204 protein-coding genes, 1 other RNA gene and 2 pseudogenes (2 of these 207 only partly in view) are annotated in these 230,686 nt (G+C 63.3%); 85 read left to right on the top strand and 122 right to left on the bottom strand.

Features of this window, described 5'->3' with window-relative positions; genetic code table 11:
- Together NTD82_RS07495 and pcaR are read right to left on the bottom strand one after the other, a co-directional pair.
- Positions 1–14 carry the 5' end (the start) of an MFS transporter gene (locus tag NTD82_RS07495; RefSeq protein WP_262128230.1) on the bottom strand. It extends 1,333 nt beyond the left edge of the window, so the window shows 14 of its 1,347 coding nt (coding positions 1–14); it begins with the start codon at positions 12–14; its stop codon lies beyond the left edge, outside the window.
- A 282-nt stretch (positions 15–296) separates the two neighbouring features.
- A complete protein-coding gene (pcaR, locus tag NTD82_RS07490; protein WP_175652194.1) occupies positions 297–1,172 on the bottom strand; it encodes a pca regulon transcriptional regulator PcaR in 876 nt (291 codons plus the stop codon).
- 564 nt (positions 1,173–1,736) lie between these two features.
- On the opposite strand from pcaR, the gene NTD82_RS07485 reads away from it, so the two are divergent.
- Both NTD82_RS07485 and NTD82_RS07480 read left to right on the top strand, forming a co-directional pair.
- Positions 1,737–1,937 carry a hypothetical protein gene (locus tag NTD82_RS07485; protein WP_095154761.1) on the top strand — a complete coding sequence of 67 codons (201 nt, stop codon included), beginning with the start codon at positions 1,737–1,739 and terminating at the stop codon, positions 1,935–1,937.
- Between the two features lie 333 nt (positions 1,938–2,270).
- Positions 2,271–3,743: an inorganic phosphate transporter gene (locus NTD82_RS07480; protein ID WP_095154760.1), complete on the top strand. Its 1,473-nt coding sequence runs from the start codon at positions 2,271–2,273 to the stop codon at positions 3,741–3,743.
- Positions 3,744–3,799: 56 nt separating this feature from the next.
- Here NTD82_RS07480 and NTD82_RS07475 read toward each other — a convergent pair whose 3' ends face one another.
- A complete protein-coding gene (locus tag NTD82_RS07475) occupies positions 3,800–5,275 on the bottom strand; it encodes a helicase HerA-like domain-containing protein (protein WP_095154759.1) in 1,476 nt (491 codons plus the stop codon).
- A gap of 171 nt (positions 5,276–5,446) precedes the next feature.
- Here NTD82_RS07475 and NTD82_RS29265 point away from each other — a divergent pair.
- From NTD82_RS29265 to NTD82_RS07455, 5 genes and pseudogenes are all read left to right on the top strand, one after another.
- A pseudogene (locus tag NTD82_RS29265) lies at positions 5,447–6,466 on the top strand (cache domain-containing protein); the annotation flags it as partial.
- A 90-nt stretch (positions 6,467–6,556) separates the two neighbouring features.
- Entirely contained in the window at positions 6,557–7,321 is a 765-nt protein-coding gene (locus tag NTD82_RS29260; protein WP_371864274.1) for a methyl-accepting chemotaxis protein, read from the top strand.
- A gap of 142 nt (positions 7,322–7,463) precedes the next feature.
- Positions 7,464–8,588: a glycosyltransferase family 4 protein gene (locus NTD82_RS07465; RefSeq protein ID WP_262128228.1), complete on the top strand. Its 1,125-nt coding sequence runs from the start codon at positions 7,464–7,466 to the stop codon at positions 8,586–8,588.
- Positions 8,581–9,348 carry a polysaccharide deacetylase family protein gene (locus NTD82_RS07460; protein WP_262128227.1) on the top strand — a complete coding sequence of 256 codons (768 nt, stop codon included), beginning with the start codon at positions 8,581–8,583 and terminating at the stop codon, positions 9,346–9,348. Before NTD82_RS07465 ends, NTD82_RS07460 begins: the two co-directional genes overlap by 8 nt.
- Positions 9,345–10,328: a YbhN family protein gene (locus NTD82_RS07455; protein ID WP_262128226.1), complete on the top strand. Its 984-nt coding sequence runs from the start codon at positions 9,345–9,347 to the stop codon at positions 10,326–10,328. The genes NTD82_RS07460 and NTD82_RS07455 overlap by 4 nt, the downstream gene beginning before the upstream one ends.
- A gap of 159 nt (positions 10,329–10,487) precedes the next feature.
- On the opposite strand, the gene purU is transcribed toward NTD82_RS07455, so the two are convergent.
- Positions 10,488–11,339, bottom strand: coding sequence for a formyltetrahydrofolate deformylase (purU, locus tag NTD82_RS07450; protein ID WP_095154754.1), 852 nt, complete (start codon positions 11,337–11,339; stop codon positions 10,488–10,490).
- 309 nt (positions 11,340–11,648) lie between these two features.
- Here purU and mvaT point away from each other — a divergent pair, with 309 nt between their 5' ends.
- Positions 11,649–12,029: a histone-like nucleoid-structuring protein MvaT gene (mvaT, locus tag NTD82_RS07445; RefSeq protein WP_095154753.1), complete on the top strand. Its 381-nt coding sequence runs from the start codon at positions 11,649–11,651 to the stop codon at positions 12,027–12,029.
- A 77-nt stretch (positions 12,030–12,106) separates the two neighbouring features.
- Here the strand turns inward: mvaT and sbcB are convergent, their stop codons facing one another.
- The 3 genes from sbcB to NTD82_RS07430 form a co-directional block, all read right to left on the bottom strand.
- On the bottom strand, positions 12,107–13,534 hold the full coding sequence (gene sbcB, locus NTD82_RS07440; protein WP_262128225.1) for an exodeoxyribonuclease I: 1,428 nt from the start codon (positions 13,532–13,534) through the stop codon (positions 12,107–12,109).
- A gap of 41 nt (positions 13,535–13,575) precedes the next feature.
- A complete protein-coding gene (locus NTD82_RS07435; RefSeq protein WP_095154751.1) occupies positions 13,576–13,935 on the bottom strand; it encodes a PilZ domain-containing protein in 360 nt (119 codons plus the stop codon).
- 147 nt (positions 13,936–14,082) lie between these two features.
- Positions 14,083–14,469 (bottom strand): hypothetical protein, encoded by a 387-nt coding sequence (locus NTD82_RS07430; protein WP_095154750.1) that lies wholly within the window; start codon positions 14,467–14,469, stop codon positions 14,083–14,085.
- A gap of 203 nt (positions 14,470–14,672) precedes the next feature.
- On the opposite strand from NTD82_RS07430, the gene pyk reads away from it, so the two are divergent.
- On the top strand, positions 14,673–16,124 hold the full coding sequence (gene pyk, locus NTD82_RS07425) for a pyruvate kinase (protein WP_095154749.1): 1,452 nt from the start codon (positions 14,673–14,675) through the stop codon (positions 16,122–16,124).
- A 72-nt stretch (positions 16,125–16,196) separates the two neighbouring features.
- On the opposite strand, the gene NTD82_RS07420 is transcribed toward pyk, so the two are convergent.
- A complete protein-coding gene (locus tag NTD82_RS07420; protein WP_262128224.1) occupies positions 16,197–17,135 on the bottom strand; it encodes an iron-sulfur-binding ferredoxin reductase in 939 nt (312 codons plus the stop codon).
- Between the two features lie 278 nt (positions 17,136–17,413).
- On the opposite strand from NTD82_RS07420, the gene NTD82_RS07415 reads away from it, so the two are divergent.
- Positions 17,414–18,937: a fumarate hydratase gene (locus tag NTD82_RS07415; RefSeq protein WP_095154747.1), complete on the top strand. Its 1,524-nt coding sequence runs from the start codon at positions 17,414–17,416 to the stop codon at positions 18,935–18,937.
- 718 nt (positions 18,938–19,655) lie between these two features.
- Here NTD82_RS07415 and NTD82_RS07410 read toward each other — a convergent pair.
- From NTD82_RS07410 to NTD82_RS07380, 7 genes are all read right to left on the bottom strand, one after another.
- Positions 19,656–19,955, bottom strand: coding sequence for a ribbon-helix-helix domain-containing protein (locus NTD82_RS07410; protein ID WP_095154746.1), 300 nt, complete (start codon positions 19,953–19,955; stop codon positions 19,656–19,658).
- An 11-nt stretch (positions 19,956–19,966) separates the two neighbouring features.
- Positions 19,967–20,548, bottom strand: coding sequence for a DJ-1/PfpI family protein (locus NTD82_RS07405; protein ID WP_095154745.1), 582 nt, complete (start codon positions 20,546–20,548; stop codon positions 19,967–19,969).
- Positions 20,549–20,635: 87 nt separating this feature from the next.
- The gene (locus NTD82_RS07400; RefSeq protein WP_262128223.1) at positions 20,636–21,793 is read right to left on the bottom strand and encodes a phospholipase D-like domain-containing protein; all 1,158 of its coding nucleotides are present in this window, start codon (positions 21,791–21,793) and stop codon (positions 20,636–20,638) included.
- Between the two features lies 1 nt (position 21,794).
- Positions 21,795–22,376, bottom strand: coding sequence for a YceI family protein (locus NTD82_RS07395; protein ID WP_262128222.1), 582 nt, complete (start codon positions 22,374–22,376; stop codon positions 21,795–21,797).
- Positions 22,377–22,421: 45 nt separating this feature from the next.
- The gene (locus NTD82_RS07390) at positions 22,422–22,718 is read right to left on the bottom strand and encodes an amidase (protein WP_175652183.1); all 297 of its coding nucleotides are present in this window, start codon (positions 22,716–22,718) and stop codon (positions 22,422–22,424) included.
- Positions 22,715–23,767: a serine hydrolase domain-containing protein gene (locus tag NTD82_RS07385; RefSeq protein WP_095154741.1), complete on the bottom strand. Its 1,053-nt coding sequence runs from the start codon at positions 23,765–23,767 to the stop codon at positions 22,715–22,717. Before NTD82_RS07385 ends, NTD82_RS07390 begins: the two co-directional genes overlap by 4 nt.
- Positions 23,768–24,101: 334 nt before the next feature.
- Positions 24,102–24,995, bottom strand: a complete 894-nt coding sequence (locus NTD82_RS07380) for an acyl-CoA dehydrogenase family protein (RefSeq protein WP_262128221.1) — start codon at positions 24,993–24,995, stop codon at positions 24,102–24,104.
- A 133-nt stretch (positions 24,996–25,128) separates the two neighbouring features.
- Between NTD82_RS07380 and olsB the strand changes: the two genes are divergently transcribed.
- Both olsB and NTD82_RS07370 read left to right on the top strand, forming a co-directional pair.
- Positions 25,129–25,884, top strand: a complete 756-nt coding sequence (gene olsB / locus NTD82_RS07375) for an L-ornithine N(alpha)-acyltransferase (protein WP_262128220.1) — start codon at positions 25,129–25,131, stop codon at positions 25,882–25,884.
- Positions 25,884–26,669 (top strand): lysophospholipid acyltransferase family protein, encoded by a 786-nt coding sequence (locus NTD82_RS07370; RefSeq protein WP_110973110.1) that lies wholly within the window; start codon positions 25,884–25,886, stop codon positions 26,667–26,669. Before olsB ends, NTD82_RS07370 begins: the two co-directional genes overlap by 1 nt.
- Here NTD82_RS07370 and NTD82_RS07365 read toward each other — a convergent pair.
- Positions 26,645–27,247, bottom strand: coding sequence for an ACP phosphodiesterase (locus NTD82_RS07365; protein WP_262128219.1), 603 nt, complete (start codon positions 27,245–27,247; stop codon positions 26,645–26,647). The two genes, NTD82_RS07370 and NTD82_RS07365, sit on opposite strands and share 25 nt — an antisense overlap.
- 191 nt (positions 27,248–27,438) lie before the next feature.
- On the opposite strand from NTD82_RS07365, the gene NTD82_RS07360 reads away from it, so the two are divergent.
- From NTD82_RS07360 to NTD82_RS07350, 3 genes are read left to right on the top strand one after another with little or no spacing between them, the layout of a single operon-like run.
- Positions 27,439–27,741, top strand: coding sequence for an ArsR/SmtB family transcription factor (locus tag NTD82_RS07360; RefSeq protein ID WP_095154736.1), 303 nt, complete (start codon positions 27,439–27,441; stop codon positions 27,739–27,741).
- Between the two features lie 14 nt (positions 27,742–27,755).
- Positions 27,756–28,925, top strand: a complete 1,170-nt coding sequence (locus NTD82_RS07355; RefSeq protein WP_095154735.1) for an MFS transporter — start codon at positions 27,756–27,758, stop codon at positions 28,923–28,925.
- 19 nt (positions 28,926–28,944) lie between these two features.
- A complete protein-coding gene (locus tag NTD82_RS07350) occupies positions 28,945–29,994 on the top strand; it encodes an alkene reductase (protein ID WP_262128218.1) in 1,050 nt (349 codons plus the stop codon).
- 62 nt (positions 29,995–30,056) lie between these two features.
- Here NTD82_RS07350 and NTD82_RS07345 read toward each other — a convergent pair whose 3' ends face one another.
- The 3 genes from NTD82_RS07345 to NTD82_RS07335 form a co-directional block, all read right to left on the bottom strand.
- Positions 30,057–30,929 (bottom strand): ATPase, encoded by an 873-nt coding sequence (locus NTD82_RS07345; RefSeq protein WP_262128217.1) that lies wholly within the window; start codon positions 30,927–30,929, stop codon positions 30,057–30,059.
- A gap of 90 nt (positions 30,930–31,019) precedes the next feature.
- Positions 31,020–32,015, bottom strand: coding sequence for an NAD-dependent epimerase/dehydratase family protein (locus NTD82_RS07340; protein ID WP_262128216.1), 996 nt, complete (start codon positions 32,013–32,015; stop codon positions 31,020–31,022).
- A gap of 15 nt (positions 32,016–32,030) precedes the next feature.
- Positions 32,031–32,957: a LysR family transcriptional regulator ArgP gene (locus NTD82_RS07335; RefSeq protein WP_262128215.1), complete on the bottom strand. Its 927-nt coding sequence runs from the start codon at positions 32,955–32,957 to the stop codon at positions 32,031–32,033.
- Between the two features lie 214 nt (positions 32,958–33,171).
- Here NTD82_RS07335 and NTD82_RS07330 point away from each other — a divergent pair, with 214 nt between their 5' ends.
- From NTD82_RS07330 to NTD82_RS07290, 9 genes are all read left to right on the top strand, one after another.
- The gene (locus NTD82_RS07330) at positions 33,172–33,771 is read left to right on the top strand and encodes a LysE/ArgO family amino acid transporter (RefSeq protein WP_110973117.1); all 600 of its coding nucleotides are present in this window, start codon (positions 33,172–33,174) and stop codon (positions 33,769–33,771) included.
- A 191-nt stretch (positions 33,772–33,962) separates the two neighbouring features.
- Positions 33,963–34,559, top strand: coding sequence for a superoxide dismutase (locus tag NTD82_RS07325; RefSeq protein ID WP_095154728.1), 597 nt, complete (start codon positions 33,963–33,965; stop codon positions 34,557–34,559).
- A 1,046-nt stretch (positions 34,560–35,605) separates the two neighbouring features.
- Positions 35,606–37,657 carry a putative bifunctional diguanylate cyclase/phosphodiesterase gene (locus NTD82_RS07320; protein WP_095154727.1) on the top strand — a complete coding sequence of 684 codons (2,052 nt, stop codon included), beginning with the start codon at positions 35,606–35,608 and terminating at the stop codon, positions 37,655–37,657.
- A gap of 144 nt (positions 37,658–37,801) precedes the next feature.
- Positions 37,802–39,142, top strand: a complete 1,341-nt coding sequence (locus NTD82_RS07315; RefSeq protein WP_095154726.1) for an imelysin family protein — start codon at positions 37,802–37,804, stop codon at positions 39,140–39,142.
- A gap of 183 nt (positions 39,143–39,325) precedes the next feature.
- Positions 39,326–40,753, top strand: coding sequence for a di-heme oxidoredictase family protein (locus NTD82_RS07310; RefSeq protein WP_262128214.1), 1,428 nt, complete (start codon positions 39,326–39,328; stop codon positions 40,751–40,753).
- Between the two features lie 14 nt (positions 40,754–40,767).
- A complete protein-coding gene (locus NTD82_RS07305) occupies positions 40,768–41,832 on the top strand; it encodes an imelysin family protein (RefSeq protein WP_262128213.1) in 1,065 nt (354 codons plus the stop codon).
- A gap of 2 nt (positions 41,833–41,834) precedes the next feature.
- Positions 41,835–42,932 (top strand): DUF1513 domain-containing protein, encoded by a 1,098-nt coding sequence (locus NTD82_RS07300; protein ID WP_262128212.1) that lies wholly within the window; start codon positions 41,835–41,837, stop codon positions 42,930–42,932.
- Positions 42,933–42,998: 66 nt separating this feature from the next.
- Positions 42,999–44,150, top strand: coding sequence for an efflux RND transporter periplasmic adaptor subunit (locus NTD82_RS07295; protein WP_095154722.1), 1,152 nt, complete (start codon positions 42,999–43,001; stop codon positions 44,148–44,150).
- Between the two features lie 13 nt (positions 44,151–44,163).
- Complete coding sequence (locus NTD82_RS07290; RefSeq protein WP_262128211.1) at positions 44,164–47,211, top strand: multidrug efflux RND transporter permease subunit; 3,048 nt, start codon at positions 44,164–44,166, stop codon at positions 47,209–47,211.
- 105 nt (positions 47,212–47,316) lie between these two features.
- Here NTD82_RS07290 and NTD82_RS07285 read toward each other — a convergent pair whose 3' ends face one another.
- From NTD82_RS07285 to colR, 5 genes are all read right to left on the bottom strand, one after another.
- Positions 47,317–47,544, bottom strand: a complete 228-nt coding sequence (locus tag NTD82_RS07285; protein WP_262128210.1) for a hypothetical protein — start codon at positions 47,542–47,544, stop codon at positions 47,317–47,319.
- A complete protein-coding gene (locus NTD82_RS07280; protein WP_262128209.1) occupies positions 47,544–48,254 on the bottom strand; it encodes a lipopolysaccharide kinase InaA family protein in 711 nt (236 codons plus the stop codon). Before NTD82_RS07280 ends, NTD82_RS07285 begins: the two co-directional genes overlap by 1 nt.
- A 5-nt stretch (positions 48,255–48,259) precedes the next feature.
- A complete protein-coding gene (locus tag NTD82_RS07275; RefSeq protein WP_262128208.1) occupies positions 48,260–48,940 on the bottom strand; it encodes a class I SAM-dependent methyltransferase in 681 nt (226 codons plus the stop codon).
- Between the two features lie 129 nt (positions 48,941–49,069).
- Positions 49,070–50,362, bottom strand: coding sequence for a sensor histidine kinase (locus tag NTD82_RS07270; protein ID WP_095154717.1), 1,293 nt, complete (start codon positions 50,360–50,362; stop codon positions 49,070–49,072).
- Positions 50,352–51,035 carry a two-component system response regulator ColR gene (gene colR, locus NTD82_RS07265; protein ID WP_009395556.1) on the bottom strand — a complete coding sequence of 228 codons (684 nt, stop codon included), beginning with the start codon at positions 51,033–51,035 and terminating at the stop codon, positions 50,352–50,354. Before colR ends, NTD82_RS07270 begins: the two co-directional genes overlap by 11 nt.
- Before the next feature lie 183 nt (positions 51,036–51,218).
- Here colR and NTD82_RS07260 point away from each other — a divergent pair, with 183 nt between their 5' ends.
- A complete protein-coding gene (locus NTD82_RS07260) occupies positions 51,219–51,959 on the top strand; it encodes a phosphatase PAP2 family protein (protein ID WP_262128207.1) in 741 nt (246 codons plus the stop codon).
- Between the two features lie 181 nt (positions 51,960–52,140).
- On the opposite strand, the gene groL is transcribed toward NTD82_RS07260, so the two are convergent.
- From groL to NTD82_RS07235, 5 genes are all read right to left on the bottom strand, one after another.
- Positions 52,141–53,793, bottom strand: coding sequence for a chaperonin GroEL (groL, locus tag NTD82_RS07255; RefSeq protein WP_095154714.1), 1,653 nt, complete (start codon positions 53,791–53,793; stop codon positions 52,141–52,143).
- Between the two features lie 47 nt (positions 53,794–53,840).
- Positions 53,841–54,134 (bottom strand): co-chaperone GroES, encoded by a 294-nt coding sequence (locus tag NTD82_RS07250; RefSeq protein ID WP_095154713.1) that lies wholly within the window; start codon positions 54,132–54,134, stop codon positions 53,841–53,843.
- 258 nt (positions 54,135–54,392) lie between these two features.
- On the bottom strand, positions 54,393–54,866 hold the full coding sequence (locus NTD82_RS07245) for an FxsA family protein (RefSeq protein WP_095154712.1): 474 nt from the start codon (positions 54,864–54,866) through the stop codon (positions 54,393–54,395).
- Positions 54,867–54,931: 65 nt separating this feature from the next.
- Positions 54,932–55,663, bottom strand: coding sequence for a HugZ family protein (locus NTD82_RS07240; RefSeq protein WP_095154710.1), 732 nt, complete (start codon positions 55,661–55,663; stop codon positions 54,932–54,934).
- A 100-nt stretch (positions 55,664–55,763) separates the two neighbouring features.
- Entirely contained in the window at positions 55,764–56,771 is a 1,008-nt protein-coding gene (locus NTD82_RS07235) for a DUF481 domain-containing protein (protein ID WP_262128300.1), read from the bottom strand.
- Positions 56,772–56,915: 144 nt separating this feature from the next.
- Between NTD82_RS07235 and NTD82_RS07230 the strand changes: the two genes are divergently transcribed.
- Both NTD82_RS07230 and NTD82_RS07225 read left to right on the top strand, forming a co-directional pair.
- Positions 56,916–57,269: an MGMT family protein gene (locus NTD82_RS07230; RefSeq protein WP_095154706.1), complete on the top strand. Its 354-nt coding sequence runs from the start codon at positions 56,916–56,918 to the stop codon at positions 57,267–57,269.
- A gap of 43 nt (positions 57,270–57,312) precedes the next feature.
- Positions 57,313–58,875, top strand: coding sequence for an AmpG family muropeptide MFS transporter (locus NTD82_RS07225; protein ID WP_262128206.1), 1,563 nt, complete (start codon positions 57,313–57,315; stop codon positions 58,873–58,875).
- Position 58,876: 1 nt separating this feature from the next.
- On the opposite strand, the gene NTD82_RS07220 is transcribed toward NTD82_RS07225, so the two are convergent.
- From NTD82_RS07220 to NTD82_RS07210, 3 genes are all read right to left on the bottom strand, one after another.
- Entirely contained in the window at positions 58,877–60,121 is a 1,245-nt protein-coding gene (locus NTD82_RS07220; RefSeq protein ID WP_095154701.1) for an MFS transporter, read from the bottom strand.
- Between the two features lie 158 nt (positions 60,122–60,279).
- Positions 60,280–61,125 (bottom strand): mechanosensitive ion channel family protein, encoded by an 846-nt coding sequence (locus tag NTD82_RS07215; RefSeq protein WP_095154699.1) that lies wholly within the window; start codon positions 61,123–61,125, stop codon positions 60,280–60,282.
- A gap of 112 nt (positions 61,126–61,237) precedes the next feature.
- On the bottom strand, positions 61,238–61,723 hold the full coding sequence (locus tag NTD82_RS07210; protein ID WP_262128205.1) for a YajQ family cyclic di-GMP-binding protein: 486 nt from the start codon (positions 61,721–61,723) through the stop codon (positions 61,238–61,240).
- Between the two features lie 113 nt (positions 61,724–61,836).
- Here NTD82_RS07210 and NTD82_RS07205 point away from each other — a divergent pair, with 113 nt between their 5' ends.
- The 3 genes from NTD82_RS07205 to NTD82_RS07195 are packed head-to-tail and all read left to right on the top strand — an operon-like array spanning position 61,837 to position 65,401.
- Positions 61,837–62,754, top strand: a complete 918-nt coding sequence (locus tag NTD82_RS07205; protein ID WP_095154693.1) for a putative 2-dehydropantoate 2-reductase — start codon at positions 61,837–61,839, stop codon at positions 62,752–62,754.
- A gap of 46 nt (positions 62,755–62,800) precedes the next feature.
- Complete coding sequence (locus NTD82_RS07200; protein WP_262128204.1) at positions 62,801–64,837, top strand: ATP-binding protein; 2,037 nt, start codon at positions 62,801–62,803, stop codon at positions 64,835–64,837.
- 3 nt (positions 64,838–64,840) lie between these two features.
- Positions 64,841–65,401 (top strand): cob(I)yrinic acid a,c-diamide adenosyltransferase, encoded by a 561-nt coding sequence (locus NTD82_RS07195; RefSeq protein WP_262128203.1) that lies wholly within the window; start codon positions 64,841–64,843, stop codon positions 65,399–65,401.
- Positions 65,402–65,501: 100 nt separating this feature from the next.
- Here the strand turns inward: NTD82_RS07195 and NTD82_RS07190 are convergent, their stop codons facing one another.
- From NTD82_RS07190 to secA, 3 genes are all read right to left on the bottom strand, one after another.
- Positions 65,502–66,446, bottom strand: a complete 945-nt coding sequence (locus NTD82_RS07190; RefSeq protein WP_262128202.1) for a Nudix family hydrolase — start codon at positions 66,444–66,446, stop codon at positions 65,502–65,504.
- A 94-nt stretch (positions 66,447–66,540) separates the two neighbouring features.
- Complete coding sequence (argJ, locus tag NTD82_RS07185; protein WP_262128201.1) at positions 66,541–67,758, bottom strand: bifunctional glutamate N-acetyltransferase/amino-acid acetyltransferase ArgJ; 1,218 nt, start codon at positions 67,756–67,758, stop codon at positions 66,541–66,543.
- A gap of 126 nt (positions 67,759–67,884) precedes the next feature.
- The gene (secA, locus tag NTD82_RS07180; RefSeq protein WP_262128200.1) at positions 67,885–70,620 is read right to left on the bottom strand and encodes a preprotein translocase subunit SecA; all 2,736 of its coding nucleotides are present in this window, start codon (positions 70,618–70,620) and stop codon (positions 67,885–67,887) included.
- A 281-nt stretch (positions 70,621–70,901) separates the two neighbouring features.
- Between secA and NTD82_RS07175 the strand changes: the two genes are divergently transcribed.
- Positions 70,902–71,372 (top strand): DUF721 domain-containing protein, encoded by a 471-nt coding sequence (locus NTD82_RS07175; protein WP_095154681.1) that lies wholly within the window; start codon positions 70,902–70,904, stop codon positions 71,370–71,372.
- Between the two features lie 61 nt (positions 71,373–71,433).
- Here NTD82_RS07175 and lpxC read toward each other — a convergent pair whose 3' ends face one another.
- The 18 genes from lpxC to rsmI all read right to left on the bottom strand — a co-directional run bounded on the left by lpxC (position 71,434) and on the right by rsmI (position 90,826).
- A complete protein-coding gene (gene lpxC / locus NTD82_RS07170; RefSeq protein ID WP_095154679.1) occupies positions 71,434–72,345 on the bottom strand; it encodes a UDP-3-O-acyl-N-acetylglucosamine deacetylase in 912 nt (303 codons plus the stop codon).
- A 112-nt stretch (positions 72,346–72,457) separates the two neighbouring features.
- Positions 72,458–73,654, bottom strand: coding sequence for a cell division protein FtsZ (gene ftsZ / locus NTD82_RS07165; RefSeq protein WP_095154677.1), 1,197 nt, complete (start codon positions 73,652–73,654; stop codon positions 72,458–72,460).
- A gap of 57 nt (positions 73,655–73,711) precedes the next feature.
- A complete protein-coding gene (gene ftsA / locus NTD82_RS07160) occupies positions 73,712–74,965 on the bottom strand; it encodes a cell division protein FtsA (protein ID WP_095154675.1) in 1,254 nt (417 codons plus the stop codon).
- 14 nt (positions 74,966–74,979) lie between these two features.
- Entirely contained in the window at positions 74,980–75,846 is an 867-nt protein-coding gene (locus tag NTD82_RS07155) for a cell division protein FtsQ/DivIB (RefSeq protein ID WP_095154673.1), read from the bottom strand.
- A 4-nt stretch (positions 75,847–75,850) separates the two neighbouring features.
- Positions 75,851–76,807 (bottom strand): D-alanine--D-alanine ligase, encoded by a 957-nt coding sequence (locus NTD82_RS07150; protein ID WP_095154672.1) that lies wholly within the window; start codon positions 76,805–76,807, stop codon positions 75,851–75,853.
- The gene (gene murC / locus NTD82_RS07145; protein WP_095154670.1) at positions 76,804–78,258 is read right to left on the bottom strand and encodes a UDP-N-acetylmuramate--L-alanine ligase; all 1,455 of its coding nucleotides are present in this window, start codon (positions 78,256–78,258) and stop codon (positions 76,804–76,806) included. Before murC ends, NTD82_RS07150 begins: the two co-directional genes overlap by 4 nt.
- Positions 78,251–79,330, bottom strand: coding sequence for an undecaprenyldiphospho-muramoylpentapeptide beta-N-acetylglucosaminyltransferase (gene murG / locus NTD82_RS07140; RefSeq protein ID WP_262128198.1), 1,080 nt, complete (start codon positions 79,328–79,330; stop codon positions 78,251–78,253). The genes murC and murG overlap by 8 nt, the downstream gene beginning before the upstream one ends.
- A complete protein-coding gene (ftsW, locus tag NTD82_RS07135; RefSeq protein ID WP_095154666.1) occupies positions 79,320–80,537 on the bottom strand; it encodes a putative lipid II flippase FtsW in 1,218 nt (405 codons plus the stop codon). Before ftsW ends, murG begins: the two co-directional genes overlap by 11 nt.
- Positions 80,534–81,880: a UDP-N-acetylmuramoyl-L-alanine--D-glutamate ligase gene (gene murD / locus NTD82_RS07130; protein WP_262128197.1), complete on the bottom strand. Its 1,347-nt coding sequence runs from the start codon at positions 81,878–81,880 to the stop codon at positions 80,534–80,536. The genes ftsW and murD overlap by 4 nt, the downstream gene beginning before the upstream one ends.
- Before the next feature lie 5 nt (positions 81,881–81,885).
- Positions 81,886–82,968, bottom strand: coding sequence for a phospho-N-acetylmuramoyl-pentapeptide-transferase (gene mraY / locus NTD82_RS07125; protein ID WP_095154662.1), 1,083 nt, complete (start codon positions 82,966–82,968; stop codon positions 81,886–81,888).
- A complete protein-coding gene (murF, locus tag NTD82_RS07120) occupies positions 82,968–84,335 on the bottom strand; it encodes a UDP-N-acetylmuramoyl-tripeptide--D-alanyl-D-alanine ligase (protein ID WP_262128196.1) in 1,368 nt (455 codons plus the stop codon). Before murF ends, mraY begins: the two co-directional genes overlap by 1 nt.
- A complete protein-coding gene (locus tag NTD82_RS07115; RefSeq protein WP_262128195.1) occupies positions 84,328–85,791 on the bottom strand; it encodes a UDP-N-acetylmuramoyl-L-alanyl-D-glutamate--2,6-diaminopimelate ligase in 1,464 nt (487 codons plus the stop codon). Before NTD82_RS07115 ends, murF begins: the two co-directional genes overlap by 8 nt.
- The gene (locus NTD82_RS07110; protein ID WP_177454402.1) at positions 85,791–87,524 is read right to left on the bottom strand and encodes a peptidoglycan D,D-transpeptidase FtsI family protein; all 1,734 of its coding nucleotides are present in this window, start codon (positions 87,522–87,524) and stop codon (positions 85,791–85,793) included. Before NTD82_RS07110 ends, NTD82_RS07115 begins: the two co-directional genes overlap by 1 nt.
- A complete protein-coding gene (ftsL, locus tag NTD82_RS07105) occupies positions 87,524–87,817 on the bottom strand; it encodes a cell division protein FtsL (protein WP_095154655.1) in 294 nt (97 codons plus the stop codon). Before ftsL ends, NTD82_RS07110 begins: the two co-directional genes overlap by 1 nt.
- Positions 87,814–88,761 carry a 16S rRNA (cytosine(1402)-N(4))-methyltransferase RsmH gene (gene rsmH / locus NTD82_RS07100; protein ID WP_371864270.1) on the bottom strand — a complete coding sequence of 316 codons (948 nt, stop codon included), beginning with the start codon at positions 88,759–88,761 and terminating at the stop codon, positions 87,814–87,816. Before rsmH ends, ftsL begins: the two co-directional genes overlap by 4 nt.
- A complete protein-coding gene (mraZ, locus tag NTD82_RS07095) occupies positions 88,758–89,213 on the bottom strand; it encodes a division/cell wall cluster transcriptional repressor MraZ (protein WP_095154653.1) in 456 nt (151 codons plus the stop codon). The genes rsmH and mraZ overlap by 4 nt, the downstream gene beginning before the upstream one ends.
- Positions 89,214–89,522: 309 nt before the next feature.
- An RNA gene (gene rnpB / locus NTD82_RS07090) (RNase P RNA component class A) lies at positions 89,523–89,882 on the bottom strand.
- Between the two features lie 68 nt (positions 89,883–89,950).
- Positions 89,951–90,826, bottom strand: coding sequence for a 16S rRNA (cytidine(1402)-2'-O)-methyltransferase (gene rsmI, locus NTD82_RS07085; RefSeq protein ID WP_095154651.1), 876 nt, complete (start codon positions 90,824–90,826; stop codon positions 89,951–89,953).
- 184 nt (positions 90,827–91,010) lie between these two features.
- Between rsmI and NTD82_RS07080 the strand changes: the two genes are divergently transcribed.
- The 4 genes from NTD82_RS07080 to NTD82_RS07065 all read left to right on the top strand — a co-directional run bounded on the left by NTD82_RS07080 (position 91,011) and on the right by NTD82_RS07065 (position 94,487).
- Positions 91,011–92,825 carry a penicillin-binding protein activator gene (locus NTD82_RS07080; RefSeq protein ID WP_262128194.1) on the top strand — a complete coding sequence of 605 codons (1,815 nt, stop codon included), beginning with the start codon at positions 91,011–91,013 and terminating at the stop codon, positions 92,823–92,825.
- The gene (locus tag NTD82_RS07075) at positions 92,825–93,196 is read left to right on the top strand and encodes a YraN family protein (RefSeq protein WP_095154647.1); all 372 of its coding nucleotides are present in this window, start codon (positions 92,825–92,827) and stop codon (positions 93,194–93,196) included. Before NTD82_RS07080 ends, NTD82_RS07075 begins: the two co-directional genes overlap by 1 nt.
- Before the next feature lie 122 nt (positions 93,197–93,318).
- Positions 93,319–93,912, top strand: a complete 594-nt coding sequence (locus tag NTD82_RS07070) for a phosphoheptose isomerase (protein WP_095154645.1) — start codon at positions 93,319–93,321, stop codon at positions 93,910–93,912.
- Complete coding sequence (locus tag NTD82_RS07065) at positions 93,909–94,487, top strand: BON domain-containing protein (RefSeq protein ID WP_095154643.1); 579 nt, start codon at positions 93,909–93,911, stop codon at positions 94,485–94,487. Before NTD82_RS07070 ends, NTD82_RS07065 begins: the two co-directional genes overlap by 4 nt.
- Before the next feature lie 47 nt (positions 94,488–94,534).
- Here NTD82_RS07065 and NTD82_RS07060 read toward each other — a convergent pair whose 3' ends face one another.
- The 7 genes from NTD82_RS07060 to rplM form a co-directional block, all read right to left on the bottom strand.
- Positions 94,535–94,960, bottom strand: a complete 426-nt coding sequence (locus NTD82_RS07060) for a ClpXP protease specificity-enhancing factor (RefSeq protein ID WP_262128193.1) — start codon at positions 94,958–94,960, stop codon at positions 94,535–94,537.
- A 10-nt stretch (positions 94,961–94,970) separates the two neighbouring features.
- Positions 94,971–95,594 carry a glutathione S-transferase N-terminal domain-containing protein gene (locus tag NTD82_RS07055; RefSeq protein WP_095154639.1) on the bottom strand — a complete coding sequence of 208 codons (624 nt, stop codon included), beginning with the start codon at positions 95,592–95,594 and terminating at the stop codon, positions 94,971–94,973.
- Between the two features lie 119 nt (positions 95,595–95,713).
- On the bottom strand, positions 95,714–96,496 hold the full coding sequence (locus tag NTD82_RS07050) for a cytochrome c1 (RefSeq protein ID WP_095154637.1): 783 nt from the start codon (positions 96,494–96,496) through the stop codon (positions 95,714–95,716).
- Complete coding sequence (locus NTD82_RS07045; protein WP_095154635.1) at positions 96,496–97,707, bottom strand: cytochrome b; 1,212 nt, start codon at positions 97,705–97,707, stop codon at positions 96,496–96,498. Before NTD82_RS07045 ends, NTD82_RS07050 begins: the two co-directional genes overlap by 1 nt.
- The gene (gene petA / locus NTD82_RS07040) at positions 97,707–98,300 is read right to left on the bottom strand and encodes a ubiquinol-cytochrome c reductase iron-sulfur subunit (protein ID WP_095154633.1); all 594 of its coding nucleotides are present in this window, start codon (positions 98,298–98,300) and stop codon (positions 97,707–97,709) included. The genes NTD82_RS07045 and petA overlap by 1 nt, the downstream gene beginning before the upstream one ends.
- A 262-nt stretch (positions 98,301–98,562) precedes the next feature.
- On the bottom strand, positions 98,563–98,955 hold the full coding sequence (gene rpsI / locus NTD82_RS07035; protein ID WP_095154631.1) for a 30S ribosomal protein S9: 393 nt from the start codon (positions 98,953–98,955) through the stop codon (positions 98,563–98,565).
- Between the two features lie 14 nt (positions 98,956–98,969).
- Positions 98,970–99,398, bottom strand: a complete 429-nt coding sequence (rplM, locus tag NTD82_RS07030) for a 50S ribosomal protein L13 (RefSeq protein ID WP_095154629.1) — start codon at positions 99,396–99,398, stop codon at positions 98,970–98,972.
- A gap of 491 nt (positions 99,399–99,889) precedes the next feature.
- On the opposite strand from rplM, the gene NTD82_RS07025 reads away from it, so the two are divergent.
- On the top strand, positions 99,890–100,786 hold the full coding sequence (locus NTD82_RS07025; RefSeq protein ID WP_175652472.1) for a GlxA family transcriptional regulator: 897 nt from the start codon (positions 99,890–99,892) through the stop codon (positions 100,784–100,786).
- 77 nt (positions 100,787–100,863) lie between these two features.
- Here the strand turns inward: NTD82_RS07025 and zapE are convergent, their stop codons facing one another.
- From zapE to NTD82_RS07010, 3 genes are all read right to left on the bottom strand, one after another.
- Positions 100,864–101,958 carry a cell division protein ZapE gene (gene zapE, locus NTD82_RS07020; RefSeq protein ID WP_095154627.1) on the bottom strand — a complete coding sequence of 365 codons (1,095 nt, stop codon included), beginning with the start codon at positions 101,956–101,958 and terminating at the stop codon, positions 100,864–100,866.
- An 81-nt stretch (positions 101,959–102,039) separates the two neighbouring features.
- Positions 102,040–103,389: a tryptophan--tRNA ligase gene (locus NTD82_RS07015; protein WP_095154626.1), complete on the bottom strand. Its 1,350-nt coding sequence runs from the start codon at positions 103,387–103,389 to the stop codon at positions 102,040–102,042.
- Positions 103,390–103,414: 25 nt separating this feature from the next.
- Positions 103,415–104,050 (bottom strand): alpha/beta hydrolase, encoded by a 636-nt coding sequence (locus tag NTD82_RS07010; protein ID WP_262128191.1) that lies wholly within the window; start codon positions 104,048–104,050, stop codon positions 103,415–103,417.
- Between the two features lie 141 nt (positions 104,051–104,191).
- On the opposite strand from NTD82_RS07010, the gene NTD82_RS07005 reads away from it, so the two are divergent.
- Positions 104,192–104,629 (top strand): YhcB family protein, encoded by a 438-nt coding sequence (locus NTD82_RS07005; protein ID WP_095154622.1) that lies wholly within the window; start codon positions 104,192–104,194, stop codon positions 104,627–104,629.
- Between the two features lie 57 nt (positions 104,630–104,686).
- On the opposite strand, the gene NTD82_RS07000 is transcribed toward NTD82_RS07005, so the two are convergent.
- The 6 genes and pseudogenes from NTD82_RS07000 to NTD82_RS06975 all read right to left on the bottom strand — a co-directional run bounded on the left by NTD82_RS07000 (position 104,687) and on the right by NTD82_RS06975 (position 112,065).
- A complete protein-coding gene (locus NTD82_RS07000; protein WP_262128190.1) occupies positions 104,687–104,926 on the bottom strand; it encodes a hypothetical protein in 240 nt (79 codons plus the stop codon).
- Between the two features lie 168 nt (positions 104,927–105,094).
- Complete coding sequence (locus tag NTD82_RS06995; RefSeq protein WP_262128189.1) at positions 105,095–105,796, bottom strand: hypothetical protein; 702 nt, start codon at positions 105,794–105,796, stop codon at positions 105,095–105,097.
- 526 nt (positions 105,797–106,322) lie between these two features.
- The gene (locus tag NTD82_RS06990; RefSeq protein ID WP_262128188.1) at positions 106,323–106,880 is read right to left on the bottom strand and encodes a hypothetical protein; all 558 of its coding nucleotides are present in this window, start codon (positions 106,878–106,880) and stop codon (positions 106,323–106,325) included.
- Positions 106,881–107,142: 262 nt separating this feature from the next.
- A pseudogene (locus NTD82_RS06985) lies at positions 107,143–108,558 on the bottom strand (HlyD family type I secretion periplasmic adaptor subunit).
- Positions 108,555–110,639: a type I secretion system permease/ATPase gene (locus NTD82_RS06980; protein WP_410017034.1), complete on the bottom strand. Its 2,085-nt coding sequence runs from the start codon at positions 110,637–110,639 to the stop codon at positions 108,555–108,557. Before NTD82_RS06980 ends, NTD82_RS06985 begins: the two are co-directional and overlap by 4 nt.
- A gap of 229 nt (positions 110,640–110,868) precedes the next feature.
- Positions 110,869–112,065: a methionine gamma-lyase gene (locus tag NTD82_RS06975; protein ID WP_095154617.1), complete on the bottom strand. Its 1,197-nt coding sequence runs from the start codon at positions 112,063–112,065 to the stop codon at positions 110,869–110,871.
- Positions 112,066–112,192: 127 nt separating this feature from the next.
- On the opposite strand from NTD82_RS06975, the gene NTD82_RS06970 reads away from it, so the two are divergent.
- Complete coding sequence (locus NTD82_RS06970) at positions 112,193–112,672, top strand: Lrp/AsnC family transcriptional regulator (RefSeq protein WP_262128298.1); 480 nt, start codon at positions 112,193–112,195, stop codon at positions 112,670–112,672.
- Between the two features lie 76 nt (positions 112,673–112,748).
- Here the strand turns inward: NTD82_RS06970 and cysN are convergent, their stop codons facing one another.
- From cysN to NTD82_RS06955, 3 genes are all read right to left on the bottom strand, one after another.
- A complete protein-coding gene (gene cysN / locus NTD82_RS06965; protein ID WP_095154613.1) occupies positions 112,749–114,650 on the bottom strand; it encodes a sulfate adenylyltransferase subunit CysN in 1,902 nt (633 codons plus the stop codon).
- A gap of 15 nt (positions 114,651–114,665) precedes the next feature.
- Complete coding sequence (gene cysD / locus NTD82_RS06960) at positions 114,666–115,583, bottom strand: sulfate adenylyltransferase subunit CysD (protein WP_095154611.1); 918 nt, start codon at positions 115,581–115,583, stop codon at positions 114,666–114,668.
- Positions 115,584–115,721: 138 nt separating this feature from the next.
- Positions 115,722–116,480: a Nif3-like dinuclear metal center hexameric protein gene (locus tag NTD82_RS06955; RefSeq protein ID WP_262128186.1), complete on the bottom strand. Its 759-nt coding sequence runs from the start codon at positions 116,478–116,480 to the stop codon at positions 115,722–115,724.
- Between the two features lie 239 nt (positions 116,481–116,719).
- Here NTD82_RS06955 and algW point away from each other — a divergent pair, with 239 nt between their 5' ends.
- A complete protein-coding gene (gene algW / locus NTD82_RS06950) occupies positions 116,720–117,877 on the top strand; it encodes a Do family serine endopeptidase AlgW (RefSeq protein ID WP_095154607.1) in 1,158 nt (385 codons plus the stop codon).
- Positions 117,878–117,905: 28 nt separating this feature from the next.
- Here the strand turns inward: algW and NTD82_RS06945 are convergent, their stop codons facing one another.
- From NTD82_RS06945 to NTD82_RS06930, 4 genes are all read right to left on the bottom strand, one after another.
- Positions 117,906–118,670 (bottom strand): amino acid ABC transporter ATP-binding protein, encoded by a 765-nt coding sequence (locus NTD82_RS06945; protein ID WP_095154605.1) that lies wholly within the window; start codon positions 118,668–118,670, stop codon positions 117,906–117,908.
- A gap of 11 nt (positions 118,671–118,681) precedes the next feature.
- Positions 118,682–119,779, bottom strand: coding sequence for an amino acid ABC transporter permease (locus NTD82_RS06940; RefSeq protein ID WP_095154603.1), 1,098 nt, complete (start codon positions 119,777–119,779; stop codon positions 118,682–118,684).
- Between the two features lie 10 nt (positions 119,780–119,789).
- Entirely contained in the window at positions 119,790–120,959 is a 1,170-nt protein-coding gene (locus NTD82_RS06935; RefSeq protein ID WP_110969720.1) for an amino acid ABC transporter permease, read from the bottom strand.
- Positions 120,960–121,026: 67 nt separating this feature from the next.
- Positions 121,027–122,055 carry an amino acid ABC transporter substrate-binding protein gene (locus tag NTD82_RS06930; RefSeq protein WP_095154599.1) on the bottom strand — a complete coding sequence of 343 codons (1,029 nt, stop codon included), beginning with the start codon at positions 122,053–122,055 and terminating at the stop codon, positions 121,027–121,029.
- Between the two features lie 334 nt (positions 122,056–122,389).
- Between NTD82_RS06930 and NTD82_RS06925 the strand changes: the two genes are divergently transcribed.
- From NTD82_RS06925 to NTD82_RS06905, 5 genes are all read left to right on the top strand, one after another.
- The gene (locus NTD82_RS06925; RefSeq protein WP_262128184.1) at positions 122,390–123,046 is read left to right on the top strand and encodes an alpha/beta hydrolase; all 657 of its coding nucleotides are present in this window, start codon (positions 122,390–122,392) and stop codon (positions 123,044–123,046) included.
- A gap of 102 nt (positions 123,047–123,148) precedes the next feature.
- Positions 123,149–124,576 (top strand): ATP-dependent RNA helicase RhlB, encoded by a 1,428-nt coding sequence (gene rhlB, locus NTD82_RS06920; RefSeq protein WP_095154595.1) that lies wholly within the window; start codon positions 123,149–123,151, stop codon positions 124,574–124,576.
- A gap of 220 nt (positions 124,577–124,796) precedes the next feature.
- The gene (locus NTD82_RS06915; RefSeq protein ID WP_262128183.1) at positions 124,797–125,747 is read left to right on the top strand and encodes an ornithine cyclodeaminase family protein; all 951 of its coding nucleotides are present in this window, start codon (positions 124,797–124,799) and stop codon (positions 125,745–125,747) included.
- 16 nt (positions 125,748–125,763) lie between these two features.
- Positions 125,764–126,906: an NAD(P)/FAD-dependent oxidoreductase gene (locus tag NTD82_RS06910; protein WP_262128182.1), complete on the top strand. Its 1,143-nt coding sequence runs from the start codon at positions 125,764–125,766 to the stop codon at positions 126,904–126,906.
- 73 nt (positions 126,907–126,979) lie between these two features.
- The gene (locus tag NTD82_RS06905) at positions 126,980–127,600 is read left to right on the top strand and encodes a transcriptional regulator (protein ID WP_262128181.1); all 621 of its coding nucleotides are present in this window, start codon (positions 126,980–126,982) and stop codon (positions 127,598–127,600) included.
- Positions 127,601–127,675: 75 nt separating this feature from the next.
- Here the strand turns inward: NTD82_RS06905 and NTD82_RS06900 are convergent, their stop codons facing one another.
- The 6 genes from NTD82_RS06900 to NTD82_RS06875 form a co-directional block, all read right to left on the bottom strand.
- On the bottom strand, positions 127,676–128,452 hold the full coding sequence (locus NTD82_RS06900; protein WP_095154588.1) for an ABC transporter substrate-binding protein: 777 nt from the start codon (positions 128,450–128,452) through the stop codon (positions 127,676–127,678).
- A gap of 206 nt (positions 128,453–128,658) precedes the next feature.
- Entirely contained in the window at positions 128,659–129,105 is a 447-nt protein-coding gene (gene moaE / locus NTD82_RS06895) for a molybdopterin synthase catalytic subunit MoaE (protein ID WP_095154586.1), read from the bottom strand.
- 1 nt (position 129,106) lies between these two features.
- Positions 129,107–129,352 carry a molybdopterin converting factor subunit 1 gene (gene moaD / locus NTD82_RS06890; protein WP_262128179.1) on the bottom strand — a complete coding sequence of 82 codons (246 nt, stop codon included), beginning with the start codon at positions 129,350–129,352 and terminating at the stop codon, positions 129,107–129,109.
- Positions 129,349–129,822 carry a cyclic pyranopterin monophosphate synthase MoaC gene (gene moaC / locus NTD82_RS06885; RefSeq protein ID WP_095154582.1) on the bottom strand — a complete coding sequence of 158 codons (474 nt, stop codon included), beginning with the start codon at positions 129,820–129,822 and terminating at the stop codon, positions 129,349–129,351. Before moaC ends, moaD begins: the two co-directional genes overlap by 4 nt.
- Positions 129,823–129,917: 95 nt before the next feature.
- The gene (locus tag NTD82_RS06880) at positions 129,918–131,312 is read right to left on the bottom strand and encodes a PhoH family protein (protein WP_262128178.1); all 1,395 of its coding nucleotides are present in this window, start codon (positions 131,310–131,312) and stop codon (positions 129,918–129,920) included.
- Positions 131,313–131,630: 318 nt separating this feature from the next.
- Positions 131,631–132,758 carry a polysaccharide deacetylase family protein gene (locus tag NTD82_RS06875; protein ID WP_262128177.1) on the bottom strand — a complete coding sequence of 376 codons (1,128 nt, stop codon included), beginning with the start codon at positions 132,756–132,758 and terminating at the stop codon, positions 131,631–131,633.
- Between the two features lie 121 nt (positions 132,759–132,879).
- Here NTD82_RS06875 and yaaA point away from each other — a divergent pair, with 121 nt between their 5' ends.
- The 18 genes from yaaA (at position 132,880) to NTD82_RS06785 (ending at position 155,599) form a co-directional block, all read left to right on the top strand.
- The gene (gene yaaA, locus NTD82_RS06870; RefSeq protein ID WP_262128176.1) at positions 132,880–133,659 is read left to right on the top strand and encodes a peroxide stress protein YaaA; all 780 of its coding nucleotides are present in this window, start codon (positions 132,880–132,882) and stop codon (positions 133,657–133,659) included.
- 953 nt (positions 133,660–134,612) lie between these two features.
- A complete protein-coding gene (locus tag NTD82_RS06865; protein ID WP_262128175.1) occupies positions 134,613–135,929 on the top strand; it encodes a nucleotide sugar dehydrogenase in 1,317 nt (438 codons plus the stop codon).
- Positions 135,930–135,990: 61 nt separating this feature from the next.
- The gene (alg8, locus tag NTD82_RS06860; RefSeq protein ID WP_095154574.1) at positions 135,991–137,481 is read left to right on the top strand and encodes a mannuronan synthase; all 1,491 of its coding nucleotides are present in this window, start codon (positions 135,991–135,993) and stop codon (positions 137,479–137,481) included.
- A 39-nt stretch (positions 137,482–137,520) separates the two neighbouring features.
- Positions 137,521–138,687: an alginate biosynthesis protein Alg44 gene (locus NTD82_RS06855; protein ID WP_262128173.1), complete on the top strand. Its 1,167-nt coding sequence runs from the start codon at positions 137,521–137,523 to the stop codon at positions 138,685–138,687.
- Between the two features lie 115 nt (positions 138,688–138,802).
- A complete protein-coding gene (gene algK / locus NTD82_RS06850) occupies positions 138,803–140,215 on the top strand; it encodes an alginate biosynthesis TPR repeat lipoprotein AlgK (RefSeq protein WP_262128172.1) in 1,413 nt (470 codons plus the stop codon).
- On the top strand, positions 140,212–141,699 hold the full coding sequence (locus NTD82_RS06845; protein ID WP_262128171.1) for an alginate export family protein: 1,488 nt from the start codon (positions 140,212–140,214) through the stop codon (positions 141,697–141,699). The genes algK and NTD82_RS06845 overlap by 4 nt, the downstream gene beginning before the upstream one ends.
- Positions 141,700–141,717: 18 nt before the next feature.
- Positions 141,718–143,280, top strand: coding sequence for a mannuronan 5-epimerase AlgG (gene algG, locus NTD82_RS06840; protein WP_262128170.1), 1,563 nt, complete (start codon positions 141,718–141,720; stop codon positions 143,278–143,280).
- Between the two features lie 11 nt (positions 143,281–143,291).
- Entirely contained in the window at positions 143,292–144,728 is a 1,437-nt protein-coding gene (locus tag NTD82_RS06835; RefSeq protein ID WP_262128169.1) for an alginate O-acetyltransferase, read from the top strand.
- Between the two features lie 22 nt (positions 144,729–144,750).
- Positions 144,751–145,824: a mannuronate-specific alginate lyase gene (locus tag NTD82_RS06830; protein WP_262128297.1), complete on the top strand. Its 1,074-nt coding sequence runs from the start codon at positions 144,751–144,753 to the stop codon at positions 145,822–145,824.
- A gap of 173 nt (positions 145,825–145,997) precedes the next feature.
- On the top strand, positions 145,998–147,455 hold the full coding sequence (locus tag NTD82_RS06825) for an MBOAT family O-acyltransferase (RefSeq protein WP_262128168.1): 1,458 nt from the start codon (positions 145,998–146,000) through the stop codon (positions 147,453–147,455).
- A gap of 11 nt (positions 147,456–147,466) precedes the next feature.
- On the top strand, positions 147,467–148,621 hold the full coding sequence (locus NTD82_RS06820) for an alginate O-acetyltransferase (RefSeq protein WP_262128167.1): 1,155 nt from the start codon (positions 147,467–147,469) through the stop codon (positions 148,619–148,621).
- A 13-nt stretch (positions 148,622–148,634) separates the two neighbouring features.
- On the top strand, positions 148,635–149,291 hold the full coding sequence (locus tag NTD82_RS06815) for an alginate O-acetyltransferase AlgF (RefSeq protein ID WP_095154556.1): 657 nt from the start codon (positions 148,635–148,637) through the stop codon (positions 149,289–149,291).
- Between the two features lie 37 nt (positions 149,292–149,328).
- Positions 149,329–150,780 carry a mannose-1-phosphate guanylyltransferase/mannose-6-phosphate isomerase gene (locus NTD82_RS06810; protein WP_095154554.1) on the top strand — a complete coding sequence of 484 codons (1,452 nt, stop codon included), beginning with the start codon at positions 149,329–149,331 and terminating at the stop codon, positions 150,778–150,780.
- Positions 150,781–150,991: 211 nt separating this feature from the next.
- The gene (locus NTD82_RS06805) at positions 150,992–151,456 is read left to right on the top strand and encodes a multidrug transporter (RefSeq protein ID WP_095154552.1); all 465 of its coding nucleotides are present in this window, start codon (positions 150,992–150,994) and stop codon (positions 151,454–151,456) included.
- 78 nt (positions 151,457–151,534) lie between these two features.
- Positions 151,535–151,885 (top strand): hypothetical protein, encoded by a 351-nt coding sequence (locus NTD82_RS06800; protein ID WP_095154550.1) that lies wholly within the window; start codon positions 151,535–151,537, stop codon positions 151,883–151,885.
- 28 nt (positions 151,886–151,913) lie between these two features.
- Complete coding sequence (locus NTD82_RS06795; protein ID WP_262128166.1) at positions 151,914–154,028, top strand: RHS repeat-associated core domain-containing protein; 2,115 nt, start codon at positions 151,914–151,916, stop codon at positions 154,026–154,028.
- The gene (locus NTD82_RS06790) at positions 154,025–154,693 is read left to right on the top strand and encodes a hypothetical protein (protein ID WP_262128164.1); all 669 of its coding nucleotides are present in this window, start codon (positions 154,025–154,027) and stop codon (positions 154,691–154,693) included. Before NTD82_RS06795 ends, NTD82_RS06790 begins: the two co-directional genes overlap by 4 nt.
- A gap of 81 nt (positions 154,694–154,774) precedes the next feature.
- Positions 154,775–155,599 carry an SDR family oxidoreductase gene (locus NTD82_RS06785; RefSeq protein WP_262128163.1) on the top strand — a complete coding sequence of 275 codons (825 nt, stop codon included), beginning with the start codon at positions 154,775–154,777 and terminating at the stop codon, positions 155,597–155,599.
- A 128-nt stretch (positions 155,600–155,727) separates the two neighbouring features.
- On the opposite strand, the gene NTD82_RS06780 is transcribed toward NTD82_RS06785, so the two are convergent.
- The 5 genes from NTD82_RS06780 to NTD82_RS06760 all read right to left on the bottom strand — a co-directional run bounded on the left by NTD82_RS06780 (position 155,728) and on the right by NTD82_RS06760 (position 161,635).
- Complete coding sequence (locus tag NTD82_RS06780) at positions 155,728–156,522, bottom strand: SDR family NAD(P)-dependent oxidoreductase (protein ID WP_262128162.1); 795 nt, start codon at positions 156,520–156,522, stop codon at positions 155,728–155,730.
- A gap of 28 nt (positions 156,523–156,550) precedes the next feature.
- Positions 156,551–157,993 carry an efflux transporter outer membrane subunit gene (locus NTD82_RS06775; protein ID WP_262128161.1) on the bottom strand — a complete coding sequence of 481 codons (1,443 nt, stop codon included), beginning with the start codon at positions 157,991–157,993 and terminating at the stop codon, positions 156,551–156,553.
- On the bottom strand, positions 157,990–159,051 hold the full coding sequence (locus NTD82_RS06770) for an HlyD family secretion protein (protein WP_095154540.1): 1,062 nt from the start codon (positions 159,049–159,051) through the stop codon (positions 157,990–157,992). Before NTD82_RS06770 ends, NTD82_RS06775 begins: the two co-directional genes overlap by 4 nt.
- A gap of 27 nt (positions 159,052–159,078) precedes the next feature.
- On the bottom strand, positions 159,079–160,620 hold the full coding sequence (locus NTD82_RS06765; protein ID WP_262128160.1) for an MFS transporter: 1,542 nt from the start codon (positions 160,618–160,620) through the stop codon (positions 159,079–159,081).
- A 109-nt stretch (positions 160,621–160,729) separates the two neighbouring features.
- The gene (locus NTD82_RS06760) at positions 160,730–161,635 is read right to left on the bottom strand and encodes a LysR family transcriptional regulator (protein WP_095154536.1); all 906 of its coding nucleotides are present in this window, start codon (positions 161,633–161,635) and stop codon (positions 160,730–160,732) included.
- A 154-nt stretch (positions 161,636–161,789) separates the two neighbouring features.
- Here NTD82_RS06760 and NTD82_RS06755 point away from each other — a divergent pair, with 154 nt between their 5' ends.
- Positions 161,790–162,239, top strand: a complete 450-nt coding sequence (locus NTD82_RS06755; protein ID WP_262128159.1) for a universal stress protein — start codon at positions 161,790–161,792, stop codon at positions 162,237–162,239.
- 108 nt (positions 162,240–162,347) lie between these two features.
- Here NTD82_RS06755 and NTD82_RS06750 read toward each other — a convergent pair whose 3' ends face one another.
- The 4 genes from NTD82_RS06750 to NTD82_RS06735 are packed head-to-tail and all read right to left on the bottom strand — an operon-like array spanning position 162,348 to position 167,109.
- A complete protein-coding gene (locus NTD82_RS06750) occupies positions 162,348–163,199 on the bottom strand; it encodes an HlyD family secretion protein (RefSeq protein WP_262128158.1) in 852 nt (283 codons plus the stop codon).
- A gap of 10 nt (positions 163,200–163,209) precedes the next feature.
- A complete protein-coding gene (locus tag NTD82_RS06745) occupies positions 163,210–163,410 on the bottom strand; it encodes a DUF1656 domain-containing protein (protein WP_095154530.1) in 201 nt (66 codons plus the stop codon).
- On the bottom strand, positions 163,400–165,586 hold the full coding sequence (locus NTD82_RS06740; RefSeq protein WP_262128157.1) for an FUSC family protein: 2,187 nt from the start codon (positions 165,584–165,586) through the stop codon (positions 163,400–163,402). Before NTD82_RS06740 ends, NTD82_RS06745 begins: the two co-directional genes overlap by 11 nt.
- A complete protein-coding gene (locus NTD82_RS06735) occupies positions 165,583–167,109 on the bottom strand; it encodes an efflux transporter outer membrane subunit (RefSeq protein ID WP_262128156.1) in 1,527 nt (508 codons plus the stop codon). Before NTD82_RS06735 ends, NTD82_RS06740 begins: the two co-directional genes overlap by 4 nt.
- A gap of 181 nt (positions 167,110–167,290) precedes the next feature.
- Between NTD82_RS06735 and NTD82_RS06730 the strand changes: the two genes are divergently transcribed.
- Together NTD82_RS06730 and NTD82_RS06725 are read left to right on the top strand one after the other, a co-directional pair.
- Entirely contained in the window at positions 167,291–168,238 is a 948-nt protein-coding gene (locus tag NTD82_RS06730) for a LysR family transcriptional regulator (protein WP_095154524.1), read from the top strand.
- A 73-nt stretch (positions 168,239–168,311) separates the two neighbouring features.
- Entirely contained in the window at positions 168,312–169,283 is a 972-nt protein-coding gene (locus NTD82_RS06725) for a 2-hydroxyacid dehydrogenase (RefSeq protein ID WP_095154522.1), read from the top strand.
- Positions 169,284–169,375: 92 nt separating this feature from the next.
- Here the strand turns inward: NTD82_RS06725 and NTD82_RS06720 are convergent, their stop codons facing one another.
- On the bottom strand, positions 169,376–170,278 hold the full coding sequence (locus NTD82_RS06720; RefSeq protein ID WP_095154520.1) for a DMT family transporter: 903 nt from the start codon (positions 170,276–170,278) through the stop codon (positions 169,376–169,378).
- A gap of 133 nt (positions 170,279–170,411) precedes the next feature.
- Here NTD82_RS06720 and NTD82_RS06715 point away from each other — a divergent pair, with 133 nt between their 5' ends.
- Positions 170,412–171,290, top strand: a complete 879-nt coding sequence (locus NTD82_RS06715; protein WP_095154518.1) for a helix-turn-helix domain-containing protein — start codon at positions 170,412–170,414, stop codon at positions 171,288–171,290.
- Between the two features lie 66 nt (positions 171,291–171,356).
- On the opposite strand, the gene NTD82_RS06710 is transcribed toward NTD82_RS06715, so the two are convergent.
- From NTD82_RS06710 to NTD82_RS06685, 6 genes are all read right to left on the bottom strand, one after another.
- Entirely contained in the window at positions 171,357–173,762 is a 2,406-nt protein-coding gene (locus NTD82_RS06710; protein WP_410017033.1) for a TonB-dependent siderophore receptor, read from the bottom strand.
- A gap of 107 nt (positions 173,763–173,869) precedes the next feature.
- Positions 173,870–174,856, bottom strand: coding sequence for a FecR family protein (locus tag NTD82_RS06705; protein WP_262128155.1), 987 nt, complete (start codon positions 174,854–174,856; stop codon positions 173,870–173,872).
- Complete coding sequence (locus tag NTD82_RS06700; RefSeq protein WP_095154514.1) at positions 174,853–175,419, bottom strand: RNA polymerase sigma factor; 567 nt, start codon at positions 175,417–175,419, stop codon at positions 174,853–174,855. Before NTD82_RS06700 ends, NTD82_RS06705 begins: the two co-directional genes overlap by 4 nt.
- Before the next feature lie 4 nt (positions 175,420–175,423).
- Complete coding sequence (locus NTD82_RS06695) at positions 175,424–175,750, bottom strand: DUF3325 domain-containing protein (RefSeq protein WP_262128154.1); 327 nt, start codon at positions 175,748–175,750, stop codon at positions 175,424–175,426.
- A complete protein-coding gene (locus NTD82_RS06690; RefSeq protein ID WP_262128294.1) occupies positions 175,750–177,333 on the bottom strand; it encodes a PepSY-associated TM helix domain-containing protein in 1,584 nt (527 codons plus the stop codon). The genes NTD82_RS06695 and NTD82_RS06690 overlap by 1 nt, the downstream gene beginning before the upstream one ends.
- Positions 177,330–177,635 carry a DUF3649 domain-containing protein gene (locus tag NTD82_RS06685; RefSeq protein WP_262128153.1) on the bottom strand — a complete coding sequence of 102 codons (306 nt, stop codon included), beginning with the start codon at positions 177,633–177,635 and terminating at the stop codon, positions 177,330–177,332. The genes NTD82_RS06690 and NTD82_RS06685 overlap by 4 nt, the downstream gene beginning before the upstream one ends.
- Before the next feature lie 184 nt (positions 177,636–177,819).
- Between NTD82_RS06685 and NTD82_RS06680 the strand changes: the two genes are divergently transcribed.
- The 5 genes from NTD82_RS06680 (at position 177,820) to NTD82_RS06660 (ending at position 182,827) form a co-directional block, all read left to right on the top strand.
- A complete protein-coding gene (locus NTD82_RS06680; RefSeq protein WP_262128152.1) occupies positions 177,820–178,323 on the top strand; it encodes a sigma-70 family RNA polymerase sigma factor in 504 nt (167 codons plus the stop codon).
- Complete coding sequence (locus NTD82_RS06675; RefSeq protein WP_262128151.1) at positions 178,320–179,255, top strand: FecR domain-containing protein; 936 nt, start codon at positions 178,320–178,322, stop codon at positions 179,253–179,255. The genes NTD82_RS06680 and NTD82_RS06675 overlap by 4 nt, the downstream gene beginning before the upstream one ends.
- Positions 179,256–179,381: 126 nt before the next feature.
- Entirely contained in the window at positions 179,382–181,706 is a 2,325-nt protein-coding gene (gene fecA, locus NTD82_RS06670) for a TonB-dependent Fe(3+) dicitrate receptor FecA (RefSeq protein WP_262128150.1), read from the top strand.
- A gap of 236 nt (positions 181,707–181,942) precedes the next feature.
- Positions 181,943–182,347, top strand: a complete 405-nt coding sequence (locus NTD82_RS06665; RefSeq protein WP_095154499.1) for an HPF/RaiA family ribosome-associated protein — start codon at positions 181,943–181,945, stop codon at positions 182,345–182,347.
- Between the two features lie 165 nt (positions 182,348–182,512).
- Positions 182,513–182,827 carry a DUF3509 domain-containing protein gene (locus NTD82_RS06660; RefSeq protein ID WP_262128149.1) on the top strand — a complete coding sequence of 105 codons (315 nt, stop codon included), beginning with the start codon at positions 182,513–182,515 and terminating at the stop codon, positions 182,825–182,827.
- Here NTD82_RS06660 and hutH read toward each other — a convergent pair.
- The 9 genes from hutH to NTD82_RS06615 all read right to left on the bottom strand — a co-directional run bounded on the left by hutH (position 182,824) and on the right by NTD82_RS06615 (position 193,144).
- On the bottom strand, positions 182,824–184,290 hold the full coding sequence (gene hutH, locus NTD82_RS06655) for a histidine ammonia-lyase (RefSeq protein WP_262128148.1): 1,467 nt from the start codon (positions 184,288–184,290) through the stop codon (positions 182,824–182,826). The two genes, NTD82_RS06660 and hutH, sit on opposite strands and share 4 nt — an antisense overlap.
- A complete protein-coding gene (locus NTD82_RS06650) occupies positions 184,287–185,297 on the bottom strand; it encodes an ornithine cyclodeaminase family protein (RefSeq protein ID WP_262128147.1) in 1,011 nt (336 codons plus the stop codon). The genes hutH and NTD82_RS06650 overlap by 4 nt, the downstream gene beginning before the upstream one ends.
- A gap of 4 nt (positions 185,298–185,301) precedes the next feature.
- A complete protein-coding gene (locus NTD82_RS06645; RefSeq protein ID WP_262128146.1) occupies positions 185,302–186,306 on the bottom strand; it encodes an ABC transporter substrate-binding protein in 1,005 nt (334 codons plus the stop codon).
- Positions 186,307–186,423: 117 nt separating this feature from the next.
- Positions 186,424–189,009, bottom strand: coding sequence for a TonB-dependent receptor (locus NTD82_RS06640; protein WP_262128293.1), 2,586 nt, complete (start codon positions 189,007–189,009; stop codon positions 186,424–186,426).
- A 236-nt stretch (positions 189,010–189,245) separates the two neighbouring features.
- Positions 189,246–190,196 carry a DUF4880 domain-containing protein gene (locus NTD82_RS06635; RefSeq protein ID WP_095154491.1) on the bottom strand — a complete coding sequence of 317 codons (951 nt, stop codon included), beginning with the start codon at positions 190,194–190,196 and terminating at the stop codon, positions 189,246–189,248.
- A gap of 1 nt (position 190,197) precedes the next feature.
- Positions 190,198–190,704, bottom strand: coding sequence for a sigma-70 family RNA polymerase sigma factor (locus tag NTD82_RS06630; protein ID WP_262128145.1), 507 nt, complete (start codon positions 190,702–190,704; stop codon positions 190,198–190,200).
- Positions 190,705–190,820: 116 nt separating this feature from the next.
- On the bottom strand, positions 190,821–191,624 hold the full coding sequence (locus NTD82_RS06625; protein ID WP_262128144.1) for a phosphate/phosphite/phosphonate ABC transporter substrate-binding protein: 804 nt from the start codon (positions 191,622–191,624) through the stop codon (positions 190,821–190,823).
- Between the two features lie 14 nt (positions 191,625–191,638).
- A complete protein-coding gene (locus NTD82_RS06620) occupies positions 191,639–192,580 on the bottom strand; it encodes a fatty acid desaturase (protein WP_262128143.1) in 942 nt (313 codons plus the stop codon).
- A gap of 93 nt (positions 192,581–192,673) precedes the next feature.
- On the bottom strand, positions 192,674–193,144 hold the full coding sequence (locus NTD82_RS06615; protein WP_095154483.1) for a phosphate-starvation-inducible protein PsiE: 471 nt from the start codon (positions 193,142–193,144) through the stop codon (positions 192,674–192,676).
- Positions 193,145–193,386: 242 nt separating this feature from the next.
- Here NTD82_RS06615 and NTD82_RS06610 point away from each other — a divergent pair, with 242 nt between their 5' ends.
- Positions 193,387–193,647, top strand: a complete 261-nt coding sequence (locus tag NTD82_RS06610) for a YebG family protein (RefSeq protein WP_262128142.1) — start codon at positions 193,387–193,389, stop codon at positions 193,645–193,647.
- Positions 193,648–193,650: 3 nt separating this feature from the next.
- Here NTD82_RS06610 and NTD82_RS06605 read toward each other — a convergent pair whose 3' ends face one another.
- Entirely contained in the window at positions 193,651–194,673 is a 1,023-nt protein-coding gene (locus NTD82_RS06605; RefSeq protein WP_262128141.1) for a Leu/Phe/Val dehydrogenase, read from the bottom strand.
- 114 nt (positions 194,674–194,787) lie between these two features.
- Between NTD82_RS06605 and NTD82_RS06600 the strand changes: the two genes are divergently transcribed.
- Positions 194,788–195,594 carry a SirB1 family protein gene (locus tag NTD82_RS06600; RefSeq protein WP_262128140.1) on the top strand — a complete coding sequence of 269 codons (807 nt, stop codon included), beginning with the start codon at positions 194,788–194,790 and terminating at the stop codon, positions 195,592–195,594.
- Positions 195,595–195,633: 39 nt separating this feature from the next.
- Here the strand turns inward: NTD82_RS06600 and maiA are convergent, their stop codons facing one another.
- Genes maiA through hmgA form a run of 3 tightly spaced genes read right to left on the bottom strand, consistent with a single transcriptional unit; the run spans position 195,634 to position 198,878 of the window.
- Entirely contained in the window at positions 195,634–196,269 is a 636-nt protein-coding gene (gene maiA, locus NTD82_RS06595) for a maleylacetoacetate isomerase (protein WP_262128139.1), read from the bottom strand.
- A gap of 12 nt (positions 196,270–196,281) precedes the next feature.
- The gene (gene fahA, locus NTD82_RS06590; RefSeq protein WP_262128138.1) at positions 196,282–197,574 is read right to left on the bottom strand and encodes a fumarylacetoacetase; all 1,293 of its coding nucleotides are present in this window, start codon (positions 197,572–197,574) and stop codon (positions 196,282–196,284) included.
- A gap of 2 nt (positions 197,575–197,576) precedes the next feature.
- Entirely contained in the window at positions 197,577–198,878 is a 1,302-nt protein-coding gene (gene hmgA, locus NTD82_RS06585) for a homogentisate 1,2-dioxygenase (RefSeq protein ID WP_095154469.1), read from the bottom strand.
- A gap of 212 nt (positions 198,879–199,090) precedes the next feature.
- On the opposite strand from hmgA, the gene NTD82_RS06580 reads away from it, so the two are divergent.
- Positions 199,091–199,873, top strand: coding sequence for an IclR family transcriptional regulator (locus NTD82_RS06580; RefSeq protein WP_262128137.1), 783 nt, complete (start codon positions 199,091–199,093; stop codon positions 199,871–199,873).
- Positions 199,874–200,169: 296 nt separating this feature from the next.
- Here NTD82_RS06580 and NTD82_RS06575 read toward each other — a convergent pair whose 3' ends face one another.
- The 5 genes from NTD82_RS06575 to NTD82_RS06555 form a co-directional block, all read right to left on the bottom strand.
- Positions 200,170–200,511, bottom strand: a complete 342-nt coding sequence (locus tag NTD82_RS06575; protein WP_262128136.1) for a superinfection exclusion B family protein — start codon at positions 200,509–200,511, stop codon at positions 200,170–200,172.
- Between the two features lie 63 nt (positions 200,512–200,574).
- On the bottom strand, positions 200,575–201,489 hold the full coding sequence (locus NTD82_RS06570; RefSeq protein ID WP_262128135.1) for an SDR family oxidoreductase: 915 nt from the start codon (positions 201,487–201,489) through the stop codon (positions 200,575–200,577).
- 109 nt (positions 201,490–201,598) lie between these two features.
- Complete coding sequence (locus NTD82_RS06565; RefSeq protein WP_262128134.1) at positions 201,599–202,504, bottom strand: alpha/beta fold hydrolase; 906 nt, start codon at positions 202,502–202,504, stop codon at positions 201,599–201,601.
- Between the two features lie 148 nt (positions 202,505–202,652).
- Positions 202,653–203,339, bottom strand: coding sequence for an LrgB family protein (locus tag NTD82_RS06560; RefSeq protein WP_262128133.1), 687 nt, complete (start codon positions 203,337–203,339; stop codon positions 202,653–202,655).
- Positions 203,329–203,715, bottom strand: a complete 387-nt coding sequence (locus tag NTD82_RS06555; RefSeq protein WP_262128132.1) for a CidA/LrgA family protein — start codon at positions 203,713–203,715, stop codon at positions 203,329–203,331. The genes NTD82_RS06560 and NTD82_RS06555 overlap by 11 nt, the downstream gene beginning before the upstream one ends.
- Before the next feature lie 95 nt (positions 203,716–203,810).
- Between NTD82_RS06555 and NTD82_RS06550 the strand changes: the two genes are divergently transcribed.
- The gene (locus NTD82_RS06550) at positions 203,811–204,695 is read left to right on the top strand and encodes a LysR family transcriptional regulator (RefSeq protein WP_262128131.1); all 885 of its coding nucleotides are present in this window, start codon (positions 203,811–203,813) and stop codon (positions 204,693–204,695) included.
- On the opposite strand, the gene NTD82_RS06545 is transcribed toward NTD82_RS06550, so the two are convergent.
- Positions 204,696–205,151: a flavodoxin gene (locus NTD82_RS06545; RefSeq protein ID WP_262128130.1), complete on the bottom strand. Its 456-nt coding sequence runs from the start codon at positions 205,149–205,151 to the stop codon at positions 204,696–204,698.
- 122 nt (positions 205,152–205,273) lie between these two features.
- Between NTD82_RS06545 and NTD82_RS06540 the strand changes: the two genes are divergently transcribed.
- Positions 205,274–205,732, top strand: coding sequence for a PAS domain-containing protein (locus NTD82_RS06540; protein ID WP_095154450.1), 459 nt, complete (start codon positions 205,274–205,276; stop codon positions 205,730–205,732).
- A 58-nt stretch (positions 205,733–205,790) separates the two neighbouring features.
- Positions 205,791–206,399 (top strand): hypothetical protein, encoded by a 609-nt coding sequence (locus tag NTD82_RS06535; RefSeq protein WP_095154448.1) that lies wholly within the window; start codon positions 205,791–205,793, stop codon positions 206,397–206,399.
- 6 nt (positions 206,400–206,405) lie between these two features.
- Here NTD82_RS06535 and NTD82_RS06530 read toward each other — a convergent pair whose 3' ends face one another.
- Complete coding sequence (locus tag NTD82_RS06530; protein WP_262128129.1) at positions 206,406–207,350, bottom strand: MerR family transcriptional regulator; 945 nt, start codon at positions 207,348–207,350, stop codon at positions 206,406–206,408.
- Positions 207,351–207,564: 214 nt separating this feature from the next.
- On the opposite strand from NTD82_RS06530, the gene NTD82_RS06525 reads away from it, so the two are divergent.
- The 8 genes from NTD82_RS06525 (at position 207,565) to NTD82_RS06490 (ending at position 215,131) form a co-directional block, all read left to right on the top strand.
- On the top strand, positions 207,565–208,146 hold the full coding sequence (locus NTD82_RS06525; RefSeq protein WP_262128128.1) for an antibiotic biosynthesis monooxygenase: 582 nt from the start codon (positions 207,565–207,567) through the stop codon (positions 208,144–208,146).
- An 84-nt stretch (positions 208,147–208,230) separates the two neighbouring features.
- The gene (gene folM, locus NTD82_RS06520; RefSeq protein WP_175652060.1) at positions 208,231–208,923 is read left to right on the top strand and encodes a dihydromonapterin reductase; all 693 of its coding nucleotides are present in this window, start codon (positions 208,231–208,233) and stop codon (positions 208,921–208,923) included.
- Between the two features lie 14 nt (positions 208,924–208,937).
- Positions 208,938–209,234, top strand: coding sequence for a DUF1244 domain-containing protein (locus NTD82_RS06515; protein WP_095154441.1), 297 nt, complete (start codon positions 208,938–208,940; stop codon positions 209,232–209,234).
- Positions 209,227–209,568 (top strand): HopJ type III effector protein, encoded by a 342-nt coding sequence (locus NTD82_RS06510; RefSeq protein WP_262128127.1) that lies wholly within the window; start codon positions 209,227–209,229, stop codon positions 209,566–209,568. The genes NTD82_RS06515 and NTD82_RS06510 overlap by 8 nt, the downstream gene beginning before the upstream one ends.
- Positions 209,569–209,744: 176 nt before the next feature.
- Positions 209,745–210,875, top strand: coding sequence for a hypothetical protein (locus NTD82_RS06505; protein ID WP_262128126.1), 1,131 nt, complete (start codon positions 209,745–209,747; stop codon positions 210,873–210,875).
- Between the two features lie 85 nt (positions 210,876–210,960).
- A complete protein-coding gene (locus NTD82_RS06500) occupies positions 210,961–211,491 on the top strand; it encodes a sigma-70 family RNA polymerase sigma factor (protein ID WP_262128125.1) in 531 nt (176 codons plus the stop codon).
- Entirely contained in the window at positions 211,488–212,450 is a 963-nt protein-coding gene (locus tag NTD82_RS06495) for a FecR domain-containing protein (RefSeq protein ID WP_262128124.1), read from the top strand. Before NTD82_RS06500 ends, NTD82_RS06495 begins: the two co-directional genes overlap by 4 nt.
- Before the next feature lie 191 nt (positions 212,451–212,641).
- Positions 212,642–215,131: a TonB-dependent siderophore receptor gene (locus NTD82_RS06490; RefSeq protein ID WP_262128123.1), complete on the top strand. Its 2,490-nt coding sequence runs from the start codon at positions 212,642–212,644 to the stop codon at positions 215,129–215,131.
- A gap of 45 nt (positions 215,132–215,176) precedes the next feature.
- Here the strand turns inward: NTD82_RS06490 and NTD82_RS06485 are convergent, their stop codons facing one another.
- The 4 genes from NTD82_RS06485 to NTD82_RS06470 all read right to left on the bottom strand — a co-directional run.
- On the bottom strand, positions 215,177–215,731 hold the full coding sequence (locus NTD82_RS06485; protein WP_262128122.1) for a nucleotidyltransferase family protein: 555 nt from the start codon (positions 215,729–215,731) through the stop codon (positions 215,177–215,179).
- A gap of 1 nt (position 215,732) precedes the next feature.
- Positions 215,733–216,296, bottom strand: a complete 564-nt coding sequence (locus NTD82_RS06480) for a hypothetical protein (protein WP_262128121.1) — start codon at positions 216,294–216,296, stop codon at positions 215,733–215,735.
- A gap of 131 nt (positions 216,297–216,427) precedes the next feature.
- Entirely contained in the window at positions 216,428–226,753 is a 10,326-nt protein-coding gene (locus NTD82_RS06475; protein ID WP_262128120.1) for an autotransporter-associated beta strand repeat-containing protein, read from the bottom strand.
- A 137-nt stretch (positions 226,754–226,890) separates the two neighbouring features.
- Positions 226,891–230,686, bottom strand: the 3' portion of a protein-coding gene (locus NTD82_RS06470; RefSeq protein ID WP_262128119.1) for a beta strand repeat-containing protein. The gene runs 2,036 nt beyond the window's last position; the window shows 3,796 of its 5,832 coding nt (coding positions 2,037–5,832); the start codon falls outside the window, past its right edge — the gene reads right to left on this strand; its stop codon occupies positions 226,891–226,893.

Genomic DNA, 230,686 nt, shown 5'->3' with positions numbered 1-230,686 from the left:
TGCGGACTGTTCATTGTTTTTTTATCCAGAAGAAAGCGCGCGAGCACCGGACAGGCGCGCACGTCGTAGCGAAGGCGGATCAGTGTAGTCAGACGGGAATTTCTAGCGTCCGCATCGTCGGCAGGGAGACGGGCGGCTCGGGGAAAGGGTGCGGGTCATGGGGCTATGCCTCTCGCTTCATTATTATTGACAGTCGGGGCGGGCCAACCGTTGCGAGGGACATTAATCAGGCGCACCGGACGGCGCAATTCGATAAACGCAACAGTGTGCGTTTATCGAACAGGATCGCGCTGCCGTCAGGCGAACAGCTGGGTGCTGAGGTCGCGGCTGGCAGACAGCATGATCGGAAGGAACCGCTGCTCCAGTTCGCTGCGGCTGACCCGGCCGGCGTGGGTGCTGACGTTGAGCGCGGCCAGCACCTGGCCGGAAGCGTCGTACACCGGCACGGCAATCGAACGCAGGCCCTGCTCCAGTTCCTGGTCGACGACGCACCAGCCTTGCTGCCGCACCAGTTGCAGGCATTCCAGCAGCGCTTGCGGGTCGTGGATGGTGCGGCTGGTCTTGGCCTGCAGGTCGGCGTGTTCCAGGTATTCGTGGAGGGTCGCGTCATCCAGCGCCGCCAGCAGGATCCGGCCCATGGACGTGCAATAGGCCGGCAGTCTGCCGCCTACCGACAGGTCCACCGAGATCAGCCGCTGGACCGTGGCCGAGCGGGCGATATAAAGAATGTCATCGCCTTCCAGGGTGGCCATGTTACAGGCCTCGTGGAGCTGGTCGCTCATGCGGTCCAGATAAGGCTGCGCCGACACCGCCAACGGCGTCGAAGACAGATAGGCATGGCCCAGCGTCAACACCTTGGGCAGCAGCGAATAGGTGCGGCCATCGGTGGTGGCATAGCCGAGCTTGATCAGCGTATGCAAACAGCGGCGCACCGCCGCCCGGGGAATCTCGGTGCGGTGGCTGATCTGGGCGATGGTCAGGTGCCGCTTGCGCTCCTGGAACGCCTGCACCACTGCCAGACCTCGCGCGAGAGAGGTCATGAAATCCGGATCACCGGTGAACGCCTGGATGCGCCGGGCCGGCGAAGCCACGATGGGCGGCGCCAGGGACGCAAAGGAACTGCGCACGTTGTCGTTCAAGCCAGGTCCTTTGGGTGTTGCTTCATCACTCATGACTCACCTCGGTCACTCACACACAAGGGCGATTATCGAACCATCGACCGATAATCGCAATTGACCGCTGACCACAATTGCTTATACCTTTCCCCAGCCACAATGTGGCTTCTTGGAGAGACTGGTCAGGTACCCACCGTAGAAGTCCCCGGGCACGGCCTCGCCCACCAGCGAGGCCGTTTTTCATTTAAAGCACAATCGAGCAACCCGCTCCGGATGTTTCCCGGAAGTAGTGGTGTACGCCACAACGGTTGAAACAAAGACCCTTCTTTTATTGTCCATTCTTGCAAGGCTTACTTGAACGGTATCCTTCCTGATTGCAATTGCTATACTCAAAACCTGATGCCGCCCACCCGGCGCCATCGAGAACGGATCCAATACTGACGTAAAGTTGTCAGTTGCCAGATCCCGCGTGTCAGACGCCAGTGCGCGTCGGCACCTACTGAATGTCTGTAGCTGCGACAGCCATTACTACACTGGCAACGTAGCCGCGTGCGCGTTACGCACTCTCGCAACAACGCCCTCGCGAAAAGCCAGCGTTAACTTTGATTAACAGGTAGCACTGTGACGAAAGAAGAACTGCGCGCGGAACTTGAGCGCCAGGAACAACGTTACAAGGATGTTTATGGCGGAGAAGTCACGACTTATGCCGCTCAACCCGACCCGGAACGCAAACCCTGGCGCAAACGCGCCACCGTCATGGACCAGGCGTTTGCCCAGGAACTTCGCAAGATCGAAGAGGAACTCAAGCCCGAAGAGCCTTGACGCACGCCCCTTCATTAACGTGCCGCGAAGACCTCCCGGTACCTGTTCGAACAGGTACCCGGGTCTATCATTGCGCGTGCGAACATGAAACCGTAATGGATTCTCACAAATTTCATACGTTTGTTTGAAACCTTTCCGACATCAAAAATTCATCCTGTTGCCTTCAGAAAGCCACATTCTCCCGGCTTTTTGCCGACGTTTTCCGATACCCGCCACATTCGATACCTGAACGGAACTTTCGCTGAAGCGATCAACCGGTCGGCAGCCAGTGCATCGATTACCGGGGATTTCTGGCATAATCGCGCCCCCTTATGACCGGGTCAGAAAACCTTCATGATCGAATTATTCAGCGGACTTGATGCGTGGGTACTGGTGAGTCTCCTGCTCGCCTTGACCTTCGTCCTCGCCTTCGAGTTCATCAATGGCTTTCATGACACCGCAAACGCGGTTGCGACAGTCATCTACACCAAAGCCATGCCTCCTCAGCTGGCGGTCTTCGCCTCGGGGATCTTCAACTTCCTCGGAGTACTGCTGGGCGGCGTCGGCGTTGCCTACGCCATCGTTCACCTGCTGCCGGTCGAGCTGCTGATCAACGTCAACACCGGGCACGGCCTGGCCATGGTCTTCTCGCTGCTGGCCGCAGCCATCGCCTGGAACCTGGGCACCTGGTACTTCGGCATCCCGGCTTCCAGCTCCCACACCCTGATCGGTTCGATCCTCGGTGTTGGCCTCGCCAACGCCCTGATCAACGACATTCCATTGGGTGACGGGGTCAACTGGCAGAAAGCGATCGATATCGGTATGTCGCTGGTGCTCTCGCCAATGGCCGGCTTTGTCGTTGCCGCGCTGGTGCTGCTGGGCCTGAAATGGTGGCGCCCGCTGTCGAAGATGCACAAGACGCCAGAACAGCGCCGCATGCTCGACGACAAGAAACACCCACCCTTCTGGAACCGCCTGGTGCTGATCATGTCCGCGATGGGCGTGAGCTTCGTGCACGGTTCCAACGACGGCCAGAAAGGTATCGGCCTGATCATGCTGGTGCTGATCGGTATCGTCCCGGCGCAGTTCGTTCTGGACCTCAACAGCACGACCTACCAGATCGAGCGGACCCGCGACGCGACCCTGCACCTGAGCCAGTTCTACGAGCGCAACCACGAAACCCTGGGCGAATTCCTCGCTCTGGGCAAGGCCGCCAAGGGCGATCTGCCGGAGCAGTTCAGCTGCAACCCGCACCAGACCGAGCCGACCATCGCCGCGCTGCAGCAGTCGCTGGCAGGCGTGACCGACTACCGCGCCCTGAGCTCCGAGCAACGTGTCGAAGTGCGCCGCTACCTGCTCTGCCTGGACGACACGGCGAAGAAGGTTGGCAAGCTGCCGGTCCTGCAACCCCGTGAAAAGGCCGACCTCGACAAGCTGCGTAAAGACCTGACCGCCACCACCGAATACGCACCGTTCTGGGTGATCCTGGCCGTCGCCCTGGCCTTGGGCCTGGGCACCATGGTTGGCTGGAAGCGCGTGGTACTGACCATCGGCGAGAAGATCGGCAAGCAGGGCATGACCTATGCCCAGGGCATGTCGGCGCAGATCACCGCGGCGTGCGCGATCGGCATGGCCAACATCTTCAGCCTGCCGGTATCGACGACCCACGTGCTGTCCTCGGGTGTTGCCGGCACCATGGTCGCCAACAAGAGCGGCCTGCAAGGCGGCACGGTCAAGACCATCCTGCTGGCGTGGGTCCTGACCCTGCCGGCCACGATGGGCCTGGCGGCGGGACTGTTCTGGCTGGCGACCAAGTTCATCAGCTAAAACGCACCGCACTGAAAACGGCGCCCAAGGGCGCCTTTTTCATGCCTGCGAAACCACTATTTGCGCTTGCTGCCTAACAGCGACCCCATCAAACCGCGCACCAACTGCCGGCCAAACTGGTTGGCCGCCTGACGCACCGCAGACTTGATCGCCTGCCCCGCTGCACTTTGCAGGAACTCACCCGCCTTGTCGGCCAGGCTCTCTTCTTCTTTCTGTGCCGCCACCGGCGTGCCGGGCGCCTCGCCCTTGCGCGCGTTAAGCATTTCGTAGGCGGACTCGCGATCAATCGGCTTGTCGTAACGACCGGCCAATGGCGACGCGGCAATCAGCGCCGCGCGCTCGGCCTCGCTCAACGGACCGATCCGCGATTGCGGCGGCGCGATCAGCACCCGCTCGACCATCGCCGGTGTGCCCTTGTCCTGCAGGGTGCCGACCAGCGCCTCGCCGATTCCCAGTTCGGTCAGCACCGCCAGGGTGTCGAAAGCCGGATTCGGGCGGAAGCCGTCAGCCACCGCACGCAGCGATTTCTGCTCCTTGGCGGTGAACGCACGCAGCCCGTGCTGAACCCGCAGGCCCAACTGCGCCAGCACATCGTCCGGCAGGTCGCTGGGCGACTGCGTGACGAAATACACCCCGACGCCCTTGGAGCGGATCAGCCGAACCACCTGTTCCAGGCGATCCTGCAATGCCTTGGGCGTGCCATTGAACAGCAGGTGCGCCTCGTCGAAGAACAGCGCCAGCAGCGGTTTGTCGGCATCGCCGCGCTCCGGCAGTTGCTCGAACAACTCAGCCAGCAGCCACAGCAGGAACGTCGCATAGACCTTGGGCGCCTCGTGAACCAGCCGGCTGGCATCGAGCAGATGAATCCGCCCGCGCCCATCCGCAGCAGGGTGCAACAGGTCTTCCAGTTGCAGCGCCGGCTCGCCGAACAGCGCTTCGGCACCCTGCTGCTCCAGCGTCGCCAACCGGCGCAGCAAGGCCTGGGAGGAACCGCTGGTCATCAGTGCGCTGTCTTCGCCGAGCACTTGCGGATTGTCTTTCAAATGACCGAGCAATGCCTTGAGGTCCTTGATATCCAGCAGCAAAAGCCCTTCGCGGTCGGCGACCTTGAACGCGGCATACAGCGCGGCCTGCTGGCTGTCGTTCAGCTCCAGCAGGTTGCCTAATAAAAGCGGGCCCATTTCACTCAGCGTTGTGCGCAAGGGATGGCCGGACTGACCATGAATGTCCCACAGAGTTACCGGATACGCCTGCGCCTGGTAATCAAGGAAAGGCATCCCGGCGATCCGCTCGGCGACCTTGCCTTGAGGGTTGCCCACCGCGCCGAGGCCGCACAGGTCGCCCTTGACGTCAGCGGCGAACACCGCCACTCCGGCATCGCTGAACGCCTCGGCCAGATGCTGCAGGGTCACGGTCTTGCCGGTACCGGTGGCGCCGGCCACCAGGCCATGGCGGTTGGCCAGGCGCATGGCCTGCGACACGGGTTTTCCGCTCAAGTCGCCGCCAAGAACGAATTGCGAAGAATCTGGCATGTTTTTTCATCCTCCATATAAAGCTTTGGTGTGACTCAGCCGATACCGAAGTGTGATTGATTACCCGAAAGTGAGGAAAAACCCGACAAGGATATGGGACACACGCGGCTTTAAAGCTGCTCTTTCGTGCAAGCGACCCGGACTTCAAGACCTTAGCGGACCCAACACGCCATGAATAAAAACCTACGTTTCAGCCACAAGATATTGTTGGCCGCCTCACTGATCGTGATGATCGCGTTTTCCCTGTTTACGCTGTACAACGATTACTTGCAGCGTAATGCGATTCGCGAAAACCTGGAGAACTATCTTCAGGAAATGGGCGATACCACGGCCACCAACATCAAGAACCTCTTCGATGGCCGGATGCTCCTGGTAGAAAGTGCTGTTCAGAACATTGCCGCCGATCCACAGAATGCCGGCAACCTGCTTGGCCAGAAGGCACTGACTTCCAGTTTCCTCACTGTTTACCTGGGCCACCCCAATGGTGATTTCACCATTCGCCCCTTGATGAAAATGCCGGACGGCTACGATCCGCGCGTACGCCCCTGGTACAAGGACGGCCTGGCCGCTGGCAAGACCATTCTGACCGAACCCTATATTGATGCGAGTACCGGCAAGATGGTGATTTCCATCATTTCGCCGGTGTCGCCGCAAATCGGTGTGGCGGGCGGCGACCTGGCGCTGGACGGCCTGGTGGAAATCATCAACTCGCTGAACTTCGGCGGCATGGGCTACGCCTTCCTGGTCAACGACCAGGGCAAGATCCTGGTGCACCCGAACAAAGACCTGACGATGAAGTCGATGACCGACGTGTTCCCGCAGAACACGCCGCGCCTGACCAAGGCCCCGGTTGAAGTCGAACTCGACGGCAAGACCCGCATCCTCAGCTTCACCCCGGTGAAAGGTCTGCCGTCGGCGAACTGGTACATCGGTCTGTCCGTCGACAAGGACAAAGCCTACGCAATGCTGAGCAAGTTCCGCACCTCGGCGGTCGTTGCCACCATTATTGCGGTCGGCTTCATCATCGGCCTGCTGGGCTTGCTGATCAGCGTCCTGATGCGTCCGCTGCACACCATGACCCGCGCGATGGAAGGCATTGCCCAGGGCGAGGGCGATCTGACCCGCCGCCTGAACATCCACAACCACGACGAATTCGGTACGCTCGGCAAGGCCTTCAACCACTTCGTCGGGCGTATCCACGAGTCGATCCGCGAAGTGGCCTCGGCCACCGAGCACGTCAACGAAGTGGCCCTGCGCGTGGTCAGTGCCTCGAACTCGTCGATGGTCAACTCCGACGAGCAGACCAACCGCACCAACAGTGTCGCCGCAGCGATCAACCAGCTCGGTGCGGCCGCCCAGGAAATTGCCCACAACGCCGCCCAGGCGTCGCAACAGGCAAGCTCCGCGCGGCACTTGGCGGAAGAAGGCCAGCAGGTCGTGGACCGCAGCATCCAGGCGATGAACCGTCTGTCAGACATGATTTCCACGTCCAGCACCCACATCGAGACGCTGAACAGCAAGACCGTGAACATCGGTCAGATCCTCGAAGTGATCACCAGCATTTCCCAGCAGACCAACCTGCTGGCGCTGAACGCCGCCATCGAGGCCGCGCGTGCCGGTGAAGCCGGTCGCGGCTTCGCGGTGGTTGCCGACGAGGTGCGCAACCTGGCCCACCGCACCCAGGAGTCGGCGCAGCAAGTGCAGAGCATGATCGAGGAACTGCAGGTCGGCGCCCGCGAGTCGGTGGAAACCATGGGCCAAAGCCAGCGCCACAGCCACGACAGCGTGTCCATCGCCAACCAGGCCGGCGAGCGCCTGAACAGCGTGACCCAGCGCATCGGCGAGATCGACGGCATGAACCAGTCGGTCGCCACCGCGACCGAAGAACAGACCGCCGTGGTCGACTCGATCAACATGGACATCAACGAAATCAACATGCTCAACCAGGAAGGCGTCGAGAACCTGCAATCGACCCTGCGCGCCTGTTCCGACCTGGAAGAACAGGCCGGCCGCCTGAAGCATCTAGTCGGCAGCTTCCGCATCTGACCCCTCCCCGCCCGGCGGCGCAATGCCGCCGGGCCCTTTGTCGCCGATCGAACAAACTATCCTTAACGAAGGTCAACCTTAGGGCGCGTCATCGCGGCAGCCAGTACGCCGGATGACAGTCTCTGAAGACGATCCCGGAGGGATGCTGATCGTGCATATCGCGGACATCACCATGTTCTACGCCCCCGCCAGCGGCGGTGTGCGTACCTATCTTGATGCCAAACACCGACGCCTGGGACTTACCCCGAACGTACGCCACAGCCTGTTGATCCCCGGCGCCACCGCCTGCCAGCACAACGGCATCCACGAAGTCCCGGCACCTCCCCTGCCCTTCGGCAACGGCTATCGCTTCCCCCTGCGCCTCGCGCCCTGGTGCAACGTGCTGCACGAACTGCAACCGGACCTGATCGAGGTCGGTGACCCCTACCTCACCGCCTGGGCCGCCCTCGGCGCGCGCCGGCGCCTGGACGTACCCGTGATCGGTTTCTATCACTCCGACCTGCCGCTGCTGGTGAGCAACCGCATGGGCAACTGGTTCACGCCGAACGTGGAAGCCTATGTCAGCAAGCTCTACGGCAATTTCGACCGGGTCCTGGCGCCCAGTCAGGTGATGGCCAGCAAGCTGCGCAGGCTCGGCATCGACAATGTCCACGTACAGCGCCTCGGGGTTGACCTCGCCACTTTCCATCCAGACCATCGCGATCCGGGCCTGCGCGCCGAACTGGGCTTGCCGGACGATACCCGCCTTCTGGTGTTCGCCGGACGCGGTTCGCGGGAGAAGAACCTGCCGGTGCTGCTGGACTGCATCCAGCGCCTGGGCAAGCCGTATCACCTGTTGCTGGTGGGCTCGCACATGCCCGCCCATGTGCCGGACAACGTCACCGTCTTCGATCACTTCCGCCCGGCCAGCGAAGTGGCGCGGCTGCTGGCCAGCGCCGACCTGCTGGTGCACGCCGGCGATCAGGAAACCTTCGGCCTGGTGATCCTCGAAGCGATGGCCAGCGCCATTCCGGTGGTGGCGGTGGCGGCCGGGGCGTTTCGCGAGATTGTCGATCCTGGCTGCGGCCAACTCTGCGCCCCGGGCGACGGACAGGCGATGGCCGCTGCCGTGGCGCAAGTGTTCGAACGCAATGTCACCCTCCTCGGCCAGCGGGCGCGCCTGCATGTGGAGCAGCATTACAGCTGGGACAGCGTGGTCAGCGGCCTGCTGGAGCATTACCGGGCCGTGCTCGGCTACAGCAACCTGCCGGTGCGCGCCCATGCCTGATGCCAATCCCGCGCCCGAGCGCAGTGTGCTACTGGTGCTGCACGACGTGGCGCCGAAGACCTGGCCGGACTACCAGCCCTTTGTCGAAGCGGTGGATGCCCTCGGCAACATTCCCATGACCTTGCTGGTGGTACCCGACTTCCATAAGTGCAACGCGCTGGAGAACGCCCCTGACTTTCGCCGCGTCATGGATCAGCGCCTGGCCCGTGGCGACGAACTGGCGCTGCACGGCTACTACCACGCCGACGACGGCCCGCCGCCGCGCTCGCCCGGCGAGTACTTCATGCGCCGCATTTATACGTGGGAAGGCGAATTCCATAGCCTCGATCAGGATCAGGCCTTGCAGCGACTGAGCGACGGGATCGAGGTATTCGAGCGGATGGACTGGCCCCTGAGCGGCTTCGTCGCGCCTGCCTGGCTGATGAGCGAAGGCACGCGGCAGGCGCTGCGCACACTGCCGCTGCATTACACCAGCGATCCGCAGCATTTATATCGCCTGCCCGATTTCAGCACGGTGAAAGCCCCGGGGCTGGTCTGGAGCGCCCGCAGCGCCTGGCGCCGGGGTCTGTCGAAAATGGTCTGCACCTATCAGGAAAGCCGCCAGCAACAGGCCAGTACCCTTCGCCTCGGCCTGCACCCGGTGGACATGCGCCACGGTTTTTCCCGGCGCTATTGGCTGCAGACCCTGCAACGCCTGTTGGCGGACGGGCGCACGCCCATGACCAAGATGGCCTGGCTGGCCAGCAGGCCCGGCCCGTGAATCGCATCGGCTGGTTGCTGGCGGCGCTGGTCATGGCGGCGCTGGTGCCAGCCGTGCTTGGCGGCAGCGAACTGCTGCCGCGACTGCGCAGTTTCCCGCCCGGTCTGCTGTTGGCGCTGTTCGGCATGATCGTGCTGTGCTGGACCCTCAACGCCATGCGTCTGCGTCTGTTATTGGGCAGCCAGGGCGAGAAGATCGGCCGCCTACGCAGCCTCGGCGTGATCATGGCCACCGAGTTCGCCATCTGTTCCACGCCAGGCGGCAGCGGCGGACCGCTGACGCTGATGGCGCTGCTGTCCCGCGACCGGGTGCGGCCCGCCCACAGCGGCGCGGTGTTCGCCATGGATCAGTTGAACGACTTGCTGTTCTTTCTCTTCGCCGTCCTCGGGATCGTCGTCTACACCCTGTTCCACAGCTTCAATCGCAGCCTCGAAGGACTGCTGATCAGCAGCGCGGTACTGATGCTGGCCACCTTGGGACTGGGCCTGGTGCTGGTGCGCTGGCGACGGGGAGTGATGCGGTTCAACGGCCGGCTATTGAAGCGCGTGAAGGTTTCGCCACTGACCCGGCGTCGCTGGGCGCGGCGCCTGCTGCATTTCTTCCGCGCCTTCCGGGCCACCCTGCGCCTGCCACGGCGCGTTCTCGCGCTGGTGTTCGGCCTGACCTGCCTGCACTGGGCGCTGCGCTACAGCGTGCTGTATCTGGTGTTGATCGGATTGGGCGGGAATTTGCAGTGGATAACGAGCTTCCTGGTGCAGGTGCTTTCGTTGAGCGCCGGGCAAGTCAGCCTGCTGCCCGGTGGCGCCGGCGCCGCGGAGCTGACCTCGGCCACGCTACTGACGCCCATGGTGGGCAAATCAACCGCGGCGGCGGCGGTGCTGGTCTGGCGTGTGGTGACCTACTACTTCTACCTGGTCGCCGGCGGGCCGGTGTTCCTCTGGCTGCTCGGTCGACCCTTGCTCGAGCGCATCACCCGCTAGCTGCGCCTGCCACAGCTCAGCGGCACCGGGAAACTCGGTGCCATCCTCGCTGCTCAGCGCGTCGGGGTCATAGCGACTCAGGCAACCCTCGCCCAGGGTGGGCGGGGCATGGGCGGCGGCTTTATCCAGTGGATCACGCATCGCACCGCCCTCGTGCTGTCAGTTGAAGACCACAGTCTTGTTGCCGTGCACCAGCACGCGGTCTTCCAGGTGATAACGCAGGCCACGGGCCAGCACCATCTTCTCGACGTCACGACCGAAACGCACCATGTCTTCGATGCTGTCGCTGTGGCTGACACGCACCACGTCCTGCTCGATGATCGGACCGGCGTCCAGCTCTTCGGTGACATAGTGGCAAGTCGCACCGATCAGCTTCACACCGCGCAAGGACGCCTGGTGATACGGCTTGGCGCCGACGAAGGACGGCAGGAAGCTGTGGTGGATGTTGATGACCTGCTGGGCATATTCCTGGCACAACTGCGGCGGCAGGATCTGCATGTAGCGCGCCAGCACCACGACATCGGCACGGTGTTCCTTGACCAGACGCGACACTTCGGCGAACGCCGGCTGTTTGTCTTTCGGATCGACCGGGACGTGGAAAAACGGAATGCCGTGCCACTCGACCATGCTGCGCAGGTCGTTGTGGTTGGAAATCACGCAGGGAATATCGTAGTCCAGCTCATTGCTGTGCCAGCGGTGCAGCAGGTCGGCCAGGCAGTGGGATTCGCGGCTGGCCATCAGCACGACACGTTTCTTCTGGTCGGTGTCGGTGATGCGCCAGGTCATCGAGAACTCTTCGGCGATTGGCGCGAACGCCTCGCGGAAACCTTCGATATCGAATGGCAGGGTATCGGCACGGATTTCGTGACGCATGAAGAACCAGCCGCTCAGGTCATCGGAGTGATGGCTCGCTTCGTTGATCCAGCCATTGTGGGACGCCAGGAAATTACTGACTTTGGCGACGATGCCGACACGGTCGGGACAAGCGATCACCAGCCGATAGGTACGCATGCAGGGGGCTCCAGAAACTCGCAAAGGCGCACATTCTAACGATTGCCCGGCAAAACAACAGTAGTGATGTGACGTCCGGGCGCCATCCACGGCACGCCCGAAGACAGGGCACAACATCACCCGGAAACGACCGTTGCATTAAAAAGTTGGGTAGTTGCCGCCGCGAACATTTGTAAATTTCTATCTCTACAATCTGCTGTGGCAAACAAACATTGAAATCCCCTCGCACTTGTATGTTTACTTGGTCACATTGTCTGACTATTATTGCCCCACTGTTTATCCCGAACTACCTAATCCAAGGAATGCCGCATGTCCCTGATCAACGAGTATCGCGCGACTGAAGAAGCCATCAAAGAACTGCAAGCCCGTCTGAAGAATCTGTCTGAAGACGACAAGCTGCAGAAAGAACTGGAATTCGAAAAGGACCTGCGCAACCTGATGGGGGCCCACGGCAAATCCCTGCGTGACATCATTGCCCTGCTGGATCCGGAAGCCAAACTGAACAAGGCACCTCGTGGCGCCGCGGCAAAACCAGCCGGCACCAAGCGCGCGCGCAAGGTCAAGCAATACAAGAACCCGCACAACGGTGAAGTCATCGAAACCAAAGGCGGCAACCACAAAACGCTGAAAGAGTGGAAAGCCAAATGGGGTGGTGATGTTGTTGAAGGCTGGGCAACCCTGCTGGGTTAATTCCCGGGTCCTGCCTTGCGGATTCATGAAAGACGCCAGCATTGCTGGCGTTTTTATTTACCTCTCCTTTACAAATCTTATAGCGCCAATCGTTGTTTCAACGTTTGCGCGTGGCTACGCCACTCCTCCAGCAATACTCGTTTCGCCCCGTCAGCATCCCCTAACGCCTGCGCCAAAGCGGATTCGAACGCCGCCAGCGTGTGCGGTGCGCCCATCGCTTCATTCGTCAGGCGCTGCCGGCAGAATTCACGCCACTGCAACTGCTCTTGTTCACTAAGGGTCGACGGAAAGTTCCTAGCCCTATATCGGAACAACAACTCGGACAACCGCGAGTCATCGAACATCCAGCGCTCACCCGCCAATTGTTGTGGGTCGACACTGCGCACCTGCTCGCACAAACGTCGATCACGGTCACCAAAGAATCCGTCATATAGCTGTTGTTCCGGGTCTTCACTGGCGGCGAACTCAGTAGCGGAATAAATTGACGCCAATTTATCCTCCCACTGCGTTTTCGCGGCAATCAGCTGTTCACTCCGCTGTAGCAAGTCAGACATATCCAGCCCTAAACGCTGCTGATCTTCAGCGCGCAATACCTTCAATGGTGCCAGCACCGGGCAACGATTGACGTGCACCAACTTGAGGGGAACTGACAGTTGTCCGTCAGGCATTTCCTCACGCCGCGTGTATAAACGCTGACGCAATACTTCGGAATCCTCCGTCAGCAGCGGCTCAATGCTTTGATGAAGATCACAAACAATCAGTGCGTTGCGATTAGCCGGGTGCCAGCCCAGCGGCAGCACCACCCCCAGATAATTACGCGCGGCCGAGAAGCGTCCGGAAATATGTACCAGGGGCTGCAACAGGCGAATCTGGTCGAGAACTTTCTGTTTACTGCGCAGGGCAAACAACCAGTCGTAGAGGCGCGGTTGTTTCTGCCGGATCAAACGGGCCAGAGCGATGGTGGCACGCACATCCGAGAGCGCTTCGTGCGCCTGGCCATGTTCGATGCCATTGGCCGCGCTGAGCAACTCCAGGCGCAGGCTGACCTTGCCGTCCACCTCGGGCCATTGAAAACCTTCCGGGCGCAGGGCATAGGCGGCGCGCACCGTATCAATGAGGTCCCAGCGGGTATTGCCGCCCTGCCACTCACGGGCGTAGGGGTCGAAGAAGTTGCGATAAAGGCTGTAGCGCGTCACTTCATCGTCAAAGCGCAGGGTGTTGTAGCCCGCGCCACAGGTACCTGGCCGGGACAGCTCGGCATGCACCCGGGTCATGAAGTCGGCTTCGGCCAAACCGTCCCTGGCCAGTTGCGCCGGACTGATACCGGTGATCAGGCACGCGGCCGGGTGCGGAAGGATATCGTCGCTGGGCTGGCAGAAGAGATTGACCGGAGCCTCGATCTCGTTGAGGTCCAGATCGGTACGCACGCCTGCGACCTGCAAGGGCCGGTCGCAGCGTGGATTGATTCCGGTGGTTTCGTAGTCGTGCCAGAAAATGGAGCTCACGGCGGGCCTCGTCCTGAACGGGGAAATCGCCGAAGTCTAACTCAAGCCGACGCGTTCAACGGGCGGAAACTGAAGTAGCCGCGCAAGGCTTCCACCAACTGCTCGTACTCCCGCGGCGCCTGCAACAACATGAAACCGGAATCGTAGAAGCCAGGACTTTCGTCTTCGTGGCACCACAGACAACTGGCCGTGAGGTTGACCCGCTGGACCCCGTCGGTGCGGCTCGGGATCCTGAGTTGCAGTTCGAAGTCCGGACCAACCAGCAGTGGCAGGTTGCTGATCAGCATCAGGCCGTCTTCCGAAGCATTGCCCAGGTAACCGATGGGCTGATCCGTGAAGCGGTTGAATACCTTGAGGAAACAGGGGAGCAGGTGACGCTCTATTCGGCGCTCTGTATGCATGGCGAGGATCGCAATGGATGACCCTTTGAGCAGGGTCGCGCTAGTGCCGCTCTTGTACAGATGTGAACTCTTTGTACACAGTCTGTTTCAATCAGAGTAGCGCAGACTGGTACAAAGGTTCCACAGCAAAAATGCCCCGGCGCGTTATCAGCGAAGAGGCGTCACGCCCACCGGATGGGTCACCGCCGCTTCACCGGCGCGGTAGTGCCCCAACTGCTCCAGGGTCTCCAGACGCGCGCGGGCGCGGTAGGCGTATTCGTTCTGCGGGTACTGCTGAATGATGAACTGGTAAGTCTGCGCCGCGTCGACGAACAGCTTTTGTCGCTCCAGGCACTGGCCACGCAGCATCGAGGCTTCCGGGTGAATGAACGGACGCGCGCGACTGGTCCGGTCGACCTGCGACAGCTCCAGCATGACGCGCTCGCAATCGCCCCGGTCGTAAGCCCGGTAGGCGTTGTTCAGATGATGGTCCATGGACCAGCGGGTGCAACCGACGACGCTGGTCGCCAGCGCCAGGATGATCAGGGCTCGCATGGGGGTTCTCCTTTGCTGAGCACTATATCGGCGTTTTCCTACAAATCTATAGCCGTTGTCAGGTTTGACTGCAGTGGCCCGACAACGCCCGCGATGGCCGTTCAAACGCCACCCACACCCCTCCCAAGGTAGTGCAAAGGAACAATGACTACAGCGTTTTTCAGGAGTAGCCTTTCGCTGCGCTTCACTACAGGAGTCTGTGCATGACCATCCGCCGTACCAAAATCGTCGCCACCCTTGGCCCCGCCAGCAATTCACCGGAAGTGATCGAACAACTGATCCTTGCCGGCCTGGATGTCGCCCGCCTGAACTTCTCTCACGGCACCCCGGACGAGCACAAGGCTCGCGCCGTGCTGATCCGTGAAATCGCCGCTCGCCACGGCCGCCATGTGGCGCTGCTGGGCGACCTGCAAGGTCCGAAGATCCGTATCGCCAAGTTCGCCAACAAGCGTATCGAACTGAAGGTCGGTGACCGCTTCACCTTCTCCACCGCACACCCGCTGACTGCCGGTACCCAGGAAATCGTCGGCATCGACTATCCGGATCTGGTCAAGGACTGCGGCGTCGGCGACGAACTGCTGCTCGATGACGGCCGCGTGGTCATGCGCGTCGAGACCGCCACCGAAGATTCGCTGCACTGCGTGGTACTGATCGGCGGCCCGCTGTCGGACCACAAAGGCATCAACCGCAAGGGTGGCGGCCTGACCGCGCCGGCCCTGACCGAGAAAGACAAGGCCGACATCAAGCTGGCTGCGGAAATGGACGTGGACTACCTGGCCGTTTCCTTCCCGCGCGATGCGTCCGACATGGAATACGCCCGTCGCCTGCGTGACGAGTCCGGCGGTACCGCCTGGCTGGTGGCCAAGATCGAACGTGCCGAAGCCGTGGCCGACGACGAGACCCTCGACGGCCTGATCCGCGCCAGTGACGCGGTGATGGTTGCCCGTGGTGACCTGGGTGTGGAAATCGGCGACGCCGAGCTGGTGGGCATCCAGAAGAAAATCATTCTGCACTCGCGCCGCCACAACAAGGCTGTGATCGTTGCGACCCAGATGATGGAGTCGATGATCCAGAACCCGATGCCGACCCGCGCGGAAGTGTCCGACGTCTCCAACGCCGTGCTGGACTACACCGACGCCGTCATGCTGTCCGCGGAAAGTGCTGCCGGCCTCTACCCGCTGGAAGCGGTGCAGGCCATGGCGCGGATCTGCCTCGGCGCTGAAAAGCACCCGACCAGCAAGACCTCCAGCCACCGCATGGGCACCCAGTTCAGCCGCTGCGACGAAAGCATCGCGCTGGCCGCCATGTACACCGCCAACCACTTCCCGGGCGTGAAGGCGATCATCGCCTTGACCGAGAGTGGCTACACCCCGCTGATCATGTCGCGGATCCGTTCCTCGATCCCGATCTTCGCCTTCTCTCCGCACCGCGAGACCCAGGCCCGCGTGGCGATGTTCCGTGGTGTCTACACCGTGCCGTTCGACCCGGCCGCACTGGCGCCGGAGCAGGTCAGCCAAGCAGCAGTGGACGAGTTGCTGAAGCGTGGCGTGGTCAAGCAGGGTGACTGGGTGATCCTGACCAAGGGCGACAGCTACCACACCATCGGTGGCACCAACGGCATGAAGATCCTGCACGTCGGTGACCCGCTGGTTTGATCTGGCTGCTGTAAATGAAAACGCCCGGCCTTAGGCCGGGCGTTTTTGTTTATGGCCAGTGGGGCTCGAAAATCACGCATGCCCGACAAACAGATCCGAATACACCTGATTCCTCGGCACCCCCGCCAGAAACAACCGCCGCGAAAACTGCTCCACACTCCCCGGCGCCCCGCACACCAGCGCCACGGTCTGCCGCGACTGCACCTTCAATGAGGCCAGGGCCGCCGGCAGTTCATCCGGCGTCACCAGCTCCACCTGCACCTGCGGGTGCCGCGCCGCCCTCTCCTGCAATGCCGACGCCAAATAATGGCTGTCCCGGTCCCGCGCCAAGTGCAACAGGCGAATCGGCCCACGGTGCTCCTGACGCAACGCCTCGCGCAAAATGCCCCACAACGGCGCCAGGCCGGTGCCCGCCGCTAGCAGCCAGAGCGGCCGCTCCTGCCAGTCCGGGTCGTAATGCAGCGCGCCGGCACGCAGTTCACCCAGGCGCAGTTCCGTGCCCACCGAAAACGCCCGCGCCGAGCTACAGAACGCGCCGGGATGACGGCAATCGATATGAAACTCCAGGAACGGATCCTCGCCCGGAACGCTGGCCAGCGAGTAAGGCCGGGCCACGCCCTCGGCATTCCACAGCAGCAGATGCTGGCCCGCCTGATAACGCAGGCCGTTCAACGGTTGAAGGCGCAAGCGCAGCACTTCGCCGCCCAGCCAGTCGGCAGCCAGCACCCGCGCCGGCTGACCGTCGCGGTGCGGATCGAACAGCGCCACGCGCAGGTCCGTCTCGACCCGACACTGGCAGGACAACCGCCAGCCCGCGTCCCGCTGTGCCAGGCTCAGCGCCTCGGGGCTCGCGTCCGCCGGCTCACCGTCGAGACAGCGCACCAGACAAGCATGGCAACTGCCAGCGCGGCAGCTATAAGGCACGGCACAACCCGCCTCATTGAGGGCGTCGAGCAGGTTGCTGCCAACCGCCACCGACCAGTGGCGCTCGCCTACACGCAGTTCGGGCATTGCTGTTCATCTCCAGGGAATATTCTTGGGCCAATCTAGGCCTGTTACTCACGTCAGGCCAGCGCTCGTAGCAAAACCAGCAAGATCGATGCCGGGCGATAACCGACCATGGTTGGACCACTGGCGCGTGTACCAAAAGCCGAGCCGCGCTATACTGCCGCGCCTTTTTTGCGTCGGACATTTTGTCGCGGCGTATCTGAAAAGTCGTTTCGACAACTCGGCCTGTCCGCGTCGGAATACCTTATTGAATGTTCCCGTGTTTAAGAGGAGCGCGCTGCATGACCGTGATCAAGCAAGACGACCTGATTCAGAGCGTCGCCGATGCCCTGCAATTCATTTCGTACTACCACCCCGTTGATTTCATCCAGGCGATGCACGAAGCCTATCTGCGTGAAGAGTCGCCCGCTGCGCGCGATTCCATTGCCCAGATCCTGATCAACTCGCGCATGTGCGCCACCGGCCACCGCCCGATCTGCCAGGACACCGGTATCGTCACCGTGTTCGTCCGCGTCGGCATGGATGTGAGCTGGAACGGCGCCACCATGAGCGTCGACGACATGATCAACGAAGGCGTGCGCCGCGCCTACAACCTGCCGGAAAACGTCCTGCGCGCCTCGATCCTGGCCGACCCGGCCGGTGCACGCAAGAACACCAAGGACAACACCCCGGCGGTCATCCACTACTCCATCGTCCCGGGTAACACCGTGGAAGTGGACGTGGCGGCCAAAGGCGGCGGCTCCGAAAACAAGTCGAAAATGGCCATGCTCAACCCGTCCGACTCGATCGTCGACTGGGTGCTGAAGACCGTTCCGACCATGGGCGCCGGCTGGTGCCCACCTGGCATGCTCGGCATCGGCATCGGCGGCACCGCCGAGAAAGCTGCGGTCATGGCCAAGGAAGTGTTGATGGAATCCATCGACATCCACGAACTGAAAGCCCGTGGCCCGCAGAACCGCATCGAGGAAATCCGCCTCGAGCTGTTCGACAAGGTCAACCAGCTGGGTATCGGTGCCCAGGGCCTCGGCGGCCTGACCACCGTGCTCGACGTGAAGATCATGGACTACCCGACCCACGCAGCGTCCCTGCCGGTCTGCATGATCCCGAACTGCGCCGCCACCCGTCACGCCCACTTCGTCCTCGACGGTTCGGGCCCTGCCGAGCTGGAAGCGCCGTCGCTGGACGCCTACCCGGAAATCGTCTGGGAAGCGGGTCCTTCGGCGCGTCGCGTCAACCTCGACACCCTGACCCCGGAAGACGTGCAGAGCTGGAAGCCGGGCGAGACCGTCCTGCTCAACGGCAAGATGCTCACCGGCCGCGATGCCGCGCACAAGCGCATGGTCGAAATGCTCAACCGTGGCGAAGAGCTGCCGGTCGATCTGAAAGGTCGCTTCATCTACTACGTCGGCCCGGTCGATCCAGTGCGTGAAGAAGTCGTCGGCCCAGCCGGTCCGACCACCGCGACCCGTATGGACAAGTTCACTCGCCAGATCCTCGAGCAGACCGGCCTGCTGGGCATGATCGGCAAGTCCGAGCGTGGTCCGACCGCGATCGACGCGATCAAGGACAACAAGGCCGTTTACCTGATGGCCGTCGGCGGCGCTGCGTACCTCGTGGCTCAAGCGATCAAGAAATCCCAGGTGCTGGCGTTCGCCGAACTGGGCATGGAAGCGATCTACGAGTTCGAGGTCAAGGACATGCCGGTGACTGTCGCGGTCGACAGCAAAGGTGAGTCGGTGCACATCACCGGCCCTGCGATCTGGCAGAGCAAGATTGCCGAAAGCCTGGCGGTAGAAGTGAAATAAAGCTGCGAGCTTGAAGCGGTAAGTTTCAAGTGAAAGGCAAAAGCGGTGGGGTTTTCCCTGCCGCTTTTTTTATGGGTTTGGGTGCTGTGGGCTTATCCATTTGATGTGGCGAGGCTTCCGGCCCCTTCCGCCTCTACGGCGGCCTACTTTTCTGCTTGGGAAAAGTAGGCAAAACCGCTCGCTCCCGCATCCGGCCCTACGCTGCGCTCCGGGTCCCCTCCTGAAGTCGCGAAGTTACGGGCGGCGCCTGGGCTGACGCATCTTCGAAATTACAGCTTGGTGAAACCACCGATTTGCTCTTTTTTGCTCTTGATCTTCGTGCGCGCAAGTTCAGACGCCACAAGGTGCGACGTCAGGAGGCCGAGTGGAGGTGTCTGAAGGGGCAGGTGCGCAGCACCCTTCGGCGTTAGCCGAAGACGCGAGATGTAGACTTGCTTGCAAGTCGTAGGCCGCGTGGCCCCGCAAGACACCGGAGGGAGGGGACCCGGAGCGCAGCGTAGGGCCGGATGCAGGAGCGAGCGGTTTTCGTCTATTTTGCCAAGACAAAATGGACCCGCCGTAGAGGCGGAAGGGGCCGGCAGCCTCGCCAAATCGAACGGATAAGCTCACAGCACCAAATCCCAAGCCAGCCCGACCCGACCCGACCCGACCCGACCCGACCCGACCCCAAAGATCATCGCCCCCACCACTCCGTGAAGAACCTTTTTCTGCCCGGATTTCAGCGAGCCACAGCCTTGAGCGGGATCGGCTCGGCGCTGCGCCGCTGGCTCAGGTAACGGATGCAACTGACCCGCAGAAACGACGCGAAATTCACCACCTCACCGCGGTACTCCATCACCTCGTCATAGAGCTTGGTGATTAGCTGGTTGGTGGTCATCCCGTCGACCTCGGCGATTTCCCGCAATACATCCCAGAACTGGTTTTCCAGGCGCAGCGTGGTCACCACCCCGCGAATGCGTAGCGAGCGGCTGCGCGATTCATAGAGGATCGGATCGGCTTTGACGTAGAGCTCGCACATGGGCCCTCCTTTTACAGGGTGATGCGGGTGCCGAGCAGGCCCAGGAACGCCGCCAGCCACGCTGGATGCGCAGGCCATGCCGGCGCGGTCGCGAGGTTGCCCTCGACGTGGGCCTGCGTCACTTCGATATCGATATAGCGCCCGCCCGCCAGCTTCACTTCCGGGGCGCACGCCGGGTAGGCGCTGCATTCGCGGCCTTCCAGCACCCCCGCCGCGGCCAGGAGTTGCGCGCCATGGCACACCGCGGCGATCGGCTTGCCGGCCTGGTCGATGGCTTTCACCAGCGCCAGCACGTCTTCGTTCAGGCGCAGGTATTCCGGGGCTCGGCCGCCGGGGATCACCAGCGCGTCGTAATCCTCGGCCTTCACCTTGGCAAAGTCGAAATTGAGGCCGAAGTTGTGCCCAGGCTTTTCGCTGTAGGTCTGGTCGCCTTCAAAGTCATGGATCGCGGTACGCACCGACTGCCCCGCCTGCTTGCCCGGACACACTGCATGCACGGTGTGACCGATCATCTGCAGCGCCTGGAACGGCACCATGACTTCGTAGTCTTCGACGTAGTCGCCCACCAACATCAGAATCTTCTTGGCCGCCATTTCTCGATCTCCTTCGTGTGCAGGGGAAAAGATACCCAGACACGTTAGACCCAGCCGGACACTCGCGGGTAATAGGTCGCTACTACGTCAGTCGCGGCGATCCAGCAAATTGACCACCACCCGGTCCAGCCAGCCCCACACCCGCTGTTGCAGGCGACGCCACAAGGGCCGGGCGCGCCAGTCATCGAGGTCGATCTCCACGCTCTGGCTGAAATCGCGGATAAAGCTCTCGGCCACCGCTGCGGTCAGCGCCGGGTCGATCGCTTCGACGTTGGCCTCAAGGTTGAAGCGCAGGTTCCAGTGGTCGAAGTTGCATGAGCCGATGCTCACCCAGTCGTCCACCAGCACCATTTTCAGGTGCAGGAAACACGGCTGGAATTCGAAGATTTTCACCCCGGCGCGCAGCAGGCGCGGGTAATAGCGATGGCCGGCATAGCGCACCGACGGATGATCGGTGCGAGGCCCGGTGAGCAGCAGGCGCACGTCAACGCCCAGCGAGGCGGCGCGGCGCAGGGAACGGCGGACTTTCCAGGTCGGCAAAAAGTACGGGGTCGCCAGCCAGATTCGCCGCTTGCCGCTGTTCAATGCGCGCACCAGCGACTGCAGGATGTCGCGGTGTTGCCGGGCGTCGGCATAGGCAACCCGGCCCATGCCCTCGCCGCTGGCCGGTATTCGCGGTAAACGGGGCAGGCCGAAATGGGTCGGCGGGCGCCAGGCGACGCGACGTGGGTTGGCACGCCACTGGCGGTCGAAGAGCATCTGCCAGTCGGTCACCAGCGGCCCCCGTATTTCCACCATCACCTCATGCCATTCGCTGACATCGTTGCCGGGATGCCAGAACTCATCGGTGACGCCAGTACCGCCGACCCAGGCGATGCTCTGGTCCACCAGCAGAATCTTGCGGTGATCGCGATAGAGGTTTCGCACGCCACGGCGCCAGCGCAGGCGGTTGTACCAGCGCAACTCGACGCCCGCCGCTTGCAAACGCTGGCGCAAACCCAGGGTGAAGGCCATGGAGCCATAGTCATCGAACAGGCAACGCACCTGCACGCCGCGCTCGGCGGCGCTGACCAGGGCCTGAACCATGGCGTCCGCGCAAGCGCCCGCCTCCACCAGGTACAGCTCCAGATCTACCTGGAGTTCGGCCCGGGCGATGGCGGTGAGCATGTTCGGGAAAAAGGCCGGACCGTCGATCAGCAGTTCGAATTGATTGCCGGAACGCCAGGGAAAGACCGGCCCGGCCATGTCAGCGGGCCGTGAAGATCAGCACCGCACCCACCGGCACTGACAGGTTGATCGACTTGAGCCCGGCAGCCTTGCGCAGGGTTTCCAGACCGGGGGCCAGGTCGAAATGCTCGGCGCGCAGCACCAGCGGTTCAAGCGTCACCACCTGGAAGCGCCGCTCGTCCAGCCGTGTCGCCAGCAACTGGGCGTTGTAGCTGTGGCTTTTGCCATGCAGGGTTACGGTCAGCGGCAGACGCAGTTCGAGCTGCGCGCCGTTGGCCAGGTCGTTGATCGGGCGCAGGTTCAACTGGGCGTTGATGATCGCGTCGGGGAAGGTCTCGACATTGAACAGCTCCTTGCGCATGCGCTCGTCACGCAGCGGGATGCCGCTGCTGACGGATTCCATCTCGACCTCCAGCTCGGCCGCGCCCTTGCGATCGACCTTGCCGTGAAGGACCAGGAAACGATGCACTTCCGACACGTCGCCGTTTTTGCTGGTGATGAAGGAAAGGCGAGATGACTCGTTGTCCAGGTACCAATTGGCCTGGGCGGGAAGGCAGACGATCGCCAGCAAGGCGAGAGCGAGACGAAGCGGGCTGGGCATGCGAAATCCTGAAACACTTTGGTCGTCAACCTTACCCGGCTGCCCTCATGGCAGCAAGCGACAGCCCTCGCGCGGCCCCAGCCACATCGCGCTGCTGCGACGACCAAGGCCCGCGGCCTCGACCCGGCGACTCGACGGGTCGTCGCGCAGCTCGCTCAATGGCAGGTACTGCTTCACATAGCCCCGGCAGTAACCTGTATCAAAGCCCATAACATAGCGGCACGAACAATATTCCTTCGCCGAGTAGGCACTGAGAATGCCGGGAAACGCCGTCAGCGCGTCACGCTCGGACCAGCCCCAGACCAGCAGGCCGAGGACCACCACCAGCAACAGGCGCTTCATGGCCGCTCTCCGCCGAACGCTGCCAACACATGACGCAGCAGCGTGTTGTGCTGGAAGCTGCCGTCGCGGTCATCGGCGTAGCGCACCACCACCAGCTTCTGCTCCGGCAGCACGTAGAGCGCCTGCCCCCAGTGGCCGAGGGCGGCGAAGGCCTGCGCCGGGGCATCCGGCCAGGGCAATGGCTGGCCCGACGCGGCACGGTTGAGCCACCAGTGCCCGCCCGGCATCGCCTCGCCGGATGAGGCAGCAGCCTTGTCGAAGGGCTCGCGATTGAAGGCCACCCAGCTCGCCGGCAACAGTTGCCGGCCCTGCCAGCGACCGTCGTCCAGCATCAACTGGCCGATCCGCGCCAGCTCGCGAGCGGTCATGTAGAGGTAGGAAGAGCCCACGAAAGTGCCCTGCGCGTCCCGCTCCCACACCGCTTGCCGAATGCCCAGCGGCTCGAAGAGCGCCTGCCACGGATAATCGGCGTACGCCTCGGGGCCGACCATCTGCCGCAACGCCGCGGCCAACAGGTTGCTGTCGCCACTGGAATAAAGAAAACGCTCGCCCGGCGCCGCGGCCACGCCGTGCGCGGCGGAAAAGCCGGCCATGTCGCTGCGGCCGCGGGTATAGAGCATCGCCACCACCGAGGACTTCAGCGGCGCGTATTCATAGTCTTCCTGCCAGTCGAGGCCGCTGGCCCAGTGCAGCAGGTCGGCGATACGCACATTCGGATGGGCCTGCATTGGCGGGTAGAACCGGGAGACCGGGTCATCCAGTGTGAAACGCCCCTCGCCCTGCGCGACACCGAGCACCGTCGCCAGCACGCTCTTGCTGATCGACCAGGTCAGGTGCGGGGTGTCTGCGGTGTTGGGGGTGGCGTACCGCTCGAAGACCACCTGGCCGTCGCGGATCACCAACAGCGCATCGGTGCGCACGCCGTCGCGGGTCTGATCGTTGCGTGGGGGGAAGGTGTAGGACTGCAAGGCCGCCAGTGCCGGCGCGTCGCTGGCGCTGGCGACGGTGCAGATCGTCCACAACAGAAACCCGATGAGCGCGGTGCGCATGGCCGTTACCCGGAGAGCGTGATCGGGCAAGGGTAGCAGGGGTTCATGACAGGATGGTTGGGGGCGCCGCTCGCGCGGCGCATCGCGAGCGAGCTCGCTCCTACAATGAGTTGTGTTGCCCGCTCTTTGAGTTTTGCGATGAGTCGCGGGGAGGCTGTTGGGGCCGACTCGATACCGCGTCGTACGAACAAAGCGGTCAACTATGGCCTGACAGACATAGGCACGTTGCAACCACTGTAGGAGCGAGCTCGCTCGCGATGCGCCGCGCGGGCGGCGCTCGATCTTGAGAGCGCTAAAAACCTATCGGCTAGCAAACAGCAGCCACCACATCCCCTCACGAAAACCCCGCCAACCTCCACGCCTTCTCCAAACGCTTCGCCCGCGCCGCGCTGGCGATATCGAGGATGCCCTGATCACGCATCCACACATTCGCCCACTCGCCTTCGGTGTCGGCCAGCGCCTTGTTGAGTTCGTCGCGCAGGTCGCTGAACTGGGCGAACAGCCCGCCCAGCAACAAATGACTGGCGGAGACTTCCGGGCTCTGCCGACTGCCTTCCGCGCAACCGGCAAGCAGCGCCAACAAACGCAGCAGCAGACTCTGCGACCAGCCGTTGGCCCGGCCAATGCCATACATCCATGCCGTCAACGCACTGAGCACATACAAGTCTTCGAGGGAGCGGAAGGGTTTGACGTAGGCGTCCCAACCATCACCGGCCAGGCGCTCGCACAGCGCCTGATCCAGATGCAGCCGGGCATGCCCCACCTCGGGCATCAGCGGCAGGGCCGGCAATGGCTCCAGGCGCACGCCCGGCTCACCGGGATAGACCACCGCCAGGCTCAGCCGCGGGTCTTCGGAAATGCTTTCACAACGCGCCGCCACCAGCAGCCAGTCTGCGTCCATGCCGCCGGTGACGAAGTCTTTGTCACCGCTCAGGCGCAGCGCGTCCACGTCGAGGCGCATGTGCATGTCGGCGGGGCGCACGCTGCGTTTTTCACTGGCGCAGAGCGCGCCAAGGCTGGCCGGTGCGCTGGGCCAGAGCACCCGCAGCGCCGCCTGATAACCGGTGAGAAACGCCAGCCCCGGGGTCGGCATGGCCTGGCCGCCGAGCACCGCCAGTTCGAACGGTGACACCGGCCCGAGGCGTTCCAGCAGGCTCGCCCAGGTGTCGCCGAGGTTTTCCAGCAGGGGTTGCGAATGCGCTTGATCGAGTCGTTCCAGCCAGGCCATCGAAGTACTCCTTGGGGGCTGTCATACAAGCATCACCAAACATTCATGGGGGTGACACCGCCGCTACCTAGCCTGAGCTTGCACAACAAAGTCGACCGGCCGCAACCCCATGGCTGGCTTATGGAGACTCGCAATGACTCAGATCGCTCGCTCTGGCGACAACAGCACTGAACGCCGTCTGCAAGCCGAACGCCTGGTGGGCCCGGCTGCGTTGCGCGAGGCCCAGGCCCTGCGTTTCAGTGTCTTCAGTGGTGAATTCAAGGCCAAGCTCAAAGGCGCCGAACTGGGCCTGGACATGGACGATTACGACGACCACTGCCTACACATCGGCGTGCGCGACCTCAACAGCGGTCGGCTGGTCGCCACCACCCGTCTGCTCGATCATCACGCCGCCAGCAGCCTGGGGCGTTTCTACAGTGAAGAAGAATTCAGCCTGCATGGCCTCGGCCACCTGAAAGGCCCGATCCTGGAACTGGGGCGCACCTGCGTCGATGCCGCCTACCGCAACGGCGGCACCATCGCCGTGCTCTGGAGCGAACTGGCGGAAATCCTCAACGAAGGCCGCTACAGCTACCTGATGGGCTGCGCCAGCATCCCGATGCAGGACGGCGGCGTGCAGGCCCACGCGATCATGCAGCGCCTGCGCGACCAGCACCTGTGCACCGAACACCTGCGCGCCGAACCGAAGAACCCGCTGCCCAACCTGGCCCTGCCGAGCAACGTGATCGCGCAGATGCCACCACTGCTCAAGGCCTACATGCGCCTGGGCGCGAAGATCTGCGGCGAGCCGTGCTGGGACGAGGATTTCCAGGTGGCCGACGTGTTCATCCTGCTCAAGCGCGACGAGCTTTGCCCGCGTTACGCCCGCCACTTCAAGGCGGCCGTCTGATGCAGCGCCTGCGTGTGTACGCACGCATCGTCCGGGTGCTGCTGGTGGTGGCATTCGGCTTGGGCATGGCGACCCTGTTCGGCGTGTTCGAGCGCCTGGGCATCAACGCCTCGGCGCAGCGGCGCCAGCGCTGGTCGCAGGTATTCATGAAGCGGTTGGCCCACGCCCTGCCCTTCCGCGTCCGGGTCATTGGCGAATTGCCGACGCGACCGATGCTCTGGGTCAGCAACCATGTGTCATGGACCGACATCCCGCTGCTGGGCATGCTCGCGCCACTGTCGTTCCTGTCCAAGGCCGAAGTGCGCACCTGGCCGGTGGCCGGCTGGCTGGCGCACAAGGCCGGCACCCTGTTCATCCGTCGCGGCGGTGGCGACAGCCAGTTGCTGCGCCGGCAGATCAGCCAGCACCTGCAACAAGACTGCGCCTTGCTGATTTTCCCGGAAGGCACCACCACCGATGGCCGCAGCCTGCGCACCTTTCACGGCCGCCTGCTGGCCAGCGCCATCGACACCGAAGTGCCGCTGCAGCCGATCGCCCTGCGCTACCTGCGCAACGGCCAGGCGGATGCGATCGCGCCGTTCATTGGCGACGACGACCTGCTGTCGCATCTAATGCGCCTGTTCGGGCAGCCGTGTGGCGAGGTGGAAATCCATCTGCTGGCGCCGATTGCCAGCCAAGGCGAGGAACGTGCCGCGCTGGCCTTCAAGGCTCAACAGGCAATCAGCCTGACGCTGTTCGGCAGCGAAGCCGAAACCCTGCCTCAGCGCCGCGCCAAGGCGGCCTGATCCTGCGCCAGTTGCTGCCCGGCGAACGTCTGCAATTGTGGGTAGAACTGGCGGAAGTCTTCCAGCAACAACGGGTACAACGCCTCCACTTCCGCCATCGCCCCAGCCATGCCCTCCGGGCGTGACAACCGCCGGGCGATGCCGCGGAACACCTGCTCCAGCACCGCGAACTCGCGGTAGGAACCCAACCAGTCATTCGCCGCCATCATCGGCGCGATCCCCGCCAGGCGCCCCGGCAGCTGCGGTTGCTGGGCCAGCACCTGATAGACCCGCATGGTGAAATCATCCAGCGACTGCTCGGCGTAGTCGCTCCAATGCAGGGCCAGGCAATGATCGAAAAACACATCGAGAATGATCCCGGCATAGCGCCGCCGCGCGGACGGAAAACGCGCCAGGGACGCCAGCACCAGCGGATGGCTGTCGGTGAACACATCGATGCGCCGGTGCAGGCGGATCGCCCCTTCGAGGGGCTGGGGATAGTGACCCTGCAGCGGTCCCTTGACGAAATCGCCGTAGAGACTGCCGAGCAATTGTTCGGGCTGGTCGCCGCCCAGATGGAGGTGTGCGAGGTAGTTCATGGGAATTGAGTCTAAAGCCTGCGGGAAAAGTCGGCGAGATTTGGCTGAAAAACCTTCAGCCCCTATATCGATATAACCCGATATAACGATTCACGCTTGACCCCAAACCTTTTCATATTTGTATATCGCGAAATACCGATTTATATTTCGCTCCATCGCGATATACCGCTACACATCCCACGAGCCCGACCATGCCTCTTGATCTCGACGAAATAATAAAAGCCCTGGCCCACCCGGTACGACGAGAAATCCTCAACTGGTTGAAAGACCCGCAGGCGCACTTCCCCGAGCAGCATCACAGCCTGGAAAACGGCGTGTGCGCCGGGCAGATCGACCAGCGCTGCGGCCTGTCGCAATCCACCGTCTCGGCGCACCTGGCGACCCTGCAACGGGCAGGCCTGATCAGCAGCCAGAAGGTCGGGCAGTGGAGCTTCTTCAAACGCAACGAGGACACCATCAAGGCGTTCCTCCAGCAACTGAGCCGCGAGCTCTGACAAAGGACACCGCAATGCCCCTTTCACTTCTGATACTGGCGCTCAGCGCCTTCGCCATCGGCACCACCGAGTTCGTCATCATGGGCCTGCTGCCGGAAGTGGCGCAGGACCTCGGTGTGTCGATCCCCGGCGCCGGCTGGCTGGTGACCGGCTACGCCCTCGGCGTGGCCATCGGCGCGCCGTTCATGGCCATGGCCACCTCGCGGCTGCCACGCAAGCTGGCGCTGGTGTCGCTGATGGGCGTGTTCATCATCGGCAACCTGCTCTGCGCGGTCGCCAGCGACTACAACGTGCTGATGTTCGCCCGCGTCGTCACGGCGCTGTGTCACGGCGCCTTCTTCGGTATCGGCTCGGTGGTCGCCGCCAGCCTGGTGCCGGCCAACCGCCGCGCGTCGGCGGTCGCCCTGATGTTCACCGGCCTGACCCTGGCCAACGTCCTCGGCGTGCCACTGGGCACCGCGCTGGGCCAGGTTGCCGGCTGGCGTTCGACGTTCTGGGCGGTGACGGTGATTGGCGTGATTGCGCTGATCGGTCTGATCCGCTTCCTGCCACTGCGCCACGACGAGGAAAAACTCGACATGCGCGCCGAACTGGCCGCGCTCAAAGGCGCCGGAATCTGGCTCTCGCTGTCGATGACTGTGCTGTTTTCGGCGTCGATGTTCGCCCTGTTCACCTACGTCGCGCCGCTGCTGGGCGATGTCACCGGCGTTTCGCCGCGCGGCGTGACCTGGACCCTGCTGCTGATCGGCCTCGGCCTGACCCTGGGCAACGTCCTCGGCGGCAAACTCGCCGACCGGCGCCTGGGCGCCACCCTGGTGGGCGTGTTCGCCAGCATGGCGGTGGTCTCCACCGTACTGAGCTGGACCAGCACCGCGCTGATCCCGGCGGAAATCACCCTGTTCCTCTGGGCCACCGCCGCCTTCGCTGCCGTTCCCGCGTTGCAGATCAACGTGGTGAACTTCGGCAAGGCCGCGCCGAACCTGGTGTCGACCCTCAACATCGGCGCCTTCAACCTGGGCAACGCCCTGGGTGCCTGGACCGGTGGCGTGGTCATCGAACAAGGCCTGGGCCTGACCCGCGTGCCGCTGGCCGCCGCGGCCCTGGCCGTGCTGGCGCTGATCGTCACCCTCATCACTTTCAGCCAGGGCGGCAATAAAGCCGAACTGGCGCCCGCTACCCACTGATGGATACGAGGTCCGTGCAATGACAACTCTGTTTGATCCGCTCACCCTCGGCGATCTCGAACTGCCGAACCGCATCATCATGGCGCCGCTGACCCGCTGCCGCGCCGACGCCGGCCGCGTGCCCAACGCGCTGATGGCCGAGTACTACGTGCAGCGCGCCAGCGCCGGCCTGATCCTCAGCGAAGCGACCTCGGTGATGCCGATGGGCGTCGGCTACCCGGATACCCCGGGCATCTGGTCCAACGACCAGGTCCGCGGCTGGACCAACGTCACCAAGTCGGTGCACGCCGCTGGCGGACGGATCTTCGTCCAGCTCTGGCACGTGGGCCGCATCTCGCATCCAAGCTACCTGAACGGCGAACTGCCGGTGGCGCCCAGCGCGATCCAGCCCAAAGGCCATGTCAGCCTGGTGCGCCCGATCACCGAGTTCCCGACCCCACGGGCGCTGGAAACCGCCGAGCTGGCCGATATCGTCGATGCCTACCGCACCGCAGCCGAAAACGCCAAGGCGGCCGGTTTCGACGGCGTTGAAGTGCATGCCGCGAACGGTTACCTGATCGACCAGTTCCTGCAAACCAGCACCAACCAGCGCACCGACTGCTACGGCGGCTCGCTGGAAAACCGTGCCCGCCTGCTGCTGGAAGTGACCGATGCGGTCATCGAAGTGTGGGGCGCCAACCGCGTGGGCGTGCACCTGGCGCCACGGGCCGATGCCCATGACATGGGCGACGCCAACCTGGCCGAGACGTTTACCTATGTCGCCCGGGAACTGGGCAAGCGCGGAATCGCCTTCATCTGCTCGCGGGAGAAGGAAGCCGACGACAGCCTCGGCCGGCAGATCAAGGAAGCCTTCGGCGGCCTGTACATCGCCAACGAGAAGTTCGACAAGCAGAGCGCCAACACAGCCCTGGCCGATGGCTGGGCCGATGCCGTGGCCTTCGGCGTGCCGTTCATCGCCAACCCGGACCTGCCGGCTCGTCTCGCGGCGGATGCACCACTGAATGAACCGCGCCCGGAGAGTTTCCATGGCGGTGGACCGGTGGGTTACATCGACTATCCGCGGATGTAAAAGGAGGTGATGGCCTTATCGCTGTGGTTTGGCGATAAGGCCGTCAGCCTTTTCAGAAGGAATCAGTTACGCGCATTGATCTGCTGTTGCAGATTCTGCACCTGACTCTGCAGCGTATTGAGGTTGCGGGTCACCTGCCCGCGAAACGCATCGAACTCGGCTGTCGATGCTCCGCCAGCCGCCGCACCCGCAGGGGCCGCCGGGCGGTTTTCCTGCTCGCTCTTGAGCACCAGCAGGTCCTGCTCCAGTCGCTGGGTCGCGGCCGCCTGGCTTTTCAACTGGGCATCGATCTTGCCGCCATCCACCCGCGCGGCTTTCAGGCTCGCCACTTCATCCGCCACGCTCTTGAGCTGCGCGTCGATCTTGCCGCCGTCCACCTGGGCCGCCTTCAACGCCGCCAACTCGGTCGCCACCGTCTTCAACTGTGTCTGCAATTCGCTCTGCAACTGGGCATTGGCTGCCTGCTGCTGGCTGACCTGGGCCATCGCCGCTTCCAGGCGCTTGCTCAGGTCGCCCGCCTGGCCGGCAACGCCTTCCTGTTGCTTGCCTTGTTCGACGAGGCTGCTCTGCAACTGACGCACTTGCAGTTTCAGCGCTTCATTCTCGGTGCTGACCGACGTCTCGGTAGCGCTGACCTTGCCGGAAATCGCCTGCAAACGCCCCGCCGCCTCTTCGCTGATACGCGCGAAGCTCTCCTGGGTCGCCACCAGTTGTTGCTCCATCAGGGAAATCTGCTGGAAGCTCCACCAGGCCACCCCGCCCAACGCGATGAACGATGCGCCAAGCAACGCCCACAGCGGCCCGGTCAGCGGTGCCTTGGGGGTTTTCGCGCGCACCGCACGCGGATGGGCCGGCGGGGCGAATTCGTCGTCATCGCGCTCCACCGCCTTGAGGGTGGGCACGTCATCAAAGTCGTCTCGAGCATCGTTGCGCATGGATAGTTTTCAACCACGGTGATAGCAAAATGGGCGCCAGTATAAACCGCTTGCGCGGCGCCCTCATCGACCATAAGTAGCGGTTCTGGTTCAGTGACCGCCGTGCTGCGCCTGCCACCAACTGCAGAATTCATCCAGCGCGGCCCAGATACTGACCTGCGGGCGGTAGCCCAGGTAGTGGCGGGCGCGGCTGATGTCCAGGGTGAAATCCTTGCTCATCACCTGGGTGCCGAGGCGGGTCAGGGTCGGTTGCGGGCGTCCTGGCCAGAGCATGCAGAAGCCTTCGTTCAGCGCGGCGGCGGTGTACGCGAGGCCCACGGAGCGATAACGGGTGACCTGCGGCAGCGACATCCGCCGCATCACGTAATTGACCACGTCCCAGACCGGCACGGGCTGGCCGTTACTGATGTTGTAGGCCTGGCCGAGCGCCTCGGGGCCGGCGTTGATCGCACTGAACAGCGCCTCGTTGAGGTTCTGCACGCTGGTGAAATCCACCTTGTTCAGGCCATTGCCGATGATCGCCAGGCGGCGCTTGGCCTGCATCTTCATCAGCCGCGGAAAGATACTCATGTCGCCGGCGCCGGTGACAAAGCGCGGGCGCAGGGCCAGCACTTCCAGACCGAACTCCTGGGCGCCGAAGACTTTCTGTTCGGCCAGGTGCTTGGTGCTGCCGTAATGGTCGTAGAAACGCTTGGGCACCTGATCTTCGGTGATCCCGGTGCGCGAGCGGCCATTGAAGTAGATCGACGGCGAAGAGAGGTGCACCAGCCGGCGCACATGTTCTTTCAGGCAGGCCTCGACCACGTTTTCGGTGAGCACCACATTGCCTTGATAGAAGTCCTGATAACGACCCCAATTGCCCACCGCGCCGGCGCAATGGACCACGGTGTCGATGCCCTGGCACAGGCGCCGAGCCACTTCCGGGTCGGCCAGGTCGCCGGGAATGAACTGCGCCCCGCGCCGCACCAGATGCTCGACGCCCTCGGGGCGCCGGCCATTGACCCGCACCTCCAGGCCCTGCTCCAGCGCAAAGCGTGCGAAGCGCCCGCCGATGAAGCCGCTTGCGCCGGTGACCAGAATTCCCATGAAGCTCTCCGCCTACTATTTTTTTCCAGATGTTGCAGACGCCGCCGACTCGCTCCACGGCACCAGCCAGGTGCCGGCACTGCGCAGCAGATGATCCGTGAGTTGGCCCAGCAGTTGCCCGCCATTGCGCCAATGATGCCAGTACAGTGGCACGTCGATGGGACGGTCAGGGAGAATTTCCACCAACCGCCCGCTCGCCAGTTGTTCGCGTGCCTGTAACTCCGGCACCAGCCCCCAGCCCAGTCCCGCCTCGGTCAGGCGTAAAAAGCCTTCGGACGAGGGGCACAGATGATGCAGGAATCCATCACTGATGCCTAATGAAGCCATGTAGCGATGCTGCAGGAAATCGTCCGGGCCGAACACGATCGCCGGGGTCCGCGCCAGCCGACGCGGTTCGACGCCTTCGGCGAAATGCCGGGTCATGAACGCCGGGCAGGCCAGCGCCCGATACCGCATGGCACCCAACAGCACGCTGCGCGCACCGGCCACCGGGCGTTCACTGGCGCACAGGCAACCGGCCACTTCGCCGGCGCGCATGCGTTTTAGGCCGACTTCCTGGTCTTCCACCACCAGGTCCAGCAACACCTGAGTGCGGGCGCAGAAATCGCCCGCCGCTTCCGCCCACCAGGTGGCCAGGCTGTCGGCGTTGAGCGCAATCCGCAGGCGCTCCGGCAAGCCTTCTTCATCCAGCGCCGGGACCTGGCCCTGGAGGTCCCGTTCGAGCAGGCGCACCTGCTGCACATGGTTGAGCAGGCGCCGGCCGATCTCGGTCGGCGTCGGTGGCGTCGCGCGCACCAGCACCGGCTGTCCGACCCGCGCTTCAAGAAGTTTGATCCGCTGGGAGATGGCCGATTGCGACAGCCCGAGCATTTGCGCGGCCCGCTCGAAACCGGCCTGTTCGATGACCGCGGCCAAGGCTGAGAGCAGCTTGTAGTCGAACATCACTTTTCCTAATGCGGGATGAGGTTTATTGGTTTTTCTTATAGCGCAGGAATCGCCAGTATTGCCAGCGACAGAGTGCCGTCAGGCGGTCCATCGCGAGCGAGCTCGCGCCTACAGAGATTGGTGTTGTAGGAGCGAGTTTGTCGGGGCGCCGAACCGTCGCGATGGACCGCAACGCGGTCCCTTGAATCCTGCAATCCGGAGTCAATTCCCCATGTGGCAAAGCTACCTCAACGGCCTCCTCGTCGCCTTCGGCCTGATCATGGCCATCGGCACCCAGAACGCCTTCGTCCTCGCCCAGAGCCTGCGCCGCGAGCATCACCTGCCGGTGGCGGCCTTGTGTGTGTTCTGCGATGCGGTGCTGGTGGCGCTGGGCGTCTTCGGCCTGGCCACGGTGCTGGCGCAGAACCCGACATTGCTCGCGGTGGCTCGCTGGGGTGGCGCGATCTTCCTGATCTGGTACGGCGCCAAGGCGCTGAAGCGTGCCTGTTCGAAGCAGAGCCTGGAACAAGGTGAGGGCCAGGGCCTGCGCTCGCGCCGCGCGGTGTTGCTCAGCGCCCTGGCCGTGACCCTGCTCAACCCGCACGTCTACCTCGACACCGTGTTGCTGATCGGCTCGCTCGGTGCTCAGCAAACCGTACCGGGCGCCTATGTGGCCGGCGCCGCCAGCGCTTCGCTGCTGTGGTTTTTCACCCTCGCACTCGGTGCGGCCTGGCTCGCACCATGGCTGGCGCGTCCCAGCACCTGGCGGCTGCTCGACCTGATGGTCGCGGTGATGATGTTCGCGGTGGCGGCGCAATTGATCTTCAACTGAAACAGCCACTTGTCCGCCGGCTGAAACGGCTCTGGAACCTCTTGTCCATACACTTGTTGCGTGGTTTAGACGTGGGCCCGGTGCTATGATCCCGGGTCTGCGTCGCAAAGAGTACAAACTCGCCGACGCTCTTCCGGCCGCCCGTGATCGGCCTTGCGTTCACCGCACCAGACCTGATTAGGAGATTCACCATGGCTTTTGAATTGCCGCCGCTGCCTTACGCCCACGATGCCCTGCAGCCGCACATTTCCAAGGAAACCCTGGAATTCCACCACGACAAGCACCACAACACCTACGTCGTGAACCTGAACAACCTGGTGCCAGGCACCGAGTTCGAAGGCAAGACCCTGGAAGAAATCGTCAAGACCTCCTCCGGCGGCATCTTCAACAACGCCGCTCAGGTCTGGAACCACACCTTCTACTGGAACTGCCTGGCGCCAAACGCCGGCGGTCAACCAACCGGCGCCCTGGCTGAAGCCATCAACGCTGCGTTCGGTTCCTTCGACAAGTTCAAGGAAGAGTTCACCAAGACTTCCGTCGGCACCTTCGGCTCCGGCTGGGGCTGGCTGGTGAAGAAAGCTGACGGTTCCCTGGCCCTGGCCAGCACCATCGGCGCCGGCAACCCGCTGACCAACGGCGACACCCCGCTGCTGACCTGCGACGTCTGGGAACACGCCTACTACATCGACTACCGCAACGTCCGTCCGAAGTACGTCGAGGCGTTCTGGAACCTGGTCAACTGGAAGTTCGTCGCCGAGCAGTTCGAAGGCAAGACCTTCACTGCCTGAGTCACGCACTCCTGAAAAAACCCGGCCTTGCCGGGTTTTTTTTGGTTCTTCGACGAGGACGATGATATTTGAGCTTGGGCTTTTAGGAGTCTATGTTGCGGGTTTATCCATTCGACGCGGCGAGGCTGCCGGCCCCTTCCGCCTCTACGGCGGGCCCATTTTGTCTTGGCAAAATAGACGAAAACCGCTCGCTCCTGCATCCGGCCCTACGCTGCGCTCCGGGTCCCCTCCCTCCGGTGTCTTGCGGGGCCACGCGGCCTACGACTTGCTTCGCAAGTCTACATCTCGCGTCTTCGGCTAACGCCGAAGGGTGCTGCGCACCTGCCCCTTCAGACACCTCCACTCGGCCTCCTGACGTCGCACCTTGTGGCGTCTGAACTTGCGCGCACGAAGATCAAAAGCAAAAAAGAGCAAATCGGTGGTTTCACCAAGCTGTAATTTCGAAGATGCGTCAGCCCAGGCGCCGCCCGTAACTTCGCGACTTCAGGAGGCCGAGCGGAGGTGCCTGAAGGGGCAGTGCGCAGCACCTTCGGCGTAGCCGAAGACGCGAGATGTAGACTTGCTTGCAAGTCGTAGGCCGCGTGGCCCCGAAAGGCACCGGAGGGAGGGGACCCGGAGCGCAGCGTAGGGCCGGATGCGGGAGCGAGCGGTTTTGCCTACTTTTCCCAAGCAGAAAAGTAGGCCGCCGTAGAGGCGGAAGGGGCCGGCAGCCTCGCCACATCGAATGGATAAGCCCCCAAAGCCCAAACCCGAACATCACCGCCTCCGGAACTCCGCGAAGAGCCTTTATTTCGCTTCTCCACAGCAGCATTGCTCTTGCCGCTTGCGCAAGGCGCGCTAACATCAAGACCTTGGAAACTTTCATCTTCCGGCACTCAAGTCGCGCGGCAGGTCAACCGATACAGTGCCTAAACGACCGTCGCAACGGTCGGACCGGTAGCAGGAACACTGCAAAACCACCACGCACGGCCTGCTGCAAAGGCCGATAGTGGATTGCCACATTTGATGGCAAAATGATGCCATGCGCATGGATTAAGGAAACCCCATTGAAGCTGGAACTCAAGAACAGCTTATCGGTCAAGTTGCTCAGGGTTGTCCTGCTCTCGGCGCTGATCGTCGGAGTGGTGCTCAGCTGTGCGCAGATCGTGTTCGACGCCTACAAGACCCAGCAGGCCGTCGCCAATGATGCCCAGCGCATCCTCGACATGTTCCGCGACCCGTCGACCCAGGCCGTCTACAGCCTCGACCGGGAAATGGGCATGCAGGTCATCGAAGGTCTGTTCCAGGACCGGGCGGTGCGCATGGCCTCCATCGGCCATCCCAACGAGACCATGCTCGCGGAAAAATCCCGCCCGCTGCAGGAGACTCGCACCCGCTGGCTCACCGACCCGATCCTCGGCAAGGAGCGTGCGTTCAGCACCCAGTTGGTCGGGCGCGGTTCGTACAGCGAGTATTACGGCGACCTGAACATCACCCTCGACACCGCCTCCTACGGCGAAGGGTTCATTTTCAGCTCGGTGATCATCTTCATTTCCGGCGTCCTGCGCGCCCTGGCCATGGGCCTGGTGCTGTATCTGATCTATCACTGGCTGCTGACCAAACCGCTTTCGCGGATCATCGAACACCTCACCCAGATCAATCCCGATCGCCCCAGTCAGCACCAGTTGCCGCTGCTCAAGGGTCACGAGAAAAACGAGCTGGGCCTGTGGGTCAACACCGCCAACCAGTTGCTGGCCTCGATCGAGCGCAATACCCATCTGCGCCACGAGGCGGAAAACAGCCTGCTGCGCATGGCCCAGTACGATTTCCTCACCGGTCTGCCGAATCGCCAGCAATTGCAACAGCAACTGGACAAGATCCTCATCGATGCCGGCCGCCTGCAACGCCGGGTGGCGGTAATCTGCGTCGGCCTCGATGACTTCAAAGGTATCAACGAACAATTCAGTTACCAGGCCGGCGACCAGTTGCTGCTGGCGCTCGCTGATCGCCTGCGCGCCCACAGCGGCCGGCTCGGCGCCCTGGCGCGACTGGGCGGCGACCAGTTCGCACTGGTCCAGGCCGATATCGAGCAACCTTACGAGGCGGCCGAGCTGGCCCAGAGCATTCTCGACGACCTGGAGGCGCCCTTCGCCCTCGATCACCAGGAAATCCGTCTGCGCGCCACCATCGGTATCACCCTGTTCCCGGAAGACGGCGACAGCACCGAAAAGCTGCTGCAGAAAGCCGAGCAGACCATGACCCTGGCCAAGTCCCGCTCGCGCAACCGCTATCAGTTCTATATCGCCAGCGTCGACAGCGAAATGCGCCGCCGCCGCGAGCTGGAAAAAGACCTGCGCGAAGCCCTGTCGCGCAACCAGTTGTTCCTCGTCTACCAGCCGCAGATCAGCTACCGCGACCAACGCGTGGTCGGCGTCGAGGCGCTGTTGCGCTGGCAGCATCCGGAGCTGGGCATGGTCCCGCCGGACCAGTTCATCCCGCTGGCGGAGCAGAACGGCAACATCGTCAGCATCGGCGAATGGGTGCTCGACCAGGCCTGCCGGCAACTGCGCGAATGGCACGATCAAGGCTTCAGCGAACTGCGCATGGCGGTCAACCTGTCCACCGTGCAACTGCACCACAGCGAATTGCCGCGGGTGGTCAACAACCTGTTGCAGATGTACCGCCTGCCGCCGCGCAGCCTGGAACTGGAAGTCACCGAAACCGGCCTGATGGAAGACATCAGCACCGCCGCCCAGCAACTGCTGAGCCTGCGTCGCTCCGGCGCGCTGATCGCCATCGATGACTTCGGTACCGGCTACTCGTCGCTCAGCTACCTGAAATCGCTGCCGCTGGACAAGATCAAGATCGACAAGAGCTTCGTCCAGGACCTGCTGGAAGACGACGACGATGCCACCATCGTGCGCGCCATCATCCAGTTGGGCAAAAGCCTCGGCATGCAGGTCATCGCCGAGGGTGTGGAAACCGCCGAGCAAGAGTCCTACATCATTGCCCAGGGCTGCCACGAAGGTCAGGGCTATCACTACAGCAAGCCGTTGCCCGCCCGGGAACTGGTGGCGTTCCTCAAACAATCGCAGCGCAACCACGTGTCGATACTCTGAGACGACACAAAAATTGCCCAAGGACGACAGCGCACTAATATTTACGCGGCGCCCTCTTTACACAAAATGCAAATCTTTCGCATTATGTCGCCACTTTTGCGTGCCCCGGCACGCCTGTTCAACCCTTCGACGCAGGAATTCGCCATGATTCGTATGCCTCTGGCCACCGCCAGTTTGCTGGCCATTGCCATCTCCCTCGCCGGCTGCGGCGACAGCAAGGACAAGGCTGCCGCACCGCAAGCCCAGGCGCCGGCAGCGGCTGCCACGCCAGCCGCACCTGCCGCCGCCGGCGCGGTGGACGAGGCTGCCGCTCAGGCCGTGGTCAAGCACTACGCCGAGATCGTCCATGCCGTCTACAGCGACTCGCTGAGCACCGCGAAAACCCTGCAAACCGCCATCGACGCCTTCCTCGCCAAGCCGAACGACGAAACCCTGAACGCCGCGAAAGCCGCCTGGGTCGCCGCGCGCGTTCCGTATCTGCAAAGCGAAGTGTTCCGCTTCGGCAACACTATCATCGACGACTGGGAAGGTCAGGTTAACGCCTGGCCGCTGGACGAAGGCCTGATCGACTACGTCGACAAGAGCTACGAGCACGCCCTGGGCAACCCGGCCGCCAACGCCAACATCATCGCCAACACCGAGATCCAGGTCGGCGAAGACAAGGTCGATGTCAAAGACATCACCCCTGAGAAACTGGCCAGCCTGAACGAGCTGGGCGGTTCCGAGGCCAACGTCGCCACCGGCTACCACGCCATCGAATTCCTGCTCTGGGGCCAGGACCTGAACGGCACCGGCCCGGGCGCCGGCAACCGTCCCGCGTCGGACTACCTGGAAGGCCAGGGCGCCACCGGCGGCCACAACGACCGTCGTCGCGCTTACCTGAAATCGGTCACCGACCTGCTGGTCAGCGACCTGGAAGAAATGGTCAAAAACTGGGCCCCGGGCGTTTCCGACAACTACCGCGCCTCGCTGGAAGCCGAGCCTGTGGCCAACGGCCTGCGCAAAATGCTGTTCGGCATGGGTAGCCTGTCGCTGGGTGAACTGGCGGGCGAGCGCATGAAGGTTTCCCTGGAAGCCAACTCGCCGGAAGACGAGCACGACTGCTTCAGCGACAACACTCACTACTCGCACTTCTACGACGCCAAGGGCATCCGCAACGTCTACCTGGGCGAGTACGCCCGTCCTGACGGCACCAAGCTGACCGGCCCGAGCCTGTCCTCGCTGGTTGCCAAGGTCGACCCGGCCACCGACGCCACCCTGAAGGCCGATCTGGAAGCCACCGAAGCCAAGATCCAGGTGATCGTCGACCACGCCCTGAAAGGCGAGCACTACGACCAACTGATCGCCGCCGACAATGCTGCCGGCAACCAGATCGTGCGTGACGCCATCGCGTCGCTGGTCAAGCAGACCGGCGCCATCGAACAGGCCGCGGGCAAACTGGGCATCACCGACCTGAACCCGGACACCGCCGATCACGAATTCTGATCAGCGCCGGCAACGGACAAGAAAGGCGACCTTCGGGTCGCCTTTTTCCGTTAAGCCGCTTGAAACTCGAGACTTGTAGCGAGTCACCGATTTCATCCAGCAAACGCAAACTCCTCTTATTCACGCCGCCTCGTCCTGTTAAGCTTGCGGGCTTATTTTTCGCACACCGCCCGGGATTGTCGGATGCCCTCACCGCTTCGCCTGTGTCTGCCCCTCTTGCTGGCCTTGCCCCTGGCCGCCTGCGACGAAGCCCCGCGCTTCACCCAGGCCGAGCCCGGCGAGGCCCGTGCCGGTGGCGATACCACGGTGAACCGCGGCGACCAGAACGCCTATTCGATGCCGTCGGCCAACCTGAGCGCGGCGCGGCGCCTGGACTTTCATGTCGGCAACAGCTTCTTTCGCAACCCGTGGGTGATCGCCCCGTCGACCACCACCGCCCGTGATGGCCTCGGCCCGCTGTTCAACACCAACGCCTGCCAGAACTGCCACATCCGCGACGGCCGCGGCCATCCGCCAGAGCCCGGTGACAGCAATGCCGTGTCGATGCTGGTGCGCCTGTCGATCCCGAATCAGCCCAAATACGTAAAGGTCATCGAGCAACTGGGCATCGTCCCCGAACCGGTCTACGGCGGACAGTTGCAAGACATGGCGATCCCCGGCGTGACGCCGGAAGGCAAGGTCCGGGTCGATTACACGATGCACACGGTGACGTTCAAGGACGGCACCCAGGTCGAACTGCGCACGCCGCAACTCAATATCACCCAGCTCGGCTATGGCCCGATGCACCCCGACACGCTGTTCTCCGCGCGCATCGCCCCGCCGATGATCGGCCTCGGCCTGCTCGAAGCGATCCCGGAAGACGCCATCCTGGCCAACGCCGACCCGGACGACCGCAACGGCGACGGCATTCGCGGCCGGCCCAACCGGGTCTGGGACGACGCCCGCCATGAAACCGTGCTGGGCCGCTTCGGCTGGAAAGCCGGGCAGCCGAACCTCAACCAGCAGAATGTCCACGCCCTTTCCGGCGACATGGGCCTGACCAGCAGCCTGCGGCCGATGGACGACTGCACCCCGGCGCAGACCGCCTGCAAGCAAGCGCCCAACGGCAATGGCGCCAACGGCGAGCAGGAAGTCAGCGACAACATCCTGCGCCTGATCCTCTTCTACACCCGCAACCTCGCGGTGCCGGTGCGCAAGGACGTCGATTCGGCGCAGGTGTTGGCCGGCAAAAACCTGTTCTTCCAGGCCGGCTGCCAGGGCTGCCACACCCCGCAGTTCACCACCGCGGCGAATGCCGCCGAGCCGGAACTGGCCAATCAGGTAATCCGCCCCTACAGCGACCTGCTGCTGCACGACATGGGCCCCGGCCTCGCCGACCAGCGCAGCGAATTCGCCGCCGGCGGCCAGGACTGGCGCACCGCGCCGCTGTGGGGCATCGGCCTGAACCAAACCGTCAGCGGCCACACCCAGTTTCTCCACGACGGCCGCGCGCGCAACCTGCTCGAAGCCGTGCTCTGGCACGGCGGCGAAGCACACGCCGCCCAGCGTCACGTCTTGACCTTCAATGCCGAGCAACGCGCCGCGTTGCTGGCGTTCCTCAACTCACTCTAGAGAAGGAGCCGGACATGTTCCGTCCCAAGCTGTTGTTCACCAGCCTCGCCGCCCTCGCGCTGGGCGCCTGCTCGCCGCAAGACCCGCAGGCCGTGACCTCCGCCGCCATCGCCAAGCAGGTGATCATGCCGACCTACAGCCGCTGGGTCGAAGCCGACCGCCAGTTGGCCGTCAGCGCCCTCGCCTACTGCGAAGGCAAGGCAAGCCTGGACACCGCCCGCGCCGATTACCTCCACGCGCAGAAAGCCTGGGCCGAGCTGCAACCATTGCTGATCGGCCCACTGACCGAAGGCAACCGCGCCTGGCAGGTACAGTTCTGGCCAGACAAGAAAAACCTCGTCGGCCGTCAGGTCGAGCAATTGGTCAACGGTGACAAGCCGGTGGATGCCGAGACCGTGGCCAAGTCCAGCGTCGTGGTTCGTGGACTTTCGGCCTACGAATACATCCTCTTCGACAGCAAGCCGGACGCCGCCAACCCAGAGCAGAAAGCGCGCTACTGCCCGCTGCTGGTGGCCATCGCCGCCTACCAGAAGACCCTCGCCGAAGACATCCTGAAGAACTGGAACAGCAACGACGGCATGCTCGCGCAACTGACCAAGTTCCCCAACCAGCGCTACGCCGACTCCCACGAAGCCATCGCCGACCTGCTGCGCGCCCAGGTCACCGCCCTGGACACCCTGAAGAAGAAGCTCGGCACGCCAATGGGCCGCCTGAGCAAGGGCATCCCGCAGCCACTGCAAGCCGAAGCCTGGCGCAGCCAGTCGTCGCTCAAGAGCATCGCCGCCAGCCTGGCCGCGTCGCAGACCGTCTGGGTCGGCGTCGACAACCAGGGCCTGCGCGGTCTGCTGGGCAAGGACCAGAAAGCCCTGGCCGACAAGATCGACGCCGCCTACGCCGACTCGATCAAGCTGCTGGACGCCAACCAGCGCACCCTCGACGAACTGCTGCAGGACGATGCCGGCCGCCAGCAGCTCAACGCGATCTATGACAGCCTGAACGTGGTCCACCGCCTGCACGAAGGCGAACTGGCCAAGGCGCTGAACATCCAACTCGGCTTCAACGCCAACGACGGTGACTGATCATGCTGCGACGCCAGGCCCTGAAACTCGGTAGTGTTCTGCTCAGCGCCCTCACCCTGGGCGGCTGGACCCTGCTGCGGCAAAAGGAGCAGCCGCCGCTGTTGCTGTCGGCCCGCGATGACGCGGACGGCCAGCACTACGCGGTCGGCTATCGCCTGGACGGCACCCAGGTGTTCGCCACCCGGGTCGCCCAGCGTTGCCACGACATCATCAATCACCCCGAACTGCCCATCGCCCTGTTCGTCGCACGTCGCCCGGGTACCGAAAGCTACCTGATCGACCTGCGCGACGGCGCCTTGCTGCAGACCATCGCTTCGCAACCGAACCGGCATTTCTACGGTCACGCGGTGATCCACAAAGGCGGCGAGTGGCTGTATGCCACCGAGAACGACACCACCGATCCTGGACGTGGCGTGCTCGGCGTGTACCGCTTCGAAGGCGAGCGTCTGGTGTATACCGGTGAGATTTCCACCCACGGCGTCGGCCCGCATCAGGTGTCGTGGATGCCGGACGGCGAGACCCTGGTGGTGGCCAACGGCGGTATCCGCACCGAGGCCGAAAGCCGGGTCGAGATGAACCTCAACGCCATGGAGCCGAGCCTGGTGCTGATGCACCGCGATGGCAGCCTGATCAGCAAGGAAACCCTCGGCCAACAGATGAACAGCGTGCGTCACCTGGCCATCGGCAACGACGGCACGGTGGTCGCCTGCCAGCAGTTCATGGGCGATGCCCACGAGACCGCCGAGCTGTTGGCGATCAAGCGTCCGGGCCAGCCGTTCACGGCCTTCCCGGTGCCGGAGCATCAGTTGCAATCCATGGCCCAGTACACCGCCAGCGTCGCCGTGCACAGCGAACTGCGCCTGGTGGCGATGACCGCGCCACGGGCCAACCGCCTGTTCATCTGGAACCTCGACGACGCCAGCGTGCGCCTGGACGCGCCGATGCCAGACTGCGCCGGCGTTGGCGCGGTGGCCGATGGTTTCGTGGTCACCTCCGGGCAGGGGCGCTGCCGCCTGTACGATTGCCGCAAGGACGAGTTGGTAGGACAGCCGCTGCAACTGCCTTCAGGCCTGTGGGACAACCACTTGCATCTGGTCTGAAGCGTGGTCGCCGGGCGTAGGGCAAGCGAGTAGACTTCGCCAATACCGAATCCAAGGAACTGGAATATGCTGCGCCGTCGCATGCTGATCATGTTGGGCATCGTGCTGCTGATCGTGCTGATTCTGGGGGGCTACAAGGCCTTCGCCATCTATCAGCAGATCCAGGTGTTCTCCGCCCCCAAGCCGCCCGTCAGCGTGGCGGCGACCGAGGCGCGGGAACTCGCCTGGCAAAGCCGGTTGCCCGCCGTGGGCAGCCTGAAGGCGCTGCAAGGTGTCGACCTGAGCCTGGAAACCGAAGGCACGGTGAAAACCCTGCTGTTCGAGTCCGGGCAACAGGTCAAGCGCGGCCAGCCGCTGCTCGAACTGGACAGCGAAGTGGAGAACGCCCTGCTCGGCACCGCCCAGGCCGACCTTGGCCTGGCCAAGGTGGATTACAACCGCGGCGGCCAACTGGTGGGCAGCCAGGCCATCTCCAAGGGTGAATACGACCGCCTGACCGCGCAGTACCTGCGCAACAAGGCCGTGGTCGATCAACTCAAGGCCTCGCTCAACAAAAAAAGCATCACCGCGCCCTTCAGCGGCACCATCGGCATCCGCAAGGTGGATGTTGGTCAATACCTACCCAGCGGCACGGTGATCGCCACACTTCAGGACCTGAGCAGCCTCTACGTCGACTTCTCCGTGCCCGAGCAGGCCCTGCCGAAACTCAGCCTGCAACAGCAGGCGCTGATCAGCGTCGCCGCCTTCCCCGGCGAGACCTTCACCGCCGCCATCAGCGCCATCAACCCCAAGGTCGACGACGCCACCCGCAACGTGCAGATTCGCGCCACGCTGGCCAACCCCGACGGCAAACTGCTGCCCGGCATGTTCGCCAGTGTGCAGGTGCTGCTGCCCAACCCGCGCAATGAAGTGGTGGTGCCGCAAAGCGCGATCACCTACACCCTGTACGGCAACTCGGTGTATGTCGCGGTGCCGAAAAAAGCCGAGAACGGCGAGCCGGAGCACGATGCCGAAGGCAAGCCGGTGCTGATCGCCGAACGGCGCTTCGTCACCACCGGCGAGCACCGCGATGGCCTGGTGGTTATCAGCAAGGGCCTCACGGTGGGCGAACAGGTCGTCACCGCCGGGCAGCTCAAGCTGACCCAAGGCGCGGCGATCGCCGTCAGCCCCGACAAGACCCAGAAAGCCGAATCGAACAGCCAGCCCGGCACCGACTGAACAAGGAGCCGTCATGGCTTTTACCGATCCGTTCATCCGCCGTCCGGTGCTGGCAACCGTGGTCAGCCTGCTGATCGTGCTGCTCGGCTTCCAGGCCTGGAGCAAGTTGCCCATCCGCCAGTACCCGCAGATGGAAAACGCCCTGATCACGGTGACCACCGCCTACCCCGGGGCCAACGCCGAAACCATCCAGGGCTACATCACCCAGCCCATGCAACAGAGCCTGGCGAGCGCCGAAGGCATCGACTACATGACCTCGGTGAGCCGGCAGAATTTCTCGGTGATCTCGATCTACGCGCGCATCGGCTCGGACAGCGACCGCCTGTTCACCGAATTGCTGGCCAAGGCCAACGAGGTCAAGAACAAGCTGCCGCAAGACGCCGAAGACCCGGTGCTGAGCAAGGAAGCGGCCGATGCCTCGGCGCTGATGTACATCAGCTTCTACAGCAGCGAACTGAGCAACCCGCAGATCACCGATTACCTGTCGCGGGTCATCCAGCCCAAGCTGGCCACCTTGCCAGGCATGGCCGAAGCGGAAATCCTCGGCAACCAGCTATTCGCCATGCGCCTGTGGATCGACCCGGTGCGCCTCGCCGGCTACGGGCTGAGCGCCAGCGACGTCACCGAGGCGGTGCGCCGCTACAACTTCCTGTCCGCCGCCGGTGAGGTGAAAGGCGAGTACGTGGTCACCAGCATCAACGCCAGCACCGAACTGAAGTCCGCCGAAGCCTTCGCCAACATCCCGCTCAAGACCAGCGGCGACAGCCGGGTGCTGCTCGGCGATGTGGCGCGGGTGGAGATGGGCGCGGAAAACTACGACACGGTCAGCTCTTTCGACGGCACGCCGTCGGTGTACATCGGCATCAAGGCTACGCCGGGCGCCAACCCGCTGGACGTCATCAAGGAAGTGCGCAAGCTGATGCCGGAGCTGGAAAGCCAGTTGCCGCCGAACCTCAAGGCCTCCATCGCCTACGACGCCACCCTGTTTATCCAGGCCTCCATCGACGAAGTGGTCAAGACCCTGATCGAGGCCGTGTTGATCGTCATCGTGGTCGTGTTCCTGTTCCTCGGGGCCTTCCGCTCGGTGCTGATCCCGGTCATCACCATTCCGCTGTCGATGATCGGCGTGCTGTTCTTCATGCAGTTGATGGGCTATTCGCTGAACCTGCTGACCTTGCTGGCCATGGTGCTGGCCATCGGCCTGGTGGTGGACGACGCGATCGTCGTGGTGGAAAACATCCACCGCCATATCGAAGAGGGCAAGACACCATTCAACGCGGCGCTTGAAGGTGCGCGGGAAATCGCCATGCCGGTGGTCTCGATGACCATCACCCTGGCCGCGGTCTACGCCCCGATCGGCTTCCTCGAAGGGCTCACCGGGGCGCTGTTCAAGGAGTTCGCCCTGACCCTCGCCGGCGCGGTGGTCATCTCCGGCATCGTCGCCCTGACGCTGTCGCCGATGATGTGCGCCATGCTCTTGCGCCACGAAGAAAACCCGTCCGGCCTGTCTCACCGCCTGGACAAGCTCTTCGAACGGCTCAAGCAGCGCTACCAGCGGCTGCTCCACGCCACCCTCGATACCCGCCCGGTGGTGCTGGTGTTCGGCGCCATCGTGATGTGCCTGATTCCGGTGTTCCTCAAGTTCAGCACCTCGGAACTGGCGCCGAACGAGGACCAGGGCATCATTTTCATGATGGCCACTGCGCCGCAGCCGACCAACCTCGACTACCTGAACAGCTACACCGACGAGTTCACCAAGATCTTCAAGGAGTTCCCGGAGTACTACTCATCGTTCCAGATCAACGGTTTCAATGGCGTGCAATCGGGGATCGGCGGCTTCCTGCTCAAGCCGTGGGACGACCGCAAGCGCTCGCAGATGGCGTTGCTGCCGGAAGTCCAGGCCAAACTCAATGGCATCGCCGGCCTGCAGATCTTCGGCTTCAACCTTCCGTCGCTGCCGGGTACGGGCGAGGGCCTGCCTTTCGCCTTCGTGATCAACACGCCGAACGACTATGAATCGCTGCTGGACGTGGCCCAGCGGATCAAGGAGCGGGCCGAGGCTTCGGGCAAGTTCGCCTTCCTCGATATCGACCTGGCTTTCGACAAGCCGGAAGTGGTGGTCGATATCGACCGCGCCAAGGCGGCGCAGATGGGCGTGTCCATGGATGTGCTGGGCAGCACCCTCGCGACGCTGCTGGGCGAAGCGGAAATCAACCGTTTCACCATCGACGGACGCAGCTACAAGGTGATCGCCCAGGTCGAACGGGCCTACCGCGACAACCCGGACTGGCTGAACAACTACTACGTGAAGAACCAGGCGGGGCAGATGCTGCCGCTGTCGACCCTGATCACCGTCAGCGACCGTGCGCGACCGCGCCAGCTCAATCAGTTCCAGCAACTCAACTCGGCGATCATCCAGGGCTTCCCGATCGTCAGCATGGGCGAAGCGCTGGACACCGTGCGCACCATCGCCCAGGAAGAAGCCCCGGCGGGCTTCGCCTTCGACTACAGCGGCGCGGCGCGCCAATACGTGCAGGAAGGCAGTGCGCTGTGGGTGACCTTCGGCCTGGCGCTGGCGATCATCTTCCTGGTGCTGGCGGCGCAGTTCGAGAGTTTCCGCGATCCACTGGTGATTCTGGTGACCGTGCCGATGTCGATTTGCGGGGCGCTGATTCCGCTGTTCCTGGGGCTGTCGAGCCTGAACATCTACACCCAGGTAGGGCTGGTGACGCTGATCGGCCTGATCAGCAAGCACGGCATCCTCATCGTCGAGTTCGCCAACCAGCTACGTGAACAGAAAGGCCTGACGGCCCGTGAAGCGATCGAGGAAGCGGCGGCAATTCGTTTGCGGCCGGTATTGATGACCACGGCGGCGATGGTCTTCGGCATGGTCCCGCTGATCTTCGCCAGCGGCGCCGGGGCGGTCAGCCGATTCGATATCGGTACGGTGATTGCGACGGGGATGTCGGTGGGGACGCTGTTTACCCTGTTCGTGCTGCCTTGCGTCTACACCCTGCTGGCGCGTAAGGATGAACCGCGTACCGTCGAGCAAACCATCTGAAATGATTTGGGGCTGTCATGCCCTTCGCGAGCAAGCTCGCTCCTACGAGCCTTGTAGGAGCGAGCTTGCTCGCGAAGGGCGTCGCAGCCCCAAATACACCCAGGATCAGCCCTGAGCGCGCAGCCCTTGGCTCATGCCAAACAGAAACAGCAGCAGATCATGGTCGGGCTGGGCCTGGACCTGCGGTTTCGCCACCCGCGGCAATGGACAGTGCTCCGAGACGGAGGAAGCACTGATCACACCCGGGCGAGGCTGCTCCCATGCCGCCACCGCAACGGTCGCGGTAGCCAGGGCAGCCAGGAGAAACAAACTTCGAGCTATTTCTAGTTTCATCACTCTAAACCTTTGACTGCGCTGCCAAACGCCATTCGGTAAAAGTAGAGCAGCTTTTGCCAATCGGCATCATTCCACGACGAATGGCGGCGCAGTTGGCGAAGGTCATTGGCAGCGGCCTTGTGCCGGCTGAGACGCCGACGGCATTTTTCCAGGTCCAACAGTGCGATCTCGGCGCGGGCATCGCTGCCCTCACCCACGACCTTGACGAAGACATGCTTGGCATACAGGCAACCGTGCTGCCAATGCCCCAGGTGCATCCGCGCCAGGTTACGTGCCAGGTCTTCCAGCACGCGGTCGTGCAGGACCTCGCCATAGCGCTCACGGCCACCCGCGGCATACCAGTTATCAATCTCCTCGAAACCGTCCAGCGCCTCGCTGACCAGCAGCGCACGCCATTGGTGATCGGCATCGCGCTCGACACCGCAATAGACGATGTTCGGTACACGCACGCCCAGTTGCTCGAAACTGTGCAGCGCTTCGTACTCGCGCAACACCGTAGGGCGGCCAAAAGGATGCAACAGACTGCGGTAGATATGGCCAATCTGGCGCTTGGCATACAGCATGTGCCCGCGGTCATCACGCAAGCGCTGCACACCACTCTCGCCGCCACGCCGCTGGTTGGGCTCTTCCACCCACTCGCCCTGCTGCTTCCAGAAATAGTCGAACCGGTCAGTGCCGGAGGTCCGGCCCGCGTCTGTCACATCCATTTTTTTCAACCCTTGCGCAATACATAGACTCGCCACATGGCGTAGAACGGCAAAAAGTCCATTCGTTCCTGAATCCGGAAGCCGGCAGCCTTGAACTCCTCCTCGACCGTAGCAGCCGGTAACACAAAGCGATTCTGGTAACTTCCAGTCTCACCTGTGGCCCCACGACGGGCTTCGAGTTTTTTCCGGCGCCATGCCTTGATATTGCCGTCCACCCATAGCGAAACGATCACGCTATCACGGCTAACTCTTTGAAATTCCTTGAGAATAGTCATCCTGTGAGCGGCTTCACCAATGTGGTGGAACAGCCGCATGCAGAAAATGCTGTCTACCGCGTTGTCGGGCAGATTGATGTCGAACGCTGAGGTCTGCAAGGGCCGTACCCGTTTCACCACATCGGCCGGTTGCGAGCGGCAGGCGGTCTCCAGCATGGCCGCCGAATTGTCCGCACCGATAATCACGCGGTTGGCCTTTTCCGCCAGCAGCGGCCAGAAGCGCCCGGCACCAGAAGGCAGGTCCAGCACCAGTCCCGGCTCTCCCGCCAGCATCAGGGCGCGTCGGGCCAGTTGCTCATCACGCTGGTGCGACAGGCGACGGGCAAAGCTGGCCTGGTGCTTCTCGTAGTATTGCTGGGCGTGGCTCTGATCGTACTTTTCGGAAAAATCGAGCTTGATAGGACTGGACATGGCACATCTCCTGACTGCAATGAGCGCCACGTTACGCGGGACAACGTTGCCGTCAGGTCATGTGCGTGTGAAAAAAATGTCACACAAATTCTCAAGCTTTACAAAGTATTACCTGGATCCAAAACGTACTCAGGCGTCAGGAGTCACTCCTCTGTCGCCCAGGTTCACGTGGAAACGGCAGCCGTGCGGCTGGGTTGCGCTGAGGCTGACCACCCAGCCCTGATCGTCACAAATACGCTGAACCAGTGACAAACCCAAACCAAGACCATCGCCACGTTTCTCGCCGCCGCGCACGAACGGCTGGAACATCGCCTCGCGCTGCTCCTCGGGAATCCCCACGCCACTGTCCTCGACCATGAAGCTGTCCACGTCCAGTGTCAGGCGGATAAAACCTGAGTCGGTGTAATGCGCAGCATTGCGCAGCAGGTTGCCCATCACCGATTGCAGGAACGTCGCGTTGTAGAGCTGCGGCGAGACCGCATTGACCACAAGGCTCAGCGAGAGGCCCTTCTGCTCGATGGTGTCGCGCCACACGCCAATCAGTTCATCGCCGACTTCCTTGAGGGTCGTCCGCGACGCGACAGCGCCTTCATCGCGCTGGGCGCGGGCGAGCATCAGGAAGGTCTTGACCAGTTCCTGCATCTCTTCGGTGGCGCGGGCAATCCGCTCTACCTGGGAGCGAGCACGGTCATTGAGGCCGGGGTATTCCATCAGCAGTTCGCAGGAGCTGGCCAGGACCATCAGCGGTGTGCGCAGCTCATGGCTGACGTCGCTGGTAAACAGCCGCTCGCGGGTCAACGCATCGCGCAAGCGACCCAGCGTGGCATCGAAGGCCACGGCCAACTGCCCCACTTCGTCGGCGGCATAATCCGGTGCCAAGGGCGGCGCCAGGCCGAGCAACTGGTCACGATGACGAACCTGCCGCGCCAAACGAATAACCGGCGCCATCACCCGCCGCGCCAGCACCCAACCGAGGAACACCGCCAGCGCCAGGCTGAGGACAAACCCCACTACCACCACGGCGAACAGCACCCGCTCGCGTTCTTCGAAATCGCTCTGGTCCTGCAGCAGCACATAGCGCCGGCCATCCACCACCTCGACCATGGCGTGGTAGGACAGGTGCTCGCGGAACACTTCGTGGAAACCGGGATTCAGGTGCTTCAGGTCCGACGGCAGGGCGAAGTCATCACGTCCGCCACTGTAATAGAACAGCTGGTCGGGCCGCGGCCGATGGCTCCATTCACTGACGCTGTCCATCAGCAGCAAGCGCTGCAAGTCGCCACCCAGCACGGTGGAGATCAAGCGCTCTTCCACCAGGTGCACCGTCGCGACGATACCGAACGCGAACGCCCCCGCCACCAGCGCGCTCATCAGCGCGAAGGCGATGATGATCCGCTGGGCAAGGCTCTGCTTAAACTCCATCACGGCCCTCGGCCAGCCGGTAGCCGACGCCGTGGACGGTGTGCAGCAGCGGTTTGTCGAACGGTTTGTCGATGACCTGCCGCAGTTGATGGACGTGGCTGCGCAAGCTGTCGCTGTCCGGGCAATCATCGCCCCACAAGGCATCTTCAAGGACCTCGCGGCGCAGTACATGCGGGCTCTTCTGCATCAGCACCGCCAACAACTTAAGGCCCACCGGGTTGAGCTTGAGCAGGCGGCCCTGGCGGGTGACCTCCAGGGTGTCGAGGTCATAGCTCAGGTCGCCCACCTGCAGGCTACGCCGTCCACCGCCCTGGGCCCGGCGCAGCACCGCTTCGATGCGCGCGGCCAGCTCGGAAAGGGCGAAGGGTTTGAGCAGGTAATCGTCGGCGCCGGAACGGAAGCCTTGCAGACGGTCGTCGAGCTGGTCGCGGGCGGTGAGCATGATCACCGGTGTGTCGCGGCGGGCATCCTCGCGCAGGCGTTTGCACAAGGTGTAGCCGTCGATGCCGGGGAGCATGATGTCCAGCACGATCAGGTCGTAGTGTTCGGTCGCGGCAAGGTGCAGGCCCGACAGTCCATCCTGTGCGCAATCGACCGTATAGCCCTTGAGGCCCAGGTAATCGGCCAGGTTGGCCAGGATATCGCGGTTATCTTCAACCAGTAGTATGCGCATGGCGTCCTCTCGTTTCTGTTGCTGTGACCGTCTGGCTGGCGCAGCTTACGGTCATAGTAGACAAGCCGCTAGGCCAACCGGGCGATATTGTCACCTGACGTTTTTTTCACGGTGGATTCACAAACAAGGCATGCGCCGGGATGGAGAATCGCCGGTCGTCTCCCCTCATCGCCTGGACTCGTCATGCCCGCACAACCCGATTTCGTCCCCTCGCGTCCACTCAATCTCTGGCTGGTCCTGGGCATTCCACTGCTGATCGCGGTGATGCTCGTCCTGCTCGAACTGACCGATCTCGACATGATGTTGGCCCGGATGGCCTTCGATCCGGTTGCAGGCCAGTTCATTGGCAAGCACAGCTACTTTCTCGAAGACATCCTGCATGACCGCGCCAAGCAGTTGGTCATTGTCTTCGGCGTGCTGGCGATCGGTGGGTTTGCCGCCAGTTTTGCGCTTGAACGGCTAAAACCGGTGCGCCGGGAATTGGGCTGCCTGGTGCTGGCCATGGGTCTCTCGACGGCCTTCGTCACCCCGCTCAAAGCGGTGACCGCCGTGCAGTGCCCGTGGAGCCTGAGCCAGTTCGGCGGTAATGAAACCTACAGCAAGTTGCTTGAAGCACGGCCTGATACCGATAAACCTGGGCGTTGCTGGCCCGGCGGTCACGCGGCCACCGGTTTTACCCTGTTCGCGCTGTTCTTCGTCCTGCGTGATCGTCGACCGCGCCTGGCGAAAGTGGCGTTGGGCGTAGCCTTCGGTCTCGGCACGCTGTTCTCTATCGGACGCATGCTGCAGGGGGCGCACTTTTTCTCGCACAACGTCTGGACTGCGGTGTTTTGCTGGTTGATTGCGCTGGGTTGTTATTACCTGGTGCTTTACCGTCGGCAAGTACCGGTCCGAACACACGATGTCGTGATACCGGCCAACTGAGTTATTACGACAGGTAAAAGCGCCGCGAACCCTGTGGGAGCCGGCTTGCCGGCGATAGCGTCCGCCTTTCGAAGATGCGCCAGTCCAGGTGCCGCCCGTAACGTCGCGACGTCAGGAGAAAGAACCAAAAAAAAGCCCCGCACTAGGCGGGGCTCTTTTGGGTGCAGCGGGTGAGGCTGGCTTACATCATGCCGCCCATGCCACCCATACCGCCCATGCCACCCATGTCAGGCATGCCGCCGCCAGCACCAGCTTCAACTGGAGCGTCAGCAATCATGGCTTCGGTGGTGATCATCAGGCCGCCGATCGAAGCTGCAGCTTGCAGCGCCGAGCGAGTGACCTTGGCTGGGTCCAGGATGCCCATCTCGATCATGTCGCCGTATTCGCCGGTAGCAGCGTTGTAACCGAAGTTACCCGAACCCTGCTTGACCTTGTCGGCCACAACGCTTGGCTCGTCGCCGGCGTTGGCAGTGATCTGACGCAGCGGCGCTTCAACAGCGCGACGCAGCAGAGCGATACCGACGTTCTGGTCTTCGTTGTCGCCCTTGAGGTCGACAATGGCGGACAGAGCACGTACCAGGGCAACACCGCCGCCAGGTACAACGCCTTCTTCAACGGCTGCACGGGTAGCGTGCAGGGCGTCTTCAACGCGGGCTTTCTTCTCTTTCATTTCAACTTCGGTGCCGGCACCGACCTTGATCACGGCAACACCGCCAGCCAGTTTGGCCAGACGCTCTTGCAGCTTCTCACGGTCGTAGTCCGAGGAAGTCTCTTCGATCTGGGCGCGGATCTGCTTCACACGAGCCTGGATGTCGTCTTCAACGCCAGCACCGTCGATGATGGTGGTGTTTTCTTTCGACAGGGTGACGCGCTTGGCGTTACCCAGGTGTTCCAGGGTAGCGGATTCCAGGCTCAGGCCGATTTCTTCGGAGATCACGGTGCCGCCGGTCAGGACAGCGATGTCCTGCAGCATGGCCTTGCGGCGGTCGCCGAAGCCAGGTGCCTTGACGGCAGCAACCTTGACGATGCCGCGCATGTTGTTGACTACCAGGGTAGCCAGCGCTTCGCCTTCGACGTCTTCAGCCACGATCAGCAGCGGACGGCCGGCTTTGGCAACGGATTCCAGAACGGGCAGCAGTTCGCGGATGTTGGAGACTTTTTTGTCCACCAGCAGCAGCAGCGGGCCTTCCAGCTCGGCAACCATGGTGTCCGGCTTGTTGATGAAGTACGGGGACAGGTAGCCACGGTCGAACTGCATGCCTTCGACGACGGACAGTTCGTTTTCCAGGCCCGAGCCTTCTTCAACGGTGATCACGCCTTCTTTACCGACCTTTTCCATGGCTTCGGCGATGATGTCACCGATGGAGTTGTCGGAGTTGGCGGAGATGGTGCCTACCTGGGCGATGGCCTTGGAATCGGCGCATGGCTTGGCCAGGTTTTTCAGCTCGGCGACGACAGCGGCGGTGGCCTTGTCGATACCGCGCTTCAGGTCCATCGGGTTCATGCCGGCAGCGACGGCTTTCAGGCCTTCGTTGACGATGGCTTGAGCCAGAACGGTAGCGGTGGTGGTGCCGTCACCGGCAGCATCGTTGGCCTTGGAAGCAACTTCCTTGACCAGCTGGGCGCCCATGTTCTCGAAGGCGTCTTTCAGCTCGATTTCCTTGGCGACGGAAACGCCGTCCTTGGTGATGGTCGGAGCGCCGAAGCTCTTGGCCAGAACCACGTTACGGCCTTTCGGGCCCAGGGTCGCTTTTACTGCGTCAGCCAGAACGTTGACACCAACCAGCATTTTCTTGCGGGCGGAATCGCCGAATTTTACTTCTTTAGCAGCCATGATCGTTTAATCCTTGAATACTTGGGAGTAACGGAAAACCAGCGGAATCAAGCTTCGATAACAGCGAGGATTTCGTTCTCGCTCATTACCAGCAGGTCTTCGCCGTCAACTTTCACAGTGTTGCTGCCCGAGTAAGGGCCGAAAACCACTTTGTCACCCACTTTCACGGCCAGCGCACGCACTTCACCGTTGTCCAGGATGCGACCGGTGCCGACGGCGACGATTTCGCCGCGGTTTGGCTTTTCAGCAGCCGAGCCTGGCAGAACGATACCGCCAGCGGTTTTCGATTCTTCTTCGCTGCGGCGGATAACGACGCGGTCATGCAGAGGACGAAGCTTCATTGTCGATCTCTCCTGATAGTGGTTTTCATCGGCCGGTATCAATACCGGCGGGTTGATGCTTCCGGCGTTGCCGGTCGTGACTCGCGGGGCGGGTCACGGTTGTCTTTGTCTGGTGCGGATGCCCAGAAACCTTGCGGTGACCCATACATAAGGTCGGCCAAGGCGATTACAAGGCTCACAAAGGAATTTTTTTGCTATGAGCCGGACGGAATGAAAAACGGCCCACTCGGGGCCGTTTCTTTTGCGCGCAGGCGTGAATCACTTGTCGCGGTGTTCGTATTCACCTTCGATCACGTTCGGCTCGCGCGGCACACGGCCTTGTGGGCCGGGCCGGGCACCCTCGAACGGATCGTCGGCGAACGCCCGCTGGCGCATCGCCTGGGCTTCTGCACGGCTGCGCAGTTTGCTGACGAACAAGCGACGAACGAACGGCAGCATCAGGAGCAGGCCGACCACATCGGAGATGAACCCCGGGATCAACAGCAGGCCGCCGGCCAAAGCCAGCATCAGGCCATGAAACATGTCTTCGGCGGGCAACTCGCCGCGCTGCAGGCTTTCACGCGCACGCAACGCCGTGGCCAGCCCGGCCACGCGCACCACCAGCACACCCAGCGCAGAACCGGCGAAGATCAGCAGCAGCGCCGGGAAGAAGCCGATGGAGCTGCTCACCTTGAAAAAGACGTACAGCTCCAGGATCGGGAAAATCAGGAAAAGCAGTAGAAAAGCACGCATCGAGGGTTCCTCTGCGGAAGACATCCTTCCAATAAGACCTCAAATGGTAACTTCAGCTCGAAATTTCAAGCCTCGGCCTGCTGCACCTGTGGCCACTGCTCGGCGTGGGCCAGTGAAACCAAGGCTTCGCGCACTTGTGTCGGATTGTTGCAAGGCTCGGCAAAGGCCAGCCAGTGAAGGCCCTGACCGATGCGCAGGTGCATGCCCTCGCTGTCGATACCGGCCAACTGCGCAGGCACGGTGTCCGGCAAACCGCTCAGGGCAACGTAGTGGGCGATGGCGTTAGTGTGGTCGCTGTTCATGTGTTCGACCATGCTCAGTTCCGCCTTGCCGGCGAACGGATTGGCGAGCGTGACCTGATCGATCCAGTGAATTGCGCCGAAACCGCCGATATAGCGATGGCGCACCGGCTGCAGCACCCAGAAATCGAAATCGTGGGCACTGTGGTAATTGCGGGATTCGGGGAAGTAGCGGTAATAGCGCTCGGCTGCGGCCTCGATGGCCTCCGGCTGTTCCAGCTTGTGCGCCTCGGCCAGCACGGTCAGACGACCTACCGCCTGCACGTCTTCAGCGCCGCGCTCACCCACCAGCAGCGAACACTTGGGATCTTTCTGCAGGTTGTGAGTGTGCTGGGCGATCCGGCTGATAAGGATCAGCGGATTGCCGTCAGCGTCCAGGCAATACGGGACCACGGAGCCGAAAGGAAAGCCGGGCATCGACTTGGAATGGGTCGAGAGCACCCCACGGTACTCTTTGAGCAGCAGTTCTCGGGCTTGCCTTGCAGCGTTGGCGCTCACGTCTGGACTCCTGGGTAAAACGGGCCGCCCGGCACGGGCGGTGATGGCGACAAGCTAATCATTATCACCGCGCAATGCCAAGGGGCCAGCTTGGTCGGGTTTACCAGGTCACGCCGAAGCCTGCGGTGTAGCGGGTCTTGTCCAGGTCGCTGTCATTGGTGCCGCTGATGATGTCTTTCTCGGCCTTGAGATTGAGCGATGCCCACTCGGTGACCTTGTAGCGCAGGCCTACTTCGGCATCCAGGCTGTAGTCGGCGACGCTACCCAGCGGCTTGCCCACTTCGCCGTTGGTGAACACCTCGATGGTCTTGCCGATCAGGTAGCGGTTGTAATCCCACTTCACGCCGACGGAATAGAAGTTGTCCTTGCCGCCGTCGGAGTATTCGTAATCGGTGCGGTTGAGCAGCGAGCCGAGCGAGAAGGCGCCCAGTTCGTCATCCCAGAACTGGTAACCCGGACCAGTACCCACGGTGCGCTGGCGGGAGAGGTCTTCGATATGGTCGCGCTTGTAGTTGAGGCGGCCTTGCCAGAACCACTTGTCGGTGATGAAGCGGTCGAGTGCGTACTCGGCGCTCCAGTTGTTGGTGGTGGTGACGTCGTCCTTGCTGTCGCGGTTGTATTCGCCTTCGGCATTGTGCCGCCAGCGGCCGTGACGCGCGGTGGTCTTGAAGTCGACGTCGTAGTCGTCGGTGTTGGACTCGGCGCGTTTGTAATCCAGCGCCAGGTCGACATTGCCCTTCCAGACCAGGTCTTCGACCATCGGTTTGGGCTTCATGATCTGCTGGATGCTGGCCAGTTCCACGGTCTTCGGCGCCTCGCCGTTGGCCAGGATCACCTTGCCGGCGTCCGCCGCCTGCAGCGACTTGGCGCGCTCGCCGTTGTACTCGTCCTGCTTGACCAGCAGTTCCTGGTCACTTTCCAGGGTCTTGACCTGCTTCCAGTCCAGCGGGATCGAGCCACCATAAGGTGTTTCCAGCAACAGCTTGCCGCCGTCGAACACCTTGATCTTGCCGCTCAGGCGGTCACCGTTCTTCATCCAGACGGTATCGGCTACAGCCGGTGCGCAAACGCCGACCAATGCAAGGCACAACAAGGTTCTAGAATACATAGGCAATACGGACATTAAGGTTCGCGGAAAAAGTGGGGCATTATCCAGATGCTCAGCCCCCGAGCAAGGACAGACCTGACCAATGCCAATGAGTTCAATTGCCAAGTGTTTCCACTCCCCCCGTGCCAGGCAGGTTCGTGCCCGATGAAAGCTTCAGCCGACGTGACCCAGCAGCGCGCCGAAGACCGACGGACGGCGCTCTATATGGTGTTGGGCCAGGTACCAGAGGGCAAAGTCGTCAGTTATGGCGAGCTGGCTGATCTGGCGGGTCTGGGCCGCGCTGCACGTTGGGTCGGACGCACCCTGAGCCAGTTGCCCCCCGACACCCGCCTGCCCTGGCATCGGGTGCTGGGCGCCGGTGGTCGCTTGAGTCTGGCCCAGGGCACCCCCTCCGGGGATGAACAACGGGCGCGCTTGCGTGCCGAAGGTGTCAGCCTGCGCAATAATCGCGTCGATATGTCGCGCCATGGCTGGCGTCCGATGGATCACAACAGTTAGAGTGCGCGCTTTGTGTTCGTAATCTTGAGGCAGATGTTGGCCCATGCCCCGTAAAACCTGGCGCGCTGCGCTTGCTGCCTATGCCAGCCCGTCGACCGTGGTGCTCCTGCTGCTCGGCTTCGCCGCCGGCCTGCCTTATATGCTGGTGTTCTCGACGCTGTCGGTCTGGTTGCGCGAAGCCGGAGTCGCTCGCGAAACCATTGGCTACGCCAGCCTGATCGGCCTGGCCTACGCATTCAAATGGGTGTGGTCCCCGCTGCTCGACCAATGGCGCCTGCCATTGCTCGGCAAGCTGGGTCGACGCCGCTCCTGGCTGGTCCTGTCGCAGATACTGGTAGTGGTCGGCCTGGTCGGCATGGGCTTCTGCGATCCGCAAAAACACCTGTCCTGGCTGATCGCCCTCGCGGTGCTGGTGGCGTTCGCCTCGGCCACCCAGGACATAGCCGTCGACGCCTACCGCCTGGAAATCGCCGACGACCAGCGCCAGGCTGCCCTCGCCGCCAGCTACATGGCTGGCTACCGGGTCGCCGCCCTGCTCGCCACCGCCGGCGCGCTGTTCTTCGCCGAGTGGTTTGGCTCCACCGGCTTCAGCTACATGCACAAGGCCTGGACTGGCACCTACGTGCTGTTCGGCGTGATGATGCTGCCAGCGTTGCTCACCTCGCTGTTGATGCGTGAACCCCCGGTATCGCTGCGCACCCAGTTGCAGGCGGCCCGCTACGGCTTCAGCCATCAATTGATTTCGGTCTTCGTGCTGATCGTGCTGCTGGTGTCCGTGCCGGCCATGTTCACCCAGCTCTACAACACCGACTTCGCCAGCGTGCTGTTCGAAGGCGTCAGCCTGCTCGACCTGCTGCTGGAAGACCGCGCCTTCCTGCGCGCCATCCTCTACATCACCCTGACCTGCCTATGCCTCTCGGCCATGGGCCGCCGCGGCCTGGCGCCGGTGCTGACCCCGGTCAACGACTTCATCCAGCGCTATCGCTGGCAGGCCCTGCTGCTGCTCGGGCTGATCGCGACCTACCGGATGTCCGACACGGTGATGGGCGTGATGGCCAACGTGTTCTACATCGACCAGGGCTTCACCAAGGACCAGATCGCCAGCGTCAGCAAGATCTTCGGTTTGATCATGACCCTGGTCGGCGCCGGTTTCGGCGGGCTGCTGATCGTGCGCTTCGGCATCCTGCCGATCCTGTTCATCGGCGGCGCGGCCTCGGCGGCGACCAACATCCTGTTCCTGATGCTGGCCGACATGGGCCCCAACCTGCAGATGCTGGTGGTGACCATTTCCCTCGACAACTTCAGCTCGGGCCTGGCCACGTCGGCGTTCGTCGCCTACCTGTCGAGCCTGACCAACCTGAAGTTCTCCGCCACCCAATACGCACTGCTCAGCTCCATCATGCTGCTGCTGCCGCGTCTGATCGGTGGCTACTCAGGCGTGATGGTGGAGAAGTACGGCTATCACGACTTCTTCCTGATTACCGCGCTGCTGGGCGTACCGACGCTGATCCTGATCGCCCTGCACTGGCATCAGGAGCTGCACCGCGGCAAGCAGGAGCCGGAGCAACCCGGCAATGGTCAGGTCGGCGAGCAGCAGCAGCCCTGAATCAGGGCTGCACCGCCAGCGTCCCGCGTCCTTCCCTCAGCACCACCCACAATGGCCACAGCGCCAGCACCCCTGACAGCCCCGCTGCCAGGGCGAATGCCAGCAGTCCGGCACCGGCCCCGAGCATCGCCATCAGCGCCCCGCCGAAACCGAGCAGGGCGATGGTGATCATCCCCAGCATGGCCGACACCAGTCCCTTGCTCTGTTCGCTGCTGAACAGGGTCATGCGGTACAGCACCGCATTGGCCACGCCCAGCCCCAACGCGTAGACGGACAGCCCGACCACCAGGCTCGGCACGCTCGGATAAATCCAGGTCGCCAGCACCGCCGCCAGCAGCCCCGCCAGAAACGGCCACAGCGCGCCGCGCACCAGGGTGGTCAGCGGATAGCGATCGGCGATCCGGTTGATGATCAGGTTGCCGAGGATCAGCCCGCCGAACACCGGCAGTTGCCACAGCGCGTACTGCATTGTGCTGAGGCCCTCGTCGTGGATCAGCAACACCGGCGACAAGCCGATCCAGCCAATCAGCGGCAGGCCGATCAGGCCCAGCGCCGCGCTGCCGGCGACGAAGCGTCGGTTACCGAGCAACTGGCCATAGCCGGCCAGGAGCGGCAACAGGTGAATGGGCTGGAACTCCAGGCGGGTGCCGTCGCGGCGCTCCACCCCCAGGGTTTCCGGCATGAAGCGGTACAGGGCGAACCAGGCCAGTACGGCAGCGCCGCCAAACAGCACGAACAGCCAGCGCCAGGACACCCACTCCAGCATCAGCGTGCCCACCAACGGCCCCAGCAACGGCGACAACAGGGCGATGTTCGCCAGCAACGCCATCATCCGTACCGCGTCGGCTTCGCTGAACGCTTCGTTCAAGGCCGGATAGCTGACGGTGACCACGAAGCCCAGGCCAATGCCCTGCAACAGGCGCAGCAGGTTGAACACTTCGATACCGTCGACCCAGAAGGTCGCCAGGCACGCGAGGCAGAAGAACGCGCAACCGCCCAACAGCAACGGACGTCGGCCATAGCGATCGGCCAGCGGGCCGATCAGCCATTGCAACAGCACGCCGCCAAGCAGGTACAGGTTCAGCGCATGGGGGATGAATTCGGGACTGGCCTGCAGGTCTGTCACCACCTGCGGCATGGCCGGCATCACCACGTCACTGGCGAGGTAGGTGAGGAGTTCGAACAGCGCCAGGGTCATGGCGAAGCAGAAGGCCCTGAACGGGGTGATCTTGAGAAGCGGTGTCATGATTCGGCCAGCATTGGATATCAGACCGGCCTGTATGCCAGAAAAGCCCGGACGCCGGTAGCGAGAAGAGGTGAATAAGTGTAATGCCCGGCCACAAACGACATCGCCGGCACATGCCCCGGAGAGGCCTGTGCCGGCGATGTCTGCAACGGCTGTGTTTACTGTGCTGCGGTTTCCTGTACCACGCGGATCACGCGCTGCGGAAAGGGAATGTCGATGCCCTCGCTCTTCAGACGATCACGCGCACGCTCGTTGAGCATGAACATCACGTCCCAGTAGTCGCCGGTGTTGACCCAGACGCGCAAGGAAACGGTGATGGCGCTGTCGCCCAAGGTCGCGACTACCGCTTGCGGCGCCGGATCCGCGTGTACCCGCGGGTCATTCTTGGCCAGGTCGAGCAGGACGTTGCGGGCCTTCTGCAGGTCCGCTTCGTAGTCGACGCCGACATCGAACACCACCTTGCGGGTCGGCTGGCGGTTGTAGTTGGTGATGATGCCGTTGGACAGGTTGCCGTTGGGCACGATCACCGTCTTGTTGTCGCCCGTACGCAGCACGGTGTGGAAGATCTGGATGCTGTCGACGGTGCCGCTGACACCCTGCGCCTCGATCCAGTCGCCCAGGCGGAACGGACGGAACAACAGAATCAGCACACCACCGGCAAAGTTCGCCAGGCTGCCTTGCAGGGCCAGGCCGATAGCCAGACCCGCAGCACCGATGGCTGCCACGAAGGACGTGGTCTCCACGCCGATCATCGAGGCGACGCTGATGAACAGCAGCACCTTGAGGATGATATTGGCCAAGGTGCTGATGAAGCCTTGCAGGGCAGGATCGCCGTTACGCAACGCGACCAGACGGCCCAGCTTGGCGGTGAGCTTGTTGACCAGCCACCAGCCCACTGCAAGCGTGATCAGCGCCAGCAGCACGCGGCTGCCGTATTCCATGATCAACGGAATCCAGGCCTGCGAAGTCCTGACCAGTTGATCGACCTCAGCATTCAAATCCATTCTGTTCTCCTAGCCGTGCGGCAAAAATCTGAAAATATCGCGCCGCAAACGTTTCAGCGCTACAGGAACCTCGGACGCCATCAAAACGCCAAGGTTCCCGCCAGGCGGGCTGTCAGTCGCGGAAATTGTTGAACTGCAGCGGCATGCCGAACTCTTTGGCACGCAGGGCCGCGATGGCTTCCTGCAGGTCGTCGCGCTTCTTGCCGGTCACGCGGATCTGCTCGCCCTGGATGGCGGCCTGGACCTTGAGCTTGGCGTCCTTGATATGAGCAACGATCTTCTTCGCCAGTTCTTTATCGATGCCCTCTTTGAACACCGCGTCCTGCTTGGTCACCTTGCCCGATGCATAGGCGTCTTTGATTTCCAGGCATTGCACGTCGATCTTGCGCTTGACCAGGGCCATGCGCAGGATTTCGACCATCGCCTCGAGCTGGAAATCTGCTTCGGCGGTCAGGGTGACGGTCTGGTCCTTTTCCTTGAACTCGAAGCTGCCCTTGCCCTTGAGGTCGTAGCGGCGATCCAGTTCCTTGACGGCGTTTTCCACGGCGTTGGTGACTTCGTGCTTGTCCAGTTCCGATACCACGTCGAACGACGGCATATCTTTCTCCAAAAAATAAAGGCGCGCTGGCGCCCCTGTGAGGGGAGCGCGATGGAGCGCACCGGGTTTGACGGTTAAAATGCGGGCTCATTATAAACGCTTGGGAAACGCTGATGAGCAGCACCTGGCATATTCTCGGCGCCGGCAGCCTCGGCAGCCTCTGGGCCTGCCGCCTGGCGCGGGCGGGCAAACCGGTCCGGCTGATTCTGCGCGACGCACAACGGCTGCACGCCTACGAGGCGACAGGCGGCCTGACGCTGGTCGAGCAAGGACAACCGCGGACCTTCCCCATCCCAGCGGAAATCACCACCGCCCCCGGGCCGATCAGCCGGCTGCTGGTGGCCTGCAAGGCCTACGACGCGGAAAAGGCCGTCGCCAGCATCGCCCATCGTCTGACGGCGGATGCCGAAATCATCCTGCTGCAAAACGGCCTGGGCAGCCAGGACGAAGTCGCCGCCCGCGTGCCGCTGGCCCGCTGCATCTTCGCATCCAGCACCGAAGGCGCCTTTCGCGAGCACGACTGGCAGGTGAATTTTGCCGGGCATGGCTTCAACTGGTTGGGCGATCCGGCCAACCCGCCGCCGCCAGACTGGCTTGATGACCTGAGCGACGCTGGCATCCCCCATCAGTGGACGCCCGATATCCTCACCCGCCTGTGGCGCAAGCTGGCGCTCAATTGCGCGATCAACCCACTGACCGTGCTCCACGATTGCCGCAACGGTGGCCTGACCGACCACCACTGCGAGGTCGCGACGCTGTGCGCGGAGCTGGCCGAGCTGTTGCAGGTCTGCGGTCAGCCGCAGGCTGCCGAAAATCTGGCCACGGAAGTCGAACGGGTCATCCAGGCCACCGCCGCCAACTACTCTTCGATGTACCAGGACGTTCGAAACCGGCGCCGCACCGAGATCCACTACCTGCTCGGCCACGCCTGCCGCACCGCCACCCGCCACGGACACACCCTGGCGCACCTGGAACGGCTCTACCGGCGCCTGGTCGAACACCTGAACAACCACGGATTGCCCAGCGACTGAGGGCAGCGTTACCCTGCCCTTCCCACCACAGGACCACGCCTTCCCCATGCCCTTGCGCGAACGCCTGGAAAACCTGCCGGTCGGCCAGAAACTGCTGGCCGCCCTGCTGGTGCTGCTGATCACCATCCTGCTGGTGGCCAACCTTACCTTTATCAGCGCCGCCTACTGGATATCCCAGGAAGCCATGGCGCCACAGGCCCTGCAAACGATCGGCCGACTGGTCTCCACTCCGCAGATCGCCCAGCAGGCCACCGACTCTCCCGAAGCCGCCAACAAACTGCTGCAGGAGCTCGACACCTACTCGCCGCTGCGCGCCGCCGCCCTGTACGGTTCCGATGGCAAGCTGCTCGCGCAGTTGCAGCACGGCGAGCCGATCGCCCTGCCCAAGCGCTACCGCAATATCGAAGGCTGGCGCCTGACCGAATTCCGCAGCACCCAACTGGTCAGCCTGGGCCGCCCCGGCAGCCCGCCGGGGCACTTGTTGCTGGTGGCCAGCAGCGAACTGCCGATGGCCTTCTACACCGGCACCCTCACCGCCAGCCTGGGCATCCTCGTCTTCAGCGTGCTGCTGTGGATGATCATCGCCCGGCAGATCAAGCGCCTGATCACCCAGCCGATCTACCAACTCGAACAGCTCTCGCGCCAGGTGACCCGGGAAGAGAACTACGCCCTGCGCGCCAGCCCTGGCAACCATGATGAAATCGGCAGCCTGGCCGAAGCGTTCAACACCATGCTGTCGCGCATTGAAGCACGCGAGCAGCAACTCAAGCGCGCCCGCGACGAGTTCCAGCATGCCTTCGACCAGGCGCAAGGGCTGGCCGAGGAAACCCGTCACACCAACCGCAAGCTGGAGCTGGAAGTCCAGGTGCGCGGCAAGATCGAACGCAAGCTCACCGGCTTCCAGAACTACCTCAACAGCATCATCGACTCCATGCCCTCAGCGCTGATCGCCCTCGATGAACAGCTCTACGTCACCCAGTGGAACCAGGAGGCCAGCGCCCTTTCCGGAACGCCGCTGGATGAAGCCCTGAACCAGCCGATCTTCCTCGCCTTCGAACCGCTCAAGCCGTTCCTGCCGCAGCTCAAGGAGAGCGTCGAGAAGCATCGGGTGGCGAAGATCGAGCGCGTGACCTGGACCAAAGACGACGACGCCCGCCACTACGCCCTGACCTTCTATCCACTGATGGGTGGCGGCGGCCGTGGCGTGGTGATTCGCATCGATGACATCACCCAGCGCCTGTCGCTGGAAGAAATGATGGTGCAGTCGGAAAAAATGCTCTCGGTCGGCGGCCTCGCGGCGGGCATGGCCCACGAAATCAACAACCCGTTGGGCGCCATCCTGCACAACGTGCAGAACATTCGCCGGCGCCTGTCCCCCGATCTGCCGAAAAACCTCGAACAGGCCAACGAGACCGGGATCGACCTGGCCACCGTCAACCGTTACCTGGAAGGCCGCCAGGTACCGCAACTGCTCGACGGCATCCAGCAGGCCGGAGCCCGCGCGGCGAAGATCGTGACCCACATGCTCAGCTTCAGCCGGCGCAGCAACCGGCAATTGGCGCCCTGCGACCTGCCGGCGCTGATCGACCAGGCCGTGGAAATCGCCGGCAACGACTTCGACCTGACCATCGGTTTCGACTTCAAGGGCCAGGCCATCGTCCGCCAGTTCGACCCCAACCTCGGCCCGGTGCCAGGCACCGCCAACGAACTGGAACAGGTGCTGCTCAACCTGCTGAAGAACGCCGCCCAGGCCATTCACCTGCGCGAAGACGACCGCGAACCCGGACGGATCACCCTGCGCACCCGGCTCAACCCGCCGTGGGCGGAAATCCAGGTCGAGGACAACGGCGTCGGCATGCCCGAAGCGGTGCGCAAACGCACCTTCGAACCATTCTTCACCACCAAGGAAATCGGCCAGGGCACGGGCCTCGGCCTGTCGGTGTCGTATTTCATCATCACCAACAACCACAAGGGCCAGATGGAAGTGCAGTCGGCGCCGGGCCAAGGCACCTGCTTCACCCTGCGCCTGCCGCTGGCCGCCAGCCTCGCGCCGCTCCCGGCGCCCAACAAACTGGAGTCATGAACCATGGGCTTTCGCCTGTCGAAGATCTACACCCGTACCGGCGACAAGGGCGAAACCGGCCTCGGTGACGGCCGCCGCGTGCCCAAGGACCATCCGCGCATCGAAGCTATCGGCGAAGTCGATACGCTGAACAGTCAGCTGGGATTGCTGCTGGCTGGCCTGGCAGAACAGGGGCTGGAGGAAGTGATCGAGGTGCTGGCGTCCTGTCAGCATCGCTTGTTCGACCTTGGTGGCGAATTGGCGATGCCCAGCTATCAGGCGCTGAACGCCGTTGAAGTGGAGCGGCTGGAAGCAGCCATTGATCGCTGGAACGAAGAGCTGGGTCCGCTGGAGAACTTCATCCTGCCCGGCGGTTCGGCGCTGGTGGCCCAGGCCCATGTCTGCCGCAGTCTGGCCCGCAGCGCCGAGCGGCGCTGCCAGCAGCTCAACGCGATCGAGCCGCTGGCGGGTGTCGGGCTGGCTTACATCAATCGGCTGTCGGATCTGCTGTTCGTCGCGGCACGCCTGATCGGGCGGCGCCAGGGTATCGGCGAAGTGCTGTGGCAGGCCTCGGCGAAACCCTGAGCCAGGCCACATCGCGAGCAAGCTCGCGCCTACGGTTGCACCGATTGCCGGGACACTGGGCCGTCGCGAAGGGCTGCAAAGCAGCCCCAATGGATTCGACTCAGACCTCGGGCCAGAACGCCCGGATCCCCGCCACACCTTGTGCACCAACTCGCCAGGCGCGCTCGCGCTCGGCGGCGCCCACGCCGCCCAGCAGGAACACCGGCCGGTTGAAGCCTTCGATCAGTTGCTGTGCTGCATCCCAACCCAATGGCTGTGCCTCTGGATGAGTCTGGGTGGCCTGCACCGGTGACAAGGTGACGAAATCCACGCCCATCTGCTCAGCCAGGGCCAGTTCTTCGGCGTTATGGCAGGACGCAGCCAGCCAGCGCTCCTTGGGGAACGGTCGGCCATTGGCGGCGTACTTGCGCAGTTGCTCGGAAGTCAGGTGCCAGCCGGCCGACGGGAAATCGCCCAGCCATTCCAGGGGTCCCTTGAGCATCAATTGCGCCTTGCCCGCACAGAGTCCAGCCGCATCCACCGCAACATCGCGGTACTTGGGGTCGTACATGTTCGGCGCACGCAGTTGCACCAGCTTGATCCCGCCGGCGATGGCTTTCTGGATACCGCGCAGCATATGCGGGACTTCCAGGTCATCCGGCGTGATCAGGTACTCACTAGGCAAACGCGCAGCGGCGACGATCGGCCGGTTGGCTTCGGGGAATTCGTACTGCGCCAAGTCCTTCGGCGACACCCAGGCCAGCGGCTGGCCTTCGGCGCCATGGGGTTCACCCGTGAAACCGCTGACGTCCCAGACATCCAGCAAGATCTGTTTATCCGGGTAGTCATGCTTGATCTTGATCAGTGGCCGCGCTGCGGTCACTTCGATGCCCAGCTCTTCGCGCAGTTCGCGCGCCAGGGCCGCATCCAAGGTTTCGCCGTCTTCAACCTTGCCTCCGGGGAACTCCCAGAGACCGCCTTGATGCTGGGTCTTGTCGCGACGGGCGATGAGGATTTGCCCGTCCGCACCGCGGATGACCGCGGCTGCTACATGAATTCGTTTCAACGTTCACTCTCCGCCAGAAATCCACACTTGGGTACATAACCCGAACCGGCAAGCCCGCCCGCGGTTGGCGGGTTTGCCGGAGACGCGTGTTCGATCAGGTCCGGTATTCGGCGTTGATCTTCACGTACTCGTGAGAAAGGTCGGTGGTCCAGATGGTTTCACTGCAATCACCACGGCCCAGCTCGATACGGATGGTGATCTCTTCCTGAGCCATGACCGCGGAGCCCTGGTCTTCGGTGTAGGTCGCGCTGCGGCCGCCTTTGCTGGCGATGCAGACGCTGCCCAGGTACACGTCGATCAGGCTGACGTCGAGGTTCGGCACGCCGGCACGACCAACGGCCGCCAGGATGCGGCCCCAGTTCGGGTCGGAGGCGAACAGTGCGGTCTTGATCAGCGGCGAGTGGGCAACGGCGTAGCCGACGTCCAGGCACTCCTGATGATTGCCACCACCGTTGACCTCAACGGTCACGAACTTGGTCGCGCCTTCGCCGTCACGGACGATGGCCTGGGCCACTTCCATGCAGACTTCGAACACGGCCTTTTTCAGGGCTTCGAACAGCGGGCCGCTGGCTTCAGTGACTTCGGCAACATCGGCCTTGCCGGTGGCGATCAGCATGCAGCAGTCGTTGGTCGAGGTGTCGCCATCGATGGTGATGCGGTTGAACGACTTGTTGGCGCCGTCCAGCATCAGGTCTTTCAGTACCGCCGGCGCAACTTTGGCGTCGGTGGCGATGTAGCCGAGCATGGTGGCCATGTTCGGACGGATCATCCCCGCGCCTTTGCTGATGCCAGTCACGGTGATGGTCACACCCTCGTGCTGGAACTGGCGGCTGGCGCCCTTGGGCAGGGTGTCGGTGGTCATGATGCCAGTGGCGGCTTCAGCCCAGTGGTTTTCGGACAGGTTGTCCAGAGCGGCCTGCAGCGCGCCTTCGATCTTCTCGACCGGCAGCGGCTCACCGATCACGCCGGTGGAGAACGGCAGCACGGCGCTGGCGTCGACGCCAGTCAGCTCAGCCAGCTTGGCGCAGGTGCGCTCGGCAGCGGCCAGGCCGGGTGCGCCGGTACCGGCGTTGGCGTTACCGGTGTTGGTCAGCAGGTAGCGTACGGTGCCTTGCACGCGCTGCTTGGCCAGGATCACCGGTGCAGCGCAGAACGCGTTCAGGGTGAAAACGCCAGCGACGCTGGAGCCTTCGGCACAGCGCATCACCACCACATCCTTGCGCCCAGGACGCTTGATGCCCGCCGAGGCGATACCGAGTTCGAAACCGGGGACCGGGTGCAACGTTGGCAAAGGACCAAGACCAACAGCCATGAAAGCGCTCCTAGAACATTGAGATACCGCCGTTGATCGACGGCGCTTGAGATGGAACAACGCCGCGACGGGTCAGGCCTGTCGCGGCGTGGTGTTCATGTTTCAGCGTGACACTGGCGGGTCAGATCAGTCGATCTGACCATGGCAGTGCTTGAACTTCTTGCCCGAACCACACCAGCACGGCTCATTGCGGCCCAGTTTGATGTCGTTGCGTACCGGCGCAGCGGCAACGGCGACTTCGGCACCGTCTTCCTGCAACTCAGCAGCTTCCAGGCCAGGCGCGGCGGCATGCTGGAACTGCATGCGCTGGGCCAGTTCTTCGGCTTCGCGGCGCAGACGGGCTTCTTCTTCGATCGGATCCTCGCGGCGAACCTGGACATGGGACAGAACGCGGATGGTGTCGCGCTTGATCGATTCCAGCAGTTCCTGGAACAGGGTGAACGACTCGCGCTTGTACTCCTGTTTCGGGTTCTTCTGAGCGTAGCCACGCAGGTGAATGCCGTGTCGCAGGTGGTCCATCATCGACAGGTGGTCTTTCCACAGGTCGTCGAGGACGCGCAGCAGGATCTGCTTCTCGAAGGTACGCAGGGCTTCGGCACCGGCGCTGTCTTCTTTCTCGTTGTAGGCGGTCAGCAGCTCGTTCAGCAGCTTCTCGCGCAGGGTTTCTTCGTACAGGTGATCGTCTTCGTCGAGCCACTGCTGGATCGGCAGCTTCACGCCGAAGTCGCTGGCCAGGGCCGCTTCCAGACCGGTCACATCCCACTGCTCGGGCAGCGATTGTGGCGGAATGTGCTGGCTGATGGTCGCGTCGAGGGCTTCCTGACGGAACTCGGCGATGGTGTCGCCAACGTTCTCGGCGGCCAGCAGGCTGTTGCGCATGTGGTAGATCACTTTGCGCTGCTCGTTGGCCACGTCGTCGAATTCGAGCAGTTGCTTGCGGATGTCGAAGTTGCGACCTTCGACCTTGCGCTGGGCCTTCTCGATGGCGTTGGTCACCATGCGGTGTTCGATCGCCTCGCCGGACTGCATGCCCAGGGCTTTCATGAAGTTCTTCACCCGGTCAGAGGCGAAGATGCGCATCAGGCTGTCTTCCAGCGACAGGTAGAAGCGGCTGGAGCCCGGGTCGCCCTGACGACCGGAACGACCACGCAACTGGTTGTCGATACGGCGGGATTCATGGCGCTCGGAAGCGATTACGTGCAGGCCACCGGACTCGATCACCTGCTGGTGGCGCTTCTGCCAGTCAGCCTTGATCTGGGCGATCTGCTCAGGGGTCGGGTTTTCCATGGAAGCCACTTCGACTTCCCAGTTGCCGCCCAGCAGGATGTCGGTACCGCGACCGGCCATGTTGGTGGCGATGGTCAGCGCACCCGGACGACCGGCCTGGGCAATGATCTCGGCTTCTTTTTCGTGGTACTTGGCGTTGAGGACCTTGTGATCGATACCCTCTTTCTTGAGCAGGTTGGACATGTGCTCGGAGGTTTCGATGGTCGCAGTACCAACCAGGACAGGACGGCCGGAAGCCATGCTTTCCTTGATGTCGGTGATGATCGCCGCGTACTTCTCCTCGGCGGTCAGGTACACCAGGTCGTTGAAGTCTTTACGCGCCAACGGCTTGTTCGGCGGAATCACCATCACGTTCAGCGCGTAGATCTGGGCGAACTCGAACGCCTCGGTGTCAGCGGTACCGGTCATGCCGGACAGCTTGTTGTACAGGCGGAAGTAGTTCTGGAAGGTGGTCGACGCCAAGGTCTGGCTTTCGGCCTGGATGTTCAGGTTTTCCTTGGCTTCGATGGCCTGGTGCAGGCCTTCGGACAGACGACGACCCGGCATGGTACGGCCGGTGTGTTCGTCGATCAGCAGAACCTGACCGTCCTGGACGATGTACTCGACGTTGCGGTGGAACAGCTTGTGCGCACGCAGACCGGCATAGACGTGGGTCAGCAGGCCCAGGTTGTGCGCGGAATACAGGCTCTCGCCCTCGGCCAGCAGGCCGACCTGGGTGAGCATCTCTTCGATGAACTGGTGACCGGCTTCGTTGAGTTCGACCTGACGAGTCTTCTCGTCAACCTTGAAGTGACCTTCCTGGGTGACTTCGCCTTCGACTTCTTCGATGTGCTGCTTCAGGCGCGGGATCAGCTTGTTGATCTCGATGTACAGCTTGGAGCTGTCTTCAGCCTGACCGGAAATGATCAGCGGGGTACGGGCTTCGTCGATCAGGATGGAGTCGACTTCGTCGATCACGGCGAAATTCAGCTCGCGCTGGAATTTCTCTTCCATGCTGAACGCCATGTTGTCGCGCAGGTAGTCGAAACCGAATTCGTTGTTGGTGCCGTAGGTGATGTCGGCAGCGTAGGCAATACGCTTCTCTTCCGGCGGCTGGAACGGTGTGACGACACCGACGGTCAGGCCGAGGAATTCATACAGAGGACGCATCCAGTTGGCGTCGCGGCGGGCCAGGTAGTCGTTGACCGTGACCACGTGCACGCCCTTGCCGGACAGTGCGTTGAGGTATACGCCCAGGGTTGCCACCAGGGTCTTGCCCTCACCGGTGCGCATTTCCGCGATCATGCCTTCGTGCAAGGTCATGCCGCCGATCAACTGCACATCGAAGTGACGCATGCCCATGATCCGCTTGCCCGCTTCACGCGTGACGGCGAAGGCTTCAGGCAGGAGCTGGTCGAGGGTCTCGCCTTTGGCCAGGCGCTCTTTGAACTCGGCGGTCTTGGCCCGCAACTGTTCATCAGAGAGGGCCACCATCTGCTCTTCGAAGGCATTGACGATCTGTACCGTCTTGAGCATGCGTTTGACTTCACGCTCGTTCTTGCTTCCAAAAAGTTTTTTTAACAAAGGCGCAAACATATCGGCAGGATCTTCCACACATAGGGATGGAGGGCGGCCCCGTGAGTCGCCCGTGCAGCCCTTATTGGCCGCATGCGAACGAGCATTCTACCCGGAAACGATGGTGAGGAAAGTGGTGGAATTCCACGATGCTGGCACAGCGCTTTGACGGGGCTTTTTTACAATAAGGGCTTTTTCGCCAACTTCAACCCGTCAGCCGCAAGATTGCTGCCAATCGCATCCGTCCGGTGTGCGGCGAGGGATCTGATAAGATTGCCAGCACTGTCATTGCAGGTGTCTTCATGGCCTACCGCCCCTCTCCCGCTCGCGCCCCCGCCGTACTCCTGCGCGAAGCCCGTCCCCTCAAGGCATTGTTCAGCCATGCACAGCGTCTGGCGCAATTGCAGCGCCTGGTAGAAAGCCAGTTGCAGCCCGCAGCCCGCGAGCACTGCCATGTCGCTTCGTGGCGCGAGGGTACGTTGTTGCTGGTGGTCACCGATGGCCACTGGGCAACGCGTCTGCGCTACCAGCAGAAACGCCTGCAACGCGCCCTGCAACAACTCGACGTGTTCGTCAGCCTCAACCGCATCCAGTTCAAGGTCCAGCCGACCGCCAGCAGCCCGCGCCCCGGCGGTCATGTAATGGATATTTCGAGCAAGTCCGCGGAGAACATCCAGGCCACGGCAGAAGGTATCAGCGACCCGAATTTACGCGCGGCGCTGGAGCGCCTGGCCAGCCATGGCAAGGGCAACAAGAACCCGCCGACCGAGTGAATGCCGCACAATAAAAAAGGCCACCCGGAGGTGGCCTTCAAACTAGAGAGAGAGTTCGAACTTATACAGCTGCTACCGGGCGCATATACGAGATCGGTGCGGTGCTGGCATCTTCGAAGATCACCACTTCCCAGGCGTCTTTCTCCTCGATCAGCTTGCGCAACAGCTGGTTGTTCAGCGCGTGACCGGATTTGAAGCCACGGAATTCGCCAATCAGGCTGTTGCCTAGCAGGTAGAGGTCGCCGATGGCGTCGAGGATCTTGTGTTTGACGAATTCGTCTTCATAGCGAAGGCCGTCTTCGTTCAACACGCCGTCCTTGTCCACCACGATGGCGTTTTCCACGCTACCGCCGAGTGCGAGGTTATGCTTGCGCAGGTACTCGATGTCGCTCATGAACCCGAAGGTACGGGCGCGGCTGACTTCCTTCACGAACGAGGTGCTGGAAAAGTCCACGCTGGCACTTTGAGTCCGGTTGCGGAACACCGGGTGGTCGAAATCGATCTCGAAACTCACCTTGAACCCGTCGAAAGGCAGGAAGGTGGCGCGCTTGTCGCCGTCCTCGACTGACACTTCGCGCAGGATGCGGATGAATTTCTTCGGCGCGTCCTGTTCTTCCAGGCCGGCAGATTGAATCAGGAATACAAAGGGACCAGCGCTACCATCCATGATCGGAACTTCCGACGCGGAGAGCTCGACGTAGGCATTATCGATGCCCAGGCCAGCCATGGCCGAGAGCAGGTGCTCTACCGTGTCGACCTTGGTATCGCCATTGACCAGTGTCGTGGACATGGTCGTCTCACCGACGTTTTCCGCACGGGCAGGGATCTGCACCACCGGATCGAGGTCGGCTCGGCAAAATACGATGCCGGTGTCCACAGGTGCAGGTTTGAGGGTCAGGTAAACCTTTTCCCCGGAGTGCAGGCCGACACCTGTGGCACGGATAATATTTTTCAGGGTGCGTTGTTTAATCATGGCATTGGCCGCTTCAGCACAGATTGCGAACTGGTATCAACAAAGGCTGGGGATAATAGCAGACCCGGCCTTTGCTGAACACCAATCACCCTAATACCCCTGATAAATTTCATTAATCGGCCTGGCGACGCAGGAAAGCCGGGATGTCCAGATAGTCCAGGTCGTCTTGCGGATTGAGCTTGGCAGCCGCTGCAGCACCGGCGTGCGTCTGGTTGCGCATCACGGTAGGACGCTCCAGGTCGCGGTAGTTCACTGCCGGTTGCTCGTGGCGCACAGGCGCTGGAGCCGGGGTCGAAGCCTGGGCCGCGGCGGATTGCAGGGTGTTGTCGATGACCTTCACAGGCTTCTCGATTTTCGCACCCAGGCCGGTGGCCACGACGGTTACATGCAGTTCGTCGCGCATGTCCGGATCGATCACGGTACCCACCTTGACCATGGCGTGATCCGACGCGAACGCCTCGATGATGCTACCCACGTCGGAGTACTCACCCAGCGACAGGTCAGGACCGGCGGTGATGTTCACCAGGATGCCACGCGCGCCCTGCAGGTTGACGTCTTCCAGCAGCGGGTTGCGAATGGCCGCTTCAGTGGCTTCACGAGCACGGTTCGGACCGCTGGCGCAGCCGGTACCCATCATTGCCATGCCCATTTCGCTCATCACGGTACGCACGTCGGCGAAGTCGACGTTGATCATGCCCGGACGCTTGATGATGTCGGAGATACCGCGAACGGCACCCGCCAGCACGTCGTCAGCCTTGGCGAACGCGGACAGCAGGCTCGCGTCCTTGCCCAGGATGGTCAGCAGCTTTTCGTTCGGGATGGTGATCAGCGAGTCAACGCTTTCAGCCAGCGCGCGGATGCCCTCATCGGCGATCTGCATGCGCTTGCGACCTTCGAACGGGAACGGACGGGTCACCACCGCAACGGTGAGGATGCCCATTTCCTTGGCCACTTCGGCGATGATCGGTGCAGCACCGGTACCGGTACCGCCGCCCATGCCAGTGGTGATGAACACCATGTTGGTGCCCTGCAGCACTTCGGCGATGCGCTCACGGTCTTCCAGAGCCGCCTGACGGCCGACTTCCGGATTGGCGCCAGCACCCAGGCCCTTGGTCACACCGGTACCCAGTTGCAGGATGGTACGTGCGCCGATGTTTTTCAGCGCCTGAGCATCAGTGTTGGCGCAGATGAATTCGACGCCTTCGATGTTGCTCTTCACCATGTGATTGACGGCGTTGCCACCGCCGCCACCGACGCCGATCACTTTGATGACCGGACTTTGCGGGACGTTGTCTACGAGCTCGAACATTTTCCCTCTCCTTTCATTTTTCTCTAGTTTTTGCGCCTACCACTACTGCTTTGAAACTTAAAAGTTGCCCTGGACCCAACGCTTGAAACGCTCAAGCACAGGAGCCTTTGGTTCATCGCCATAGCTGTCGTTTCTAATACCTGGCACGGGCACGCCATCGGACTGCTTCAGCAGGCCGTAGGTCAGCAGACCCACACCAGTGGAGTAAATCGGGTTGCGCACTACATCACTCAGGCCGCGAACGCTGTGCGGCACGCCCAGGCGTACTGGCATGTGGAAGATCTCCTCGGCCAGCTCGACCGCGCCTTCCATCTTCGAAGTTCCGCCGGTCAGCACGATGCCGGCCGGAACCAGATCTTCGTAGCCGCTGCGACGCAGCTCGGCCTGGATCAGGGTGAACAGTTCGTCGTAGCGCGGCTCGACCACTTCAGCCAGGGCCTGGCGCGACAGTTCGCGCGGCGGGCGGTCGCCCACGCTTGGCACCTTGATGGTCTCGCCGGCACCCGCCAGCTTGGCCAGGGCGCAGGCGTAGCGGATCTTGATTTCTTCGGCGTACTGGGTCGGTGTGCGCAGCGCCATGGCGATGTCGTTGGTCACCTGATCGCCAGCGATCGGGATCACCGCGGTGTGGCGGATTGCGCCTTCGGTGAAGATCGCGATGTCGGTGGTGCCGCCACCGATGTCCACCAGGCACACGCCCAACTCTTTCTCGTCATCGGTCAGCACGGAATAGGCCGACGCCAGTTGCTCGAGAATGATGTCGTCGATTTCCAGACCGCAGCGGCGCACGCACTTCTCGATGTTCTGCGCAGCATTCACCGCGCAGGTCACGACGTGCACCTTGGCTTCCAGACGAACACCGGACATGCCCAATGGCTCGCGAACGCCTTCCTGGTTATCGATGACGTAGTCCTGCGGCAGGGTATGCAGCACGCGCTGGTCAGCAGGAATGGCAACGGCCTGGGCGGCATCCAGTACTCGCTCGAGGTCCGCGGCGCTGACTTCACGGTCGCGGATCGCGACGATACCGTGGGAGTTCAGGCTGCGGATGTGGTTGCCGGCCACACCGACGAATGCCGAGTGGATGCGGCAGCCGGCCATCAATTGCGCCTCTTCGACGGCGCGCTGGATCGACTGCACGGTGGACTCGATATTGACCACCACGCCTTTCTTCAACCCGCGCGACGGGTGGGTGCCGATACCGACGATTTCCAGCGTGCCGTCAGCAGCGACTTCGCCCACCAGTGCAACCACCTTGGACGTGCCGATATCCAGCCCGACGATCATTTTGCCGCTATGCGCGTTTGCCATGGTCCTGCCTCTCTCTAATTCTTCGCCACGGCGGATTGGGCCGCGGGCGGTGCAATCGGTTCCCGCCAGCCAACGGCAAGGCCATTGGCGTAACGCAGATCGATGCGGGCGATGTTCGTGATCTGTTCTTTGAGCGTCTTGTTATAAATGGCAATGAAGCGGCGCATCTTTTCCACCAGATGGTCACGCCCCAGCAGCAGTTCGATACCCGGCCCGGCGCTTCCGGCGCCGGTGGTCAGGAACCAGCTACCACGCTCGCGCAGTTCCAGACGTGCGATCGAAAAGCCCAGGGGACGCAGCATCTGGTTCAGTACCTGATATTGCTGCATCACTTGTTGCTGAGCCCGCTGCGGCCCGAACAACTGCGGCAGGTGCTCATAATTGGCCAGCTCGCGCGGCGTGAAGGCCTGGCCCTGGTTGTTGAGCAAGGCATCATCACCCCAGCGCGCCACCGGCAACTGCTCCTCGAGACGGATCACCACCTCGTCCGGCCATACACGGCGTACTTCGGCATGGGCGATCCAGGGCATCTGCTCCAGCTCGGCGCGCATGCTCGCCAGGTCGACGGTGAAGAAGCTCGCCGCGACATAAGGCGCGATCCGCTGCTGCACCGCTTGCTGGCTGATGTAGCTGAGGTCGCCCTGCACGGCGATCTTGGTGATCGGCCGGTCGGCATACGGCATCAACCGCTGCGCGCCTTCATAGGCGCCAAAGCCCGCGGCCACCAGCAGGATCGGCCACAACAGTCGCTTGAAAACACTGAAGCCAGGCTTGGGCAGGCGCGCCGACAGTGGCTCTTTCGCCACCATCCGGCTGGCACCACGCGGCACCGGCTTGCGGCCGGGAGCGGGTTGCTGATGACGTACCATCGCGCCTTGCATGGGCTTAACCTCGCGCCTCGACACTCGCCGCCAGAATCGCCAGCACCAACTGCTGGAAATCGAGTCCGGCCGCACGCGCCGCCATTGGCACCAGGCTATGGTCAGTCATGCCTGGCGCGGTGTTGACTTCGAGCAGCCAGAACCGGCCCTGCTCGTCCTGCATCACATCCACACGGCCCCAACCAGCGATGCCAATGGCGTCGCAGGCGCGGGCGGTTAGGTCGATCAGTTCCTGTTCCTTGGCGCTGTCCAGGCCACACGGAATCCGGTACTGGGTATCGGATGCCAGGTACTTGGCGTCGTAGTCGTAGAACGTATGCGGGGTGCCCAGCGCGATCGGCGGCAGCACCTGGTCACGCAGCACCGCAACGGTGAACTCCGGACCATGAATCCACTGCTCGACCAACACTTGCGAATCGTAGGTGGCGGCGTCTTTCCAGGCGGCGACCAATTCATCGACGCTGGTCACTTTCGCCATACCGATACTGGAACCTTCATGGGCCGGTTTGACGATCAAAGGGAAGCCCAGTTCCGCGCCCGCGGAAATACAGTCGGCTTCGCTGGCCAGCACGGCATGACGCGGGGTCGGAATGCCCAGGCTCTGCCAGACCTGCTTGGTCCGCAGCTTGTCCATGGCCAGTGCCGAAGCGAGGATACCGCTGCCGGTGTAGGGAATGCCGAGGCACTCCAGCAAGCCCTGCATGCTGCCGTCTTCGCCGCCACGACCGTGGAGGATGATGAAGGCGCGGTCGATCTTCTCGCTCTGCAGGCGGGTCAGCAGGTCGTCACCGACGTCGATGGCAACCACGTCGACACCGCCGCTGCGCAGCGCGTCGATCACCGCGGCGCCGGACTTGAGCGACACTTCGCGCTCGGCGCTCTTGCCGCCGTAAAGCACCGCGACGCGACCGAAGTCTTTTGGCGCAATGGTGGAATGCAGTTTGGCGTAGGCTTCAGTCATTTCGATTTCTCCTGACTGGCAACCGCACCAGCGAACAACGGGCTCTTCAACAGTTGTGGCGCCAGCCCGCCGATATCACCGGCACCCTGGCAGAGCAGAATGTCGCCGGCGCGCAGCAGCGGCTTGACCAGCGGCGCCAGCTCGATGCCGCGCTCGATGTAGATCGGGTCGAGCTGACCGCGCTGACGAATGCTGCGGCACAGCTGGCGGCTGTCGGCACCCGGGATCGGCTCTTCGCCGGCCGGATAGACTTCCATCAACAGCAGCACATTGGCGTCGGCCAGCACCTGGACGAAATCGTCGTACAGGTCGCGGGTCCGGCTGTAGCGGTGTGGCTGATAGACCATCACCAGGCGGCGCTCCGGCCAACCACCGCGGACCGCCTTAATCACCGCGGCGACCTCGGTCGGATGGTGTCCGTAGTCATCCACCAGCATCACGCTGCCGTCTTCGACCGGAAGCTCGCCGTAGACCTGGAAGCGACGCCCCACGCCCTGGAAGCCCGAAAGGCCCTGGACGATAGCTTCGTCGCTGATGCCTTCGTCGGTGGCAATGGCGATGGTCGCCAGCGCATTGAGCACGTTGTGGTTGCCCGGCATGTTCACCGACACGTTCAGCGGCTCGCGGTCGCGACGCAGCACGGTGAAGTGGGTCTGCATGCCCGACTGACGCACATTGATCGCACGCACGTCGGCTTCTTCGCAGAAGCCGTAGGTGACTGCCGGGCGCTTGACCAGCGGCAGAATCTCGCGCACGACCGGGTCATCCAGGCAAACCACCGCCAGGCCATAGAACGGCAGGTTGTGGAGGAACTCGACGAAGGTTTTCTTCAGTTTGTTGAAGTCGCCTTCGTAGGTCGCCATGTGGTCGGCGTCGATGTTGGTGACGACCGCCACCAGCGGCTGCAGGTGCAGGAAGCTGGCATCGCTTTCGTCAGCTTCAGCGATCAGGTAGCGGCTGGTGCCGAGCTGCGCGTTGGTGCCCGCGGCATTCAGGCGACCGCCAATCACGAAGGTCGGATCGAGGCCGCCCGCGGCGAACACCGAGGCCAGCAGGCTGGTGGTGGTGGTCTTGCCATGGGTGCCGGCGACCGCGATACCGTGGCGATAACGCATCAGCTCGGCGAGCATCTCGGCGCGCGGCACCACCGGAATACGCCGTTCAAGCGCGGTGGCAACTTCCGGGTTGGCGGTGTTGATCGCGCTGGAAACCACCAGCACATCAGCGGTCGCGGCGTTCTCGGCACGGTGGCCGATGAAGATTTCAGCGCCGAAGGACTCCAGGCGCTCGGTCACTGCCGAGGCCTTGAGGTCCGAGCCGGACACCTGGTAGCCCAGGTTCAGCAGCACTTCGGCGATACCGCACATACCCACGCCGCCGATACCGACGAAGTGAATGCGGCGGATGCGGCGCATCTCGGGCTGAGGCATGGCTTTCTGGTTCTCAACCATGGGCCACCTCCAGGCAGATGTCGACCACGGTGCGGGTAGCAGCAGGTTTGGCCAGGCGGCGCGCGGTGGCGGCCATGGTGTCGAGTTTTTCCGGTTGCATCAGTACCTCGTTCAGGCGTTCAGCGAGCTGCGCTGCGCCAGTTGTCGCTTGTGGCATCAGGAAGGCAGCACCTTCGCGGGCCAGATAATGGGCGTTGTGGGTCTGGTGGTCGTCGATTGCATGGGGCAAGGGCACCAGCATCGAAGGCAGGCCTGCCGCCGCCAGTTCACTGACAGTCAGCGCGCCGGCACGGCACACCACCAGGTCGGCCCAGCCATAGGCTTGGGCCATATCCTTGATAAACGGCTCAACCTGAGCCTCGATCCCGGCTTCGCGATAACGCTCGGCGGTGATCTGGTCATGATTCTTCCCGGCCTGGTGGAACACCTCGGGACGGAGGGCTTCCGGCACCAGCGCCAGCGCCTGGGGCAACAGCTTGTTCAAGGGCTCGGCACCAAGGCTGCCGCCCAGCACCAGCAGGCGCGCACGGCGGCCTGGCAAGGCTTCACGCACAGGTTCCAGAAACAGTTCGCTGCGTACCGGATTACCGGTGGTACGGCGTTTTTCGCTAGCGCCGAAGGTGTCCGGGAACGCTTCACAAACCCGACCGGCCAGCGGAACCAGCAGCCGATTGGCGGTGCCAGCACGGGCGTTCTGCTCGTGGATCACCACGGGCACGCCCGCCAGCCTCGCGGCAACGCCGCCGGGGCCGGTCACATAACCGCCGAAGCCGACCACGCAGACCGGCTTGAGCTGACGGATGATCCGGCGCGCCTGCAGCACGGCCTTGATCAGGGTGAATGGCGCCTTCAGCAGCGACAGCTTGCTCTTGCCCCGCAGGCCAGTGACGTTGATCAGGTGCAACGGCAGGCCAGCCTGCGGCACCAGTTCGTTTTCAATGCCGCGTGGCGTTCCCAGCCAGTGCACAGTGAAACCGCGCGCCTGGAACTCCCGGGCACAGGCCAGTGCCGGGAACACATGGCCGCCGGTCCCGCCGGCCATGATCAATACGTTCTTGCCGTCAGCGGCCATGATGATTCGGCTCCTCGGCAAAGTCGTCTTCGTCGAACTCGTGTTCCTCGCTGCCCAGGTGCGTGCGGCTCTCCCACTCGATGCGCAGCAGCAACCCCACGCAGGCACAGCAGATGACCAGCGAACTGCCCCCGTAACTGAGGAAAGGCAGGGTCAGCCCTTTGGTTGGCAGCAGGCCGATGTTCACACCAATATTGATGAGGAACTGGCCGATCCACAGGAACGCCAGCCCGAACGCCACGTAGGCGGCGAAGAATTGCTTGGCTTTCTCGGCCCACAGACCGATGTATAAGGCGCGGACGGTGACAAAGACGAACAGCGCCAGCGTCGCCAGCGAGCCCACTACGCCCAGCTCCTCGGCCAGCACCGAGAACACGAAGTCGGTATGTGCTTCCGGCAGGTAGAACTGCTTCTGCACGCTGTTACCCAGACCGACGCCGAACCACTCGCCGCGGCCGAAGGCGATCAACGCCTGGGTCAACTGATAGCCGGAACCGAACTGGTCCGCCCACGGGTCGGTGAAGGTTGTCAGACGGGCCATCCGGTAGGGCTGCGCCTGAACCAGGACGAACACCGCGCCCACTGCCAGCGCCACCATCAGACCGAAGCGGAACAAGCCGACCCCGCCGAGGAACAGCATGGCCGCGGCGGAGCCCATCATTACCACGGTGGCGCCGAAGTCCGGCTCCATGAGCAGCAGGCCGGCCATCGGCAGCAGCACGATGAAAGGCTTGAAGAAGCCCATCCAGCTCTCGCGCACTTCCTGCTGCCGACGCACCAGATAGCCCGCGAGGTAGATGACCACGAAGACCTTGGCGATTTCCGACGGCTGCACGTTGAAGAAGCTGAAACCGATCCAGCGCCACGAACCGTTCACTTCGCGACCGATGCCAGGGACCAGCACCAGTATCAGCAAGCCGAAGGCACCGATCAGCATCAGGTAGCCCATGCGTTGCCAAGTCGAGATCGGCACCATCATGGTGACGATGCATGCGCCCAGCCCGAGGGTCACGTACACCAGGTGACGAATCATGTGGTACAGCGGGTTACCCGACTGCGCCGCAGCCACTTCCGAGGACGCCGAGGTGATCATCACCAGGCCCAGACCGAGCAAGGCCAGGCAGCCGACCAGGAATGGGAAGTCCAGGTCGATGCCTCGGCCGCTGATCAGCGGCGACGGGTAGGGCTTGATGGCGCCGAAGATCATGCCAGCCCTCCCACGGCCTGGGCGAACAGGCGCCCACGCTCTTCAAAGTTCTTGAACATGTCGAGGCTGGCACAGGCCGGCGACAGCAACACCGCATCGCCCGGTTGAGCCAGTTCCGCACACTGCTGCACCGCTTCATCGAGTGTCTTCACCCGCACCAGCGGCACGCTGTCGCCCAGCGTTTCAGCCAGCCGTTCGGCATCACGACCCAGCAGCACCACCGCGCGGCAATGCTCGACAACAGGCGCGCGCAGGCCAGAGAAATCGGCACCTTTGCCATCTCCGCCAGCAATCAGTACCAGCTTGCCGTCGATATCCGCGCCCAGCCCTTCGATGGCGGCCAGAGCGGCGCCAACGTTGGTGGCTTTGGAATCGTCGTACCAGTTGACCTCGTTACGCTCGCGTACCCACTGGCAACGATGGGCGAGGCCACCGAAATTGCGCAGGCTTTCCAGCATGGCGTCGAATGGCAGGCCGACCGCATGACCCAGTGCCAACGCCGCCAGGGCATTGGACTGGTTGTGCGCACCGCGGATCTTCAACTCGCGTACCGGCATGAGGTTCTGGAACTCGAACGCCAGGTACTTCTCGCCACCCTCTTCGCGCAGACCGAAGGCCTTGAAATCAGGTTTGTTCAGGCCGAAGGTCCAGCACGGCTGGCCTTCGGTCAGCAACGGACGGCTCAGGGCATCCTGACGGTTGACCACCACTTGCCGCGCACCACGGAAGATCCGGTGCTTGGCCAGGTGATAAGCCGGCAGGCCACTGTAGCGATCCATATGGTCTTCGCTGACATTGAGCACGGTCGCCACTTCAGCGTTGAGCTGATCGGTGGTTTCCAACTGGAAGCTCGACAACTCCATCACGTACAGCTCGACGTCATCGCTGAGCAGGTCCAGGGCGGGGGTGCCGAGGTTGCCGCCGACTGCCACACGTTTGCCCGCCGCTGCGGCCATCTCGCCGACCAGGGTGGTCACGGTGCTCTTGGCGTTGGAACCACTGATGGCAATGATCGGAGCCTTGGCATTGCGGGCGAACAGTTCGATATCACCCGACAGCTTCACGCCGCGAGCGGCGGCCTGCTGCAAGGCCGGCGTAGCGAGCGCCAGGCCTGGGCTGACGTAGAGCTCGTCGGCGCGGCAGAGGAAGTCCACATCCAGCTCGCCACAGCGCACTTCGATCTGTGGGTAGTCGCGTCGCAGCGTCGCCAGCTCCGGTGGGTTCTCCCGGGTATCGGCCACCGCAAACGCAACGCCCCGGTTCGCCAGGAAGCGAACCAGGGACATGCCGCTCTTGCCGAGGCCGACAACGATGCGGAAGTGGTCAGATGCGATCAGTGACACGCGCTCTACCTCAGTTTCAGGGTGGCAAGGCCAATCAGCACCAGCACCACGGTGATGATCCAGAAGCGGACGATCACGCGCGGCTCGGGCCAGCCCTTGAGTTCAAAGTGGTGGTGAATCGGCGCCATGCGGAACACCCGCTTGCCGGTCAGCTTGAACGAAGCGACCTGGATGACGACCGACAGGGTTTCCATGACGAACACGCCGCCCATGATGAACAGGACGATTTCCTGGCGGACGATCACGGCGATGGTGCCCAGCGCCGCACCCAGTGCCAGCGCGCCGACGTCGCCCATGAAGACTTGTGCCGGATAGGTGTTGAACCAGAGGAAGCCGAGGCCGGCACCGATCAGCGCGCCGCAGAACACGATCAGCTCGCCCGCGCCCGGCACGTAAGGAATCAGCAGGTATTCGGCGAATTTCACGTTACCCGACAGGTAGCAGAAGATCCCCAGGGCGCCGCCCACCAGTACGGTCGGCAGGATGGCCAGGCCGTCGAGGCCGTCAGTCAGGTTGACCGCGTTGCTCGAACCGACAATCACGAAGTAGGTCAGGACCACGAAGCCGACGCCCAGCGGGATGGTGACATCCTTGAGCATCGGCACGATCAGGGTGGTTTCCACGCTGGTCGGTGCGGTCATGTAAAGGAAGATCGCGGCGCCGAGACCGAAGACCGACTGCCAGAAATACTTCCAGCGGCTCGGCAGGCCACGGGAGTTCTTCTCGATGACCTTGCGGTAGTCGTCGACCCAGCCGATGGCGCCGAACAACAGCGTGACGATCAGCACGACCCAGACGTAGCGGTTGCTCAGGTCAGCCCAGAGCAGCGTGCTGACGCCGATGGCGGAAAGGATCAGTGCGCCACCCATGGTCGGCGTGCCGGACTTGGACAGGTGCGATTGCGGGCCGTCATTACGGACCGACTGACCGATCTGGCGGATCTGCAGGGTGCGGATCATCCACGGGCCCAGCCAAAGGGCCAGCGACAGCGCAGTCAGTACCCCCAGAATCCCGCGCAGGGACAGGTACTGAAAGACCGCGAAGCCTTTGTAGAACTGTTGCAGGTACTCGGCCAACAGCAGCAGCATTAATGTTTCTCCCCGCTGGAACCGCACAAAGCCGCCACGACGTTCTCCATCGCAGCGCTGCGCGAACCCTTGATCAAAATAGTGGTGTTAGTGGCCTGCTCGCCGCGAATGGCGTCGATCAGGTCAGCTTGACTTGCGAAATGGCGGGCATTCTTGCCAAACGCATTGACCGCGTGGGCCATCATCGGACCTACGGCATACAGCGCGGAAACCTTGTCTTTGGCGTATTCCCCAACCTGACGATGGCCCTCTTCTGCCCACTGGCCCAACTCGCCGATATCCCCGAGCACCAGGACGGTGCGACCGGAAAAGCCGGCAAGTATATCAACGGCCGCGCACATCGAGGTGGGGTTTGCGTTGTAAGTGTCATCGATGACCCGGGTGCCCGTGTCGGTCATCTGCACCACCGTGCGCCCTTTGACCGGCTGCACCGTGTTCAGGCCCTGCGCGATACCGTCCAGCGTCAGGCCGAAGGCATGGGCGGCGGCTGCGGCGGCGAGTGCGTTGCTGATGTTGTGAGTACCCAGCAGGTTGAGCTGGATCGACACATGGCCTTGCGGGCCGTGCAGCACGAAGGCCGGGCAACCGCGCTCGTCGTTGCCGATATCGCTGGCATGGAAATCGGCAGCCGGGTTGTTCAGCGCAAAACTCAATACCGCATGTTTACCTGTGCGCCGTTTCCATATGCCAAAGGCTTTGTCGTCGAGGTTCAATACCGCGACGCCGTCCTCTCCAAGCCCTTCGAGAATCTCGCCCTTGGCTTCGACAATCTTCTCCGGCCCACCAAACTCACCGACATGAGCAGTGCCCGCGTTGTTGATCAACGCCACGCTCGGACGGGTCAGGCCCACGGTGTAGGCGATTTCGCCGATACGCGAAGCGCCCAGTTCGATCACCGCGGCGGTGTGCTCGGGCGCCAGTTCGAGCAAGGTCAGCGGCGCGCCGAGATCGTTATTCAGGTTGCCGCGGGTCGCCAGGACCGGGCCACGAGTGCGCAGGATGCTGGCAAGCATTTCCTTGACCGTGGTCTTGCCGCTGGAACCGGTGATTGCGGCTACAGGCTGCTTGAATGCACGACGGTTCAGCGCAGCCAGTTGGCCCAGCGCCAGGCGGGTATCGGCCACAACCAGTTGCGGCAGGCTCGCGCCGGCGACTTCCCGCTCGACCAGCGCCGCGACGGCGCCTCTGGCGGCGACTTCATTCAGATAGTCATGCCCGTCGAAGCGCGGCCCCGCCAGCGCGACGAACAGTTGCCCCGCGTCGATCTTGCGGCTGTCGATGCTGACACCGTCGAAACGCGCATCAGCGCCTACCAGGCGCCCCTTCAGCGGTTCGATCAACTGGGTGAGGGAAAGTGGCTCAAGCATGAGAGGCCTCCCAGACTGCCAGCGCTTTTTCGGCTTCAACCAGGTCGGAGAAGTCATGCCGCTGGCCGTTGATTTCCTGATAGTCCTCATGCCCTTTGCCAGCGAGGACAATGACGTCGTCCGCAGCAGCCGATGCGATGGCACCAGCAATTGCCTCACCGCGACCGGAGATAAAGGTGGCGGACTCAGGGTTGGTCAAGCCAGGACGAATGTCGTCGAAAATCACCAGCGGATCTTCAGTGCGCGGATTGTCATCAGTGACGATCACCCGGTCCGCCAGGCGCTCGGCCATCTCGGCCATCAGCGGGCGTTTGCCGCGATCACGATCACCGCCGCAACCGAACAGGCAGGTCAACTTGCCTTGAGCGTGAGGGCGCAAGGCCTCGAGCACTTTTTCCAGGGCATCGGGCGTGTGTGCGTAATCGACCACGACCAGCGGTTTGCTGCCGCCGCCAAGGCGCTGCATCCGACCGATCGGGCCTTCCAGCTTGGCGGTGACCTTGAGAATTTCGTCGAGCGGATGCTCCATCGCCAGCAAGGTGCCGACAGCGGCCAGCATATTGCTCAGGTTGAAGCGACCGAGCAGGCGGCTGCGCAGCATGTGCTCGCCTTGTGGCGTCACCAGCACCGCACGTACGCCGTCGTCATCGAAGGTGGCTTCGCGGCAATACAGGGTTGCGGCGGGATCCTTGAGGCTGTAGCTGATCAGGCGGGATTCGCCTTGCTGGCCGGCCAGTTCGCTACCGAAATCGTCATCCAGATTGACCACCCGGCAGCGCAGGTTCGGCCAGGAGAACAAGCGCGCCTTGGCGGCTTTGTAGGCTTCCATGGTGCCGTGATAATCGAGGTGATCGCGGGACAGGTTGGTCATCACGACGATGTCGAACGCCAAAGCAGCCACTCGGCCTTGCTCCAGCGCGTGAGACGAAACTTCCATGGCCACGGCGCGAGCCCCGGCCTTTTTCAGGTTATTCAGGGTCGCCTGCACGGCCAGCGGATCAGGCGTGGTCAGACGACCGCTTTCCAGTGCGCCGTAGAAGCCAGTGCCCAACGTACCGATCAAGCCGCAGTGCTGACCCAGCAGGTCCAGCGCCTGGGCGACCAGTTGCGTGACGCTGGTCTTGCCGTTGGTGCCGGTGACACCAACCAGATCCAGCAAACGGCTTGGTTCACCATAGAAGCGACCGGCGATTTCCGACAACTGAGCGATCAGACCCTTTACCGGGATCAGCGGCACGCTGGTGATCGGCAGGACCGTAGCACCTTGCACTTCATAAGCCACGGCGGCTGCACCGCGCTTCAACGCATCGGCGATATGGTCGCGACCATCGACCTTGGCCCCGGGCACCGCCAGGAACAGGTCACCTGCCCGCACGTTGCGGCTGTCCAGGGTCAGTTCGCGAATCAGGGGATCGCTGCTGGCGTTGGCGAACAATTTACTCAATGGCATCGTCATCAACCACGCCCTCCTTTGGCGGACGCAGCATCGGCTTGCTGCTGAGGTGTCGGGGCGGGCAGGTTATCTGGCGGCACGTTCATCAGACGCAGGGTGCCAGACATGACCTTGCTGAAGACCGGCGCGGATACAAGGCCACCGAAGTAACCGCCTTTGCTCGGCTCGTCGATCACCACGACCACGGCGTAGCGCGGGTCACTCATGGGGCCGAAGCCTGCGAACAGCGAGCGGTAGGCGTTTTCGGTGTAGCCCTTCGAACCGATGGTCGCCTTACGCGCAGTACCACTCTTGCCGGCAACGTGGTACGACGGCACCTGAGCGCGGAAAACGCCTCGCGGCGCCTCGATAACCTGTTGCAACATTTGCTGAATGGTCTCGGCAGTCTCTTTCGGCACCACCTGGGTTTCTTCCGGCGCCTTGTCCGTTTTCAGAATGCTCAGCGGAACCATCTTGCCGTCGTTGGCCAAGGCCGCGTAGGCATGCACCAGTTGCAGCGCGGTAACCGACAGGCCGTAGCCGTAGGACAGGGTCGCGGTTTCGGCCTTGCGCCACTCGCGGTGGTTTGGCAGGTTGCCGACCCGCTCGCCCGGGAAACCAAGTCCGGTGTACTGACCCAGGCCGAGTTGCGACATGACGCGGTAGATCGCTTCGCCACCGATATCGAAGGCGACTTTGGACATGCCCACGTTACTGGAGTTGATCAGGATGCCGGTCAGGTCGAGAACCGGGCCTTCACTCTTGGAAACGTCACGAATGGTGTAGCGCCCCAACTGGAGGGTGCCCGGATACACTTCAACCTTGTCGGTCGGCTTCCAGCGGCCGCTTTGAAGCGCAGCACTCATGGACAGCGGCTTCACTGTAGAACCTGGCTCGAACACGTCGATGATGGCGCGGTTACGCATCGCTGCCGGGAACATGCTGCGACGGTTGTTCGGGTTGTAAGTCGGCTGGTTGACCATGGCCAGCACTTCGCCGGTTTTCACATCCATGATGACCAAGCTACCGGCCTTGGCTTCCTGCTCGGCAATCGCGTTGCGCAGTTCGCGGGTGGCCAGGTATTGCAGGCGCAGGTCGATCGACAACGCCAAGGTCTTTCCGGCCTTGGCGTTTTTGGTGACCTGGACATCCTTGATCAAGCGACCGCGTCGGTCCTTGATGACTTGCCGCTTGCCGGGCACGCCGGCCAGCCACTCATCGTAGGCCAGCTCGACCCCCTCGCGACCATGGTCGTCGAGGTCGGTAAAGCCAACCATGTGAGCGGCGACATCCCCAGCGGGATAGAAACGACGGAATTCCTCGATGCCATAGACACCGGGAACCTTCAGGTCGAGTACGACCTGGCCCTGCTCCGGGGTCAGGCCACGGACCAGGTAAATGAATTCTTTATTGGCCTGTTGCTCGAGACGCTCGGCCAGTTGCTTCGGATTCTGGTTGATGGCAACGGCCAGCGCTGGCCAGCGATCCTTGGCAGCCTGCATTTCCTTGGGGTTGGCCCACAAGGTGGTCACCGGGGTACTGACAGCCAAAGGCTCGCCGTTGCGGTCGGTAATCAGGCCACGGTGCGCAGGAATGGGGATGTGCCGCATGCTGCGGGCATCGCCCTGGCTTTTCAGGAAGTCACGGTCGACTACCTGCAAGTCGATGATCTGCCAAGCGATGGCACCGACCATCAACGCCAGCAAACCGAGCACTACCCGGAAGCGCCAGGGGTAGAGGGCGCCCTCGAGCTTCATCATGGCGCCACCATCCGCACTTCATCTGCGGCAGGGATGCGCATTTTCAGTTGCTCACTGGCCAGGGTTTCGATGCGGCTATGGGCGGTCCAGGTGCTTTGTTCAAGAATCAGACGGCCCCACTCGGCCTGTGCTTTGTCGCGCTCGTTGAGCTCGCCGTACAGGGTATTGAGCAGTTGCCGGTTCCAGTGGGCGCTGTAGGACACCGCGACCGAGGAAACGAGCACGCCAATGAACAGCAGGAGCATCAGGAAGCTCCCGCCGGGCAAAGGCTTGGCATATAGCCTGCTCACCGCAGCTTCTCCGCCACACGCATGACGGCGCTGCGCGACCGCGGATTGGCCTTGAGTTCAGCGTCGGAAGCAAACTGTGCCTTGCCGATGGTCCTGATCTTCGGCTCGAACGGTTTGTGCTGGACCGGCAGGTTGCGCGGCAGGTTGTCCGCCTCGCCCTTGGCCAGCTTGCGCATGAACAGTTTGACGATGCGGTCTTCCAGGGAGTGGAAGCTGATCACCACCAGACGACCACCTATCTCCAGGGCATCGAGTGCAGCCTGCAAACCGACTTCAAGGTCGCCCAGCTCATTGTTTACATGGATGCGCAGCCCCTGGAACGCCCGAGTTGCCGGGTTCTTGCCTTTCTCCCAGGCGGGATTGGCGACCTTGAGCACTTCGGCCAGGTCGGCGGTGCGGGTGAAGGGTTGTTCCGCACGGCGCAGGACTACGGCGCGGGCCATGCGCCTGGCGAAACGCTCTTCGCCGTATTCCTTGAATACCCGGGCAATTTCTTCTTCAGGCGCGGAAGCGATGAAGTCGGCGGCGCTGACACCCCGGGACGGGTCCATACGCATGTCCAGCGGGCCATCGTTGAGGAAGCTGAAGCCGCGCTCCGGGTCATCGAGTTGCGGCGAGGACACGCCCAGATCGAACAGCACACCGCTGACCTTGTCCGAGAGGCCGCGCTCGGCCACTTCCGAACCCAGCTCGGCAAAGCTGCGCTGCACAATGACAAAGCGGCCGTCTTCGGCCGCCAGCGCTTGCCCGGTGGCAATCGCTTGAGGGTCCTTGTCGAAACCCAGCAAACGGCCATCAGGCCCAAGGTGTTTGAGAATCAGTCGGCTGTGACCGCCACGTCCGAAGGTACCATCGAGATAGCAACCATCGGCGCGCACGGCGAGAGCCTCTACGGCTTCGTCCAGTAGCACAGTGATGTGGTTAAAGCCGCTATCTATAGTCACAGGATCAAATCACGCAGTTCATCAGGCATGGCGCCCGGTTGTTGAATGGCTGCCAGATCCGCTGCGGAAACAGCGTTCCAGGCATCCTCGTCCCACAGTTGGAATTTGTTCAGTTGCCCCACCAGCATCGCCCGCTTGTCGAGCTTGGCGTATTCGCGCAAACGCGGCGGAACGAGAAAACGGCCGCTGCCGTCGAGCTCCAGATCCACCGCATTGCCAATCAGCAAACGCTGCAGGCGACGGTTCTCTTCGCGTAACGACGGCAAGGCGCGCAACTTGGCTTCTATCAGTTCCCACTCATCGAGCGGATACACACACAAGCAGGGGTCGACCGCATCGATCGTCACAATCAACTGTCCCGAGCTACGCGATTCAAGCTCGTCACGGTACCGGCTCGGCATCGCGAGACGGCCCTTGGCGTCGAGGTTGATGGCGTTTGCTCCGCGGAACACGGCTGCGATTCCCTAATTGTTAGCTTTTTGGTGTCTGAAAACCCACTTCATGCCACTTTCTGCCACTTGCGCACACTATAGGAATCCGCCTACCGCACCGTCAAGGCGCGCATATAAGGAAAACCCTTACAGATCGGCGATTTAGCGTAGCAAGGACAGACAACAGGGTAATTCGGAGGGGTTTTCGAGGACGAAATGCAAATTCACTCAAATGAATAGAGTGCGAAGTTAAAGTGATTTATTAAGAGTAAGACTTTTTCGGTATTACCAGAGCGCGTCTGCTATCGAATCAAGCAGGAAGGGAAAGAGGTGGAGAGTCGATCTGTAAGCCGGGTTCTGTCGAGGACAGTCATTCCTCTACGACGGCCATCACTGGACGTCTTTAGCAACCTACCCGGTTCCAACGCGGGCCGCGCCATATGGAACCCTATTTGGTCTTGCTCCGAGTGGGGTTTACCTAGCCACGAACTGTTACCAGACGTGCGGTGCGCTCTTACCGCACCTTTTCACCCTTACCGTCACCGAAGTGCTTAGGCGGTTATTTTCTGTGGCACTTTCCGTAGGCTCGCGCCCCCCAGGCATTACCTGGCACTCTGCCCTATGGAGCCCGGACTTTCCTCCCCCCTCTTTTGCGGAACAAAAGAAGGCAGCGACTGTCCAATCGACTCTCCGCCGCAAAGAGTAACGGGAGAGCGATCCGAGAACAAGTGAACAATACAAATAATGTCACAGTGACATCACTTGTTTTTCTGTTTTTCCAGCGCGACTTGATACAAAACATTCTTGCGCACACCGGTAATTTCCGCAGCCAATGCAGCAGCTCGCTTGAGCGGCATCTCGGCCAACAACAAATCAAGTACGCGCAATACTTCACTACTGACGGCCTCTTCGTCTTCCGGAGCCGTCCAGCCTGCAACCAGAACTACGCACTCCCCACGCTGCTGATTGCTGTCTCCCTCTACAAACGCTCGCAACTGCGCCAAAGGCAGCCCCTTGAGGGTCTCGAACGTCTTGGTCAACTCACGCCCCAGCACCGCCGGGCGCTCAGCACCGAAAATCGCTTCCATGTCCTGCAGGCATTCGAGGATCCGATGTGGTGCCTCATAGAAAATCAGTGTGCGCGGCTCTTCCTTGAGCAAGTTCAGGCGAGCCTGTCGCCCAACGGCCTTGGCAGGCAGGAAACCTTCGAAGATGAAGCGGTCCGAGGGCAGGCCGGCCGCAGAAAGTGCGGCGATCAATGCGCAGGCACCGGGCACCGGCACCACATCGACACCTGCCGCACGCGCCTGGCGCACCAGGTGATAACCCGGATCGGAGATCAGTGGCGTTCCCGCATCGGAGATCAGCGCAACGTTGTCACCCGCCAGTAGCCGGGTCAGGAAACGGCTGCCCTCATCACGCTCATTGTGCTCATGACAGGCCGCGAGAGGAGTATTGATACCGAAATGTTGCAGCAGGCGGATCGAGTGCCGGGTGTCCTCGGCAGCGATCAGTGCGACCTCGCCCAGCACCTTCAGCGCACGGGCACTGATGTCATCCAGGTTTCCGATTGGCGTGGCCACCACATAAAGGGTTCCGGCGGCGGGATTGGAAACACCTGGAGCATCGGTCACAGCACATACCTGTCATCTGGATAAAGCCGCCATTGTAGCGTGATCGCCGAAAACAATGCCTCCCCACACTGCCGGCAACCCCGTGCTACGACTTGTATCGAAGGATTCACGCCAGCAAGATCGCGCCGGGGCCAGCGCTTGGGTACAATCGCAGGTTAATTTGATCGAGTAACAGGACCCTTACATGATCGCATGCCTGCGGCTGTTCTCAGCCCTCTGCCTCGCTACCCTGCTGGCAGCCTGCGCCAGTTCGCCTTCGTCCAGCCTGGGCGACCTGCCGCGCACTCCGGACGCCAGCATCGAGCAACTGCTCGAACAGGCCGCCGCCAGCAAGACGCCAGAGAAAGCTGCGCTGCTGCGACTGAGCGCCGCCGATCAGGCTTACCGGCAAAAAGACACTGCGCGTGCCGCCCGGATTCTCGAGCAGGTCCAACTGGATTCGCTGAAACCGGCCCAGCAGGTTTTCGCCAGCACCCTGGCCGCCGAACTGGCACTGAGCCGCAACCAACCCAAGGCCGCGCTGACCGCCCTGAGCCACCCGAGCCTGGCGCGACTGAACGAGCTGCCGCAAGACCAGCAGGCCCGCACCCGCAGCGTGCACGCTGCGGCGTTCGAAGCCGACGGCCAGGCCCTTGCCGCTGCACAGGAACGCATTGCCCTGGCGCCCCTGTTGAGTGGCAATGCCGCCAACGCCAACAATGACGCCATCTGGAGCCTGGTCTCGGCACTGCCCGCAGAGCAACTGCAGAGCGCGGGCAGCGACACCCTTGCCGGCTGGACCAGCCTGGCCCTGGCAGTCAAAAGCGCAGGCACGCTTGAACAACAGCAAGCCGCCATCGACACCTGGAAAGCACAACACCCCGATCACCCAGCCGCACTGCAACTGCCATCGCCACTGGTCAAACTCAAAAGCCTGACCAGCCAGCCGCTGACCAAGATCGCCCTGCTGCTGCCACAGGAAGGCCAACTGGCCGGTGTTGCCCGGGCCCTGCGTGACGGCTTCATGGCCGCACATTTCCAGGCCCAGCAGGCGGGACAGAACCCGCCCGCCATCCAGGTTTTCGACAGCTCTCGCCTGACCTCCCTCGACGATTTCTACCGCCAGGCACAGGCCGCCGGCGTCCAACTGGTGGTTGGTCCGCTGGAAAAACCGCTGGTCAAGCAACTCGCCAGCTACCCGCAACTGCCGATCACCACGCTGGCGCTGAACTACAGCGATTCCGGCCAGGGCAGCCCGCCACAGCTGTTCCAGTTCGGCCTCGCCGCCGAAGACGAAGCACGCGAAGTGTCCCGTCGCGCCTACGCCGACGGCATGCGCCGTGCCGTAGCACTGGTCCCGAGCGGCGAATGGGGCGATCGCGTACTCAAGGCATTCCGCCAGGACTGGGAAGCCAAAGGCGGCACCCTGCTGGCTGCCGAACGCGTCGCACAACCGGTCGCGCTGGCCCAGCAGATCGCTGATCTGTTCCAACTGCGCCAGAGCGAAGGCCGCGCCAAGAGCCTGCAGAGCACCGTTGGCGGCAACATTTCCGCACAACCGTCGCGTCGCCAGGACATCGACTTCATCTTCCTCGCCGCAACGCCGCAGCAGGCCCAGCAGATCAAGCCGACGCTGAACTTCCAATACGCCGGCGACGTGCCGGTCTATGCGACCTCCAACGTCTACAGCGCCAGTGGCGACGTCAACCAGTACAACGACATGACCGGCATTCGCTTCTGCGAAACGCCATGGCTGCTCGACAGCAGCAACGGCCTGCGTCAGCAGGTGGTTCGCCAGTGGCCACAAGCAGCTGGCAGCCTGGGTCGGCTGTACGCCATGGGTGTCGACGCCTACAGCCTGGCGCCACGCCTCACCCAGCTGAAGGCCCTGCCGGATAACCGCATCGAAGGCCTCTCCGGCAGCTTGAGCATGAACCCGTCACAGCGCATCGAGCGGCAACTGCCGTGGGCCGAGTTCTCCGGCGGCCAGGTCAAACGCCTGCCTGATACGCCTCGTTGATGCCCACACCTTCGCGCCAGGCCGCCGGAATGGCGGCCGAGCAACAGGCCCTGGATTACCTTCTAACCCAGGGCCTTTCGCTTCTGACGCGAAACTGGCGATGCAAACGCGGCGAGCTTGATCTGGTCATGCTCGACCGCGATACAGTAGTATTCGTCGAAGTTCGTTATCGCCTGCACGCAGGCTTTGGCGGCGCCCTCGGCAGCATCGATGCCCGCAAGCAGGAAAAACTGACGCTCGCCGCGCAGCATTTCCTGCAAGAGGAATCACGCTGGGCCAGTCACCCCTGCCGTTTCGATGTGATCGCCCTGCAAGGGAGCGGTCATTCAGGACAACCGCTCGACTGGCTGCAAAATGCCTTCGACAGCTGACTCCACTGCGACGAACGCGCCTTTACCTATTCAACTTTTTGCTCTTTGCTTCGCGGGCTGCACAGTCATGTGCCGGGAGCCTCTCAATCCCCGCCCGGCCAGCCCCATTTAAGGTCACACTGATGGACATGCAATCCCGAATTCGCCAGCTCTTCCAGGCCAGCATCAACACCAAGCAACAGGCCATGGAAGTCCTTGCACCCCACATTGAGCAAGCCAGCCAGATCATGGTCAATGCCTTGCTGAACGAGGGCAAGATGCTCGCTTGCGGCAATGGCGGATCGGCCGGCGACGCACAGCACTTTTCCTCCGAGCTGCTCAACCGCTTCGAGCGCGAGCGCCCGAGCCTGCCGGCCATCGCCTTGACCACCGACAGCTCGACCATCACCTCGATCGCAAACGACTACAGCTACAACGAAATATTCTCCAAGCAGATCCGCGCGCTCGGGCAGCCGGGCGACGTACTGCTGGCCATTTCCACCAGCGGCAACTCGGCGAACATAATTCAGGCGATCCAGGCCGCACATGATCGCGAAATGATTGTCGTAGCTTTGACCGGACGCGATGGCGGTGGCATGGCTTCGCTATTGCTGCCTGAAGACGTCGAAATCCGCGTACCGGCCAACGTCACCGCACGTATCCAGGAAGTCCACCTGCTGGCGATCCACTGCCTCTGCGACCTGATCGACAGCCAACTGTTCGGGAGTGAAGAATGACCCCAAATCGCCTCGGCCTGATGGCCCTGACCCTGTGCCTGAGCCTGACCGGCTGCAGCTCGGTGATCAATGCCAGCCGCGAGTCTCCGATCGAGGACGACCGCGGCACCCGCACCCTCGGCAGCAAAATCGACGACTCACTGATCGAAACCAAGGTGGCGGTCAACGTCGCCAAGGCCAGCCCTGACCTGGACCAGAACTCACACATCGTCGTCAGCAGCTTCAACGGCGTCGTCCTGCTCGCCGGCCAGACACCCCGTGCCGACCTGAAGAGCTTGGCCGAACAGGCCGCGAGTCAGGTGCAGAAGGTCAAGAAGGTGCACAACGAGTTGCAGGTGCTACAGCCCTCCTCCCTGCTCGCCCGCAACAACGACGCCTGGCTGACCACCAAGATCAAGACCCAGATGCTTACCGACGCCAGCATTCCCGGCTCGCGGATCAAGATCATCACCGAGAACGGCATCGTTTACCTGCTGGGCCTGCTGACCCAGGCGGAAGCCGGCCGTGCCACCAACCTGGTCCAGGGTGTGTCCGGCGTGCAGAAGATCGTCAAGCTGTTCGAATACATCGACTGAACAACGAACGCTCTGCAGCAAAAAGGCGACCCTAAGGTCGCCTTTTTTCATTTCACTACTTTCAGACTTGGCCGACCACTCGGGCGAGGCGGCTGTCCACCGTCCGGCGGACCGTCGTCATCCGGCTCGACCGGCTCGACATCATCTTCATCATCAATCACCGGCGGCTCCAGCTCGAAGACCATGCCTTGGCCGTTCTCACGAGCATAGATTCCGAGAATGGCACTGATGGGCACGAACAAGCTGTGCGCAACACCACCAAACCGGCCTTCGAAACTCACCGCGTCATTGTCCATGTGCAAGCTGCGCACAGCACTGGGCGATACGTTCAGAACAATCTGACCGTCGCTGGCGAAACCTTGGGGAACCTGGACGGCCGGGTATTCGGCATTCACCAGGATGTGAGGCGTGCAATCGTTGTCCACGATCCACTCATACAGTGCACGCACCAGGTAGGGGCGACTGGAGTTCATCAACAGCTCCTTAAAGCTTGCGCATTTCTCGTTCTGTAGAGGACAGGCTTGCCTGGAAAGCTTCGCGGGCAAACTGCCGCTCCATATAGTCCAGCAACGGCTTGGCCTGCCGTGGCAGCTCGATACCCAGTATCGGCAAACGCCACAGTATGGGCAGTAGACAGCAATCCACCAGACTTTGATCCTCACTCAGGAAACATGGCTTGTCCCCGAATAGCGGGGACACACCCGTGAGGCTCTCGCGCAACTCCTTGCGCGCCTGGACGCGGGCCGCATCCTTGCTACGAGCATCGAGGATCAGGTCCACCAGCGAGCACCAGTCACGCTGGATACGGTGAATCAACAACCGGCTGTTCGCCCTCGCTACCGGATACACCGGCAACAGCGGCGGATGGGGATAACGCTCATCGAGGTATTCCATTACGACCGTCGATTCGTACAACGCCAGATCGCGATCGACCAGGGTCGGCAGCGTGCCGTACGGATTGGCCTCAAGCAGTTTGGCCGGCTGATTTCCCGCCGCGACGTTGATGATTTCGACGCTGACACCCTTCTCGGCGAGAACGATGCGCACCCGATGAGAATAGTGATCAGCGGGGTCGGAGTAGCAGGCTAACCGGTTGGTCACGCCCATATGGGTCCTCCTCGCGTGTTGGAATAATAAAGATACAAATGCAAACGCGCCCTGCGGCCACCTCCGTATTCCGGAGGCGCCCCAGGGCGCGCGTTCAACTACCAGAAATTACTGCGTGATCAGTGCACGTCCTTCCAGTATTCGCGCTTGAGCAGGTAGGCGAATACGAAGAAGAAGGCCAGGTACAGCAGCACGTAAGTACCGATGCGCTGACTTTCCAGTTTGACCGGGTTGGCCGAATAGGCCAGGAAGGTCACCAGGTTCTTGACCTTCTCGTCGAACTGCTCGTCGGTCAGGGTACCGGATTTCGGCACGATGGTCAGCTGATCACATGCTTCATGGGTCAGAGGAGCACCGGTCAGCGGGTCGAATTGCTTCTTGCCTTCGACGACGGTCTGGATCTGCTTGCAACCCACGACCTGACGACCCTGCAGACCAACCAGCACGTTCGGCATGCCGACGTTCGGGAAGATCTTGTTGTTCACACCCCATGGGCGCGATGGATCTTCGTAGAACGCCCGCAGGTAGCTGTACAGCCAGTCAGTACCACGAACACGGGCAACCAGGGTCAGGTCGGGCGGCGCCGCACCGAACCAGGTCTTCGCGTCGTTCGGCTGCATGCCGACATTCATGTGATCACCGATCTTGGCACCGGTGAGGACCAGCTTCTCGAGCATGATCTCATGCGGAATGCCGAGGTCATCAGCAACACGCTCATAGCGCTGGAACTTGGCGCTGTGGCAACCCATGCAATAGTTGGCAAAGGTACGGGCGCCGTCCTGCATGGCCGCCTTGTCGGTCAGGTCGATATTGACCTTGTCCAGTTCGACTTCATGCCCACCGGCAGCGAAGGTCAGGGTCGGCATCACTGCCAGCATCAATACTGCAAATAGCTTTTTCATCAGCCAGTCACCCTTTCCGGAACCGGTTTGGTCTTCTCAAGCCTGGTGTAGAACGGCATCAGAATGAAGTAGGCGAAATACAGGAAGGTACATACCTGCGACAACAGCGTACGGCCCGGGGTTGGTGCCAGCACACCCAGCACACCCAGGATCACGAAGGAGATGCAGAACACCAGCAGCCACACTTTGCTCAGCCAGCCTTTGTAGCGCATGGAGCGAACCGGACTGCGGTCCAGCCAGGGCAGGACGAACAGCACCGCGATCGCAGCACCCATGGCAATGACACCCATGAGCTTGTCTGGAATCGCCCGCAAAATTGCGTAGAACGGCGTGAAGTACCAAACCGGCGCAATGTGCTCAGGCGTCTTGAAGGCGTTGGCCTGTTCGAAGTTCGGTTTCTCCAGGAAGTAACCGCCCATTTCCGGGAAGAAGAACACCACGGCACAGAACACGAACAGGAAGACCACAACACCGGCGATGTCTTTCACGGTGTAGTAAGGGTGGAATGGAATGCCGTCCAGCGGAATGCCGTTCTCGTCTTTTTTCTTCTTGATGTCGACACCATCAGGGTTGTTCGAACCCACTTCGTGCAACGCCAGGATGTGCAGAACCACCAGGCCGAGGATCACGATTGGCAGTGCGATCACGTGCAGCGCAAAGAAGCGGTTCAGGGTAATGCCCGAAATCAAGTAGTCACCGCGGATCCACTGCGTCAGGTCATCGCCGATCACAGGGATGGCACCGAACAGCGAGATGATCACCTGGGCACCCCAGTAGGACATCTGGCCCCAAGGCAGCAGGTAACCCATGAAGGCTTCCGCCATCAGCGCCAGGTAGATCAGCATGCCGAAGATCCACACCAGCTCGCGTGGCTTCTGGTAGGAACCGTACAGCAGGCCGCGGAACATGTGCAGGTAGACGACGATGAAGAACGCCGACGCACCGGTAGAGTGCAGGTAGCGCAGGATCCAGCCGTACTCGACATCACGCATGATGTATTCGACCGAGGCGAACGCCTCTTCGGCCGAAGGGGTGAAGCTCATGGTCAGCCAGACACCGGTAACGATCTGGTTGACCAGGACCAGCAGCGCCAGGGAGCCGAAGAAATACAGGAAGTTGAAGTTCTTCGGAGCGTAATACTTGCTCAGATGGTCTTCCCACATCTTGGTGGCGGGGAAGCGGGCGTCAACCCATTCCATGAACTTACTCATCACGCTTTCTCCTGATCGATGCCGACGATGATGATCTCATCCGACTCGTACGAATGCGGTGGCACCGGTAGATTGAGCGGCGCAGGCTGGGACTTGTAGACGCGGCCGGCGAGGTCGTAGTGAGAACCGTGGCATGGGCAGAAATAGCCACCCACCCATTTTGGCCCGAGGTCGACGGGCGCCACTTCCGGACGGAAAGTCGGCGAGCAGCCCAAGTGGGTGCACAGGCCAACCAGCACGAGGATCTCCGGCTTGATCGAGCGGTTCGATGGGTCAACGTAAGTCGGCTGGACCGACGCCTTGGACTCCGGATCGGAAAGGTCGCCAGTGATCTTCTTGAGGTTACCGAGGATCTCTTCAGTGCGACGGACAATGAAAACCGGCTGGCCACGCCATTCGGCCACCAACTGCTGCCCAGGCTCCACCTTGGCAATATTGACCTTCACCGGTGCACCGGCAGCTTTCGCCTTGGCACTGGGGAACCATGACCCTACGAACGGGACCGCAGCCCCCACCGCTCCTGCTGCACCCACTACAGACGTGGCTGCTACCAGGAAGCGACGCCGGCCTGCGTTGACGCCGTCATTGCTCATTCAGTCCTCTCCCATCAGCTTTGTGGCCTGTTGAAACAGGCATCTACTAAGTAACTTCCGAACCGCTAAAAATTTGCCGCATGGTAAAGAAAAGACCCATGTCTGACAAGGTTATTACCCTGGCCAAAGGCCTGCATCCCGCGCTGGCCTTGACCTGCGTCTATGCGGCAAGTTGTCACACGGATGATCAACCCCCATTATTCAAGACATAAAAAAAGCCCGGTTCCACCTGGAACCGGGCTTTTTTTGAAACTCGGGCGAATTAACGCTTCGAGTACTGTGGACGCTTACGTGCTTTACGCAGACCCACTTTCTTACGCTCGACTTCACGAGCGTCGCGGGTAACGAAGCCAGCACGGCGCAGAGCGCCACGCAGGGACTCGTCGTAGTCCATCAGAGCGCGAGTGATACCGTGACGGATAGCACCGGCTTGACCGCTGACACCACCACCGATAACGGTGACGTAGATGTCGAACTTCTGGGTGGTTTCAGTCAGTTCCAGCGGCTGGCGAACGACCATGCGCGCGGTTTCACGACCGAAGAACACGTCCAGAGAACGGTTGTTGATGGAGATGTTGCCAGTGCCCGGACGCAGGAAAACGCGTGCGGTTGCAGTCTTGCGACGGCCAGTGCCGTAATTTTGAGTCGCCGACATAATGAACTATTCCGTTAAATCTTCAGTTCTTGGGGCTGCTGAGCAGTATGAGGGTGAGCAGCGCCCGCATAGACTTTCAGCTTACGGTACATGTCACGACCCAGCGGGTTCTTAGGCAGCATGCCTTTGACCGCGGTCTCGATCACACGCTCAGGGGCCTTGGCAATCAGCTTCTCGAAGCTGATTTCCTTGATGCCGCCCGGGAAACCGGAGTGGGAGTAGTACATTTTGTCCGAACTCTTGGCACCAGTAACACGTACCTGCTCGGCGTTGATTACGACGATGTAGTCGCCGGTGTCAACGTGAGGGGTGTATTCAGGTTTGTGCTTGCCACGCAGACGGCTCGCGATTTCAGTGGCCAGACGACCCAGGGTCTGACCAGCAGCATCAACGACGAACCACTCGCGTTTTACTGTTTCCGGTTTAGCAGTAAAAGTTTTCATTCTTTATAAGCCTCAGGGGCCGCCCTGCGAAAATAAGACGGCAAATCTTACTGAATAGTGCTTACTTTGACAAGGTCAAAGGCAGCCGCATACGAACGCTATCGGGGGCTCGGGTCAGCGCGTCCAATATACGGCAGGGATTCCGTTCGACGGCGGGGCATCACTTCCACCGAAGAAAGAGCAGCAGGATTATCCAGATTACCGGGAAAATATCAACCTGATTTTGCGGAAACCGCGCTCTGGCGAGCGATTCCCAGGCCTTTGCCTGCGCCCTGGGCAATGTTTGAAGAACGTGTACACAACACAGGGACGCGAGACTGGACACAATCGCCAAAAAATAAGACGATCCAGCCGGTGATTGACCACTCTCCCCTATAAGAATAAAGAACATGATGTTTACCCAACCCAACGCGCCCCTGCGCCGCGTCAGCATCCTGGCCATCGACAAAGTCTTCGCTTCGACCCTGATGCAGGCCAAGGACTTTTTCCATCTGGCCAGCCTGCGCTACGCCAAGCAACTGGGCCTGAGTCTCCAACCCATGTTCGAGACCCGCCTGGTGAGCCCTGACGGCGAGCCGGTCAACAGCTTCAGCGACGTCCAGGTGCCGGTCGACGGCGGCCTGGAAGAAGCCGACGTGATCATCCTTCCCGCCTTCTGGGAGGATTTCTCCTCGCTCTGCGAGCGTTACCCCCAGATTCTGCCCTGGCTACGCGAGCAGCATGCCCGTGGAGCAGTGCTCTGTGGCGAGGCCAGCGGCGTGTTCTGGCTGGCCGAAGCCGGCCTGCTGGATGGCAAGGAAGCAACCACCTACTGGCGCTTCTTCAACCAGTTCGCCGAGCGCTTCCCCAAGGTCCAGCTGAATCAGGACAAGCACCTGACCGACGCCGACAATCTCTACTGCGCCGCAGGCACCACATCGGCCTGCGACCTCTATATCTACTTGATCGAGCGTTTCTGCGGCGCCAATGTCGCCCAGGCCGTTGCCCGCGACATCCTCTATGAAGTGCAACGCAACTACACCCCGGGCCGCATGGGCTTCGGCGGGCAGAAGTTGCATCAGGACGTGATCATCCTGCAGATCCAGCACTGGCTCGAAGAGCACTTCGCCGACAAGTTCCGCTTTGAGGATGTAGCCCGCAACCACGGCATGAGCATCCGCAACTTCATGCGCCGGTTCCAGAGCGCCACGGGCGACAAGCCGCTGCATTACCTGCAACGGCTGCGGATCGAAACGGCAAAAGGGTTGCTGTCCGGCACACGCAAGAGCATCAAGACCATCAGCTACGAAGTCGGCTACGACGATGCCAGCTTCTTCGCACGACTCTTCAGGCAGCACACCGCGCTGTCGCCGAATCAGTATCGGCAGCAGTTCATGCAGGAAGCTTGACGGCAGTTGAAAGCGGCAAGCGGCAAGCTACAAGAAGAGCGCGCGCTCGACTTGTCGCTTACCGCTAGTAGCTGCTTTTAAGGCTTGTGCGCGCGAGCCAGGAATTCGTGGGATTGCATTTCCAGCAGGCGGCTCAGGGTGCGCTGGAATTCGAACGTCAGGCGTCCGCCGGTGTACAGGTCCTTCAATTCCACTTCCGCCGAGATGATCAGCTTGACGTTGCGGTCATAGAATTCGTCGACCATGTTGATGAAGCGCCGCGCGATATCGTCGGTCGCCACACCCATCTGCTCCACACCGCTCAACAACACCGCATGGAAGATCTTGCCCAGCTCGATGTAGTCGTTCTGGCTGCGCGGGCCGTCGCACAGTTCGCGGAATTCGAACCAGGCCACGTCGTCGCAGGTGCGCAGAGCGCGGATTTCGCGGTTTTCGATGATCAGCACATCGTTTTCCACTGCCTGGGTGCATTCCGGCGTCAGCGCGCGGAAGCTCTTGCGCAGGCTTTCGTGGGCAGCTTCGTCCAGCGGGAAGTGGAACAGTTCGGCCTGTTCCAGGTGGCGCAGACGATAGTCCACGCCGCTGTCGACGTTGACGATCTCGGTGTTCTGCTTGATCAGGGCGATAGCCGGGAGGAAGCGCGCCCGCTGCAGGCCATCCTTGTACAGACCGTCCGGAACGATGTTGGAGGTGGCCACCAGGGTCACGCCGTTCTTGAACAGCTCTTCCATCAGGGTGCCAAGGATCATGGCGTCGGTGATGTCGGAGACGAAGAATTCATCGAAGCAGATGACCCGCGCTTCGTCGGAGAAACGCTTGGCAATCAGGGTCAGCGGGTTCTTCTCACCCTTGAGCCCTTTCATTTCCTCGTGGACCCGCTTCATGAAGCGGTGGAAGTGCGTGCGGGACTTTTCCTTGAATGGCAGCGCTTCAAAGAAGGTGTCGACCAGATAAGTCTTGCCCCGGCCAACGCCACCCCAGAAGTACAAGCCCTTGACCGGCACCTGCTCTTTCTTGCCGAACAGTTTGCCGAACACGCCCGGCTTGCTGTTCTGCGCCGCGATCAAATCGTCGTACAGGCGCTGCAAATGGCGCACTGCCGTTTCCTGGGCCGCGTCATGGAAGAAATCGGGACGTTTCAGATCTGCTTGATATCGTTCTAGGGGCGTCATAATTCGTTAGCAAGGCAACAAAAGCGGGCCGTCACTGTAGCGACGGCCCCGGGTAATGGCAATCAGACTTCCGATAAGCCGTCAGTCCTGTTGAGGCGCCAGCGCCGCGCGCAGAGCTTCGATGGCGCTGTCACGGGCCGCGGCATCGTCGAACTGCGGGCCATCGGCCACGCTCTCGCCTTCCAGCCACAGGCTGAAGCCCAAACCTTCCTCACGGACGTCCAGCGCCTGACCTTGCTGCAGTTGCTTGGTCACGGCACCGGCGGTCTTGCCATCGGCGAAGCTGCGGGAAAGCAGCAGTTGCTCGCCATCAGCGCCCAGCAGGCGGAAGCGGAAGCTGCCGTCTTCATCACGGAAGCTGACGAAACGCGCGGCTTTCGCGGCCTTTTTCTTCACTTCGGCCGGGCCCTGATCGAGGGCGCGGAACGAGCGCAGGCCCACCGCTTCACGCAGTTGCTCGAGGAACGGGGTCGCGACCTTGCGGGCTTTCTGCGCGCCGGCCAGGAGGATGTCCTCCAGGTCCGCCGGGCGGGTAATCAGTTGGTGGTAACGCTCGCGGGCTTCGCCCAGTTGGCCGTCGAGCAACTGGAACAGTTGCTGCTTGGCATCGCCCCAGCCCAGGCCCTGCAGCAGCTCGCTGCGGAAGGCGTCGGCCTGTGCTGGCGTGGAGAAGGCTTGATAGAGCGTGAACAGGTGCGAATTGTCCGGATCCTTCGCCTCACCCGGTGCGCGGGAGTCGGTGACGATGCGGGAGATCGCGTCCTTCATGTCCTTCGCGCTGCTGAACAGCGGGATGGTGTTGTCGTAGCTCTTGGACATCTTGCGACCGTCCAGGCCCGGCAGGGTCGCCACGCTTTCCTCGATCGCCGCTTCCGGCAGGACGAAGAAGTCCTTGCCCTGGCCGAACAGGTGGTTGAAGCGCTGGCCGATATCCCGGGCCATTTCCACGTGCTGGATCTGGTCACGGCCCACCGGCACCTTGTGCGCGTTGAACATCAGGATGTCCGCAGCCATCAGCACCGGATAGCTGTACAGGCCCATGCTCACGCCGGCATCCGGGTCTTCGCCGTTTTCCAGGTTCTTGTCCACCGACGCCTTGTAGGCATGCGCGCGGTTGAGCAGGCCCTTGGCAGCGACACAGGTCAGCAGCCAGGTCAGCTCGGGAATCTCGGGAATGTCGGACTGGCGATAAAAGGTCACCTTCTCGGGGTCCAGGCCACCGGCCAGCCAGGTCGCGGCGATTTCCAGACGCGAGCGCTGGATGCGCTGCGGGTCATCGCATTTGATCAGGGCGTGGTAGTCGGCGAGGAAGTAGAACGAGTCGGCACCCGGCTGCTGGCTGGCGAGGATCGCCGGGCGGATGGCACCGGCATAGTTGCCCAGGTGCGGGGTGCCGGTGGTGGTGATACCGGTGAGAATGCGCGTAGTCATGGGTTATCGCTTATTCAGGCTTGGCTCAGTTCGAAAGACGCGGCAGCACCAGATCCTTGAGGTCGGTCAGCTTGCCATGAAAAAAGTGTCCGCATTCTGCCACTTTCAGCAGCTCATGGGGGCGCGGCAGTTCAGCGGACCAGTCGTAGACGACGCGAGGCTCGATCACTTCGTCGGCGTCCGGCTGGATGACGGTCAGCGGGCAGTGCTGCGGGATCGCATGGCTGTCTCCCAGGCGCATCACCGCGGGTGCGATCATGAACAACTGCTTCAGCGCTGCACCTTCGGCCTCCAGACGGCCGCCGAGCACAGCGGCGACGAAACCGCCGAAGGAGAAACCGAGCAGGGTCAACGACAAGTCCGGGTGCTTTTCCCGCAGCCAGGCGGCGGCGGCCTGGGCATCATCCACTTCACCGCCGCTCATGTCGTGGCTGCCCTCGCTGGCACCAACGCCACGATAATTGAAGCGCAGGGTGATCAGCCCGGCGTCCCGCGCGGTACGCTGCAGCGTCGAAACCACCTTGTTCAGCATGGTTCCGCCCTGGACCGGATTGGGGTGGCAGATCAGCACCGCGCCAGGGGCGTCGGCCGCCTCCTGATAAAGCGCTTCCAGTTGGCCGACCGGGCCGTCGATGAATACGGGGGTTTCGCGGGTAAGCAAGGAATTAAACTCCGTGACCCCGGCAAGGGTCGACTCGTCTAGCTGAATGATTCTGTTCTGAGATATTTGCGATGCTTCGCGGTATACAGCGCAGGTCCGAGCCGTTAACGTAAAGCAAAGCCGTTTATAGAGGAAGGACTCGTGGAACTCTCGCTCTTAGTTTGGTTGTTGCCGACCCTGGCCCTGGCAGTGGGTGTCGTCGTTGGTTTCCTGGTTGCCCGCCTTCTGCCCAATGCCGCACCGAGCAGCACCCAGCGGCAGTTGGACGATATCCAGGAACGCTTCGACAGCTACCAGAATGAAGTGGTGACCCACTTCAACAGCACCGCGGCTCTGGTCAAGAAACTTACCCAAAGCTACCAGGAAGTGCAGGATCACCTGGCCGATGGCGCCAACCGCCTGGCACTGGATGAACTGACCCGTCAGCGCCTGCTGGCTGCCCTACACTCCGACGCGCCACAAGGTCCGCGTGATCGCCTGACTCCGCCAAAGGACACCGAAGTCCCGCGTGACTACGCGCCCAAAGCGCCGAATACACCGGGCATGCTCGACGAGCATTACGGACTCAAGCGCAACTGACCCCCGAAGCCCCGCACCCGCGGGGCTTTTTATTAGGCCCGTTATTCGACACGCCCGTCAGGCACTGACCGCGAGCGTCGGTTGCCACGCCAACGCCTGATCTCCCCTTGGGAAGAACCCTGCCGAAGACGGCGGTGCAAATGCCGCCATCGAGTCGATTAGGTTTCCGATGTCGGGGTACTGGTCGTGACTGCCGTGCAGAGAGACCAGATTGACCCCACCCGCGCCGTCAATCTGCGCATCACCTCGACCGGCTTCGATCACATCGTCGGCGGGACCGCCCTGGATCCGGTCCATCCCTCCTCCGGCGTAAATGCCCTGCGATAGAGTCGACCTTCACCACACCGTTCGCAAGAACTGCGTAACGGTCACCTTGAGCAGCCAGATAGTCATACATCGCAGCCGGGCCTTCACTATGGAGAAGCGCCCTAGCACTTTCAATATTTTGCATAGTCAACTTAGCCATCATTCACTCCCAATCAAGCCATCATTAAAAAACAACGTTGAAGACTCAACAAACTCTCGCCATAATTTTATTTTTTCTGGCGGAAAGCGAGCTTCCGACAAAGCCTCAAGCTCCGGAATCATAAATCTTGCTTCGCATGTAGAATTTCTTTGTTGCATCAACAACCAACGACAGGAAATAACATACTCTATCTGCCCATCTTGCCCTCCCCAGTAAAAATCCGAATAACTATTACGCGATGTATTGTTGTAGCCTCTTACATGATGCAAACCTAAGTCATCTCGGTATTCAGCACTGTTACGCTGATCAGGCGTCAAAAACCTAAGGGATACTTCCGAAACTCGGGACATGCCTTTGAATATAGGTAGCACGGGCACAATCGTGACCGTCAACCCTTTAAAATCCGAAGAACCACCAACAATAAGACTTACCGGTTTCATCTCCGGCCAAGACATCATCATTGTTAATGACCTCAAGTTCGCACCGCACCCCTTTTTATTGTGGATAAATCCGGGCTCCCATGAGCTTTTCCCTTCATACTCCGGCCAATACTTCACATACGCCTTGGGATACCTGAGCACATACCCGGAAATTTTTCCGCACGTATAGGGATCATAAAAAACTGGAACAGCGGGAGGGCTAACAGCCCACTCAAAAATCAGCTTAAGAAATAGAAGTCCCCACAAAAAAACCAACGACACCGCTAAAAACCTGAGCAACTTCCATACAAATTTAAATGCAGAACCCCCCCAACCCCGAATAAACACCTCGCACCCCTCCAGGCCTGACACTCGTTAATTGTGGATTATTTTCATCGAACTCACCGCATCCCCAAACTCTCCCGCACATGCCGCTGCAACAGACTCAAAAAAATGACTGAGCACCTTGCGCCTATCCGTTATCACTTCCGCGCGCACAGCCATACCCGCAGATAACGGAATGCCCCACTCATTCACTCAAATATGGCTTTGTTCCAATTACGCCGCAGCCATATTCTTCACAATTTCAGAAGTTACCTTTTCAGCAAGCGGAATTCGAACTTCCCCTGCAACCGATTTCATACAGCTAATTGCTGCGACCCCGCAACAGAGTCAGCACTTACTACACCACTCGCAAGAATCGCGTATCGATCCCCCCTCGCCGCCAAGTACTTATACATGACGACAGGTCCCTCTCCGTCGAGAACTGCTCTAGCGTGATCCAAGTCCTGCGCCGTCAATTTATTCATCACTCACTCCCAATCAAACCATCATTAAAAAAACTTACTGAATCGGTTAAAATCTCGCGCCATAATTTTATATCTTCTGACGGAAATTCAACTTCCGCGAAAGCATCAAGCTCCGGAATTAAAAACCTCGCCATGCATCTATAGTTTTTGTTCTGGATTGGTAACCAGAGGCAATAAATCAAGTGTTCTACCGCCCCATCTCGCTCGCTCCAATAAAAATCAGAATAACTATCTCTCCAGACAGGACCGTAACCTCTGACGTGATACAACCCGAGACCATTTTTATACTTTGCCCCGCACATTTGTTCAGGTGTAACAAAGTCAAGCGAAGTCTCCAACACCTTCGACATACCTTTAAATACTGGCAACAAAGGCATAATCGTAATGATCACCCCGGTAAACTCCGATGAAGCCCCAACGCTAAAACTAACTGGTTTCATATCCGGCCAAGACATCATCATCGTTAACGATCTAAAATTCGCACCACACCCTTTTTTATTTTTGATAAATCCGGGACCCCATGAACTTTCCCCCTCATACTCCGGCCAAAATTTCACGTACGCCTTGGGATACCTGAGCACATACCCAGAAATTTTTCCGCACGCATAGGGATCATAAAAAACCGGGACAACGGGAGGGCTAACAACCCAGTCAAATATCACCTTCAAACATATAACCCCCAATAAAAAAATTAGTGAAGCCGCAAGAACCCTGAGCAAATTCCACGTAAATGTAAATACAGAAAAAAACCACCTCAGAATTAACACCTAGCATCCTCCAGGTCTGACACTCGTTAATTGGGGATTATTTTCATCGAACTCACCGCTCCCCCAAGCTCTCCCGCACATGCCGCTGCAACGGACTCAAGAAATAACTGATCACCTTGCGCCTATCCGTTATCACTTCCGCACGCACAGCCATACCCGCAGATAACGGAATGTCCCGCTCATTCACTCGAATATGGCTTTGTTCCAGTTTCACCCTGGCGCTGTACATCAACCCGCGCCGTTCATCCTCGATGGCGTCGCTCGAAATACTTTGAACAACACCGGGAATCACGCCGAACTTGGTAAACGTGAACGTCTCAATCTTTATTTCTACCGGCTGACCAGGAAAAACAAAGCCGATGTCCTTGTTCTCGAATTGCACTTCCACTTCAACGGGCTACTTGACCGGAACAATCACCATCAGCGTCTGCGCTTCGGTAACAACACCCCCACGTGTGTGAATCGCCAATTGCTGGACAGTGCCATCGACCGGCGATGTGAGGGTCTTCAGACGATGCCGTTGTTCGGCCTTGCTCACCTCAAGCGTCAGGGCTGCAACCCGCTGTCCGGCTTCGCCGTAGAGGTCGAGCATTGCCCTTCGGGTTTGCGCGATGACACCGGCATGACGGTGGCTGGCGGCGTTTTTCGCCGCGGTCAGTTCCTCCACCCGCAAACGCTGCGTCGTCAGTTCCCGCTCCTGGTCGAGGCGAATCTGTTCCTTTTCCAGGTACAGGTGCTTGGCCATGGCCGACTCCCGCCACAGCAGTTTGTAGTCAGCGGCCAGTTGCCGGGTGATGACCAACATCTGCTGCAGCGACTCGACCCGGGCACTGGCGGAGCGGATCTCGGCGCTGCGCTGTTCGATTTCAGCCGTCACCTGATCGAGGGCCGCACGCAATTCCAGGTACTGCCCCTGCAACCAACGTTGCGCGGCCTGTTTTTGCACGGCGGGTGCGTCGGGTATAAGCGCTGCCAGCGGTTCCGGTTCGCGCTGTCGCTCGATGGCTGACAACAACGCCTGCGCCCTGGCCTTGTCGATACGGGCTGCCAGCAGCTCACTGCCCAGTCGCTCGACCTCGGCGGCCGTTATCCGGTCTTCCAGTTCCACCAGAAGATCACCGGCCTTGACGACTTGCCCGTCGCTGACGTGGATAACACGGATAACGGCGCCCTCACTGGCCTGGATCAACTTGCTCCGACCACTGGGAACGATCTTTCCCGCGGCACTGGCGACAACATCGATTTCGCCGATGCAGGCCCAGGCGAGGGTCAGGGCCGCGAAGAGCAGCAAGGTCCGCTGCAGGTAACGCGGCGCGGGATGCACGGGTGTTTCCTGCAAGGCGAGCGCGGCAGGCAGGAACTCAAGTTCGTGTCGCGTTCGCTGCGGCCCGTCCATCGAGCGGCGCTGACGCCAGGCTTCACGCCAAACCTCGCGATAACGCTCCATCAACATCCTGAGGGCAGTCATTCGCCGCCCCCCTGCTGCAATCGGTGCAGGTGGGCATAGACACCATCAGGTTTGCGGAGCAACTGCTCATGAGAGCCTTGCTCGACAATCTGCCCGCGCTCCATCACCAGAATGCGGTTGGCATGGCGCACGGCAGACAACCGGTGAGCAATGATGATGACCGTGCGCTCGCGACAGATATGCGCCATGTTCTGCTGGATGATCCGCTCCGACTCGTAGTCGAGGGCACTGGTGGCCTCGTCGAGAATCAGGATCCGCGGATTGCTCAGCAAGGCCCGGGCAATGGCGAGGCGCTGCCGCTGCCCGCCCGACAACGAGGCGCCATGCTCCCCCACCATCGTGTCGTAGCCCTCGGGCAATTCGAGGATGAAATCATGGGCGCCCGCCAGCTTCGCCACCCGCACGATGTCCTCGATCGGCGCGCCAGGGTCGCTGAGGGCGATGTTGTCGCGGACACTGCGGCGAAACAGCATGTTGTCCTGCAGTACGACACCGATCTGCCGGCGCAGGGAGGAGACATCCGCGATCGCCAGGTCCATGCCGTCGAGCAGCACCCGGCCGCGCTCCGGCGAATAGAGGCGCTGGATCAGCCGGGTCAGAGTGCTTTTGCCGGAGCCAGAGCGGCCCACGACGCCAATCAGCTCGCCGGCCTCGATCTGAAGGCTAACCGCACGCAATGCTTCACTGGCATCGGGCCGGTAACGAAAGCTCACCTGGTCGAGCTCGATACGCCCGACCAGTTTCGGCAACACGCTGCCGTTGCCATGGTTCGCTTCGGTCCGGGTATTGAGAATGTCGCCCAGTCGCTGAATAGACAGACCAACCTGCTGGAAACCGCTCCACAGTTGAGCCAGGCGCATGATCGGTTGCGACACGCGGCCAGCAAGCATGTTGAAGGCAATCAACTGGCCGACTGTCAGTTCTCCATCGATGACCAGCCGCGCGCCCAGCCACAGGGTGATGACGGTGACCAGCTTGCCGATCAACGCAGCGCTCTCATGGGCGAGGGTGGAAAGGTTCTGCGTCTTGAAACTGGCCGATACATAGGCGGCCAGTTGGTCGTCCCAGCGCCGCGTGACCTGCGGTTCCACCGCCATCGACTTGAGGGTGTCGATGCCATTGATGGTCTCGACCAGAAATGCCTGGTTTTCGGCGCCGCGGTTGAAACTCTGTTCCAGCCGGGCACGCAGTATCGGGGTGAGCAGCAGGGAGATCAGGACATACAGCGGCAGCGATGCCACCACCACGAGGGTCAGCCATCCGCTGTAGGCGAACATGACCGCGATGAACACGATGGAAAACAGCACATCCAGCACCAGGGTGATGCTGTTCCCGGTGAGAAAACTGCGGATGTTTTCAAGCTCTCTCACACGGGCGATGGAGTCACCCACCCGGCGCGACCGAAAATACGCCAGTGGCAATTCCACCAGGTGTTGAAACAGCCGCTTTCCCAACTCCACGTCCATGCGGCTGGCCGTGTGGGCAAAAACATAGGTGCGCAACAGGCTGAGCAGGCTTTCGAACAGGGTAATCGCGAGCAACCCGACCACGATTACGTCAAGCGTGGTCAGCCCCCGGTGCACCAGAACCTTGTCCATCACCACCTGGAAAAACAGCGGTGTCACCAGGGCAAACAGCTGCAGGACGAACGACACGAACAGCGTTTCAGCCAGTAGCTTTCGGTGCTTCACCACGGCGGGGATGAACCAGGTGAAGTCGAATCGCGCCGCTACGCCGGGCAGGAGCGCCTGCGAACGCACAAGGATCACCTCACCACTCCAGCGTTTGCCCAGGGCGTCGAGCGTCAGTACTTGCGGGGTCGCTGTACGGGGATCCTGAACCAGCGCCTGACTGCCCTCGAGCCGGGCAAGGATGAAGTACTCACCGTCGCGGTCAATGGCAATGGCCGGTAGCGCCAACCGGGGAAGACGCTCAACCGTGCACGTGGACAGCGTGACCTTGAGGTCGAGCTGCTTGAACGCCTGAAGTAACTGAGGGGTGGAAAAGCGCGCCCTGCCGGCCGCGAAGCGGTGAACAAGTTGCTCTGCGCTAGCCACCGTATTGTGATAACGCGCCAGCATGACGAGGCATGCCAGACCAGAGTCCAGCCACTCGCCTTGTTGATTCCGATTGTCTGTCGCCACCGCGAGTGCCTCATGTCCGGGAAAAGCATCCCCGAAAACTAGGCTCATTCACTGGTGAGAAAAATCATGCTGGATCCTGCAATGGCGACAGAAATTTCGGTAACAAAATCGAGGTCTTGTAAGGGGACTACAGGAAGTCAGGTAACTAGTTGTAATCCCCTTCTACTCAATCTTGCGCCCGCAACGCGTGTTTGATATCCGCCAACAAGTCCTCGACATCCTCCAGCCCCACCGACAACCGCACCAGCCCTTCGGAAATCCCGTAGCGGGCCCGCTCCTCCGGCGTGTAGCTGGAATGGGTCATGCTCGCCGGATGCTGCGCCAGCGACTCGGCATCCCCCAGGCTGACCGCGCGGCTGAACAATTGCAGGGCATTCATGAAGCGGCGGCCGGCAGTAATGCCGCCCTTTAGCTCGAACGCCAGCATGCCGCCCGGCAGCGCCATTTGCCGCTTCGCCAGGGCGTACTGCGGGAAGGACGGCAAGCCGGGGTAATGCAGTAGCTCGACTTCCGGCTGTTGCTGGAGGAATTCGGCCACGGCCATTGCATTGGAACAGTGGCGGTCCATGCGCAGGTTGAGGGTCTTCAGGCCACGCATCAGCAACGACGCATCGTGAGGCGAGAGCACCGCACCGGTCATGTCCTTGAGCCCTTCCAGGCGGATGCGGTCCACCAGCGCCTTGCGCCCGACCACCAGCCCCGCAGTGATGTCGCCATGACCGCTGAGGTACTTGGTCGCCGAATGCACCACCAGGTCCGCGCCCAGCTCCAGCGGGCGTTGCAGGTAGGGCGTGCAATAGGTGTTGTCGACGACCAGTGTCGCGCCGTGGCGATGGGCGATCTTCGCGACACCGGCGATGTCGGCCAGGTGCATGTTGGGGTTGGCGGGCGACTCGAAATAGATCAGCCGCGTTGCCGGTGTGATGGCAGCCTCGACCGCTTTCAGGTCGGCCATATCGACATGCTTGAGCTTGACCCCGAACTCGCCGATGCCGTGGTGCAGAAAGGCGAAGGTGCAGCCATACAACGTGCTGCCCAGCAGCACTTCGTCGCCGGGGCGCAGCAGCGTCCACAAGGTGGCGGTAATGGCGCCCATGCCGGAGGCCAGGGCCAGACCTGCCTCGCCACCTTCCAGTGAGGCCATTCGCGCCTCCAGCAACGCCAAGGTGGGGTTGGAGATACGGCTGTAGAAATGCCCGGCTTCTTCGCCGGCAAAACAGGCCGCGCCGTATTCGACAGTGGGAAAAGCGAATGTGGCCGTCTGGTAGATCGGCGGCACCAGCGCCCCTCCGTGGGCCTGTGGGTCGTAGCCATGGTGAATGGCACGGGTGGCGAATCCTGGGTTTCTGGTCGAGCCGCTCATGACAACAGCCTCTTGTGGTTTGTAATAAGCTTATGCCACTGACCGACTAATATTTTTCCAAATGTGACCACCGCTTTGGGGTATTGCAGGCATGAAAGCTCATGATTCGGCGAAGACAGGGCAAATTTTGCCCAACGCCATTGACCGCACCGACCGCGCCCTCCTCGCCGCCCTTCAGGACAACGCCCGACTGACCATTTCGGAATTGGCCGACAACGTCGCCCTGACCACCTCGCCCTGCTGGCGGCGGGTCAAGCTGCTGGAGGAAAGCGGCTATATCAATGGTTACCAGGCGATCCTGTCACCCAAGGCCCTGGGTTTCGGCGTTACCGCGTTCGTCAGCATCATGATGGACTCACACACCAAGGACATGGCCCGCGCCTTCGAACAGCGGCTGATGGAAATCCCCGAAATCGTCGCCTGCCACAATATTTCCGGGCGCTATGACTTCCTGTTGGAAGTGCTGGCGCGGGACCTGGAGTCCTTCGGCGAATTCGCCCGCGAGGTGCTGCAATCGTTACCGGGTGTGAAAGAAATCTATTCGAGCTTTTCCTATAAGGCGGTGAAGGAAAAACGGGTGATCCCGGTGTCGGAGAAGCACATCTGAGGCCACCTTCGCCAAGCACAAAAAAACCCGCGATGGTTTTCACCATCGCGGGTTTCTTGTTTTTCAGCGTCGACGCTTAGATCGCGCCACGCTCACGCAGCACGTCCAGCACCTGCTTGACGCCCTCTTCCACGCTGGTGGACTGGGTGTCGATGACCAGGTCGGCGTTCAGCGGCACATCGTACGGGAAGCTCTCGCCCGGGATGTTGTCGCCGCCAGCGGCGTACAGGCCTTGCGGGTCACGCTCGCGACAGGCTTGCGGGGACGCCTGGACGTAAACGGTCACCAGACGCTCCTTGCCGATCAGCGCCTTGGCCTGTTCGCGGCCTTCGGCATCCGGTGCAACGAATGCGGCCAGGGTCAGCAGGCCGGCTTCGTTGAACTGACGCGCCACGTGGGCGGCACGACGCCAGTTCTCGGTGCGACCGGCGCGGTCCTGTGGCAGACCCTTGTTCAGGTCATGACGCAGGTTCTGGCCGTCGAGGACGTAGACCGCACGGCCCATGTCGAACAGCTTGCGCTCCACGGCATAGGCCAGGGTGCTCTTGCCAGCGCCGGACAGGCCGCTGAACAGCACGGTGGCCGGCTGCTGGCCGAAGCGCAGCGCGCGCTCTTCGGTCGCGACGTGGGCCAGCTTGCCATGCTGACCGGTGCTGCCGTGTGGCAGGACCGGAGGCGCGATGATCATGCCTGCACCGACGGTGCCGTTGGTCAGGCGGTCGATAACGATGAACGCGCCGGTGGTGCGGTTGCTGTCGTAACCGTCCAGGGCGATGGCGGTATCGAGGCTGACCTTGACCCGGCCGATCTCGTTCAGTTGCAGTGCGCTCGCGGCACCCTGCTCCAGGGTGTTCACATCGACCTTGTGGGTGATGCTGGCAACCGAGCCCGGCACATAGCTGGTGGCGCGCTTGATGTCGTATTTCTTGCCCGGCAGCAGTGGCTCTTCGGACATCCACACCAGCATCGCGTCGAACTGGTCGGTCACCGGCGGTACGTTGTCGGCGTGAACCAGCAGGTCGCCACGGGAGATGTCGATCTCGTCTTCCATGGTCAGGGTTACGGCCTGGCCTGGGCCTGCGTTCTCCAGCTCACCTTCGTAGGTGACGATGGATTTGACGCGGCTGCTCTTGCCCGACGGCAGCACTACCACGTCGTCACCCTTGTGCACCACGCCGCTGGCGATGGTGCCGGCGAAGCCGCGGAAGTTCAGGTTCGGACGGTTGACGTACTGCACCGGGAAGCGCAGGTCGGTGAAATTGCGGTCGGCGGCGACTTCAACGGTCTCGAGGATTTCCATCAGCGCGGGGCCGGTGTACCACGGCGAACGCTCGCTGCGGTTGACCACGTTATCGCCCTTGAGCGCGGACATCGGCACGAAGTGCAGGCTGCTCGGCTGAAGGTTGATGCCCTCGGCGAACTTCAGGTAGTCGGCCTTGATCGACTCGAAGACCTGCTCATCGAAGCCCTTGAGGTCCATCTTGTTGATGGCGACGACGATGTGCTTGATGCCCAGCAACGACGCGATGTAGCTGTGGCGGCGAGTCTGGGTCTGCACGCCGTAACGGGCATCGACCAGGATGATCGCCAGGTCACAGGTGGACGCACCGGTGGCCATGTTACGGGTGTACTGCTCATGGCCGGGGGTGTCGGCAATGATGAACTTGCGCTTGGCGGTGGAGAAATAGCGGTAGGCCACATCGATGGTGATGCCCTGCTCACGCTCGGCCTGCAGGCCGTCGACCAGCAGTGCCAGGTCGATGTCTTCGCCGGTGGTGCCGACTTTCTTCGAATCACGGGTGATGGCCTCGAGGTGGTCCTCGTAGATCATCTTGGAATCGTGCAGCAGGCGCCCGATCAGGGTGCTCTTGCCATCGTCGACGTTGCCGCAGGTCAGGAAACGCAGCAGTTCCTTGCGCTCGTGCTGGGCCAGGTAGGCGAGGATGTCCTCGCTGATCAGATCAGATTGGTGCGACATGGAGTAACCCTGAAATTAGAAGTAGCCTTGGCGTTTCTTGTCTTCCATGGAGCCGGCGCCATCGTGGTCGATGACACGGCCCTGGCGTTCGGACGTACGGGTCAGGAGCATTTCCTGAATGATGTCCGTCAGGGTCTCGGCCTCCGACTCGACGGCGCCCGTCAGCGGGTAGCAGCCGAGGGTACGGAAACGCACCTTCTTCTTGACGATACGGGCCTTTTCCTCGTCGCTGAGGTGCTCGAGGATGCGATCGTCGTCGATCATGATCAGGGTGCCGTTCTTCTCGATGACTTCACGCTCGGCGGCGAAGTACAGCGGGACGATCGGGATGCCTTCGAGGTAGATGTACTGCCAGATGTCCAGCTCGGTCCAGTTGGACAGCGGGAAGACGCGAATCGACTCGCCTTTGTTGACCTTGCCGTTGTAGACGTTCCACAGCTCGGGACGCTGGTTCTTCGGGTCCCAGCGGTGCTTGCTGTCGCGGAAGGAATAGACGCGCTCCTTGGCGCGGGACTTCTCTTCGTCGCGGCGCGCGCCACCGAAGGCGGCGTCGAAACCATGCTTGTCCAGCGCCTGTTTCAGGCCCTGGGTCTTCATGATGTCAGTGTGCTTGGAGCTGCCATGGGTGAACGGGTTGATGCCCTGCGCCACACCTTCCGGGTTGACGTGGGTGATCAGTTCAAGGCCCATTTCCTCGACCATCTTGTCGCGGAAGCTGTACATCTCCTGGAATTTCCACTGGGTGTCGACATGCATCACTGGAAACGGCAGCTTGCCAGGGAAGAAGGCCTTGCGTGCCAGATGCAGCATCACGGCCGAATCCTTGCCAATGGAATACAGCATCACCGGGTTATCGAACTCGGCGGCCACCTCACGAATGATGTGGATGCTTTCCGCCTCCAACTGTTTCAAATGCGTCAGTTTGTCGACCATGGCTACTCACGGGAAAACGATCTTATGGACGGCCAAGCGGGCCGTGTTCGAGCGGGCAACTTTATCACAGCGCCCGATTCTATTTAGGAAGGCAGCTAGAACGAAACAGTATATGGATATGCCCAGTCGTTTTAGGATTCAGACCGGATTGGGGCAATCGATGAACAGATGTTCCAGGGCGAAACGCCGCGCCAGGTAGTCGCCCAGCGCCTGTACACCGTAGCGCTCGGTGGCGTGGTGGCCGGCGGCGATGAAGCTGACGCCGTTTTCCCGGGCACTGTGGAATGTCTGCTCGGAGGCTTCGCCACTGATGAACAGGTCGACGCCGGCGGCGATCGCCTGATCGATATAGCCTTGGCCGCCGCCGGTGCACCAGCCGACCCGACGGATAATCTCCTCGCCCTCGATCAGCAACGGCTCGCGCCCCATCACTTCACTGACGCGGCGGGCAAAATCCCGCGCCGACACGGGTTCGGCCAGGGAGCCGACCAGGCCCACCACCCGTGGGTTGTTCGGGTCTAGCGGGCCTTCCACGGTAATGTCCAGTTGCCGCGCCAGTTGCACGTTGTTGCCCACTTCCGGGTGGACATCCAGCGGCAGGTGGTACGCCAGCAAACTCAGGTCGTTTTTCAACAGGGTTTTCAGGCGGCGCTGCTTCATGCCGGTGATGCAGGGGTTCTCGCCCTTCCAGAAATAGCCGTGGTGCACCAGCACCAGATCGGCCCCGGCCTCGACGGCAGCATCCAGCAACGCCTGGCTGGCGGTCACGCCGCTGACGATGCGGGTGACCTGCGGCCGGCCTTCGACCTGCAGGCCGTTGGGGCAGTAATCCTGGATTTTCGCGCTACCGAGGTAGCGGTCGGCTTCCTCGACCAGGGTAGTCAGGGCAACAGCCATGGAAAGACTCCTCAATTCAGCAGTTCAGCGCGGCGCAAGGCCCCGTATAATGCCCGCCATTATGGGCCGTCGACTGTGTTGGGGAAACCGGCGGCAACAACCTGGGGGCATTCGGCCAACGTCGTCACAGGCCGAATGATTTAGCTGTTCCTGCACAGGTCTTGCCGAAGTATGATCGCGCGCGTTCATTAACTCCCCACTGCGTCATCGGCTCGGGCCAACCCCCCAGGATCCATTCAATGTTCAAGGCTTTGCGTTACTTCGGCTGGCCACTGTTCACCGGCGTGCTGATCGCGCTGCTGGTCATCCAGCGTTTTCCCCAATGGGTCGGCCTGCCCAGCCAGGACGTCAACCTGCAACAAGCGCCGCAGACCACCAGCATCGTCCAGGGCCCGGTGTCCTACGCCGATGCGGTCAGCCACGCGGCGCCCGCGGTAGCCAACCTGTACACCACCAAAGTGGTCAACAAGTCCGCGCACCCGCTGTTCGAAGACCCGCAGTTCCGGCGTTTCTTCGGTGACAACCTGCCCAAGCAGCGACGCTGGGAATCGAGCCTGGGTTCGGCGGTGATCATGAGCCCGGAAGGCTACCTGCTGACCAACAACCACGTGACCGCCGGCGCCGACCAGATCGTGGTGGCGCTCAAGGATGGCCGCGAAACGCTGGCCCGGGTCATCGGCAGCGACCCGGAAACCGACCTCGCGGTCCTCAAGATCGACCTGAAGAACCTGCCGGCCATCACCATCGGCCGCTCCGACAATATCCATATCGGCGATGTCGCCCTGGCCATCGGCAACCCGTTCGGGGTCGGCCAGACCGTCACCATGGGCATCATCAGCGCCACCGGGCGCAATCAGTTGGGCCTGAACAACTACGAAGACTTCATCCAGACCGACGCGGCGATCAACCCCGGCAACTCCGGCGGCGCGCTGGTGGATGCCAGCGGCAACCTGACCGGTATCAACACGGCGATCTTCTCCAAGTCCGGCGGCTCGCAAGGGATCGGCTTCGCCATTCCGACCAAGCTGGCGCTGGAGGTGATGAAGTCGATCATCGAGCATGGCCAGGTGATTCGTGGCTGGCTGGGTATCGAGGTGCAGCCGCTGAGCCAGGAACTGGCCGAGTCGTTCGGCATGCAGGGCCGACCAGGCATCGTGGTAGCGGGGATTTTCCGCGATGGCCCGGCACAGAAAGCCGGTCTGCAACTGGGTGACGTAATCCTCAGCATCAATGGCGAACCGGCCGGCGATGGCCGTCGCTCGATGAACCAGGTGGCGCGGATCAAGCCCAATGAGAAGGTTGCGATCGAAGTGGTGCGCAATGGCAAGCCGCTGAAACTGGTTGCCGAGGTAGGTCTGCGACCGCCGCCAGCGCCGGCGGTGCAGGAAGAGAACTGATTTCGGGGCCGCTTGCGGCCCCTTTTCATTAGTGCAGGATCTGGCTCAGGAACAGCTTGGTTCGCTCGTTCTGCGGCCGGTCGAAGAAGTCATCCGGCGCAGCCTGCTCGACGATTTCCCCTTTGTCCATGAAGATCACCCGGTTCGCCACGGTGCGGGCGAAGCCCATTTCGTGGGTCACGCAGAGCATGGTCATGCCGTCTTCCGCCAGGCCGACCATGGTGTCGAGCACTTCCTTGACCATTTCCGGGTCGAGTGCCGAGGTCGGCTCGTCGAACAGCATGATCTTCGGCTTCATGCACAGCGCCCGGGCAATCGCCACACGCTGTTGCTGACCACCGGACAACTGACCGGGAAACTTGTTGGCCTGCTCCGGAATCCGCACCCGCTCCAGGTAGTGCATGGCGATTTCCTCGGCCTTGCGCTTGGGCATCTTGCGCACCCACATCGGCGCCAGGGTGCAGTTCTGCAGGATGGTCAGGTGCGGGAACAGGTTGAAGTGCTGGAACACCATGCCGACTTCGCGGCGGATCGCCTCGATCTGCTTGAGGTCGTTGGTCAGCTCAACACCATCGACCACGATGCGACCTTGCTGGTGTTCTTCCAGGCGGTTGAGGCAACGGATGGTGGTGGACTTGCCCGAGCCCGAAGGCCCGCACAGCACGATGCGCTCGCCCTGGCGCACGTTCAGGTTGATGTCCTTGAGCACGTGGAACTGGCCGTACCACTTGTTCACGCCCTGCATCTGGATAATGCCTTCAGGGCCAACAGGCTGTTTGATCGCTTCGCTCATCAAAATCTCTCCTAACGCTTGTGGCCTGTGTCCAGCTTGCGCTCCAGATGCATGGAGTAGCGGGACATACCGAAACAGAAAATCCAGAACACCAGGGCCGCGAACACGTAGCCCTCGGTCGCCATGCCCAGCCAGGCCGGGTCGGCGGCCGCCTGCTTGACGCTGTTGAGCAGGTCGAACAGGCCGATGATGATCACCAGGCTGGTGTCCTTGAACAGGGCAATGAAGGTGTTGACGATGCCGGGAATCACCAGCTTCAGGGCTTGCGGCAGGATCACCAGGCCCATCGAGCGCCAGTAGCCGAGGCCCATGGCCGCGGCGGCTTCGTATTGGCCCTTGGGAATGGCCTGCAGACCACCGCGCACCACTTCGGCGATGTACGCCGACTGGAACAGGATGACGCCGATCATCGCCCGCAGCAGCTTGTCGAAGCTCATGCCTTCAGGCAGGAACAGCGGCAGCATCACCGAGGACATGAACAGCACGGTGATCAGCGGCACGCCGCGCCAGAACTCGATGAAGGTCACGCAGACCACTTTCACCGCCGGCATTTTCGAGCGCCGGCCCAGGGCCAGCAGAATGCCCAGCGGCAAGGCGCCAACAATGCCCACGGTGGCGATGACCAGGGTCAGCATCAGGCCGCCCCATTGGCTGGTCGGTACCGTGGCAAGACCAAGAGTCCCGCCGTGCAGCAGGGTGTAGGCGACGATCGGGTACGCAACGAGGAAGCACAGGCCGTAGATCGTCTTGCGCGGGAAGCGCGAAATGAACAATGGCGCGGCGCCAATCACGGCCAGCCAGACCGTCAGGTCGACCCGCCAGCGCAACTCGGTGGGGTAATAGCCGTACATGAACTGGCCGAAGCGCTGCTGGATGAACACCCAGCAGGCGCCCTCCTTGGTGCAATCGGCGCGGGTGGTGCCGACCCAGTTGGCATCGAAGATCGACCACTGCAGCAGCGGCGGCACGATCAGCCAGACCAGGTAGATGGCGAACAGCGTCAACAGGGTGTTCATCCAGCTGGAGAACAGGTTGGCGCGCATCCAGGCGAGTACGCCGACGGTTTTCACCGGTGGCGGCATATCGGGTTTGAAAACATGGGAAGTCATGCGCGTCTCCTTACCGCTCGATCAGCGCGATGCGCTTGTTGTACCAGTTCATCAACAGCGAAATGCTGATGCTGATGGCCAGGTAAACGCTCATGGTGATGGCGATGACCTCGATGGCCTGGCCGGTCTGGTTGAGCACGGTGCCGGCGAACAGCGAAACCATTTCCGGGTAACCGATACCGGCCGCCAGCGAGGAGTTTTTCGCCAGGTTCAGGTATTGGCTGGTCAGCGGCGGAATGATTACCCGCAGCGCCTGGGGAATGATCACCTTGCGCAGCGTCGGGCCTTCACGCAGGCCCAGCGAACGTGCCGCCTCGGTCTGGCCGTGGCTCACCGAACGGATGCCGGAGCGCACGATCTCGGCGATGAACGCCGCGGTGTAGATGGTCAGTGCCAGGGTCAGCGCCAGCAGCTCGGGGATCAGTACCCAGCCACCGGTGAAGTTGAATCCTTTCAATTGCGGCAGTTCCCAGCTCAGCGGGTTGCCGAACAACAGCACGCTCAGCCCAGGGATCACCAGCAACAGGGCCAGTCCGGCCCAGAACTTGTGGAATGGCACGCCGGTCGCTTCGAAACGCCGGTTGGCCCAGCGCACCATCAGCACCACGGCGACGATTGCCACCACCAGGCAGATCACGAACGGCCAGAAGCCGTCGGCCAGCGAAGCCCCGGGCATGTTCAGCCCACGGTTGCTGATGAAGAAGGTGTCGTTGAGGTTGATGCTACCCCGCGGTCCCGGCAGGGTCAGGAACACCGCGAAGTACCAGAAGAGGATCTGCAGTAGCGGCGGGATGTTACGGAAAGTCTCGACATACACCGTGGCCAGCTTGTTGATCATCCAGTTCGGTGACAGTCGTGCCACGCCGATGATGAACCCCAGCAGGGTCGCCAGGATGATGCCGATAACGGTCACCAGCAGGGTGTTGAGCAGGCCGATGACGAATACCCGGGCGTACGTGTCGGATTCCGTGTACGGAATGAGGTGCTGGGCGATGCCGAAACCGGCACTGCGCTCGAGGAAGTCGAAGCCCGAGGTGATGCCCCGGTGTTGCAGGTTGGTCTGGGTGTTGTGGAACAGGTACCAGCCCAGACCGACCACCACGACAATGGTGAGGATCTGGAACAGCCACGCACGCACACGTGGGTCGTTCAGGGACAAGCCCTTGGGTGGATTTTGCATGAAAAGCCCCGAAGAGAAGGAACGTAACGGCCCGCGGCGGCAACCTCGCCGCCGCGGGCCGACCCAATCAGCGCACCGGTGGCGCGTACTGGATGCCGCCGTTGTTCCACAGGGCGTTCAGACCGCGGTCGATCTGCAGCGGGGTAGCCTTGCCGAGGTTCTTCTCGAACACTTCGCCGTAGTTACCCACTTGCTTGACGATCTGCACCACCCAGTCCTTCGGCAGTTTCAGGTCCTTGCCGTACTCACCGTCGGCGCCGAGCATGCGCGCCACGTCAGGGTTCTTGGTGCCTTTGGCTTCGGCCTCGACGTTCTTCGAGGTGACGCCCATTTCTTCGGCATTGAGCATGGCGAAGAGGGTCCACTTGACGATGCTGAACCACTCCTCGTCACCCTTGCGCACCACCGGGCCCAGCGGCTCCTTGGAGATGGTTTCCGGGAGGACCACGTAGTCGGTCGGCGCGGCCAGCTTGGAACGCTGTGCGTAGAGTTGCGACTTGTCGGAGGTCAGCACGTCGCACCGACCGGATTCCAGCGACTTGGCGCTTTCATCGGAGGTGTCGAAGGTGATCGGGGTGTATTTCAGACCGTTGGCGCGGAAGTAGTCGGAGACGTTCAGCTCGGTGGTGGTACCGGCCTGGATGCAGATGGTTGCACCGTCCAGTTCCTTGGCGCTGGAAACGCCGAGCTTCTTGTTCACCAGGAAGCCGATGCCGTCGTAGTAGGTGACGCCGGCGAACACCAGGCCCATGCCGGAATCGCGCGAGCTGGTCCAGGTGGTGTTGCGCGACAGCACGTCGACTTCGCCGGACTGCAGCGCGGTGAAGCGCTCCTTGGCGTTGAGCTGGCTGAACTTGACCTTGGTCGCGTCACCGAATACCGCCGCTGCTACTGCACGGCAGACGTCGGCGTCGATCCCGACGATGGTGCCCTTGGCGTCCGGCACCGAGAAGCCCGGCAGACCGTCACTCACGCCACACTGCACGAAACCTTTCTTCTGCACCGCATCCAGGGTCGCACCCGCGTGGGCAAAGGAGCTCAGGCCCAGCGCAGCGGCAGCCGTCATGACTGCCAGGGTGGATTTCAACATCTTCATTCAAACCTCCAGATCGCTCTTGTTGTGTGAGCCGGTTTTGCACCGCACCCTTATGAGGCGCATCCGACCCGTTTCGGCTTGTTATTGGGTCAATTGGCGCAATACGCTGTTCTGTGACAGCCTTGGGTTACCCATGAGGGGTGTTACCGCGGAAACACGCCACCTCACGTCGTAGGTCAAGTAGCAAAGCGCGTACCAGATCTGGTGGCTAAAGCGTTTCAGTGTTCTACAACGCGCAAAGTTGCAGCAATGCGACACCTTCTTTCCGTATTGCCCCCTCGTGCCTTTTTTTCATGCACTCAATTGAGATCGCGTGCACTTTTTCGGAGCAGTCATGACCAAACCCTTGATTCTAGAAACACAGAAAACTGCGGACGCCTGTGTGATCTGGTTGCACGGCCTCGGCGCTGACCGCTATGACTTCATGCCAGTGGCCGAAGCCCTGCAAGAGCATTTGCTCAGCACGCGTTTCGTAATGCCCCAGGCACCGAGTCGCCCGGTGACGATCAATGGCGGTTATGAAATGCCCAGTTGGTACGACATCAAGGCCATGAGCCCGGCCCGGGCGATCGACGAGGCGCAACTGGAAGAATCCGCCGCCCACGTCATCGAGCTGATCGAAGAGCAGCGCGGTGCCGGCATCCATCCCAGCCGCATCATCCTGGCCGGTTTCTCCCAGGGCGGCGCGGTGGTGCTGCACACCGCCTATATAAAGTGGCAAGAAGCGCTCGGCGGGGTGATGGCCCTGTCCACCTACGCGCCGACCTTCAAGGACAACCTTCAACTCAGCGCCAGCCAGCAACGCATCCCCGCACTGTGCCTGCATGGCGTCTACGATCCGGTGGTCCTGCCGGCCATGGGCCGCACGGCCTTCGAGTACCTGAAAAAATGGGGCGTCAGTGCCCAATGGCAGGAATACCCGATGGAACACGCGGTGCTGCCGGAAGAAATCAACGACATTGGCGCCTGGCTGACAGAGCGCTTGCGCTGACGGTCGTATTCCCTGTAGTTGTCAGTGCAATCCGCTACGCCGAGCCCGAATCTTGCATTACACTGCCCGGCGTACATTCCTTAATCAATTGACGAGAAGACCGTGCTCAAAGCACTCAAGAAGATGTTCGGCAAAGGCGAGGATGAGCCACTCGCCGCCGAAAGCGCTGCTCCCGTGATGCAGCCACCCACGCCGGCCACCGCTCCCGCACCGGTGGCCCCGCTCAAGGCCGAGGAACCCCAACCCGTTCGCGCCGAACCCGCCGCCGCTGCCAAACCTCGCCGCGAGCGCAAGCCAAAACCACAAGCTTCGACCTGGAAGCTGGAAGACTTCGCCGTCGAGCCACAGGAAGGCAAAACCCGTTTCCACGACTTCAAGCTCTCCCCCGAGCTGATGCACGCTATCCATGACCTCGGCTTTCCTTATTGCACGCCGATCCAGGCCCAGGTCCTGGGTTTCACCCTGCGTGGCCAGGACGCCATCGGTCGCGCCCAGACCGGCACCGGCAAGACCGCGGCCTTCCTGATCTCGATCATCACCCAGCTGCAACAGACTCCCCCGCCGAAAGAGCGCTACATGGGTGAGCCGCGGGCGCTGATCATCGCCCCGACCCGCGAACTGGTGGTGCAGATCGCCAAGGACGCCGAGTTGCTGACCAAGTACACCGGCCTGAACGTGATGACCTTCGTCGGCGGCATGGACTACGACAAGCAGCTCAAGGCCCTCGAAGCCCGCCACTGCGACATCCTGGTCGCTACGCCTGGCCGTCTGCTGGACTTCAACCAGCGCGGCGAAGTGCACCTGGACATGGTCGAAGTGATGGTGCTGGACGAAGCCGACCGCATGCTCGACATGGGCTTCATCCCACAGGTCCGGCAGATCATTCGCCAGACCCCGCCGAAGAGCGAGCGTCAGACCCTGCTGTTCTCGGCCACCTTCACCGAAGACGTGATGAACCTGGCCAAGCAGTGGACCACCGACCCGGCGATCGTCGAGATCGAGCCGGAGAACGTCGCCAGCGAAACCGTCGAACAGCACGTCTACGCCGTTGCCGGCAGCGACAAGTACAAGCTGTTGTACAACCTGGTCACCGAGAACAAGTGGGAACGGGTGATCGTCTTCGCCAACCGCAAGGACGAAGTGCGGCGCATCGAAGAGAAACTGGTGCGCGACGGCGTGAATGCCGCGCAACTGTCCGGCGACGTGCCGCAGCACAAGCGCATCCGCACCCTGGAAAGCTTCCGCGAAGGCCGCATTACCGTGCTGGTTGCCACCGACGTGGCCGGTCGCGGTATCCACATCGATGGCATCAGCCACGTGATCAACTTCACGTTGCCGGAAGATCCGGACGACTACGTGCACCGTATCGGCCGTACCGGTCGTGCGGGGACCAGCGGTGTGTCGATCAGCTTTGCCGGTGAGGATGACTCCTACCAGTTGCCGGCGATCGAGGCGTTGCTGGGTCGCAAGATCAGTTGCGAGATGCCGCCGACCGAGTTGTTGAAATCAGTGCCGCGTAAGCACGGATGATCGAGAAAACGCAGCCTTGGAGCTGCGTTTTTTTATGGCTGCAATTTTTCGCGAGCAAGCTCGCTCCTACAGACTCAGACCATACCGGTCTGTAGGAGCGAGCTTGCTCGCGAAGCCCCTCGGCAGCTCCAATCTTTTTTTCCACCGGGATAGCGAAGACTTAAACTAAAAGTCCATAATGGAAAAATTAGTTTAGAAACCAGTCACCCCGGAGTCCCGAATGGCCGCGCCCCTCGTTCTCGATCAGCAGCACGCCCGTCAACTGCTCGCCCAGGTGGATGTTCCCCAGGTGCTGCGCGATCTGTTCCGTGACCTGGCAGCCGGCCAGGCGGTGCAGCCACCGCAGCAACTGGTGGAATTCCCGTCCGGCAAGGGCGACTTCATCAATTACGGCGGCGTGCTGGCGCAGGAGCGCGTCTACGGGGTCAAGACTTCGCCTTATATCGTCCGTGAGCAAGGCGCACTGGTCACCGCCTGGACCCTGCTGATGTCCATGGACAGCGGCCTGCCGCTGTTGCTGTGCGACGCCGGCGAACTGACCACCGCGCGCACCGCCGCGACCACCGCGGTGGCCGTGGATGCCCTGGCCCCGGCCGAAGCCCGGCGCCTGACCATCATCGGCAGCGGCTCGATTGCCCGCGCTCACCTGCATTACGTCCGCAACCTGCGCCCATGGCAGGACATCCGCCTTTACTCGCCGAGCCTCAACGGCAAGCGCGCCAGCGAGCGTGACGCCCTCACCGCCCTCGATCCGCGCCTGAGCCTGCACGACGACGCCGACGCGGCCCTGGTCGACGCCGATGTGATCCTGCTGTGCACCTCGTCGGCCAAGCCGGTCATCGATCCGGCCCAATTGAGCAAGCCGGCGCTGATTACCTCCATCAGCACCAATGCGGTGCGCGCTCATGAAGTACCACCCGCCAGCCTCGCGGCGATGGACGTGTACTGCGACTACCGCGTGACCACGCCGGGCAGCGCCGGAGAAATGTGCCTGGCCGCCGAAGAACATGGCTGGAAGACCGAAGCCATCATCGGCGACCTGCCGGAACTGATCAGCGGCCAGGCACCACGCCCGGACTACCAGCGCCACGCGTTCTTCCGCTCCATCGGCCTCGGCCTCGAAGACATCGCCCTGGCCAACGCCCTGTACCACCTGCAACGCGCGCGCTGACAGCGTCGGAGGCCCCATGCAACAGGCTGATTTCATCATTATCGGCGCCGGTATCGCCGGCGCGTCCACCGGTTACTGGCTGGCCGCGCATGGCCGGGTGCTGCTGCTCGAACGCGAAACGCTACCGGGCTATCACTCCACCGGTCGCTCGGCGGCGCTGTACACCGCCGCCTACGGTACGCCGCAGGTGCGCGCCCTGACCCTGGCCAGCCGGGCGTTCTTCGACCAGCCGCCGGCCGGCTTCGCCGAGCACCCGCTGCTGACCCCGCGCGGCGAGATGACCGTGGACTTCGATGGCGACGCAGCCGAACTGCAACGCCAGTTCGACAGCGCCCGCGCCTGTGTACCGGAGATGCAGTTGCTCAGCGCCGATGAGGCTTGTGCGCGGCTGCCGGTGCTGCGCCGGGAGAAAGTCCACGGCGCGCTGTACGACCCGAGCGCCAGCGATATCGACACCGACGGCCTGCATCAGGGCTACCTGCGCGGCATCCGCCGCCAGCAGGGCGAAGTGCACGGCGACTGTGAAGTCCTCGCCCTGCACCGCGAAGACGACGGCCAGTGGCGCGTGGAAACCAGCCGCGGCGAATTCCGCGCACCGGTGATCATCAACGCCGCCGGCGCCTGGGCCGACCACATCGGCCAACTGGCCGGCGCCCGTCCGTTGGGCCTGCAACCCAAGCGGCGTGCCGCGTTCATCTTCGAAGCACCGGCCGACCTGGACACCCACGGCTGGCCGATGCTGGTCAGCCTCGACGAGTCCTTCTATATGAAGCCGGACGCCGGCATGTTGCTCGGCTCGCCGTGCAACGCCGACCCGGTCGAGCCTCACGACGTACAGCCCGAAGAGCTGGACATCGCCATGGGCATCTACCAGATCGAGGAAGCCACCACCCTGAACATCCGCCGCCCGTTCCGCACCTGGGCCGGGCTGCGCAGCTTCGTCGCCGACGGAGATCTGGTGGCCGGTTTCGACGGCGCCGTGCCCGGCCTGTTCTGGGTCGCGGCGCAAGGCGGCTACGGCATCCAGACCTCGCCGGCAATGGGCCAGGCCAGCGCCGCACTGGTGCGCGGCGAGCCCCTGCCCGCCCACCTCGGTGATTTCGGCCTGAGCGCCGAGCAACTCTCGCCCGCGCGCCTCGCCACCCGCCAGGAAGGATGACGCGCCCGCGCGTTTGCGGCACACTCCCAGCGCCCTGGCCCCAGGGCGCTGAACCCGTCCGGAGCCCGCCCGAATGTCGACACCCGATGATGTCCTGCAGAACTACCGGGCGATCGCCGATGCCATCGCCACGCTGTTCTTCCCCCATGCCGAAGTCGTCCTGCACGACCTGCGCACACAGAAGATCGACTACATCGCCAACAACCTGTCCAAACGCGAAATCGGTGACGACGCGGCGCTGGAAGACATGTTCGAGGAAGGTACCGACGAGACCAATATCGGCCCCTACGAGAAGCTCAACTGGGACGGACAGAAGATCCGCTCCCTGAGCACGGTGCTGCGCGACGCCGCGGGCAACCCGCAGGCCGTGTTGTGCATCAACCTGAATATTTCGCTGTTCGAGAATGCCAAGGCGGCGCTGGATTTGTTCCTGTCACCGAGCAAATTGATCCCGCAGCCCGACGCCCTGTTTCGCGATGACTGGCAGGAGCGGATCAATACCTTTCTCAACAGTTGGCTGCGCCAGCGTCAGCTCAGCCTCAATGTGCTCAACCGCGACCACAAGCGCGAGCTGGTCCTGGCCCTGCACGCCGAAGGCGCGTTCCGCGGCAAGAGTGCGGCCAACTATGTGGCCAATGTGCTGAATATGGGGCGGGCAACGGTGTACAAACACCTGAAGGAACTCAAGGCCTGAGGCTGCGGGTACCGCTTCGCGAGCAAGCTCGCTCCTACAGAAAGGGCAGCAGCCCCGGGCGCTTGAGTCAGGCGATCAGTCGCCGTAGATGTCGGTCTTGAAGTACTTGCTCTGGATCTTCTGGTACTCGCCATCGGCGCGGATTGCGGCAATGGCATCGTTCAGTTTCTTCACCAGCTCGGTATTGCCCTTGCGCACGGCGATACCGGCGCCTTCACCGACGAATTTCGGATCTTTCAGCTCAGGGCCGACAAAGGCGAAGCCCTTGCCCCGTGGCGTGTCGAGGAAGCCCAGTTGCAGCGGGATGGTATCGGCGAACACACCGTCCAGACGACCGCTTTCCATGTCCAGGAAGATCTCTTCGTTGGTGGTATACGGCACCACGATCACACCTTTGGGCTCCAGCACCGCACGCACATAGCGGTCAGTAGTAGTGGCGCGCTGCACACCGATGCGCTTGCCCTTGAGGGCTGCGTACTGATCGTCCACCTGGGTGCCTTCCTTCATCGCCAGGCGCGCCGACGTGAAGTAGTACTTGTTGGTGAAGTCCACGGACTTCTTGCGCTCTTCGGTGATGGTGATCGACGACAGGGCCGCGTCGATTTTCTTGACCTTCAGCGACGGGATCAGGCCGTCGTATTCCTGCTCGACCCACTGGCACTTGACCTTCATCTCGGCGCACAGCGCGTTGCCGATGTCGTAGTCAAAGCCTTCTATGCCATTCGGGGTCTTGTAGGCAAAGGGCGGGTAAGCAGCCTCGATGCCGATGCGCAGAACATCGTCGGCCGCGAACACAGGGCTGCTGGCCAACAGGCCAAGCGCCAGACCGGCGATCAGGTTGGAGGTCTTCATGATGGGGCTCTCTCACTCGTTGTTGTGTTGGGGGTGACAAGACAGAGGAAAGGAAGTCAGGCACGGAGCCTGTCATTATTTTGTACTTATGAATCCATACTGGACTTTATCGTACAAAAAAACAACAGTCAGAAAAGTCAGGCAAGACGCTGTAGGAGCTGGCAAGCCAGCTCCCATGAGGTTTACGGATAATTCGGAATCAGTGTCTACCAACGCTCGGCGGCGTCAGCATCACTCTGCTTGCCCTCGACCCAACGCGGGCCTTCGCAGGTCTGTTCCTTTTTCCAGAACGGCGCGCGGGTTTTGAGGTAGTCCATGATGAAGTTGCAGGCGTCGAATGCCGCCTGGCGGTGGGCGCTGGCAACGCCGACGAAGACGATCGGCTCGCCCGGTTCGAGCGCGCCAATACGGTGCAGAACCTCGACCTTGAGCAGCGGCCAGCGCGCCTCGGCCTCGATGACGATCTTGCCCAGCGCTTTCTCGGTCATGCCCGGATAGTGTTCGAGGAACATCCCCGCCACCTCCCGGCCATCATTGAAGTCACGCACATAACCAACGAAGGCCACCACGGCCCCAACGCCGACGTTGGCCGCGTGCATGGCATTGGTTTCCGCGCCCGGATCGAAGGGCGCGGTCTGGACCCGAACGCTCATCTCAACCTCCGGTGACCGGCGGGAAGAACGCGACTTCGTCGCCGTCTTCCAGGGCTTCGTCCGGCTTGCACAGGTCCTGGTTGCGTGCGCACATCAGGTTCTGTTCGGCCAGCACGGCGTAGCGCTCGCCCTTGTCGAGCAAGGCTTGGCGCACGTCTTCGACACGGGCGAAAGCGCCATCGAGCACCTCGCCGTCGGTGCCCAGCGACTCACGGTAGCGGGCGAAATACACCACCTTGATCTTCATTGCGCATCCGCCTGGTAGTGGCCGCTCTTGCCGCCAAGCTTTTCCAGCAGGCGCACGTTTTCAATGGTCATGCCGCGATCGACGGCCTTGCACATGTCGTAAATGGTCAACGCGGCGACGCTGGCGGCGGTCAGCGCTTCCATTTCCACGCCGGTCTGCCCGGACAGCTTGCAGCGGGCGACGATGTGCACAGCGTCCGCGCCTTCAGCGCTCAGTTCGACCTTGACGCTGGTGAGCATCAGCGGATGGCACAGGGGAATCAGGTCGCTGGTTTTCTTCGCCGCCTGGATCCCGGCGATACGCGCCACGGCGAACACATCACCCTTGGGATGGGCGCCGTCGACGATCATCGCCAGAGTCTGCGGGAGCATGCGCACGCGGGCTTCGGCCACGGCTTCGCGGAAGGTCACGGCCTTGTCGGTGACGTCGACCATGGCGGCGCGACCTTGGGAATCGAGATGAGTCAGCACGGGGTTACTCCAGATCAGGAGCCCCGATTGTAAACCTGGGAGTCAGCTTTGCCAGCGAAAAAAACCGGGCGGCGCGAGGCCGCCCGGGGCGTGGTTTACAGGTGGGATTCGGCGTATTCGGCGAGGATCGACCGGGGTACGCCCTGCAGGGTGATGTGGACGCCGTTGGGGAAGTCCTTGAAGCGTTCGGTGAGGTAGGTCAGCCCGGAGCTGGTGGCCGACAGGTAGGGGGTGTCGATCTGTGCCAGGTTGCCCAGGCAGATCACTTTCGAACCGGTGCCGGCACGGGTGATGATGGTTTTCATCTGGTGCGGCGTGAGGTTCTGGCATTCGTCGATCAGGATCAGGCTCTGCTGGAAGCTGCGGCCGCGAATGTAGTTGAGCGACTTGAACTGCAGCGGGACGCGTTCAAGGATGTATTCGACGCTGCCGTGGGTGCTCTCGTCGTCCATGTGCAGGGCTTCGAGGTTGTCGGTGATGGCGCCGAGCCAGGGTTCCATTTTTTCCGCTTCGGTGCCCGGCAGGAAGCCGATCTCCTGGTCCAGCCCCTGCACGCTGCGGGTGGCGATGATGCGCCGGTAGCGCTTGCTGACCATGGTCTGCTCGATAGCCGCGGCCAGGGCCAGGATGGTCTTGCCGGAGCCCGCGGCGCCGGTGAGGTTGACCAGGTGGATGTCCGGGTCGAGCAGCGCGAACAGCGCCAGCGCCTGATGAATGTCGCGGGGTTTCAGGCCCCAGGCTTCCTGGTGCAGCAGCGGTTCCTGGTGCAGGTCGAGCAGCAGCAGTTCGCTGTCCTTGATGCCCTTGATCCAGCCGACGAAGCCCTGCTCGTCAATGATGAACTCGTTGACGTGGACCGCCGGCAGGTTGTCGATCAGTTGCACACGGTGCCAGGTGCGACCACGTTCCTGGCGGGTCTCGACCTTGCTCACGCGGTCCCAGAACGATCCGGTGACCGAGTGGTAGCCCTTGGACAGCAGGCTGACGTCGTCAACCAACTGGTCGGTACTGTAGTCCTCCGCCGCGATTCCACAGGCGCGGGCCTTGAGGCGCATGTTGATGTCTTTGGTCACCAGCACCACGTCGCGGTCCTTGCGCCGACTGCGCAGGTCCAGCAACTGGTTGATGATGATGTTGTCGTTCAGGTGTTCGGGCAGCAGACGGTGAGGTTCGGCGCGCGGGGTCATCAGGATCGACAGGAAGCCCTTGGGCCCGCCCTTGCCACGCTGGATCGGTACGCCCTGTTCGACGTCTTCGGGCGTGGCGTCACCGAGGGTCTGGTCGATCAGGCGGATGGCCTGGCGACATTCGGCGGCGACGGTGTGTTTTCCGGTCTTGAGCTTGTCGAGTTCCTCCAGCACCGTCATCGGTATCGCGACGTGGTGCTCCTCGAAGTTGAGCAAGGCGTTGGGATCGTGAATCAGGACATTGGTATCGAGCACATACAGGATTGGCTGGTTGGAGGAAGGGTTGCGTCCTTGGTCATCCATACTCGGTCACCTTATGTGGAAGCTACGCGATGCGGTACTTCGCGCATCGCAGAGTGACCGCCGCGCTTCCCGTATCCGCGTTGCTACGGGCGGGAAGAGAACCTGCCAACAAGGGGGCCTTGGAAGACGCCACCTGGCTGCAGGGTTCGGCTGTCTGACTCCTACATACCGCAAAAACCGTTACCGGAAAAAGCATTTTCATGCGTCAGGGCAGTTTATTTTTCACTTGGACGAATTGCCCTTGGCGGCGTCGCAAAGCGCGACTACATTCAAGGATGGAGCCCGTTGAAACGTTTCGTCCAGCCCCGGACTCCCCTGCTACTGCCGACCCGCGAAGTCTCGGCAACTCTCCCAGCCAATCCCGCTTTGTGCCGTGTGCGTCAGCACCCAGGTCACTACCGCCTGCGCTTTCGGCTGGCTGTCATGCAACTGGATCAAGCCGCGACGCCATAACAACATCAGACTCAAGGTGCGCTGCGCCGATTGCTCGGCGGTCAGTGGACTGAGGTCCTGGGCGTCGATATCCCACAGGGTCACGCGCAGGTTCTGACTGGCGAAAAAGCCGGCGCTGTCGGCCCGGCGCTGGCCGTAAGGTGGGCGAAACAGCGGCACATACTGGGCCGGCAGATCGCCCTGAACCCGCGCCACACTGCGCAGCACCGAGTCTTCCCAGTCCTTCCACTGGGCATGGGAGCGGTACTGCCAGCCCTGCACACCGACGCACTGTCCGCGATAGACCTCACGCAGCGCTGCCAGCGAAAGTTTGTCGCGCCGGCTCTGCACGCTCTGGCCGAGGACGAAGAACAGGCCGTCGAGTTTCTGCTTGCGCAGGAACACGCTCAATTGCTCGGTGCTGGCCCCGGCCATGCTCGGGCCACCATCGAAGGTGAACAAGAACACACGGTCATTGAGACGATCACCGTTGACCTCTGCGGCGTCGTAGAACATCACTTCGCTGGCGGTCTGCGGGAACAGCGCGGCCTTGCGCAGCAGTTCATTCAGGTAGGCGTTATGGAACTGCCGGCTCGGCTCGGCCCAGCCGGCATAGAAGGAGTCGGCGTCGACGGCGAACTTCGCCGCTTGCTGGCGCAGGTCACCGAGGTTTTCGATGGCATAGCAGAACGACGCGTCCTGCTCGCAACTCTGCTGGGCCATGTCGTAGTTGCGCCACAGCGTGCGCCAGAGCCGTTCGCGGTATTCGCTGATGGCCGGCAGGTTGATCTGGCGCAGTTGCAGGCGCGCCGCCAGGGTCGGCTCGTTCAGCACCTCGGTTTCACTCAGGACCCGGGCAAAGGACAGAATCTCGGCCCGCGAGGCGACGTCGAACAACACCGGGGTGTCCAGCGTTTCCGGCCAGTGGCTGCGCTCGAACGTCGCGATTTCCAGCGGGGCGGCCTGGGCCACGAGGCTGAGCAGGGCTGTCAGGGCAACAAGGGCTATGCGCACGTTCACACTCTCTGGTTCATCCGCCGCGCACTATAGCAGCGCGCCCGGCTATCGCCGCGATAGCTGGAGAACATCGGCCCCGCCCCGTAGAATCGCCGCCACGATTCAAGGAGCCGACCTCATGCTGACGGTGATTTCCCCCGCCAAGACCCTCGATTACGACACCCCGCCCGTCACCTCGCGGCACACCCTGCCGCAGTACCTGGACGACTCCCAGGAACTGATCGTGCAACTGCGCGACCTGTCGCCGGCGCAGATCAGCGAACTGATGCACCTGTCCGACAAGCTCGCCGGCCTCAACGCCGCGCGTTTCGGTAGCTGGACCCCGGATTTCACCCCGGCCAACGCCAAGCAGGCGCTGCTGGCATTCAAGGGTGACGTGTACACCGGGCTCAATGCCGAAAGCCTCAGCGAAGATGATTTCAGCTACGCCCAGGATCACCTGCGCATGCTGTCCGGCCTGTATGGCCTGCTGCGCCCGCTGGACCTGATGCAGCCGTACCGCCTGGAAATGGGCACCAAACTCGCCAACGCCCGCGGCAAGGACTTGTATGCCTTCTGGGGCACGCGGATCAGCGAATGGCTGAACCAGGCGCTCGCCGAGCAAGGCGACGACCTGCTGTTGAACCTGGCCAGCAACGAATACTTCAGCGCCGTGAAACGCAGCGCCCTCAAGGCGCGGATCATCAACACCGAGTTCCGCGACCAAAAAAATGGCCAGTACAAGATCATCAGCTTCTACGCCAAGAAGGCGCGCGGCCTGATGAGCCGCTTCGTGATCCAGGAGCGCATCAACGATCCGCAGCAGCTCAAGCAGTTCGATGCGCAGGGCTACTACTACAGTGCCGAGCAGTCGAAGCCGGATAATCTGGTGTTCTTGCGGGATCATCCCGACCACTGATCTGTGGTGTGGCTCATGGCCCTATCGCTGCATGGGTATCTACACATCTTTCGGTCATGTGGTGGCTGGAAGACCGAGCGCCGCGCGGGCGGCGCTCGATCTCAAGAACACTGTAAAACTGCCGACATGCACCTGGTGACCATTACTCGGTCTTTTGACAAGCGCCCTCCAACCACCACATGACCGAAAGATGTGTAGATACCCATGCAGCGATAAAACCACCAACAGCAAACTCCATTCCCCACCCAAAACCGCCATTATTCAGGCGCCAAAAAACCAACCTTCCATCCTTATCGCAAAACGCCATAAGACCGTTCGTAGTTTTTTGACGAAAAATCCTGAAAAAATTTTCCGTACTGGCACAAAACCATCCCACCTCAAGTTCGCCCTTTATATATAGGGACGAGACTCCCGCGTGCTATCAAAGTGAAAGTATCGGCAAGTAGAAAAATATTAAAAAATCTTTCACCGACACTCTGCACCCTCAGGAACTTATCCCCTCGCCGCTCGCTCATACCACCCGTAACGATTTTCGAACCCTGTGTGAGAAAAGACTTACATAACAAAACTGAAGTCAGGAAGTTATACAGAGTCAGTTGAGCATCCGCCCGAAATCCGTTCGGCGCGCGGCTCACGCCCAGGAGAATACGCACTCATAATTCGTCCTAGTGGTTGATTTCAAAGGATTTAATCCACTTGAAAAAACAAGCACTGCAGTATTGAAAGTGCAGTACTGCAATAAAGACGGCTAGCGTTTTGGGCACGTCCCGATTAATGGCCATTGGCTGCCTACTTTGAGCACGTGAGAGTGCGCGCTCACAAATTACTTATGCCTGCACGCGGTACTGCGTATTTAACGCCGCGGTTCCGTGCGCCCGAAAAACGGCTGGTAAATCAACCCGGTCCGGTTCTTTGAATGGAATCGGCATTGCTTACTACATGAGGTGAATGCGATGCGTATCAGCATCTTTGGTTTGGGTTATGTGGGTGCAGTCTGTGCCGGTTGTCTGTCCGCACGAGGCCATGACGTGATTGGCGTGGACGTTTCCGCAACCAAGATCGACCTGATCAACCAGGGCAAATCCCCGATTGTCGAACCCGGCCTCGAAGGCCTGTTGCAACAGGGCATCAGCACCGGCCGCCTGCGCGGCACCACCGACTTTTCCCAGGCCATCCGCGACAGCGACCTGTCGATGATCTGCGTCGGTACCCCCAGCAAGAAAAACGGCGACCTCGGCCTGGAATACATCGAGTCGGTCTGCCGTGAAATCGGTTTCGTCCTGCGCGACAAAGCCAGCCGCCACACCATCGTGGTGCGCAGCACCGTGCTGCCGGGCACCGTGAAGAACGTGGTGATCCCGATCCTTGAAGACTGCTCGGGCAAGAAAGCCGGCGTCGATTTCGGTGTCGCGGTAAACCCTGAGTTCCTGCGCGAAAGTACCGCGATCGCCGACTACGACAAGCCACCCATGACCGTCATCGGTGAACTGGACCGCGCCAGCGGCGACGTGCTCCAGGCCCTCTACGAAGAACTCGACGCGCCGATCATCCGCAAGGACATCGAAGTTGCCGAGATGATCAAGTACACCTGCAACGTCTGGCACGCGACCAAGGTCACCTTCGCCAACGAGATCGGCAACATCGCCAAGGCGGTGGGTGTCGATGGCCGCGAAGTAATGGAGGTGGTCTGCCAGGACAAGGCCCTGAACCTGTCGCAGTACTACATGCGCCCCGGCTTCGCCTTCGGCGGCTCGTGCCTGCCCAAGGACGTCCGCGCCCTCACCTACCGCGCCGGCAGCCTGGACGTGAAAGCGCCACTGCTCGACTCGCTGATGCGCAGCAACGAGTCCCAGGTGCAGAACGCCTTCGACATCATCGAAAGCCACGACAAGCGCAAGGTCGCCCTGCTCGGCCTGAGCTTCAAGGCCGGCACCGACGACCTGCGCGAAAGCCCGCTGGTGGAACTGGCCGAGCGCCTGATCGGCAAGGGCTACCAACTGAACATCTACGACCAGAACGTCCAGTACGCCCGTGTCCACGGCGCCAACAAGGACTACATCGAATCGAAGATCCCCCACGTCTCCTCGCTGCTCAACGCTGACCTGCAACAGGTCATCGACGACGCCGAGATCATCGTCCTGGGCAACCGCGACGAGCAGTTCCGCGCCCTCGCCCAACAAGCACCGGCCGGCAAGCAGGTGATCGACCTGGTGGGCTTCATGAGCCAGGCCACCTCCCCGACCAACCGTACCGAAGGCATCTGCTGGTAAGCAGGCCGCGCGGGGCCGTCCGGCCCCGCGCGCTTTTTCCAACCTGACGTCACCGATACGGATGCAGAACATGCAAAGCCTCAAGCACGGCCTGCTACAGGCTGCCGGTTGGCTGTTCTACGTGACTTTGCTCATGTTGATCGCCCTGGCCTTGCCCAACACCCTGTTCGACCCCGACTCGAAGGACTTCCTCTTCCTGATCGGCGCCGTCGGCATCTGGCGCTATTCCATGGGCGCCACCCATTTCGTCCGCGGCATGCTGTTTCTCTACGTGGTCTACCCACGGCTGCGGCGCAAGGTGCGCAAGCTCGGCGCCGCCGCCGACCCGTCGCACGTGTACCTGATGGTCACCAGCTTTCGCATCGACGCCCTGACCACCGCGCAGGTTTACAGCTCGGTGATCCGCGAAGCGATCGACTGCGGCTACCCCACCACCGTGGTCTGCTCGCTGGTGGAAATGTCCGATGAGTTGCTGGTGAAAAGCCTGTGGGCCAAATACAACCCGCCGGATCGGGTCAGCCTGGACTTCGTGCGCATCGCCGGCACCGGCAAGCGCGATGGCCTGGCCTTCGGCTTCCGCGCCATCTCCCGTCACCTGCCGGACGACAACGCGGTGGTCGCGGTGATCGACGGCGACACCGTGCTCGGTGAAGGCGTGGTGCGCAAGACCGTCCCCTGGTTCAAGCTGTTCGGCAATGTCGGCGGCCTGACCACCAACGAATTCTGCGAAGTGCGCGGCGGCTACATCATGAGCGAGTGGCACAAGCTGCGCTTCGCCCAACGCCACATCAACATGTGCTCGATGGCCCTGTCCAAGCGCGTGCTGACCATGACCGGGCGCATGTCGGTGTTCCGCGCAAGCGTAGTGACCAACCCCGAGTTCATCGCCGACGTCGAAAGCGACTCGCTGATGCACTGGCGCCTGGGCCGCTTCAAATTCCTCACCGGCGACGACAAGTCGAGCTGGTTCAGCCTGATGCGCCTGGGCTACGACACCTTCTACGTGCCTGACGCGGCGATCAACACCGTCGAGCACCCGCCGGAAAAGAGCTTCATCAAGGCCAGCCGCAAGCTGATGTACCGCTGGTACGGCAACAACCTGCGGCAGAACTCCCGCGCCCTCGGCCTCGGCATGCGTCGTCTCGGCCTGTTCACCAGCGTGGTGCTGTTCGACCAGCGCGTGTCGATGTGGACCAGCCTGCTCGGGCTGACCGTCGCGGTGATCGCCAGCCTCAAGTTCGGCGGCAAATTCCTCCTCGCCTACCTGCTGTGGATCGGCCTCACCCGCCTGATCCTGACCCTCATGCTGCTGTGCTCGGGGCACAAGATCGGCCCGGCTTATCCGCTGATCCTTTACTACAACCAGATCGTCGGCGCGCTGATGAAGATCTACGTGTTCTTCCGCCTCGACCGGCAGTCCTGGACCCGCCAGCCCACCGCGCTCAAACGCGACCTCGCCAGCTTTCAACAATGGTTCAACACCTGGTCTTCCCGGACCATGACCTTCTCGGCGGCCAGCATCTTCGTTGCTGTGCTGTTCGTGGTCGTGTGAGCCGCGGCAACCCAACGGATCCAATAGGAAAACATCGCCATGAATACCGCCGTGAACGTCAATGTCGTGCATGAGTCCGAAACCCAGCGCCAACACGCCCGGGTGCGCATTCCCGCCAAGCTGCGCTACCTGGGCGGCAACCGCGAAACCCTGGAGATGAAAGTCGACGACCTCTCCGCCGGGGGCCTGAGCTTCCACGCCAAACAGCCACTGACAGTCGGCGACGTGCTGCGTGGCCGCCTGCAATTCACGGTGGACAACCTCGGCCTGTCGATGGACGTGGAATTCCAGGTGCGCTCCTTCGACCCGTCCAGCGGCCGCACCGGGGTGCAGTTCCAGAACCTCGAACAGCGCGACATCGCCACCCTGCGCCACCTCATCACCTCGCACCTGTCCGGCGAGTTGATCAGCATCGGCGACGTGCTCAGCACCCTGCAGCGCGACAACTTCACCAAGGCGCGCAAGCAGAAAGACACCCACGGCGGCCTGAGCCCGCTGGGCCGGCTGCGGGCGGTGACCTTCAGCCTCGGCGTGTTCGTGGTCGGAGTCGCCGCGTTCGGCTTCGTCGCCAAGTCGATCTACGGCCTGTACTTCGTCAGCCATGCCGAGGCCGGCGTGGTCAGCGTGCCGACCACCCAGGTCACCATGCCCCGCGACGGCACCGTGCAGGCGCTGGTGGACAACGGTGGCGAGGTGGTCAAGGGCGCGCCGCTGGCGTCCTTCAGCACCAGCATGCTCGACCTGCTCAAAGGGCATCTGGACGACCAGCAACTGGAGCCGGCCAAGGTCGAGGAACTGTTCGGCAAGCAAATGAGCGGCACCCTCACCAGCCCGTGTGATTGCACCGTGGCGCGGCAACTGGTGGACGACGGCCAGTACGCCGCCAAGGGCACGGTGATCTTCCAGTTGATCCCGCGTACCACCAACCCGACCGTCGAGGCGCGCTTCAGCTATCGCCAGTTCGACGATGTGAAGCCGGGCACCCGGGTCAACTTCCAGGTCGCCGGCGAAGACCAGACCCGTACCGGGCAGATCGTCAGCAGCAGCAACCTGAGCCAGGACGACCTGTCTTCGGACATCCGCGTGCAGATCAAACCGGATGCACCGATGCCCGCGAACCTGATCGGCTTGCCTGCCAGCGTCAACGCCAAGCGGGGTCCGTCGCTGGACTGGTTGATCGATAGCGCTGTAGCGCATGGGCTCTGAAGAGGGTTCTCCGATGAATAATCACATTGCGTCCATCGCGAACGAGCGGAACGCCGCCCGGCTCTCTCCTACAACGGACGCGCAGCCATCCCCCGTAGGAGCGAGCTTGCTCGCGATGAGGCCCCCAGCCTCACCCCTGCTGTGCGCCCTGGCCCTGGCCATCAGCCTCACCGGCTGCGCCGGCCTGCCTGACCAGCGCCTGGCCAACGAGGCCCTGAAAAACGGTGACACCGCCACCGCCGAGCGCAACTACCGGCAACTGGCCGACCTCGGCTACAGCGAAGCCCAGGTCGGGCTCGCCGATATCCAGGTGGAAACCCGCGACCCGGCCAAGCTGAAGGAAGCCGAAGCCACCTACCGCGCCGCCGCCGAAATCTCGCCCCGCGCCCAGTCGCGCCTCGGCCGCCTGCTGGCGGCGAAACCCGACGCCAGCGAAGCCGAGCGCCAGGAAGCCGAGTCCCTGCTGAAGAAAGCCTTCGCCAACGGCGAGGGCAACACCCTGATCCCGCTGGCGATGCTCTACCTGCAATACCCGCAGAGCTTCCCGCGGATCAACGCGCAGCAGCAGATCGACCAGTGGCGCGCCGCCGGCTACCCGGAGGCGGGCCTGGCCCAGGTCCTGCTGTACCGCACCCAGAACACCTACGACCAGCACCTCGATGACGTCGAGCGCATCTGCAAGGCGGCGCTGACCAGCACCGACATCTGCTACGTCGAACTCGCCACCGTCTACCAGAAACGCGCCCAGCCGGAACAACAGGCGGCGCTGCTGGAGCAGCTCAAGAGCGCGCACCAGCGCGGCGCGGTCCCGGCCAGCCGGGTCGACAGCGTGGCCCGCGTGCTGGCCGACCGCAGCCTCGGCCAGACCGACGAAAAAACCGCCCAGGCCCTGCTCGAAGACATCGCGCCGCAGAACCCGGCGTCCTGGGTCAGCCTGGCGCAACTGCTCTACGACTTCCCCGAACTGGGCGACAGCGACCAGTTGATGGGCTACATCGACAAGGGCCGCGCCGCCGAGCAGCCGCGTGCCGAACTGCTGCTGGGTCGCCTCTACTACGAAGGCAAGACCCTTCCAGCCGACGCCAAGAAAGCCGAATCCCATCTGCTCGCCGCCGCCAGCGCCGGCGAGATCAGCGCCCATTACTACCTCGGCCAACTTTATCGCCGCGGCTACCTGGGCGATGTCGAACCACAGAAAGCCGTCGATCATCTGCTCCAGGCCGCCCGCGGCGGCCAACTCAGCGCCGACTACGCCCTGGCCCAGTTGTTCAGCGAAGGCCACGGCATTCGCCAGGACCCGGTCAACGCCTGGGTCTTCGCCCAGCTGGCGCAGGCCAACGCCAGCGAACAATCGACCACGCTGGCCGGCGAACTCGACGCCCAACTCAGCCCCGAACAAAAAGCCGCCGCCCAGCGCCTGCTGGAACAGGAACGCGCCGCCCGTGGCGCCATAGGCCCGGGCCCGAATGCCCTGGCCCTGCAAGCCGTACAAGCGCCCGACGAAGAACAAGGTGAGGATTCCCTATGACGCTCAATCCGTGGATGAAAGCCGGCCTCGGCCTGAGCTTCGCGCTGTTCTGGGCCTGCCCGACCCTGGCCGCCGAAACCGCTGAAAAGAACTTCGGCCTGGAAGTGAAAATCACCGGCCAGTCGGAAGACGACCGCGACCTCGGCACCCGCGCCGGCGGCGACGTCAACGGCCTCGGCCTCGACCTGCGCCCGTGGGTGTTCTTCGAGCGCGGCGACTGGAGCGCCTACGCCATGGGCCAGGCGGTCGCGGCCACCGACATCATCGAAACCGACACCAGCCGCCAGTCCGCCGACGGCAGCGAAATCGACAACGCCAACAGCAGCAACGACGACCGCGAAGCCAAGAAAAACTACCTGGCGATGCGCGAGTTCTGGGTCGGCTACAGCGGCTTCACCGCCTACCCCGGGGAGCAACTGCGCTTCGGTCGCCAGCGCCTGCGCAACGACGACGGCATGTGGCGCGACACCAATATCGAAGCGCTGAACTGGACCTTCGACACCACCCTGCTGCGGGCCAACCTCGGCGTCGCCGAACGCTTCAGCGAATACCGCACCGACCTCACCGAGCTGGCCGCCGAAGACAAGGACCGCCTGCATGTCTACGGCGATGTCGCGGCGCAATGGACGCCCGGCCACTGGGTCGGCCTGCGCGCCCACCACACCCGCGACGACGGTAAGCTGAAGAACCCCGGCGAAACCCTCGACGCCCTCGACAAAACCCGCAACGGCGACCTCACCTGGCTCGGCGTGGAAGCCAACAGCGACGCCTACAACTGGCGCAATCAAAACACCGTCAACTATTGGGGCAGCCTCACCTGGCTGACCGGCGACCGCGACACCCTGAGCAGCACCACGGTAAACGGCGAACAGGTCGCCACCGGCAAGCAGAGCGGCGACGTCAACGCCTGGGCCACCGACCTCGGCATCCGCCTGCGCCTCGATCCCAACTGGCAGGTCGGCGCCGCCTACGCCCGCGGCAGCGGTGGTGGTGGCAGCGACGGTTCGAACAACTACGAGCAGACCGGCCTCGAGAGCAACCGCTCCAACTTCACCGGCACCCGCTCCCGCGTGCACCGCTTCGGCGAAGCCTTCCGCGGCGAACTGGGCAACCTGCAGGCGGCGACCTTGTTCACCTCCTGGCAACTGCGCGACGACTACGACGCCAGCCTGATCTACCACAAGTTCTGGCGCGTCGATGGCGACCAGAACCTCGGCGGCAGCGGCATCAACGCAGTGGTCGACGACGGCGGCATCAACCGTCCGCTGATCCAGGGCGAGAAGGATGTCGGGCAGGAGATGGACCTGGTGGTCACCAAGTACTTCAAACAGGGCCTGCTGCCTGCCTCACTGAGCAAGTCGATCGACGAACCCTCGGCGCTGGTGCGCTTTCGCGGCGGCGTGTTCAAGCCGGGCGACGCCTACGGCAAAGAGGCCGACTCCTACATGCATCGCGCCTTCGTTGACGTGGTCTGGCGCTTCTGATGCACGGAGAGCACTGACATGAACCTTCACCCGAACAGGCTCCACGCCCTGCTGGCCGGCGCCCTGCTGCTGGCCAGCGGCATCGCCCAGGCCAACGGCCAGGCGGCGCCGACCGCCAAAGGGCTGCAACATGCCAAGACCTACACCGTCAGCAGCGCGCCGGTGGAGCCTTTGCAGATGGACCCGCCGACTCTGCCGGACCTCAGCGGCTACACCGCCGAGGCGGTGCAGAAGAAAATCGACCGCCGTCACAAAGGCACGGTTTCGGTCCGCCGCATGCTCCAGGAAACCACCCTCAAGGAGTTCATCGGCGGCGACAACAAGGGCGCCGAATGGGTCGCCCGCCAGCGCGGCATTCCCCAGGCGATCTTCATCGAGGGCGGCCATGTGGACTTCGCCGAACTGGCGAAAAAAGTGCCCGAGCGCTATGTCCGTGAAGTCTCGCCGGGCGTGTACCTGGCCCGCCTGCCGATCGTGGTCGGCCACGGCGCGACCCTGGAAATCAACCGCAAGGTCAAGGAGCTGCGGCTGTCCCAGGAAGGCGGCGCGTTCCTGGTCAACGACGGCAAGCTGTTCGTCAGCGACAGCCGGGTGATCGGCTGGCGCGAGGCGGACAACGGCCCGGCGACCTTCCGCAAGCCGGATGAATTCCGCCCGTTCCTGCTGTCGTGGGGCGGCACCGAGACCTACATCGTCAACACCACCATGGCCAGCTTCGGCTACGCCAAGAGCAAGTCCTACGGCGTGAGCATTTCGCAGTACACGCCGAACATGGCCAAGCAGATGGGCCGCGCCGAACCCACCGGCTGGATCATCGGTTCGACCTTCAGCGACATGTGGTACGGCTTCTACTGCTACGAGACCAGCGACTTCGTGGTCAAGGACAGCACCTACCGCGACAACATCGTCTACGGCATCGACCCCCACGACCGTTCGCACCGGCTGATCATCGCCGGCAACACCGTGCACGGCACGAAGAAGAAGCACGGGATCATCATTTCCCGCGAGGTCAACGACAGCTGGATCATCAACAACAAGAGCTTCGACAACAAACTCTCCGGCGTGGTGATCGACCGTAACAGCGTCAACAACCTGATCGCCTACAACGAGATTTACCGCAACCACACCGACGGCATCACCCTGTACGAGAGCGGCGACAACCTGATCTGGGGCAACAAGCTGATCAGCAACCGCCGCCACGGCATCCGCGTGCGCAACAGCGTAAACATCCGCCTGTACGAAAACCTCGCCATGGCCAACGGCCTGGTGGGCGTCTACGGGCACATCAAGGACCTGTCCGACACCGACCGCGACATCGCCCTCGACCCGTTCGACACCAAGGTCTCGCTGATCCTCGTCGGCGGCGAGCTGGCGGCCAACGGCAGCGGTCCGCTGTCCATCGACTCGCCGCTGAGCGTCGAGCTGTACCGGGTGTCGATGCTGGCCCCGAGCAAGGCCAGCGGCATCAGTTTCTCCGGCGTGCTCGGCGAGCGTCAGGACGAGATTCTCGACCTGATGGTGCGCCAGCAGAAGGCCGTACTGATCGACCCGGTCGAACGCCAGACCGAAATGCTGGATTGAGGAAGCCCGACATGACCCCACACCTGATGAAACTCCTCGGCCTCAGCGCCGCCCTGCTGGCGATCAGCAACGGCGTGCGCGCCGACGAGGTCAAGGCGCCGACCTTCAGCGCCGAGCCGTGCTGCCAACTGTGCCCCGAAGCCCACGACGCCAGCCGCTACACCACCCGTTACCAACAGAACTTCACCACGCTGGTGCAGGCCCAGGGCGACTGGCTGTTCCGCACCAAGGAAGACCTGCGCACCGAATTCACCACCACCCCCGCCGGCTACAAACGCCTGCAGCAGATCCACGACGCCTTCAAGGCGCGCGGCATCGAACTGGTGGTGGTCTATCAGCCGACCCGCGGCCTGGTAAACCGCAACATGCTCAACCCCGCCGACAAGGCCGCGTTCGATTACCAGAAGGCCCTCGGCAACTACAAGGCGATGCTCAAGCGCTTCGGCGGCATGGGCTACAACGTGCCGGACCTGTCGCCGCTGACCAACGAGCAACTGGCCGCCGCCGACCAGGGCAAGGATTTCTACTTCCGCGGTGACCAGCACTGGACGCCCTACGGCGCCGAGCGCGCGGCGAAAATCGTCGCCGAGACGGTGCACCGGATGCCGGCCTTCGAAGGCATCGCGCGCAAGGAATTCGAGACGAAGAAATCCGGGCGCATGGGCAAGACCGGCACCCTGCACAACGTCGCCGGCCAGCTCTGCGGCACCAGCTACGCGGTGCAGTACATGGACCAGTTCGCCACCGAGCCGAAGGGCGAAAGCGGCGGCGACGACCTGTTCGGCGATTCCGGCAACGCGCAGATCACCCTGGTCGGCACCAGCCACAGCGGCAAGAACTACAACTTCTCCGGCTTCCTGGAACAGTACATCGGCGCTGACGTGCTCAACGTCGCCTTCCCCGGCGGCGGCCTGGAAGGCTCGATGATCCAGTACCTGGGCAGCGAGGAATTCAAGAAGAACCCGCCGAAGATCCTGGTCTGGGAATTCTCGCCGCTGTACCCGCTGAACCAGGAAACCATCTGGCGGCAGATGCTCGCCCTGCTCGACAACGGCTGCGAAGGCAAGCCGGCGCAGATGAGCGCCAGCACCGCGCTCAAGCCGGGCACCAACGAGCTGCTGGTCAACGGTCGCAATGGCGTGATCAAGGACCTGACCAACCGCAATCACCAGCTCGACATCCGTTTCGAAGACACCTCGGTGAAGACCCTGCAGGCCACCCTCTGGTACCTCAACGGCCGCCACGAAGACCTGAAGATCGACAAGCCGACCACCTCCGACACCGATGGCCGCTTCACCTTCCAGTTGCGCGAGGACGAGGACTGGGCCGGGCAAACCCTGCTGGCCGTGGAACTCCAGGGTCCGGAAAACGGCAGCCAGAAGGTGCAGGCCACCTTGTGCAAACGCGGTTCAGGCGATGCTTCGCGCAACGCCCAGGCCGGATTGTGAGGACACCATGAACAGACTCAGCATGCTCGCCAGCGCGGTACTGCTCAGCCTCGGCGGCCAGGTCATGGCCGCCGGGCTGGTGCCGCCGCCCGGCTACTACGCCGGCATCGAAAAACAGAAAACCGGCAAAGGCGATTTCACCTGCGACGCCGTGCCGACGCCCTACACCGGCAAGCTGCAATTTCGCAGCAAATACGAGGGCTCGGACGGCGCCCGTTCGACCCTCAACGAAGACGCCGAACAGGCCTTCCGCGACTCCACCGCCAGCATCACCACCCTGGAGCGCGGCGTCGCCCAGCAGGTCAACCGCTACCTGCGCGATGGCCGTCCGCAACAACTGGACTGCACCCTCACGTGGCTGGGCACCTGGGCGCGGGCCGATGCGCTGCTGTCGAAGGACTTCAACCACACCGGCAAGTCCATGCGCAAATGGGCGCTGGGCAGCATGAGCAGCGCCTGGCTACGCCTGAAATTCTCCAATGCGCGGCCGCTGGCGGCGCACCAGGCCCAGGCCGAGGAAATCGAAAAATGGTTCGGCCGCCTGGCCGACCAAGTGGTCAGCGACTGGAGCAACCTGCCGCTGGCCAAGATCAACAACCACAGCTACTGGGCCGCCTGGTCGGTGATGGCCACCGCCGTCGCCACCGACCGTCGCGACCTGTTCGACTGGTCGGTGAAGGAATACCGCGTCGCCGCCAACCAGATCGACGACCAGGGCTTCTTGCCCAACGAACTCAAGCGCAAACAGCGCGCCCTCGCCTACCACAACTACGCCCTGCCGCCGCTGGCGATGATCGCCAGCTTCGCCCAGGTCAACGGCGTGGACCTGCGGGATGAAAACAACCAGGCGTTGAAACGCTTGGGGGATCGAGTGCTGAGCGGATCGAAAGACCCGTCGGCGTTCGCCCGCAAGAACGGCGAAGACCAGGACATGAAAGACCTCAAGGTCGGCAGCAAATACGCCTGGCTGGAACCGTGGTGCAGCGTCTACGCCTGCGGCGCCGACGTCCAACAGCGCCGACACGATCTGCAGCCGTTCAACAGCTTCCGCCTCGGCGGAGACGTGACGCGGGTCTACGACCCCGGAGCCCGGTAGGAGCGAGCTTGCTCGCGATGAGGCCCGCCCGGACACCGGCGCCGGACCTGCTGACGCGATCGCGAGCAAGCTCGCTCCTACAAGGATCTTGAAACACTGGTTTCCCCCGCCAAACAGCGGGGGGTTTGGGGGGCGCTGTTGCCCCGGATGCTTGAACAACAAGGAGAACCGGGATGGTCTTCTCGTCCAACGTGTTCCTGTTCCTGTTTTTGCCGACCTTTCTCGGCCTGTACTACCTGAGCGGGCAACGCTACCGCAACCTGCTGTTGCTGCTGGCCAGCTACCTGTTCTACGCCTGGTGGCGGGTGGATTTCCTCGCGCTGTTCGCCGGGGTCACCCTGTGGAACTACTGGATCGGCCTGAAAGTCGGCGCCGCCGGGGTGCGCACCAAACCCGCCCAGCGCTGGCTGCTGCTCGGCGTGGCGGTGGACCTGTGCATCCTCGGCTATTTCAAGTACGCCAACTTCGGCGTCGACAGCATCAACGCGATCATGACGTCGTTCGGCCTGGAGCCGTTCATCCTGACCCATGTGCTGCTGCCGATCGGGATCTCGTTCTACATCTTCGAGTCCATCAGCTACATCATCGACGTCTACCGTGGCGACACCCCGGCCACGCGCAACCTGATCGACTTCGCCGCGTTCGTCGCGATCTTCCCGCACCTGATCGCCGGCCCCGTGCTGCGCTTCAAGGACCTCGCCGACCAGTTCAACCACCGCACCCACACCGTCGACAAGTTCGCCGAAGGCTGCACCCGCTTCATGCAGGGTTTCATCAAGAAAGTGTTCATCGCCGACACCCTGGCGGTGGTCGCCGACCATTGCTTCGCCCTGGAAAACCCCACCACCGGCGATGCCTGGCTCGGCGCGCTGGCCTACACCGCGCAGTTGTACTTCGACTTCTCCGGCTACAGCGACATGGCCATCGGCCTCGGCCTGGTGATGGGCTTCCGCTTCATGGAAAACTTCAAGCAGCCGTACATCAGCCAGTCGATCACCGAGTTCTGGCGGCGCTGGCACATCAGCCTGTCGACCTGGCTGCGCGACTACCTGTACATCACCCTCGGCGGCAACCGCGGCGGCACGTTCGCCACCTACCGCAACCTGTTCCTGACCATGCTGCTCGGCGGCCTGTGGCACGGCGCCAACTTCACCTACATCCTCTGGGGCGCCTGGCACGGCATGTGGCTGGCGATCGAGCGGGCGCTGGGCCTCGACACCAACCCGCAGCGTTTCAACCCGGTCAAATGGGCCTTCACCTTCCTGCTGGTAGTGATCGGCTGGGTGATCTTCCGCGCTGAAAACCTGCATGTCGCCGGACGCATGTACGCCGCCATGTTCAGCCTCGGCGACTGGAACCTCTCGGAACTCAACCGCGCCAGCCTCACCGGCCTGCAAGTCGCGACCCTGATCCTGGCCTACATCACCCTGGCCTGGTTCGGCCTGCGCGATTTCTACCGCAATGCCAAGCCGACCGCCAAGGCCAGCCCGGTGGTGGTGCACCACGACGGCAGCGTCGGCCTCGACTGGAGCCTCTACGCCACCCGCGTGCTGGTGCTGCTGCTGTTCGTCGCCTCGATCCTCAAGCTCTCGGCGCAGAGCTACTCGCCCTTCCTCTACTTCCAGTTCTGAGCGAGCCGACCATGACCCGATCATTACGCATCCTCTACTCCCTGCTGTTCCTCGCCCTGTTGACGGCGCTGGGCCTGTGGTCCCTCGGCGGGCTCGGCGGGTTCCAGCGCACGGCGCAGATGAGCCTGCTCGACGGCAAGCTGGCCAAGGCCGCCGAGACCCACTACGACGAGCAGTTCCCGCTCAAGCGCATTGGCACCAACCTGTGGGCGGCGCTGGACTTCAAGCTGTTCAACGAAGGCCGTCCCGGCGTGGTCCTGGGTCGCGACCAGTGGCTGTTCAGCGACGAGGAATTCAAGCCGGCGGTTAACGCCGAACAGACCCAGGCCGAGAACCTCGCCCTGCTGCGCGGCGTGCGCGACACCCTGCGCGAGCACGGTGTGGAACTGGTACTGGCGATCGTCCCGGCCAAGGCGCGGGTCTATCCCGAGTACATCGGCGAGCAGGCCCCGGCCAGCCTTCACGCGGACCTCTACAACGCCTTCCACGCCCAGGCCCGCCAGGCCAACATCTTCGCCCCCGACCTGTTCGGCCCGCTGCAAGCGGCCAAGGCCCGCGGCCAGGTGTTCCTGCGCACCGACAGCCACTGGACGCCGATGGGCGCGGAAGTCGCCGCCCGGCAACTGGCCGAGGCCGTGGCCAGGCAGACCCTGCTCAACGGCGAGCCACAGACCTTCGTCACCGAGCACCAGCAACAGACGCCTTACAAAGGCGACCTGACCAACTTCCTGCCGCTGGACCCGCTGTTCAGCAACCTCCTGCCCAAGCCGGACCAACTGCAGAAACGCAGCACCCGCGCCACCGAAGAAGGCGGCGGCGACGACGCGCTGTTCGCCGACAAGCAGATCCCGGTAGCGCTGGTCGGCACCAGCTACAGCGCCAACCCCAACTGGAACTTCCTCGGCGCCTTGCAGCAAGCGCTGCGCAGCGATGTCGCCAACTACGCCGAGGACGGCCATGGCCCGGTCCTGCCGATGCTCAAGTACCTGCAAAGCGATGAATTCAAAAACAGCCCGCCACAAGTCGTGGTCTGGGAATTTCCCGAGCGTTATCTGCCAATCAAGAACGATCTCAGCGGCTTCGATCCGCACTGGATCGCGCAACTGAAAAAAACCCGTAATACCCATCAAGAGCTGGCCCTGTCGTCCCATCGGACGGAACACTGAAGAGGAAACGCACATGACCTTGCACACTTCCAAGCACCGTATCGCCAAAGCCTGCGCCCTCGCTGCCGGCCTCACCCTCGCCTCGCTGCAAGCCTGGGCCGGTGGTGACGCCGCGCTCTACGGCCCGAGCGCACCGAAAGGCTCGACCTTCGTGCGCCTGTACAACGCCTCCAGCCAGCCGGTCGCCGCCAGCGTCGGCAACACCCCGATCAACCAGGTCGGGGCGCTGGCCAGCAGCGACTTCAGCTTCATGCCGCAAGGCGACTACAGCGCAAAAATCGGCAGCGCCAACCTGCCGGTGAAACTGGCCGCCGACCACTACTACACCCTGGTCAACCACGCCAACGGCAAGCCGCAACTGGTGGAAGAACCGCCGTTCCGCAACAAGCAGAAGTCCCTGGTGCGGGTGCAGAACCTGAGTGACCAGGCCCTGACCCTGAAAACCGCCGACGGCAAGACCGAAGTGGTCAAGCCGGTGGCCGCCAGCAGCCGCGGCGAACGCGAGATCAACCCGGTCAAGGTCAGCCTGGCGCTGTACGAAGGCGACAAAAAAGTCAGCGACGTCAAACCGGTCGCCCTGGAGCGCGGCGAAGCCGCCGTGCTCTACGTCACCGGTTCCGGCAACGAACTGTCCCCGGTCTGGGTCAAGCGCCCGGTCTCGACCCGTTAATTCCACTGCCCTTTATTGAACGATTCGGAGAACAACCATGATTCCAGTCATCCTGTCCGGTGGTAACGGTTCGCGCCTGTGGCCGCTGTCGCGCAAACAATTTCCCAAGCAGTTCCTGGCCCTCACCGGCGAACACACGCTGTTCCAGCAGACCCTGTCGCGGCTGGTGTTCGACGGCATGGACACGCCCATCGTGGTCTGCAACAAAGACCACCGTTTCATCGTCAACGAGCAACTGAGCAGCCTGAGCCTGGAGACCCAGGCCATCCTCATGGAACCCTTCGGCCGCAACACCGCGCCGGCGGTGGCGCTCAGCGCGATGAAGCTGATCAATGAAGGCCGCGACGAGTTGATGCTGGTGCTGCCCGCCGACCACGTGATCGACGACCAGAAAGCCCTGCAACGCGCCCTCGCCCTGGCCACCGTGGCTGCCGAGCGCGGCGAGATGGTGCTGTTCGGCATCCCCGCGACCAAACCGGAAACCGGTTACGGCTACATCCGTTCCAGCCAGGACGCGCTGCTACCTGAAGGTGTCAGCCGGGTCGCGCAGTTCGTGGAAAAACCCGATGAAAAACGCGCCCGCGAATTCGTCCAGGCCGGCGGCTATTTCTGGAACAGCGGCATGTTCCTGTTCCGCGCCAGCCGCTTCCTCGAAGAGCTGAAAAAGCACGACCCGGACATCTACGACACCTGCCTGCTGACCCTCGAACGCAGCCAGGAAGACGGCGACAGCCTGAGCATCGACGAAGCCACCTTCGCCTGCTGCCCGGACAACTCCATCGACTACGCGGTGATGGAAAAAACCCAGCGCGCCTGCGTCGTGCCGCTGTCCGCGGGCTGGAGCGATGTCGGCTGCTGGTCATCGTTGTGGGACGTGCACCCGAAGGACGACAACGGCAACGTCACCAAGGGCGACGTAGTGGTGCAGGACAGCCACAACTGCATGATCCACGGCAACGGCAAACTGGTGTCGGTGATCGGCCTGGAAAACATCGTCGTCGTCGAAACCAAGGACGCCATGATGATCGCCCACAAGGACAAGGTTCAAGGCGTCAAGCAAATGGTCAACACCCTCGACGCCCAGGGCCGCAGCGAGACCCAGACCCACTGCGAGGTCTACCGACCGTGGGGCTCGTATGACTCGGTGGACATGGGCGGGCGCTTCCAGGTCAAGCACATCACCGTCAAGCCGGGCGCCAGCCTGTCACTGCAGATGCACCACCACCGCGCCGAACACTGGATCGTGGTCACCGGCACCGCCGAAGTGACCTGTGACGAAAACGTGTTCCTGCTCACCGAAAACCAGTCCACCTACATCCCGATCGCCTCCATCCACCGCCTGCGCAACCCCGGCAAGATCCCGCTGGAAATCATCGAAGTGCAGTCCGGCAGTTACCTGGGCGAAGACGATATCGAGCGCTTCGAAGACATCTACGGCCGCTCGACGCCGATCGAGCGCGGGGTGTCGATCAAGACGATCGCGCAGTAAAGAGGTGCCGGGCCGTGCCCTTCGGGGCACGGTTTCATTGCGTTGCGCCCTTCGCGAGCAAGCTCGCTCCTACAGTTCAAACGGTCCTGCCGGGGTTTCTCGTGGCTCGGTCTGCTAACCCGCGGCGCGGCGGGTCAGGCCTCCTGACAAACATGACAGCCCGCCCACCTTGCCGCTAGGATCAAGGAACCCCTCCGTCTCGGTACTCGTCATGATCATCGGCATCCTGCTCATCCTCACCTGGCTGGTCCTGCTGCTGCGCTACCCGGCCAAGGCGCTGCCGGTCTCGCTGGCGGCGCTGCTCGGGCTGGTCATGGTTGGCGCCTGGGTGGTCTGGCTGGACAACCGCGAAGCACGCCAACTGGCACGGCTGGAACTGCGCCTGGACTACGCGCCACAAGAGTGCCCCGCCGGACGCCCGCTGCGGGTGCAGATGAACAACGGCAACGACGTGCCACTGGTGGAACTGCACTGGCGGGTCGCCGCCTATGCGCCGGGTGACAGCGTCAACCTCGCCGAAAATACCTACGCCGCGCCCCGCTACCGCGGCCCCGGCGAACTCCAGGCCGGCGCCAACTGGAGCGACTGCCTGCCCCTGCCGCCGCTGCGTCCGGGCTATCGCCCGCAAACCCTGGAATTCCGCGCCGAACGCCTGCAGGGAACCTTCGCCAACTAGCATTTTTGCCAGTACCGCAAAATGCCATCAGCGCGTTAAATGAAGCCTTCATAAGCCAGCCCCCGCAGGAGGCTGCCCATGAGCATCTGTCACCTGAACGGAACAGAATCACTCGCCGGGATCCTGGAGTCCGACGAACGTGACCGACCGGGAATCATCCTGATCGGCTCATCCAGTTGCCCGCCCTACGTCAACCTGCAACCCAGAATCCAGGCACTGGCGCAGTCCATGCCGCAGTTCGTCTTCTACGATTTCACCGTCGACCACCGTGAACCCTCCGATCGAAAACAGAAACTGGCGCGAATCATCATGGACTGGCAGATCAATCCCCTGCTCTCCCAGGTGCTGCTGCCGAGCAGCGGCAAACCACAAACCATCAGCACCAACAACATCGAAAGAATCAAAAAGGAACTGCACAGACTCTATTGACCGACTGAGCCCGCCGGAATTGCCGTCCATGCTCCCTACCCGCACACCGCACCGCCATACCCCGACGCTGGCCGTGATTGATCCCCGCGGCCTGAATGTGCGCACCGTGGCGTATTGCCGCGACGACAGCGAGAACGCCGCCGAAGCGAGGATCAGCCATCAGTCGTGGACCCCGGCCGGGCACCCATGGCGCACGGGCGATCCGCGCCTGGGGCCAGACAAGGTCAACCTGACCTGTGTGTCCAGCCTCTCGGGCCAGCAGCTACTAAGCGACAGCGTGGACGCCGGCTGGAAGCTGCAACTGCACACTGACGCGGGCATCACGCAGCGGACATGGGACGGCCGAGGAACCTCGACGCGCTTCGTCCACGATGGCCTGCTGCGCATCATCGAGGTCGCCCAAGCATCTGCGCAGGGTGCCGACGCCGTGGTCGAGCGCTTCGACTACGCCGGTGCAGACCCGGCATTCGCTAGCCACAACCAGTGTGGCCGGCTGCTGCGGCATGACGATCCCGCAGGCAGTGAGCACGTTGTCGGCTACGCGCTTGGCGGCGGCGTGAGCCTGCAGCGTCGGCACTTTCTGATTTCGCTCGATCACCCGGACTGGCCTGAGGAGGTCACTGCCCGCGACCTGTTGCTGGAGGACACGGGTTTCAGCTCCGCCAGCCAGTTCAATGCCGTAGGTCAGCCGATTCAATGCAGCGACGCGGTCGGCAACCGCCACCTGTTCACCCACGACCTCGCCGGGCTGCAAAAGGCGGTCGCGCTGTTCAATGCCGCGACGGGACAGACCCGCCAACTGATCAGCGCCATTGACTACAACGCGCTCGGGCAGGTCACCTGCGAAACGGCAGGCAATGGGGTGGTCAGCCGCGCCGGCCATGATCCGGCGAACGGCAGGCTGCTCACACTGCGCAGCAGCAGGCCCTCGGGGCCGGTACTTCAGGACCTGCATTACAGTCATGACGCGGTGGGCAATCTCGTCGCCATCGAAGACCGCGCCCTGCCGGTCCGGTACTTTCGTAACCAGCGTATCGAACCGGTCAACCGCTATCGCTACGACAGCCTGTATCAACTGATCGAAGCCAGCGGCTGGGAGCAGGACAACGCCGACCACGGGCCGCATCTGCCGGACCTGCAACCCGCACCCATCGACCCCGCCCGCCTGCTCAACTACCGGCAGACCTACCGCTACGACGCAGCCGGCAACCTGACCGAGCTACGGCATTTCGGCGCTCGGCAATTCACCCAGACCCTGAACGTCGCGACCGACAGCAATCGCGCCGTGGCCGAGGCGCCCACCGGCGCCATCTCTATCGATAGCGCATTCGATGCCAACGGCAACCTGCTCCAGTTGCAGCCGGGGCAAACACTGCTGTGGAACCCGCGCAACCAGCTCGAACAGCTCAGCATCGTCAGCCGCAAGGACGCGGCGAGCGACTACGAACGCTATATCCAGGACGGCAGCGGCAGGCGCCTGCGCAAAGTGCGACAACAGGTGGTCGGCAGCCGTGTCGTGCGGTCCGAGGTGCGTTATCTGCCGGGACTGGAACTGCACCGCAACGGCAGCGACGACGATGTCCTGCGCGTGGTGCTTTGCACGGCCGGACGCGCCCGGGTGCACGTCCTGCATTGGCCGAAGGCGCCGCCGCCCGGTATCGAAAACAACCAGTGCCGCTATCAGTTGCGCGATCACCTGGGCTCCAGTTGCCTGGAACTGGATGCAGCCGCCGCGTTGCTCACACATGAGGTCTATTACCCGTTTGGCGCCACCGCTTGCTGGGCCGCGCGCACGGCGGACAACGCCGGGTACAAGCGCCGCCGTTATTCGGGCAAGGAACGTGAGGCTTCGGGGCTCTACTACTACGGCCTGCGTTACTACGCTCCGTGGCTGATGCGCTGGATCAATCCCGACCCTGCCGGCTACGGTGACGGGCTCAACCTCTACCGGATGGTCGGCAACAACCCGCTGGGCTACCGGGATGAGCAGGGAACGCAAAAGGTTCCGGCGGACATTCTGATTGCTGATGCCCTTGAAGGCGCCGACATTGGCAGCGGCTGGTTCGAAGAGCTGCCTGGGACGCAGCCAGCAGGGCCTTCCAGACCACCCGCTCGGTGTATTCACGGAGCATGCAGGCCATGAATGCCACGCCGGACTGGTCGATGAGCGATGAAGGCAGCGCCATCGCGATCTTCCACGACCGGGATAACCTCCCGCGCCTGTTCGTCAACACCTTCATGCGCCACATGGGGATTCAGCCGGGGATGGGATTGCCGCTGTTTGCCGGGCGAATCCGCAGCGGGAACGATGGCGGCGTCGTCTTCGACAACCACTCCGGCCATTACAAACCGCTGGCGAACGCCGCCACGGTCGAGGCCCTGCTTGGCCAACTGGCACCAGGGGCGCGCAATGTCCGTTACGAACCCATCAAGCAATCCAGTGACTTCGATTCGGCGGTCAGGCTTTCGGTCGCTTCGCCCGAGGAGTACGTCGATCTGGTCAATACACTCAAGGGAGGTCATGAAAAGGTGATCGGCTACCTGAAGGACTCCGGGCTATGGGAGCGCGTCCGGCAGACCTACGCCGATACCCACGGCATCAACCTCCTCTTCGAGGCCCATGACCAGGGCATCAGTCCGAGTGAGGTTGAGCAGCGTAGAGTGCTGGCGGCCCTGCCCCCCGCGCAGCCTCTCGTGCAGCGCCGAAATAACCGGGTAGCCGTGCCACCACCCACACGGCCCACGGCGGTCAGCACCCGAAAGGCGAGTGGCTGGCGGGTGTTGTTCAAGAACTGCGTTGGCCGTTGACCGCGGACCGACACAGTCATCCCGGCGTGATGGCACATCCCGTATGATCGGCGTTTCTTCCCCACGCCGAAGGACCGCCTCATGCCCATCGCTCTCATCACCGGTTGCTCCAGTGGTATCGGCCGTGCCCTGGCCGACACGTTCAAACAGGCGGGCTACGAGGTCTGGGCCACGGCGCGCAAGGCCGAGGATGTCGCGGCGCTGGCGTCTGCCGGTTTTCGCGCCCGCCAACTGGATGTGAACGACCCACAGGCGCTGCAACGCCTGAGCGAGGAAATCGACTACGCCCACGGCGGCCTCGACGTGCTGATCAACAACGCCGGCTACGGCGCCATGGGCCCGCTGCTGGACGGCGGCGTCGAGGCGATGCGCCGGCAGTTCGAGACCAATGTGTTTGCCGTGGTCGGGGTGACCCGTGCGCTGTTCGGCTTGTTGCGGCGCAACCGCGGGCTGGTGGTGAATATCGGCAGCGTGTCCGGCGTGTTGGTGACGCCGTTCGCTGGCGCTTACTGCGCGTCGAAGGCGGCGGTGCATGCGTTGAGCGATGCGCTGCGGCTTGAGTTGTCGCCCTTCGGCATCCGGGTGATGGAAGTGCAACCGGGGGCGATTCAGTCCAGCTTCGCCAGCAACGCCGGGCATGAGGCCGAGCAACTGCTGAAACCGGAATCGGCGTGGTGGCCGATGCGTGAAAGCATCCGGGCACGGGCGCGGGCCTCGCAGGACAAGCCGACCCCGGCCACGGAATTCGCCAAGGGATTGCTCAAGGCGGCGCAGCAAAACCCGACACCGCCGCTGGTGCGGTTGGGGAATGGGAGTCGGGCGTTGCCGTGGCTGGCGAGTTGGTTGCCGACGCGGTTGCTGGATAAGGTGTTGAAGAAGAAATTCGGGCTGGATCGGGATTTGTAGGGGGGCTACTGGCTTCATCGCTGGCAAGCACAAGACGTCAGATCGCCTCGTACTGTGGGAGCGGATTCATCCGCTCCCACCGTTCGTGGAGGCATGAAGCTTTTTGCTTACCCGCGATGAGGCCTGAATCAAGCAATCGCCCGCACCACCCCACCATCCACCCGCATCGCCGCGCCGGTAGTCGCACTGGCCTGCCGCGACGACAGGTACACCACCAGGTTCGCCACTTCTTCCACCGTCGCCAGGCGCTTGATGATCGAGCCGGGCCGGTGTTCGGCGATGAAGTTGGCTTCCATTTCCTGCACCGACACGCCCTGCTCTTTCGCCATTTCAGCGAAGAAATCACCCACGCCTTCCGAGCGGGTCGGCCCCGGCAGTACGGCGTTGACCGTCACCCCGGTGCCAGCCAGGGTTTCCGCCAAACCGCGGGAAATCGCCAGCAGCGCGGTCTTGGTGGTGCCGTAGTGAACCATCTCGGTAGGAATTTCCAGCGCCGACTCGCTGGACAGGAACAGCACCCGTCCCCAGTTGCGCTCGGCCATCCCCGGCGCGTAATGCCGCGACAGGCGCACCGCGCTCATGACGTTGACGTCGAAGAAGCGTTGCCAGTCGTCGTCGCTGATCTCGAAAAAGCCTTTGGGTTCGAAGATGCCCAGGTTGTTGACCAGAATGTCGGTCTGCGGCACTTGCTCGAACAGCACCCGAGCGCCTTCGACCGTGCCCAGGTCGGCGGCGACGCCGATGATCCGCGCCGCCGGCACCCGTTCGCGAACCTGCTTGAGGGCCTGGTCCACCCGCGCCTGAGTGCGGCCGTTGAGCACCACTTCGGCGCCCGCCTCGGCCAGGCCGATCACGATGGCCAGGCCAATACCGGCGGTGGAACCGCTGACGATGGCGCGTTTACCGTTCAGGGAAATATGCATTCGAGCTCGCTCCTACCGTTATCAATCTTCAGTTACTGGCAACATCAAACGCCTGCCAGCCGCCACCCAGCGCCTTGTACAAGCCCACCAGGGCCTGTGACACCGCCGCCGAGCTGTCGATCCATTGTTCTTCACTGGCCAGCAACGCCCCTTGCACGCTGAGCACATTGAGGAAGTCCACCGCGCCTTCGACGTACTGGCGCTGGGCGGTTTCCAGGGCGATGCGGTTTTGCCGCACGGCTTCTGCCAAGTGGTCGCGGCGCAATTGACTGGCGTTGTACAGGCGTAGCACATCGTCGATTTCGTGCCAGGCGCTGAGCACCACCTTGCGGTAGTTCAGCGCCGCTTCCTGTTGCTGGGCCTCGCGCAATTCGAGGGTGCCCTGCAACCGCCCGCCCTCGAAAATCGGCAGGGAAAGCTGCGGGCCAATGGCGAACCGGCGCGAATCCCAGGCACCGAAATCGCTCAGTTGCAGGGCCTGGAAACCGAGGTTTCCGGACAAGCGGATGCTCGGGTAGAAGTCCGCCTTGGCCACGCCAATGCTGGCGGTGGCGGCATGCAGGCGGGCCTCGGCCTGACGGATATCCGGGCGGCGCTCGGCCAGTTCCGACGGCACACCGATGGCGAAGCGTTGTTGCGGCGCCGGCAGTTCGGTGGCTTCCAGCAATTCGTTTTGCAGGCTACGCGGCGGCTCGGCGGCGAGCAGGCTGAGGGCGTTGATCAGGTCGGCCTGACGCGCTTCCAGACTCGGCAGGCGCGCCTCGATGGACGCCACCTGGGCGCTGGCCTGGGCGACGTCGAGGCGAGTGGCGACGCCCTGGTCCTGGCGATCGCGGGACAGCTTCAGGCTGTGCCGGGCCACGTCCAGGTTGTTGCGGGTCACCGCCAAGGTGTGCTGCACGGCGCGCAACTGGATGTAGTCGCCGGCAGTTTCCGCCAGCAGCGCCAGCAGCACACCGCGGCGGTCGTTCTCGGCCACTTGCACCGTGGCGTCGGCGGCTTCCACCTGACGCCGCACCCGGCCCCAGAGGTCGAGTTCCCAACCCGCCACCAGATCGCCCTGCCACAGGTTGTAGGCGGCCTTGCCGGAATTGCCGGACGGGTCGCTCAGGCCTTCGGCGCTGTTGCGGGCGCGGCTATAGCCGGCGTTCAGATCCACCGACGGGCTTTGGTCTGCGGCGATGCTGCTGCGCAGGGCACGGCTTTGCAGAAGCCGGGCGCTGGCCATGCGCAGGTCGAGGTTGTTGTCGGCGACCCGCTGGATCAGCGCGCTGAGACGGGCGTCATGAAAACTTTCCCACCAGCGCAGTTCCAGCGGTTCGGCCTGCGGCTGACTCGCCGCGGCGTCGCCCTGCAACGGCGCCCAAGCCTGCGGCGCCTGGCTGTCGGGGCGCTGGAAATCCGGACCGAGGGTGCAGCCGGCCAGCACCAGGCCGAGCAGCAGCGGGCTCACACGAAAGACGGCGTTCATCGCGCGCTGACCTCCTTGCCGCCGAGGGTGTCGCCTTGGGTATCGATGGTGGCTTCCACCGACATGCCCACGCGCAGACGCTCCAGCAGCGGCTGCTCGGCGTCGAAGACGATCTTCACCGGAATCCGCTGGACCACCTTGGTGAAGTTGCCGGTGGCGTTGTCGGGTTTGACCGCGGCGAACGTCACGCCGGTCGCCGGGGCGATGCTCTGCACATGGCCGCGCAGGGTTTCGCCGGAAAAGGTATCGACGCTGATGCTCACCGGCTGGCCGGGCTGCACGTGGGTCAGTTGGGTTTCCTGGAAGTTGCCGATCACGTAGGCCTGGCTCAGCGGCACCACCGACAGCAGCCGTGCGCCGGGATTGACGTAGGCACCGACGCGCAAAGCGCGCTCGCCGACCATGCCGTCCACCGGCGCGACGATGCGGGTGTAGGACAGGTCCAGGTTGGCTTTTTCCACCCCGGCTTCGGCGCGCTTGAGCTGGCCGTCGGCACTGGCGACCTGGGCGTCGAGGATGTCCACCTGTTTACGCGTTGCCAGCAGCGCGGCCTGGGCGTTGGCCTGGCGGGCGCTGGCCTGGTCGACCCGGCTGCGCGCCTGCTGCGCGTTCTGCACCGTGCCGGCGCCCTGCTCGGCGAGGCGGCTGTAGCGGGTCACTTCGTGATTGGCGAAGGCCGTCTCGGCCTGCGCGGCCTTCAGCGCGGCGTCGGCCTGGGCGATCAGCGCGGCCTGCCGCTCAAGGGTCGCGCGGGCGTCGGCGCTCTGCGCACGGGCCACCAGCAACTGGGCCTGGGCGGCGTCCAGCGCGGCCTGGTAATCGCGGTCGTCGAGGGTCGCCAGCAATTGCCCGGCGCTGACTTGCTGGTTGTCTTCCACCCGTACTTCTTTGATAAAGCCCGCCACCTTCGGCGCGACCACGGTGTAGTCGGCGCTGACGTAGGCATCGTTGGTGCGCTGGCGGTGGTCGCTGCCCAGCAGGTGCGGGCCGCCGATGGCGGCGAGGACGGCAATGGCGAGCACCGAGCCAATAAGGATGTTTTTGCGTGTGTTGGTCATGTCGGCAAGTCTCTAATTCTTCCAGGCTCAAGCCACCGCACGCGGTGGATAGACCCGGACAGGCACGAAAGGAATCAGGCAAATCAGCGCCACGGCAATGCACGCCACGAACAGATAAAGGTCGGCCGAAGCCAGCACCAGCGCCTGTTCATGGATGCGCCGGGCCAGATTGGCGGCGCTGTCGTCGAGCAAGGGCGCGTTGCCCAGGCTGTCGGTGAGGTGGATGGAATGGAAATGCCGGCGCACGGTGCCGAGAGCATCCAGCAGGCCCCCGGCAACCACCGCCGAGAGCCCCTTGACCGTGTTGAACCAGGCCGAAGCGAACGGCCCTTCCTGCGGGCTCATGCCATTGGTCGCAAGCATCAGCAGCGGCAGCACCGCCATCGGCTGGCCAAATACCTGCAGCAGTTGCAGCAGATAGAAGTTGTCGCGAATCCATTCCGAGGTCAGTTGGGTGCCACCGAAGCAGCTCAGCGCCAACATCCCCAGGCCCACCGCCAGCACCCAGCGGCAGTCCACCGCGCGGATATTGCACAGCGCCGCCACCAGCGGCAGCGAGATCAGTTGCGGCATCGCCACCAGCAGCATCAGCGGGCTGGTCTGGGCCGGGCGATAACCCTGAATCTGCGCCAGGTACGCGGACGGAATGCTGATCACCGCCGACAGCACCACCAGCACCCCGGCCAGGGTCACCAGGGCGAAACTGAGGTTGCGCCGGCTGAGCATGCGCAACTGGAAGAACGGCAGCGGCTCGGACCATTCGTTGAACATGAACAGCACCAGCAACAGCAGGCCGCCGCCCAGCAACCAGCAGATCAGTGTCGAATCGAACCAGCCCCAGCGGTCACCCAGGCTCAGGCCAAGCACCAGCGAACTGATCGCCGGCAGGCCCAGCAGCACGCCGCGCCAGTCCAGTTGGCGGAAGCGCTCCAGGCGCAGCGGATCCTGCGGCAAGCCCCAGCCGACGCAGAACATCGCCAGCGCCGAAGGCAGGATGATCTGCCAGAACGACCACTGCCAGCCGACGTATTCGGTCCACAAACCGGCCAGCGGCGTGCCCAGGTTTGGGCCGAAGGTGGCGGTCAGGGCGTAGCAGGCCAGGCCGTAGACCTTGATGCCTGGCGGCAGGAAACGCAGCGCCACGCTCATCAGCATCGGCGGCAGCGCGCCGGAGGCCAGGCCCTGGAGGATTCGCAGCACCATCAGGCTGTGCAGGTCCGGCGCATAGGGCTGCACCAGCCCGAGCACGGCGAACAGGCCGACCGCGCTGAGGGTGAAGCGGCGCAGGGAAAAGGTTGCCGCCAGCCACGGCGAGAACGCCATGGCCGACACCGACGCGGCGGCATAGACCGCCACCAGCCAGGCACCCTCGTCGGCGCCGATGCCCATGGCGCCGCGAATATCGGCCAGCGAGATCTTGGTGACCATCTCGTTGAGCCCGGCGCAGAGCACCGCCAGCAGCACGCCAAACAGCCCGACCACTACCCGCAGGCCAAACGCCTGTTGCGCGGGAGCGGCCGCCGCCGGGGCAGCGGCAGGCGCGGCAAGGGGCGCGGTGAGGGACGTCATCAGTAGAAATCTCCAGCAACAAATTGACTGGAGCGAGTCTAGAAACACTGAATGCTTACGAAAACTGACTTCTCGGCAGTTTACAGTTGCACCAAACGCAATCGACGGTTCAAGGGTCGACGCTGCAGCAGGTTTTCAGGGTCTGGCGCAGCCAGCGGTGCGCCGGATCGTTGTGGAAACGCGGGTGCCAGGCCTGCATCACCGTGACCCGTTCCATCGGCAGCGGAATCTCGAACGAACGCAGCGGCAGGCCGAGCCGAGCGACGCTGTTGAGGATATTGGCCGGCATCGGCAGGATCAGGTCCGAGGCCGGCAGCGAGAACATCGCCGAATGGAAACTCGGGGTGATCAGCGCCACCCGCCGCTGCACCTTGAAGTTGGCCAGCTCGACATCGATCGGCCCGTTGGCCCGCCCGCGCCGCGACACGCTGATCTGTGGATAAGCCGCAAAACTCTCCGGCGTGATCTCACTGTCGAAGATCGGGTGATCGCGGCGCACCAGGCCGACATAGACGGTATGGAACAGACTCTGCACCTTGATCTCCGGGCCGAGGTCGATGGTCGAACTGATGATCAGGTCGGTGCGCCCGTCGCGCAGCACCGTGTCGTCATCGCCGCCGGTTTCCGGGACGAAGCGCAGCACCGTGCGCGGCGCCTGTTCGTGCATCTTGCGCAGCAACTGCGCGCCGTAGAGGGCGATGAACAAGTCGTTGGTGCGGATATTGAAGGCACGGTCGAGGTTCGGCAGGTCCACTTCATCGCCGCCACGAAACACCTGCCCGGCCTGCTCCACCAGCACCCGCACCTGCTCCTGCAACGCCAGCGCCCGCGGCGTCGGCACCAGGCCGCGACCGGCGCGAACCAGGATCGGATCACCGAGCGCTTCGCGAATCCGGCTCAGGGTCCGGCTCATGGCTGCCGGGCTCAGGTTCATGCGCTGGGCCGCGCCGACCACACTGCCCTCATCGAGCAAGGCATCGAGGGCGACAAGCAGGTTCATGTCCGGGAGTTGCATGGCCGGGCTCCGTGAGGTGACGTGATGGAAACGCGATCTTAGCAGCTCTGCGGATTGCGCCAGGCGCAATGATCCAGTGCACGCCGGGCCATTTATCCGGGCGCCGAAACAGGTCGAAAATGCCCCGTCTCCACCCCCCTGCCAAGGAACCCGCATGCCCAGCCCGGTACTGATCGCCATCGACGCCTCCCCCGCCTGCGCCAGCCTGCTCGACCTCGCCCGCCGCTACTGCCGACCGGAACAGCATCACCTGCAAGTACTGCTGGCGATCGACGCCACCTTCGCCGTGCACGACCAACCCGCCGCCTACACCCGCGGCGAAGAAGAGGAATACCCCGCCGCCTGCGACGAACAACACCTGGCTGAGCGAGCGGTGAAAGACGCCGTGGCGGCCCTGCGCGACAGCGGATTTTCTTGCGATGGACGTGTGATTGCCGCCGATCCGGTGGAGGCGATCGTCGACCAGGCGAAGGCACTGGAGTGCGAGTTGATCATCATGGGCCACCGGCATCTGTCGCGGCTGGGCCGGCTGCTGGACCCGTCGGTGAGCGGGAAGGTGATTGATCGGGTGGGGTGTCCGGTGTTGGTTGGGGTGGCGGGGTAAGCGGGCTGTCGATAGATCTTCAGCGCTCTTGAGATCGGGCGCCGCCGGCGCGGCGCATCGCCGGCAAGCCGGCTCCCACAGGTTTCATCAGTGCCCTCAGGCCCTCGATCAGGGCTTCACCACCACCGTACACGTCGTCCCCGCCGCCAACAAAAAGCCCTCCGGCACTTCATCGATATGAATCCGCACCGGCACCCGCTGCGCCAGGCGCACCCAGTTGAACGTCGGGTTAACGTCAGCGATCAGCTCGCGGCTCTCGGGGTTGTCGCGGTCGTAGATGCCGCGGGAGATGCTCTCCACATGGCCCTTGAGCACTTCGCCGCTCATCATTTGCAACTCGGCCTCGGCGCCCACTTTGACGTGGGGCAGTTTGGTTTCTTCGAAGAAGCCATAAACCCAGAACGAGTTGCTGTCGACCACCGCCATTTTCGCCTCGCCAGTGCGCGCGTAGTCACCGCGGTGCACGTTGAGATTGGTGACGTAGCCGTCGACGGTGGCGAGGATGGTGGTGCGTTTGAGGTCCAGTTGTGCGGCCGCCAGTTGCGCCTGGGCCTGTTGGTAGTCGGCCTGGGCGGCGTTGGCGATGTTGCTGGCGTCGTCGCGGTTTTCCTTGGAGATCACCAGGTTGTCCATGTCGGCACGGCGGCTGGCGTTGACCTTGCGCATGTCCCAGGTGGCCTTGCGCGAGGCCACCAGCGCTTCGGCCTGGCGCACCGCAACTTCGTAGTGCTCGGGGTCGATCCGCAGCAGCACATCGCCCTTTTTCACCCACTGGTTGTCCTTCACCGGCACGTCCACCACGTAGCCGGGCACGTCGGCGGCGACGTTGATGATGTCGGCGCGCACCCGGCCGTCGCGGGTCCAGGGCGTGGTCATGTAGCTCACCCAGAGTTGCCGGCCGATCGCCACGGCGGCAACCAGCACGAGCAAGGTGGCGATCAGGCTGAAAAACTTCTTCATCGACGGGCTCTCAACGGTAAACGGTCAGCGCCATGGCGCCGAACAGGCAGATGAACAGGCACAGGCGCAGCAGCGACGGGTGCCAGAAAAAACGGTAGCCATCGACGCTCGCAATGAAGCGGTCCAGCCCCCAGGCCAGGCCGGCGGCGAACAGGAACATCAGGGTCACGGTCGGCATGTAAAGGCCATGGAAGGCGATTTCACGGAGCATGGGGCAGTCCTTGCGGCGAGCCGAGTTCGGCCAGCGGCGATTGAGGGTCGAGCAGGGAAGTCCGAATGAAGTGCAGGTAGCTCTGCACCCGGCGCAGCGCCGAGGTATCGAAGTGGCGGGCGAAGGGTTCGTCGGTGGCCTGCACGCGGCTGATGGCGTGGTCCACGGCGATCAGCGCGCGCTCGTGGTTGCTCGCCGTCGGTTGCAGGAACAACCGCGCCAGCGCCCGGCCCATGACCCGGATCGCCTGGCGCCACGGCTGCGATTCGGCGTAGCTCGGGTGCACCGGCAGGATCGCCTGTTCCTTGCGCAACTCGATGATGGCGTGGCCGACTTCCAGCACCACGAACATCCAGCGCAGCAGACGGCTCTGCACCAGCGGCTGGCCCACCGCCAGGCCGTAGGCCTGGTGCAGCAGGTCGCGGGTGCGGCTTTCGAAACCGGAGCCAAGCCCGCGCAGGCGCCCGGTGATGGCGAACAGCACCTGTTCGCGCAGGTCCTGCTCCAGGCGGCTCCACAGCCAGCGGCTGTTGGGCGGCAGGATGATCGCGCCCGCCGCCGCGCAGACCAGCATGCCGATGATCATGCCGATGTAATCGTTGATGTAGGTGTAGGGGTTGTACACCGTCAGGTTGTTCGGCACCGAACCGATGGCGAAGAACACCAGCAGGCCGATGCCGTAGCCCGCGTAGGCCGGGCGCGAGGCGAGGAATGCACCGAGCACGAAGACCGGCGCCAGCACCATGCACAGCAGCGGGAAACCGTCGATCCAGGGAAACACGAAGAAGGTTTCGAAGAAGCCGACGAAGGCGCCGAACAGCGTGCCGCACGCCATCTGGAACGACATGCGCTTGGGGTTCGGCGACGCCGCCGAGAGGCCCACGGTGACGGTCGCGATCAGGGTCATCATGCCGCCGCTGGGCCAGTTGCTGAGCAGCCAATAGCTGCCCAGCAGCAACAGCACCGCCGCCGCGCGCACCCCGGCGGCGGCCGACACCAGCCAGTTGGTCTGCGCCACATAGGGCTCGTCCCATTGCTCGCGTTCGTGGTTGTGCGCGGCCAGCGAAGCGTGGGTCTCGGCGTAGCTGTGCATGTCGTCGACGAAGCGATAAAGCAGCTCGTAGGCGGTGTGGAAATCCAGCAGTTCGGTTTCGCTCGGCCCGGTTTCTTCGAAGGCCGCGCGCAAGCTGCGCACCTGGGCCGGCAGGCCTTCCTTGTACGCGGCCAGTTCGAGCGTCAGGCGCAGGGCATCGGCATCGGTCAGGGCGCGGCCGACATAGGGATCAAGTAGCTCGATGAGGGTCTTCAGGCCCGGTTCGATGGCGCTGACGATCTGCAACGGTCCACGCAGACGCAGGCGTTCGAGCAACTGGTGCAGGGCGTTGTAGCGCGTGGTGATGGCCATGAACTCGCTGTTCATGCGCACCAGCCGGCCACTGCGCCGGCGCATGTGCGGGTCTTCGAAGGTGGTCACGCTGCGCAGGCTTTCGAGGCCCACGGCCTCGGCGATGAAGCGCACGTTGCTGCTTTCCAGGCGATCGCGCTGGCTGTCGCCGCGCAGCCCTTCCACCACCACCCCGGCGAACACGCCAAAGCGCTGATACAAGGCGTTGCGCATCGCGGCACTGGCCGATTGCGGCAGGATCGCGGCGCTGACCAGGGTCGAGATGAAGATCCCCAGGCCGATTTCCAGTACCCGCCAGACCGCCGCCATGAAGGCTTGTTGCGGCTGGTCGAGGATCGGCAGGCCGATCATCGCCGCGGTGTAGCCGGCCAGGACGAAGCCGTAGGCGCGGAAGGTGCGGTAGCGCATCGCGCCCGCCGAGCAGAGGCCGACCCACAGCGCCAGGCTGGGCAGAAACAGCTCGGTGTTCTGCGGAAAGATCGCGATCAGCGCCACCATCATCGCCGAGCCGGCGAGGGTGCCGAGCACCCGGTAGAAGCTCTTGGCGAACACGTGCCCGCTCTGCGGCTGCATGACGATGAACACGGTGATCATCGCCGTGCGCGGCTGCGGCAGTTCCAGGCGCATCGCCAGCCAGAGGGTGGCGAACGCGGCGACCAGCACCTTGAAGATGTACACCCAGGTCACGCCGTCGGTGCGCGCCCAGTGGAAGAATCCGCGGCGCCACTCAAGCGAGGCCAGCCAACGGAACGGCAGGGTCAGGGCGTTCATTCTGCGTGGTCGGCTTTGTCGAAGATCGCCAGGGTGCGGGGTGTCGGGGGCGCGTCCTGTTTGCCGGGCTCGGGCACATCAGCGCCGGCGCCCAGGCCGCCGCCCAGCGCCGTGACCAGCCCGGCATGTGCGCTCAGGCGCGCGGCCTGGACCTGCTGCTGGATCATCTGCTGTTTGAACAGCAAGGTCTGTGCGTTGAGCACATTGAGGTAATCGGTCAGGCCGCGCTGGAAGGCGATCATGGCGATGTCGTAGGTCTTCTGCGCCGAGGCCACGGATTCGCCGGCGAAGTGCGCCTGCTCCTTCATCGACTCGCGGCGAATGAGCTGGTCGGAAATCCCCCTGAGCGCTTCCACCACGGTCTGGTTGTAGCGCGCCACGGCGATGTCATAGCCGGCCGAGGCCACGCCGAGCTGCGAGCGCAGGCGACCGCCATCGAAGATCGGCAGGCTGATGGCCGGGCCGACGTTGTAGTTGAATTTGCGTCCGGTGAGGAATTCCAGCGGGCCGCCGCCGGTGGCCATAAAGCCGAGGCCGCCGATCAGGTCGACATTGGGAAAGAAACCGGCATGGGCAACGTCGATGCCACGGGCCTGGGCCGCGACCTGCCAACGGCTGGCGACCACGTCGGGACGCTGGCCAACCAGTTCCGCCGGCAATGCCGACGGCAGTTTCAGCGGCGCAGCGAGGGAAAGTTGCGGACGTTGCAATTGCGCGCCCTCCCCCGGTCCCTTGCCGGCCAGGGCCGCCAACTGGTTGCGGGCCAGGGCGATTTCTTCATTGAGGGCGTCGAGCTGGCGGTGGGTTTCCGGCAGCGGCGTCTGCGCCTGGCTGACTTCGAAATGCGTGCCGATGCCGCCGGCCAGGCGCCGCTCGGCCAGGGCCAGGATCTGTTCCTGCTGGGCCAGTTCGGCCTTGATCACATCGCGCTGGGCAAAGTGCAGGGAAAGCTGGATGTAAACCCGCACCACGTTGTTCTGCAGTTCGAGCTGGGCCTGACGGGCCTGGGCCACGCTCATGTGCGCCATGTCCACGGCCTGCTCGCTGGCATTGCGCTCGCGTCCCCAAAGGTCGAGGGCGTAGCTGAAACCGAGGGCGGCGTTGTTGTCCCAGGTGTTGGCGCCGGACAGCGCGCCCGGGCCATAGAACTGGTCTTCCGGCCAGTTGTGGCGTTTCAGGCTGGCGTCGCCGTTGACCTGGAGTTTTTCCGCCGACTCGACCACCCCGGCCATGGCCTTGGCCTCGCGCACCCGCGCCGCGGCCATGGCGATGGTCGGGCTGCCGTTCATCGCCAGGGTGATCCAGCGGTCCAGTTGCGGATCGCCATAGGCGCGCCACCATTGCTGGTCGGGCCAATGGGCATCGCGCGCAGCTTCGGTGATCGCCGCGTCGGGGGTCAGGGTATTGGCTTGCAGCGTCTTGCTTTGCGGGGCAATGCCCCAGGTTCCGATACAGCCGCTCAAGGTCAAGCTAAAGGCACAGACACTGAGCGCATTCAGCGCTCTGATGATGCGACGCGGCACAGCGGCGAGTTCCCGACGTAGAGGTGGATGAGGCCGGGCAATTCTAGGGGGCCGCCGCAGTGGCGATAAGCGTGCTTTCCTGCGAATCTTTGTTACCGAATTGGCGATAATCCGGCTTTAGTCGGAAGACTGGTTTAGTTACTTCATGTCACAATTCTGTCGTCTTCTTTGAGAGCGCCCCATGGACACCCTGCAAAACATGCGTGCTTTCAGTTGCGTCGCGCAAGTCGGCAGCTTCACCGCCGCGGCCGTGCAACTGGATACAACCACCGCGAACGTCTCGCGGGCGGTTTCCAATCTTGAAGCGCACCTGCAAACCCGCCTGCTCAACCGCACCACCCGGCGCATCGCCTTGACCGAAGCCGGCAAGCGCTACCTGATGCGCTGCGAGCAGATCCTCACCTATGTCGAGGAAGCCGAGGCCGAGGCCAGCGACGCCCATGCCCGCCCCGCCGGGCAACTGAAAGTGCATTCGATGACCGGCGTCGGCCAGCATTTCGTCATCGACGCCATCGCCCGCTACCGCCAGACCCACCCGGACGTCACTTTCGACCTGACCATGGCCAACCGCGTGCCGGACCTGCTGGACGAGGGCTATGACGTGTCCATCGTGCTGGCCAGCGAACTGCCGGACTCCGGCTTCGTCTCGCAGCGCCTGGGCATCACCTACAGCATCGTCTGCGCCTCGCCTGATTACGTGGCCCAGCACGGCATCGCGCAGAAACCGTCGGACCTGCTCAAGCACGCTTGCCTGCGCATGGTCAGCCCGGTGATTCCGCTGGAGAAATGGTTGTTCGACGGCCCGGAAGGCCAGGAAGTGGTGAACATCACCCAGGCGCCGTTCCAGGTGAACTCCGCCGACGCGATGAAAGCGGCGATCCGCAGCGGCATGGGTGTCGGCGTGCTGCCGATCTACTCGGCGATCGACGGCCTGCGCGACGGCAGCCTGGTGCGGGTGATGCCCGAGTACCGCCTGCAGGAGCTGAACCTGTACGCGATCTACCCGTCGCGGCAGTACCTCGATGCCAAGATCAAGACCTGGGTCGAGTACCTGCGCAACTCCCTGCCGGAAATCCTCGCCGCCCACGAGGCCGACCTGAAGACCCACGAGCTGCGCGTGGCGAACTGAAATCTTGCTGCACAGCGGCGGCGGGGAATGATAGCGTGCTACCCATTCTCCACCGCCCGCAGAGATTTCGCCGATGAAAAAGACCGTCCTTGCCTTCAGCCGCATTACCGCGCCGATGGTCGAACGCCTGCAGCAAGACTTCAACGTGATCGTTCCCAACCCGAAGCTGGGCGACATCGCCGCCCAGTTCAACGACGCCCTGCCCGAGGCCCACGGCCTGATCGGCGTTGGCCGCAAGCTGGGCCGCGCGCAACTGGAAAACGCCGCGAAGCTTGAGGTGGTGTCCAGCGTATCGGTGGGCTACGACAACTACGACCTGGCCTACTTCAACGAACGCGGCCTGGCCCTGACCAACACCCCGGACGTGCTGACCGAAAGCACCGCCGACCTCGGTTTCGCCCTGATCATGAGCGCCGCCCGTCGCACCGCCGAACTGGACGCCTGGACCAAGGCCGGCCAGTGGCAGGCCACCGTCGGCCCGGCGCAGTTCGGCAGCGACGTGTTCGGCAAGACCCTGGGCATCGTCGGCCTCGGCAACATCGGCGCAGCCATCGCCCGCCGCGGACGTTTCGGTTTCAACATGCCGGTGATCTATGCCGGCAACAGCCGCAAAGAAGCGCTGGAGCAGGAACTGGGCGCACGCCACGTGAGCCTGGAGCAATTGCTGGCCGAGGCGGATTTCGTCTGCTTGGTGGTTCCGCTCAGTGCGCAGACCAAACACCTGATCGGCGCCGAGCAACTGCGGCAGATGAAGCGCAGCGCGTTCCTGATCAACATTTCCCGCGGGCCGGTGGTGGATGAGGCCGCGTTGGTGGAGGCGTTGCAGAACGGCGTCATTCGCGGCGCGGGGCTGGATGTGTATGAGAAAGAGCCGCTGACCGAGTCGCCGCTGTTCGCGTTGAGCAATGCGGTGACCTTGCCCCATGTCGGTTCGGCAACCGCCGAGACCCGCGAAGCGATGGCCAACCGCGCCATCGACAACCTGCGGGCGGCGCTGCTGGGCGAGCGGCCGCGGGATCTGGTGAATCCGCAGGTCTGGAAGTAGTCGCTAGTCACTCATCGCGAGCAAGCTCGCTCCTACAGAAGAATGGACCGCGATCCCTTCCCCTGTAGGAGCGAGCTTGCTCGCGAAGCGCCTTACCTCAACACAGCCCCACCCACAGCAACCTTCGGCTTGGGTTTGCGAAACACCAACACATTCCCCACCATCACCAACACCAGCCCCATCAACGCCGGCGCCGTCCACTGATACCCCTCCACCACCGCCGACACATTCAGCGCCACCAACGGGAACAGCACGGTGCAATACGCCGCCCGCTCCGGCCCCATGCGCCCGACCAGCGTCAGGTACGCGGTAAAGCCGATCACCGACCCCGGAATCACCAGGTACAGCAGCGACCCGACATACTGCGCGCTCCAGTCCATGGCAAACGGAATCCCGCTGACCAGGCAGTACGTCGCCAGCATCCCCGCGCCATAGGCCATGCCCCAGGCATTGGTGGTCATCGGCCGCAGCCCGGCTTTCTGCTGCACGCTGGAAAGCATGTTCCCCGCGGAGAAACACAGCGTGCCGGCCAGCGCCAGGCCCAACCCCATCAGGGTTTCATGGCTGGCGGCCTGCCCGGACAACTCCGGCCAGAACAGCAGCCCCAGCCCGCTCAGGCCGAGCGCCCCGCCCAGCAGCACGTTGGTGGCGATCTTCTGACCAAAGAACAACCGCGCATTCAGCGCGTTCCACAGGGTGGCGGTGGAAAACACCACGGCGATCAAGCCGGTGGTTACCCACTGGCTGGCGGTGAGGAAACACATGAAGTTGACGCAGAACAGGCACAGCCCCTGCGCCACGCACACCAGGTGCCCGCGGCGGTTCATCGGTTGCAGCTTGCGCGTCAGCAACAGCACGACGAACAGCACCAGCGCCGCCAGGGCGAAGCGATAAACGATGGAAACCGGAATGGCGACCACGCCCAGTTGCAGTTTCAGGGCGATCCAGGTGGTGCCCCAGATGAGCACGGTGAGCAGATACAGCGACAGGTTCATGGCAAGCCTCCCAAGGTTGCCACCAGTGTCCCGCGCCGTTCGGCCCGGCCGCTTGCACAAACTTGCGCTTTTGTCGGGTCGGCCGCTGTCAGACCAACCTCACAAGCGTAGGATGGCGTCGGAGGTAGCCATCATGACCGCGCTCGATCAGTTACAGGTTTTCAAATCCATGCACGCGTCCCCCCACGCTCGCCTGGAACACAGCGCGCAGCTCGGCGACGGCCTGGCCGCGGCCCTGTGGAGCAACCGCCATGACGCCCGCGACTACGAGGCGCCGAGCCACCACACGCTGTCGTGCTATATCGCCGACGGCACCGGCACCTTCCGCCGCGAACGGCCGGGCACCAAAGGCGCGCCGGACAAGCTGTGCATCATGCCCGCCGGCTGCGTCTCGAACTGGGTGGTCAACGGCAATATCCGCCTGGCCCACCTGTACATCAGCGAAGAACAGTTCGCCCTCGGCTGCGTGACCCTGCTCGACCGCGAACCGCGCGAACTGCAACTGCGCGAGGCGGACTTCATCGAAGACCCGGAGCAGGCGCGGCGCTTTCACCAACTGATCACCCTGAACTGGGAAGAACCCGGCGAACGTCTGCTGACCAGCAGCCTGGCCCACGAGATTCTCAGCCACGCGATTCTCAGCGAGGTCGGGTTGCGTGAAGGACTCAAGCGCAAGGGCGGGCTGGCCGCGCACCAGCGCCGGCAACTGGTGGATTACATCGATAGCCACCTGGAACAGTCCATTGGCCTGAGCGAACTGGCGGCGCTGTGCAACCTGTCCGAATACCATTTTGCGCGGATGTTCCGCGAGAGCTTCGGCCTGCCGCCGCACCAGTACCTGCTGGCCCGGCGCCTGGCCAAGGCACGGCAGTTGCTGGCTTGCGGGGATCTGCCACTGGTTGAAGTGGCGCTGGCGTGCGGGTTTGCCAGTGCCAGCCATTTCAGCAACCGGTTCCGGCAAGCGGTGGGGGCGACGCCGGGGGCTTACCGGTTGGCGTTGCGGTTGAGCTGATGGCCTCATCGCTGGCTTGTCGGCACGCCGAACCGCAGCGATAGGGCCATCAAATTCACCGAAGGATCAGAACTCCAGCGTGCTCGACACACTCACCTGCCGCGCATCCCCCACCGCCACAAAGAAGCGGTTCACCGCCGAGCTGTAGTAGGTCTTGTCGAACAGGTTCTTCACGTTCAACTGAAAGCGCACTTTGTGCTCATCCAGCTTGGTCTCGTAGCTGGCGAACGCGTCCGCCACGGTGTAGGACGGCAGGTCGAAGTCATTCACCGGGTTGCCCGCCCGCTCACCCACATACCGCGCGCCCGCGCCCAGCCGCAGGCGGTCGCCGCCAAACACGCTGCCGACGTCATACACCGCCGACAACGAGCCGCTGTGCTTCGCCACGTTCTGCAGGCGGTTGCCCTTGAAGTCCGGGTCCTTGGTCACTTCGGCATCGGTGAAGGCGTAGCTGCCGATCAGGCTCCAGCGCTCGCTCAACTGGCCGCTGACATCCACTTCCAGCCCACGGGAACGCACTTCGCCGGCGTTGCTGTAGACGGTGTCGCCGGTAGTGGCATCGAAGTTGGAAACCAGCACGTTCTGCTTGGTGATGTCGAACAGCGCCACGGTGGCGCTGAGGGAATCCGGCAGGTCGAGCTTGGCGCCCAGTTCCCAGGACTTGCCCTCTTCCGGCGCGATCGCCGAGTCCAGCACCAGGCCGCCGGTCAGCGGAGCGATGCTGGCGTTGGGTTTGAACGACTCGCTGTAGCTGCCGTAGAACGACAGGGTGTCGTCGACGCGATAGACCACGCCGGCATGCGGCGTCCAGGCCTGATCGCTGTTGTTGGTGTTGGCCTTGAACGGGCGGCCGCGACCGGCGAGCTGGTCGTAGGTCTGCCAACGCGCGCCCGCCACCAGGATCCAGTGCTCGTCCAGGTGCAGGGAGTCCTGGAAGAAGATCGAGTCGTTGCGCAGTTTGTCGGTCTGCGCGCTGTCGCTGGCCCTGACGGTGGTGCCTTCGACTTCGCGGCCATACACCGGGTTGAGGTAGCTGAAGGTGCTGCGGCTGGTCTGGCGGATCAGGTCGGAGCGGTAGATCTTGCGGTACTCGCTGTCGACGCCGAACAGCAGGTCGTTCTGCAAGCCGGCGATCTGCACCTTGCCGTCGAAACTGAGGGTGGCGAAGCGGTCGGTGCTCAGGGAGCCGCGGGTGCCGTCGATGCTGCGGGTCAGGGTGCCGGCGACCGGGTTCACCGCCGTGACGCGGACCTGGCTGGCATCGTAGGTTTCGCGGTTGAAGCTGTAGCCGAAGTGGGCTTTCCAGTCATCGGAAAACTGGTGGTCGATTTCCAGCCGGTACAGGTCCGAGCGGCCTTCCATGTCGTTGAACGGTTCGTCCAGGCGACGCTCGCGAGGAATGTTCAGCGCGCGGTTGGTGCGCGGGTCGATCGCGGTGCCGCGGTCGAACGGGTAGAGGAATTCGCGGTGCTCGTAGGCCAGTTGCACCTGGGTGTTTTCGCCGTACCAGGCCAGCGATGGCGCCACCAGCGATTCGCGGTGGACACCGTAATTGCGCCAGTAATCTTCGTCTTCGTGGTCCAGCACCATCCGGTAGGCCAGCCCGCTGTCGCCCAGCGCGCCGGTGCTGTCGAGGCCGCCGCCGCTGCCGTTCTTGCCTTCGCCGTAGGTCGAGCCGCGCAGGTTGATGGCGTTGTAGCGTTGCAGTTGCGGGCGCTTGCTGACCACGTTGATCACCCCGCCCGGGTCCTGGATGCCGTACAGCAGCGAGGCCGGGCCCTTGAGCACTTCGACCCGCTCGGTGGTGGCATTGAGGCTGCGCCCCTGCACGATGGGCATGCCGTCGCGCATGATCGATCCGTCGCGGTTGTCGCCGAAGCCGCGCTTCATCACGGTGTCGGAGGTGCCGCCGAAGTTGTTGCCCTGGGTGATGCCGCTGACGTTGTAGAGCGCGTCGTCGAGGTTGCGCGGGGTCTGGTCCTTGAGCACCTGTTCCGGCACGACGTTGATGGCATGGGGGATTTCCATGCTCGAGGCCGAGCCGCGCATGATCGAACTGGTCTCCGGCTGGCGATAGCTGCCGACGCCGTCACGCTGCGAGGACACGGTGGTGGCGTCCAGGTTCAGGGCGCCGGCATCGCGGGCCAGCGGTTCGAGAGTCAGGGTGTGGGCGTTGATCCGCCGGTAGCCGTAGCCCGAGTTCGCCAGCAGGCGTTGCAGGGCCTGCTCGGCGCTGAGCCGGCCATTGAGGGCCGGCGCTTGCAGGTTCGGCAGATCGACGGTGTAGACCACGCTCAGCCCGGTGACCCGGCTGAAATCGCTGAGGGCCTGGGGCAACGGCTTGCCCGGCTGGTCGAACGCGTAGACCTGCTCGACCTGCTCGGCGGCGAACGCCGGAACCGCGCAAGCGGCCATCAACCCCGCCGCCACACCGATAGAAATGCTGTGAACCACCGCCGATCTTGCCTTCATGCCGATGAACCTGTGAGAGAAGCCTTCATATATGCGAATCAATCGCACTTCCACTCACTACACGGACGCCGTCGCGGGATACCTCACCTGAAACTGAAAATATTTTTTCAGCGCAGCAACGTGACCCGCCCGAGCAGGGTGTGGCGCTGGAATCCGGCCACCGCGCCGAGGGCATCGAGGGCCGCCAGCGGGTCATTGCTGGGGAAGCTGCCGCTGACCTTGCGCGCCGCCAGTTCATCGCCGAGCAGGACAATGCGTCCGGGGTAATAGCGGGCGAGGTCGTCCACCACCTGGCTCAGCGGCGCCTGGTAATAATTCAGCCAGCCCTGGCGCCAGGCCAGGCGGCTTTCGCTGTCGACACCATGGACGCTGCCGGCGCTGCCATCGCGATAATCCACTTGCTGGCCGGCGCCGAGCACCTGCTGCGGCTGGCCTTCGGCGGCAGTGACGCCGACCCGGCCGGAGAGCACCGTGACCTCCGCGCCCGCCTGCTGCCGACGCACTTCGAAGCGCGTGCCCAGCACCTCGGTGCGGCCGCCCTCGGCCTCGACGATAAACGGCTCGCCGGTGTGGCTGACCTGGAAGAACACCGCGCCGCGGTGCAGTTCGATACGGCGCTGGCCGTGGCTGAAATCGACGCTGATGGCGGTGTCGGCATCCAGCACGAGCTGCGAGTTGTCGGCCAGGGTCACCTCACGGAGTTGGCCGACCTCGGCCACGTAGTCCGCGCCGAGGTCGCGCAGCCAGTCGCCGGGATGCCAGCCGGCGCCGACGCTGACCATCAGCACCACCGCCGCCGCCACGGCCAGGCCGCCGACGCGTCGACCGCGACGCGACCAGGATGCCGCGGCCGGTTGATCCATGGCCCGCAGGTACGCCTGCAACGCGGCGTCTTCTTCCCGCGCCAGCCGCTCTGCCGGTTCCGCGCTGCGCTGCCACAGCACCAGGGCCTCGCGATACGCCCGCGCATGCGCCGGATCGGCCAGCAGCCAGCGCTTGAAGGCCGCGCCTTCGGCCAGCGCCGGCTGCCCGTTGATGCGGGTCAGCCAGTCGAGGGCCATCTGCTGTTGTTGGGACGTGGCTGAAGCGTTCATCGCGGCGCGGTTCCAGGCTTGCGGGGCAGCTCGGGCTCTGCGGCGACACTCGCCTTGCAGGCCTCGAGGGCCCGCATCATATGTTTTTCCACCGCGCTTTGGGACACCTGCATGACCTTGGCGATCTCGCCATAAGTGCGCCCGTGGATGCGGTTGAGCAAGAAGATGTGCCGGGTGCGCTCGGGCAATTCGCGCAGCGCCGCTTCGATCCGGCGCAGGTCGCTGTCGGCTTCCAGCGCGGCCTGGGGCTCGCTTTCCAGCGCCTGTTGAATCGGCTCGGGCAGGTTGTCGTTGATCCGCTCGCGAGCGCCTTCGCTGCGCAGGTGGTCGATGGCGATATTGCCGGCGCAGCGCATCAGGTAGCTGTCCAGCGACTCGACCTCGACCTGGGGCCGACGCCAGAAGCGCAGGAACAGCTCCTGCACCAGATCGGCCGCCGTGGCCCGGCAACCGACCCGCCGGCTGACCAGGCTTTCCATGCGCGCACGCTGGGCCAGGAACACCTGGAGAAAGCGGGCACGGGCCGGGGCGTCGGCGGGCGGCGGGTCGAGGGGTTCGCTCATCGGCTCAGATCAGCCCCAATGCGGAAAACGGCGCCAGCAGCAGGCTCACCGCCGCCAGCCCCAGCAACCAGCGCGGCCGGTACGGCAAGGCGAACACCCACAGGCACAGGCCGGCCATCAGCGCGCCGGACAATTCGACCAGGCCCATGGCCCAGCCGCTGTGATGCACCGCGGCGGCCAGGGCCAAGGCCATCAACAGCCAGCCGGCGACACGCAGCCCCTTGAGCTGGCGCGGGGTTGGCTTGCGTCCGAGCAGGTCGCTGAAGTGCTTTTCCATGGCCAGGCACAAGGCGGCGGAACCGGCGAAGGCAAACAGCGCAATGGCCAGCATCAGTTCACCCCCGCTTCACGGACGGCCACCGGCGCGGCCTTCGCCGCTTTCGGCGCGCGCTTTGGCGCCTGCACCGGCGGGCGCAGCATCTTGCTGGCAGTCCAGGCGAAGAACAGGCCGCAACCCAGGGCCGTCAGGTCGAAGCCGGCCATGCCCCAGTCGCCGGCGGCAAGCGAGTGATTGAGGCCGGCGTCGGTGGTCAGGCCGTTGAGCAGCGGCAACGCGCCCCAGACCAGCGCCGCCAGCGCCAGTTGTTCGCCCCAGGCTTTGCGTCCGGGACGCAGCAGCGCATGCAGCAAGCCCAGCAGCCAGACACCGAAGAACGCGTTGACCTCCCAGCCGGAGCGTCCTTCCAGCCCCACCGGCAACAGGCGGTTGGCCCAGAAGAACCCAGCAATCCCGAGGATCAGCCCGCTCATACTGGCGATGTTCAGCACTTCCACCAGCCGCAGTTCGAACGGCTGGGTGCCGCTCTTCGCGTGCTTGAGCTGGCGCTTGCCCAGCCACATCACCAGCCCGGTGCCGATCACCGCGGTGCCGGCCAGGCCGAAGAAGAAGTACAGCCAGCGCAGCAGCGGCCCGGCGAACTCGCCCATGTGCAGGCCGTAGAAACCGCCGGCGATCAACACCGGCGCCGGCTCGGGCATCTGGCTGTAGGTCAGGGAGCCGTCGGCGCCATCGAACACCCAGCCGGCGCCACGCTGGCGGACAATCCGTTGACCCGTTTCAGGAATGAAGCGCACCTGGGCATTGCGATCCCCCGGCTGCTGCACCTCGACCCAGCCGATGTGGGTGCCCGGCGCGGCCTCGCCGACCTTGTGGTACAGCGCCGGCAGCGACTGCAACGGTGCCGGCTGATTGGCCCGTTCGACATTGCGCTGAGGCCCGAACACCTCGTTGAAGAACGCCCGGGTGTCGTTGCCGTAGCTGGCGAGGATGCTCGCCGGCATGACCATGGACATGAAGATCACCAGGCTGCTGTAGCTGATCATCAGGTGGAACGGCAGCACCAGCACGCCGATCGCGTTATGCCCGTCGAGCCAGGAACGCTGGCCCTTGCCGGGGCGGAAGGTGAAGAACTCCTTGAAGATTTTCTTGTGGGTGATGATCCCGGTCACCAGCCCCACCAGCATCATCAGCGCGGCGAAGGTGGACAGCCAGCGGCCCCACGGGTACGGCATTTCCAACTGGAAATGGAAGCGGTAGAAGAACTGGCCGCCCAGGCTGTCACACGGGGTGATTTCGGCGCCGCTGGCAGGATCAAGGGTCTTTTCGGTGAAATCGCGCCGCCCGGCGCCGGGCACGCGCCAGCCCACGGTGAGCGCCGGCTCGCGGGCGTTCGGCAACTGGATGAACCAACTGCCGGCATCAGCGGCGTTGCGTTGCAGGTAATCCTGGGCCATCGCCAGGCTGGCGGCGCCATCGAGCGGGCGCACCGGGATTTCCGGCTGGCTCCAGTGGGTGATCTCGGACTTGAAATAAGACATCGTGCCGGTCAGGAAAATCGCGAACAGCAGCCAGCCGAAAATCAGTCCGGCCCAGGTGTGCAGCCAGGCCATGGCCTGGCGAAAGCCCTCTTTCATGCGTTGGTCACCCACCACGTCAGTCCGTTGATCACCCCCAGCAGCGCGCTTGGCGCCAACACGCCAAACCAGGCCAGCCACGCGCTGCGCGCAGCAAAGACCCAGATGAACGCCCCCAGGTAGAACAGGAACGACAGCATCATGCCGCTGAGCACCGCTTCGGCCCGGGGAATCGGCAGCAGCAGGCTGAAGCAGACGCTGGCCATCGCCGCCAAAAGGTAGCCGCCGAGCAGCGCCGCGAGGCAGCGGGACGCCACGGCCATGCGGTAACTCAAGGGCAGCCCGGCGGCTTTGCTTTTCATCAGGGAGATTCCAGGGCGGAAAAGGCCGCCAATATAAATGATAAGGATTCTCACGCGCAAAGTTGTCTGACCGAATGATTCCCACAGACCGCCAGTCAACGTCCGATTGCCGAATTCCGGCTTTCACTCATACAATGCGAACAATTCTTATTCTGTTGCGCATCCTGGCGCCGGAGTGTCCACGGTGCCCAGTGCTCCTACCGCCCTGTCCTCATCGGTCGAAGGTCTTTACCACGATCACCACCACTGGCTGACCGGCTGGTTGCGGCGCCGTCTCGGCTGCCCGGACAGCGCCGCCGACCTGGCGCAGGACACCTTCATGCGCCTGCTCCAGGCCCGCGAAGCGCCGGCGCCGAACGAGCCGCGGGCGTTCCTCACCACCGTGGCCAAGCGCGTGTTGTTCAACCACTACCGCCGCCAGGAACTGGAACGCGCCTACCTGCAAGCACTGGCGCAGCTACCCGAGGACGTTGCGCCTTCGGAAGAGCACCGGGCGATCATCTTCGATACCCTGCTCGAACTGGACCGCCTGCTCGACGGCCTGCCGGCGCAGGTCAAGCGTGCCTTCCTGCTGGCCCAGGTCGACGGCCTGACCTACAACGAAATCGCCGCGCAACTGGGTATTTCCCTGGCGACGGTCAAACGCCACCTGAACAAGGCCGCCCTGCGCTGCTACTTCGCCCTGTGAACACACCGAATCCCGCGTTTTCCCATCAAGTGGCCGAGCAGGCCGTGCACTGGCTGATCGAACTTCAGGGCGGCACGCTGGATCACCGTCAGCAACTGGCCATGGAGCGCTGGTTGCAGGCCAGCGAAGAACACCGCCGGGCCTGGGCGCATATCCAGCGGGTCAACCAGCGCCTGGGCGGGCTGTCCTCGCCGCTGGCCCATGCCACCTTGCAGGCGCCCGCCTCGGCCGGCCGCCGTCGTGCGCTGAAAATGCTGTTGTTGCTGGGCGCCGGCAGCGCCGTCGGGTTCGGCCTGCAGGCCAACCACAACCTGACGCCGCTGCTGGCCGACTACCGCAGCCCGCTGGGCCAGCGCCGGCAACTGCGCCTGGACGACGGCAGCCAACTGCACCTGAACACCGCCAGCGCCGCCGATGTGCGCTTCGACGCCGAGCAGCGCCTGATTCACCTGCTCGAAGGCGAGTTGCTGCTCACCGTGACCAATGACAGTCGCCCGTTGCGGGTTCAGACGGACGACGGCCTGCTGGACCTTTCCGCCGGGCGTTTCAACGTTCGCCAGTGGTCGCGGCACAGCAGCGTGGCGGTGTTCCAGGGCAGCGCCGGCCTCGATGGTGCCTTGCTGGAAAGCGGCCGCCAGGCCCGCTTCGACGCCAGCGGCTGGAGCGCCAGACGCGCCTTGGACGCCAACAGCGGCGCCTGGGTCGACGGCATGCTGGTGGCCGCGCACATGCCGCTGGGCGAATTCCTCGACGAACTGGGCCGCTACCGTCGCGGGCAGCTCAATTGCGATCCGAAGGTCGCGGGGTTGCTGGTGTCGGGGAGTTATCCACTGGCGGACAGCGAGCGGATTCTTGATCTGCTGGAAGTGGCGTTGCCGGTGCGGGTGAAGCGGTTTACGCGGTATTGGGTGACGGTGGAAGGCCGCGCCTGATGGGGGTTTTCAAACCACCAATCCACTGCGCTGTGAATTATTTTCAAAACCCGTGAGCCGTTTTTCCCACCTCGCGTGACAGAGAAGACAGAACCCTTCCGCTCCTGACTTCTCAAGGATCCCAAAATGCCCTTGCGCCCAAGCCCGCTTGCTCTCGCCCTGCTGCTGACCTTCAGCGCCATCGCCCCGACCCAGGCCGCCGATACCCCGGCGCGCACTTACCAGATCGCGCCGATGCCGCTGGAAAACGCCCTGAACCAGTTCGGCCGGGAAAGCGGCGTGCTGATTTCCTTCGGTTCGGAAGTCACCCAGGGCCTGCAAAGCCAAGGCCTGAGCGGCAACTTCACGGCAGAGCAAGCCCTCGCCGCGCTGCTCCACGGCACCGGCCTGTACGCCCGCGCCGAGGGCGACAACGCCTTCAGCCTGCAACCGGCGAGCAGCGCCGCCAGTGCGCCGGTCGAGCTGGGCGCTTCCAGCGTGGTGGGCGACTGGCTCGGCGACGCGGCGCAGGACAACGTCTTCGAGCACGCCGGTGCCCGTGACGTGATCCGCCGCGAAGAATTCGAACGCACCGGCGCCAGCAGCGCGCGGGAAGTGCTCAACCGTATCCCGGGGGTCAACGCGCCGGAAAACAACGGCACCGGCAGCCACGACATGGCACTGAACTTCGGCATCCGCGGCCTCAACCCGCGCCTGGCCTCGCGCTCCACGGTGCTGATGGACGGCATTCCGGTGCCCTTCGCTCCGTATGGCCAGCCGCAACTGTCCTTCGCCCCGATCAGCATGGGCAACATGGACGCGGTGGATGTGGTGCGCGGCGGCGGCGCGGTGCGCTACGGGCCGCAGAACGTCGGCGGCATCGTCAACTTCGTGACCCGGGCGATCCCGGACGAACCGACCGTCAAGGCCGGCCTGCAGACCCAGACCAGCCCGTCGTCCAGCCACGACGGCTTCAAGAGCAGCGCCAACCTGCTCGCCGGCGGCACCGCCGACAACGGCCTCGGCGGCGCCCTGCTCTACTCCGGCACCCGTGGCGGCGACTGGCGCGAGCACAGCGACACGCAGATCGACGACCTGATCCTCAAAGGCAAATTCCAGATCGACGACGCCAACAGCCTGCACGCCATGGCCCAGTACTACGAGGGCGAGGCGCAGATGCCAGGCGGCCTGAGCACGGCCGCGTACGACGCCGATCCGTACCAGTCGACCCGCCTGCAGGACGAGTTCTGGGGCCGTCGCACCATGTTCAACGCCGGCTACGACTACAAGGAAGGCGAGCGCCAGTTCAGCGTCAACAGCTTCTTCACCAAGACCCTGCGCAGCGGCTACCTGCGCCAGGGCAACTCGATCTCGCTGTCGCCGCGCGAGTACTGGGTGCGCGGCATCGAGACCCGCTTCACCCAAGGCTTCGCACTCGGTGACAGCCACCACGAAGTCGGCCTCGGCTACCGCTACGTCAACGAGGCCGGCCACGAACTGCGCTTCATGGAAGCGGTGAGCGCCAATCGCCTGCCGTCCACTGCCAGCCTCAACGACCGCGACACCCGCGGCGCCACCGAAGCCCATGCGCTGTTCCTCGATGACCGCATCGACATCGGCCAGTGGACCATCACCCCGGGCATCCGCTACGAGATGATCGATTCGCGGCAGAACAACAACCTCACCGGCAAGGACTACCAGGGTAGCTACAACACCGCCCTGCCAGCGCTGAACGTGATGTATCACCTGAGTGAAAGCTGGAACCTCTACGCCAACACCGAAGGCTCGTTCGGCAGCGTGCAGTACAGCCAGATGCCGAACCGCGTGAACCAGGGTGAAGTGAAGCCGGAGAAGGCGCGCACCTGGGAAGTCGGCACGCGCTACGATAACGGCAACTTGCAGGCAGAAGCCGGCCTGTTCCTCATCAACTTCGACAATCAGTACGAGAGCAACCAGACCAACGACAGCGTCATCGCCCGCGGCGAAACCCGTCACCAGGGTCTGGAAACCAGCGTGAAATATGCGCTCGACGGGCTGACCCCGGCGCTGGCCGGTTTCGATGTGTACGCCAGCTATGCGTTCGTCGACGCCACCATCCGCGAAGACGGCGCCAACAAGGGCAACCGCGTGCCGTTCTCGTCGCGGCACAAGGGCACGTTGGGCGTGGGTTACAGCGAAGGTGCGTGGAAGCTGAACCTGGACAGCACCTGGCAGAGCAGCCAGTTTGCCGACAACGCCAACACCACGGCAGAAAGCGCCGACGGCAGCACCGGACGCATCCCCGGCTACATGCTGTTCAGCAGCCGCGCGGCGTACGACTTCGGTCCGCAACTGTCGAACCTGAACGTGGCGGTGGGCGTGAAGAACATCTTCAATCGTGAGTACTTCACGCGCTCGTTCGACGACAACAACAAGGGCAAGTATGTGGGTGAGCCGCGCACGGTTTACCTGCAAACGTCCGTGGCGTTCTGAAGCCCCTGGGGGCCGCGTTGCGGCCCTTCCTGGGCAAGAGTGAAATGCCCTCATGCAACTTATCTACCGGATCCTAACCCTATTCCCCGACCCACTTGAAACAAAATATTTTTATTTTTTAGGGGGTTGAAATGTTCGTCCAAGTGCCTGACCTTGTAGTCAAGAGGCAATGATTCCCACAGAGCGCAAAGCTCCTGGTCAGTCTCTTGCGAGCTAGCTGAATAAGGATTGGAACCATGCAAATCCAGGTCTACAGCGACAACCATATTCAAGGCAATATCCGGCTGAACGAGTGGGTTCGCAGCACGGTGGAAAGCACGCTCGAACGTTACGAAGAGGACCTCACCCGAATTGAAGTCCACATGCGCGATGAAAACGGCGACAAGCCCGGCCCGCATGACAAACGCTGCCAGATGGAGGCACGCCCAAAAGGCCATCAACCGATTTCCGTGTCCCACAAAGCCGAATCGCTGGAGAAGGCTGTCGCGGGCGCCGCAGACAAATTGAACCACGCGCTGGAACACCATTACGGCAAGCAGCGCAGCAAACGCGCAGTCACCCAGCAGGAAAGCAGTGCCAATGATGCCGATGGGCTGCTGCAGGAAGAATTCCTGGAAAACGAACAGGCTCGCCTGAGCTGATAATCGCGCGGTAACGCGGACGGTAGAGAAAGCCCCTGGCCTTGCGGCCCGGGGCTTTTTTTTATGCACCGGCACCCCACCGTCCGGCCCGCCCCTTGCAACCTGATCTGAACTACCCGCCTTGAGGCCAGTCAATCGATGCACGTCATTTGTCAGGTGAGCACCATGCACAATCCCTTTCAGCAGATCAGCGCCGCCTTTTCGGCGCAGTACCGGGTCAACCTGAGTATCGAGCGGCTGGACGGCAGCATCATGCTGACGCTGTCCAACGAAACCGGCGGAGTGGTCGCCAAACGCCTGATCAGCCCGGCCCAGCGCAACGACCCGCAGCGCCTGGATCGACTGATCGACAGCGTACGTTTCGGCATCGCCATCGAGCAGGGCCACAGCGCCATGGACATCCTCGCGGCCATGACCGAAGAAGGTGCACGTCACGGACGACGTGACAGTCGCTGGGGCACCAGCGCCACCCGGCATTAATCGGGCGACCACCATTCGTCGCCTGCCACCTCCACCGCCCGGTCTTCATCGACGAACGGCACCCGACAGCGGACCTGTTCGTACACCCGGCGCACGCCTTCGGCCAAACGAATCTCGCCGCGCAGGTCCACCGCCTGCGCCGCAATCACCGCTTCGATGCGGGTCAGCCATTCCAGCCGTTGCAGCAGCGCGCGGGTCTTTTCGATTACCGCCAGCGCCTGCCCGGCATAATCCTCCACGCGGTCAGCCACCGGCACGCTGATGGCCGGAATCGGGTTGGCCAGATGGCTGATCTCCGCCACCAATGCCGCCGCCGTGCGCTGCAACGCCGCCAGCCCGACGCGCCCCGGACGCGGGCTGAGCGAACGCGGCAGTTCACTGGACGACGGCGACAACAGCTTGGCCATGCGCTCGGCACTCGCCACCGCCACCCGGCTTAACGCCAGTCCCAGCCCTTCGAAGGCCAAGGCCAGGTGCGTGCTGTCGAAGTTGGCGGTCACCAGCACCTGCCGGGTTTCGTCCACCAGCGCCGGATTGTCCGCGCCGCTGGCCAGCTCGATTTCCAGCACTTCGCGGGCATACGCCCAGGCGTGCCGGGCGGCGCCGAGGACGATGGTCGAACAGCGGAAACTCAACGGGTCCTGCAAGCGCCGTGCGTGCGACGGGTCGTTCAAGTCGCTGCCCGCCAGCAATCCGAGCAAATCGGCCGCCGCCTCGACCTGCCCAGGCGCCGGACGCAGACCAGCGGCCCGGGGCTGAAACGGCGCGAGGCTGGCGCGGTAGCCTTCGCAAGACAACGCCAGCGCCGCCAGTTGCCGTTCCAGCACACGCTCCGCCTCGATCACCAATAAGGCGCCAAGGCCGATGCTCGCCGCATTGGCCGAGACCAGCGCTAGACCGTCCTTGTCCCGCGGCACGATCGGACTGAGCCCAGCCCGGCGCAGGGCCTCATCCGCCGTCAGTCGCTCTCCGCGGTGTTCGACCCAGCCCTGCCCCTGCAACGCCAGGGTCAGATGGGCCAATGGCGCCAGATCACTTTCGCCCAGGGAACCGAGCAAAGGCACTTCGGGATGGATGCCATGGTTGAGCAGATCAAGCAGGCGCTCGGCGCTGGCCAGGGAAATGCCGGAACGGCCCTGGACCAACCCGGCCAGACGGGCGCAGATGATCGCCCGCACCTCGCGCCGCTGGGCCAGGCGCCCGACACCCACCGCCCGACCTGCGGCGATGCGTTGCTGGAACGCCACATCGTCCGGCGCCTGGGCCTGATCCACCGCCGCGCCGAGCCCGGTGGTCACGCCGTAGATCGGCTCACCGGCAGCGATCAGCTCACGCAACAGGCGATGCCCGGCCTCGATGCGGCCACGCGCCGAGCTGCTCAGTTGCAGCGGGACGTCATCGTCCACCAGCGCCAGCAACTGAGATAACGCGAGGCCATCAACCCCCAGTTCCAGCGCGCTCATGCAAAGCGCAGCCGCTGGCCGATACCCAGCCGACGGGCCTTTTCCAGCAGCGCATGGCCGAGGGCGATATCGCTCAGGCTCAGGCCGCGGTGCCAGAACAGGATGGTTTCCTGCGGGTGCTCGCGACCGGGTTTCAGCCCGGCGACGATCTGCCCGAGCTCGGCATGCAAGGTCTGCTCGCTGAGCTTGCCGGCCTCGACATGGGCCCGCAGCGATCCGAACTGGCCGCCCTTGCACTGGCCCCAGTCGTCCACCACCAGCTTGTCCATGATGTCGGTCAGCGACAGTTCCACCGCGCTCATGGTGCCGTAGGGCACGACAAAGGCGCCGGGCTTGATCCACTCCGTGCGCAGCAGCGGTTCGGGCCGTTGCAGGCGCGAGGCTTCGACCACGATGTCGGCGCCGCGCACGGCGCTTTCCCAGTCTTCGGTGACGATCACCGGCTTGCCCAGGTCGCGGCGCAGGCGCTCGGCGAAGGCTTCGCGGCTCTCGACCCGGCGCGAGTGCACGCGGATTTCGTCGAAGTCGAACAGGTGATCCAGCAGCCGCACATTCCAGTACGCGGTGCCGCGTGCGCCGATGTGCGCGAGCACCTTGCTGCGCGGATTGGCCAGGTGCCGGGCGCCGATGGCGGTCAGCGCGCCGGTGCGCATGTCGGTGATGGCCGAAGCGTCGAGAATCGCCTGGGGCACGCCGGTGGCCGGGTCTAGCAGATTGAGGATGGCCAGTTCCGAGGGCAGGCCCTGTTGGTAGTTGTCGACGAAATCGCCGACCACCTTGACCCCGGCGCGGCCGATATCACCGCCGAGCACGCCGCGCAGCACGTTGAAATGACCATTGATGGCGCCACCCGGAATCAGGTGCGTGCGCGGCTCGATCACCGCCTGCCCCTGACCCTGCAAGGCGAGGCCGGCTTCGACGGCGGCGAGGATTTCATCGTTGTTCAGGCTCAGTTCGGCCACGTCGAGGCCGTTGAGAAAATCGATGTAGATCGGTCGTGTGCTCATGCAATCACAGGCTCCCGCTCACCTTCGCCGCCACATCCGCCGGCAGCCAGGCACGCCACACGTCGGGGTGGTCGCGCAAGAAGGCCTGGGCCACGGCCTTGGGTTGCAGACGCTTTTCCGCCATCTGGCCGAGGGTCTGGTTGAGCAGATCGATGGGCAAATCGACTTTCTCGAAGAACGCCACCAGCTCCGGGTACTGCGTGCGGAACGGTGCGGACACGCCGATCGCCAGGCGCGCCGGCATCGAGCGGGTGCCACGCGGGTTGGGGTTGTTGGCGTCGGACAGGGTCTTCCAGGCCTCGGCGTCGAACGGCGGTTCTTCCAGCTTCACCAACTTGTAGCGGCCCAGCAGCGGCGTCGGCGACCAGTAGTAGAACAGCACCGGCTTGCCACGCCGGATCGACGCGCCGACCTCGGCATCCAGCGCCGCGCCGGAGCCGGTGCGGAAGTTGACGTAGCTGTCGGTGAGCCCATAGGCCTTGAGTTTCTGGCTGTTGACGATTTCTGAGGTCCAGCCGGTGGGGCTGTTGAGGAAGCGGCCCTTGTCGGGGGACTCCGGGTCTTTGAAGACATGGGCGTAGCGCGGCAGGTCGGCCACCGATTTCAGCTCCGGTGCCAGTGGCGCAAGGCCGCGCTCGGGGTCGCCCTTGATGACGAATTCCGGCACCCACCAGCCTTCGGTGGCGCCCTTGACCGTGTCGCCGAGGCCGAACACCTTGCCTTCGGCTTCGGCCCTGACCCAGGCCGGACTGCGCCCGGCCCATTCCTCGCCGATGACCTGGATATCGTTTTTCGCCAGCGCCGCTTCAAGGCTGACGGTGCTGCCCGGCAGAGTGTCGGTGGTGTAGCCGTAGCCCTTTTCCACCAGGGTGCGGAGGATCTCGGTGATCAGGCTGCCGCTTTCCCAGGTGATGTCGCCAAAGTGGATGGGTTGCGGTTTGTCTGCGGCGTGGGTGAGCAGGGACAGGGTCAGCAGCGAGCCGGCCAGGAGGGTTTTCAGTGGTTTCATGGTGTGCCTCGGTGCACGGAGGGACCGCGCTGCGGCCCTTCGCGAGCAAGCTCGCGCCTACACGGTCGTCCCCTGTAGGCGCGAGCTTGCTCGCGAAGGCTGCAGCGCTGCCTCAGATCAGAAGTCGTAAGTGAGCTTGGTGTAATAGAACGCCCCCTCCGGCGCCGACGGCGCGAGGTAGCTGTACTGCTGCCCCGGCGTCTGGCGCAGGCGGAGGTTGAAGTCGTCCGGTTTGCTGTTGAACAGGTTGTTGGCGCCCACCGAGAGTTTCAGTTGCCTGGTGAACGCGTAGTTCACGTCCAGGTCGGTGTTCCACTGCGCCGAGAAGGTCTGGTCGTACTGGGCGTTGGTCGCCGAGGCCGCGTATTTGCGGTACTCGCCGTAGCGGGTCTCGGACAGGCTCACCGTCCACGGGCCGTAGCGATGCACCGCGCCGAGCACCAGCTTGCTTTCCGGGTAACCGTGTTCAAGGAAGCCACGGGCCTCGCGAGTCAGGATGTCGAAGCCGTAAGGGCTGGCATTGACCGACTCGATGGTGGTCCGCGCCTTGGTGAAGCCGGCCGACAGCGCCAGGCTGCCGAACTGCTTGAGGTCGAGGTTGTACTTGCCGACGATGTCGACACCGCGGGTCCGGGTGTTGGCCGCGTTGGTCATGAACTGCGCCCAGCTGTACTGGCCGTAGCCGGCGGCGGCGAGGATGCGCTCGGCATCCGGCCCGGAGATGCCGCCGCTGTAGAGCAGGCGGTCGCGGATGGTGATCTGGTAGGCGTCGATGGTCAGCGAAGCCTGCTCGCTCGGCCGGAACACCACGCCCAGCGAGTAGTTGGTGGATTTCTCCGGTTTCAATGCCTCGGCGCCCAGCGCCTGGGCGGCCGGGTGGTCCACCGGCAGCATGCGGGTCAGCACCGGGTTGCCGTTGACATCGACGTTGGTGGTGGTGGTCCAGGACGTGCCGATCTGGCCCAGGGTCGGCGCGCGGTAGGCGCTGTTGACCGTGGCGCGCAGGCCCACTTGCGGGGTCAGTTCGTAACGCGCCGAAAGCTTGCCGGTGGTGGCCGAACCGAAGTCCGAGTAGTGCTCGGTACGCCCGGCGATACCCACCTGGAATTTCTCGGTGAGCTGGTTTTCCAGGCCGAAGTACACGCCGCCGACATCACGCTTGTAGACGCCCGCATCATCCGGTGTCAGCCCGGAAGCCTGCACCGCGCCGACCTGCACACCGTCGATGCCGCCGTAGGAATAGGAGTCGTAGTCGCCCGCCTCCAGGGTGTACTCCTCGTGGCGGTAGGCGACGCCGGCGGACACCGTCAGCGGGTTGTCCGACCAGGCCACCGGCAGGTCCTTGGTGTAGTCGATGCCGACGTTGGTCTGTTCGTTGATCAGGGTGGCAACGTCGAACTTGGTCGGGCTGCTGGCGCCGTAGCTCGGGTTGACCGTGTCGAAGGCCAGTTCGTCGTGCTTGTCGCGGCCATAGGTGGCGCTGATATCGAGGCGACCGATGACCTCGTCTTCAAAGCGCGAACCCACCGTCAGCGAGGAATCTTCGTAGCGGAAGCGGTACTTCGGGATGGTCCCGTTGGGGTAGATCGACGCGACGTTGTTGGGGTTGGACGCCAGCAACGGCGGCGTGTTGTTGATCGATTTGTCCTGGCCGAAGGTGGCGAAGCTGTACAGCCGCCATTGATCGTTCAGACCGACCTCGGCGTTCGCCGCGAGGTTGTATTTGTCGCGACCGGCACCGCCCCAGCGCGGGTCCTGCAGCTTGCCGTCGGCGACGTATCTGTCACCGATATCGGTGGGTTTGCTGTTGACGCCGTTGAAGCTCAGGGTCAGGAAACCATCGCCCGGCAGGCCGATGCCGTACCAGCCATCAGCGCTCTTGTTGAAACCGTCGCCCTGGCCGTACTGGCCGACCTGAGTGTTGATCTGCCCACCTGTGTCGCGCTCCTTGAGCACGATATTGACCACCCCGGCCACCGCGTCGGAACCGTACTGCGCCGAGGCGCCGTCGCGCAGCACTTCGACGTGGTCGATAGCGCTGATCGGGATCATGTCCAGGTCCACCGGCTGGGCGCCAATGAACGGCACGCCGCTGGAAATGTTCACCACCGCCGAGGCATGTCGGCGCTTGCCGTTGACCAGCACCAGCGTCTGGTCCGGCGCCAGCCCGCGCAACGAAGCGCCCTTGGGGTTCTGGCCACGGGTGGCGCTCTGGTTCTGCGGGAAGTTGAACGACGGCAGCAACTGGAACAGCGCCTGGTTCAGAGTGGTCGCGCCGGTCTGCACCAACTCTTCGCTGTTGATCACATCCACCGGTGCGGCGCTGGTCAACGCGGTGGCGTCGCTGCGGCGGGTGCCGAGGGCAACCACCCGGTCCAGGGTCGGCACGCTGGCCGCGGAAGTCTGATTGCGCGCCACCGTGCTGGCGCTGGCGGCGGTGGTCGCCGCGGGTTCGGTGCCGTTGTCCTTGATGATGAACGCGCCGGTCGGGCTGACTTCCAGCTCCAGTCCGGTGCCACGCAGCGCGGCACTGATCGCCTGCTCGGCGGAGAGGTTGCCGTCGACCCGCGCCGAAGAATAACGGCCCAGTTCCGGCGTAAAGGAGATCACCTGGCCGCTCTGCCGGCTGATGCTCAGCAACACCTCGTCGAGCGGGCCGGGATTGATATGCCAGTTCTGCCGCGCCTCGTCGGCGAACGCCATGCCGCTCAGCAGCAGGCTGAACGCGATGGCACCGGTTGCGGATGTCGTGTTGCGTTGGATCTTGTGTTTGCTCTTGCGCACAACGATTCCCCCCACGGAATCAAACGACGCTGCTCCCTCGGCAGCGCTTACGTGAAAGGTGTGGCGCAGGCAGGGGAAATCTTGCAGATCGATTGGTTATGGGCTTAGAACCGGGTGCTTAAGATAGGTCGGCTAGCACATGGCAGCGACCACATTTATGCCGGAACCAGTGTCACCCAATAGTCACTGCGCCGAGTCACGCGAATCGGCAAGGTTCGGCTCAGGGCTTCCAGCACCACATCGCTCTGGTCGAGCCGATAAAGGCCGCTGACCCGCAGCCCGGCGATCGCCGGGTCGAGGCGCAGGACGCCATGACGGTAAGGCCGTAGCGCTTCGATCACGTCGCTGAGCGGGCTGTCACGCACTTCCAGCAGGCCGTTGACCCAGGCGCTGTCGCCGTTGCGCACGGCCTGGACGACGCCGAAGCGGTAGCGGTCAAAGCTGACTTCCTGCCCGGCCTGGAGTTGCAGGCGATCACCTCCGCGGGTGACGATCTGCACCGGCGCATCCAGCGCGCCAACCCGGCATTGCGCGCCGCGCTCGCGCACCAGCACCTGGGCCGCGCTGGCGAACAGGTCGCCGGCGTCGGTCTGGACGATGAACGGGCGGCGGTCGTTGACCACCCGCACCAGGCCCTCGCCGCCGCGCCACTTGAGCAGCCGGCGCTGCTCGTCGAAGCGCACGTCCGCCGCGCTTTGCGCGTTGAGCACCAGTTCGCTGCCGTCGTCCAGTTGCACGGTCTGGCGCTGGCCGATGCCGGTCGAGATGTCCGCGCTCAGGCTGTCCAGCGACGGCAGCCCGGAGCTGAGGGTCAGGCCGCCGCCGATCATCAACCCGGCGCCGAGCAACGCCCGTTGCAGCACCTTGCGTCGGCTCGACGGCGCATTCAGCGCGCGTTGCAGCACGTTGCCATCAACCCCCTGGGCGACCGGCACCTGGAACACCCCGAGGGTGCGTTCCAGGCGCAGGCACAGTTCTTCATGACGCGGGTCGCGGGCGCGCCAGGCCTGGAACGCCAGACGTTCCGCATCGCTGGCATGCCCCGAGCGCAGCAGCACGATCCAGCGGGTGGCCTGTTCGATCAGGTGGTCCTGTTCAGCGCTCATATCACTCCAGGCTGGCCTTGAGACAACGGTGGATGGCCTTGGCCATGTAGTCGCTCACCGAGCGTTGCGAGATGCCCAGTTGCGCGGCGATTTCCGGGTACGTCAGGCCGTTGACCTGGGACAGCAGGAAGGTCGCCTTGACCTTGGCCGGCAGGCCGTCGAGCAGGCTGTCGATGATCTGCAGCGCCTCGATCATTTGCGTCAGTTCTTCCGGCGACGGCGCCTGCGCCTCGTCGTCGAAGTGCAGGGCCTCGAGGTAGGCCCGCTCCAGGTCGCGGCGGCGCCAGAGCTGGTACATCAGGCGCTGGGCGATGGTGGTGAGCAGCGCCCGCGGCTGGCGGATCGGTTCCACACCGGGCGCGCTGAGCAACTGCACGAAGGTGTCGGCGGCGATGTCTTCCGCGCCGCTGTCGCCCAGATGCCGGCGCAACCGCAGGCACAGCCACTGGTAATGACTGCGGAACAGGCCGCCCACGTAATCGCTGTGAGAGTTTTCGATACCGGACATGAAAGGCTCCAGAAGGAGGATTGCTTGAAATGTCCGGTGGTCCGGTGACGCCATGCTAGTGGGAGGTCTTATTCTTTAAAAATATTTAAAAAGCATTCTTATATTCGCTAATGGAATTACACGTCTTCGGGGTGAATCCGCGCCAAGCCCCGCTTGGCGGCCTCGTCGCGGTAATCCAGCAGCACCTGGTAATCCGCCTCGCTCGCCGGTAGCACGCGACTGATCGCGAGGATCGCGGCGACTTCCGGCAAGTCCTGCAGCGCCTGATTCAGCGCGTCGCGGATAAGCGCCGCAGCGTGCTCGTCGAGGTGCGCGGGGCCGATGAACGGCAGGGTCGGGCTTGGCGCGCTGATGTCGATGATGCGCAGCCCGGCGACTTCTTCGCTGTGGTCACGGGCGAGATAACCCCAGGTCACGCTGTCGATGGCCGCCAGATCGCCGCGCCGCTCGCGCAAGGCGTGCAGGCTGTCGCGATGGCCGCCGGTGTAGCTGATGGCCGAAAAGAAGCGGCCCTCGCGTTGCAGTGGCGCGAGGCGATGGCGCAGCAGATTCATGCCGGAATTGGAGTCGGGGCTGTTGATCAGGCCGTGGCTGTCGAAAAACGCCGCCAGCTCGCGGCGCGGGTCGTCCACCCGGGCCACCAGCAGGCTGCAATGGTCGCCACCGCCGCTGTAGGGCAGTTCGTAGACGGGCCGGCCAATCACCTGCACCTTGCCGCGCAGCAGGGTCATCAACGGATAGCCGCAGGTTTGGGTGAAGAGCAAATGCGGCGACAGCCACAGGCCCGGCAGGTCCAGCCCGCCCGCATCGAGGCGGCTGGCCCCGAGCAGCGCCAGCGTGCGCTGCAACCACGCCTCGCTGGCGGCGCAAACCCGCGGCGGCGCCACGTACATCAACAATTCGGCAAAACCCTGGGACATGGGCGGACTCCGGTTCAGGCGTGGGGATGTTCAGGGCTGTCGACAGGACTGAAAGCATTGCGGCGCCACAACTCGCCATAGCCGTGCACCAGGAAGCCGCCGCTGCGCGCCAGCCACTGCTCGCGGCGCCGGCGGTAGACCTGCGGCAGGAAATACCACTGCAAGCCCGGAAGATCGTGATGCACCAAATGCAGGTTCAGGTGCAGGAACAGCCAGCTCCAGGGCCAGCCGGCCTCGTTGAGCACGGTGCGCTGCTCCGGCCGTTCGGCGGGACGGTGCTCATAAAACGAACGCACCATCGCCAGCGACAACGCCGGCACGCTGACAAAAAACACGTAGTGCGCCACCGACAGCGCGCTGTATTGGGCGATGAAGGTGAACATCAGCAGGGTGACGGCGCCGTGGGTCAGCCACATCAGCCACGCCTGCCGATCGCCCTTCGCCAGCCGGGCGAATTCCTCCCGCGCCAAACCGAACAGCGCTTGCGGCGCACCACTGAGCACCCGCCCCGGCACGGTCTTGTCCAGCCAGCGCAAGGCCCGCGCCAGGCGCGGCGCGCGTTGCCAGTGCTGACGGCTGAGGTAGCGGCTTTCCGGGTCGCGGCCCGGCAAAGTGAGGTCTTCGTCGCGGTGGTGCAGCAGGTGGCTGTCGCGGTACAGGGTGTACGGATACCAAACCGCGAACGGCGCGTAGCCGATCAGCTTGTTCAGCCAGAGGAAGCGCGTCGGATGACCGTGCAACAGCTCATGTTGCAGCGACAGCCAGAGCACCAGCAGCGGCACCAGCAACACGGTCGTCGGCCACACGCCAAGGACCGGACTGCCCAACAACAGCGCGAACCAGCCGGCATAGACGCCGACCAGCAACAGCCAGGTCGGCCACTCGCTGCGGCCGAGAAAACTGGCTTGCAGGCGCAGCACATCTTCGCGCTGGGCGTCGTCGAGGTAATGGGGCATTGCGGAGGTCCTGGATCATTGGCTGACCTCCGCTTGTGGAGTGAGGCGGAAAAATCTTGCAGATCGTTTGGTTATAAGCGACTTAGAAAGCCATCAACGCCCTTCCTCGATCTCCTTGCCATTGGCATCGATCACCCGGCTCGACGGATAGCGCGACGAGGCATAGCGCACCACCAGGATCGAGAACGACAGCAGCAGGATCCCGCCGCACAGGTACAGCAGCCCGACATCCGGCGCCTTGTGGTGGGAAACATCGCCGATCAGCAGGCGGGTCAGCGCGGTGATCGCCACATAGAGCAGGAAGCGGATCGGCATGTGGTTGGTCTTGAAGTAAATCCCCACCATCGCGCCAAGCTCGAGGTAGATGAACAGCAGGAGGATATCGTCGACGCTGACCCCGCCCTTGCCGAGCATGTCGATGAAAGTCATTACCGCGGCCCAGGCGGTGATGCCGCCGATGCCGAACAGGGCCAGGTAGTGGAACGACTCGACGCACAGATTGCCCAGCGAGTCGGCGGCGCCATGCAGGCCCTTGCGCAGTTTGTCAGCCCATTTGATGTTCACGATGCGGATTCCTTGGTACGACTTCGACGGAGGATGCGACAAGCACATGACGCTTTGCCTGCATGCAGTAAAAAGGCCAGGGGCCCCGTTTGAGAAGGCGACCAATTGCCGCAAGACACGCCTGTTCCGCATCAACTGCAAAATCTGAGCTATAAAAATGCCACTATCCAGCATTGCTGGATTACTGTATAAAAACCCAGTATTCGCAATCTTCAATTATCGAAAGGCATGTGAGGTGATGAATGGCCGTCGAAGTGGTGTACCGCAGCAGCCGCGACCTGGAGCGCTTGTTCATGGATAAAGCCGAAGCAGATCGTCACGACAAGATGCTGGAACTGGCCGAGTTGTTGGCCGAGGTGTTGAAAAAGGCCGTGCCGTCGCTGAGCGAACAGCAGCTCGAAGAAGCCGGTATCTACATGGCGAAAAACCGCGATGTGTTCGCCAAGGCGTTCAAGAGCCAGCCGGACGCCCTGTCCGAACTGCTCGACGCGCCAGCGGAATAAGCCTCAGCCGCCGTACACCAGGCGTTCGGCCAGTTGCTCGGCGACCCGCGCCGGCGAGCGTTTTTCCGCCTGGGCGTGGGCGAATACCTCGGTCAGCCGGGTGGGAATCCGCGACAGGTGCGCGGTGATGGCGACGGGATCATGGCCTTGATGGGTCAGGGCCACGTAGATCAGCCCGCCGGAGTTGATGACGTAGTCCGGGGCATAGAGAATGCCGCGGTTTTCCAGTTGGTCGGCCACCTGCAGGCTGGTCAACTGGTTGTTCGCCGAGCCCGCCACCGCCGCGCAGCGCAGTTGCATCACGCTCTGTGCGGTCAGCACCGAACCCAGCCCGCACGGGGCGAAGATATCGCACGGCGTGCCGACCAGCGCTTCAGGCGCCACTGGCTGCGCATTGAACTGCTCCATCGCCAGTTGCACCCGTCCCCGATCGTGATCGCTGACCAGCAATTCCGCTCCCGCCGCATGCAGTTGCTCGGCCAGCGCATAGCCGACATTGCCCAAGCCCTGAACCGCCACCCGCAAACCTTCCAGGTTGTCGCTGCCCAGCCGCGCCATCGACGTGGCGCGGATGCCGGCGAACACGCCCATGGCGGAATGCGGGGAAGGATCGCCGGCGCGGGTGGTGCTGGTGACGTGGCGGGTGGTCTGGGCGATGCAGTCCATGTCCAGGGTCGAGGTGCCGCTGTCGGTCGCGGTGATGTAGCGGCCTTCCAGCGATTCGATGAAACGCCCGAACGCCTCGAACAGTGCCGCGCGGTTTTCCACATGGGGATTGCGGATGATCACCGCTTTGCCGCCGCCCAGCGACAAGCCGGCCAGCGCCGCCTTGTAGGTCATGCCCTGGGCCAGACGAATGGCGTCGGTCATGGCGCTGTCGTCATCCGGGTAAGCCAGGTAGCGACAACCGCCCAGCGCGGGGCCCAGCCGCTCGTTGTGGATCGCGATCACCGCCTTGAGGCCGGTGGTCGGGTCGATACACAGGTGCAATGACTGGGTGCGCGTGCTTTGCATGAGAGCGAACATCTGCGGGCCCTCGTTAAGTGCTGAAACAAGTATAGGCGTCGCCCCGAACCCTGCCGGAGCACTGGACGAAACGATACGCCAGGGCTAAAACAGAAGCTCTCAGCGGAGACCACCATGAACCCACGCCAAGCTTGCCTGGACTGTCTGGAACGCACGCCCCCGGCCTTGTTCGAGGCCGGGCTGTGGATTGCCGCCGAGCATGACGACCAGGTGCAGCCGGCACAGGTGATGAACGCCGTGCTGGCGCTGCAGCATGAGGTGAGCAACAGCCTGCCGATGCTACCGCTGGCAGAGCTGGCCCAGCCCCTGCTGCGCAAGCTCTGCGCACTGGGTTTCCAGGAAGACGAATATCATCCGCTGCGGCCCCAGGCCGGGATGCTCGATCAGTTGCTGCTACGCCGTCGCGGCCAGCCGTTGACGCTGGCGCTGTTGACCCTGGAGTTGGCGCGCGGGTTGTCGATTCCGCTGGAAGGAGTGAATTTTCCGGGGCATTTTCTGCTGCGGGTGCCGGGGGCGGATCATCTGCTTGATCCGTGCGGCGGGCGGCGATTGTACCCGGCCGATTGCCGCGAGTTGCTTGGACGCCAGTTCGGTCCGCAGGTGCCGTTGAGTGCGGAACATCTGCAGGTCGCCAGTGCGCGGCAGATGCTTCAGCGCCTATCGCGTAATTTGCGGCAGTTGCATGCAACCCATGACAACGATCTGGCGGCGTTGAAGGATGCCGAACGGGTACTGGATCTTGGGCCGCCGCTGGCCAGTGATTACCTGGCGCGGGCGACGCTCTATCAGCATCTGGATTGCCCCCACGCCGAGCGCTTCGACCTGGAGCATGCGTTGCTGCTGACCGATGATCCGATCCAGCGGTTGCGGCTGACGGAGCGGTTGGCGCAGTTGCCGCCGGGGAAGAGGTCAGTTCATTAGGGTCTCATCGCTGGCAAGCCAGCGATGAGACCCTTGTATTCACCCCGCCGCCGGCGTATCCGGCTGCCGCGAAGGATGCGCAATCACGAACGCCGGATGCTCCTCCGCCAACTCCACCACCCGCAAGATCCGCGGATAGCCGCCCAGATCGATATTGAAGCGCTTGGCCGCATACACCTGCGGAATCAGGTACACATCCGCCAACCCCGGCTCATCGCCGAAGCAGAAACCGCTGTCGCCAATCAACTGCTCCACCGCCGCCAGCCCTTGGCTGATCCAGTGGGCAATCCACTGGTTCACCGCCGCGTCGTCCTGCCCCAGTTGACGCAACTGGTTCAGCACGCTGACGTTGTGCAGCGGATGGATATCGCAGCCGATCAACGCCGCCACGCCCCGGGCCCGGGCGCGTTGCACCGGGTCCTGCGGCAGTAGCGCGGGCTGTGGATAAACCTCTTCCAGGTACTCGATGATCGCCGGCGACTGCACCAGCACTTCACCGGAATCGGCTTTCAGTGCCGGCACCCGGCCCTGGGGGTTGAGCGCGAGGAAGTGTTCTTCGCGCTGTTCACCCTTGAGCAGGTTGACCGGCAGCGACTGAAACTCCAGGTGCTTGAGCGCCAACGCAATGCGCACCCGATACGACGAGGTGGAACGGTAGTAGGTGAAGAGTTCCATGCCCCTGCCCTCTCAGTGCGCCGCGACAACTTTGCCGCGGCATTCGCCGAAGCCGATGCTGGCCACGCCGTCGCGCCTGGCGCGGGCGCGCAGGATGATTTCGTCGCCGTCTTCGAGGAACTTGCGCACTTCGCCGCTCGCCAGTTCCACCGGCAGTTTGCCGCCCTCGGTGATCTCCAGCAGGCTGCCGAACTGGCCGGGCTTGGCGCCAGACAAGGTGCCGGAGCCGAACAGGTCGCCCGGCTGCAACTGGCAACCGTTGACGCTGTGGTGCGCAACCATCTGCGCCACGGTCCAGTACATGCTCAGGGTGTTGCTCAGGGTCAGGCGATGGGCGGGCAGGTTCTGCTCGCGCATGCGCTCGGTGAGCAGCAGCACTTCCAGTTCAATATCGAAAGCGCCACCGGCCTGATCGCGCTTGTCCAGCAGGTACGACAGCGGCTGCGGATCGCCTTCCGGACGCGCCGGCTGGGCGCAACGGAACGGCTCCAATGCCTCGGCGGTAACGACCCAGGGAGAAACGGTGGAAATGAAGCTCTTGGACAGGAACGGACCCAGCGGCTGGTATTCCCACGCTTGGATATCCCGCGCCGACCAGTCGTTGAGCAGGCAGAAACCGGCGATGTGCTCGGCGGCCTCGGCCACCGGGATGGCGTCGCCCAGGTCATTGCCCTGGCCGATCCAGATGCCGATTTCCAGCTCGTAGTCCAGTCGCGCGCACGGGCCGAAGCTCGGCTCGGTCTGCCCGGCCGGCAGGGTCTGGCCCTTCGGACGGCGCACGTCGGTGCCGGACGGACGGATGGTCGAGGCGCGACCGTGATAACCGATCGGCACGTATTTGTAGTTGGGCAGCAGCGGGTTGTCGGGGCGGAACAGCTTGCCGACGTTCTTGGCGTGCTCGATGCCGACGTAGAAGTCGGTGTAGTCGCCAATCCGCGCCGGCAGGTGCAGTTCGCACTCGCTGGCCGGGTACAGCGCGGCCTTCAGCGCAGCCTGGTGCGGGCTGTCTTGCGCCAGCAGTTCCAGCAGGCGCTGGCGCAGGGCGACACGGGCGCCGCGACCCAGGGCGAAGAAGGCGTTGAGCGCGCCGCCGCGAGTGGCTTCGACAGCCGCGCGGGCTTCGCCGTCGAACAGGCCGGCAGCCAGTACGGCGTCCAGGTCGAGAATGGCATCACCGATGGCGACACCCGAACGGCGTTCCCCACCGGCGCGGCTGAAGATCCCCAGCGGCAGGTTCTGCAGCGGGAAGTCGCTATGCCCGTTGGCGTGTTCGACCCAACTGCGGGCAATGGCGGTCTGATTCATGCTTATCTCCGGTTCGGGGTGAAGGTGCTCGGCAGCGTGGCCCAGCAACTATCGTAGTCGTTCTGCAACTGCGGGCAGTCCAGCGCATGGCGGCTCGGACGCAGCACCTGGCTGGTCTCGAACATGAAGGCCATGGTGTTATCGATCTTGTTCGGCGCCAGATCCACGGCGATGGCCTTGGCGCAGGTCTCGGCGTCCGGGCCATGGGCGCTCATGCAGGCGTGCAGCGAGGCGCCGCCGGGCAGGAAGCCTTCGGCCTTGGCGTCGTACTCGCCTTGGATCAGGCCCATGAACTCGTTCATCAGGTTGCGGTGGAACCACGGTGGACGGAAGGTTTTCTCGGCGACCATCCAGCGTGGCGGGAAGATCACGAAGTCGAGGTTGGCCATCCCCGGCACGCTGGTCGGCGAGGTGAGCACGGTGAAGATCGACGGATCGGGATGGTCGTAGCTGACGGTGCCGATGGTGTTGAACAGGCGCAGGTCGTATTTGTACGGCACGTTGTTGCCGTGCCAGGCGACCACATCCAGCGGCGAGTGCTGCAACTCGCAGCCCCACAGTTCGCCGAGGAATTTCTGCACCAGTTGCACCGGGCCGGTCTGCTCCTCGTAGTGCGCCACCGGGGCGAGGAAGTCGCGCGGGTTGGCCAGGCCGTTGCTGCCGATCGGGCCGAGGTCCGGGATGCGCAGCGGCGCGCCGTGGTTTTCGGCGATGTAGCCGCGGGCTTCACCGTCCAGCAGCTCGACACGGAATTTCATCCCGCGCGGGATCACCGCGATTTCCAGCGGCCCCACTTCCAGCCGGCCCAATTCGGTGAACAGGCCCAGGCGGCCCTGTTGCGGCACCAACAGCAATTCACCGTCGGCATTGAAGAACACGCGTTCCATGGAGCGGTTGGCGCGGTAGCAATGAATGCTGATGCCGGCTGGTTTTTCCGCCGCCGAGTTGGCCGCCATGGTGACCCAGCCGTCGATGAAATCGGTGGGCTCGGCCGGCATCTCCAGCGGGCTCCAGCGCAGGCGGTTGGGCGTGATCGCACCCAGCGAACCGCCAGCCAGTTGCCGCTCCAGACGCACGAACGCCGGGTGCAGCGCCGAAGGACGGATGCGGTACAGCCAGGTGCGGCGTTGTTCGTGGCGGGTCATGGTGAACGCGGTGCCCGACAGCAATTCGGCGTACAGACCGTAAGGCGCTTTCTGCGGGGAGTTCTGGCCGACCGGCAGGGCGCCGGGCAGTGCCTCGCTGGCGAATTCGTTGCCGAAGCCGCTCTGGTAAGCGAGGGCGGAAGTGGAATCGAGGTTCATCGAGCCTCCAGGCCGTGTCCGGGCCGGTTGTGGCAGGTTGACCACCCCGGCCTGCCGTAGGCAGCGATGGCGGCGCTTCTGCGTTATTGTTATTCGTAATTTGATTACGCATAACGTAATTTGATTGCCTGGGGGCGTCAAGTTATAAAGACCGCCGTCCTTCTTCGGGGCCCAACATCTCCGAATTCCTGCCCCGCACAGTGAACACACCCATGCCCAAAGCCACGCCCCCCGCCGACAACGGCAAACAGAAGGTTCGCTCGGCGGAAGTCGGCACCGACATCCTCAAGGCCCTCGCGCAGTTGTCCCCGGCCACCTCGCTGTCGCGCCTGGCCGAGCACGTGCAGATGCCGGCGAGCAAGGTCCACCGCTATCTCCAGGCGCTGATCGCCAGCGGGTTCGCCGAGCAGGACCAGGCCACCAACCACTACGGCCTGGGCCGTGAAGCGCTGCGGGTCGGCCTGGCGGCATTGGGCGGAATGGAGGTGCTGAAAGTCGCGGCGATGCCGCTGTCGCAATTGCGCGACGAGCTGAATGAAAGCTGCTTCATCGCCGTGTGGGGCAACCAGGGTGCGACGGTGGTGAATATCGAGCCGGCGGTGCGCGCGGTGACGGTGGTCACGCAGATCGGTTCGGTGCTGCCGCTGCTCAGCTCGTCCACCGGGCTGGTGTTCGGCGCCTACCTGCCGGAGCGGGAAACCATCGAGTTGCGTGACGAGGAACTGGCGCAAGCCGGGCACAGCGCTGCGGAGTACGACGAGCTGTTCGCCCGCATCCGCGAACGCGGCCTGCACCATGTGCACGGTTTGCTGATGCCGGGGGTGGACGCGCTGTCGGCGCCGGTGTTCAACGCGATGCGCAAGATTGCTGCGGTGATCACCGTGGTTGGCCCGACCTCGATCTTCCATGCCGACGAACAAGGCCCCGCCGCCGAGACGCTGCTGGCGACGGCGAAGGCGATCAGTTGGCGAATGGGCTATGAAGAGGCGCAGTGACCCGCTTTGGTGCACTGTTGCGAGCAGCGCAACAGTGAATGTCAGAAAGCACTATTTTTCCGCAGGTTGGAGCTGACTATCCTTTGTCCTGTCTTGGCGATCCGGTGTTCGCCAAGGCGCGAAGTTGACGCTTCGGCCCCCTTAATGGTCGGTTAATACTCTCCCCCTAGAGTGCTCCTCGATTGTTGTTCCGAAGCGTCACCCTTCAGTTTCACCGACGTTGATTTTGAAGCTCCTTGATCTGCGTCTTACTTGGCCGCTGCCTTTGCAGCGGCCTTTTTTATGGCGTCGCCAAATCAGTCGTCACAATGAAACCGGTGCAACAACCGGTGCGCCACCGGCGCCAGAATCAGGCCGATGCTGGCGACAAACACCAGGCCCACGTACAACCCGTACACAGCGAAAAACACCTTGCCGCCCGGCGTCTCCGGCAAGTCCACCGGCCCCATCCCACCCAGCAGCAAGGTGGCGTTGAACGCCGCGTCGTACCACTTCACGCCTTCTTCGAAATACAGATGCCCGGTCACCCCGATCAGGATCGAGCCCACCACCAGCAAACCCGCGCCCAGCGCATGCAGCAGCAGGCGGCTACGAAACTGTTCGGCCGAGATGACGGTGTCATTTTTTGATTCATACATCGTTCGCACTCCATGTCGCGATCACGGCCTTCCAGCATAGATCACGACGGGAAACGGGCCGCTTCAGCGACCGGCGAACGCCTGCAGATTGGCCATCATCTGTTGCAGCGCTTCCAGGCTGTCCTTCGGATGCACCGCGCCTTCAAAGTCGCCAATGCGACCCCAATTGGCCGCGACGTCTTCGACGCTGAAACCCTGCTGCGGATCGAAACCGGCGCCCAGGCTGCGCTCCCAGCGCACCTGGCCGATCCAGCCGCCGCCAACTTCATAGAGGTTGCCGCTGTCCTGGCACTGCTCGCTGCCCAGGTACACCACCAGCGGACTGATCAGCTCGGGCTTGAGCTGTTCGAACACCTGCGGCGGGATCAGCCCTTCGGTCATCCGCGTGCCGCCCGTGGGGGCGATGGCGTTGACCAGCACGCCGCTCTTGCGCCCTTCCAGCGCCAGGGTGCGGGTCAGGCCGTACAGGCCGAGCTTGGCCATGCCGTAGTTGGCCTGGCCAAAGTTGCCGTAGATGCCCGAGGTCGACGAGGTGAAGATCACCCGCCCCCAGTTCTGCTCGCGCAAATGCGGCCAGGCGGCGCGAGTGACTTTGTAGGCGCCCTCGACGTGGACCTTGTAGACCAGGTCCCAATCGGCGTCGTCCATTTTGTGGAAGGTCTTGTCCCGCAGGATGCCCGCGTTGTTCACCACCACGTCGATGCGGCCGAAACTGTCCAGGGCCTGTTCGACGATGCGCTGGCCGTCGGTGACCGAATCATGGTTGGCCACCGCGGTGCCGCCCGCTTCGCGGATCTGCGCCACCACGCGGTCCGCCGCCGAGGCATTGGCGCCCTCGCCGTGGGTCGAGCCGCCCAGGTCGTTGACCACCACTTTCGCCCCGTGGCGAGCGAACAGCAGGGCGTGGGCGCGGCCGAGGCCGCCGCCGGCTCCCGTGACGATCACCACTTTGTCTTCCAGGCGCACCGAATCGGTCATGGCACAACTCCAACTGAACAGGGAACGGAACGCGCAGTGTCGACCAGCGCCCGACCCGGAACAATCAACCGGGCGGACGCTGAATGGCGGGCAATAAGTGACGACGGGGTCAGGACCAGGCGACTTTCTGCAGGCTGCTGGTCAAGGGTTGCTGGCGAAAATCCAGGTAGTGCCGCAGCACCTGCGCCGGTGCTTCGGTATGCGGGTAGTGACCGATGCCCGGAAGGGTCACGGTGTCGGGCAGCGGCACTAGTTCACGGTAGCGCTCGAGCATGTGCGCACCGCACACCGGGTCCACCGCGCCGCTGATGAAGCGCAACGGCATCCGCGCCTGTTGCAACGCGCCCACCCACCGCTCTCGATAGGCTAGGCGCTCGGGCACGTAGGCCGACAATCGGTGCAGGATGCGATTGCCGCGGTTCGAGGTGATCAGGCTCCAGCAATCGTCCAGCGCGCTTTCACTGGGCTGAGTGCAGGGGCCATAGATCTGGCTGACGCTGTGCACCAGATCATCGCGATTGAAGGTCCGCGCCACCAGCCAGCCGAGGTGGCTGAGCAGCAAGCGCTGGGCAAGCAGCGAGCGGTGACGTTCGGGAAACAAGCCGGCGTTGAGAAAGGCGCACGTGGCGACTTCGGCCACGCCTTCATGGTGTCGGGCCAACAGTTCCTGGGCGACGCTGCCGCCGTAGTCGTGGGCAAGGATGTGCACGGGTTCATGCACCTGCAGGTGTGCCAGCAACGCCTGTTGCAGATCAGCCTGCTCCAGCAGGCTGTAGCGGTGTCGCGGCGGTTTGGCCGAATCGCCGAAGCCGAGCATGTCGCAGGCGATCAGGCGAAAACGCTGGGCCAGCGGCTGCCAGAGGTAATGCCAGTCCCAACTGGCGGTGGGAAATCCGTGAATGAGTAGCAGTGGCTCTCCCTGCCCTGCCGTCCAGTAGCGAATGCTCTGGCCGCGGAACGTGAATCCCAGGCTCCGTGTACGCCAGACGCACAGAGGTATCTCTGCCAATGGCATTAGCGGGATCTCGGTTAGAGGGTTGTGTTAAGTGTCGGGCACGCGGCACATGTTCTGTGCTCTGTTGGACAGCATAGTCACGCCTGCCCGAATCGAAAGTTGCCTTCGCAGCCAGCTTGATGACCCTGCGAGTCAGCCGCGCCAAATGTCAGAGCAGCGCCGACAACAGTGGCGCGGCAAACAGGTTGAGCAAACCGGTCAGGACCATCACCAGCCCCGCCACGGAACCCTCTTCGCCGCCCACCTCATGGGCCCGGCTGACGCCCGCGCCGTGGGCACCGACGCCGAACAACGCGCCGCGGGCCAGTGGCGTGCGCAGCGGCAGCCAGCGCAACAGCACGCCACCGAACAACGCACCGAGCACGCCGGTGAACATCACGAACACCGCAGTCAGTTCCGGTACGCCGCCCAGCTCCTGGGCCAGCGGCATGGCGAACGGCGTGGTGATCGAACGCGGCAGCAGCGACAGGCTCACCGCGCTGTCCAGCGACAGCAGCCGCGCCAGCGCCCAGGAACTGGCGATCGACGCCGCACTGCCCATCAGCATGCCCAGACCCAACGCCGGCCAGTGCCGGGCGAGCAGGCGCCGCTGCTGCCAGATCGGTACGGCGAAGGCCACGGTCACCGGGCCGAGCACCGCCATCAACCAGTGGGTGTCGCGGGAATATTCGGCGTAGGCGGTGTGCAGCGGCACAGCAATGGCCAGCAACACGGCGGGCACCAGAATCAGCGGCGACAGCAGATAACGCCCGGTCCGCCGGTACAGCCAGCGGCTGCCGAGGTAGGTCGCCACCGTCAGCGCCAGCCAGAACAGCGGCATCGGTTCAAGGCTCATGGCGCAGGCTCCGGCGGCAAACCCATTCCACAGTGAAGGCGGTCACCAGCATCACCAGCAACGTGCTGACGGCGATCACCAGCAGAATCCGCCAGCCGTCGCTGCGCAGCAGCGTGCCGTAGTCCAGCAGGCTCATTAGCGCCGGGATAAAGAACAGCAGCATTTCCGCCATCAATACCGCAGCGCCCCGCTGCAAGGCGGCGGGCTTGAGCCAGCCGCTGGCGAACAGTGCCAGCAGCAGCGCCAGGCCGATCACGCCACCGGGAATCGGCCACCCCAACCAGCTCGCCAACTGCCCGCCGAGCAGGTAAAGCGCCAGCAGCACGCCCAGCTCGGCTAGCAGGCGCGCAAGGAATTTCAGGTTCACGAGTTTCATCGAAGGGTCCTCAGGGGAGCCCATTGTAAAATTTGCTCATATATGCAAAAAGCGAATTGTTAGACTGAGAAGCATTCCAAAACGGAATCCAGACCATGGACTTCAAGCAACTGCGCAGCTTCATCGAAGTGGTGCACCGCGGCGGTTTCACCCAAGCCGCGCAGACCCTGCACATCAGCCAGTCCGCCGTGAGCAAGCAGGTGGCGCAACTGGAGCAGGATCTTGGCGTGGTGCTGCTGGAACGGCACGCGTCGCGCCTGCATCTGACCGCCGCTGGCAAGGTCGTGCTGGAGCGCGGCGAAGACATGCTGCACCTGCGCCAGGCCCTGCAGAACGAACTGGACGACCTCAGCCAACTGGCCCGCGGCGAGTTGCGCCTGGGCCTGCCGCTGCTGGGAAGTGATGCGCTGTTCGCCGGACTGTTCGCCGAGTACCGTCGGCGTTATCCGAATATCACCGTGCACCTGCTCGAAGGCGGCAGCCGTTCCATCGAACAGTCGGTGCTCAGTGGCGAACTGGAACTGGGCGGCAGCCTCACGCCGCAGGACCCGGCCTTCGACCATCAACCGTTCTGCAACGAGCCGCTGGACGCGCTGCTACCGCTGGACCATCCGCTGGCCGGCAATGGCAGTGTGCAGTTGGCGGAGTTGGCGCAGACGCCGTTCCTGCTGTATCAGCGCAGCTTCGTGCTGAATGACCGGCTGCTCAGTGCCTGTCAGGCCTTGGGCTTCACGCCGAAGGAAGGTGGCCGCAGCGGCCAGGCGGACTTTCTTGCCGCGCTGGTGGCCGCCGGCCAAGGCGTGGTGTTGCTGCCGCGCGTGGTGGCGCGGGCGCTGGAGCGGCCCGGCGTGGTTCGCCTGAGCCTGACCGAACCCCGCGACCTGCGCTGGGACATCGCCTTCATCTGGCGCCGCGGCGCGTACCTGTCGGCGGCGGCGCGGGCCTGGTTGCAACTGTTGCAGGAAAACCCGCCGGGCTGATCAGCCCCGCAGCTTGCCGATGAACTCGGCCAGCCAGGGTTCGGCATCGGTTTCCGGGGTCACGGTTTCGCTGGCGTCCAGGCGCAGCATCGGCTGGACTTCCTCGACGCCCAGTTCGGCGAACAGTTCGCGCAGTTGCTCGCCGCCGCCACAGAAGGTATCGCCGTAGCTGGAATCGCCCAGCGCCACTACCGCACCCGGCCGACCACGCCACGCGGCCGGCAGGCTGTCACGGATTTCGCTGAACAGCGGCACCAGGCCGTCAGGCAATTCGCCCATGCCAGTGGTGGAAGTCACGGCAAGAAATGCTTCGGGGGCGAATGCCTGAACATCGGCGAGGGTCGCACGGGCAGCGTGCAACGTGTCAAAACCCGCAGCCTTGAGCAGTGACTGGGCATGACGGGCGACTTCTTCGGCGGTGCCATAGACCGAGCCGGACAGGATGACGACTTTCATAGCGGATTCCGTAGCTGAGCAAAAGCGTAGGATACTAACACCCGTCACTGGCAAAAGGCCTTATCCGCCGACCGCCAATGCACTAGAATTGCCCACTCCAGTTGCCTACGCACCGGTTACCCATGATCAACGCCACCTTGCTGCAACGCATGATCGATGCCTCCAACGACGGCATCGTGGTCGCCGAACAGGAAGGCGACGACACCATCCTGATCTACGTGAACCCGGCGTTCGAGCGCCTGACGGGTTACGACGCCAATGAGATCCTCTACAGCGACTGTCGCTTCCTCCAAGGAGACGACCGCGACCAGCCCGCTCGCGAGCGGATTCGCCAGGCGCTGCAGAGCGGCCAGCCGTGCCGGGAAGTGCTGCGCAACTACCGCAAGGACGGCAGCGCGTTCTGGAACGAGCTGTCGATCACGCCGGTGTTCAACGAAGCCGACCAGCTCACCTATTTCATCGGTATTCAGAAAGACGTCAGCCGCCCAGTGCACGCCGAGCAGCGCGTGGCAGAACTGGAACGCGAGCTGGCCGAGGCTCGGGAACGCATCCTGCGCCTGGAAAACGACCAGCGGTCCTAAACCAAGGCACGGATTTGCTGTCCACTTATCACCCGGAAAATTCGCGGCATTCCCTATCATGCAAGCCGATGCCCTTCTGACTCAGGATGAGCTGGACTTTATCCAGAGCGTTCACCGCTCGCCCCAGCTCAACCGCGTCGACCCCAACTCCAGCCTGCGCCTCAATGGCCGCAGCGAAGTCCAGGCGTTGCTCACCCGACTGGTGGCCAATGAGCAGGTGACCGTGCAGGCGCAGTTCGAGAACCAGCAGATGAGTTTTCCGCTGGTGCTGGTGGAAGATGAATTCCATGCCCTGCACCTGCAAGTCGGCGCCCCGAGCATCTATGAAGAAGGCGAAGTGGTCCGGCCCTGGCGCCTGACGCTGGACACGCCGGTGATGCTCGAAGACGAACTGGGCCTGAGCAGCGGCCTGAAAGTCCGGGAAATTTCCTTCAAGGGTGCGCTGGTGGAAGTACCGGCCGGCAAGAAATCGCCAAAAACCTTCAACCTCTGGTTCAGCCCCGACGGCATCGCGCCAATCGCCCTGCGCGGCACCTTGCAACGGCTGACCGCCGAAGGACTGGCGGCCTACAAGTTGAGCCAGCACCCGCCGGAAGAAATCGAGCGGCTGCGCCAGTACATCCTCCAGCAGCACCGCCTCGCCCACCCGGAACTGCATTCTTCCTGAGCGGCGTCAGGTATCCAGATGGCCGTCCAACGCTTGTTGCAGACGCCGCCGCATCAAACGCCCCTCGCCCCCCAGGCAGATAATCTGCGAACCGACCAGGCTGTCCTGAGCCAGCTCCGACCCTTCGCCGGCAAACAACAGCGGGCAATCCAGCGCCAGTGCCAGGCGCGCCAGACGCTTGGGCAGATCGGCGGCGGGTGAATGGTTGGAGAACAGCACCAGCGCATCCGGCGCCATGCGCTCGCAGACCAGGCTGAGTTCTTCCAGCGGCTGGCCCGGCGCCAGGACCGACACCGCAATCTCGCTGCTGCCCAGCAACAAGGCACACACCAGCAGCTCCAGCTCCCGGCACTGCTCGGGCAGCGCCGTCAGTACCACGCGGACCTCCTGTTGCTCCCGCGCCAGCTGCAGGCGCTGCCAGGCCCGGGCGCGCAGGAAGGTGTCGAGAAACAGCCACTCGCTGGTGCGGCCAAAGCCGTCATGGGCGATCCGCAATTCCTGCCAGACCGGCATCAGGATGTCCTGGAACACCACGCTTAGCGGATAGCTGGCAAAGACCTGCCCGTAGACCCGCTCCAGCCGGACTTCATCGAACGCCCGCACGGCCTGGCCCAGCAGCGCCTGCCATTTTTCGTGGTCGTCGACGGACGGCGGATCGGCCACTTCGCTGGGCCGCACCTCACCGCCGCGGTTGCGGGCGAGAATCTTGCCCACCTTGCTCACCGCCACGCCGCGCTCAATCCAGCCAAGGATATGGCGGACCTCGTCGATATCGGCGCGGGAATACAAGCGGTGCCCACTTTCGGTGCGCGTCGGCTGGATCAGCCCATAACGGCGCTCCCAGGCACGCAGGGTGACCGGGTTGATGCCGGTCAGGCGCGAGACTTCACGGATGGGAAACAACTCTTCGTGTTGCAGCCCACGGTCCGTGAGTGAGGTCGGGTCGATCATCGCCGGAGCGCCGCCTGCTGTAGGAAATGTCCGGCATTCTACCCCTTCACATGCTCTTCGGGCCAAAGGCCATCTGTGCACTCCGTCACGCCAACACTGACGAGTCACGTAATTTACGGAATAATCCTTGCTTGTTTTCGGACGCAGCCCAACACCCCGGGCTGCGTTCCATGGTCGCGGCTACCCGCTGCGGGCATTCGTCAGGAGATACACGATGTCTACCCCTCCCGTTACCCTGATGGTCGCGCGGCGCGTCGCCGAAGGCCGTTACCAGGACATGATCGCCTGGCTGCACGAAGGCGAGCAGCTCGCCACCGATTTTCCCGGCTACCTCGGTTCCGGGGTTCTCGCACCGCCGCCCCAGGGCGACGAGTTCCAGATCATCTTCCGCTTCGTCGACGAAAAGACCCTCCACGCCTGGGAATTTTCCGCCTCGCGCAGCGCCTGGCTGGCCCGCGGCAACGGCTTGTTCCAGCAACCCACCGAACAACGCGTCAGCGGCATCGAAGGCTGGTTCGGCAACAGCACCGCGCAGCGCCCGCCGCGCTGGAAGCAGGCGGTGGCAATCTGGCTGGCGTTCTTTCCGGTGTCGCTGGCGTTCAACCTGCTGTTCGGTCACTGGCTGGCCGAACTGAGCCTGCTGCCGCGCATCCTGCTCAGCACCCTTGGGCTGACGCCGCTGATGGTCTATTTCTTCATTCCGCTATCGACCCGCTGCCTGGCCAACTGGCTCAATGCCCCGGCCAAGAGCCCACGGCCAGCAGCGCCCGGGCCCGGTCCGCTGGAAAGCCGCTGAGGGCCCCGGGGGCGGTCAATGGCGACGAGTTCGGGTATGCTGGCACCTGACCCTGCGAACCTGAAAAGTTGATCGTTCCCGCTTATGAACAGCCCAATCCTAGTTACCGGTGGCAGCCAGCGAGTCGGGCTGGCGCTGGCCACGCAACTGGCGCAGGCCGGCCACACGGTCGTCAGCGCCAGCCGCAGCAAGAATCCGACCGCGGCGCATCCGAATATCATCCAGTTCCAGGCCGACCTGTGCAGTGAACGGGACCGCGAAGCCCTCATCGAGCACCTGCGCAGCCACTACGACGGCCTGCGCGGCATCATCCACAACGCCTCGTTGTGGCTCGACGATGACCTGAACAACCTCAACACCATGTTCAAGCTGCACGTCGAAGCGCCGTACCACCTGAACCTGGCGCTGGGCGAGCAACTGCTCAAGCTGGAAAAATCCGACATCATCCACATCTGCGACGAAACGTCGTCCCGCGGCAGCAAGAGCCATATCGGCTATGCCGCGACCAAGGCCGCGCTGCAGAATATGGTGCTGTCGTTCGCAGAAAAGTACGCCCCCAGCGTGCGGGTCAACGCCATCCTGCCGGGGCTGTTGATCCTCAAGGAAGGCGGCGACGAGCACTACCGCCAGCAGACCCTGAAAAAGGCCCTGCTGGAATTCGAGCCCGGTGCCCAGCCGCTGATCGACGCGGTGTTGTTCCTGCTCGAAAGCCAGTACAGCACCGGCAGCAGCGTGGTCATCAACGGTGGCCGTCATCTGAAAAACCGTATCGCCTGACAACGAGAACGCCCATGAGCCCGCAAGAACAACTCGAACTCGAAGCCGCGGCATTTCGTCGCCTCGTCGAACACCTGCGCAACCGCACCGATGTGCAGAACATCGACCTGATGAACCTGTCCGGTTTCTGCCGCAACTGCCTGTCCAAGTGGTACAAGGCGGCTGCGGACGAACGCCAGATCGAGGTCAGCCTGGATGACGCCCGCGAGGTGGTCTACGGCATGCCTTACGACCAATGGAAAAGCCAATACCAGAAAGAAGCCAGCGCCGAGCAGCAAGCCGCGTTCGCCAAAGGAAAACCGCATGACTGACCTGAACACCCTGCGTACCCGTCTCAACAGTGGCGAGCACGCCTTCGCCGACACCCTGGCGTTCATCGCCGAGCACTATGACTACGAACAGCGCGCCTTCAACAACGGCGGCGTGGAAAGCACGGCCGGACAAAACGAAGGTTCCTGCAAGACCCTCGGCCTGGCCCTGCTGGAAGGCCTGAGCGATCAGGAAGCGCTGCTGGCGTTCGGCGAGCATTACCGCTCGGTGCTGGCCACCCCTGAAGGCAGCGACCACGGCAACATCCGCGCCCTCATCGCCCACGGCCTGGCCGGGGTGAAGTTCGACGGTGAGCCGCTCAAGCGCAAGGCTTGAGCCGTCCAGAGCAGGCCCGCCTTCGATGGCGGGTCTGCTCCACCGAAACCCTCCTTCCGCGCACGTCCATCAACCCCCTCCCCTGCAACAAAAAGATCGACTATTGTTCAGCGCTCGCGTAGTTGCCATTACAGTGACATCGCACCCACAAAGCGCGGTTCAAGGAGCAGTCGAGCATGTTTGATCAACTGGAGCTGGCCGAGCACGCGCAAGCCAGGTGGGCACTCGGGGCGGTCGAGAATGTCTGCGGCCTGGCCGCACGCAGGCTGGTCGCGCAACGCCTGAGCCGGGCGACCCTGGCGCAGAAAAACACCCTGACCCAGGTGCTGACCGACTCCGCGTCGGACCTGAAGCGGGCTTACCTGATCATGGATGTGCTGGCCCGGCCAGATTACGTCCGCAGCCTGTGGCCGCACATGAACCTCTCCGAACGGGACGTGCGCAACAAGCTGCGTAACCTGTGCCCCGACTTCAACAACGCCGAAGTCAGTGGCTGGGGTTATCGCTGCACCTACAACCCGCTGGTCCCCCACGGCGAAACGTTCCCCATGCTGGTGCACGGCTTCGGCGCCCAGAAAGAAGTGGCCAGCGATGACGCCGGCTGGGCCGATTACGTGATCGGTGAAGGCTCGGCGCCCAACCGGGTGATCGCCAAGCCGGTGCTGCGCTCGCTGTCCAACCCAGCGACGATTTCCAGCCTGGTGCTCAGTTGCAGCCTGCTGTCCAGCACCAAGTGCTCCACGGCCTCGCCGCTGGGCTGGATCATCAATGCGCCGGTGTGGAACATCTTCGGCTTCGCCCCTCGCGACATCCAGTTTCCCAACGACAACGCCCGCACCATGAATGGCATCGACCAGGCCCGGGGCATCGCCAAAGGCCAGAACAACATGGCCTTGAAACACGCCTTGCACAGCTACCCGAACCTGGCCCAGGTGATCACCCAGACCCAGGGCACCGGTGGCGAGTCGCACTACAACGAGATCGTGGTGCTGGGCACCTCCCGGCTGTTCAGCACCGCCACGACGGTGACCGGCATCTTCATCAAAGTCTGCGTTCACCAGGGGCATCAGTACCTGGTCGATGCGATCGATCCGGAGCTGTACGACGTTCCGGGGCTTGGCAACGTCATGGGGTTCTATTCCGACGACCGGGTCATCAACGCCATTACCCACTGCGCGCGAACCTACAACCTGCCGATAGTGCCGGTCGTCGATGACAAGCTGCAGGGCCTGCGTACCGAACGCCGCTTCGACGTGGTTTTCAATGGGCTGACCATCCGCAACAACTGGAACTGCGCGTTGGCGTGAGGGGCGCCGAAAAAACTGTCTGTTTGCAAATGTGAGCGCCGCCATTACACTTGCGACCGATTCCCATTAACAACTGGAAACATCCATGGACAGGCAGGTGGTCGAGGCTTCGCCCGAGTCAGGCGTGCAGATGCAGATCCGCGACCTCTATGCCGATCATCACGGCTGGCTGCAAGGCTGGCTGCGTCGACGCCTCGCCGACCGGGAACATGCCGCCGATATCGCCCAGGACACCTTCCTCCGCCTGCTGGCCACCCGCCGCCTGCCCGGCTTCGGCCAGGGCCGTCAGTACCTGCTGCAGATCGCCCGCAATCTGGTGATCGATCAATGGCGCCGCCAGCGCATCGAGCAGGCCTACCTCGACACCCTCGCCCACGCCGAAGACGCCATGGAGCCCTCGCCTGAAACCCGCGCCCTGATCATGGAAACCCTGATGCGCATCGACCGCATGCTCGACGCCATGCCGGCCAAGGTGCGCGAGGCATTCCTGCTGTCGCAGTTCGAGGGCCTGAGCTACGCACAGATCGCCGAACGGCTGAACGTCAGCCTGAGCGCGGTGCAGAAGTACATGACCCGGGCGATCCAGGCCTGCTACGCGGTGATGTACAGCGAATGAACCCGCACACCGACGCGCCCATTGCCGAAACCGTGGTACAGCAAGCCAGCTACTGGCTGATGCTGCACTGGCAAGGCTCGCTGGACAGCCGGCAACAGGCGGGCTTCGACGCTTGGCTGGCCGCCGACGCCGAACACCGCCGGGCCTGGTCACGGCTGGGGCGCTTGCAGCAGGAGCTGACTCAGCTCCCTGCGGCCACCAGCCTGAACGTGCTGCGCCAGCAACCGGAACTGCGCCGCCGCCACACCCTGAAGTTGCTGACCACCCTGTTGTTGATCGGCGGCAGCGGCGTCATCGTCCAACGCACGTTGCCGTGGCGCGAGGCCATGGCCGACCTGCGCAGCGGCGTCGGTGAACGCCTGCAACGCACTCTGGACGACGGCACCCAGATGGCCCTGAACAGCGGTAGCGCGGTGAATATCCGCTACAGCGCAAGCGAGCGACGTATTCAGTTACTGGGCGGCGAACTGCTACTCGACAGCGGTCACGACCCGGCCAAACGCCCGTTGATCGTCGAGACCGCTGCCGGTGAGATCCAAGCCCTCGGCACCCGTTTTGCCGTGCACGAAATCGACGGTGGCAGCCGCGTCGACCTCTATGCAGGCGAACTGGAACTGCGCCCCCGGCATGCTGAAACCTCGCGCCTGCAGTCCGGCCAGCAACGCTGGTTCTCCGCCGAGCGCAATGCCGACATCGTCCCGGCCGACCGCAACGCCATTGCCTGGAACGAAGGCCGGCTGATTGCCGAACGTATGCCGCTGGGCCAATTCATCAAGGAACTGTCACGCCACCGCCCCGGCATCCTGCGCTGCGACACAGCCGTCGCCGACCTACCGCTGACCGGCGTATTCCCCCTGGCCGACACCGACCGCGTACTGGCCGCCCTGCAACAATCACTGCCGGTCGAGGTGCAGCGCGTCACCCGCTACTGGGTGACCGTACGGCCAAGAAACGAGTAACTGATCGTTCCTTACGCTTTGCGTGAGGATGACGCGGCGTGTGCGACGTGGGAACGGTCAGTATTTGTCTCTGACTTGAAGCTTGGAGCTTGGAGCTTGTCACTTTTTTCAAAAGTCCATTGTCGGTTTCGCCAGCTCGCTCGGGATACCTCTTGAACCCAATAAAGAAGCATTCTCAGAGGACCCCCGGAATGCCGCACCTGCCCGCCACACAACGCTCACCACTCAGCCAGTCGATCACGCGCGCCCTGTTCGCCGGCCTGCTCGCCACCAGCCCGTTACTGGTCATCGACACCGCCCTGGCACAAACGGCCAGCACAGAACAAAACCGCAGCTACGCCATCCCCGCCGGCAACCTCGACCAGACCCTCAATCGCTTCGCCAGCGAGGCGGGCATTCTGCTCTCCGTAAACTCGCGGCTGACTACCGGCAAGCAGAGCGCAGGCCTGAATGGCAGTTATTCTGTGGACGCCGGGCTGACGCAGTTGTTGGTTGGCACGGGGCTGAGGGCGCTCAAGGCTGGAGAGAACTATGCGTTGGAAGTGGTCGTGGAAAGTGGCGACTCGTTGGAACTTGAAGCGACGAATGTCACGGGCACACACTCCAGCATCGCCAGCGAAGGCACCGGCTCGTATGTAGCGCCTGGACCAATCGGCGCGGCAACGCCGCTGGGCCTGACACTGCGCGAGACACCGCAATCTGTCAGTGTCGTGACCAAGCAGCGAATGGAAGACCAGGGGTTAACCACGATCGGCGATGTCATGGCGCAGGTGCCGGGCGTCACCCAGTATTCGCTGGGGAGTGAGCGCGCCGGGTTTACTTCTCGCGGCTATGCCATCTCCAACTATCAGCTCGATGGCATCAGCACCAATGCTTTTGGCGAAGGACTATCGCCTCAGGTAGCCCAGAGCACGGCGGATATGGCAGTTTACGACCGCATCGAGGTGTTGCGTGGTTCTTCGGGCCTGATGAGTGGCGCGGGCGATCCGTCTGGCACCATCAACATGATCCGCAAGAAACCTACCACCCAGTTCCAGGGAAGCGTCGAGGGCGGCGTCGGCTCATGGGGCGAAAAACGCAGCATGCTGGATCTTTCCGGGTCGCTCATCGAGTCGAACAAGTTGCGCGGTCGTGCCGTCGCGGCCTGGCAGGATGGTGATAGCTTCATCGACCATTACGGTCTCGAAAAGAAGGTTTTTTACGGCGTACTGGAAGCCGATCTTACGGACAGCACTCTTCTTACCGCAGGTGTCGAACATCAACGCCGTGAAAGCCACGGCTCGCTAGCCTTCCTGGGTTTCCCGCTTTGGTACAGCGATGGCTCACGCACCGATCTTTCGCGCTCTTTCAGCCCGGCCAGCCGCGACAACAGCTACGACAGCAAAAGCACAACGGTTTTCGCTAGCCTTGAGCAGGCGCTGGCTCACGACTGGAAGCTGAAAATTTCCGCCAATCACCTGAGTTCGTCACAGCGTGAAGATGTGATCTACCTGGACGTATCGGCGGGCTTTGCCAATTCGCAGACGGGTGATGGACTTAGTCTGAGTGCCGACCGCCGTGATCATCGCGTGAGGCTCGACAGTGTCGATGTCAACGTGCAAGGCCCGATAACCCTCTTCGGCGCCCAGCACGACATCGTACTGGGCGCCGATTATCAGGACGTCACCAACTATACGATTGGCAGCTTCGATCAGGGCGGCCTCAACTACAGCGCAGCGAATCTGTACACCTGGGATCGTAGGGGCGTCGGCCAATATGGGGATGCTCTGGTCAGGTTCGATAACCCCATGCGTCAGTCAAGTGTGTATGCGGCCGGCCGTTTCACACTGAGCGAGCAACTCAAGTTGATCCTGGGTACCAAGGTGTTCCGCTATAGCTCCAATGCAGTCACCAACAATCCTACGTACAACTACTACAGCGCCAAGCCAGCATCGGAGAACAACCTTTGGACACCCTACGGCGGGCTGGTCTACGACATCAATGAGACTCACACGGCGTACCTCAGCTACGCAACCATCTACAAACCGCAGACGGCCCAGGATCGTAATGGCCAACTGATCGACCCACGCGAAGGCGCCACCCTCGAAACCGGGATCAAGAGCGAATGGCTGGGCGGTGACCTGAGTACCGCCGTCGCGCTTTACCAAATTCGCCAAGACAATCTCACAGAAACAGACCCCGGCTACACCATTCCTGGCACCAACAATGCTGCCTCCCGAGCCATCAAAGGTGCCAAGACCCAGGGACTCGACGTGGAGGTTACCGGCGCGATGAGCAGCGACTGGAACGTCTCGGCCTCTTGGACCTATGGCCAATCGAAGAACGCCGAAGGCGAGCGCATCACTACCACCTTCCCCCGTCATCTGGTCAAGCTATGGACAACCTACCGCCTGCCGGGCGATTGGAACCGCCTGACAGTAGGCGGTGGCGCCAATTGGCAGAGCAAGACCTACTCCACCGTCGACACGTGGCAGGTGAGCCGCAGCCTGTACTGGGAGCAGAAACCCTATACCGTGGTAAACCTGATGACCCGCTATGACATCAGCGACGATCTCTCGGCAACGTTGAACGTCGACAACCTGTTCGACAAGAAGTACATCACCTCAGTCTCCGACTGGTGGTTCTCCGGCTACTACGGCGCGCCGCGCAACGTGATGGCGAGCCTCAAGTACTCGTTCTAAGGGCAGCCACGGCGACGCGGTGGCGGGCTTGCCCGCCCCGCACATTCAGCCCGCAATGGTCAGCCAGTTCCAGCGCTCCTGATAACTGCGAGCCTTGCGCAGAAACATCTCCGGCTGATGATTCAACGGATTGCTGCGCAACACGCCCTCGCGCAGATCGTCCAGCCCATGGCTGCTGTACAGCGTCCGGCTGCGCACATCCAGGCCGATGCAGGTGGACGTCACCAGGTAACGGTCGATGCCATCCGTGGTCTTGAGCAACGGCGCATAGGGCACGCCAAACCGCGCCTCGTACCAGAGATGCACTCGCGCCTGGTTGCGCACTTCGACCTTGTCCGCCAGTTCCCCGCAGGCCTCACGCACGCGCTGGATCACCCGGTCTTCGGCGTCCCAGGACAGGTTCTCGTCGAAGTATGCCACGTCGTAGTCCTTCACCCCCCAGTCCAGCGGGCGGCCGGACCGCTCGTTCCACAGCGCCTGGAACAGACAACCGGCCACCAGCATGCACTGCGGCAGGTCGAGGTCGTCGAGCACGGTCAGCAAGCGGGCGTTGACCGGGTTTTGCAGGGCGATTTCGATGACGTCCTGTTCACTGAGCATGTCAGATCGACTCGTTGCGGCGCGGGGTCTGGATGTCCCATGAGGACGGCGGCATGTCGAACAGCTTGTCGAGGTCGAAGCGCAGGTTTTCATCGCGCAGGCCGATGATCACCACCACCAACAGCAGCAGCGCGAGTCCGCCGTCCGCCAGGCTCCAGCGCGGCACTTCGCTTGCCCGCCCACGGCTGCACCACCAGGCCTGGCCGGCGCAGAACGCGCCGAGGGCGATCACCCAGAGGTAGTAACCGGCGGCGAAACCGCTGACGTCGTGGAAGCTGTAGCTGTGGTTATCCGGCAAGCGCTCGATGCCGTGGCTGGCGAGGGCCAGGTACAACGACCAGAGGCCGAGCAGCAGCGAGAACCAGCGCCAGCGCCGGCGCACCAACAGGGCCAGGCCGAACAGCGGATTGGCGAACCAGCCGAACAGACCGAAGACAATGCCCCAAGGTCCTTGAAGCAGCATCTGCAAGGCGGGCATGGCGCCGCCGCCGGCGAGGTGCACGGCATCGAAGCAGAGGGCCAGGAGGTAGAACAGAAGGCTGACGGAAAGGTAGAAACGCGCCATGCGGCGACCCTGGATGAACAAATTGAGAGCCGGACAATACCGCAAATGGGGCCGTTTGGCGGCATCGCGAGCAAGCTCGCTCCTACAGGGATCTCAGTCCTCTGTAGGAGCGAGCTTGCTCGCGATTTACATCAGAAGCCCAGGCTGAAGCTCACGGTCACCGCATGGTCGCGGTTCTCGCTGGACAGTTGGCCCGAGTACCCCAGGCCCAGCTTGCCCGCCTGGCCAACACTCAGGTCCACGCCCGCTTCGACCACCGCGGCATCCCGTGCAATCGGAACGCCCTCGCTGCTGAAGCCGGCACCGCCTTCGATGAAGCGCAGGTCCGCATCCGGCTTGGTATCGCCGAAGGCATGCCGCCAGCCGATGCTGCCGCGTGGCGTCAGGGTGCTGCCGTTGTCCAGGGCGAACGCCTTGCCAACCCGCAGGCCGACAGTGGAGAAGGTCACGTCCTGATCGGCACTGGCTTCCAGACGCCCGACTCCGCCTTTTTCATGGGCCTTGTCGCTGTCGTAGTTGACGTAAGCCAGACCGGCGAACGGTTCCAGCGCCACGCCACCGGCGTCGATGGTGTACGCCACTTCACCGAACACCTGGGCGCTGCGTGCCTTGTAGCTGGCTTTGAGGCGGTCGTTGTAGCTGCCCGCTTCGACGTAGCGCTTGCTGTCGATGTCGTGCCAGGTGTAACCGGCGCCGAGACGTGCGGCGAAGGCGTCCATCTGGTAGCTCAGGTAGGTGGTCAGGTGGTAGCTGTCCACCGAGGCGTCCTGCCCTTTGCCTTTGGCGTTGATGCTGCTGTTGGTGTAGCCGGCGGCGATACCCAGGCGCCATTCGTCGTTGAGGCTGTTGTCGAAGCCGATCAGGAAACCGGACAGGTCACGGTCGATGTCGGCCGCGTTATGGCCGCCCTCGAAGTCACCCCAGCCGCCGACGGCACGGATCCAGCCGACGCCGTCGCCATTGCAGCCTTGGCCGGTGGTCTGCTGGTTGCCGCTCGGCGCCAGTGCGCGGCGCGGGTCTTGCTCGTCGCTGCAACTGGCCTGGCGCATACGGTCGTTGACCGCGTCGCGGATGTAGCGCGAGTCCTCGATCAGCACGCTGGCGGTGCTGGCGTGGATTTCGCCGGACAGGCTGTCGAAGGCCTTCACCGCCGTCGCGCGATCGCCGCTGATGAGGGTGCTGCGCAAGCTGGCCGGGGCCGCCGCGCTGTCCAGGGCAGCGGCCACGGCACGCTGGTTGCTGGTTTCGGCGACATCGGCGAAGGCCACGCCATTGCGCGCCACCGACAGGGTGACGTTGTTGGCGCCGTAGTTGAGCGCCGAGCTGAGGAACAGCAGGTTCGTCAGGTTGTTGCTGGCGAAGGTGCCGTTCACGCCACCGGTGGCCGAGACCAGGGTGTAGGTGGCGTCGCCGGTGTAGTCGCCCAGCCCCAGCACTTGCAGGCTGCCGCCCAGGTTGGCGGTGCCGCCGACATTGAGGTAGTTGGCCACGGTCGGCGTGATGGTGATGGCCAGGGTGCCGTCGCTGGCGTTGGTGAAGTTGCCCGCCACGCTCAGGTTGTTGCCGCCGGCGCCAGTCGCCACGGTGCCGTGGTTGACCAGCGAACCGACGCTGCCAGTACCGGTCAGGGTGGCGCCGTTGGCGACGGTAACCTGGGCACCGAGCACGGTCCCCGGGTTGGCCGCGTTGCCGACGGTCAGCGTGCCCTGGTTGACGTCGAAGGCGCCGTTGGTCGGCTGGTTGCCGACCAGCAGCAGGTCGCCGGCGCCTTGCTTGATGGTGGTGCCGGTGCCGCTGAGGGTGCCGTTGAACTGACCGGTCCCGTTCTGCTGGAACACCAGGGTGGCGTTGTTGAGGATGCCGCCCTGCAGGCTGGTGGTGTCGCCCATCAGGGTGCCGCCGCTGACGGTGGTGCCGCCGCTGTAGGTGTTGGCACCGGTCAGGACCAGGGTGCCGGCATCGGTTTTCTCGATGCCGCCGGTGCCGACCAGCGGCGCCGAGAGGGTGGTGGTGGCGCCGGCGTTGACGCGGATCGCGGCCAGGCTGCCGTCAGGCGCATTGACCGGTGCGAGCGCACCGCCGCTGCCGGGGACCACCTGGTAGCCATCGGTGAGGAACTGCATGCCGTTGAACGACTGCTGGCCGACCACGGTGACGGTGCCGCTGGCGCCGCCAAACACCGCGAACTGGCTGCCCCAGCCGGCGTTGCTGCTGCCGTTGGCGTTGGTCCAGTTGGTGCTCGAATCCCAGGTGCCGCTGCCGCCGGTGACGGTGCCATCGGGGTTGGTCTTGCCGCCGTTCCAGAACTGCAGGTCGTCGGCACCGACCAGCAGGTTGAGCTGGTTGGCGATGGAGGTCTGCAGGGTCAGGTCGCCCGGCAGCGTGGTGCCCGGCAGCGAGCCGAACACCAGGCCGTTGTCGGTCAGGCTGGCGTAGGTGAACAGTTGGTAGACACCGGTGCCGAAGCTGCCGGCATTGGTGATGTTCAGGGTGCCGTCCAGCACCAGGTTGCCCGCCACCTTGACCACGGTGGTGGAGCTGCCCGGCGCGCCGAGGTCGAAGTTGAGGTTGCTGCCCGACGACAGGTTGAGGTTGCCCACCGACAGCGGCGCGGTGGCGGTGCCAGCGTTCAGCGTGGCGCCGTCGGCGAGGCTGACGGTGCCGCTGTAGGTGCCACTGCCGCCGACGCTGGCGCCGCTGGCGACCTGCACGTTGGCGCTGGCCAGGGTGCCGTTGTTGACCAGGCTGCCGGCGTTGACCGTGGTGTTGCCGGTGAAGCCACTGTTGCCGGTGAGCAACAGTTGGCCGGTGCCGTTTTTGGTCAGGCTGCCGGTGCCGGTAAGGTTGCCGGTGTAGCTGCCGTTGGCGTTCTGCTCGAAGGTCAGTGCCGCGTTGTTGGCGATCGCGCCCTGCAGGCTGGTGGTATCACCGCTGACGCTGCCAGCGTTGATCGTGGTGCCGCCGCTGTAGGTGTTGGCGCCGCTCAGCACCAGCGAACCGCTGCCGTTTTTGACCAGGCTGCCGGTGCCGCTGATGGCGCCGCTCAGGGTGGTGTTCTGCACGCCGGCCAGGGTCAGTTGGGCACCGAGGTTGATGGCGTTGCCCAGTTGCAGCGCACCGGTGCTGTCGAGGGTCGAGGCGCCGGTGACGCTGAGGTTGCCGGTGCTCAGCGCGCCGTTGTTGCCCAGGGTCAGGGTGCCAGCGTTGAGCGTGGTGCCGCCGCCGTAGGTGTTGATGCCGTTGAGGGTCAGGTTGGCGTTGCCGTTCTTGACCAGGCTGCCGGCGCCGCTGACCACACCGTTGAGGGTCAGGGCGTTGCTGCCGCCGATGGCCAGTGCGCCGTTGAGGATGGCGTTGTTGGCCAGGGTCACCGCGGTGTTGCTGTCCAGGGTGGTACCGGCGGCGGCAGTCAGGTCACCGCTGCTCAGGGCCGCGTTGTTGCCCACCACCAGGGTGCCGCCGTTCAGCGCAGTGCCGCCGGTGTAGCCGTTGGCGCCATTGAGCACCAGGGTGCCGCTGTCGAGCTTGGTCAGGGTGCCGCTGCCATTGACTGCCACGCCGAGGGTCGCGGTGTTGCCTGCGTCGACCCGTACGTTGGTGGTGCCGCTGGTCAGCAGTTCGCCGCCGATACCGCCGTTGAGCACATAGCCGTCGCTGGCGAATTGCAGGCCACCGATGCTCTGCGAGCCATTGACGGTGATCGTGCCCGCGGTGCCCTGGAATACCGCGAAGGTGTCGTTCCAGGCCCGGTTGACGGTGCCGTTGGCATCGGTCCAGTTGCTGTTGGAAACATCCCAGACGCCGTAGCCACCATCCACTGTGCCGTTGCCGACGATCTGGCCGCCGTCCCAGAACAGCACGCTGTCAGTGCCGCCCACCACCAGGTTGACCTGGTTGTTGACCGCGGTCTGCAGCAGCGCATTGCCGGCTTGCACGGTGCCCGGCAGGGTGTTCAGGTCCAGGCCGTTGTCGGTCAGGGTGCCGCCGTAGCTCATGAGGCGGTAGACACCGGCGCCGAAGCCACCGGCATCGGTGACGTTGAGCTTGCCGTCCAGGGTCAGGTCGCCAGCGATGTCCACCAGCGAAGGCTGGCCCGCCAGCGCCGCGCCGAGGCTGGCGTTGAGGTTGGAGGTGTCGTTCAGCACCAGCGAGCCGACGTTGAGGGTATCGCCGCCGTTGAGCACCAGGTTGCCGCCGTTGGCCACGGTGACAGTACCGGCGAGGTCGCCGGAGCCGCCGAGGCTGGTGCCGTTGTTGACGGTGACCGTGTTGCTGGCAAGGCTGCCGTTGACCATCAGGTTGCCGCCGCTGATGGTGGTAGCGCCGCTGTGGGTGTTGGTGCCGCTCAGGGTCAGGGTGCCAGTGCCGTTCTTGTCGAGGTTGCCGGTGCCGGTCAGGTTGCCGGCGAAGGCGCCGCTGCCCACCGACAGCGTGGTGCCGCTGTTGATGTCGACGGTGCCCGCGCCATCCAGATCGCCCAGGCTCAGGCTGCCGGCGAGGTTGAGGTCGGCGCCGCTGCTGAGGTTGATCTGCGACGGGTTGCCCAGCGAACCGCTGGTGGCGGTCAGGCGCCCCGAGAGGATGTTGAGGATCCCGGCGAAGGTGTTGGTGCCGCTCAGGGTCAGGTTGTTAAGCCCGGCCTTGTTCAGGGTGCCGTTGCCGCTGATGACACCGCTCAGGGTCAGGTCGTTGTTGCCGGCCACCGTCAGGGTGCCGCCGACGTTGATGTTGTTGGCCACGGTCAGCGCGCTGCTGGTGTCCAGTTGCGAGATGCCGGTGACGTTCAGCGCGCCGCTGCCCAGTGCCCCGGCATTGCCCAGGGTCAGGTTGCCGCCATTGAGGGTGACACCGCCGGCGAAGGTGTTGGCGCCGTTGAGTGTCAGGCGGCCCGAGCCGTTCTTGACCAGGCGGTCGGAGCCGTCGATCACGCCGTTGAGGGTCAGGTCGTTGCTACCGTCCAGGGTCAGCGCGGCGAAGAGCTGTGCATTGTTGGCCAGGGACATGCCGCTGCTGGTATCCAGCGACGACACACCGCTCACCGTCAGGGTGCCGCTGCCCAGCGCGCCGGCGTTGCCGAGCAGCAGCTTGCCGGCCTGCAGGTTGAGCCCGCCGGTGAAGCCGTTGACGCCATTGAGGGCCAGGGTCTTGTTGCCTTGCTTGAGCAGGCTGCCAGAACCGTTGACCAGGCCATTGAGGGTCAGGTCGTTGCTGCCGAGCAGCGTCAGGCTGCCGACGAGGTTGACGGTATTGGCCACGGTCCTTGCCGAACTGACGTCCAGTTGCGTGCCGCTGGCCGTGTTCAGCGCTCCGGCGCCCAGCGCGCCATCGGACGCCAGCACCAGGGAGCCGGCATTCAGCGCCAGCGGGCCAGCGAAGGTGTTGGTGCCGCCGAGGGTCAGCCGGCCTGAACCGTTCTTGACCAGGCTGCCGGTGCCGCTGACCACGCCGTTGAGGGTCAGGGCGTTGCTGCCGGCAAGGTTCAACTGGCCGGTGACGCCGATGTTGTTGGCCAGGGTCACCGCCTTGTTGCTGTCCAGCGTGGTGCCGGCGGCGGTGCTCAGGTTACCGGTGCCCAGGGCGCTGTTACTGCCCACTACGAGGGTGCCGCCGCTGAGCAGGGTGCCGCCGGTGTAACCGTTGTTGCCATTGAGTACCAGGGTGCCGTTGTCCAGCTTGTTCAGGGTGCCGGTGCCGTTGACATCCAGCTCCAGGGTTGCGGTTACGCCCGGGTCGACGCGCACGGCGAACAGGCCACCGTTGCGGTTGACCACATTCAACGCGCCCGCGTTACCGTCGACCACGATGTAGCCATCGGTCATGAATTGCAGGCCATCCACGGTCTGCGTGCCATTGACGCTGACCACACCGGCCGCGCCCTGGAAGACCGCGAACTTGCTGAGCCAATTCTCGTTGGTCGCACCGTCGAAAAGGGTCCAGTTGGTGGTGGTGCTGTCCCACACCCCACTGCCGCCTTCGATGGTGCCGTTGGGTACCGTCCCGGCGCCGTCCCAGAACTGGAGGATCAGATCTGGCGAGTTCACCGCCAGGTTGACCTGGCCGTTGCCCGTCTGAAGCTGCAAAGAACCGGCGGTTACAGCGCCCGGCAGACTGCCGAACGAGAGGGTGTTGTTCACCAGCGCGCCGCCGTATTCGAACAGGCGGTAGACACCGTTACCGAAGCCACCGGCGTCGGTGATGTTGAGCAGGCCATCCAGGGTCAGGGTACTCGCGACGCTGAACAGCGGGACGTTGCCGGTGACCGGCGAGCCCAGGGCGACATTGACTTGGCTGTTTGGCGCAAGTATCAGCGAGCCGAAGCTCAGGGTGTTGCCGCTGGTGCCGGACAGATTGCCGTTGTTGGCAACGCTGACCAGGCCGCCGAGCGAACCGGAACCGGTCAGGGTCGCGCCAGAGTTGACGGTGAGGCTGCCAACGTTCAGGGCACCGGTGACCTTCAGGGTGCCGGCGTTGACCGTGCTGCTGCCGTTCAGGATGCTGGTCCCGCTCAGTTCCAGCACACCGGCACCGACCTTGTTCAGTGCACCGTTACCGGCGAAGGCACCTGCGAATACGCTGTCGCCGTTGTTGCCGCCCACGGAGAGGATGCTGCCGGCACCGATGTTGGTGGTGCCGCTACCGGCCAGCGCACCGATGCTGGTATTGCCGCTGATGTTCAACGTGGTGCTGGCGCCGAGGTTGATCAGGCTCGGACTGCCAATCGCGCCGGCGCCAAACGAGGTGAGCGTACCGGCAGCGACGTTCCAGGTACCGCTGAAGGGACTGGCGCTGGGGAGCAGGATCAACTCGCCGGCGCCATCTTTGGTCAGATTGCCATTGCCGTTCAGTTGACCGGCATAGGTCAGCGCGTCAGCGGTGTTCAGGGTCAGGTCGCCGTTGACCACGATGGCATTGCTCAGGGCCTGGGCCAGCGCTTGGCTGACAAGCAGCGTTGCAGTGCCGTTGGTGGTCAGGGTGCCGGTGCCCAACGCGGCGCTATTGTTGATCGACAGGGTGCCGCCGTTGAGGACGGTACCGCCGGTCCAGCCGCTGTTAGCGCCCGTCAAGGCCAGGGTGCCGGTGCCAGACTTCACCAGTTCCCCACCACCGCTGATCACGCCGCTCAGGCCCAGATCGTTGGCGCCGTTGATGGCAAGGCTGGCGTTGAGGGCCACGTTGTTGCCCAGCACTACGGCGCTGTTGCCGCTGCTGAGGGTCGAAGGGCCGTTGACCTGCAGGGCGCCAGTGCCCAGCGCGCCATTCTGGCCAACCACCAGGCCACCGGCGTTGAGCACGGTGCCGCCGCCATAGCTGTTGTTGCCGTTGAGGGTCAGGACGCCCGCGCCGTTCTTGGTCAATTGACCCGCGCCATCGACCGTGCCGTTGAGGGTCAGGTCGGCGCTGCCGCCGATGCCCAGCGCGCCCAGCAGGTGCACGTTGTTGGCCAGCGCCAGGGCGATGCTGTTGTCCAGCGCGACGTTGTTGTTCGCGGTCAGGTCGCCGGTGCCCAGCGCACCGTTGCTGGCGAGGATCAGCTTGCCGCCGTTGAGGGTTGTCCCACCGGTGTAGGTGTTGGTGTTGCTCAGGGTCAGGTCGGCCGTGCCGTTTTTGGTCAGGCTGCCGGCGCCGTCGATCACACCGCCGAGCACCAGGTTCTGCACGCCCGCCAGGGTCAGGTTGCCGGTGACGGTCAGCGCATTGCCCAGGGTCAGGGCGGTGGTGTTGTCCAGCGTGCCGCCGGCGGCGGTCAGCTTGCCGCTGCCCAGGGCAGTGGCGGAACCGAGCGCCAGGGTGCCGGCGTTCAATTGGGTGCCGCCCAGGTAGCCGTTGTTGCCCGACAAGGTCAGGGTGCCGGCGCCGTTCTTGATCAGCGCGCCCGCGCCGTTGACGTTGCCGCCCAGGCTCAGGTCGTTGCTGCCGGCGACCGTCAGGTTTGCGCCCAGGTTGACGGCGTTGCCGAGGGCTACCGCGGCGTTGCTGTCCAGGGTCGATGCGCCGGTGACATTCAGCGCGCCGTTGCCCAGCGCGGTGTTGTTGCCCAGCACCAGCGTACCGGCGGCCAGGGTGGTGCCACCGCCGTAGGTGTTGGCGCCATTGAGGGTGAGAACGCCAGCGCCGGTTTTCACCAGCGCGCCACTGCCGCCCACTACCCCGTTGAGGGTGATGTCATTGCCGCCGTTGAGGGTCAGGTTGGCGCCGAGGTTGACGGCGTTGGCGAGGATCGCGGCGGTGGCGGTCGCCAGGGTCGCTGCGCCGCCAACGTTCAGGGCGCCGAGGCCGAGGGCAAGGTCGTTGCCCAGGGTCAGGGTGCCGGCGTTGAGGGTGGTGTTGCCCAGGTAGCCGTTGACACCGTTGAGGGTCAGGTTGGCGCTGCCGTTCTTGGTCAGGCCGCCGGCACCGTTGACGACGCCGTTGAGGGTCAGGTCGGCGGTGCCGCTCAGGTTCAGGTTGCCGGCGACATTGATTGCATTACCCAGCACCGTGGCGCCGGTGTTGCCGAGGGTGGTGCCCGCGGCTGCATTCAGGGCACCCAGGCCCAGCGCAGTGTCGCTGCCCAGCACCAGGGTGCCGGCGTTGAGCGCGGTATCGCCGAGGTTGCCGTTGTTGCCGGTCAGGGTCAGGACGCCGGCGCCATCCTTGATCAGGCCGCCAGCACCGTTGATAAGACCGGTCAGGGTCAGGTTGTTGCTACCGCCGATGTTCAGGCCGCCGAGAACGTTGAGGTTGTTCACCAGGGTTACGGCGCTGTTGCTGTCGAGGGTGGTGCCGGCACTCGCGGTGAGTTGGCCGCTGCCCAGGGCGCCGTTGCTGCCGACCACCAGGGTGCCGCCCGCGAGCGTGGTGTTGCCCTGATAGGCGTTGCTGTTGTTCAACACCAACGTCCCGGTGCCGGTCTTGTTCAGGCCGCCGGTGCCGTTGACCACGCCGTTGAGGGTCAGGTTGGCGCTGCCCGGCAGCGTCAGGTCGGCGCCGAGGTTGACGGTATTGGCCAGCGCCAGCGCACTGCCGCTGCTCAGGGTCGACGCGCCGGTGACATTCAGAGCGCCAGCGCCCAATGCGCCACCGTTGCCGAGGACCAGGCCGCCAGCGGCCAGGGTAGTACCGCCGGTATAGGCGTTGACTCCGTTCAGGGTCAGCGTGCCCGCGCCGTTCTTGATCAGTCCGCCCGCGCCGCTGGCGCCGCCGTTGAGGGTCAGGTCGTTGCTGCCGACCAGGGTCAGGGTTGCACCCAGGTCGATCAGGTTGGCCAGGGTCAGCGCGGCGCTGTTGTCCAGCGTGCCGGCGCCGGCAACGTGCAGCGTGCCGCTACCCAGGGCGAGGTTGTTGCCCAGCACCAGGCTGCCGGCATTCAGAGTGGTGCCGCCAACATAGCCGTTGGCGCCATTGAGGGTCAGGCTGCCGGCGCCGTTCTTGACCAGGCTGCCGCTGCCATTGACGGCACCGGCGAGGGTCAGCGGGTTGCTGCCGGCGATGTTCAGCACACCCGCGAGGCTCAGGTTGTTGCCGAGGGTGACCGCGGTGTTGCTGTCCAGCGTGGTGTTGTTGGCGGTGGTCAGCAGGCCGCTGCCCAGCGCGAAGTTGTTGCCCACCACCAGGGTGCCGCCGCTGAGCCGGGTGCCGCCGGTGTAGCTGTTGTTGCCGTTGAGCACCAGGGTGCCGCTGTCGGCCTTGTTCAGCAGGCCGCTGCCGGTGAGGCCGAGGTTCAGGGTCGCGGTGCGGCCCGGATCGACGCGCACGGTAGCCGTGCCGCTGCCGTTGTTGACCAGGTTCAACTGGCCCGCCACGCCGCTGTTGAGTACGTAGCCATCGGTGACGAACTGCAGACCGGTGACGGTCTGGGTGCCATTGACCGCGACCGTGCCCGCCGCGCCCTGGAACACCGCGAAGTTGCTGCTCCAGTCACGGTTGCCGGTGCCGTTGACGGTGGTCCAGTTGGTGGTGAGCGCATCCCACACGCCGTTGCCGCCCTGGATGGTGCCGTCGCCGACCAGGCCGGTGCCGTCCCAGAACAGCACGCTGCCGTTGGCGCCGCCCACCAGCAGGTTGACCTGGTTGGCGATCGCCAGTTGCACTTCGAGGTCGCCTGGCAGCACGCCGCTCGGCAGGCTGCCGAGGACGAGGCCGTTGTCGGTGAGCGTGCCGGTGTAGTTGATGACCTGATAGATACCGGCGCCGAAGCCGCCGATGTCGCTGACGTTGAGGTTGCCGTCGAGGGTCAGGTTGCCGCCCACGGTAATCAGCGGGCTGCCGCCGGTGGATGGCGAACCGAGGCCGATATCGAGGTTGGAGTTGCCGCTCAGCACCAGCGAGCCGAGGCTCAGGTTGGCGCCGCTGTTGGCGGCCAGGTGACCGCCATCGGCCACGGTGACCGCGCCGGCCAGCGAACCGCTGCCGGTCAGGGTGCCGCCGCTGTTGACCTGCACGAGGCCGCTGGCCAGCGAACCGCTGACGTTCAGCACGCCGCCGTTGACCTGGGTGTTGCCGGTGTAGACGTTGACGCCCGCCAGCTCCAGGCTGCCGTTGCCGACCTTGATCAGACCGCCATTGCCGTTCAGCGCGCCATTGAAGACACCGCTGAGATCGCCGGTGCCGACACTCAGGTTGGCGCCGCTGCCGAGGTTGATCGCGCCACTGCCGCCAAGGGTGCCGACGCTGCCGCTGGCGCCCAGGTTGAGGCTGGCGCCGGCGCCGACATTGACCAGCGAGGGTTGCCGAGCGCCCCGGTGCCGACCGTGGTCAGGCTGCCGGAAAGGATGTTCAGCGCGCCGCTGAAGGTGTTGGCGCCGCTCAGGGTCACGTCGGCCAGGCCGGTCTTGACCAGCCCGCCGGTGCCGCTGATGACACCGCCGAGGTTCAGGTTGTTGTTGCCGGCCAGGGTCAGGTCCGCGCCCAGGACGAGGGCGTTGCCCAAGGCGAACGCCGCGCTGTTGTCCAGGGTCGCCGCGCCCGTCACGTTCAACGCGCCGCTGCCCAGCGCCGCGGCGTTGCCGAGGGTCAGGGTGCCGGCGGCCAGGGTGGTGCCGCCGAGGTAGCTGTTGACGCCATTCAGGGTCAGGTTGCCGGCGCCGGTCTTGACCAGGCCCGCGGCGCCGTCGATGACGCCGTTGAGGGTCAGGTCGCTGTGGCCGACCAGGGTCAGGTTGGCGCCCAGGGTGACGGCATTGCCCAGGGCGAATGCCGAGGTGGTGTCCAGGTTGGCCGCGCCGCTGACGTTCAGCTTCAGTGCGCCGCTGCCCAGCGCCAGGGCGTTGCCGAGGGTCAGGGTGCCCGCCGCCAGGGTGGTGCCGCCGGCGTAGGTGTTGATGCCGGTCAGGGTCAGGTTGCCCGCGCCAGCCTTGATCAGGCTGCCATTGCCGCCGATGACGCCGCTGAGGGTCTGGTCGGCGCTGCCGCCGATGGTCAGGGCCGCGTTGAGGTTGACCTGATTGGCCAGGTTGATCGCGGTGTTGCTGTCGAGGGTGCCGGCGCCGTTGACGTTCAGCGCGCCACTGCCCAGGGACAGGCTGTTGCCCAGTTGCAGGGTGCCGCCCAGCAGGTTGGTGCCGCCCGTGTAGGTGTTGGCGGCGTTCAGGCTCAGGGTCGCGGTGCCCTGCTTGGTCAGGGCACCGGTGCCGCTGACCACACCGTTGAGCGCGAGGTCGGCGCTGCCGCCGATCGCGGTGTTGCCGCCCAGGTTGACCAGGTTGCTGATCGCCAGCGCGGTGGTGGCATCCAGGGTGGTGCCCGCCGCGGTGTTCAGGGTGCCCAGGCCCAGCGCGGTGCTGCTGCCCAGTTTGAGGATGCCGGCATTGAGGCTGGTGTTGCCTTGGTAGCTGTTGTTGCCCGACAGGACCAGGGTCGCGCCGCCGGACTTGGTCAGGCCGCCGCTGCCGGCGATGTCGCCGCTGAGGGTCAGGTCGTTGCTGCCCAGCACATTCAGGTTGCCGGTGACATCGATGGCGTTGGCGACGCTGAGGACTTTATTGGCGTCCAGCGAACCGCCATTGGTCGCGCTGAGAGTGCCGCTGCCCAGCGCGGTGGCGGAGCCGAGCACCAGGTTGCCGCTGCTGAGAACGGTGCCGCCGGCGTAGGTGTTGGCGCCGTTCAGGATCAGGCTGCCGGTGCCGGTCTTGGTCAGGCCGGCGGCGCCGTCGATGGCGCCGTTGAGGGTCAGGTTGGCGCTGCCCGGCAGGGTCAGGCCGGCATTCAGGTGGATGGCATTGGCGATGGCCTGGGCGCCAGCGCTGGCGAGGTTGGCGGCGCCAGCGATGGTCAGGTCGCCGGAGCCCAGGGCCAGGCCGTTGCCGACGGTCAGGGTGCCGGCGTTCAGGGTGGTGCCGCCCTGGAAGAGGTTGACGCCGCTGAGGGTCAGGTTGGCGTTGCCGTTCTTGATCAGGCCGCCGCTGCCGTCGACCACGCCTTGCAGGGTCAGGTCGGACGTGCCGGCGATATTCAGCGCACCATTGAGGGTGACCGCGTTGGCCAGGGCCAGGGCGGTGTTGGCATCCAGGGTGGTGCCGGCCGCCGCGATCAGGGCGCCCTGCCCCAGCGCGGCGGCATTACTGACGATCAGCTTGCCAGCGTTCAACACGGTGTTGCCGAGGTGGGTGTTGACGCCGCTGAGGGTCAGGTCGGCCGCGCCGTTCTTGATCAGGCCGCCGTTGCCGGAAATCACGCCGGTCAGGCCGAGGTTGTTGCTGCCGCCGATGGTCAGGTCAGTCCCGAGGCTGAGGCGGTTGCCGATATTCAGCGCCGTGCCGCTGTCGAGGGTCGAGGCGCCGCTGACGATCAGCGTGCTGCTCCCCAGCGCTTGGGCGTTGCCCACCTGGAGGACACCGGCATTGAGCACGGTCCCGCCGGTGTAGGTGTTGGCACCGTTGAGCGTGAGGGTGGCCGCGCCGTCCTTGGTGATCCTGCCAACGCCGCTGACTATGCCGTTCAAGCCCAGGTTGGCGCTGCCGCCGACAGCCAGGTTGCCGCCGAGGTTGACCTGATTGTTGATGGACACGGCCGCGTTGGCATCCAGCGCGGTGCCCGCCGCCGTATTGAGGATGCCGAAGCCCAGCGCGGTACTGCTGCCGAGCACCAGGGTGCCGGCATTGAGGTTGGTGTTGCCCAGGTAGGCGTTGTTGCCGTTCAGGGTCAGGCTGGCGTTGCCGGCTTTGGTCAGACCGCCAGTGCCGGTGATGCCGCCGCCGAGGGTCAGGGCATTGCTGCCGAGGAGATTCAGTGTGCCGGCGACGCTGAGATTGTTGCCGACACTGAGGACGCCGGTAGTGTCCAGCGAGGTGCCGTTGGCGGTGCTCAGCGTGCCGGTGCCCAGCGCGGTGTTGGAGCCCAGGTTCAGGGTGCCGCTGCTCAGGAGGGTGCCGCCGCCATAGCTGTTGTTGCCGGTCAGCAGCAGGGTGCCGGTCCCGGCCTTGGTCAGGCTGCCGGCGCCGTCGATCACGCCGCCGAGGGTCAGGGAGCCGCTGGCCGCGGTGGTCAAGGAACTGTTGAGGTGAATGGCGTTACCCAGCGTCAGCGGACCGACGCCCACCAGTGTCGAGCCCCCTCCAACGGTGAGATCGCCACTGCTCAGCGCGGCCGCGCTGGCCAGGGTCAGGGTCCCGGCGTTCAGGGTAGTGCCGCCCAGGTAGGTGTTCACCCCGCTGAGGGTCAGGTTGGCGCTGCCGTTCTTGACCAGTCCGCCGGCTCCGTCGATCACGCCCGACAGGTTCAGATCGGAAGTGCCGCCGATGTTCAGCACGCCGTTCGCGGTGACGGCATTGGTCAGGGTCAGTGCGGTACTGGCATCCAGCGTGGTGCCGCTGGCCGCGATCAACGCGCCTTGGCTGAGGGCGCCGGCGTTGCCGACCACCAGGCGTCCGGCGTTCAGTTGAGTGTTGCCCAGGAAGTTGTTGTTACCGCTGAGCGTCAGGTCGGCATTGCCGTTCTTGATCAAGCCACCGGCGCCGCTGAGGGTGCCGCTAAGGCCGAGGTTAGCGGTGCCGCCGATGCTCAGGTCCCCGCCCAGGTTGACGATATTGCCCAAGGTCACTGCGGTGCTGGCATCAAGGGTGGTGCCGGCCGCGGTGGTCAGTGCTCCGATGCCGAGCGCGCCGCTGGAACCGACGCGCAAGGTGCCGGCGTTGAGGACCGTACCCCCGCTGAAGGTGCTGAAGCCGTTGAGGGTCAGCGTGGCCAAGCCGTTCTTGGTCAGGCTGAAGCCGCCGCCAGAGATCGAGCCGCCCAGGGTCAGATCGTTGCTGCCGGCAACGGTCGTATTACCGAGCATGATGACCAGGTTGCTGATCGAGCGCGCGGCATCGGTGTCCAGGGTGGTGTTAGCGGACGTGCGCAAGCTGCCAGTACCCAGCGCGGCGTTGTTGCCGATGATCAGCTTGCCGTTGGTCAGTTGCACGACGCCGGAA

Source organism: Pseudomonas sp. 5P_5.1_Bac1 (genome assembly GCF_025466015.1).
Classification (GTDB): Bacteria; Pseudomonadota; Gammaproteobacteria; order Pseudomonadales; family Pseudomonadaceae; genus Aquipseudomonas.
This window is presented reverse-complemented; position numbering and strand designations above follow the sequence as displayed.

Bases quoted from the DNA above. Each gene is read 5' to 3' on its own strand.
- NTD82_RS06825 (WP_262128168.1), top strand. From the start codon at position 145,998: ATGGTCTTCTCGTCCAACGTGTTCCTGTTCCTGTTTTTGCCGACCTTT.
- NTD82_RS07210 (WP_262128205.1), bottom strand. From the start codon at position 61,723: ATGCCGTCGTTCGACGTGGTATCGGAACTGGACAAGCACGAAGTCACC.
- NTD82_RS07385 (WP_095154741.1), bottom strand. From the start codon at position 23,767: ATGCGCACCGCGCTCATCGGGTTTCTGTTGTGGACGATCTGCACCGTC.
- NTD82_RS07225 (WP_262128206.1), top strand. From the start codon at position 57,313: ATGCCCCGTAAAACCTGGCGCGCTGCGCTTGCTGCCTATGCCAGCCCG.
- NTD82_RS06640 (WP_262128293.1), bottom strand. From the start codon at position 189,009: ATGGCGTTCGCCGACGAGGCGCGGCAGAACTGGCATATCAATCCCGGC.
- NTD82_RS06910 (WP_262128182.1), top strand. From the start codon at position 125,764: ATGCAACAGGCTGATTTCATCATTATCGGCGCCGGTATCGCCGGCGCG.
- NTD82_RS07055 (WP_095154639.1), bottom strand. From the start codon at position 95,594: ATGGGCGTGACCAACCGGTTAGCCTGCTACTCCGACCCCGCTGATCAC.
- NTD82_RS07420 (WP_262128224.1), bottom strand. From the start codon at position 17,135: ATGCCCGAACTGCGTGTAGGCGAGCGCCACTGGTCGGTGGCGGTTGGC.
- moaE (WP_095154586.1), bottom strand. From the start codon at position 129,105: ATGAGCGTTCGGGTCCAGACCGCGCCCTTCGATCCGGGCGCGGAAACC.
- NTD82_RS06620 (WP_262128143.1), bottom strand. From the start codon at position 192,580: ATGCCCCATTACCTCGACGACGCCCAGCGCGAAGATGTGCTGCGCCTG.
- NTD82_RS07300 (WP_262128212.1), top strand. From the start codon at position 41,835: ATGCTGCGACGCCAGGCCCTGAAACTCGGTAGTGTTCTGCTCAGCGCC.
- NTD82_RS06705 (WP_262128155.1), bottom strand. From the start codon at position 174,856: ATGAACGCTTCAGCCACGTCCCAACAACAGCAGATGGCCCTCGACTGG.
- NTD82_RS06805 (WP_095154552.1), top strand. From the start codon at position 150,992: ATGATCATCGGCATCCTGCTCATCCTCACCTGGCTGGTCCTGCTGCTG.
- NTD82_RS07325 (WP_095154728.1), top strand. From the start codon at position 33,963: ATGGCTTTTGAATTGCCGCCGCTGCCTTACGCCCACGATGCCCTGCAG.
- NTD82_RS07245 (WP_095154712.1), bottom strand. From the start codon at position 54,866: ATGCGTGCTTTTCTACTGCTTTTCCTGATTTTCCCGATCCTGGAGCTG.
- NTD82_RS06570 (WP_262128135.1), bottom strand. From the start codon at position 201,489: ATGACCGATTCGGTGCGCCTGGAAGACAAAGTGGTGATCGTCACGGGA.
- NTD82_RS06770 (WP_095154540.1), bottom strand. From the start codon at position 159,051: ATGACCAACACACGCAAAAACATCCTTATTGGCTCGGTGCTCGCCATT.
- murG (WP_262128198.1), bottom strand. From the start codon at position 79,330: ATGGCCGCTGACGGCAAGAACGTATTGATCATGGCCGGCGGGACCGGC.
- NTD82_RS06535 (WP_095154448.1), top strand. From the start codon at position 205,791: ATGCAAGCCGATGCCCTTCTGACTCAGGATGAGCTGGACTTTATCCAG.
- NTD82_RS06915 (WP_262128183.1), top strand. From the start codon at position 124,797: ATGGCCGCGCCCCTCGTTCTCGATCAGCAGCACGCCCGTCAACTGCTC.
- NTD82_RS06945 (WP_095154605.1), bottom strand. From the start codon at position 118,670: ATGAGCGAAGCGATCAAACAGCCTGTTGGCCCTGAAGGCATTATCCAG.
- NTD82_RS07400 (WP_262128223.1), bottom strand. From the start codon at position 21,793: ATGGCCGGGCCGGTCTTTCCCTGGCGTTCCGGCAATCAATTCGAACTG.
- NTD82_RS07315 (WP_095154726.1), top strand. From the start codon at position 37,802: ATGATTCGTATGCCTCTGGCCACCGCCAGTTTGCTGGCCATTGCCATC.
- NTD82_RS06925 (WP_262128184.1), top strand. From the start codon at position 122,390: ATGACCAAACCCTTGATTCTAGAAACACAGAAAACTGCGGACGCCTGT.
- NTD82_RS06800 (WP_095154550.1), top strand. From the start codon at position 151,535: ATGAGCATCTGTCACCTGAACGGAACAGAATCACTCGCCGGGATCCTG.
- NTD82_RS07305 (WP_262128213.1), top strand. From the start codon at position 40,768: ATGTTCCGTCCCAAGCTGTTGTTCACCAGCCTCGCCGCCCTCGCGCTG.
- hmgA (WP_095154469.1), bottom strand. From the start codon at position 198,878: ATGAACCTCGATTCCACTTCCGCCCTCGCTTACCAGAGCGGCTTCGGC.
- NTD82_RS07260 (WP_262128207.1), top strand. From the start codon at position 51,219: ATGCCCGCACAACCCGATTTCGTCCCCTCGCGTCCACTCAATCTCTGG.
- NTD82_RS06845 (WP_262128171.1), top strand. From the start codon at position 140,212: ATGACGCTCAATCCGTGGATGAAAGCCGGCCTCGGCCTGAGCTTCGCG.
- NTD82_RS07070 (WP_095154645.1), top strand. From the start codon at position 93,319: ATGGACATGCAATCCCGAATTCGCCAGCTCTTCCAGGCCAGCATCAAC.
- ftsW (WP_095154666.1), bottom strand. From the start codon at position 80,537: ATGATCTTCGGCGCCATCAAGCCCTACCCGTCGCCGCTGATCAGCGGC.
- NTD82_RS06565 (WP_262128134.1), bottom strand. From the start codon at position 202,504: ATGCCATTGGCAGAGATACCTCTGTGCGTCTGGCGTACACGGAGCCTG.
- NTD82_RS06900 (WP_095154588.1), bottom strand. From the start codon at position 128,452: ATGAAGACCTCCAACCTGATCGCCGGTCTGGCGCTTGGCCTGTTGGCC.
- NTD82_RS07355 (WP_095154735.1), top strand. From the start codon at position 27,756: ATGCCCCTTTCACTTCTGATACTGGCGCTCAGCGCCTTCGCCATCGGC.
- NTD82_RS06650 (WP_262128147.1), bottom strand. From the start codon at position 185,297: ATGAGCACACGACCGATCTACATCGATTTTCTCAACGGCCTCGACGTG.
- mvaT (WP_095154753.1), top strand. From the start codon at position 11,649: ATGTCCCTGATCAACGAGTATCGCGCGACTGAAGAAGCCATCAAAGAA.
- NTD82_RS06550 (WP_262128131.1), top strand. From the start codon at position 203,811: ATGGACTTCAAGCAACTGCGCAGCTTCATCGAAGTGGTGCACCGCGGC.
- ftsA (WP_095154675.1), bottom strand. From the start codon at position 74,965: ATGGCAAACGCGCATAGCGGCAAAATGATCGTCGGGCTGGATATCGGC.
- NTD82_RS06645 (WP_262128146.1), bottom strand. From the start codon at position 186,306: ATGAAACCACTGAAAACCCTCCTGGCCGGCTCGCTGCTGACCCTGTCC.
- NTD82_RS07215 (WP_095154699.1), bottom strand. From the start codon at position 61,125: ATGGATTTGAATGCTGAGGTCGATCAACTGGTCAGGACTTCGCAGGCC.
- NTD82_RS06510 (WP_262128127.1), top strand. From the start codon at position 209,227: ATGACTGACCTGAACACCCTGCGTACCCGTCTCAACAGTGGCGAGCAC.
- NTD82_RS06905 (WP_262128181.1), top strand. From the start codon at position 126,980: ATGTCGACACCCGATGATGTCCTGCAGAACTACCGGGCGATCGCCGAT.
- NTD82_RS07270 (WP_095154717.1), bottom strand. From the start codon at position 50,362: ATGGAGTTTAAGCAGAGCCTTGCCCAGCGGATCATCATCGCCTTCGCG.
- NTD82_RS07220 (WP_095154701.1), bottom strand. From the start codon at position 60,121: ATGACACCGCTTCTCAAGATCACCCCGTTCAGGGCCTTCTGCTTCGCC.
- NTD82_RS07110 (WP_177454402.1), bottom strand. From the start codon at position 87,524: ATGAAGCTCGAGGGCGCCCTCTACCCCTGGCGCTTCCGGGTAGTGCTC.
- NTD82_RS06495 (WP_262128124.1), top strand. From the start codon at position 211,488: ATGAACCCGCACACCGACGCGCCCATTGCCGAAACCGTGGTACAGCAA.
- algG (WP_262128170.1), top strand. From the start codon at position 141,718: ATGAACCTTCACCCGAACAGGCTCCACGCCCTGCTGGCCGGCGCCCTG.
- alg8 (WP_095154574.1), top strand. From the start codon at position 135,991: ATGCAGAACATGCAAAGCCTCAAGCACGGCCTGCTACAGGCTGCCGGT.
- NTD82_RS06855 (WP_262128173.1), top strand. From the start codon at position 137,521: ATGAATACCGCCGTGAACGTCAATGTCGTGCATGAGTCCGAAACCCAG.
- NTD82_RS07235 (WP_262128300.1), bottom strand. From the start codon at position 56,771: ATGTATTCTAGAACCTTGTTGTGCCTTGCATTGGTCGGCGTTTGCGCA.
- NTD82_RS07430 (WP_095154750.1), bottom strand. From the start codon at position 14,469: ATGCGAGCCCTGATCATCCTGGCGCTGGCGACCAGCGTCGTCGGTTGC.
- NTD82_RS07080 (WP_262128194.1), top strand. From the start codon at position 91,011: ATGATCGCATGCCTGCGGCTGTTCTCAGCCCTCTGCCTCGCTACCCTG.
- NTD82_RS06560 (WP_262128133.1), bottom strand. From the start codon at position 203,339: ATGAGCCTTGAACCGATGCCGCTGTTCTGGCTGGCGCTGACGGTGGCG.
- NTD82_RS07060 (WP_262128193.1), bottom strand. From the start codon at position 94,960: ATGAACTCCAGTCGCCCCTACCTGGTGCGTGCACTGTATGAGTGGATC.
- NTD82_RS07370 (WP_110973110.1), top strand. From the start codon at position 25,884: ATGCAGCGCCTGCGTGTGTACGCACGCATCGTCCGGGTGCTGCTGGTG.
- NTD82_RS07365 (WP_262128219.1), bottom strand. From the start codon at position 27,247: ATGAACTACCTCGCACACCTCCATCTGGGCGGCGACCAGCCCGAACAA.
- NTD82_RS06880 (WP_262128178.1), bottom strand. From the start codon at position 131,312: ATGGATGACCAAGGACGCAACCCTTCCTCCAACCAGCCAATCCTGTAT.
- NTD82_RS06765 (WP_262128160.1), bottom strand. From the start codon at position 160,620: ATGACGTCCCTCACCGCGCCCCTTGCCGCGCCTGCCGCTGCCCCGGCG.
- NTD82_RS07345 (WP_262128217.1), bottom strand. From the start codon at position 30,929: ATGCGCAACGATGCTCGAGACGACTTTGATGACGTGCCCACCCTCAAG.
- NTD82_RS07350 (WP_262128218.1), top strand. From the start codon at position 28,945: ATGACAACTCTGTTTGATCCGCTCACCCTCGGCGATCTCGAACTGCCG.
- maiA (WP_262128139.1), bottom strand. From the start codon at position 196,269: ATGGAACTCTTCACCTACTACCGTTCCACCTCGTCGTATCGGGTGCGC.
- NTD82_RS06720 (WP_095154520.1), bottom strand. From the start codon at position 170,278: ATGAACCTGTCGCTGTATCTGCTCACCGTGCTCATCTGGGGCACCACC.
- NTD82_RS06865 (WP_262128175.1), top strand. From the start codon at position 134,613: ATGCGTATCAGCATCTTTGGTTTGGGTTATGTGGGTGCAGTCTGTGCC.
- rpsI (WP_095154631.1), bottom strand. From the start codon at position 98,955: ATGTCGGCGACTCAAAATTACGGCACTGGCCGTCGCAAGACTGCAACC.
- NTD82_RS06725 (WP_095154522.1), top strand. From the start codon at position 168,312: ATGAAAAAGACCGTCCTTGCCTTCAGCCGCATTACCGCGCCGATGGTC.
- hutH (WP_262128148.1), bottom strand. From the start codon at position 184,290: ATGAGCGCGCTGGAACTGGGGGTTGATGGCCTCGCGTTATCTCAGTTG.
- murF (WP_262128196.1), bottom strand. From the start codon at position 84,335: ATGCTTGAGCCACTTTCCCTCACCCAGTTGATCGAACCGCTGAAGGGG.
- NTD82_RS06545 (WP_262128130.1), bottom strand. From the start codon at position 205,151: ATGAAAGTCGTCATCCTGTCCGGCTCGGTCTATGGCACCGCCGAAGAA.
- NTD82_RS07330 (WP_110973117.1), top strand. From the start codon at position 33,172: ATGTGGCAAAGCTACCTCAACGGCCTCCTCGTCGCCTTCGGCCTGATC.
- pcaR (WP_175652194.1), bottom strand. From the start codon at position 1,172: ATGAGTGATGAAGCAACACCCAAAGGACCTGGCTTGAACGACAACGTG.
- groL (WP_095154714.1), bottom strand. From the start codon at position 53,793: ATGGCTGCTAAAGAAGTAAAATTCGGCGATTCCGCCCGCAAGAAAATG.
- NTD82_RS07280 (WP_262128209.1), bottom strand. From the start codon at position 48,254: ATGGATGTGACAGACGCGGGCCGGACCTCCGGCACTGACCGGTTCGAC.
- NTD82_RS06635 (WP_095154491.1), bottom strand. From the start codon at position 190,196: ATGAGCGCTGAACAGGACCACCTGATCGAACAGGCCACCCGCTGGATC.
- NTD82_RS06600 (WP_262128140.1), top strand. From the start codon at position 194,788: ATGAACCCACGCCAAGCTTGCCTGGACTGTCTGGAACGCACGCCCCCG.
- NTD82_RS06485 (WP_262128122.1), bottom strand. From the start codon at position 215,731: ATGCTCAGTGAACAGGACGTCATCGAAATCGCCCTGCAAAACCCGGTC.
- NTD82_RS07335 (WP_262128215.1), bottom strand. From the start codon at position 32,957: ATGTTCGACTACAAGCTGCTCTCAGCCTTGGCCGCGGTCATCGAACAG.
- pyk (WP_095154749.1), top strand. From the start codon at position 14,673: ATGACCATCCGCCGTACCAAAATCGTCGCCACCCTTGGCCCCGCCAGC.
- NTD82_RS07310 (WP_262128214.1), top strand. From the start codon at position 39,326: ATGCCCTCACCGCTTCGCCTGTGTCTGCCCCTCTTGCTGGCCTTGCCC.
- NTD82_RS07415 (WP_095154747.1), top strand. From the start codon at position 17,414: ATGACCGTGATCAAGCAAGACGACCTGATTCAGAGCGTCGCCGATGCC.
- NTD82_RS06755 (WP_262128159.1), top strand. From the start codon at position 161,790: ATGCCCAGCCCGGTACTGATCGCCATCGACGCCTCCCCCGCCTGCGCC.
- NTD82_RS07015 (WP_095154626.1), bottom strand. From the start codon at position 103,389: ATGACTACGCGCATTCTCACCGGTATCACCACCACCGGCACCCCGCAC.
- NTD82_RS07275 (WP_262128208.1), bottom strand. From the start codon at position 48,940: ATGTCCAGTCCTATCAAGCTCGATTTTTCCGAAAAGTACGATCAGAGC.
- olsB (WP_262128220.1), top strand. From the start codon at position 25,129: ATGACTCAGATCGCTCGCTCTGGCGACAACAGCACTGAACGCCGTCTG.
- NTD82_RS06685 (WP_262128153.1), bottom strand. From the start codon at position 177,635: ATGAAAAGCAAAGCCGCCGGGCTGCCCTTGAGTTACCGCATGGCCGTG.
- NTD82_RS07065 (WP_095154643.1), top strand. From the start codon at position 93,909: ATGACCCCAAATCGCCTCGGCCTGATGGCCCTGACCCTGTGCCTGAGC.
- NTD82_RS07285 (WP_262128210.1), bottom strand. From the start codon at position 47,544: ATGAAACTAGAAATAGCTCGAAGTTTGTTTCTCCTGGCTGCCCTGGCT.
- NTD82_RS06730 (WP_095154524.1), top strand. From the start codon at position 167,291: ATGGACACCCTGCAAAACATGCGTGCTTTCAGTTGCGTCGCGCAAGTC.
- cysD (WP_095154611.1), bottom strand. From the start codon at position 115,583: ATGGTCGACAAACTGACGCATTTGAAACAGTTGGAGGCGGAAAGCATC.
- folM (WP_175652060.1), top strand. From the start codon at position 208,231: ATGAACAGCCCAATCCTAGTTACCGGTGGCAGCCAGCGAGTCGGGCTG.
- NTD82_RS06575 (WP_262128136.1), bottom strand. From the start codon at position 200,511: ATGTATGAATCAAAAAATGACACCGTCATCTCGGCCGAACAGTTTCGT.
- NTD82_RS07155 (WP_095154673.1), bottom strand. From the start codon at position 75,846: ATGCAAGGCGCGATGGTACGTCATCAGCAACCCGCTCCCGGCCGCAAG.
- NTD82_RS06610 (WP_262128142.1), top strand. From the start codon at position 193,387: ATGGCCGTCGAAGTGGTGTACCGCAGCAGCCGCGACCTGGAGCGCTTG.
- NTD82_RS06980 (WP_410017034.1), bottom strand. From the start codon at position 110,639: ATGCTGGCGCGTTATCACAATACGGTGGCTAGCGCAGAGCAACTTGTT.
- NTD82_RS06760 (WP_095154536.1), bottom strand. From the start codon at position 161,635: ATGCAACTCCCGGACATGAACCTGCTTGTCGCCCTCGATGCCTTGCTC.
- NTD82_RS06830 (WP_262128297.1), top strand. From the start codon at position 144,751: ATGCTCGCCAGCGCGGTACTGCTCAGCCTCGGCGGCCAGGTCATGGCC.
- cysN (WP_095154613.1), bottom strand. From the start codon at position 114,650: ATGTCGCACCAATCTGATCTGATCAGCGAGGACATCCTCGCCTACCTG.
- NTD82_RS06935 (WP_110969720.1), bottom strand. From the start codon at position 120,959: ATGCAAAATCCACCCAAGGGCTTGTCCCTGAACGACCCACGTGTGCGT.
- NTD82_RS07340 (WP_262128216.1), bottom strand. From the start codon at position 32,015: ATGGGAATTCTGGTCACCGGCGCAAGCGGCTTCATCGGCGGGCGCTTC.
- fecA (WP_262128150.1), top strand. From the start codon at position 179,382: ATGCCCTTGCGCCCAAGCCCGCTTGCTCTCGCCCTGCTGCTGACCTTC.
- NTD82_RS06515 (WP_095154441.1), top strand. From the start codon at position 208,938: ATGAGCCCGCAAGAACAACTCGAACTCGAAGCCGCGGCATTTCGTCGC.
- purU (WP_095154754.1), bottom strand. From the start codon at position 11,339: ATGCGTACCTATCGGCTGGTGATCGCTTGTCCCGACCGTGTCGGCATC.
- rplM (WP_095154629.1), bottom strand. From the start codon at position 99,398: ATGAAAACTTTTACTGCTAAACCGGAAACAGTAAAACGCGAGTGGTTC.
- NTD82_RS07480 (WP_095154760.1), top strand. From the start codon at position 2,271: ATGATCGAATTATTCAGCGGACTTGATGCGTGGGTACTGGTGAGTCTC.
- NTD82_RS06710 (WP_410017033.1), bottom strand. From the start codon at position 173,762: ATGAAGGCAAGATCGGCGGTGGTTCACAGCATTTCTATCGGTGTGGCG.
- NTD82_RS06555 (WP_262128132.1), bottom strand. From the start codon at position 203,715: ATGAAACTCGTGAACCTGAAATTCCTTGCGCGCCTGCTAGCCGAGCTG.
- NTD82_RS06810 (WP_095154554.1), top strand. From the start codon at position 149,329: ATGATTCCAGTCATCCTGTCCGGTGGTAACGGTTCGCGCCTGTGGCCG.
- NTD82_RS06975 (WP_095154617.1), bottom strand. From the start codon at position 112,065: ATGAGCGGCTCGACCAGAAACCCAGGATTCGCCACCCGTGCCATTCAC.
- NTD82_RS06490 (WP_262128123.1), top strand. From the start codon at position 212,642: ATGCCGCACCTGCCCGCCACACAACGCTCACCACTCAGCCAGTCGATC.
- NTD82_RS07410 (WP_095154746.1), bottom strand. From the start codon at position 19,955: ATGTGCGAGCTCTACGTCAAAGCCGATCCGATCCTCTATGAATCGCGC.
- NTD82_RS06605 (WP_262128141.1), bottom strand. From the start codon at position 194,673: ATGTTCGCTCTCATGCAAAGCACGCGCACCCAGTCATTGCACCTGTGT.
- algW (WP_095154607.1), top strand. From the start codon at position 116,720: ATGTTCAAGGCTTTGCGTTACTTCGGCTGGCCACTGTTCACCGGCGTG.
- NTD82_RS06500 (WP_262128125.1), top strand. From the start codon at position 210,961: ATGGACAGGCAGGTGGTCGAGGCTTCGCCCGAGTCAGGCGTGCAGATG.
- NTD82_RS07380 (WP_262128221.1), bottom strand. From the start codon at position 24,995: ATGGCCTGGCTGGAACGACTCGATCAAGCGCATTCGCAACCCCTGCTG.
- NTD82_RS06930 (WP_095154599.1), bottom strand. From the start codon at position 122,055: ATGAAGATGTTGAAATCCACCCTGGCAGTCATGACGGCTGCCGCTGCG.
- NTD82_RS06795 (WP_262128166.1), top strand. From the start codon at position 151,914: ATGCTCCCTACCCGCACACCGCACCGCCATACCCCGACGCTGGCCGTG.
- NTD82_RS07050 (WP_095154637.1), bottom strand. From the start codon at position 96,496: ATGAAAAAGCTATTTGCAGTATTGATGCTGGCAGTGATGCCGACCCTG.
- petA (WP_095154633.1), bottom strand. From the start codon at position 98,300: ATGAGCAATGACGGCGTCAACGCAGGCCGGCGTCGCTTCCTGGTAGCA.
- argJ (WP_262128201.1), bottom strand. From the start codon at position 67,758: ATGGCTGTTGGTCTTGGTCCTTTGCCAACGTTGCACCCGGTCCCCGGT.
- NTD82_RS07175 (WP_095154681.1), top strand. From the start codon at position 70,902: ATGGCCTACCGCCCCTCTCCCGCTCGCGCCCCCGCCGTACTCCTGCGC.
- NTD82_RS07230 (WP_095154706.1), top strand. From the start codon at position 56,916: ATGAAAGCTTCAGCCGACGTGACCCAGCAGCGCGCCGAAGACCGACGG.
- NTD82_RS06505 (WP_262128126.1), top strand. From the start codon at position 209,745: ATGTTTGATCAACTGGAGCTGGCCGAGCACGCGCAAGCCAGGTGGGCA.
- fahA (WP_262128138.1), bottom strand. From the start codon at position 197,574: ATGAATCAGACCGCCATTGCCCGCAGTTGGGTCGAACACGCCAACGGG.
- NTD82_RS06750 (WP_262128158.1), bottom strand. From the start codon at position 163,199: ATGAAGAAGTTTTTCAGCCTGATCGCCACCTTGCTCGTGCTGGTTGCC.
- NTD82_RS06955 (WP_262128186.1), bottom strand. From the start codon at position 116,480: ATGGCTGTTGCCCTGACTACCCTGGTCGAGGAAGCCGACCGCTACCTC.
- NTD82_RS06625 (WP_262128144.1), bottom strand. From the start codon at position 191,624: ATGTCCCAGGGTTTTGCCGAATTGTTGATGTACGTGGCGCCGCCGCGG.
- lpxC (WP_095154679.1), bottom strand. From the start codon at position 72,345: ATGATTAAACAACGCACCCTGAAAAATATTATCCGTGCCACAGGTGTC.
- NTD82_RS06695 (WP_262128154.1), bottom strand. From the start codon at position 175,750: ATGCTGGCCATTGCGCTGTTTGCCTTCGCCGGTTCCGCCGCCTTGTGC.
- NTD82_RS06715 (WP_095154518.1), top strand. From the start codon at position 170,412: ATGACCGCGCTCGATCAGTTACAGGTTTTCAAATCCATGCACGCGTCC.
- NTD82_RS07295 (WP_095154722.1), top strand. From the start codon at position 42,999: ATGCTGCGCCGTCGCATGCTGATCATGTTGGGCATCGTGCTGCTGATC.
- NTD82_RS07150 (WP_095154672.1), bottom strand. From the start codon at position 76,807: ATGACTGAAGCCTACGCCAAACTGCATTCCACCATTGCGCCAAAAGAC.
- NTD82_RS06745 (WP_095154530.1), bottom strand. From the start codon at position 163,410: ATGCTCCGTGAAATCGCCTTCCATGGCCTTTACATGCCGACCGTGACC.
- NTD82_RS07475 (WP_095154759.1), bottom strand. From the start codon at position 5,275: ATGCCAGATTCTTCGCAATTCGTTCTTGGCGGCGACTTGAGCGGAAAA.
- yaaA (WP_262128176.1), top strand. From the start codon at position 132,880: ATGCTGACGGTGATTTCCCCCGCCAAGACCCTCGATTACGACACCCCG.
- NTD82_RS06815 (WP_095154556.1), top strand. From the start codon at position 148,635: ATGACCTTGCACACTTCCAAGCACCGTATCGCCAAAGCCTGCGCCCTC.
- NTD82_RS07195 (WP_262128203.1), top strand. From the start codon at position 64,841: ATGGGCTTTCGCCTGTCGAAGATCTACACCCGTACCGGCGACAAGGGC.
- secA (WP_262128200.1), bottom strand. From the start codon at position 70,620: ATGTTTGCGCCTTTGTTAAAAAAACTTTTTGGAAGCAAGAACGAGCGT.
- NTD82_RS06780 (WP_262128162.1), bottom strand. From the start codon at position 156,522: ATGCATATTTCCCTGAACGGTAAACGCGCCATCGTCAGCGGTTCCACC.
- NTD82_RS07465 (WP_262128228.1), top strand. From the start codon at position 7,464: ATGCTGATCGTGCATATCGCGGACATCACCATGTTCTACGCCCCCGCC.
- NTD82_RS07115 (WP_262128195.1), bottom strand. From the start codon at position 85,791: ATGACGATGCCATTGAGTAAATTGTTCGCCAACGCCAGCAGCGATCCC.
- NTD82_RS07000 (WP_262128190.1), bottom strand. From the start codon at position 104,926: ATGGACCGGATCCAGGGCGGTCCCGCCGACGATGTGATCGAAGCCGGT.
- NTD82_RS07200 (WP_262128204.1), top strand. From the start codon at position 62,801: ATGCCCTTGCGCGAACGCCTGGAAAACCTGCCGGTCGGCCAGAAACTG.
- NTD82_RS06540 (WP_095154450.1), top strand. From the start codon at position 205,274: ATGATCAACGCCACCTTGCTGCAACGCATGATCGATGCCTCCAACGAC.
- NTD82_RS07460 (WP_262128227.1), top strand. From the start codon at position 8,581: ATGCCTGATGCCAATCCCGCGCCCGAGCGCAGTGTGCTACTGGTGCTG.
- NTD82_RS29260 (WP_371864274.1), top strand. From the start codon at position 6,557: ATGGTCAACTCCGACGAGCAGACCAACCGCACCAACAGTGTCGCCGCA.
- NTD82_RS06525 (WP_262128128.1), top strand. From the start codon at position 207,565: ATGTCTACCCCTCCCGTTACCCTGATGGTCGCGCGGCGCGTCGCCGAA.
- NTD82_RS06740 (WP_262128157.1), bottom strand. From the start codon at position 165,586: ATGAACGCCCTGACCCTGCCGTTCCGTTGGCTGGCCTCGCTTGAGTGG.
- NTD82_RS06820 (WP_262128167.1), top strand. From the start codon at position 147,467: ATGACCCGATCATTACGCATCCTCTACTCCCTGCTGTTCCTCGCCCTG.
- NTD82_RS06480 (WP_262128121.1), bottom strand. From the start codon at position 216,296: ATGGCGCGTTTCTACCTTTCCGTCAGCCTTCTGTTCTACCTCCTGGCC.
- NTD82_RS06580 (WP_262128137.1), top strand. From the start codon at position 199,091: ATGCCCAAAGCCACGCCCCCCGCCGACAACGGCAAACAGAAGGTTCGC.
- NTD82_RS06785 (WP_262128163.1), top strand. From the start codon at position 154,775: ATGCCCATCGCTCTCATCACCGGTTGCTCCAGTGGTATCGGCCGTGCC.
- NTD82_RS07360 (WP_095154736.1), top strand. From the start codon at position 27,439: ATGCCTCTTGATCTCGACGAAATAATAAAAGCCCTGGCCCACCCGGTA.
- NTD82_RS07205 (WP_095154693.1), top strand. From the start codon at position 61,837: ATGAGCAGCACCTGGCATATTCTCGGCGCCGGCAGCCTCGGCAGCCTC.
- NTD82_RS06665 (WP_095154499.1), top strand. From the start codon at position 181,943: ATGCAAATCCAGGTCTACAGCGACAACCATATTCAAGGCAATATCCGG.
- NTD82_RS06700 (WP_095154514.1), bottom strand. From the start codon at position 175,419: ATGAGCGAACCCCTCGACCCGCCGCCCGCCGACGCCCCGGCCCGTGCC.
- NTD82_RS07290 (WP_262128211.1), top strand. From the start codon at position 44,164: ATGGCTTTTACCGATCCGTTCATCCGCCGTCCGGTGCTGGCAACCGTG.
- algK (WP_262128172.1), top strand. From the start codon at position 138,803: ATGAGGCCCCCAGCCTCACCCCTGCTGTGCGCCCTGGCCCTGGCCATC.
- NTD82_RS07075 (WP_095154647.1), top strand. From the start codon at position 92,825: ATGCCCACACCTTCGCGCCAGGCCGCCGGAATGGCGGCCGAGCAACAG.
- NTD82_RS06835 (WP_262128169.1), top strand. From the start codon at position 143,292: ATGACCCCACACCTGATGAAACTCCTCGGCCTCAGCGCCGCCCTGCTG.
- NTD82_RS07435 (WP_095154751.1), bottom strand. From the start codon at position 13,935: ATGCATACAGAGCGCCGAATAGAGCGTCACCTGCTCCCCTGTTTCCTC.
- NTD82_RS06940 (WP_095154603.1), bottom strand. From the start codon at position 119,779: ATGACTTCCCATGTTTTCAAACCCGATATGCCGCCACCGGTGAAAACC.
- colR (WP_009395556.1), bottom strand. From the start codon at position 51,035: ATGCGCATACTACTGGTTGAAGATAACCGCGATATCCTGGCCAACCTG.
- NTD82_RS06790 (WP_262128164.1), top strand. From the start codon at position 154,025: ATGAATGCCACGCCGGACTGGTCGATGAGCGATGAAGGCAGCGCCATC.
- NTD82_RS06775 (WP_262128161.1), bottom strand. From the start codon at position 157,993: ATGAACGCCGTCTTTCGTGTGAGCCCGCTGCTGCTCGGCCTGGTGCTG.
- moaD (WP_262128179.1), bottom strand. From the start codon at position 129,352: ATGAAGATCAAGGTGGTGTATTTCGCCCGCTACCGTGAGTCGCTGGGC.
- NTD82_RS06660 (WP_262128149.1), top strand. From the start codon at position 182,513: ATGCACAATCCCTTTCAGCAGATCAGCGCCGCCTTTTCGGCGCAGTAC.
- mraY (WP_095154662.1), bottom strand. From the start codon at position 82,968: ATGCTGCTGCTGTTGGCCGAGTACCTGCAACAGTTCTACAAAGGCTTC.
- NTD82_RS07250 (WP_095154713.1), bottom strand. From the start codon at position 54,134: ATGAAGCTTCGTCCTCTGCATGACCGCGTCGTTATCCGCCGCAGCGAA.
- NTD82_RS07045 (WP_095154635.1), bottom strand. From the start codon at position 97,707: ATGAGTAAGTTCATGGAATGGGTTGACGCCCGCTTCCCCGCCACCAAG.
- murC (WP_095154670.1), bottom strand. From the start codon at position 78,258: ATGGTTGAGAACCAGAAAGCCATGCCTCAGCCCGAGATGCGCCGCATC.
- zapE (WP_095154627.1), bottom strand. From the start codon at position 101,958: ATGACGCCCCTAGAACGATATCAAGCAGATCTGAAACGTCCCGATTTC.
- NTD82_RS07390 (WP_175652183.1), bottom strand. From the start codon at position 22,718: ATGAAGCGCCTGTTGCTGGTGGTGGTCCTCGGCCTGCTGGTCTGGGGC.
- ftsZ (WP_095154677.1), bottom strand. From the start codon at position 73,654: ATGTTCGAGCTCGTAGACAACGTCCCGCAAAGTCCGGTCATCAAAGTG.
- NTD82_RS06690 (WP_262128294.1), bottom strand. From the start codon at position 177,333: ATGAAAGAGGGCTTTCGCCAGGCCATGGCCTGGCTGCACACCTGGGCC.
- NTD82_RS07395 (WP_262128222.1), bottom strand. From the start codon at position 22,376: ATGCCCAGCCCGCTTCGTCTCGCTCTCGCCTTGCTGGCGATCGTCTGC.
- NTD82_RS06630 (WP_262128145.1), bottom strand. From the start codon at position 190,704: ATGTCCGGTATCGAAAACTCTCACAGCGATTACGTGGGCGGCCTGTTC.
- NTD82_RS06530 (WP_262128129.1), bottom strand. From the start codon at position 207,350: ATGATCGACCCGACCTCACTCACGGACCGTGGGCTGCAACACGAAGAG.
- NTD82_RS07405 (WP_095154745.1), bottom strand. From the start codon at position 20,548: ATGGCGGCCAAGAAGATTCTGATGTTGGTGGGCGACTACGTCGAAGAC.